The sequence below is a fragment of the Roseateles sp. FW305-36 genome (assembly GCF_058787015.1).
On the sequence record NZ_JBYSZK010000007.1, the window covers coordinates 1 to 218,507 of the forward strand.

A 218,507-nucleotide genomic window follows, 5' to 3' on the forward strand; every position below is an offset into this window, starting at 1 on the left:
TCTAATCTGCTTTTTGCTTCGTCGTCAAGTATTTTTGAAAATTTCTTTTCGCAATACTCAGCCAACTTGGCTTTCTTTGCAAACCTCCGATCAACTCGCTTTCGCGTTTTGTTCGTCAGCAGCAAAGAGGCGAGATTTTGATCTGCTTTCGCAGTGTCGTCAAGCACTTTTCAAAAATTCTTTTCAGAACCCCTCAAGCACTCGGCGACTCTCTCAAGCTCGCCATCCGATCAAAACCGAAGCCTCAATCCGACCCTCCTCCAATCACCCGCCGCTAGCTGCCGTTCCCGACAAGCGCTGCGTTGTGATCAGCGAAGCCCACGACTGTAGCACAGGTTTTTTGGGGTTCGCAAGGTTTGCGGAGATTTGATGTCTTCAGTGGTGAGCGCTGCTGGCTGCCGCAGTTCCCCGAGCTCATGCTCGGCAATGAGGCAACTGCAAGAAGAGCGCACCCGCGGCGATGTCTGCATTGCGACGCGGCGCTTGATCAACCGCCGCGCCCGACTCAGCCCCAGTCGGCCGCCGCATCTATATATGCGGCTCGCGCGGCGCCAGCTCCTGTTGCTCAGTGAACGGCCGTCGTGCCTCGAGCACCAATCAGCTCCTTCTCGGCAGCCCCTTGCGGATCGTCACTCTCCAAGATGTTCGGCAGAGCAGCGGCCAAGCGCTGCACATCGGCACGCAGGATGCGCTGCTTGACGGCAGGGATCTGTGAGGGATGCATGGAGAAGCTGCGCAGACCCATCGCCAGCAACAGCTCCGTGAAGACCGGATCCCCCGCCATCTCGCCACAGACGCTGACGCCCTTGCCCGCTGCGCGCGCTTGGGCAATGGATTGGCTGATCAACTGCAGCACCGCCGGGTGCCAGGGATCGTAGAGATGGGCGACAGCCTCATCGGCGCGGTCGATGGCCAGGGTGTACTGGATCAGGTCATTGGTGCCGATGGAGACGAAATCGACATGGCGCAGCAGCAGCGGCAGCATCACGGCGGCTGCGGGGATCTCGATCATGACGCCCAGCTCGACGCGCGTGTACGCATGCCCTGCGTCCGTCAGCTGCTGCTGGACCTTCCTGACCATCTCCAGGATGGCCTTGACCTCGCTGAGGTGCGCCACCATGGGAATCAGCAACCTGACCTTGCCGTGGGCGCTGGCTCTATAGATGGCGCGCAGCTGCTGACGGAACATGCTGGGCTCGGCCAGGCTCCAGCGGATGGCGCGCAGGCCCATGGCGGGGTTGAGCACGTGCTCATGACGCAACTCGTTGACGGTCAAGCGGTCCAGCGGCTTGTCAGCACCGACGTCGACGGTGCGGATGGTGACCGGCATCCCCTTCATCGCCTCGACCGCAGCCTTGTAGGCGACGAACTGCTCCTCCTCGCTCGGCAGCTCGCCGTCGCGGTTCATGAAGAGGAACTCGCTGCGGAACAGGCCGACACCCGTCGCGCCGGACGCGACAGCCGCTTCGGCATCAGCCGGCATCTCGATATTGGCGTGCAGTTCAATATGCTCGCCATCCAGCGTGACGGCCGGCGTATGGCGCAGCCGGGCCAAACGCGCACGCTCCAACTCGCTCTGGCGCTGGCGGAAGCGGTATTCCTCCAGCACGATGGGTGACGGGTTGACGATGACGGTGCCCGCGTCGCCATCGATGATGACCCAATCGTCCTGCATGATGAGGCGCGAGGCTTCCCGGGTGCCGACCACCGCCGGGATGTCCATGCTGCGCGCAACGATGGCGGTGTGCGAGGTCTTGCCGCCAATATCGGTGATGAAGCCGCGGAAGACGCTGCGCTTGAACTGGATCATGTCGGCCGGCGCGATGTCGGCGGCCACCAACAGCAGCGGGTCCTCGCCGGCGAAGTCGCGCGGCGTGACCGGCGTCGGCGCGTCCCCCTGCTCCTCGGCCAGCGCGCGCAGCACGCGTTCGACGACTTGCTCCAGGTCCGCCTTGCGCTCGCGCAGATAGTCGTCCTCCATCTCGTCGAACTGGCGGGCCAGCACTTCGAGCTGGGCAGACAGGGCCCATTCGGCGTTGTAGTGCCGGTCCACGATCCATTGGCTGGCGCTGCCGGTCAGGGCCTCGTCGTGCAGCAGCATCAGGTGCACATCGAGCAGCGCGGCCAGTTCATGCGGTGCGTCCTCGGGCAACTCGTCCCTCAGCGTCTCCAGCTCCAGCACGACCGCGTCGCGTGCGCGCAGCAAGCGTGCAATCTCGGCCTCAACCTCACCGGGCGCCACAAAGTAGTGGGCCACGTCGACGCGACTGGAGGCGACCAGCACGGCCCGCCCGATGGCGACGCCGCGCGAGACCGCAATGCCGAACACCTGGAAACTCATCAGCACCCTCCGCAGATCAATCCCCAATGTAGCCTGAGCCGAGAGCCGTCCGCGTCATGGTTTTTTCATAGGGGCTTCACCGGCCCGTCAAACCGCCGGCCCAGCATGGCGGTCCATGAACAGCAGTCTGATCATCTCGCATGCGCTGTCGCATGCCCCCACCCTGAAGCGCCCGGAGCGCTCGGCGTCGTCCACCCGTCTCAGCGTGAGCTGGGCGCGCAGCGAAGCAGAGGTGCGCGAAGCCCAGGCGTTGCGCTACCAGGTCTTCGCCGTCGAGATGGGCGCCCGCCTGCCTACGCCCAAGGGCGCTCCGGTCGGCCTGGACGTCGACCTCTTCGACGCCTATTGCGAACACCTGCTGGTGCGCACCGAAGGTGAGGACGGCGAACCCGGCCCCGTCATCGGCACCTACCGCGTGCTGACCCCTGCCGCTGCCAAGCGCGCCGGCGGCCTCTACAGCGACACCGAGTTCGATCTGACCCGCCTGCGCAGCCTGCGCTCCCGCGTGGCTGAGATCGGCCGCTCCTGCGTGCATGCCGACCACCGCAGCGGCGGCGCCATCATTGCGCTATGGGGTGCGCTGGCCGAATTCATGGCCCGCAATGGCCTGGACACCGTCATCGGCTGCGCCAGCGTCAGCATGCGCGACGGCGGCCACTTCGCGGCCAGCCTGTGGAAGCAGATTGCAGCGCAGCACCTCGCGCCGATCGACTGCCAGGTGCGCCCGCGCCTGCCGCTGCCCATCGCCCATCTGCGCCAGGATCTCGTCGTCGAGGCGCCCGCACTGATCCGCGGCTATCTGCGCTGCGGCGCCAAGCTGATGGGCGAGCCCGCCTGGGACCCCGACTTCAACACAGCCGACCTGCCACTGCTGCTGCGCACGGCCGATCTGCCGTCGCGCTTTCGCCGCCTGGCCGGCGCCTGATTACTGACCTTCGCCGAACTTGTCGTTGACGAGGGCGGTGATCTGGTCCTGGGCGGCCTGTTCGTCCTCGCCGTCGGTCTCCAGTTCGACAGTCGCGCCGATACCAGCGGCCAGCATCATGACGCCCATGATGCTCTTGGCGTTCACACGCCGCCCGTTGCGGCTCATATAGACCTCGCACTTGAAGCTGCCGGCCAGCTTGGTCAGCTTGGCCGAGGCGCGTGCGTGAAGACCCAGCTTGTTGCTGATGGTGAGGGTGGACTTGATCATTCGTCGGGGGGCAAGGGAGGCGTGGCGACGATGCCGGTGATGGCGCCCTGCATGGCGCGCCGTGCCAGTTCCGCCAGCGGCTTCTGGCCGGCGTAGCAGAGCGTGCGCCACAACATGGGCACGCTGACACCGCTGAGCACCAGCACCTGCTCCCCCGCCAGGCGCTGGGCGCCGTTGCTGGGCGTGGCGCCAAAGACGTCGGTCAGCACCAGCCACTCGGGCTGGTCGGCCTTGTCCATCAGCGCGCGGGCGGCAGTCTCGACGTCATCGGCACACATGCCGGTGTCGACGTCCAGCACCGTCAGCGTCGGCGCGCAGTCGGGGAAGGTGTGCTCGGCCACTTGACGCAGGGCGGAGGCCAGCGGCGCGTGGGCGATCACAAGCAGGTTGGGCATGTCGGCATGTTAGCGGGCGGCCTCGAGGGCCAGCCCGGCGCGGAAGTTCTCCCAGGCGGCCTTGTCGTCTTGCGCGGCCGTCATGACGGCCTGATAGACCCGCCCTCCGTGGGCAAACACGGCGACATGGGTGACGCCCGCCGCGGCGGCCAAGCGGTACTCGGCAGCTTCGGGCAGCGGCGTCATGCCCGGCACCTGCAGGGCCTGGCCCGGCGGCAGCGGCTGGCTCAGCTTGGTCGCCAGCGCCTGCGGCATGGCTTTCAGGGCCGGGCTCAATTGGGTAGGGTCGGGCAGGTCGGCCCAGGACAGCGCGAAGCGCTTGCCCGCCGCCTCGCATTGGGCCAGGCCCATGCCCTGGCGCTGGTCGACCTCGGGCTTGCAGGGGAAAAGCGCCACGGCGCCCGAGCCGGTCGGGCGGGCCTCGCGCCAGTTCAGCGTCGGCTGGCAGGCCGCCAGCAGCGTCAGCATTAGGGCAAATCCGGCGGTCGGTCGGCAGGGCATGGGCGAATTATCGACAGTGGCCCCGCGACAATTCCGCGATGCAGAAAAGCCCCTCTTCCCCGGCCCCACAGGCGCTTACCGGCGTTCGGGTGCTGGACCTCTCCCGCGTCCTGGCCGGCCCCTGGTGCACCCAGACCCTGGCCGACCTCGGCGCCGATGTCATCAAGATCGAACGTCCCGGCAGCGGCGACGACACCCGCGCCTGGGGCCCGCCCTATCTGAAGGACGCCGACGGCCAGGACACGACCGAAGCCGCCTACTTCCTCGGCGCCAACCGCAACAAGCGCTCCCTGGCCGTCGATCTCGCCACGCCAGAGGGCCAGGCCATCGTGCGCAAGCTGGCCGGCCAGGTGGACGTGCTGGTCGAGAACTTCAAGGTCGGCGACCTGGCCCGCTACGGCCTGGACGCCCAGAGCCTGCTGGCCGAGCATCCCGGCCTGGTCATCTGCTCCATCACCGGCTTCGGCCAGACCGGCCCCTATGCCGAGCGCGCCGGCTACGACTACGCCGTGCAGGGCATGGGTGGGTTGATGAGCGTGACCGGCGAGCGCGACGACCTGCCCGGCGGCGGCCCGCAGAAGGTCGGCGTGGCGGTCTCGGACCTTTTCACCGGCATGTATGCCACCGTCGCCATCCTGGCCGCCCTGCGCCACCGCGACGCCACCGGCCAGGGCCAGCTCATCGACATGGCCCTGCTGGACACCCAGCTCGCCATGCTGGCCAACCTGGGCAGCAACTACCTCTGCAGCGGCAAGGCACCGGGTCGCATGGGCAACGCCCACCAGAACATCGTGCCCTACCAGGTCTTCGAGGCCAGCGACGGCTATCTGATCCTGGCCGTCGGCAACGACCGCCAGTTCGCCAAGTTCTGCGACATCGCCGGCCGGCCGGACTGGGCCGCCGACCCGCGCTTCGCGACCAACTCGGAACGGGTGCGCAATCGCGCCCTCCTGGTGCCCCAGCTGGAGGAAGCCATCCGCCAGCGCCCGCGCAACGACTGGCTGGCGGCCCTGGAAGCCGCCAAGGTGCCCTGCGGCTCGATCAACTCTATTGGGGAGGCGCTGGCCGACCCGCAGGCGCAAGCTCGCGGCGCCGTGGTGCCCATGCCCCATCCCCTGACACCCGACCTGCGCCTCATCGCCAGCCCCATGAAGCTGTCGGCCACGCCGGTGGCCTATCGCCACGCACCGCCGCTGTTGGGGCAACACAGCGATGAGTTGCTGCGAGAAGCCGGCTGTAGTGAGGAGGAAATCACGAACTGGCGTGCGGCCGGCGTGATCTCGTGAGGGCTAACCCACCCCCGAACCAAGGGTTTCCCCCGGGTCGCGGGATGGAGGCCGGAGCGCCCTATGCCCAGCATGCGACCACGCACCGAGACGGGCCAACAACCTAGAACCATCCGCCTCGGATCCGCAGCCACGGGGTCATGTCCACACCGCCTTCATCAGCGCCAGTCAATGCCGCAAACGATGTCACGCCTGAGCCGACGCCGGTGCAGTGGGCCGACATCGTCCAGCAATTGGGCGCCGAGATTGCCGGGCCGCTGAGCGCAGCGCTGGAGCAGATCCAGAACCTCGCCACCACCGGCCAGATCGACCGCCGCGGCCTGCGCCTGCTGCGCCGCAGCGTGGAAGACGCCCGCACGGCCGGCATGCTGGGCCAGCAGTTGTCCCGCCTGGCCTCCGGCCGCCTGCGCCTGAACCGCGAGCGCCAGCACCTCACGCAGATGCTGCGCAGCGTGCTGGCTCAGCGCAGCCGCGAGACCCAGGCCCGCGGCGTGCAGGTGCGCCAGTCGCTGAAGCCGGTCGAGATCTGGGCCGATGGCGCCCTGCTCTTCGGCCTGCTGAACGCGCTGATGGACTGGGCGCTGGCCAACACGCATTCCTCGGTCGACCTGCGCCTGGACCTGACGCCCTGGCCGGTCAAGGCCCGGCTGAGCTGCCGCTTCGCCCACCGTTCGCTGGAGCTGTTGGCCGACGACGCCGACGCACATGCGCCGACACCGGGGCTGGACTCCCTCGCCTGGCGCCTGCTGGAGCAGACCGCCATCACCCTGGGCGTGCTGCCGCTGCGCGAGCAGGAGGCCGGCATCACCTTGCTGACGCTGGAATTCACTCAGTTGGCGCCCGACGAGGCGCCGCCGCCGGACAGCACCCACGCCAAGCTGGAAGCCGAAGCCGAACGCATGGCGGGCAACTCCCGACCGCTGGCGGGCTGCCAGTTGCTGATCGTGTCGGCTCATCGCGACATGCGCGCCGAGGCCCAGGCCGCCGTACGGCATATGGGCATGCTGGTCGACGTGGTCGGCAGCGTGGCGGAGGCCGAGCAGTTCTGCCGCGAAGGCCTGCCCCATGCCATGCTGTTCGACGCCGCCCAGATGAGCGAGCCCCTGCTGCAGCTCATCGCCGGCGTCATGCGCGACGCGCCGGACTTCGCCTTCGTCGAGATGTTCGACGGCGAGCACCGCACCCAGCTGTCCACCGCCACCGGCGACGGCGTGGCCCGCATCTCGCGCCGCCACCTGCCGGACGCCCTGCCCTCGCTGCTGATGTTCGAGTTGGCAAAGAGGATTTGACGGGTTCTCTAGAATCCTGCTCATGCTGTCCCGCCGAGCTCTCGCTACCGCCCTGATTTGCGCCGCCGCGCTGACGGGCTGCGCCCGCGACCAGGCGCCGGCCGTCGACTACGTGCTGCTGAATGGCCAGAAGGCCAGTTCGCGCGACTGGAATGGCAAGGTAATGCTGGTGAACTTCTGGGCCACCAGCTGCGCCACCTGCGTGAAGGAAATGCCACAGATCGTCGCTACCCACGACAAGTTCAAGGCCCGTGGCCTGGACACGGTGGCCGTGGCCATGAGCTACGACCCGCCGGCCTTCGTCGCCAAATACGCCGAGACGCGCAAGCTGCCCTTCGGCGTGGCCATCGACAACACCGGCACGGTCGCCCAGGCCTTTGGCTCGGTGCAGATGACGCCGACAACCTTCCTCATCAACAAGCACGGCGAGATCGTCAAGCGCTTTGTCGGCGAACCCGACTTCGCCGCCCTGCACGGCCTCATCGAGCAGTTGCTGGCCGAAACCTGAGGCTGCAGAGCGCCCGTTATGGGTGCTCGACGATGTGTCATGCCCGCCGCGGCGAGGCTTGGCTGACACTGGGTCTATGCACAAGACGCTCGGCCCCCTCGCTCTTTCGCTGCTGCTTGCGGCCTGCGCCCATCAGCCGCCCCCGCCGGCCGAACCGCCGCGCCTCGAGCCCACAGCCGCTCAGTTGGCGAACGCGAGCAAGGCAGGACTGAGCCCCGCCGAGCTGGCCGACCTGCTCAACAAGCCGCTCTACAAGATGCAGCCCGCCGAGGTCGATCGCTTCCTGGCCTTCGAACAGCTCGACCAGCCGAATCTGCGCCGGCGCATCACGGCCCTGGCGCGCAAGAACATCGGCCAGCCCTACGAGCTCTTCCTGCTTGGCGAGTTCCCCTACGAGCACTACGACGCCCAGCCGCTGTTCGACCTCAGCAAGAGCGACTGCGTCGTCTTCGCCGAGCACACCTATGCAATGGCGCTGAGCGCGTCCTGGGAGGAGTTCTTCTGGGTGCTGCAGCGCATCCGCTACCGCGACGGGGTCATCGGCGTGGCCACGCGCAACCACTACACCGAGGCCGACTGGAATCTCGCCAACCGCTGGCTGGTGACCGACGTCAGCGCCACGCTGGGCGCACCCACCCAGGCCTACCGCCAGCGCATCGACCGCCAGGCCTTCCTGAAGAAGCAATTCAAGGTCCGGCGCGATGTCCCGGTCCAGAACTTCGACGATGTCTACATCGCCAAGCAGGATGTCGCGGCCATCGAGGCGCAGTTGCAGGACGGCGATTTCGTCAACGTGATCTCCAGCCGCGGCGGCGAGTCCTGGGCCTCGCATGTCGGCCTCATCGTCACCGGCGCGGATGGTTCCCGCCATCTGCTGCACTCGGCCGAACCGCAGGTGCGCGAGGAGACGCTGCAGGGCTTCATCGCCCGCATGGCCGAACGCGATGCGCGCCAGGCCGGGCAGAACAAGCCGCAGCTGGCGGGCTTCAAGTTCCTGCGCTTGAACGATTCGCCCGAGCCGCCGCCGATGGCGCCGCAGCCGCGGCCGCAGCGCCCGTCCTGATCAGACTGCGGTCGGATTCAGCACGCCATGGGCCTGCTGGTCCGCGTGATAGCTGCTGCGCACCATGGCGCCGACGGCGGCGTGGGTGAAGCCCATCTTGTAGGCCTCGGCCTCGAACATCTTGAAGGTGTCGGGGTGCACATAGCGGCGCACCGGCAGATGGTGGCCGGACGGCGCGAGGTACTGGCCGATGGTCAGCATGTCGATGTTGTGCGCGCGCATGTCGCGCATGACCTGCAGGATTTCCTCGTCGGTCTCGCCCAGGCCGACCATGATGCCGCTCTTGGTCGGCACGCCGGGCACCTCTTCCTTGAAGCGCTTCAGCAGGTTGAGGCTGAACTCGTAGTCGGAGCCCGGGCGCGCTTCCTTGTACAGGCGCGGCGCGGTCTCGAGGTTGTGGTTCATCACGTCCGGCGGCGCGGCCTTCAGGATGTCGAGCGCGCGGTCGGCGCGGCCGCGGAAGTCGGGCACCAGCACCTCGATCTGCGTCGACGGGCTGAGCTCGCGGACCTTGGTGATGCACTCGGCAAAGTGACCGGCGCCACCGTCCTTCAGGTCGTCGCGATCGACGCTGGTGATGACGACGTATTTGAGCTTCAGCGCGGCGATCGTCTTGGCCAGGTTCAGCGGCTCGTCGGCGTCCAGCGGATCGGGCCGGCCGTGGCCGACGTCGCAGAAGGGGCAGCGGCGGGTGCACTTGTCGCCCATGATCATGAAGGTGGCCGTGCCCTTGCCAAAGCATTCGCCGATGTTGGGGCAGCTGGCTTCCTCACAGACGGTGTGCAGCTTGTGCTCGCGCAGGATCTGCTTGATCTCGTAGAAGCGGGTGGTCGGCGAACCGGCCTTGACGCGGATCCAGTCGGGCTTCTTCAGCACCTCGGCCGGCACGATCTTGATGGGAATGCGCGAGGTCTTGGCCTCGGCTTTTTGCTTGATCGTCGGGTCGTAGGTCGTCGTGTCGGACATGGTCGGGCCGTCAAGGCTGCAATTGGGCCGAGAGTCGCTCGGCGAGCCGGCCGGCCGCGGTCGGCCAGTCGGTGAAAACCCCGAGTTTATCGAGAGACGTGGTTTCCAGCCCTTCGTATCCGCACGGGTTGATGCGCTGGAAGGGTTCCAGGTCCATCGCGACGTTCAGCGCGAGGCCGTGATAGGTGCAGTGCCGGCTGACCTTGATGCCGAGGGCGGCGACCTTGGCCAAGCCCTTGAAGGCGTTGGTCGGATCGGCCGGGCCGGCCAGGGCGGCATGGCTGCCGGGATCGGCTGGCCGCACATAGATGCCCGGCGCGCCGCCGACGCGCAGGCCGGTCACCCCATAGCTGTCCAGGGTCTGGATCAGGGCCGTCTCCAGGCGGAAGACGTATTCCTTGACGAAGATGCCCAGGCGCCGCAGGTCCACCAGCGGGTAGGCCGTGATCTGGCCGGGGCCGTGGTAGGTCACCTGGCCACCGCGCTCGGTGGCGACGACGGGGATGTCGCCCGGCAGCAGCAGGTGCTCGGGCTTGCCGGCCAGGCCTTGCGTGAAAGTGGGCGGGTGCTCACACAGCCAGAGCTCGTCAGGCGTGTTGACATCGCGTGCCGCCGTGAAGGCCCGCATGGCCTCCAGCGTGGGCAGGTATTCCACCCGCCCCAGAGTCTTGACGATCATGCGGGCATCATAGGCAGGCGCTGTAAGCCTTCGCTGACCCAAGCCGACTCGACCCGATGAAGACTCCACTCATTGCTGCCCTGCTGCTTTCTGCCTCGCTGGCGCAGGCCACCTCCCTGTCCGACGCGCTGACGGCCTACGACGAGGGCGACCTGAAGGCCGCAGCCAAGGGCTTCGCCGAATCCGCCAAACGCGGCGAGGCCCTGGGCCAGTTCAACCTGGCCATGATGAATCTGCGCCGCGAGCTGCCCGCCGCCAGCGACGCCAGGGCCTGGCAGTTGCTGCAGCGCGCGGCGGCGCAGCAATCGGCGCTGGCCGAGAACGCGCTGGGCGAAATGATCGAGCAGGGCCGCCACGGCAAGCTCGATCCCAGGGCGGCCTGCGGCTGGTTCGAGCGTGCCGCGGAGCACGGCAGCGGCGATGGCGCCCTGGCCACCGCGACCTGCTACTTCCTCGGCCGCGGCCGTGCCCAGGATCTGGCCCAGGCGCATCGCTGGTATCTGGAGGCCGCCAAGGCGGGCGACGTCGGCGCCCAGTACATCGTCGCCTCGATGTTCGAGACGGGGTCGGGCGTTGAGGCCGACGCGCGCCTGGCGCGCTACTGGTACGACGTGGCGGCCAAGAACGGCGATGACGCCGCCAAAGCCAAGCTCAAGGCGATGCAGGACGCTGAAGCGTCAAGCTGATCAGAGCACGACCTTGACCATCGGATGCGTGGTCAGCGTTCGGTAGATCTCGTCGAGCTGCTCGCGGCTGGTGGCCGTGATGGTGATGGTCAGGCCCAGATAGTTGCCGCCCTTGCTCGGGCGCTGCTCGATTGTCGAAGCGTCGAAGCCCGGATCGAATTGACGCGCCACGTGGGCAACGGCCTCGACGAAGCCCTCCACATGCGCGCCCATCACCTTGATGGGGAACTGCGAGGGGTATTCGATCAGCGACTGTTCGGGCGGGATGTCGGGTGGCAGGTTCATCGTGGCGACCTCACTTGATCCACAGGCGCAGGGAATCCCAGGCGCGGCCGAGCAGACCAGCGCCGGGCACGGCTTCCTGCACGATCAGCGGCACTTCGGCCACGGGCGCGCCGGCCGCGGTCGTCACGCGCAGGGTGCCAACGCGCTGGCCCTTGTTCAGCGGCGCCACCAGCGGCTCGGTGCGCTCGACCTGGGTCTGCAGCTTGGTGGCATCGCCGTGCGGCACGGCGACATAGATGGCATCGGCAGCACCCAGCCTGGCTTCCTTGGCCTCGCCCTTCCAGACTGCCACGGTGGCAATCGCCTTGCCGGCGTCGAAGATCTTGACCGCGTCATAGGCCGTGTAGCCCCAGTTCAGCAGCTTCTGGCTTTCGCTGGCACGGGCTTCCTTGGAGGCCGTGCCCATGACGACGGCCAGCAGGCGGCGCTTGCCGTTGGGGAAGTCGCGGTTGGCGCTGGCCACCAGGCAGTAGCCGGCCGTCTCGGTGAAGCCGGTCTTCATGCCGTCCACCGTCGGGTCGCGGCGCAGCAGCAGGTTGCGGTTGTCCTGGCGGATCTTGTTGAATGTGTAGTCGCGCTGCGCGTAGTAGCCGTAGTACTCGGGGAAGTCCGCGATGATGTGAGCCGCCACGGTCGCGATGTCACGGGCGCTGCTCTTGTGGCCGGGCTCGGTCATGCCGGTCACGTTCCTGAACTCGGTGTTCTTCAGGCCCCAGGCCTGGGCCTGGCGGTTCATCAGCTGCACGAAGTTCTCGACCGAGCCGGCCGCACCTTCGGCCAGCGCCACGGCGGCGTCGTTGCCGCTCTGGATGATCAAACCGTGCAGCAGCTCGTCGACCTTGGGCGTCATCGTCGTGTCGATGAACATCAGCGAGGGGTCGCCCTTGCGCTCGTCCCAGGCGCGCTTGGACACCGGCAGGGTCTGCTCCAGCGTCAGCTTCTTGTCACGCAGCGCGTTGAAGACAACGTAGGCCGTCATCAGCTTGGTCAGCGAGGCCGGGTCCTGGGCCGTGTCGGCATCGCGCTCGGCCAGGGTCTTGTGCGTGGTCAGGTCGATCAGCACATAGTTGCGCGCCGCGAGTTCGGGCGGCTGGGGCGCCTGGGCCTGGGCAGTCAGCGAGAGCGCGGCAAGGAGGGACGCAAGCAGTCTTTTCATCGGAACGGGTTCAGGCGCAGCCCTCAGACCTTTGTGGGGTCGAAGGCACGCACCACCAGCGACTTGAGCAGCGGCAGCTGCCCATGGAAGAAATGGCCGACGCCGGGCACGACGATGACCGGCAGGCTCTGCGGACGTGCCCAGTCGAGCACGGCCGAAAGGGGCACCACGTCGTCGACCTCGCCATGGATGACCACGGTGTCGGCCGGCACGGGGGCGGTGTCGAAACGGCTGGTGGCAGGGCCGACGAGGACAAGGCGCCGGGCCGGCTCCGTCAGGCGCTGGGCGGCCCGCGAGGCCACATAGCCGCCAAAGGAAAAACCCGACAGGACCAGGGCCTCACCGGGCGTGCGCACGGCATCCAGCACGGCCAGCGCGTCATCGACTTCGCCGCGGCCTTCGTCCCAGCCGCCCTCGGACTTGCCGATGCCGCGGAAGTTGAAGCGCACGGCGCGCCAGCCGAGGTGGACGAAGGCGCGCGCCAGGGTCTGAACGACCTTGTTGTCCATGGTCCCGCCCTGGGTCGGGTTGGGATGGCAGATCAAGGCGGTACCGACGGGTGCAGCCCCCTCGGGTGGCAGGTCGATGGCCACTTCGATCTGGCCGGCCGGACCGGCGACCAGGCGTTTTTCGGTCTGGGAATTCATCGGCCGACGGAATCCGGCAGCAACAGGCGTTCGACGACCTGGCCATCGCGCAGATGGCTCTCGACGATCTCGTCGATGTCGCTCTTGTCGACCCAGGAATACCAGACGGCTTCCGGGTAGACGACGGCGACCGGCCCGCCGGCGCAGCGGTCCAGACAACCTGCCTTGTTGATCCGCACGCCACCCTTGCCGGCCAGGCCGAGCTGCTTGACGCGGGACTTGCAGTGGTCGAAGGCGCCTTGTGCGTCATGGTCGGCACAACTGGCCTCGCCATTGGTGCGCTGGTTCAGGCAGAAGAAGACGTGGCGCTCGTAGTAACTCATCGCCGGAGATTGTCTCACTGGGGTTTCTGCACCAGCCGCGCCGTCAGCCAGAGGAGTGCAACGAAAGGCCACGTCCAGGCGACCCAGCGCGTCAGCCCGTAGAGGTTGACGAAGCGTCCCTGCTCCCAGGCCTGCATGTTCAAGGCCAGATAGGGATCGCTGGGGGCCAGGCTGATGAGGCCGATCAGCGCGCACAAGGCGAACAAGCCCAGGGCCGCCGCGACACGCGACGGCAGCAGGCAGGCCAGCAGGCCGAGCACGACGCCCAGGCCCACACCGGGCCGCGTGGCCTCGCTGAGCCAGGCCCAGGCATGGTCGGGCCCGAAGGCCATCGCCGTCGACGTCGCCGTACCCAGCAGGCCCAGCAGCACGGCACCACCGGCCAGGGCCAGGCGACGCAGCCCCGGCCGCGCGACCGTGATCATCAGCAGCACCGGCGCCAGCAGGCCCAGCGCAATCGCCAGCGCCTCCAGGCCCGGGGGCAGCTCCTGCTCGATGGTGACGGCATCGCCCCAGTTCAGCGCCCAGGGCGTGCCAGCGAGGGCGTCCAGCAGCATCTCCCGCCACCAGGGCAGCCACTGGCCGATGCCGAAAGGCAGCGGCGTCGGGTAGAGCAGGGCCAGCGGCCACAGCGCCAGCAGGGCCAGGGCCGGTGCGCTGCTGGCGCCGAACCAGTGGTCGCGCACATCCTCCCAGCGCTCCAGGCCCCCGAGGCCACTGAGCACCAGGCCCAGGGCGGCGCCCAGGGTGCTGCCCGCCGAGTTCAACGCCAGGTCCGACAGCGACGGCACGCGGCCCGGCACGAAGAACTGCAGCGACTCCATGGTGAAGGACAGCAGCGGCCCCGGCAGCAGCCCCAGCAGCAGGCCGCCGCGCAGGCCCCAGCCGGAGCGCATGGCCGCGGCGAAGCCGAGCAGGCCCAGCGGGATGTAGCCGATCAGATTCGCCTCGACGTCGAAGGCCCAGAAGCGCCCCGGCCAGGGCAGGCTGAACAGCCAGGGCAGGCCCATGCCCGGCGGCCAGCGCCAGGGCCAGAAGGGGTAGAGGCTGGCGTAGATGACCAGGCCGATATGGGCCAGCAGCAGCCAGGTCGCGGAACTTTGGCGGCGGCGCACGACTGAGCTCGTCAGAACGGCTTGACCGTCACCAGCACGACGATGGCGGCGAAGAGCAGTACAGAGGTCTCGTTGTAGACGCGAAACCAGCGGTGGCTGCGCTTGTTGGACAGCGCCTCGAAGCTGCGCAGCAGGCGGCGGTTCATGTGGTGGTAGCCGATGACGCCGACGACCAGCAGCAGCTTGGCGTGCAGCCAGTGGCTGCCGGCAAAGCGGCTGGCGCCGAAACCCAGCCAGACCCAGACGCCCAGCAACAGGGCCACGCCCATCAGGATGCTGCTGAAGCGGTGCAGCTTGTGCGCCATCAGCAGCAGGCGCTCGCGCTCGGCGTGGCTGTCGGCCGGCACCATGGCCAGGTTGACGAAGATGCGCGGCAGATAGAACAGGCCGGCAAACCAGGCGGCGACGAAGACGATATGGAAGGCTTTGACCCAGAGCATGCAAGCATTATGGGCAGCCAGCCTGAGAGGAGGCAGTCAAGCCCGCTGCGTTCAGCATGCGGGCTTGCAGATGGACGAAAACCGCGCCGCAAGGTGCGCTGCGCGACAGCGCAGGCTGGGTCGCGAAGCGGCACAGCGCTTTCGTACAGATGAAAAAAAGCCCCGGTTCAAGACCGGGGCCGAGAAAGCCTTATCGCTGTCATCACGCTAAGGCTCCTGCTCAGGGAGGAAAAGCAGGGAACGACCACCTTGCGGCTATCATTCGCGAACCAGTTTAGCGCGCTTGAGCGGTGACGTCAGCAATAAATGACGTCGGGATGTGTCAACCATCACGCGCCGGGCCGCACCCCCCGCAGCCTGAGGATTCGACGTGTCCCGCTCCGCTTTTACCCCCCCCGCCTTCCCCGCGGCGCGCCCGCGCCGCCTGCGTCGCGACGCCTTCACCCGCGCCCTGGTGCGCGAGCATTCGCTGAGCGCCAACGACCTCATCCTGCCGGTCTTCATCCACGAAGGCGAGAACCGCCTGGACGCCGTCGCCTCCATGCCCGGCGTGTCGCGCCAGAGCCTCGATCACCTGCTGCGCACGGCCGAGCAGTGCGTCGAACTCGGCGTGCCGGTCATCGCCCTGTTCCCGGTCATCGCCGCCGAGTTGAAAACGCCCGACGGCGCCGAGGCGCTGAACCCCGACGGCCTGGTGCCGCGCGCCGTGCAGGCGCTGAAGAAGCATTTCCCGCAGCTCGGCGTGCTGACCGACGTGGCCCTGGACCCCTTCACCAGCCACGGCCAGGACGGCGTCATCGACGAGACCGGTTACATCATCAACGACACGACGGTCGAGATCCTCGCGAAACAGGCCGTCGTGCAGGCCGACGCCGGCGTCGACATCGTGGCGCCCAGCGACATGATGGACGGCCGCATCGGCGCCATCCGTCAGGCTCTTGAAACCGAGAGCCATATTCACACGCGCATCATGGCCTACAGCGCCAAATACGCGAGCAGCTTCTACGGCCCCTTCCGCGACGCGGTGGGCTCGGCTGCCAACCTTGGCAAGGCAGACAAGAAGACCTACCAGATGGACCCCGGCAACAGCGACGAAGCCCTGCGCGAAGTGGCCCTGGACCTGGCCGAGGGCGCCGACATGGTCATGGTCAAGCCCGGCATGCCTTATCTGGACATCGTGCGCCGCGTCAAGGACGAGTTCCGCGTGCCGACCTTCGCCTACCAGGTCAGCGGCGAATACGCCATGGTCAAGGCCGCCGCGGCCAATGGCTGGCTGGATCACGACGCCGTCATGATGGAGTCGCTGCTGGCCTTCAAGCGCGCCGGCGCGGACGGCGTGCTGACGTATTTCGCGCTGGATGCCGCGCGGCTGCTGAAGAAGGGTTGAACCGGTGCGGGTCTTCCACATCGAGACCGACAGCTTTCGCGAACTCCCGGCGCTGCCCGAGACGCTGCCGGAGCGCGGCTTTCTGTGGCTGGGCTATGGCCGCCGCGAGTTCGAAGTGGGCGAGGCGGCGGCGCAGCAGGCCCTGGTGCGCTGGGGCTGCGGCAATATCGTCGACCTGCATGTCTCCGACCTGATCAACAACCAGCTGCCCTCGCACTTCGACTACACGTCCTGGTACGACATGCTGGTGTTCCGCCGCCTTGCCGCGGCGCCGGGCAGCCAGGATCTCTTCGTCGACGACGAGCACGGCACGCTGGCCTCGGCGCAGCGAGCCCTGCGCGCCATCGACACCAGTCCGGTCGGCTTCGCCGTCTTCGACCGCGTGCTGGTCACCGTGCACCCGACCGACTGCCAGGTGCGCGAGTTTTTCGCCCAGAAGCTGGACCGGCTGATCGAAGGCCGCGACAAGGCCCCGGCCCGCGGCAGCGCCCGCCTGCCGGCCAGCCCGGCCGACCTGATGCTGCGCATGGTCAACCACATGGTGGACAGCTATCTGGAGCTGCGCCGCCTGCTGACCCGCCAGCTCGGCACCCTGCAGCGCGTGCTGCTGGACCAGAGCAGCGAGTTCGACGACTGGCCGCTGCTGCTGGAAAGCCGCGACGCCCTGCACCGCCTGGAAGACACCTGCGAAGACCAGCGCGCCGCCATCCAGGAATGGATAGACGCGCTGGACGAATGGCCGGCCGACGGCGACCCGCAGGTCACGCGCGAGCGCGAGCTGCTGCGGGTGCGCTCACGCGACGTGCTGGAGCATGTGGAGCGGGTGCTGACGCATGTGCGCCGGCTCGAGTCTTCGGCCGAGTCGGCCGTGCAGATGCATTTCAGCGCCCTGGGTCATCGCACCAACGGCATCATGCGCACGCTGACGGTGCTGACGGCCATCTTCCTGCCGCTGAACCTCATCACCGGCATCTTCGGCATGAACTTCGAGTGGATGCCGCTGATCAAGAACGCCAACGGTTTCTGGGACGCAGCCCTGCTGATGGTGGCCGTGGCGCTGGGGCTGTGGTTCCTGTTCCGCCGCAAGCGCTATCTGAGCAGCAGCCGCTAGGCTCAGCGCCGGTAGGGGTCAGCAAAGCCCAGGCCGGCCATGATTTCCGTCTCCCGCGCTTCCATGCACTCGGCCTCGTCGTCTTCCTCGTGGTCGTAGCCCTGGGCGTGCAGGGTGCCGTGCACCAGCATGTGGGCATAGTGGTCGAGCAGCGGGATGCCCATCTCGGCGGCTTCCTTCTCGACGATCTCGGCGCAGATGACGAGGTCGGCACCGACGACGGGCTCGTGGGCGTAGTCGAAGGTCAGCACATTGGTGGCGTAGTCCTTGCCGCGGAAGTCGCGGTTCAGCGCGCGCCCCTCCTCGGCATCGACGATGCGCACGGCGATCTCGCCCGGCAGCTCCAGCGCGGCGCGGATGAAGCGCTGCACCTTGTGGCGCGGCAGCAGGGCGCGGTGGCGCGGATCGGCGAATTGCAGCGACAGACTCAGATCGGGCTTCATGCTCATGCTTCACGTCCCTCGCGCTTGGCGCGCGCTTCGTAGGCCTCGACGATGCGGGCCACCAGCGGGTGGCGCACGACGTCGGTGCTGGTGAAGCGCGTCATCGCAATGCCCTTGACCCGGGCCAGCACATGCTCGGCATCGATGAGACCGGACTGCGTGCCGCGCGGCAGGTCGATCTGGCTGGTGTCGCCGGTGACGACGCAGCGGCTGCCGAAGCCGATGCGGGTCAGGAACATCTTCATCTGCTCGGGCGTGGTGTTCTGGGCCTCGTCGAGGATGACGAAGGCATGGTTCAGCGTGCGCCCGCGCATGAAAGCCAGCGGCGCGACCTCCAGCTGCCCCTTCTCGAAGGCCTTGGTCACGCGGTCGAAGCCGAGCAGGTCGTAGAGGGCGTCATAGAGCGGCCGCAGATACGGATCGACCTTCTGCGTCAGGTCGCCAGGCAGGAAGCCCAGGCGCTCACCGGCTTCCACGGCCGGGCGCGTCAGGATGATGCGCTGCACGGTGGAGCGCTCCAGCGCGTCGACGGCGCAGGCGACGGCCAGGAAGGTCTTGCCGGTGCCGGCCGGCCCCAGGCCGAAGGTGATGTCGTGGGACAGGATCTGCTGCAGATACTGGTGCTGGCGCGGCGTGCGGGCCGACAGGTCGGCACGGCGGGTGCGCAGCACCGGCGGGCCGTCTTCGCCAGGTTGCGGCGCAGGCTTGTCCACCGGCGCCTGGGCCTCGACCAGGGCCAGCTGCAGGGTTTCGGCCGACAGCGGGCGCCGGGCGCGCTCGTACAGGGACTCGAGCAGGCCCTGGACGCGCTCGGCGGCCGTCTTGGCGCCGTTGACGCGGAACTCGCCATCGCGACGCGTGATCTTCACGCCGAAGGCCGCCTCGATCTCGCGCAGATGAGCGTCCAGGCTGCCGCAGACACGGGCCAGGCGCGTGTTGTCGACCGGTTCGAGGGTGAAGCGCAGGATCACGGTGGCTTGGAACGAAAAGGGGACGCGGATTGTCGCGCCTGTCGGGCGAAGCGACGGGCCGCTGGTGCATTCCCGGCCTGCGGACAGCAGGCGCTCACGCACAATGCCGCCCCATGACGTCAACGATCGCGCCGAAGCCCGCCAGGGCCCGGCGCCTGCCCCTTGCTCTGCTGCTGTCCGCCGCCCTGCTCTGCCCGGCCGCCGCCCAGGCCCAGGCATTCGCCGGCCCGGACTGGACGGCCACGCTGCGCGGCTGGGTCGCCGCCATGCTGGCCCTGATGGCCACCGTCGTAGGCCTCGTCTCGAGCCTGCACCACCGCGAGCGGCCGGCGAGCTTCCTCATCGGCATGATGCTGAGCTGGGTCGTGCTGCGCGCGGCCGCCGCCCCCAGCGCGGCGGGCCTGCGACCGCTGCTGCTGACGCTGCTGGTGCTGTGCGGCGTGCAATACCTGCTGCGGCAGATGAACTGGAAGCGCAGCTGGATCGACCACGCGCTGCTGATCCAGTGCCTGGTGGTGCCGGCCAGCCTGCTGCTGACGGGCGGCCAGCTCGGCGTCCTCGGTTCGATCTGGCAGGCCGTGCTGAGCCTGGAGCTGGTCGCCGCCATGGGCTGGGCGCTGTGGCTGCGTCGCGAGCGGCTGAAGACGGGGGCCGACGAGGCGACGTCGCGCGAGTTCGTGCTGATGGCCGCCCTGTTGCTGCCCACCATGCTGGCCCTGGTCGCCGAAAGGCTGCTGGCGGCCACCAGCGAAACCATGTGGCTGACGGCCGCCCCCTGGCTGAACCTGATGCTGCCGGTGCTGATGCTGGGCCTGGGCCTGCAACTGGTGAACAGCGTCGCGCATGCACGGGTGGATGCCGAGCGGCGCATCGCGGCGCTGGAGCAGCGCATGAACGAGCGCATCGCCGAGGTCGAGCGCAGCCACAGCCAACTGGCCGAGCAGAAGCTCGAGCAGGTCACCGAACGCGAGCGCAAGCGCATCGCGGCCGACCTGCACGACGACCTCGGCGCCAAGCTGCTGACCATCGTGCACACCAGCGAATCCGACCGCATCTCGACGCTGGCCCGCGAGGCGCTGGAAGAGATGCGCCTGTCGGTGCGCGGCCTGACCGGCAAGCCGGTCCACCTCATCGACGCGCTGGGCGACTGGCGGGCGGAGGTCGTGATGCGCCTCGGCCAGGCCAATATCCTGGCCGAATGGAAGTCGCCGGCCGACGAGATCGAGCACACCTTCCAGGCCCGTTCCTATGTGCAGACGACGCGCATCCTGCGCGAATCGGTGTCCAACATCATCAAGCACAGCGGCGCCACCCATGCGACCATTTCGAGCGCCGTTCAGGACGGCGACTTCATCCTGACCATCCAGGACAACGGCCAGGGCATTCCGTCCGAACTGGACGGAAGGTTGGACAGAGGCCACGGCATGGCGAGCATGAAATCACGCGCCAAGCAGATGCATGGCCAATGCCTGGTGGAATCCGGCCCTGGCTGGGGTACTGTGATCCGCCTGACCATCCCGCTGTGATTTCGCCCTAGATTTCCGAGGCTACGCCATGAACCACATCCTGCTGCTCGAAGACATCCCGGAGATCCGCGCCTGGCTCAAGGCCCTGGTCAAGCAGGTGTTCGCCAACGCCCAGATCACCGAATGCTCGCGCGTCCAGGATGCCCTCGCCCTGGTCAGTGGTCAGCGCTTCACGCTGGCCCTGCTGGACCTGGGCCTGCCCGACGGCTCGGGCGTCGAGGTCATCGCCGCGCTGCGCGAGAAGCAGCCCGAGGTGCAGTCGGTCATCGTCACCATCCATGACGACGACGAGCACCTCTTCCCCGCCCTGCAGGCCGGCGCCTTCGGCTATCTGCTGAAGGAGCAGTCGCGCGAACTGCTGGTCGAGCAGCTGCAGCGCATGAGCCAGGGCGAGCCGCCGCTGTCGCCGTCCATCGCCCGCAAGGTCATCGCCTATTTCGCCGCCCAGGCCAAGCCCAGCTCGCAAGCCCTGCTGCACGAGGTGTCGCTGACCGACCGCGAGACCGAAGTGCTGCTGCGCGTGGCCAAGGGCTACACGCTGCCGGAGATCGGCGTGCAACTCGGCCTGAGCCGCCACACCATCGCCGACTATGTGAAGCAGATCTACCGCAAGCTCAATGTGAGCTCGCGTGCCGAAGCCGCGCTGGAAGCGCAGCGCCTCGGGTTGTTCGGCAGGAACTGATGACTTGGGGATGGACCTGTGCGCGTAGCGCGCAGCTCCGTCCTCAACTGACTTAGCGTGGCCCGGATAATGGGCCGATGATTGGAAGACTCAGCGGCGTCATCGCCGAGAAATCGCCCCCGCAGGTCGTCATCGACGTGGCGGGCGTGGGTTACGAGGTGGATGTGCCCATGAGCACCTTCTTCAACCTCGGCAACCTGGGCGAGCGCGCGGTACTGCTCACCCACCTGACCGTGCGCGAAGACGCGCACCAGCTGTTCGGCTTCCTCACCCACGAGGAGCGCGCCACCTTCCGCATGCTCATCAAGATCAGCGGCATCGGTCCGAAGATGGCCCTGGGCCTGCTGTCGGGCCTGTCCGTGCCCGAGTTGGCCCAGGCCGTGTCGCGCCAGGAAGCCGGCCGGCTGACCAAGGTGCCCGGCATCGGCAAGAAGACCGCCGAGCGTCTGCTGCTGGAACTGAAGGGCAAGCTCGGCGCCGACCTGGCGCTGCCAGCAACGGTCGCCAACGACGCGCAGGCCGACATCCTGCAGGCCCTGGTCGCCCTGGGCTATAGCGAGAAGGATGCGGCCGCGTCGCTGAAGGCGCTGCCGCCTGATGTCGGCGTCAGCGACGGCATCAAGCTCGCGCTGAAGAAGCTTTCATGAGCATTCAAACGGACGACTTCGCCCCGGCGCCGCGCATCGTCGGCGCCGCGCCCGAATCCAGCCGTGAAGAGGCGCTGGAGCGCGCACTGCGCCCCAAGCTGCTCGACGACTATGTCGGCCAGGCCAAGGCGCGCGAGCAGCTGGAGATCTTCATCGGCGCCGCCCGCAAGCGCAAAGAAGCGCTGGACCACGTGCTGCTGTTCGGCCCGCCGGGCCTGGGGAAGACGACGCTGTCCCACATCATCGCGGCCGAACTGGGCGTCAATCTGCGCCAGACCTCCGGCCCGGTGCTGGAAAAGCCCAAGGACCTGGCCGCCATCCTGACCAATCTCGAGAAGAACGACGTCCTCTTCATCGACGAGATCCACCGCCTCAGCCCCGTCGTCGAGGAAATCCTCTATCCGGCGTTGGAGGACTACCAGATCGACATCATGATCGGCGAGGGCCCGGCGGCCCGCTCCATCAAGCTGGACCTGCAGCCCTTCACGCTGGTGGGCGCCACGACGCGCGCCGGCATGCTGACCAACCCCCTGCGCGACCGCTTCGGCATCGTCGCGCGGCTGGAGTTCTACACACCAGCCGAGCTGCAGCGCATCGTGACGCGCTCGGCCGGCCTGCTGGGCGCGCCTATCGATGCCGACGGTGCGCTGGAGATTGCCCGCCGCTCGCGCGGCACGCCGCGCATCGCCAACCGCCTGCTGCGCCGCGTGCGCGACTATGCCGAGGTCAAGGGTGACGGCCGCATCGTCGCCGGCATCGCCGACAAGGCGCTGGCCATGCTGGACGTCGACCCCCAGGGCTTCGACCTGATGGACCGCAAGCTGCTGGAGGCCGTCGTGCACCGCTTCGACGGCGGGCCGGTCGGCCTGGAGAACGTGGCCGCCGCCATCGGCGAGGAGGCCGGCACCATCGAGGACGTCATCGAGCCCTACCTGATCCAGCAGGGCTTCCTGCAGCGCACGCCGCGCGGACGCGTCGCCACGCTGGCGGCCTATCGCCACCTGGGGCTCGCGCCACCGGGTGGCAAAGCCTCTCCCGATCTGTTCGGAGAATGAAAAAAGCGCCCCGCAGGGCGCTTTTTTGTTCCTGGTCCCGAAGGATCAGAAGTTGTGGCGGATACCAGCAGCCAGCGAGCTGAAGTCCTGGCCGGCGACGCCGGTCTGGTAGGTGCCCTTGGCCTGGTTGTCGACCTTGGTCCAGAAACCGTAAACCTTGGTGCGCTTGCTCAGGTTGTAGTTGTAGCCAACCGTCAGCTGCTTGGCGCCGTCGTCGCCCAGGATCTTGTCAGCCGAACCAAAGTTCAGGTGGAACTCGGACTGGCCCATGACGTACATGCCGGACACGCGGAACGTGTTCCAGTTCTTCTTGCCGGCGGCGCCGAAGGTGTTCTCGGCGCGCTGGACGTAACCGCCAACGACCACGGGGCCGAACTCATACAGACCACGGATGGCGAACTGGCTGAAGTCGCCCTTCTTCTCGTAGCCGAAACCGGCGTGGGCGGGGCCCATGTCGTAGTTCACGGCGATGTCTTCGGCGCGGGTCGTGGTGTTCTCACCAGCGGCCACCGACAGCTCGGCGGACAGGCCGCTCACGGTCGGGGTGAAGTACGACACCTTGTTGTTCGTGTAGAACTGGGTGGCGTACAGCGCGTCAGCCGAGGTACCCGTGTCATGGTTGTGCATGGACACGTAGTCAGCGGTGGCGAAGTACGAGCCCGGGAACCACTTGCCCAGACGGATGCCGCCGAAGCTGCCTTCCAGTTGGACCCACGAAGCGCGGTTCCAGAAAGTGGTGCCGCCGGTGGCAGCGCCGGTGTCGCTGTTCAGGCCGTGTTCCAGCGAGAAGGAAGCCTTCAGGCCACCGCCGAGGTCTTCGCTACCCTTGAAGCCCAGGCGCGAAGAGTTGTTTTGCACAACGATCTTGCGGTCTTGGGAGCCGAACTTCTGGCTTTCGACGGAGGTGTTGAGGCGGCCCCACAGGGTGACGCTTTGTGCGAAAGCCGGAGCGGCGGCGGTAGCGGCCAGAGCGGCGACGAGTGCAATCTTCTTCATCGTTTGCCTTTGCAGAAAGGTTGGGCGGGGCCTTGAGCCCTGCCTAGAAGGACAAGTGACGGCCAGTATAGGAGCGGCTTTTGCCACACCCGAGCCCAGCGACGCGTGGATGCAACAGTGGCCCTAGGGACATTGAAATGCGGCAGCGCCGGCCTAAGCCGCGATGTCGTCGGCGCTGAGCCCGGCCAGATGGTGGTCGTCGTTCCAGCCCACCAGCGTGAAGCCCCCGGGCGTCGCCAGCAGCCGGTTGATGGTGGCATTGCCCAGCTGCCAGCTGCGCGGCGCGTCCAGGGCAACCTGGGTGGCCGCCCGGTAAAGGCAGTCCAGCACGCCTCCGTGGGCAACCAGGGCGATGCTCTGCCCGGGGTGGGCCGCCGCGGCACGCCGGGCCGCAGCGAGGCAGCGCGCGCTGAAGACGTTCAGGCTCTCCCCGCCGCCGACGGGAAAGTCGGGCTCGCGGCGCCGCCAACGGGCCGCATCCTCGGGATAACCCTGATCAATCTCTTCCCAACTCAGGCCCTCGAAGCGCCCGAAAGCCCGTTCGCGCAGGCCGGCATCCAGCTGGATGGCCAGGTTGCGGGCGCGGCCAACCGCCTCGGCGGTCTGGCGGGCACGACTGAGGTCACTGGAATAGAGCGCCGCCAGCGGTTCATCGGCCAACGCCTCGGCCAGGCGCTCGGCCTGGGCCAGGCCCAGGGCGCTCAGGGGAATGTCGGTATGGCCCTGGATGCGGGTGGCGCGATTCCAGGCGGTCTCGCCGTGGCGGATCAGGATGACACGGGTGGCTTGTTCCAGCACTAGACACCCCAGACCACGTCGGTCTTCTCTTTCATGCTGCGCTGCATCAGTTCGTGCAGAGGCCAGGCCCGCTGGCGCAGCGACACACCCTGGCGCCGCGGCGCAGCCTGGCCGGCGGCCTTGGCTTCGTCGACGCCGCGCTGGAATTGCGCCTCGTCGGCCGCCACGCCGGCTTCCAGCGCCTGGATCAGGCCGGGCAGCTGGGCCAGTTCGAGGATGCCTTGGGGGGCCGGCTCACGGCCCATCAGGCGCAGCACGGCATCGGCCGAGTCGGCCATCATGATGACGTCGGCACCCGCCTTGGATTTGAAGCGGTAGAGCATGGCGCCATTGTGCGCCGCGCTGTCTCAACCGCTCGCCAGGCCCAACCAGCCGGAGACCGGCGAGTCGACGACGTGGCGGCGCGGGCGCACGCGCTGCTCGAACTCATCGGGCCGCAGCGGCTTGGCGAACAGATAGCCCTGGAATTCATGGCAGCCGGCCTGGGCCAGGAAGTCGCGCTGGGCCTCGGTCTCGACGCCCTCGGCGATGACCTGCAGGCCCAGGGCCCGGCCCATCTGCACGATGGCATTGGCGATGCCGACGTCGCTGGCATCGTTGGGCAGTCCCTGCACGAAGCTGCGGTCGATCTTCAGGCGCTGGATGGGGAAGCGCTTCAGATAGCCCAGCGACGAATAGCCGGTACCGAAGTCGTCGATGGACAGGGTCACCCCCAGGGCCGCCAGCGAGCGCATGCGCTTGAGGGCCTCCTCGGCGTCGCCGAGCAGCACGCCTTCGGTCAACTCCAGCTCGAGCAGACTGGCCGGCAGCATGGCCTCGCGCAGGGTTTCGGCCACCGTCTCGACGAAATGGGCCTGCTGGAACTGCAGGGCCGACACGTTGACGGCCACCGGCATGCGCAGCCCGCGGCTCAGCCAGTAGGCCGCCTGGCCGACGGCCTCGCGCAGCACCCATTCGCCGATGGCGACGACGAAGCCGCTCTCCTCGGCCAGCGGGATGAATTCGGCCGGCGAGATGTCGCCGCGCTGCGGGTCGCGCCAGCGGATCAGGGCCTCGGCGCCGATGACGCGGTCACTGCCCAGCTCGACCTGCGGCTGGTAGTGCAGGCGAAAGCGCCCCTCGGCGAGGGCCTGGCGCATGTCATGGTCCAGGCGCATGCGCGACAGCAGGTCGACTTCCTTGCGCGGCACGTGGAAGCGAAAACCCGCGCGGCCGCTCTCCTTGACCCAGTGCATGGCGCGTTCGGCGCTGGCCATCAGCTCATCGGGTGTGCCGCCGTCGCCTGGATAAAGGGCGATGCCGCAGCTGGCGGTGACGGTGAAGCTCAGCGTGTCGAAGCTGAAGGGCTGGGCCAGCAATTGCTGCAGATGGCGGGCGGCGGCTTCGGCCTCGAGCAGTTGGGCCCCGTCGACGAGCAGCGCGAACTCGTCGCCCCCCAGGCGGGCCAGCGTGTCGTTCTCGCCGACGGCGCCGCGCAGGCGCTCGACGACCTCGCGCAGCACGCGGTCGCCATAGCTATGGCCGAGGGTGTCGTTGATCTGCTTGAAGCGGTCCAGGTCGAGGTGCAACAGCGCGAAGGCGGGCGGCGGCTCGCCGGTGTCGACGGCGGCCATCTGCTGCACGATGCGGTCGGCCAGGGCGCGGCGGTTGGGCGCACCGGTCAGTGCGTCGGAGCGTCCGAGCTCCTCGATGCGCTGGTGGGCAGCCAGCTTCTCGCTGAGGTCACGGAAGGAGAAGACGCGGCCGATGGGCTCGCCGCGGCTCATCTGCGGCAGCGAGACCTGCTCCAGCACGCGGCCGTCGGCCAGGCGCAGCATGTCGCTGGAGCGCATCAGCGGCGCGTCCAGCAGCGCCTCGATGCGCAAGCGGTATTGCTCGCCGTCGCGCATGACACGCTGCAGGCTCAGCCACAGGCCGGCGTCGCCGGGTTCGTGCAGCAGGCCGCCGGCCAGGCCCCAGAGCTTGGCGAAGCGGCGGTTGAAGCTGCGCACGCGGCCGGCCAGGTCGACGACGAGGATGCCATCGGCAGTGGATTCCAGCGTGGCGCGCAGTTCGGCGAGCAGGGTCTCGCGCTCGGCTTCGGCACGGCGGCGGCGCGTCTGGTCGTGCAGCAGCACCAGCCAGTAGCGGCCGCCCTCGGGCGTGTGGACCGGGCTGATGCTGCGGCTGACCCAGCGCGGCTGACCGTCGCTGTGGGTCAGCACCGTGTCGGAGCGGATGCGGGCAAAGGGGTCGCGGGCCGCGCCCTGCCAGAAGGCTTCGTCCTCCAGCGACCCGCACAGGGCGGCCGGCGGCTGACCAAGAGCCCGCTCCGGCTTGAGGCCGAGCAGGCGCAGCGCAGCACGGTTGACGGCGCTGACCGTCAGGCTTTCACCATCCACCAGCCAGGCCGGTTCGGGCAGGCCTTCCAGCATTGCGCCGATCACGGACGGCGTCTCCGAGACGCGGGGCAAGGCTGGGTTGGCCTCGCTGCCGGGGTTCACGCGGCCAACTCCCCTGGTCCGGTACTCACGGCGTCGAAGAAGTAGGCGATGCGCGCTCGCGGGCTCAGGTAGTCGAGGGAGGCGCGCGGCAGGAACTGGGGCTTGAGGCTGCGGCGGATGCCCAGGTCGGGCATCTCTTCCAGATTGAGGATGAGGGCCTCTTCCTTGGCCACCTTGACGTCATGGACCATGACGCGGGGCTTGAGCGGCCGTGCCGAGTTGACGGAGACGACCAAGGCATAGCGGTCGTCGGTCAGCTGCACGGTGGAGCCCGGCGGGTAGACGCCCATCATGCGGATGAAGGCGTTCAGCATGGTCGCGTCGAAGCGGTTGCGGCCCTGGGCGAACATCAGCGACAAGGCCTCGTGGGGCGTCATCGCCTTGGAGGTGATCAGCGGGTTGCACAGCCCGTCGAAGCGGTTCACCAGGGCGACGATGCGCGCGCCGGTGCTCATGCGGTCCATGTTGATCTTCTGCGGGAAGCCGCTGCCGTCGGCATGTTCGTGATGCTGGGCGACGATGAGCAGCGGGCCGGGCGCCAGGCCCATGGTCTGGGCGATGGCCACGCCCTTGACCACGTGCTGCTGGTAGGCCTGGGTCTCGGCGGCCGTGAAGCTCTCGTCGCGGTGGCGCAGGCGGGCGGCGATCTCGAGCTTGCCGACGTCGTGCAGCAGCGAACCGACGCCGAGATCCATCATCTCGTCGCGGCCCAGGCCGAAGGCACGGCCGAGCAGCAGGGCGATGATGCAGACGTTCAGCGCATGGGCAGTGCTGCGGTCGCCGGCGGCTTCGTTGAGCAATCGCATATTGAGATCACCCTCGACCAGCATCTTGTCGAGCAGGGCGGCGGTCAGGGCTTCGGCCTGGGCGCGGGCGGCGTGGGGATCGGACTGGACCTGGTCCATCACGATGCGAAAGCCCTCGGCCGCCTCGCCGTATTGCTCCTCGCACAGGCGCAGGGCCTCCTGCTGGGCGGCGAGGGCGCGACGGTGCGCTTCGCGCGCCAGATCTTCGGGGCTGGGATGCTGCGGCGCCGAGGCGTCTGCAGAGGCCGCGGCGTCGGCGCCACCCACGCCGGCTTCGCCCTCGGGCGACTGCAGGGACAGGTCGCTCTTGGCCGGGCTCCAGCGCACCTGGGTCAGGCCGAGGCGGCGCAGGATCAGCAGTTGATCGCTGGAGGCGATCTTGAAGCTGGACAACGGGAAGGGATGCGACATCCAGCCGAGATCCAGATGAATGAACATCCCGACGGTCAACTGGCTGACATCGATCAGTGGATCGCTTGTTCTGTCCTGCATTCGCTCAAAACCCGTGCGCCGGGCACCCTCGACTCGGCCCAAGCTCCAGCGGAAACGCCAGAGTCCTCGAGCCGGTCTCCTGCTATACGTCAAATCGGCCGATTGCGCCTGCTGCTCACTGGGAAAAATCCCGGGAGCGGCGCAAGTCGGAGCTTAGCGCCTGAACGTGACCGATTTCCCGCAGCTTTGTCGGGTTAAACGCGGAGGAATGCCTGTTCGGCGACCTGCTTGACGCTGCACCGACTCGTGCGCGACAGGTCTAGCGATGCCGGTGGTGCTGGGCGATGAAGTCGCGATACCAGTGCGCGCTGTCCTTGAGCAGGCGCTGCTGGCTCGCGTAGTCGACGTGGACCAGGCCGAAGCGCTTGTCGTAGCCTGAGTTCCATTCGAAGTTGTCGAGCAGGCTCCAGTAGAAATAGCCGCGCACGTCCGCGCCCAGGCTCATGGCGGTGGCCAGGGCCTGCAGATGGGCTGACAGGTAGGCGACGCGCTCGACGTCGGGCACATGGGGCTGAGGGCCGTCGACGATGCGGTCGGCATTGGCCATGCCGTTCTCGGTGATGAACATCGGCGGCGGGTTGTACTCGCGGGCCAGGCGCACCAGGTGCTGGGCGAAGACCTCGGGCACGATCTCCCAGCCCATGTCGGTGAATCCGCGCTTGCCGGGACCCGGGACGGTCTTGCCGTCGGCGCCGAACAGGCTGCGTGTATAGAAATTGATGCCGAGGAAATCCAGCGGCTGGCGGATGCGGTCCAGGTCGCCGGACTCGATCTCGGGCGCATCGGCACCGACGTACTCCAGCGCATCGGCCGGGTAGGCGCCGCGGAAGATCGGGTCCATATACCAGCGCACGTTCAGCCCGTCGTCGATGCGGGCGGCGCGGCGGTCGGCCTCGTTGGGCGTGGCCGGGAAGGACGGCGTGTGGTTGAGGACGACGCCCAGCCGGGTCTTGGTGACGGCCCGCATGGCTTTGATCGCATCGCCATGGGACAGCATCAGGTGGTGGGCGACCTGCAGGCTCTCGGCGCGGCTGGTGTGGCCGGGTGCGAACTGGGCGGTCTCGTAGCCCAGGGTCGCCGTGCACCAGGGCTCGTTGTGGGTGGCGATGCTGGCCAGGCGGCTGCCGAAGCGGCGCGCCACCTCGGCGGCGTAGTCGGCAAAGCGGGCCACGACGTCGCGCGACAGCCAGCCGCCGATGCTCTCGTCCAGGGCCTGGGGCAGGTCCCAGTGATAGAGGGTGGCGTGGGGCTGGATGCCGGCTTCGAGCAGGGCGTCGATGAGGCGGTCGTAGAAGGCGAAGCCGGCCTCGTTCCAGGCGCCCTGCCCCAGCGGCTGCACGCGCGGCCAGGAAAAACTGAAGCGGTAGCAGTCCAGGCCCAGGCCCTTCATCAGGGCCACGTCGTCGCGGAAGCGGTGGTAGTGGTCGCAGGCGACGTCGATGTTGGAGTTGTCCTTGATGCGGCCCGGCTGGCGACAGAAATGATCCCAGATCGACGCGCCCTTGCCGTCCTCGAAGGCGGCGCCCTCGATCTGGGCGGCGCTGGTGGCCACGCCCCAGAGGAAGTCGGCCGGAAAGGATTGGGCGAGGGCAGCGGGATCAGTGCCAGCGGTAGCGAGGAGATTCATGGCAGGGGAACAGGCCGGGGGGCGGCAGGACGGGTGGCGGAATTGCAGGCCGGCGGCGACCCGCGCCGAGCCGCTTTCAAGGGCTCGAACCTTGGTGCCGGTGCACTGCTCTGCCGACCCAATGCGGCCATCTTGCCCGACAATTGACAACGCTGTCAATTCAAATGTCGGCGACACCAGATGCTGCGGCGCAGCGCGGTCGGCAGGGAATCAGCGGGCGCGGGTGGAGTCGCGAACGACGAGCTCGTGCGGCAGCACCTTGTGCAGCTCGGCTTCGTCGGCGGGGGTGGCCATGTCGGGCCGCTGGACCGAGACCAGCATCTCGACGGCGGTGCGCGCCATCTCGGCGACCGGCTGGCGCACCGTGGTCAGCGGCGGCCAGACCAGGGCGGCGGTCGGCGAATCGTCGAAGCCGGCGACCGACAGCTCGTTGGGCACGGCCAGGCCCAGACGCTGGGCCGCGGCGAGCACGCCCAGGGCCATGTCGTCGTTGCTGGCGAAGACGGCGGTCGGGCGCTGGCGGCGGCTGAGCAACTGGTGGGCGGCGTCGCGGCCGCTCTCGAAGGTGAAGGCGCCGGGCTGGATCAGCTCGGGGTCGGGCTCCAGGCCATGCGCACGCAGCGCATTGACGAAGCCCTGGTAGCGCAGGCCGCTGGCCGACTGGTCCGGCGGCCCCTTGATGAAGGCGATGCGCTGGTGGCCGAGGCTGAGCAGCAGATTCGTGATCTCCTCGGCCGCGTGCACGTCGTCCATGCGCACAGAAGGCACGCCGCGCAGGTCGCGCTCGGGCGACATCAGCACGCAGGGGGTGCCGCTCTCGCGCAGGGCGGCGAGCACCTCGGGGTTGTCGCACAGCGGCGGCGTCAGGATCATGCCGTCCGGCCGCAGCGCCAGCACCATGCGGTCGATCTGCTGGCGCAGGTCGGGCGCGTCGTTGTGAAGTGACTCGACAACGAGGTGATAGCCCAGCTCGCGGCAACGCAGCGTGGCGCCCTGCTGGACGCTGCCGACGAAGATCGCGCTGGGGTCGTAATAGAGCAGGCCGATCAGGAAGGATCGTCCGCCTGCGAGGCTGCGCGCCGACTGCTTGGGCCGGTAGCGCAGCGCCTCCACCACCTTGAGCACCTGATCCCGGGTGCTTTCATGCACGCCGGGCTCATGGTTGAGCACACGCGAGACGGTCTTGATCGACACGCCCGCTTCGCGGGCGACGTCGACGATGGTGGGGCTACCGCCGCGTGAAGTCATGGAGCCCCTCGTCCAAGGAGTACCTTGGCCGGTCCCCCGCGGGGACGGCGATGCTTGCCGGGTTGACCGGCAAGCACATCGCCAGCGCGGGCCGGCTCGGGAGCGGCCCAGCGCTCGGCCCGAAAACCGTCCGAGACGGGTTCCATGTCAGTTGCTCTGCTTACTTCTTCTTGGCCTTGGCGGCCGGCTTGGCGGCGGGCTTGGCAGCAGCCTTCTTGGCAGCGGCCTTGGGATCGACGGCAGCCTTGAAGCCAGCGCCCGGAGCGAACTTGGGCAGCTTGGCGGCGGCGATCTTGATCTTCGCGCCGGTGCTGGGGTTCACGCCATTGCGGGCGGCACGTGCGTGCTGCTTGAAGGAGCCGAAGCCCGGGATCGACACGGCACCACCCTTTTTGACGGTGGTGACGATGGCGTCCAGCAGGGTCTCGAGGACGCGGCCGGCTTCGGCCTTGCTCAGCTCGTGCTTGGCGGCCAGGTGTTCGATCAGATCGGTCTTGTTCATGCGGGGGGTCTCGTCCAAAAACGCGCCCGAACGACTCGGGCGGGCGCGATTGTGGCGCATTGCGGGAGGCATACAGTCCAGCAGAGTCCCGTATCCATCGCCGATGCCAGCCCACGTGCACTATTCCTCTTTGCTCGACGCCCTGCCCCAACAGGTGTGGAAGGCCGATGCCCAGGGTCGATTGCTGTGGATGAATGCGCGCCTGGCCGAAGTGCTGAACCGCCCCGCCCTGCCGACGCCGCTGACCGACTGGCTGCACGAAGAAGACCGCGCCGCCTTCAGCGAACGCTGGGCGGCGGCCCAGGCCGGCGGCCGCTTCGACATGGAATACCGGGTCGGCTCGAATTGGGTGTGGGCCCAGGCCCAGCGCCTGCCGGACTCGCCGCTGTGGCTGGGCACGCACACCGACATCAGCGCGCGGCGCGCCATCGAGACAAGGCTGCGCGAATCGGACGAGATCTGGAAGCTGGCTCTGGAATGCAGCGGCGACGGCGTCTGGGACTGGCATGTGCAGGCGGGTGCCGAATATTTTTCGGAGCGCTATCTGCGCCTCTACGGCTTTGACCCCGGCGACGTCGATGCGACGCCCGAGGCCTTCGATGCGCGCACCCACCCGGACGACCTCGCACAGATGGACAAGGACCGCGACGATCACTTCGCCGGCCGCACGCCGCTGTATCGCAACGAGCACCGCGTGCTGGCGCGCGACGGCAGCTGGAAATGGATCCTGAGCCGCGGCATGGTCATCGCACGCGACGCCAACGGCAAGCCGCTGCGCATGGTGGGCACGCATACCGACATCACCGACCGCAAGCGCCAGGAAGCCGTCGTCTGGCAGCAGGCCCGCGTCGACACCCTGACCGGCCTGCCCAACCGCCGCTCGCTGCGCGAACGCATCGAGCGTGCACTGGCTTTGCGCAGCATGCGCGGCGACGAGCTGGCCGTCATGTTCGTCGACCTGGATCACTTCAAGGAGATCAACGATTCGCTGGGGCATGACGTCGGCGATGCCCTGCTGGTCCAGGTCGCGGGAAGGCTGCAGGACCATATGCCGCCGGGCGGCGTGGTGGCGCGCATGGGGGGCGATGAATTCACCGTGCTGCTCGCAACGGCCCAGGCCGCGCCCGAGGCGCAGCGCGTCGGCCACCTTTTGCTGGAAACGCTGTCGGAAGCCTTCGAGGTGGCGGGCGAACGGGTCTATGTGTCGGCCAGCATCGGCGTCAGCCTGGCACCGCGCGACGGCGTCGAGATCGAGGCCCTGTTCAAGCATGCCGACCTCGCGCTCTACGAGGCCAAGGGCGCGGGCCGCAACCGCATGAGCCTGTTCACGCCGGCCTTGCATGAGGCCGCACAGCGCCGTGCCCGACTGGCCGCGGAGCTGCGCGAGGCGCTGCGGCTGGCGCAGTTCAGCCTGGTCTACCAACCCATCCTGTCGCTGCGCGATACCGCCGCGCCGCCGCGCAAGGCTGAGGCCCTGCTGCGCTGGAAGCACCCGACGCTGGGCGACGTCAGCCCGGCCCAGTTCATCCCCATCGCCGAGACCAGCGGCTTCATCGTCGACATCGGCGACTGGGTGTTCCGCGAAGCCGCGGCGCAGGTCCAGGCCTGGCGGGCTGCGGGGCATGATGGGTTCCAGATCAGCATCAACAAGTCGCCGGTGCAGTTCCTCGGCGAGCGCAGCCATCGCGTGCAGCCGGACTGGGTGCTGCATCTGCGCGGCCTGGGGCTGGCGGGCGATGCGCTGGCTGTCGAAATCACCGAAGGGCTGCTGCTGGAGCGCGACGAGGCGGTGGCGGAGCGGTTGCGAGCCCTGCGTGACGCCGGGCTGTCCATCTCGCTGGACGACTTCGGTACGGGGTATTCGTCACTCAGCTATCTGCAGCACCACGAGATCGACACCGTGAAGATCGACCGCAGCTTCGTGGCGGGCCTCGAGCAAGGCGGCAAGGCGCTGGCGCTGTGCCGGGCCATCGTGACGATGGCGCATGAGCTGGGGATGGAGGTGGTGGCGGAGGGGGTGGAGACCGAGGCGCAGGCTCACATGTTGAGAGACATGGGGTGCGACTGGGGGCAGGGGTGGTGGTTTGGGAAGGGGGTGCCGGCGCGGGAGTTTGAAGAACGCTGGTTTTCCGCCGCCGCGCGCTGAAGGGGCCATCGAGGCCCCATCAGCGGGGACTCGGTCACGTGCCGCGACCCCGGTTCGGAGCGCAGCTCCGAACCCTTCGAGTCCTCGCGCGATGTCCACTGGACATCGCTTCCTGGTCCCCAAACGGCGAAGGCCAGCACTTGCGTGCTGGCCTTCTTCGTTTGGTGCCCAGGAGAGGACTCGAACCTCCACGGAGTTACCCGCTAGTACCTGAAACTAGTGCGTCTACCAATTCCGCCACCTGGGCTTTCAGGGAGGCCGGACTATAGCCTAGTTCTCAGCCCCCTCTGACGAGTTCGATCAGACGTCGAACTTCACTCCCTGAGCAAGAGGCAACTCACTCGAATAGTTCACGGTGTTGGTGGTGCGGCGCATATACGCCTTCCAGGCATCCGAGCCGCTCTCGCGGCCGCCGCCGGTTTCCTTCTCGCCACCGAAGGCGCCACCGATCTCCGCACCGGACGTGCCGATGTTGACATTGGCAATACCGCAGTCGCTGCCCGAAGCACTCATGAAGCGCTCGGCCTCGCGGATGTCGGTCGTGAAGATGGCGCTCGACAGGCCTTGCGGCACGCCGTTCTGCAGCTCGATGGCCTCTTCCAGCGTCTTGTACTTCAGCGTGTACAGGATGGGCGCAAAGGTCTCGTGGCAGACCACTTCGGTCTGCGAAGGCATGCGCACCAAAGCCGGCACGGCGTAAAAGGCCTCGGGGAAGCGATCGGCCAAGGCGCGCTCGCCACCGCTGACTTGGCCGCCCTGCTCGCGAGCCGCGTTCAGTGCGAACTGCATCGCATCGAAGGACTGGGCGTCGATCAGCGGACCGATCAAGGTGCCCTGCTCCACCGGCGAGCCGATGGGCAGCTGGGCGCGGGCGCGGTCCAGGCGCTCGACCAGGGCGTCATGGATGCTCTCGTGGGCGATGACGCGGCGCGTCGTCGTGCAGCGCTGGCCGGCCGTGCCGTAGGCGCCGAACAGGATGCCGCGCACGGCCAGTTCCAGGTCGGCGCTGGGCGTCACGATGATGGCGTTGTTGCCACCCAGCTCCAGCAGCGAGCGGCCGAAACGGGCCGCCACGCGCGGACCGACGGCGCGGCCCATGCGGGTCGAACCGGTGGCGGAGACGAGAGCGACGCGGACGTCGTCGACCATGGCTTCGCCGACATCGGCGCGGCCGATGATCAGCTCGGACAGGCCGTCGGGCGCGGCGTGGCCGGCGGCGCGATAAGCCTTCAGCGCGCGCTCGAACAGGGCTTGCGTGGCCAGGGCCGTCAGCGGCGTCTTCTCGGACGGCTTCCACACGCAGGTGTCGCCGGCGACCAGGGCCAGGGCCGAGTTCCAGGCCCAGACGGCAACCGGGAAGTTGAAGGCCGAGATGATGCCGACGACGCCCAGCGGCAGCCACTGTTCCATCATGCGATGGCCCGGGCGCTCGCTGGCGATGGTCAGGCCATGCAGTTGGCGCGACAGACCGACGGCGAACTCGCAGATGTCGATCATTTCCTGGACTTCACCCAGGCCTTCGCTGGTGACCTTGCCGGCTTCGATCGAGACGAGCTGGGCCAATTGGGATTTATGCGCGCGCAGCTCTTCACCGAACAGGCGGATCAGTTCGCCACGCTTGGGGGCCGGCACGACGCGCCAGGCCTTGAAGGCCTCGGCCGCGCGGCCGACGGCCGCCTTCATGTCGGCTGCGCTGGCCGTGGGCAGCTGGGTCAGCACGCCGCCATCGATGGGCGAGCGCACGGTCAGGTCGCCAGCGCCGGCCAAGTGGACGCCCAGGGCGTCGAGGAGGGAAAGGGTCTGTTGCTTCATGACGAACATTGTCCCGCGATCAGGAAATGGACTCGACTTGACGGCTTTGTTGGTAGGCCGAACCGAAGCGGTTGGCCAGGAAGTCGGGCAGCTTGACTTCTTCCTGGCGGATGAAGCCCTTCTGCGGCAGCTTGCCTTCGCGGAACAGGTCGACGGCAGCGCAGATGCCGGCGGCGGTCGTGATCTGGATGGCGCTCAAAGGCTGGGCACCATCACGCGTGGCGAAGATCTTGCGGGCGAAGACTTCCTGCAGCAGCACGCCGTTCTTCTGGCCGGACACGGTCACGAACACCAGCACCACGTCCTGCATGGTGGCGGGCATGCTCTTGCGCATGATGTCCTTCAGCAGGTTCTGGTCGCCCTTCAGGCCCAGGTCGCCCAGCAGGAACTGCATCAGGTCGCGGTGGCCGGGGTAGCGCACGGTCTTGTAGTCGAGGTTGCGCACCTTGCCCGCCCAGGTCTCGCACAGCGTGCCGAGGCCGCCGGAGGTGTTGAAGGCCTCGTACTCGGTGCCGTCCAGGCTGAAGTGCTCCAGGCCTTCCAGCGGCAGGGCGGAAATGGTCTCGCCTTCGTGGACGGCTTCGCAGGGGTGGCAGTACTCGTTGATGAGGCCGTCGACCGACCAGGTCAGGTTGTACTTCAGCGCATTGGTCGGGAAGGCCGGCAGGGCGCCGACGCGCATCTGCACGTCGCGCACCGAGTCGAAGCCGCTGGCCAGGTGGTGGGCGACGATGCCGATGAAGCCCGGGGCCAGGCCGCACTGCGGCATGAAGGCTGTCTTGGCGCCTTCGGCCATCTTCATGATGGCCTTGGTGGCGGCAACGTCTTCGGTCAGGTCGAAGTAGTGGCAGCCGCACTCCAGGGCCAGCTCGGCGGCGGTGATGGCCAGGTGGTAGGGCAGCGCGTTGACGACGGCGTCCTTGCCGCGCAGCTGGGCGGCCAGGGCGCCGCGGTTGTCGCTGTCGACCTCGGCCGTGGCGATGCCCTCGGCGGCCAGCACCTTCAGATAGCCGGGGTTCTTGTCCAGCACGGTGACCTGGTAATCGCCGGTGGCGTGCAGCAGGCGGGCGATGGTCTGGCCGATGTGGCCGGCGCCGAGCAGGGCGATCTTCATGGGGTGCTCCGTGTAGGTATGGGTTGAATGGGCCGCACTCTAGGCAGGAGCGCTGACGAAAGAAAGCACCACTCCGACGAAACGGATTGCAAATTCGACGATTCATCGCGATGATTCGTCGATATGGATGATTCAAGGGTAAACCCGGGCGTCGCTGCGGACGACCTCGACCGCCGCCTGATCCTGCTGCTGCAGGCCAATGCGCGTGAGAGCACGGCGACGCTGGCGCGCAAGCTGGGCGTGGCGCGCACCACCGTCGTCGCGCGGCTGGCGCGGCTGGAGGCGAGTGGCCGCATCGTGGGCTACACGGCGCGCCTGGGGGGTGACGAGGCCGGCCGCAGCGTGCAGGCCTTTGTCGGCATCACCGTCAGCCCCAAGGCCGGGCGCGAGGTGGTGAAGCGCTTATCAGAACTGCCCGAGCTGCGCCAGCTCGCCTCCGTCAGTGGTGAGTTCGACTACATGGCGCTGCTGCGCGCCGACACTACGGCCCGGCTCGACGCCCTGCTCGACGAGATCGGTGAGATCGACGGCGTGCTGCGCACCAACAGCTCGGTGGTGCTGGCGCTGCGCGTCGACCGACAGACCTGAACACCCTCACGGAGACCACGATGACCTGGTTGGCAATCGGCCTCGCCCTCTTCCTCGGCATCCACCTGACCCGCGCGCTGGCGCCCAACTGGCGCAGCGGCCAGATGGCGCGCATGGGCGAGACGGGCTGGAAGGTCCGCTACACGGTCGTGTCGCTGATCGGCTTCGGCCTCATCCTGTGGGGCTTCTCGCAGGCCCGCATGACCCCCGTCGTGCTGTGGCCGCGCATCCCGGGCATGAACCACGCCGCCGCGGCGCTGATGCTGGTCGCCGCCATCCTGATGGCCGCGGCCTATGTGCCGCGCAATCACTTCAAGGCCAAGCTTCAGCATCCGATGACGCTGTCGGTCAAGACATGGGCCTTCGCCCACCTGATCGCCAACAACACCCTGGCCGACGTGATGCTGTTCGGCAGCTTCCTGGTCTGGTCCATCCTCGTCTTCCGTGCCGCGCGCCGGCGGCCGGCGCCCGTCATCGCGGCGCCGAGCGTGGTGGGCACCCTGGCCACCGTCGTCGTCGGCTTCGCGCTGTGGGCCCTCTTCGCCTTCTGGGCGCATGCGGCATGGCTGGGCATCGCGCCGCTGGGCAGATGATCCGCAACATCACCCCTGCGGACGCAGCAGCCTTCACCGCCGCGGCCCGCGCCAGCCGCAAGCTGCATCGCCCCTGGGTGCAGCCGCCTTGTGACGCCGAGGCCTTCGCGCGCCACCTCGCCCGCTTCGATGGCGCCGCCCATCACGGCTTTGTCGTCGTGATGGAGGGCGAACTGGCCGGCGCCATCAACCTCACCAACGTCATCAAGGGCAGCTTCTGCAGCGGCTACCTCGGCTACTACGCCTTCGCCGGCTTCGAGGGCCGCGGGCTGATGACGCAAGGGCTGAACGCCGTGGTCAAGCACGCCTTCAAGGACCTGGGCCTGCATCGCGTCGAGGCCAATATCCAGCCGGGCAATGCCGCATCGATCGCGCTGGCCAGGCGCTGCGGCTTTCAGCTCGAAGGCTACTCGCCCAAGTATCTGAAGATCGCCGGGCGCTGGCGCGACCACGAGCGGTGGGCAAGGGTCAGGGGCCGAACAGCGACAACGGCGAGCTGACGAAGAGCTCCCAACCCTTGGTCGCGTCCTTGCCCGGCGTGCTCACGTACCGGTAGGCGATACCCGCGGTGAACTTCCCCTTGTCATCCCCACTTCCCTGCACCAGGTACACCGGCAGGTCGTACGTTTTGGTTTTTGTCGTGTGCTCATACGAGAAGGCCGGGGCGATGGCCACGACGCTGCCGAACTCCTTTCGGTAACGATAGTTGAGGGTGCGTTTCCACTCGACCTCGACGGGGTCGAAGAAGCCCGCCACGCAGCTCAACGTGGTCTCGCCCGGCTCGGGCTGGGTGGGGCAGCGCGTGCTTTCCGCGCCGCCCTTGTAGCCGCGCCGCACTTCGAAACCCACCCGGTGCACAGCGTTCACTGCATCCTCTTCCGACGCAGCGCTGAATCCAAACATATTGCTGATCCCGAACGCAAAGGCGGTGCGCGAGTCGCGATGGGCATCAGCCTTCAGGTCGGCCTTGTCCGCGACATCGAAGCGCTGACGACTGAGCTGCGCGAAGACGCCGAACTGGTTGTAGTTGCCCAGCATATTCGTGCTCGGATCGAGATTGCGCATCAGCACGGTCTCCACGCGGGCCGCCGTCTCCTTCGGCCGGTCGGCGCTGGCGCTCGAAAGCACGTGGGTCCGCCCTTCGTCGGCCAGCGGTGCCGACAGCGTGAGCGTCGTGTCGTTCTCCAGCGTTCTGTCGAAGCGCTTCAAGCTGAACCGCATCGACGCAGTGGCCCCGTCTCCGCCCGCGGTGAGCGTGGCGGCCTCGCCGCCAAAACTCCAGCCCGCGTTGGGATTGCGATCGATCAACCTCAAATAGGCAACGGCCGCGCGCTGTTGCCCAGGATCGGCACTCAGCTCGCGCGCCTGTACGTTGAATTTGGCGAGCTTGGACGCGTCCCGCTCCGCGACCGAGCGTTCGCTGCGCCGGTTGAGTTCCGCCACAAGCTCTCTGCCGGTGGACGACAGGTCGGTGCAATCGCGCCTGCTGCTGTCCAGCTTGCAAGCCACGAAATCCGACACCTGATCGGTCACGGCGAGGCCCAGCGCCGGCGTACCGTCGCCTTGCTGCTCGGCACGCAGCGCCGCAAGACGGCCCGCCGTGGCGTCCTTCAGGGCCATCAAGGCATTCACGTTGTCTTCGGGCTTCCCCTCCGAGGCCTTCAACTGCGCCAGGGCCATATCCAGCGCCCGTGTGCTTCCATCCTTCATCAGTTCAACAGCTTCTCCAGACTGGGCCTGGATCTGGCTCACGGCTCCCGATGCTCCGGCCGCGTCCGACACCAGCTTTTCTTCTTCCTTGCTCAGGCGCATGCGTTCGCCGGCGGGGGAGTTCGTCTGGGCCTTGGCGATCTGGCTGCGGCGCTCCTTGCGAGTGGCAGGCTTCTCAGTCAATGCGTCGTACAGCGCCTGACGTGCGTCATTCGTCAGCGCCTGCGTGATGTTCGCCCTGACTTCAAGCAAGGCGATCTCACGGTTGGCTTGGCGAAGCGCCTCTGCCTTGCTTGCAAGATCTGCGGCGTCCGGCTCGACGGCCAGAGCAGCCGCATCGAAGGCCTGCTCACTGGACTTGAAGTTCTTCTTCGCCATGTCCAGGGCCGCACTGACGGCGGTCAACTGTCCGTTCGCCTTTACGAAGGTCTTTCGCAAAGCCTCGACATCCGGCACCGGCGCCTCCGCCATGGCCGACCCGCAGGCCACCAGGACCGCCACACATCCCAGCACGTGACGGGGTTGCCAACGACGACACGCGGCAACAACGGACGATCGGACGCTTTCCATGCTCCCCTCCCCAACGAATTTCTTGTTGCGCACCATGCCAGTCTCGGGCTGGCGCGGCGTCCACAACTTTGTGGATCAGCCCGGACTTCGGCAGCTGTCCATCAACCTCGTCAACCCCAGCAGCGCATCCAGCATCGGCGTCGCCACTCCGAGCTGCTGCGCAAGCTCCCTGGGCGCAGCCAACAGGGCGTCGACCTCGATGGCGCGGCCGGCCTCGATGTCCTGCAGCATCGAAGTCTTGAAGACACCGAGCGAGCGCGTGATGGCGTGGCGGTCCTGCGGCGTCTGCGAGATGGGGCAGCCCATGCGCTCGCCGACCGCAGCGGCCTCCCCCATGATGGCCGTCGTGAACTCGCGCACCAGGTCGTCGGCCAGGATGCGATCGGTCGTCGCGCGCGTCAGGGCCGAGACCGGGTTGGTCGTCATATTGCCCCAGAGCTTGTACCAGGCGTCGCGCTGGATGCTCTCGACGGCCCTGGCCTCGAAGCCGGCGTTGCCGAGCAGCGTCGCGAGCGCATCGACGGCCGCGCTCGCGCCGCCCGTGGCCTCGCCGATCAGCAAGCCCTTGCCCATCACGTGGCGGATATGGCCGGGGGCCTCGGCAAAGCAGCTGGCATGGACGACGCAACCGATGACGCGTTGCGGCGGGATGAGGGTGCCGATGCGTCCGTCGGGATCGACGCTCCTCAGTGTCAGCCCCGCCACCGGCAGCCCGGCCGCGAACCACCAGGGCAGACCATTCAGCGCCGTCAGCACCCGTGTGTCGGGCCCGCAGAGCCGGGCGACTTGCGCCGCGACGCCGGCAATCGCCGGCCCCTTGACCGCCAGGATGACCAGGTCTTGCTGGCCCAGCTCGGCCGCGTCGTCGCTGACCCGCAACGGCGCCCGCCAGCTTTCGTCGCCGCTGTCCAGCCGCAGGCCCCGCTCACGCACCGCCGCCAGGGTGTCGCCACGGGCCAGGGCACAGACGGCCAACCCGTCGACGCGCTGCAGATGCGCGGCCATCCAGCCGCCGATGGCCCCCAGGCCGACGATGCAGACCTTAAACATGGGGATCAGTCTGCCACGCGGGCTTGTGGAGCCGATGACCCGCGGCCATGATCGCCGGTCATCCGAGGAGACCGCCATGGCCACAAAAACCCGCAAGCCCGCCACCACCAAGAAGGCGACCGTCGACGCCGCGCCCAGCCCGAAGCTCGACGCCCGACCGGACCGCCTGGACCTGCGCGACCTGATCTACCGCTCGCCGCTGCGCTCCCTGCCACCGCGCTGGCCCCTGGACGCCGACCTGAAGCGCCTGCTGCCCGCCTACGTGAAGGCCGGCCGCATCCTCAACCAGGGCAACGAAGGCGCCTGCACGGGCTTCGGCCTGGCCTGCGTCACCAACTATCTCTACTGGCTGCGCCATCTCGACAGCCCGCGCAGCCGCATGCCCGATCTGGTCAGCCCGCGCATGTTCTACGAGCTGGCGCGGCTGTACGACGAATGGCCCGGCCAGGACTACGAGGGCTCGTCCTGTCGCGGCGCGCTGAAGGGCTGGCACAAGCATGGCGTGTGCGCTGCCGACCTTTGGCCCTATCCCATCGACAAGAAGGGCAACGGCGTCTTCGAGCGTCCCGGCGCCGGCTGGGACGAGGACGCGACGACGCGGCCGCTGGGCGTCTACTACCGCGTCGACAAGAAGAGCATCGTCGACATGCAGGCCGCCATCTACGAGATCGGCGCCATCTATGTGTCGGCCGATGTGCACGACGGCTGGACCCTCGACGCCACGCCCGCCCCGACCCGCCACGACCAACTGCCGCGCATCCAGCGCCAGGCGAAGAAGACCGGCTCCCATGCCTTCGCGCTGGTGGGCTTCAACGAGCGCGGCTTCGTCGTGCAGAACAGCTGGGACACGGATTGGGGCGCCAGCGGCTTCGCCATCCTCAGCTACGAGGACTGGATCACCAACGGCACCGACGCCTGGGCCGTGGCCCTGGGCGTGCCCCAGGACCTGTCGGACATCAGGACCATCACCGCGCCGGCGGCCAAGGGCAGCCGGGGCGGCAAGGCCGGCCGCGCCGCGGCGGGCGGCTTTCGCGCCATGGCGGGGCGCGGCCTGTCCGACGTCGGCGCCACGCTGCGCGTCGACGACAACCCGCGCGACGACCCCTGGCCCATCAACCATGTCTTCGCCCACAAACCCTACCAGCCGCTGCGCACCGACGAGGCCTACACCCACACCCTGGTCTCCGGCAACGACGGCCAGCTGATGGCCACCGACTTCACCCGCAACCGCAGCGACCGCGAGGGCCTGGCGCGCGAGATCGTCGTCGAGCGCCCCGCCGCCTGGTTCAAGGCGGGCACGGACAAGACCGTCAAGCTGGCCATCTATGCCCACGGCGGCCTGAACAACGAGCTCAATTCCATCCAGCGCATCCGCGTGCTGGCGCCCTACTTCCTGGCCAATGGCATCTACCCGCTGTTCTTCACGTGGAAGACCGGCCCCGGCGAGACGCTGAAGGACATGCTGGAGGACCTCAAGCACCGCGTGGTCGACACCAGCGAGCTCAGCGCGGGCATGCTGGACCGCCTGCGTGACGCCGCGGCCGAGGCCAAGGATCGCGCCATCGAGGCCGTCGGCCGCCAGTTCGCCCGCGGCATCTGGAGCGAGATGCGCGAGAACGCCGAGGGCGGTGCGACGACCGACCATGTGCTGGACCTGGCGGCGCGCATGCTGCGCGAACTGCGCGACGCGCTGGCCAAGGGCGGCAAGACGCTGGAGGTCCACCTCGTCGGCCATTCGGCCGGCTCCATCCTCATCGGCCACCTGCTCGGCCGCCTGGGCGGTGCCAACCCCGTGCAGGCCGCCAGCTGCGAGCTCTATGCCGCGGCCTGCTCCAGCGGCTTCGCCGTGCAGCACTACGGCGCTGCAGCCCAGGCCGGCGTGCTGTCCATGGACACCCTGCGCCTGCACGTGCTGACCGATGCCAACGAGCGCAACGACGGCCTGCCCAGCGCCGAGCGCGACATCTATGGCAAGTCCCTGCTCTACCTCGTGTCGCGGGCGCTGGACGACGTGCGCAAGCAGCCCCTGCTCGGCATGGAGCGCGCGCTGTGCGCGGCCGACCCGGCCTGGAGCGAAGACCAGTGGGCCGGCCCGCCCAATGCCGACATCACGGCCTGGCTCAAGCTCTGGCCGGCCGGCGACCTGCTCAACCGCGTGATGACGCCCAAGGTCCGCACGACCAAGGCGGGCGACCAGATCGATGCCAGCCACGGCAGCTTCGACAACAACATCGACGTCATCACGGGCACCCTGGAGCGCATCCGCGGCAGCAATCTCGTCTCGCCCATGGAGTGGCTCGACTACTGACGCCGACGCGACGGTTGGAGATGTCCGAATGCGGCCGGCACCCCGCCGGCCGCGCCGCCACCATGGGCCATCACTTCAGGAGACGGCCATGGCCTCCATCCAGCGCGACATCACCATCAACGCCTCCGCCGCCACCCTCTGGGAGGCCATGCGCGACGTCGGCGCCCTGCACACCCGCCTCGCGCCGGGCTTCGTCACCCACTGCGAGATGGACGGCAGCGTCGAAGGAGAAAGTGCCCGCCGGATCCGCTTCGCCAACGGCATCGAGGTGCGCGAGGTCATCATCACCATCGACGACGCCACGCGCCGCCTCGTCTGGTCGGCCGCGGGCGGGCGCCTGATGCACCACAACGCCTCGGCCCAGGTCTTCGACGAAGGCGACGGCCGCTGCCGCTTCGTCTGGATCGCCGACCTGCTGCCGCACGCCATGGCACCGGCCGTCACCGGCATGATCGAAGCCGGCCTGGCCGCGATGAAGGCCCATGCCGAAACACGGTCATCGCTTTGACGAACAATCACGGGCCATGAAATACCTGCACACCATGGTTCGCGTCAGCGATCTCGACGCCTCGCTGAAGTTCTACTGCGACGCCCTCGGCCTGCGCGAGCTGCGCCGCAGCGAGCACGAGGCCGGCCGTTTCACCCTCGTCTTCCTGGCCGCACCGGGCGACGATGCCGCCCAGGTCGAGCTGACCTGGAACTGGGACGAGAAGGGCTACGGCGGCGGCCGCAACTTCGGCCACCTGGCCTATGCGGTGGACGACATCTACGCGGCCTGCCAGAAGCTGATGGACCATGGCGTCCTCATCAGCCGCCCGCCGCGTGACGGCCGCATGGCCTTCGTCCGCTCGCCCGACGGCGTCTCCGTCGAACTGCTGCAGCACGGCCCCGCGCTGGCACCGGCCGAGCCCTGGGCCTCCATGCCCAACACCGGCAGCTGGTGAGCGCGCCCGCGCGTCGCCATGCAGGCTGAGGCGGGCGACGCTGCGACCCTGGCCGGCCACCGGCTGGGTGCCTGGGTGCTGTGGCGGCGCATCGGCAGCGGCGGTCTCGGCGAGGTCTGGGAGGCCGAGCGCGACGACGGCCTCTACCAGGCGCGCGCCGCCATCAAGCTGCTGCACGGCGACAGCGCCACGCCGGCCGTCGCGCGGCGCTTCATGCGCGAGCGCGCGGCCCTGGGCCGGCTCACGCACACGGGCATCGCCGCCCTGCTCGACGCCGGCCTGCAGCCGCCACATGCCTATCTGGTGCTGGAACTGGTCGAAGGCCGGCCGCTGGCCGAGCATGCGCGGGCCCAGTGCCCGACGGTGGCCGACCGCGTCGCCCTGCTGCTGCGCGTGGCCGAGGCGGTCGAATACGCCCATGCGCGCCTCGTCGTGCACCGTGACCTCAAGCCCGGCAATGTGATGGTCACGCCGGAGGGCGCGACCAAGCTGCTGGACTTCGGCCTCGCGACCTCACCCGGCCAGGAGGTCGGCGACGCGCGCGCCGGCCTGACGCCGGCCTATGCCGCGCCCGAGCTCATCCAGGACGACGCCACCGGCACGGCCGTCGACGTCTTCGCCCTCGGCGTCATGCTGTTCGAGCTGCTGACCGGCCGGCTGCCCTTCGGGGCGCGTGACGACGGCCGCGCCGCCATCGAGCATGCCGTGCTGCACCGGCCGCCGCCGCGCTTCGCCGCACTGCTCGACCTCCCCGACGACGAGGCCGGCCCCGGCCGTCCGCGAGACGCGCGCCGCGCCCGCGGCGACCTCGAAGCCATCGCCGCCAAGGCCATGAACAAGGCGCCCGCCGAGCGCTATGTGGGCGTGCATGCCTTCATCGAGGACCTGCGCCGCTGGCAGAGCCTGCGTCCCGTCGCAGCCCGCCAGCGCCGCAGCTGGCGCCACCACACCGCCCTGCTGCTGCGCCGCCATGCCCTGCTGGCCGGCCTGGGCGCCCTGCTGCTGGCCAGCTTGACGGCCGGCATCGCCGCCAGCCGCTGGCAATGGCGCGAAGCCGAGGCCGAACGCCAGCGCAGCGACAGCGTCACGCGCTTCGTCACCCGGCTGCTGTCCGAAGGCAGCCGTCCGCACGAGGGCCGCATTCCGTCGGTGCTCGAGCTGCTGGACGACAGCCGCGACCGCCTCGATCAATTCGCGGACGATCCCGCCACCCGGCAGCGCTTGCTGGAAGTGTTGTCGCGCACCTATGTGGCGCTGAACCGTTTCGACCATGCGCTGCCGCTGGGCGAGCAGTGGCTGGCGCTGGCGCGCCAGCGCCATCACGAGGACGACCCCGCCGTGCTGCAGGCCCGCCTCAGCCTCGGCCAGGTGCAGCAGATCATCGGCAACCACGACGCCGCCATCGAATTGCTGGAGCCGATGACGCCGATGCTGGCGCGTCATTTCGGCCCCGACAGCGAGGAGGTGCGCCTGCAGCAGTTCAGCCTCGCGGCCGACTACATGCACAGCAAGCGCCTGGCCGAGGCCGACCGGGCGCTGGAGCGCGTGCGGGTGCTGACCGAGAAGCTGCACCCCGGCGACGAGCTCGAGCAGGCCGACCTGCTGCAGAACCTCAGCGTGCTGCGCCAGCGCCAGGGGCGCCTGCCCGAGGCCCTGGCCGTGACGCGCCAGACGCGGCCGCTGTGGTCAAGCAGCGATCCGCGGCTGTCTTTGCTGCTGCTGGTCCTGCGCCGCGCCGAGATCGTGCTGATGGGCGAGACCGCCGAGTTCGACGGCATCGCCGAGCGCACCGAGCCGCTGCTGGTCGACATCCGCCGCGTCCTGGGCCCCGGCAACGACCTGACGCTGCAAACCCTCAGCAGCGTGGCCCTGACCGAGCAATTGCAGGGCCGCCACGGCGACGAGCTGCGCACCCGGCAACGCCTGCTGGACAGCGCCCGGGAGGACGGGCTGGCGCCGGCGACGCTGCTGGTCTATCGCGCCGAGTTGCTGACGGCCCAGGCCCGCCAGGGCCGGCTGGACGTGGGCGCCGCCCAGGCCCTGCTGGCCGAGGCCGGCGCCGCGCCTTCCGGCAACCGCCGCGGCCGCACGCTGCTGGGCCTGGCCGAGGCGGGCCTGGCGGCCGGCGACAGCCCTCTCGCCGCCGAGGCCCTGCAGCGCCTGCGCGAGCAGCCCATCTCCGCCGCCCTCGTCAGCCCCGGCAACCGGCTGGCCAAGCTGGAAGGCCGGCTGGCCCGCGCCCGCGGCGACCTGCCGCGCAGTGCCGACCTGCTGGCCCAGCGCCTCGCCCAGCTGAAGGCCACGCCCGACATCGGCGCCGTGCAGATGTGGGCCGCCCATCTCGATCCGGCCATGACCGCCGTGCTGCAGGGGTCGGCCGGTGCTGCCCAGATGCTGGCCCAGGCCCGCGCCGCGCGACCGGCCGGGCTGGCGGCCGGCCATCCGCTGGATCTGGTCAGCCAGTGGCTGGCCGCGCGCCAGGCCGCGGGCCGCGACGACGCCCCGCCAGTGCGCGCGGCCTGGGCCGCCCTGGCCGCACTGCACGGCAGCGGCGCGCTGTCGCTGGGCAGCCTGGGCGGCCTGCTGCCCTAGCGCAAGGCCAGGCTGTCGGCCCAGATGTTCTCGGCCCAGTCGAGCGCGAGGCGGCCTTCGGCGGCGCTGGCGGCAGGTGACACGCCGCTGGCGCCCGGCACCGCCTTCATCGTCTTCTCCGCCGCGTCGTATTGGTGGACGGAGGCGACATGCATGGCCTCCAGCGGCGTGACGAAGCTGTAGCAGGTGTTCATCACCACCGGCGCCGGATTCAGCGCCTCGCCCTGCAGCAGCTGCAGCACGGCCGCCGCCGCCAGCTTGGCCTGCTGGTTGGCCAGATGGCCGGACTTGGGCATGCCGGGCGCAGAGAAGATCGCATCGCCGACGACATGCACGCCCGGCGCCATCTGTGCCTGCATGCTCAGCCAGTCGATGCCGACCCAGCGCCCGTTGACGTTGGCGAACTCGCGCGCCAGGCCGCCGGCGCGCTGCGGCGGGATCAGGTTGAGCACATCGGCCCTGACATCCTCGAACTCGAAGCGCGCCGTGCCGTCGGCCAGCACCTCCTTGAGCTCGGCATTGGGCCGGTACTCCAGCACGCCGGCGTGATGCTGGGCGAAGGCGCGCTCGAACAGCGCCTTCTTGCTCTGCACCTCGGGATTGGCGTCCAGCACCAGCAGCTTGGCGCGCGGCTTGGCGCGCTTCAGGTAGGCAGCGATCAGGCAGGCCCGCTCGTAAGGCCCGGGCGGGCAGCGGTAGGGTGACTTAGGGATGCTCATCAGCACGACGCCGCCATCGGGCAGGGCCTCGAGCTGGCGACGCAGGGCCAGGGTCTGGGCACCGGCCTTCCAGGCGTGCACGGCGCGGCCGCTGTCCAGCGCCGCGGCGAGGCCGGGCACGCCGTCAAGCATGAAGTCGATGCCCGGCGCCAGCACCAGCCGGTCCCAGGCCAGCGTGCTTCGATCCGCCAGGCGGAGGGTCTTCGCGGCGACGTCGATGCCGACGACCTCGGCACGCAGACGCTTCACGCCCTCGGCCTCCAGCGCCGCGTAGCCATGGGCGATGCTGAGGGGGTCGCGCGCGCCGGCGATGACGAGGTTGGACATCGGGCAGGAGATGAAGCCCTCGTTGCGCTCCACCAGCGTCACGTCGACGGCCGCACCGCCCCAGAGCTTCAGATAGCGGGCCGCCGTCGCGCCGCCAAAGCCGCCACCCACGACGACGACGCGGCCCAGCCGGGCGCCGGGAGGCGCGCTCGCGCAGCCCGCCAGCGCGAGGCCGCCCGCGGCGATGAGGTCGCGCCGCGCGATCATGGCCTGGCCTGCGCGGCAAAGTAGGCCGCCACGAGGCGCAACTGCTCCTCGGTGTAGCCCTTGACGATCTGCGGCATCACCGTACCGGCCTGGCGACCGCTGCGGTAGTCGGCCAGCAGCTCCAGCATCAGGTCGGCCTTCATGCCGGCCAGCGGTGGCATCAGACTGCCTTTGGGCCGCCCCTGGGTGCCGTGGCAGTTGGCGCAGGTGGCCGCGAGGCTGCGGCCGACGTTGACGTCCTGCGCCAGCGCCGGCGCGCACAGCAGCAGAAGCATTCCGAAAAACGGCCAGGCCTTCATCACAGACCCCTTTCATGCCTTGCCGCTTGCATGCGGCAAGTCCTTCGTCAGGCGTCGAACAGCGCGCAGGCGCTGTCCTCGGCCCGGTCTCAGAGCTTGTGCGAGCGGTCTCCGCGTTCGAAACCCAGCGCGTCGAAGGGCGCACTCAGCGGCGCGAAGCCGATCACCTTGAACAACTCGCCCATCTCGTGCTCGGCCAGCAGCCGGTGGGCCATGGCGCGCTCACCCAGACTCGTGCCAGCCAGCAGATCGGCGATACCGCAGTTGAGCAGAAAGTTGGCCTGGCTGGTGTAGCCCAGCACCACGAGGCCGGCGTCCTGGCCGGCCAGGGCGACGCCGGTGAAGTTGACGTGGGCCGTGATGTCCTTGTCGCCCACCGCCACCAGCGGATCGGCGTCGGCCAGATGGCCCTGGTGGCACATTAGCGTGCCGCCGCGGCGCTGCGGGTGGTAGTACTCGCCTTCCGGAAAGCCGTAGTCGATGAAGAAGGCCGCGCCGCGCTTGAGCGTGCGGGCCAGCGTCGCGATGAAGGCCTCGCCCTGGGGATGGATCTCGGTGACGGTGCCGGGCACGAAGCCGGTGTCCAGGGGCGGGCGCAACATGCTGTCGCGGTCCGCGAAGGCGAAGCCCTCGTCCTTGCTGACGACGCCACGTTCGCGCCAGACCTGGCCGTCGAAGGCGATGAGCTGCACCGGCATGGCGTCCAGCACCTCGTTGCCGACGACGACGGCCTCCAGCTCTGCAGGCAGCGCGTCCAGCCAGTCGACGCGTTCGGCCCAATGGGCCAGGCGCTCGCGCTGGCGCTCGCGCAGCTCGGCCGACAGCTCGACGATGCGGTAGCGCGCCAGGCCGGCGCCGAGGGCATCCAGCTCGGCGATCAGCTGGGCCGCCAGCGCCCCCGAACCGGCACCGAACTCGACGACATCGCGACAACCGCTGGCGTCCATGGCCTGGGCCAGCTGGCGCGCGAGCGTGCGGCCGAACAGCGGCGACATCTCGGGCGCGGTGACGAAATCCGAGCCCTCGCCGGGCATCTGGCCGAACTTGCGCCGGCCGCCGCTGTAGTAGCCCAAGCCGGGCTCGTACAGGGCCATGGCCATGAAGCGGTCGAAGGGCAGCCAGCCGCCGTTGCCGGCGATCACTGCATGGATCTTGTCAACGAGCTTCACCGGGCTTTCACCCAAGCCTCGAACTCGCCCGCCGGCATGGGCGCGCCGACCAGCTCGCCCTGGAACTGCTGGCAGCCCCAGCCGGCCAGCAGCTGCCACTGCGCGGCGCTGCGCACGCCTTCGGCCGTGACGGTCAGCCCGAGGCCGACGGCCATCTGCACGATGGCCCGCGTGATGGCCTGGGCGCCGACGTCGTCGGGCAGGCGGGCGACGAAGCCCTGGTCGATCTTGAGCTTGTCCAGCGGCAGCTCGGTCAGGTGGGCCAGCGAGGTGTAGCCGGTGCCGAAGTCGTCGACCGACACGGTCAGGCCCAGCGACCGCAATTGAGCCAGCGTCGCCGGCGCATGCTCGATGTCGTCGATCAGCATGCGCTCGGTCAGCTCCAGCTCCAGCCACTGACCTTCGGCGTGGGACTCCTTCAGCACGCGCTTGACGGTGTCGGCAAAGCCATCGAGATGGAACTGCATGCGCGACAGGTTGACGGCGATTCGCATCGGGCCATGGCCCTGGGTCAGGCCCTTTTCGCGCCAGCGCCGCGCCGTGGCGGCGGCTTCGCGCAGCACCCATTCGCCCAGGTTGAGCATCAGGCGATGGCGCTCGGCGACGAAGATGAAGGCGTCCGGCGCCAGCAGGCCGCGCTGCGGGTGGCGCCAGCGCAGCAGCGCCTCGGCACCCGACAGCTGGCCCGTCGTCGCCTCGACCTGGGGCTGGAAGAAGAGCTCGAACTCGTTGCGCGTCAGGCCCTGGGCGAGTTCGTCCTCGAGCACGAGGTCGGCATAGGCCGTCTCGGCCAGGGCCGCGTTGAAGAACTGGAAGTTGGCGCGGCCGCGCGCCTTGGCCAGGTACATGGCCGTGTCGGCGTGCTGGATGAGCTCGTCCGCCTGGCGACCGTCGTCGGGGTACACGGCCACGCCGATGGAGGGCGTGACCGACAGCGCGCGGCCGTCGGCCTTGACGGGCACCTCGACGACCGACAGCAGGGCCTCCAGCACGACGACGATGTCGGCGCGACTCTGCAAATCGCTGAGCAGCACGACGAACTCGTCGCCGCCGAAGCGCCCCACCAGGTCACTGCCGCGCAGCGCACCCACGATGCGCTCGGACACCGTCGTCAGCACCTTGTCGCCTTCGAGATGACCCAGGGAGTCGTTGACGCGCTTGAAGTTGTCCAGGTCGATGAAGAGCAGGCCCAGCATCTCGCCCCTGCGCTCGGCGCGGCGCATCACCAGCGCCATGCGGTCCATGAAGGCGGCCCGGTTGAGCAGGCCGGTCAGCACATCGTGGTGGGCGAGGTGCTGGATGCGGGCTTCGTTGGCGAGGCGGTCGCTGATGTCGCGCACGACGGCCATGCGCAGCTTCTCGCCATCGCGCTCCATGGTGCGCATGATGAGCTCGACCGGGATTCGCGTGCCGTCGCGGTGCTTGATGACCGTCTCGTAGCGCAGCTCCTGGGCCTGCAGCATGACCTCGCGGACCTTGGGCAGTTCGTCGTCCGCCACATAGGACAGCACATGCTGGCCGATCAGGGCCTCGGCGGGCCAGCCCGTCATCTCGCACAGCGGCTGGTTCACGTCGGTCATGATGCCGTCGCGATGGAAGAGGATGCCCTCCAACGTCGCCTGCATGAACTTGTCCAGTCGCGCCTCGGACTCGCGCAGCTTGTGCTCGGCGATGCGGTGGCGGCTGATGTCGTAGACCAGCACCCAGCTGCCCAGCAACGTGCCACGGCTGTCGAACTGCGGGATCAGGTGGATCTCCAGATAGGCCACCTGGCCATCGGGCTGGATTAGCTCGCGCTCGTAGACGACGGGCTTGAGGTCGCGCACCAGCTGGTCGACCGACACCCGCACGTTCTCATAGGCCTCGGCGCCGATGATCTCGCTGAAGTGCTTGCCGATGATGGAGTCCTGCGTCAGCTTGAAGGCTTCGGCATAACCACGGTTGGCGAACAGGCAGCGATGGTCTTCGGCGCCGTACAGGGCGATCCAGGCGGGCACATGGTCGGCCAGCATGCGAAAGCGCGCGGCGTCCAGGGCCTGGCGTTCGAGGTCGAGTTCCTTGGGCGAGCTCATGAACGTCTCACCAGGCTCAGGGCCAGACACAGATCGTCCCAGGCGCCGGCCTTGTCCGCCGGCGAGCGCAGCAGATAGGCCGGATGGTAGGTGACCACCACCGGCAGATCGCGCCACGCATGAGTCCGCCCCCGCAGCCGGCCCAGGGGCTCGGTCGAGCCGGTCAGCCGGCGCGCCGCCTGCAGGCCCATGGCGAGCACGACGCGGGGCTTCAGCAGCTCGACCTGGCGGGCCAGCACGGCCTCGCAGGCGTCGAGCTCGGCCGGCTGGGGCGGCCGGCCGCGCGGCGGACGGCATTTGACGATGGGCGTCACAAAGGCGGTCGCGCCGTCGGCGCCGCGGCGCTGGCCGGCGGCGGCCAGCATGCGGTCCAGCAGGCGGCCGGCGTCGGCACTCAAGGCCTCGCCACTGGCGTCGTCGGCCTCGTCCGGCGGGTCGGTGACCACCAGCCATTGCGCCTGCTGCAGGGCACCGCTGCCGAAGACGGCGTTGCGGCGCTGCTCGCAGAGGCCGCAGGCACGGCAGGAGGCGACGGCGTCTCGCAGGGCGGGCAAATCAAGCGCCGAGAAGCTGGACGGTGCGGCGGGCGCCGCCGCGACGCGCAGGATCGCCGGCGGTGGCGTGGCGACGACGATGGGCTCGGGCTCTGCCTCTTCGACATCCGCCACCGCTGCGACCGCGGCGGTCGTTGCCGGCAGCCGATACCCCATCTCGGCCAGCATGGCCCGTTGACGTTCATCCCAGGTCATGCCGGCACCGACAGGCTCATCAGGATCGCGTCCTCGCGCGGTCCCTCTTGCACCGGGTAATAGGCGCGGCGGCGGCCGACTTCGACGAAGCCGTAGCGCCGGTAGACCTCGCGGGCGCGCTCGTTGCTGAGGCGCACCTCCAGCCACAGCTGGGTCAGGCCGCGGCGCTGGCATTCGGCCACGATGCGGTCCAGCATGGCGACGGCCAGACCGCGCGCCTGCCAGGCCGGCGTGACGGTGATGTTGAGCAGATGCAGCTCGTCCACGCCCGGCATGGCGACCCAATAGCCCAGCAGTTCGGCGCGCAGCCCGCGCAGCACCTCGGCCGGGTAGCCGGCGGCCAGCGAATCGACGAAATTGCCGTGCGACCACGGCACCGGATAGGCCTGGCGCTCGATGGCGATGACCTCGGTCAGGTCGGGGACCCGCATGGTCGCCGCCTCGAAGGGGGGCACGCTGGGCTGGACGACGGCGTTCACGCTTTTTGTTCCCGCTCGGCCGTCGTCAGCGCGACCTTGTCGCGCACATAGACCGGCAGGGCCTCGGCCGCGTCGCGCGTTTCGCCGCGCTGCCAGGCCGCCAGGGCCAGGGCGCCCAGGGCCTGGGCGCGCGAGCGGGCCTGCGGCCAGGCATGAGGAAAGCTGCCCAGGGCCTCGGCGTATTCGTTCAGGGCCGTGCCGGCGACGGCGGCAGGCTCGCCCCAGTGGGCGGCCAGGGCCTCCGGCTTGTAGAGGGCCGGCGCCTCGACCACGTGCCAGGCCCCGCCGATCCGGCCATAGCGGGCTGCGTAGATCTCGCCGATGCGGGCATCCATGGCCACCCAGATGTCGTCGCCGGCGCCCTGGGCGTGCGCGTCCTCGGCCACCAGCATCAGGCTGTCGATGGCCAGCACCGGCTTGTCCAGGCCGAAGGCCAGGCCCTGGGCGACGGCGCAGGCGGTGCGCAGGCCGGTGAAGGCGCCCGGGCCCTGGCCGAAGGCGATGGCGTCGAGATCGGCCATGGCGACGCCCGCGCCAGCCAGCAGGGCCTTGACTTCGGGCAGCATGCGCGCGGACGCCTGGGCGCCCCCCTGGGCCTCGAAAACCCGGGTCTGCCCCTGGGCCACGAGGGCCAGGGCCATCGTGTCGGTCGAGCTGTCCAGGGCCAGGAGAGAGGGCATGAGTCCAGTGTAACTTTCGGGTCATGCGCAAACGGATCGTCGGACTGCTGTTGGCGGGATGGATCGTGGGGGGGCAGGCGGCCGAGCCCCTGCCCCTGTCCGTCCAGGTCGCGTTGCGCCAGGCCCAGCTGCCGCCGACGGCCCTCGGCCTGTTCGTGCAGGCGCTGGACGAGGCCCGCCCCCGCGTGGCCTGGCAGGCCGACCTGCCGCTCAACCCCGCCTCGCTGACCAAGCTGGTCACCAGCATGGCCGCCCTGGACTCCCTGGGCCCGGCCTGGCAATGGCAGACGCCGGTCTGGCTGACCGAGGACGGCGGCCTGGCCATCCAGGGCAGCGGCGACCCGCGCCTGGGCACGGAGCGGCTCTGGACCGGTCTGAAGCGCCTGGGCAATGAACTCGGGATCAGGGAACTGCGCGGCCCGCTGCGCCTGGACCGCAGCGCCTTCGCGCCCGGCAGCGCCGAGCCGGGCGACTTCGACAACGAACCCTGGCGCGTCGGCAACGCCCAGCCCGAAGCCCTGCTGCTGAACGCCAAGGCGGTCAGCTACGCCATCCGCATCGACGGCGCGCAGGCACGCATCAGCGCCGATCCGCCCCTGGACCCGCCAACCGCCGTGCCCGTCACCGCCGGCCCCTGCGGCGACTGGCGCGGCGGGCTGAAGCTGCAGTGGGCGCCCGGCCAGCGCCCGCGCTTCGCCGGCAGCTATCCGGCGGCCTGCGGCGAGCAGACCTGGACGCTGGCCGACCCCGATCCCGCCACCTATGCCGCGCGTCTGCTGGCCCTGATGCTGCGCGAGGCCGGCATCGCCTGGCGTGGCGAGACCCTCGTCGATGCGCCGGCGCCCGCCGTCGCGCCGACGCTGGTCTGGTCCGGCCCGACGCTGGCCGAGGTGCTGCGCGACATGAACAAGTTCAGCAGCAATCTGATGGCCCAGCAGGTGCTGCTCAGCACGGCGCGCGCGGCCGGCGTACCCGCGCCTTCACCGGACACGGCGGCGACCTGGCTGCAGGCCTGGCTGGACACGCATGCCGGCACGCTGCCGCCGACCCGCGTCGTCAACGGCTCGGGCCTGGCGCGTGAGACACGCATCAGCCCGGCTCAGCTGGGCGTGCTGCTGCGCTGGGCCTGGGGCCAGCCCTGGATGCCCGAACTGCTGGCCTCGCTGCCGGTGGCGGGGCTGGATGGCACGCTGTCGCGCCAGCCCGGGCGTTTCGGCGCCGCGGTCGGGCGGGCGCATCTGAAGACCGGTTCATTGCGTGACGTGGTCGCGCTGGCGGGCATCGTCGACGCACCGTCGGGCCGGCGCTGGGTCCTGGTGGCGATGGTCAACCACCCGCAGGCCCAGGCCGGGCGCGGCGTGCTGGAGGCGGCGCTGAGGTGGGTGGCGCAGGACGCACCGGCGGCGAAGTCGGCGCGCTAACCCAGGACGGCCGCGATGAAGCGGGCCTTCGCGTCGCGATAGCGCTGGGGCCCCAGGGACGCATGCTCGAGCTTGATCCGGTTGTACTGCTCCACCAGGCGCGGGTCCGCCCTCAGCGCGTCGCGAAAGCGCATGAAGAACTCGAACTCCGAGCCCTGGGCAACCACCTGCAGAGCGACATCCCAGTCCTGGCGCGGCGATTCCAGCATGCACAGCTCGGGCGTGCGCAAGGTGTCGGCCTTGGCCACATGGCCAGCGGCTTCGAGCGTGCGGACGGCCTGGGCATGGTCCTGCGCCGCGACCAGCACGCAGATGTCCAGGTCGCCCTTGGAGACGGCGCCGGGAATGGAAGAAGCGCCGACATGCTCGATGCGCGCGGCGGGCAACAGGCGCGCGACTTCCTCGGCCACCTTGGCGAAGACCGCGCCGGCCGTAGCCTGGTAGTCGGAAGGCTGGAGCAGCCGCATGCGCCGCCTCAGCCGTTGTAGACCTCGACGCCCATGCCGGTGAACCAGGTGTTCTCGTCGGACTCATGCCCGCCGCCGACGGCGTTGTAGTTGACCGTCAGCTCCTCGCCGGCGGCGATGTCGCGGATGGCAATGAAGCGCAGCACGCGCAACTCGGCATCGGCCTCGTAGCGCATATTGGCCGGGTTCTCGTGGTTGTAGAGGCTGCCATAACCCAGGGCCAGGCAATGCGCCGCATCGGTGCCGGCCAGCACACCCCAGTTGAAGAGCAGCTTGCGGACCTCGTTGGGCACGGAGGCATAGCTGCCTGTGAACAGCACCACGGGGCAGGACTCGACGGTCTCGCCGCGGGCATGGGCGCGCGATGCATAGGCGCCACGGCCCTTGGCGGTGCCGGTGTCCTTGATGTGGACGCTGGGAGCTTGAACGGTCATGTGCGCATTCTCGCTAGGCCCTGGCCCTGAGCTCGCGCACACCGCGCCCCAACTTCCGTCTCAGCAGCGCCCGCAGCGTCACCGCGTCCGCATACCCGACCTCGGCGGCAATGGTTTCGACATCGCTGCGGCTGGTCTGCAGCAGATGCACGGCGCGCTGCACGCGCAGATCCTGCACATAGGCCAGCGGCGACTTGCCGAGCACGGCTTCGAGCCGGCGCTGCAGCGTGCGCGGGCTGGTGGCCAGCGCGGCCGCCGCGGTGTCCAGCAGAAAGCCTTCCGCCAGGTGCTCGCGTGCCCAGCGCTCGAAGCGGGCCACCAGCGGGTCGCTGTGGGCGAGGTGGTCGGGGATGACGTAAGGCGCCTGCGAGGGGCGCGGGTCGACGATGAGGTAGCGAGCCGTGACGGCCGCCAGTTCGGGGCTGGCCTGGCGCACCAGCCACAGCGCCAGGTCCATGTGGGCGATGGCCGCACCGGTGGTGATGAAGTCGCCCGAGGCGACCAGCATGCGCGACTCGTCCAGGCGCACCTGGGGATAGCGCTCGCGAAACAGCGGGCCCAGCCACCAGGACACGGTGGCCTCATGGCCGTCGAGCAGGCCCGACTCGGCCAGCACGAAGCCGCCAATGCAGGCCGCCGCGATGCGCGTGCCGGCGGCGTGGCGCTCGCGCAGGTGGACGGCCGCATCGCGCACCTCGCGCGTGGCCAGGGCCGCAACCAGGGCCGGCGGCATCTTGGCCCCGATGGCGGGCAGCACCAGCCAGTCGGCCGGCGCGTCGTCAGCGGCCTGGACCGGCACCTGCAGGCCCAGCGCCGTCTGCACGCGGCGGCGCAGGCCGATGACACGCACCTCGAAAGGCGGCGCCGGCCAGCCCTGGGCGGCGGCCAGTTCGTTGGCGGTGGCCAGCGTGTCGAGCACGGCGGCCAGGCCGGTGTCGAAGACGCCGCCGAGGGCCAGGACAGCCAATTTCATGATGGCGCGAACGATATCAAAGTTGTCGTTCACGACGATAGCTCCAGAGGGAGCGCCTGCCTAGAGTGCGCAGCGTCGATTCCACGACATCAACCCCTGAAGGAATTCACCATGATCACCCTCGCCCTGTTCGTCCGCCTCGAAGCCCTGCCCGGCAAGGCCGCCGAAGCCGAAGCCTTCCTGCACGCCGCCCTCGCCATGGCCGGCGACGAGCCGACCACGCCGATCTGGTTCGCGCTGAAGCTGTCGCCCACCACCTTCGGCGTCTTCGATGCCTTCCACGACGAGGCCGGCCGCCAGCGCCACCTCAGCGGGCCCATCGCCCAGGCCCTGATGGCCAAGGGGCCCGAGCTCTTCGTCACGCCGCTGAACATCGAGCCCATCGAAGTCCTCGGCCTGAAGAACCAGGCCTGAGCCGGCTGGGGCGACATGGACGCCAACGCCCATATGCGCAACACCGCCTTCCTGGACCGGACGGCGGACGTGCGCATGCTGTTCTTCGCCGAGCACGGCTTCGCGAAGCGAGGACTTCGCCGAACTGCCCTCCAGCCTTCGAAACGGGGGCTGAAGCCGGGGCGGTAGGGAAGGCGTCAGCGGAATGTTCCACACTCCGCAGCTTTCCACCCGCCCCGCCGGAGCCCTGATTGACCGCGCAACCGCTGCTGATCGCGCTCGTCGCCGTGCAGTTCTCCGTGCACGCGCTGGTCTGGGCCATGACGGCCCGCATGGCGCGGCGCTGGCATGCGGCCGAGGGGCATTTCGCGCTGTTCTGGCTGCTGCTGGCGATGGGGCTGATGCTGTTCGTGCCGCCGCTGGAGAGCGGCAGCGCGCCGCGCAATCTGGCCGACCTGCTGATCGTGGCGGCCTCCATGTTCGAGCACCGCGGCCTGGCCTTGCATTGGGGCCGCCGGTTGCCGCTGTGGCCCTATGCCCTCGGCCTGGCCGCCGCGGCCGGCATCATCGCGGCCAGCTTCCTGATGGACAACGGCCACGGCGTGCGCGTGGCCGTCGTCTGCTTCGGCTGCGCCACCATGATGCTGGCCAGCGTCGGCCTGATGTGGCGGCGCGGCCGCGCCGCCACGCCCGTCTTCGCGCCGGTGGCCGCCGCGGGCTACAGCCTGCTGGCCGCGGCCCTGCTGGTGCGCGGCGTGCAGGCCGTGCTGGCGGGCTCGACGACCAAGATCTCCATCGACGCGCCGGGCCACGCCAACATCCCGCTGGCCATCCTGGTGCTCTTCGTCGGCGGCCTCATCAACCTGGCCCATATCCGCCTGGTGCTGGGACGTGTGTTGCACCTGCTGGGTCAGCAGGCCAAGACCGACGAGCTGACCGGCGCCCTGAACCGCCGCGGCCTGCTGCAGCAGCTCGAGGCCGAGCACACCGGCGCCCTGCAGGGCAAGGCCGGCTATGCGCTGCTGATGGTGGACGTGGACCACTTCAAGGCCATCAACGACCAGCACGGCCATGCCCAGGGCGACCAGGTGCTGCAGGCGGTGTCGGCCAGCCTGCGTGCCGCACTGCGCAGCGACGACCTCGTCGGCCGCTGGGGCGGCGAGGAGTTCTGCGTGCTGCTGCCACGCACCCACTTGCAGGATGCCGAACAACTGGCCCAGCGCGTCGCCACGCGCGTTGCGGCCACCGGCTCGGGCATTCGCGTGACCGTCAGCATCGGCGTGTCGGAATTCGGCCCGGCCGACCTGGACCTGCGGGCCGTCATCCGCCGCGCGGACGATGCCCTCTACCGCGCCAAAGAGACCGGGCGCAACCGCGTCGTGACGGCCGCCCCCTAGAGCAGGGCCGGATTGCCCTGCCAGACCGTCCAGGTCAGAGCCGAGGCAAAACTGACCCAGGCCGCATAGGGCAGCAGCAGCGCCCCCGCCGCGCGGCGAATGCGCCAGAACGCAGCCGCGGTTGCGACCACCAGGCCGAGCAGCAACAGCACGTCGGCGAAGGCCAGCGCGCCCTGGTGCCAGCCGAAGAACAGCCACGACCAGAGGGCGTTGGCCAACAGCTGCGCCATGAACAGCCCCAGTGCCAGCGTGCGCTGCTCGTCGGCTGGCTCGCGCCAGACCAGCCAGGCGGCGACGGCCATCAGCAGATAGAGCAGCGACCACACGGGCCCGAAGACCGAGGCCGGTGGCGCCCAGCCGGGCTTGGCGAGTTCGCCATAGAACATGGGCGCCTCGCTGGCCGCCACAGCGCCGAGTGCCGCGGCGACGAAGACGAGGCCCAGCCAGGCCAGCAGACCGGCCGCCTGGGCGGGGGTGGAGCGATGAGACAACTGCACGGCCGACTCCTGGCTTGGGAGGTGAACGGATCAGGCCTCGAGCTTAGGTCGGGTGCGCGCCACACGGGGCCAGCGCAGGCCCGCAATGCCGGTAGGAAGCAGCCTACGGCCGGCTTGAATCGCGTCCGACCGGCGCGCCCTGGCGCCCCCACTAGAGTGAATCGACGGCAAGGAGCAGGTGCTCCACCGCGACAGGAGGTTCCATGTCTTTCCTGCTCTACATCATCGGTCTGGCCGTGCTGCTCGGCGGCGTCGCCTGGGCCCTGATCACCGCCGGGCTGGCAGCCACCTATGTGGCCATCGCCTGCCTGATCGTTGCCGGCGTCGGCATCATGATGGCCGTCTCGCGCACACGCTCCAAGGATCCACCGGCCTGAAAAGCTCGCTGGGGCGTGCGGCATCGCACCCGACCGGCCCGCACGTCTCGGCGCCGCTCGGTGCGGCGGCAGCTTCGGCAGGCGGCCCCGGATTCGAAGCGCGTGCCAGCTTTGTAGCGCGGCCGCCGTTCATGCGGCGCCGGCGCCATTCGCCCGCGCCGACCCGCCATTCGCCGGCTCGACCGGCTCCGGCCAATGGACCTGCCGGAGCATGGCGGTCATGGACATCCGACGCACCCTCCGCGACAACCGCGGCTTCATCCTCTTCCTGCTCAGCTTCGCCCTGTTCCGCACGGCGGTGGCCGACTGGAATCCCATCCCCTCGGGCTCGATGCGGCCGACGCTGCTGGAAGGCGACGTCGTCCTCGTCAACCGGCTGGCCTACGACCTCAAGCTGCCGCTGACCGACGTCGTGCTGCTGCCGCTGGGCGAACCACGGCGCGGCGACGTCGTCACGCTGAGCTCGCCGGCCGGCGGCACCCGCCTCATCAAGCGCATCGTCGGCCTGCCCGGCGATCGCATCGCCCTGCGCGACGACGTCGTGATCCTGAACGGCCAGCCGCTGGCCTACACCGAACGCCGCGCCCACGGCGAGACGGTGGCGCCGGGCTGGGTCGTCGACGCCGTGCGGGCGACCGAGAACCTGAGCGGCCGGGAACATACGGTGCAACTGCTGCCGACCGTGCGCGCCCGGCGCGACTTCGCCGAGATCACGGTGCCGGCGGGCCAGTACTTCCTGCTCGGCGACAACCGCGACAACAGCGAGGACTCGCGCTTCATCGGCACCGTGCCGCGCGAGAAGCTGATCGGCCGCGCCCACCATGTGCTGGTCTCCGCCGATTGGCTGGGCGAGGACGGCTGGCGCATGGCGCCGCGGCTGGATCGCTGGGTGAAGGTCATCCTCTGAACGTGACCAAGCCCACATCTTTGCGGGCTGCGCCGCGGTGGCTGGCCTCTGGACAGGCAGAAGCGGTGTTTTTCGACGCGGCCGTTTCGGTGGCCGCCCTATCTTTGCGGCCATGTCGCGCCGCCATCGCCGTCCCCTCCCCCTGCCCAGCTTCGGGCCACGCCGCCTGAGCGTGGTGGAAGGATCGATGCGCCTGGTCATGGACGAGCGCTGGACGCCCGAGGACCGGCCCGTGCAGGCCGAACTGCAGCAGCTGGAGCGCTTCTCGGCGCTGATGGCCGCCCAGGGCTGGCCGGCCCATGTGTCGCGACTGGCCTATGACCGCATCTATGCTGGCGAGCGCTTCGGCTTCGCCAAGCGCGTCGGCCGCGGCGAACTGCCGGGCCTGGCGCGCGAACTGATTGCCAGTTGGCGCGCCAGCCGGGTGCAGAGCGTCGAAGGCTGATCCTCACTCCTCCCAGCGAAACCGCCAGATCGCCAGCACCGTGAACGCCGCGGTGAAGGCCAGCATGACGGCGCTGGGCAGCAGCGCCTCGGAGAAGGGCTGGCCGCGCCAGGTCATGGCGTCCAGCGCATCGATGGCCCAGCGCGTCGGCACGGCCAGCGAGGCGGTCTGCAGCCATTCCGGGAAGATGAAGGCCGGCACCCAGGCACCGCCAAGCATGACCATCAGCAGCGTGGACAGGATGGCCAGACCGCGGGTGGCTTCGGGCGTGCGGCCCAGAGCCGCCACCAGCAGGCCGAAGCTGGCGGTCAGCAGCGCAAAGCAGACGAGCACGAGGACCAGGCCGGCCGGGCTGCCCAGCACGCGCACGCCGAAGGCAGCGATGGCCACGACGTAGAGGACGGCAAAGACGATCAGCGAGATCAGCGCGCTGGCGACGATGCGGCTGCCCAGCAACTGGGCCCGCGACAGCGGCGCGGCGCGCAGCCGCTTCCACAGCCCCAGGCGGCGCATCATCAACAGGCCCAGGGCCATGTCCACGCCGGCCATCAGGATGAACTGCACGCCCATGCCGGCAAAGGAATGGGCATAGCTGTTGTAGGCGACCGGCGCGGCGTTGGCGCTGGACTGCACGGCCTCGATCTCGCGCGTCGTGTAGGGCATGGACAGGCCGCCCTGCGTGCCTGCCGAAGCTGCGGCGTCGCCGCTCTGCACCTTGCCGATGGCATCGAACATCTTGACGAGGGCATCGCGCTGCTCGACGGGCATGCCGGTCGCGCCGCGCAGCTGCTTTTCCATGTCGCCGAGAGCCGCGGGACTGAAGCTGCTGCGGCTGACCTCCTGCATCACGGTTTGGGCCAGCAAACCGCGCACGACGGCCAGGGCGCTGGCCTGCGAGGGGTCGAAGTGCAGCGCGATCTCGGGTCTGGGACCGGCCCCAAACAGCGCACGGCCGGCCTGCTCGCCCAGGCCCGCGGGCAGCACGGCGACGGCGCGCAGCTTGCCGGCACGCACCTGACCCAGCAGCGCGGCTTCGTCGCCGACCGTGGTCTTCAATGCGGACTCGGCCTGCAGCGCGGCGACGATGCGCTGCGACAGCGGGCTGTGGTCCTGGTCGATGACGCCGACCGGGATGCCGGCCATCTTGCTGCTGCTGCCGCCGAACAGGCTGCCGAAGAAGGCGGCGATGAGGATGGGCGCGACGATGCTCATCAGCACGGCGCGGCGGTTGGAGAAGTGCAGCTTGATTTCCGCACGGACGAGGGCGAGCAGTGCTTGCATGATCAATCCCGCAGCGCGCGGCCGGTCAATTGAAGGAAGACGTCTTCGAGGGTGGCGCGGGCCGAAGCCAGGCCACGCACCTTGACGCCGCGTTCGGCAAGCGCTGCCAGCAAGGGACCGGTATCGCGGCCCAGATCGCTGACCCGGGCCTCCAGCCGCTGGCCCACGCGGCTCACGCCGGGCAGGCCGGCCAGCGCCGCCGTCCAGTCGATGTCAGCAGGCTCGCCGTCGAGTTCGACCCGCAGGGTCTGTGAGGCCGGCAGCAGGGCGAACAACTGCGCCTGGGTGCCGCTGGCGACGACGCGACCATGGTCGATGACGACGATGCGGTCGGCCAGGCGCTCGGCTTCTTCCATGTAGTGGGTCGTGTAGATCAACGCCTTGCCGGCGGCCTTCAGCATCTCGAGGTTGTCGAAGATGGCATTGCGGCTCTGCGGGTCGACGCCGGCCGTGGGCTCGTCAAGCAGCAGGACCTCGGGGTCATGAACCAGGGCGCTGGCGATGTTGAGCCGGCGCTTCATGCCGCCGGAGAAGGTCGACGGCTTGTCCTTGGCGCGGTCGCTCAGGCCCACCATGGCCAGCACCTCGTCGGTCCGGCGCTTCAGCAGGTCCGGCGCCATGCCGTAGAGGGCCCCGAAGAGCTCGACGTTCATGCGCGCCGGCAATTCCTCGTAGAGCGCGATGTCCTGGGGCACCAGGCCGATGCGGCGCTTGTAGCCGGCCTCGTCCGAAGCCAGGCTGACGCCGCCGGACAGGGTCACGGCACCGGCGTCGGGCACCGTCAGGCCGCAGATCATGCCCACCGTCGTCGACTTGCCGGCACCGTTGGGGCCGAGCAGGCCCAGCACCTCGCCGGGGCGCAGCGCCAGGCTGACCTCGTGCACCGCCGTTCTGTCGCCATAGGCCTTGCGCAGGCCGCGGGCCACCAGCACTTCTTCCTGCATGCCGCACTCCTCATCGAATTGGCGCGGATGCTAGGGCGTCGGCCACCGCTCGCCGAGGGGGTTGCGACGGATGGCGAGAGGCTGGCGCGAATCGACAGCGCCCCGCGCCAACGGCAATACTCCGGCCATGACGGCACGCATCGGCATCATCGGCACCGGCTGGGTGGGCACCAGCGTCGCGTTCTCGACGCTGCTGGCCGGGCATGCCGGGGAACTCTGGCTGCACGACCAGCGAGAGGCCGTGGCCGAGGGCGAGGCCATGGACCTGGCCGACGGCGCCGCCTTCTACCCGCGCTGCCAGGTGAGCGCGGTGGCCCTGGAGCGCATGCGGGATGCCGACATCGTCGTGCTGGCCGCCGGCCGCAACGGCAGGCCGGACGAGAGCCGCCTCGATCTGCTGCGCGACAACGCCCGCATCGCGGACGGCATCGGCCGCATGCTGGCCGGCTTTGGCGGCATCGTGCTCGTCGTGACCAACCCGGTCGACGTGCTGACCCGCGTCGTCGCGCAGGCGAGTGGGCTGCCACCCGGGCGTGTCATCGGCACGGGCACGCTGCTGGACACGGCCCGGCTGCGCGAGCGCCTCGCCAGCAGGCTGAGCGTGGCGCCGCAGTCCATCCACGCCCAGGTCGTCGGCGAGCATGGCGACTCCTCGGTCATGCTGTGGTCGGGCGTGCGCGTCGGGGGGCTGGCCCTGCGGGACTGGCCGGGCTGGCGGGCCGAGGACGAAGCCGAACTCGGGCAGCGGGTGCGACGCGCCGCCTACGAGGTGATCCAGCGCAAGGGCGCCACCAACCATGCCATCGGCCTGGTGACGGCCGAGCTGATCGGCTGCATCGTGCGCGACGAGCGGCGCGTGCTGCCGGTCAGCCGTGTCCAGCAAGGCGTCTGCGGGTTCAGGGGTGTCGCGCTGTCGCTGCCGGCCCAGGTCGGTGCGGCCGGCGCCGTCGAGGTGATGGCGCCCGGCATGGACGCCGCGGAGCGCGGGGCCCTGGCCGCGTCGGGCGCGACTCTCGAGCGCGCCTTCGTTTCGATCAGCGCGTCCTGAAGCGGCCCACCAGTTCGTTGAGCCGGCCGGCCTGCGACTTCAGGCTCTCGGCCGCCGCCGCGCCCTCTTCCACCAGCGCCGCGTTCTGCTGCATGGACTGGTCGAGCCGGTCCACCGAATCGGCGATCTCGCGCAGCCCGGCGCTCTGGGTGCGGGCCAGCTCGGTCGCATCCTTGATGAGGGCCGCGACGCGTTCGACGCTGGCCACCACCTCCTGCATCTGCGTGCCGGCGTCGTTGACGAGGCGCGAGCCGGCGTCCACCTGCTCCACGCTGGCCCCGATGAGCGACTTGATCTCCTTGGCGGCGCCGGCCGAGCGCTGCGCCAGGCTGCGCACTTCGGCGGCCACGACGGCAAAGCCGCGGCCCTGCTCGCCGGCCCGCGCGGCCTCCACCGCGGCATTCAGCGCCAGGATATTGGTCTGGAAGGCGATGCCGTCGATGACGCCGATGATGTCGGCGATCTTGCGGCTGCTCTGGCTGACGCCGTTCATGGCCGTGACGGCATTCAGCACCACCTCGCCGCTCTGGCGGGCCTGGGTCGACGTCGTCTGGGCCAGGCTGCTGGCCTCGCCCATGGCCTCGCTGCTGTGGCGTGCAGCCTCGGTCATCTGGCGCATGGAACTGGCGGCCTGCTGCAGGTCGGCGCTGCCCTGCTCGGTGCGCTGCGACAGGTCGAGGTTGCCGGCCGCGATTTCGCTGGAGGCCGTGTTGACCTGTTCGGCACCGTCGCGCAGCGTGCCCATCATGCTGCGCAGCGTGTCCTGCAGGCGCACCAGGGCCGACATGCCCGCCCGAGCGCTGGAGTTGCCGCGCAGCACGATGTCCTCTCGCAGGTCGCCCTCGCTCATGCGCTGGGCGCTGCTGAGCAAGTCCTTCAGGAACACACCCACGCTCTGGGCGCCATCGAGATAGACGAAGGCGATGAGGGCGCCCAGCAGCAGGCTGCCGCCGATCAGCCAGCCTGCCGGCATGCCGTAGAGCACGCCGGCGATGACGTAAGCCTGCAAGGCGATGGACAGGCCCAGGTAGAGGGCCAGGCGCTGGGCAATCGAGAGATTGGCAAACATCAGATCGGTCTCCTCGTCGGTAACCAATCAATTTAGCCCAGCGCTTCTTCGGCGCCGCGTGGAAGTTTCACGACTTGGGCGCCTGCGACGTTTTCGCGTTCAGGGTGGGATGCAGACAAGCGTGGACCGCACCTGGCGAAAGTCAAAACAACGTTCCAAGCACAACGGATCGTCGGACCGAAATTCACCACTCAACCGGTCTAACCCGTTGTGAAGTTAGGGAGCGCCCAATACAGCAACACGCGTTACGTTTCGCTTACGTTCGCGAAGCTTTCCGTTGACTTGCAGTCGCGAAGCTAACAACCTCTGCAGGCCCGTCTTTTGCCCTGATGTTTCTCCGCCGTCTCAATCTCGATGTCGATGCCGATCGCGGCATTGCCTCGGGCCTTTTTCTGTCCGATCCCAGCTACGAGCTGGAGAACTATGGGCGCCTGCCGACCAGCGACATGAACGACCCGCTGTCGCGGCGCTTCCCGGATGAATGCGCGCCCGAGCATCGACTCACCTTCGCGGCCTTCGAGCACGACAAGGCCATCGGCCTGGCCCAGGTCGCCCTGCACGCACCGTCCCGCGACTCGGCAGCCCTGATGCTGCTGCTGGTGCCGCGGCCATTCCAGCACAAGCACATCGGCTGCGAGATCGTCGAGCGCCTGAGCCGGCAGGCACGGCGTTGGGAAGACATCTCGAACTGGTACATCACCGTCGTGGAGTCCAACACCCGCGCCCTCGCCTTCTGGCGGCATTGCGGCTTCCGCACCAAGACCCAGGGCCTGGCCTGCGAAGGTTTCGCCGACCGGGTCACGCTGATGACGCGCCCCGTCAAGGCGCGCCCGAGCTGCCAGCACTCCCGCGCGCCGGAGAACGCGAGTCAGATCACGGCCCTGCAGCTGTTCGCGCGCATCACCTGATCAAGCCTGGGCGAGAGCCCGCGCTATCAGGATCTTCTGCACCTCGCTCGTGCCCTCGTAGATCTGCGTCACGCGCACATCGCGGTAGATGCGCTCGACGGGGAAGTCGCTGAGATAGCCGTAGCCGCCATGGATCTGGATGGCCTCCGAGCAGACCTTCTCGGCCATCTCGCTGGCGAAGAGCTTGGCCATGGCCGCCTCCTTCAGGCAGGGCCGACCGGCATCCTTCAGGCTGGCGGCGTGCCAGATCAGCTGGCGCGCGGCCTCGATCTGCATCGCCATCTCGGCCAGCTTGAACTGCACCGCCTGGTGATTGAAGATGGGCTGGCCGAAGGTGACGCGGTCCTTGCTGTAGCGCAGCGCCGCTTCAAACGCGGCACGCGCCATGCCGACCGCCTGCGAGGCGATGCCGATGCGACCGCCTTCCAGGCCTGACAGCGCGATCTTCAGGCCCTGGCCTTCGTCGCCGAGGCGATTGGCCGCCGGCACGCGGCAGTTTTCGAACAGGATCTGGGCCGTGTCGCTGCTGTGCTGACCCATCTTCTCCTCGATGCGGGCCACCGTGTAGCCCGGCGTGTTGGTGGGCACGACGAAGGCGCTGATGCCCTTCTTGCCGGCCGCCTTGTCGGTCACCGCCATGACGATGGCGACGTCCCCCTGCTTGCCGCTGGTGATGAACTGCTTGACGCCGTTCAGTACATAGTCGTCGCCATCACGCACGGCCGTCGTGCGCAGGCCGCCGGCCTCGGAGCCGACATGGGGCTCGGTCAGACAGAAGGCGCCCAACATGTCACCGCGCGCCAGGGGCTTGAGGAAGCGCTCCTTCTGCTCGTCGTTGGCGAAGGCCATCAGGATGGAGCAGACCGGGCAGTTGTTGACGCTGACCACGGTGCTGGTGCCGCCGTCACCCGCGGCAATTTCCTCCAGGATGACGGCCAGGGCCAGATAGTCCAGCCCGGCGCCGTCCCATTCGGTGGGCACGGCGACGCCGTAGCAGCCCAGGGCGGCCAGGCCCTTCAGCGGCTCGGCGGGGAAGTGGTGGTTCTTGTCCCAGGCCGCGGCATGGGGGGCGATCTCGGCCTGCACGAAGGCACGGATGGCGTCCTGCACGGCGAGGTGGTCTTCGGGGAGGAGCATGGGTGGCGCTTTCCGACAACGTTGGGGATGACGCTATTTTCGACGCAGGCGCCTGTCCGTTCACCCCGTTTGCTGCCCGCGACCGTAGAAGCAGATACCGCCTGTCCGGAGACCCTCCATGCCATCTGCCACGACGCTTCGCTCGCTGTTTGCCCTGCTAACCCTGGCGGCCTCGGCCGCTCTCGCCCTCGCCCCTCCACCGCCACCACCGCAGAAGCTGCTGCCGCCCGCGGTGCTGCCGCGCTTCGTCGCGCCCCAGGCCGGCCAGCCCATCCAGGTCCGCAAGGCGGCCGTGCAGGCCATCGTCGCCGGCACACAGGCACAGACGCGCATCGAGCTCGTCGTGCACAACCCCAACCCGCGGGTTCTGGAAGCGACGCTGGAGTTCCCGCTGGCCGAGGGCCAGAGCGTCGTCGGCTTCGCGCTGGACATCAACGGCGAGTTGGTCAGCGCCGTGCCCGTGCCCAAGGACAAGGGCCGCCAGGTCTTCGACGACGTGACGCGTCGGCGCGTCGACCCGGCGCTGCTGGAGCGCACCGCTGGCAACAGCTTCAAGCTGCGCGTCTACCCGCTGCCGCCCAACGGCCAGCGGCGCGTCGTGCTGCAACTGGCCGAGTCCCTGCGTCCCGACGCGCAGGGCCGCTTCCAGTACGCGCTGCCGCTGGACTTCGGCCAGCCCATCACCCAGTTCGAGGGCAGGTTCAGCGTGCGCGGCGACGCCCGGCCGCAGGCCGCAGGCGCCCTGGCCGGCGCCGAAAACTTCGAGCGCGGTGGCGAAGCCGGCCTGCAGCTGCAGCGCAGCGACTGGCAGCCCAACCAGCCCCTGGCCATGAGCTGGACCGGCAGCGACGGCGACAGCATCAGCGTGCAGCAGCACGCCGGCGTCGCCTATGCCTATGCCGAACTGCCGGTCGATGCGGCCACCGGCCCCGCACGCCTGCCGCGCGAGGTCCATCTCGCCTGGGACGCCTCCGGCTCCGGCGCCCAGCGCGACCACGCCCGCGAGTTCGCCCTGCTCGACGCGCTCTTCCGCGCCGCAGGCACCCTGCGCGTGCAGCTGACGGTGGCCCGCGACGTCGCCGAGCCGCCGCGGCTCTTCGACGTGAAGGACGGTGACTGGTCGGCACTGCGCCGCGTGCTGGAAGGCCTGGCCTATGACGGCGCCAGCAGCCCCGCGGCCTGGGCCGCCGGCTTCGGCCCGACCCAGGCAGGCAGCGACACCATCGCCCTGCTGTTCAGCGACGGCCTGGCGACCTGGCCCGGCGACATCCAGGCGCCGGCCGCGGGTGCGCCCCTCTTCACCGTCAACGCCGCCACCCGCCTGGACGCGCCGCGCCTGCGCCGCCTGGCCGAAAGCCGTGGCGGCCGCTTCATCGACCTCAACGGCGCCGACACGCCCGCCGCCCTCGCCGCCCTGACCCGGCCGGGCCTGCGCCTGGTCGACATCCAGGCCCAGGGCGCCGAGCGCGTCGTGGCGCAGTCGCTGCTGCCCGAGAACGGCCGCCTCGTGCTGGCGGCACGCCTGACGGCCGCCCAGGCTCGCTTGCAGCTGACGCTGGTCGATGCCCAGGGCAGCCGCCAACAGCGCACGCTGGAGCTGACCGCGCCCGTGCCCGACACGCGCGGCGGCGACGAATCGCTGCCGCTCGCCGCGCGACGCTGGGCCGAATTGCAGGTGGCCGAACTGGAGGCCGACCGCCAGCGCCACCGCGCCGAGATCCGCCGGCTCGGCGAGCAGTTCAGGCTGCTGAGCAGCGAGACCTCCCTCATCGTGCTGGACAGCCTGGCCGACTACGTGCGCTACGAGATCGTGCCGCCCACGGCCGCCATGCGCGCCGCCTACCAGCAGCAGCTCGCCCAGCGCCGCACCGAGAACAACCGCGGCCGCGAGGCTCAACTGGACGACCTGCTGCGCCGCTTCAAGGAGCGCCAGGCCTGGTGGGCGCAGACCTTCGCCTCCCAGCCCGCCCAGGTCACCATGGCACCCAAGCCGATGCCGCCCGTCGCCGTGCCGCCGCCGGCCTTCACCACCGTCACGCCCGCGCCGGCAATCGCCCCGCCCGCGCCGGCAATGGCGTCCATCGCACCGTCACCGGCCGCCGAAGCACGGGCCTCCATGCTTCCCCCGGCAGCCGCGCCGGCACTGGCATCGGCGCGCGCCCCCGAGCCCCGGCGCGAACGCATGGAGATGGCGGCCGGCAAGCTCAGCGAACGCGCCACCGACAGCCCGGTCGCCCCGGTCGCCCCGGTCGGTATCGCGCTGCGCCGCTGGGAGCCCAATGCGGCCTATGCCCGCCGCCTGCGCGAGGCCGGTGACGCCGATCGCTACACCGTCTACCTGGACGAGCGTCCGGGCTACGTGTCCAGCACGGCCTTCTTCCTCGACGCCGCCGAGATCTTCTTCGCCAAGGGCCAGCGCTCCCTGGCGCTGCGCGTGCTGTCCAACCTGGCCGAGATGGAGCTGGAGAACCGCCACATCCTGCGCATCCTGGCCTACCGCCTGCTGCAGGCCAACGAGCTGGCGGCCGCCGTACCGCTGCTGGAGCGCGTGCGCGAACTTGCGCCCGACGAGCCCCAGTCCTCGCGCGACCTCGCGCTGGCGCTGGAGCGCGCGGGCCAGTCGCAGCGCGCCGTCGACCTGCTGTGGGACGTGGCCAGCCAGCCCTGGGACTCGCGCTTCGCGGACATCGACCTGATCGCCCTCGGCGAGATGAATGCCATCATCGCCCGCCACCCCAGGCTGGACCGCTCGCGCATCGACGGCCGCCTGCTGCGCAACCTGCCGCTGGACCTGCGCGCCGTGCTGAGCTGGGACGCCGACAACACCGACATCGACCTGTGGGTGACCGACCCTGACGGCGAGGAGGCCTATTTCGGCAACACGCTGACTCGCCAGGGCGGCCACATGAGCCGCGACTTCACCGGCGGCTACGGTCCCGAGGAGTTCTCGCTGCGCCGCGCCAAGCCGGGCCGCTACGAGGTGCGCGCCCAGTTCTACGGCCACCGCCAGCAGATCGTGTCGCCCTACACGACGCTGATGCTGTGGCTGTCCACCGGCTTCGGCACCCCCGGGCAGAAGGACCAGCGCGTCGTGCTGCGCCTGTCGGGCAGCGGTGACAAGGTCATGGTGGGCAGCTTCGAGGTGGGTGGCGCCGGGCCGAAGGGACGCTAGTGCCCGGCCGACTTCACCAGCAGCGTGCCGCGCCCGACCACGCAGGGGTGGGCGTTGCGCACCGTCGCACGCCCGTCGACATGGGCCAGCCAGCCGCCCAGCGTGGCATTCCATTCCACGCTGGCCACGCGCCAGTGCAGCAGCAGCTCCTGCTCGGCGAACACCGGCGCCTTGAAGGCGAAATTGAAGTTCAGACACAGCAGCTCGCGGCCCTGGCCGTCATCGCTGCGCGAGAAGTGGCTGGCGACCAGGCCGATCATCTGCGCCGTCGTCTGCTGGCCGCTGGCGATGATCTCGCCATGGCGGGCCCGCTGGGCGGCCTGCACGTCATGGTGCAGCGGGTTGGAGTCGCCGGTCAGGCGGGCGAATTCGGCGATGTCGTCCCGCGTGAAGCGGATGGGACGTTCGCAGGTCTCGCCAACCCGGATCAGGGCGGTCGTGTCGGCTTCGGCAAAGGTCGTGTCCATGGACCGTGACCTTAGCTCAGACGGCGCGGCGGCATGCCACCCGGACAGGGGACCTACCAGTCCAGGCGCTGCCCGTCGTAGTTGAAGAAACTGCCCGTATCCGCCGGCTTCACGCTGGCCAGCACGGTGCGCATGCCGGCGATGCTGGTCGATGCATCGATATCGGCGCCGGCACCCCCCATGTCGGTGCGCACCCAACCGGGGTGGAAGCTGATGACGGTGGCCTTGCCCGCCAGGGCCAGCGACGCGTCCTTCATCACCGAATTCACGCCCGCCTTGGAGGCGCGGTAAAGCCAGCCGGCCGTGCTGGCGCGCAGGCCGATGGAACCCATCTTGGACGAGATGATGGCCACGCGCGCACCGGGCGCCAGGGCCTCGGCAATCTGCGGCAGCACCCGCATCGGGCCCAGCACATTGGCGTGCATGACGGCGTCGAAATCGTCCGCCGACGGCGTCTCCAGGCCCGCCGTGCTGGGGCCGTAGACGCCAGCGTTGATGACGACGACGTCGAAGGCCTCGCCGTCGATCAGCCAGGCGAGGCCGGAGACGCTGGCCGTGTCGGTCACGTCCAGCTTGAGCGCCAGCGCGCCATGCTCGCGCAGCCGTTCGAGTGCAGCCTCGTCGCGCGCCGTGGCCGTGATGCGGGCGCCGGCGGCGCGGTACTGGCGGACGAACTCCAGGCCCAGGCCGCGCGAAGCGCCAATGATCAGAACGTTCATGGTTTGGTCAAAGCCAATTTGGCGGCCAGCACGGTAAAGAGGCCGGCGCCGCCGAGGTTGAGGCTGCGCCCCACCCAGGGCCGCGGCCGGCTGCGGCGCAGCGGCGCCACCAGCACGATCAGCGCCAGCAGGAAGAGCAGGCCCTGGGCAATGAACCAGGCGCCGAGGAAGAGGAAGGCGAGGGTCTTGTTCGGGGCGCCCGCCTCGATGAACTGCGGCAGCAGGGCCAGGAAGAACAGCGCCACCTTGGGATTCAGCGCGTTCGTGAAGAAGCCCTGGCGCACCGTGCGCCACAGCGAGGGCGGCGCGCTGACTTCAGCAGGGGCCGAGGATGGCTTCAAGCCCGCCCTGGCCATGCCCCAGGCCACATAGAGCAGATAGGCCGCGCCCACCAGCTTGACGACCGTGAAGGCCTCGGCCGACGTGGCCAGCAGGGCCGCCAGGCCGAAGGCCGCGGCCAGGGAGTGCAACACGCAGCCGCCCATGATGCCGATGGCCGCCGCCACGCCCTGGCGCCAGCCGCCGCGCAGCGTGCTGGCCACCGTGTAGGCCATGTCGACGCCGGGCGTCGCGTTCAGGATGAAGACCGTGGCGGCGAACAGGGGGAGGTCGTGGGTGCCGAGCATGGCCGGGTGCGGAAGTCGATGCCGAGACGGCTAGTTTCGTCGAACCGCACCGGCCGCGCTGCCGGCACCCGCCAATCCCTCACAGCATCTCGACAGCCAGCGCCGTGGCTTCACCACCGCCGATGCACAGCGCCGCCATGCCGCGCTTGAGGCCGCGGGCCTTCAGCGCGCCCAGCAGGGTCACGACGATGCGCGCACCGCTGGCGCCGATGGGGTGGCCCAGGGCGACGGCGCCGCCATTCACATTGACGATGTCATGGGGCAGCTTGAACTCGGCCATGGCGGCCATGGTGACGGCGGCGAAGGCTTCGTTGACTTCCCACAGGTCCACCTGGCCAGCCTGCCAGCCGGCCTTGGCCAGGGCCTTCTGGATGGCGCCCGCGGGGGCGGTGCTGAACCATTCCGGCGCCTGCGCATGCACGGCGTGGCTGACGATGCGGGCGACCGGCGTCAGGCCGCGGGCCTTGGCGGTGCTCTCGCGCATCAGCACCAGCGCCGCCGCGCCGTCGGAGATGCTGGACGAGGTGGCGGCGGTGATGGCGCCATCCTTCTTGAAGGCGGGCTTCAGCGACGGGATCTTGTCGAGCTTGGCCTTGAAGGGCTGCTCGTCGAACTTGATGACGGTATCGCCCTTGGCGCCGCTCAGCGTGACCGGGGCCATCTCCCAGTCGAAGGCGCCGCTCTCGTTGGCGGCCTTGGCGCGCTGGGTGGACGTGATGGCGTACTGGTCCATGGCCTCGCGGCTGAAGCTGTACTTGCTCACGCACTGCTCGGCAAACACGCCCATGGCCTTGCCGCGCTCGTAGGCGTCTTCCAGGCCGTCCAGGGCCATGTGGTCGTAGACGGCCGAGGCGCCGTACTTGATGCCCTTGCGGGCGAACATCAGATGGGGCGCATTGGTCATGCTCTCCATGCCGCCGGCCACCATGACCTCGGCCGAGCCGGCCGCCAGCATGTCGTGGGCGAACATCATGGTGCGCATGCCCGAGCCGCACATCTTGCTCAGGGTGACGGCGCCGGCCGAATCCGGCAGGCCGGCCTTGCGCACGGCCTGACGGGCGGGGGCCTGGCCCTGGCCGGCCATCAGGCAGTTGCCCATCAGCACTTCATCGACCGAGTCGCCCGGCACGCCGGCGCGCTCGACGGCCGCCTTGATGGCGACGGCACCCAGTTCCCAGCCGGCGAGGCCGGCGAAATCACCCAGCAGGCCACCGATGGGCGTGCGGGCGGCGGACACGATGACGATCGGATCGGACATGGCGATGGACTCCGTTGCGAATTCAGATGCGCCATTTTGACGCCATCAATTGACGTTAACGTCAATCACCTACGCAAACCCTGGGTGAAGCGTGGGCCTTCAGGGGTGCCGGGGCGGCGGCGGCGGGACACCGCAGTCGACGGGGCGGGCCTCCGGGGCATGGCGACGCACCGCCTGGCAGAGTTCGGTCCAGAAGGCATGCGTCCAGGCCGCGTGGCTTCGGGCGAAGGCCGGTGCGGCCGGCACGAAATAGGGCTGGCGCGCCACCACCGGCGCCCATTCGACGAGGTCGGCGCGATGCTCGGGTGTCAGCCCCTCACGAGGAGTCAGCAGCAGATCGAAGCGCTGGGCCTGCAGCATGGCCACCTCGTTGTCGAAGGTCAGCACGGTTTCGGTGGCCCAGCCGCGCTCGCTCGCCAGGGCTTCCTGCACCGAGCCCGCGAGCACGCCGACGCGCCAGTGTTGCGCCAGATGAGCGCCGTCCCAGGCCGGATCGGGCGTCGTGCCAGCGCGGCCATAGAGGGCGAGATGGCCGAACACCGGCGCCCAGGCCACGTCGGGTCGGCCCTGGGCATCGAGGGGAAAGCTGTAGCTGCGCAGCCGTTCCGGCGACGCGCCATAGAACAGCCCGAAATGCACATCACCCTGGGCCAGCGCGCTGCTGAGCCGGCGCCCCGGCAGCCGCACCAGTTCGGCCTTGCAGGCCAGCTGGCGCAGCGTCTCGCGGACGGCGACGACGGCCCAGCCCGGCGGATCGGCAAACTGGCTGCCCTGGCCGAGCAGCCCCGGCGGTCCCGCGCGGTCCGTGAAGCCTATGCGCAGCGGTTCGGGGCAGCCCTCGGCCGCGGCCAGGGCCATGCCGCCACTCAGGGCGGCGCCGAGGAGCCCGCGGAACCAGCGTGACATGCGCCCGAGTTTAGGAAGCCGGCGCTGCCGCCGCGACCCCGGTTCGGGCGGGTCAGCGCCAGGCCGTGGCCGGCACCGTGCCGCATTCGGCCGGGCGAACCTCGGGCTCCAGTCGCCGCACGGCCTGGCAGAACTGGCGCCAGAAGGCGCGCGTCCAGTCCGGGTGGCGTTGGGCGAACTGCGGCGAGGCCGGCGCGAAATAAGGCAGCTTGGCCACGCCGGGCGTCCACTCCACGAGCTCGGCGCGTTGCTCGGGCGTCAACACCTCGCGCGTGCTCAGCAGCAGGTCGAAGCGGCGCGCCTGCAGCATGGCCGGGCCGCCGTCGAGCGCGCCGATGGACTCGCTCGGCCAGCCGCGATCGCGTGCGATGGTGTCCTGCACCGAGCCGGTCAGCACGCCCACGCGCCAACCCGGCGGCAGGCGCTGTCCATCCCAGCTCGGGTCGGCCGCCTCGCCGGCACGGCCGAACAGGGCGAGGTGACCGAAGACCGGCGCCCAGGCGAGATCCGGCTTGCCCTGGGGATCGACAGGGAAGGCAAAGCTGCGCAGGCGCTCCGGCGTGGTGCCGAAGAGCAGGGCGATATCGACGCTGCCCTGGGCCAGCGATGCCGACAGGCGGCGGTTGGGCAGGCGCAGCAGCTCGGCCCGGCAACCCAGGCGCTCGAGCGCCTCGCGCACGGCCACGACCTCCCAGCCCGGTGGCTCCGGAAAGCCTGGCCCCGAGCCCAGCAGACCGGGTGGCGACGCGGCATTGCTGAAGCCGATGCGCAACGGGTGGGGACAGGCCGGCGCCTGGGCCCATGCCGCGGCGGCGCTCAGCAGCAGCGCGGTGAGGGCGAGCAGGCGGCGCGGCATCGCACGAGTTTGCCTCAGCGCCAGAGCCGGTAGGCCCAGAAAGCCTCTTCGGCCTGGATGCGGCGCCGCAGGTCCTCGGGGCTGAAGCCGGTCAGTCGGCGCGTCTCGCGGCAGAGATGACTCTGGTCGGCGTAGTCGTTGTCGGCGGCGATGTCGGCCCAGTTCACGCCGGCCCCGCCTTCGGCCGCGGCGACGGCATAGAAAGCGTTCTCGGCGCGCGATACGGCGCGCAGCTCGCGCATCGGCAAGCCCGCCCAGGCCTTGATGCGGCGTTCCAGCTGACGCAAGCTGCGGCCCGCGGCACTGGTGGCGGCGCGCACGGCCAGGGCCTCGGTCCAGGCGGCATAGCGGTGGCCGGGGCGCTCGCTGCCCAAGGCTTGCCAGCGCGGCAGCAGGAAGGTCTCGAGCAGGCCCAGCCGCGCTTCGTCGTCGGGGGCCGCCCCCATCGCGTCGGCCCAGGCCAGCCAGTCGGCCGGCAGCAGCTCGCGGGCATCGACGACCTGGTTGACGTGGCGCTCCAGCGCGATGCCGGTCAGTGCGATGAAGGCGTCCGGCAGCATCAGCAGCTTGAAGGCCACGATCTCGCCCGGGTTGCGCGTGTGCGAGGGCAGCGTGAAAGGGCCACCGAACATGAAGGGCGCGTGGCGGCGCTCCGGTGGCGGCACCGAAAAGCCCGGTGTCGCCAGCCATTCGCTGCTGCCCTCGGCCCACCAGAACAACTGCACCAGCGGCGTGGCGGGGAAGTAGTTCTCGCGCTGCACGGCATCCAGGCCGCGGCCACGCGTGTCGCGCAGCATGACGCCACGCACGCAGCCGGCCAGGGCCAGCGGCGGCAACCAGAGCCGGGTGCCTGCGTCCTCTTGCATGCGAGCAGTGTCGCATTCGTTCAAGACCCCGCGCGGCGTCCAAGCGCACCATGCGGCCATGACTGCCCTGACCTGGAACGACCTGCCCTCGCACCCCACCCGCTGGTGGGGCTTCCCCGTGCTGATGGCCATGCGGCGCGACTACCTTGCGGTGATTTCCGCCCAGCGACCTCTGGGCGACCTGGTGGCCCAGCGCATCCTCGGCGAGCGCGGCGTCGACGTCTTCGACCCCGAGCTGGTGCGCGCCATCATGGTCGACCATGCCGACGCGCTGATCCGCTGGGCGCGCGGCCCCGAGGTGTTCGCCGAGCTGATGGGCCAGTCCGTCCTGGTCACGGAGGGCAGCACCTGGCAGCGCCAGCGTCGCATGCTGATGCCGGCCTTCACGCCCAGGCGCGTGGCCGGCTATGCGGCGCTGATGACCGAGGCCGCCATGGCGGGACTCGACCGGGTGCGCGAGGGCGAGGTCGCGATGGACGAGCTCTACAGCCACCTGACCATGGACGTCATCTCGCGCACCCTGTTCAGCGCCCCCATCGGCGACGACACGGCCGCCGCGGCGCAGGCCGTGCAGGTGCTCAGCGAGACCGCTCTGGCCGAGATGTTCTGGCCCGTCACCCTGCCCGACTGGCTGCCGCTGCCCGGCAAGGCGGCCAAGCGGCGTGCGTCCAGGTTGATACACGGCCTGCTGGCCGAGCGCATCGCGGCGCGGCGTGCCGCGACAGAGCCGCGCACCGACCTGCTCGGCATGCTGATGGCCCTGCGCGACGAGACCAGCGGCGAGGCCTTGTCGGAGCAGGAGGTCTACGACCAATGCATGGTCAGCTTCCAGGCCGGCCATGAGACCAGCGCGACGGCCCTGCTGTGGTGGAGCTGGCTGCTGGCCGCCCATCCCGAGGCGCAGGCCCGGGCCCGCGCCGAGGTCGACGCCGTGCTGGCCGGCCGCGTGCCGACCTCGGACGAGGCGAGCGCCCTGCCCTTCCTGTCGGCCACGCTGAAGGAGGCGATGCGCCTGTATCCACCGGTGGCCGGCCTGCTGACGCGGCGGCTGACGCGCGACATCACCGTCGCCGGCGTGCGCCTGCCGGCCCGCACCCTGGTGCGCGTGACGCCCTGGCTGCTGCACCGCGATCCACGCTGGTGGCCGGACGAGCCGCTGGCCTTCAAGCCCGAGCGCTTCCTGCCCGATGCACCCGACGAGATTCCGCGCGGCGCCTACATCCCTTTCGGCCTCGGGCCGCGGGTCTGCCTGGGCCAGCATTTCGCGGTGCTGGAGATGACCTTGATCGCCGCGCTGATGCTGCAGCGCTTCGAACTGAGCCCGATCGGCGGCGCAGTGCCCAAGCCCCGCATGGCGGTCACGTTGCGGCCCGACGGCGGGCTGACACTGCGGCTGAAAGCGAGGACAGCGACATGAACCCCTGGCTGGTCGGCGCCGCGGCGCTGGTCTTCGTCATCGGCCTGGTGCATTCGTGGCTGGGCGAACGCCTGCTGTTCCGCCATCTGCGCACGACGGGCCTGGTGCCCGACGGCGGCCAGCCGGTGCTGCGGGCCTTCCAGACCCGCATCCTGTGGGCGAGCTGGCATGTCGTCACGGTGCTGGCCTGGGCGCTGGCTGTGGTGTTGCTGTGGCGGGCCCAGCCGGCCATGCAGGCACTGTCGGGCGGCATCATCGAAGCGGCCATCGCCGCGGCGCTGGCGATCAGCGGCGGCCTGGTGCTGCTCAGCAACCGCGGCCGGCATCCGGCCTGGATCGCGCTGCTGGCGGCCGCGGCGCTGGTGCTGATGTCTCAGCGGTAGAAGGCTTCGACGGCGCCCTTGAGCTTGATGCACAGCGGCCGGCCCTTGCGGTCCAGCGTCTTGCCGGCGGGCACCTTGATCCAGCCTTCGCTGATGCAGTATTCCTCGACGTCCTGGCGCTCCTTGCCGTTGAAGCGGATGCCGATGTCGTGCTCGAAGACGGCGGCGACGTGGTGAGGGCTGCGCGGGTCGACGCTGAGGTGGTCGGGCAGTTCGGGGCGGGTAGCTTCGGACATGGTGAGGTTCGTGGTGAAAGCCTGAACCGCGCATTGTCGCGGCTGGCTCAGCAGCCGCGGCGGTAGGCGAAGGGGTCAACTCCAAGCACACCCCGGCACCCCATGCGTCAGTCACCGCCGCCAACGCCGGGCGTTGCCAGGCGCACGCGGCTGCCCTGCAGGAGCCGGGCCACGACAGCGGCCGGGGGCGAGACCTCGGCATGCGGCGTCGGGCCGGCGGCTGCGCCGAGCGGGCGCCGGAGGCAGCCGCTTGAATCCGCGCTGCTGACATGTCCTGTCACGACGGGCTCCGAACATGGCCGCATTCACCACCCAACGGAGACCGCCATGCAACCCGATTGCCTCATCCTCTACGTGCACAGCCCCGCCGAGAGCGTGCTCTTCTATCGCTCCCTGCTGGGCCGCGAACCCGTCGAGCAGAGCCCCAACTTCGCGATGTTCATGCTCAACGACAAGACCATGCTCGGCCTTTGGGCAGCGCACGACGTGCAGCCCGCGGGCCTGCACCGAGGCGGTGGCAGCGAGATCGGCATCACCGTCGGCAGTGATGCCGAAGTGAATGCCGCCGTCGCCGCATGGAAAGCCTCGGGCTGGCCGGTGCTGCAGTCGCCCACCGCGATGGACTTCGGATTCACGGCCGTGACGGCCGATCCGGACGGGCATCGGGTGCGGGTGTTCAGGCCGACCTCTGCCTGAGGGGGGCCCGCCGGCCAGACGTCGGAATGACGTCAAGGCGGCGCTAGAGTTCCTCCACGACGACGGCCGCGGGCGGTGCTCGCGGCCGTCTGACATTCAGAAGAACAGGGAGGAATTGCAGGGATGAGATTGAAGCCGGTATTGCTTGCGGGCCTGTGGGCGATGGCTAACCTCGCTGTTGCATCCGACAGCGCTGCCAGCGTGTGGATTGCGGACGCCCGGGGCTGCAAGGTAGTGAATCCACACCCGTTCCCAAGAGAGACCGTCGATTGGAGTGGCGTCTGCCCTGACGGTTTTGCTGAAGGCAGGGGCCAGTTGCGCCGCACGACAAACGGCCAACCGTTCTCGACCTACGACGGCGAGATGAAGACCGGTCGCTACTCGGGCCAAGGTGTACTGACGACGGCCAGCGGCATCCGCTACGAGGGCGGTTTCCTCGATGGCCTGTATGCCGGCCAGGGCAGCTTGGACAACCCCAGTGGCTCGAGCTATCGCGGCGAATTCGTCGCCGGCCGCTTCGAGGGCACCTGCAAGCTCAGTTGGGCCAACGGCAACCAGTACGAGGGGGAATGCAAGTCCGGGCGCATGGAAGGGTCGGGGCGGATCCAGTTTGCCAACGGCGATCGCTATACCGGCGCCATGCGCACCAACTGGCCTTCGGGGCAAGGCCGCTACGTCTGGGCTCGCGGCGACAGCTATGAAGGCGCCTTCCTTGCCGGCAAGCCGGTCGGCGCAGGCGAGTACCGGTTTGCCGACGGCAGCCACTATGAGGGCGGTTTCAGCGACGGGCAGCCGTCAGGCCGCGGGCGGCTGGAGTTGGCCGACGGCCTGGGCTATGAAGGTAACTTCGAGTCCGGCAATCCCACCACGCCGGGCGCCTTCTTCAAGGTCGGTGGCGTTGCGCCGGAGGATTCGCTTCAGCAGCGGATGCGGCTGACCCTGCAATATGCCAAGCCCCAGTCCCTCGACGCATTCAGGCAGTACACCAGCGTGGGCATGGTCTGCCGCGTCATGACCCGCCCACAGTTGCCCGTCGTCAACTGGAAGGGGCAAGCCCTCTACAAGTTGGTCGCAACCGTGCGCGACGGCCGCGTGGTCGCGATCGAGGTGACTCCGCTGCGCGCGGGTGTCGATCCCATCGCTCAAAGGGAACTGGTTGCAAGCATCGAGCGCGCCACAAAGACCTATGACTGCCCGGGCAACCATGTGTTCGAGCAAGAGTTCCAGTTCGTGCTGAATTAACCCGGCGGCGCGACGGCGGCGCCCTCGATGCGATGTCGCGCCAGCGCCTGGCCGACAAAGCCCGAGGCCTTGGCCTGCTCGACGAAATCCACCAGGAAACGCGCCCCGGCCTCCTTGCCCTTGGCCATGCCCATGGCCTGGTGGATGACCATGAAACGCCCCGGCAGCAGCCGCAGTCCCGGCTTGCTCTTCGCGTCCGCCTCGAGCTGCTGCCTCACGCCGGCCGCCACGTCGAGGCCGTGTGCCAGGAAATAGCTGACGACCTCGGGCGATGAAGGCGCGCGCTCGAGGGTGGCGGCCTTGAGTTCTCGACTGAGGTAGAGGTCGTAGGCACTGCGGGCGCCGACGGCGACGCGCGTGCCGGGCCTGTCCACCTCGTCGTTGGACTGCAGCGGCGAATCCTCGCGCACGAGGTAGGCCCCCTCGATCTCCACATAGGCCGCCGAATAGGCCGTCGTCGCGGCCCGGCTGGGATCGATGGCGAAGAAGCCCACGTCCACCTTGCCCGTGGCCAGCGCATCCACCGCCTCGCCGGCCGTCTTCACGACCAGCAGGTCCGCCTGCACACCCAGCTGCCGCGCCAGTTCGCGCGCCATGTCGATGGACACACCGACGGGCTCGCTGGTGACCGGGTCGCGGTTGGCGAGGATGGGATTGCCCAGGTTGATGACGGCGCGCAGTCGGCCGGTGGGGGCGAGATCGGCAATGGCTTGGGCGGAGAGCTTGGGCATGGCTGTGCAGGCGGCGATGAAGACCAGGAACAGGGCGAGCAAGGCGTGGGCAGCTGTTCTCATGGCTGCCTAGCCTAACCCGCCCTCCCAGGGTCGGGTTCGCCGCCGTCGTTCTACATTCCGGGCGCTGGCCGGCAACGGCCGAACAACATCAGGGAGGCGTGGATGAACGGGATGGAGATGCGCCAGTGCCGACTGGCGCTAGCGATGGTGACGCCGTTGATGGTCGCGCCCGGCCTGCGGGCTGAGCCGGCGGAAGTCGTGTGGACCCGCAGCGCCGAAGGCTGCCTGGTGGCGAACCCGCAACCCCGGGTCAACGACGGCGTGCAATGGTCGGGACTCTGCCCGGAAGGCAAGGCCGGTGGCGAGGGCACACTGCGCTGGTCCAGGAACGGCGTTCTCTGGAGCATCTACACCGGACAGCTCAAGGACGGGATCGCCATCGGGCCTGGCCGCTTCACCTGGGACTCGGGCGCCCGCTACGTCGGTGACCTGGTCAACGGCTTGCCGCAGGGCCGGGGTGTGAAGACCGATGCGGACGGGAGCACCTACACGGGCGACTTCGTGAACGGCAAGCGCGAAGGCCAGGGCGAATGGGTGTCGCGCTGGGGCGCCCGCTATGTGGGCGAGTTCAGGAACGACCTCTATCACGGGCAAGGCACGCTCCATGCCAGCAGCGGCTATCTGCGCGAAGGCCAATGGGTGGCCGGGCGTCTAGAGGGTCCGGGCACGGTGAAGCTTGTCAACGGTGACCAGTACAGCGGCGGTTTTGTCTCTGACCTCATGTCGGGAGAAGGCGACTATCGCTGGAGCAATGGCGACAGCTATCGGGGGCACTTCGAGCTGAACCAACCCTTCGGCTCGGGGCGCTACCTTTTCGCGAACGGCGCTGAATTCGTCGGCGAATTCAGGAAGGGGCGGCCGCGCGGCTTTGGCACTCTCATCAGAGCCGACGGCAAACGCATCGCTGGCATCTTTGAAAGCGTTCCGTCAGTGGTGACGAGAATCTCACCCCTGCACGAGAGCCCTACTGATCCACAACCGCAGATCTATCAGGTGGGTGCGGAAGTGGTGGTGCTGAATTTCTCATCCGTCGAGTCCGTGCCGCCACGCCCTGTTCGGGCCTACAAACTTGAGAAACCGTTTTGCACTCGCATGGGCAGTCCTGAAGTTCCCTCAGTGAACTGGGTCGGCATCGCGCACCTGCGATTGGTGGCACAAGTCAAAGACGGGCGCGTCACGATCCTTGACATCGTGCCTGTCCTCACACCAGCCAACTTCAAGGCGGAAAGCCGGTTCATCGCTGCCGTCAGGAAGGCCGTGGCCGAAACCTATGAGTGCTCGGGCGAGCATGTCTTTGAACAGGAGTTCAACTTTTCCGTGCAGTAGACCTGGCCGGACAGATCACGCAGCAAACCGCCGCACCGCATCGTAGGGAAACACGTCATGCACATCCCCCGCCAGGATGCGCTGCTTGTGGCCCTGCCAGAAGGCCGCATCCAGCAGCTCCGCGTGGTGGCGCATGAACACTTCACGCACCGTCGGGTTGCCGAGCAGGAAGGGCGCAAAAGTCTCGGGGAAGACGTCGCGCGGCGCGACGCTGTACCAGACCTCCCCTGACATCTCTTCCTCCTCGTTGCGCGGCTCGGGCACGCGGCGGAAGTTGCAGTCGCTCAGGTATTCGATCTCGTCGTAGTCGTAGAACACGACCTTGCCGTGGCGGGTCACGCCGAAGTTCTTCCACAGCATGTCGCCGGGGAAGATGTTGGCGGCGACGAGGTCCTTGATCGCATTGCCGTACTCGATGACGACACGCTCGACCTGCTCGGGCGTGGCCTCCTGCAGATAGATGTTGAGCGGCACCATGCGGCGCTCGATGTAGACATGCTTGAGCACCAGGTCGTCGCCACTCTCTTCCAGCAGGCTGCCGCAGAAGTGCCGGAGCTCGGCGATGAGTTCGTCGTCGAAGCGCTGGCGCGGAAACGCCACCCGCGTGTACTCCAGCGTGTCGGCCATGCGCCCGACGCGGTCGTGGCTCTTCACCAGCAGGTATTTGCTCTGGATCAGCTCGCGCGTCGTGTCCTTGGCGGGCGGGTAGAAGTCCTTGATGACCTTGAAAACGAAGGGCCAGCTCGGCAGGTCGAACACCAGCATGACCATGCCCTTGATGCCGGGCGCGATGCGAAAGCGGTCGCTGCTGTGCCTCAGGTGATAGAGGAAGTCGCGGTAGAAGAGGTTCTTGCCCTGCTTCTGCAGGCCCAGGGCCGAATAGATCTCGGAGCGCGGCTTGCGCGGCATCATGGAGCGCAGGAACTGCACATAGGCGCTCGGCACCTCCATGTCGATGAGGAAATAGGCGCGGGCGAAGCTGAACAGCGCCAGCAGGTCGTCCTCGCCGAACAGGGCCGCGTCGATGTAGAAGCGGCCATCGCCGTCCCGGCGCAGGATGGGCAGGGCGAAGGGCGTCTCGGTGAAGCCGTTGATGATCTTGCCGACGACGTAGGCGCCCTTGTTGCGATAGAACAGGCTGGACAGCACCTGCAGCTGGAAGTTGGCACGCCAGCGGAATTCGCCCAGGCGTTGCAGCACCGCGGCCAGCACGCGGTCGACGTCGCGCTCCAGGTCGACGAACTCGCCGTTCAGCTGGAAGTTGGTGATGACGCGCCTGACCGTGTCGCGCAGCTTGTCCTGGGCCGGGTAGTAGGCGCGGTAGGTCGGCAGGGCACCGGGCGCGTCGTTCTCGATGTACTCGGTCGAGATGGCCGGCCGCACGAAGATGAAATCGTTGTGGAAGTAGGCGTGGTGCAGGATGCGCGTGCAGACCGAGTTGAAGAAGGTCTCGGCCAGCTCGGGCTGGCGGTGGTTGGTCAGCAGCCCGATGTAATGCAGCTTGACCTGCTGCCAGACTTCCATCGGCAGGGTCGAAGCCGCGAAGCGCTCCTCCAGCAACACCGTGGCCTCGACGACGCGGGTGTCGTAGAACTCGATGCGCAGGGCCTGGGCGCGCTGCTGGCCGGCCCAGTCGCCGCGCTCGAAGCGCGCCTTGGCCTCGGCCGAGGTGGCGCGAAAGAGCTGGTAGTGGCGGTCGAAACCACCCAGCAGGGCCTGGGCGATGTCGAAGGCACGGGAGTCGGTGAGCTGGGTGGGAAACACCCGCCCGACTCTACTCAGGCCGCTGTGGCGTAGCGTGACTTGACGGCGGCCAGGGCGCGTCGGTAGGCGGCGTCCACCTGGTCGGCGCTGGCGGCCGTGATGTGCAGGTCTTCCAGCAGGCCGTTGTGCAGGCCATAGACCCAGCCGTGCACGACGACTTCCTGGCCCCGCGACCAGGCGTCCTGCACCACCGTCGTATGGCAGGCGTTGCGGGCCTGCTCCAGCACGTTGAGTTCGCACAGCGCGTCCACGCGCTGGGGCTCGGGCACGCCGTTCAGCCATTCGCTGTGCATATGGCGGACGTCCTGCACGTGGCGGATCCAGTTCTCCACCAGGCCGACACGCATGTCGTAGAGCGCGGCACGCACGCCGCCGCAGTTGCTGTGGCCGACGACGATGACGTGGCGCACCTTCAGGTGGTCCACGGCGAACTGCATGACGGACAGGCAGTTCAGGTCGGAGTGGACGACGACGTTGGCGACGTTGCGGTGCACGAAGAGCTCGCCCGGGAGCAGGTCGACCAATTCGTTGGCCGGCACGCGGCTGTCGGCGCAGCCTATCCACAGGTATTGCGGCGTCTGCTGCTTGAGCAGGCGCGAGAAGAAGCCCGGCTCGCCCGCTTCGGTTTCGGCCGCCCAGCGCTTGTTGTTGTCGAGCAGGTCCTGCAGTTCTTGGTTGTCGTTCATCGTCGTCATGCCGGCATTGTCGCGGGAGCGGCCCAGGAACGGAGCAGTTCCAGCGAAACCCCCATGCCGCCGCAGACTTCGACGAGAACCCGCCTGAAACCGCCGGCGGAACGGTCCACGGCTGCGAGCGCCGCACCGCAGGCCGGCTCCACCAGCACGCGCTGGGCATCGGCAAAGCGCAGGCAGGCCGCCGTAGCCTCGGCATCGCTGACCTGCACGGCCAGCGTCGGGTGCGAGCGCGCCAGCTCCAAGGCCCGGGCCGCCACGCGGCGCGAACCCAGGGACGTGGCAATGGAGGTGATGGCCGGCAGCGCGACCAACTCGCCGGCGTCGAGGCTGGCCTTCAGGCTGGCGGCGCCATGAGTTTCTGCGGCGATGACCGGCATCTGATCCAGCCCATGGCGGCGCAGGCCTTCCACGATGCCGCAGAACAGCCCGCCACCGCCCACCGCCGTGACGACGGCGTCGAACTCGACGCCGGCCTCGACGACCTCGTCGATCAGCGTCGAATGACCGGCCCACAGCAGCGGGTGGTCGAAGGGATGCACATAGGCCGCGCCGCGCTCGGCGGCGAGGCGCACGGCGAATTCATGCGCCTCATCCCACACCGCGCCGTGGCGCAGCACCTCGGCGCCCAGCGCCGCCAGCCGCTGAGCGACGGCGGCGCTGCTGGTCATGGGCAGCACGATGGTGACGGGCAGGCCCTGGGCCAGGGCCGCATGCGCGGCCGCGAAGCCGGCATTGCCGCCGGAGGCGCAAACGATCGCCTTGGCGCCGTCCGCCGCCGACTGCTGCACGAGGCGGCTCACCCCGCGCAGCTTGAAGCTGCCGCTGGGCTGCAGCGCATCCATCTTGAGCCAGACCTCGGGATGGTCGAACAGCCCCGGCGCCGCACGCAGCAGCGGCGTGTTGACGTGCAGGGGTTTCACAGTATTGGTTTGCATCGCGCGCCGATTTGCTGCGGCCGGCGCTACGCGCCTTCACGTCCGCTACGCGGACATGAGCCTTCGCGGATTGGTGCCCAAATCGGCATCACATGGTTTCCGCAAACAGTTCACGGCCAATGAGCATTCGGCGAATCTCACTGGTGCCGGCACCAATCTCGTAGAGCTTCGCGTCACGCCAGAGACGCCCCAGCGGGTACTCGTTGATATAGCCGTTGCCGCCGTAGATCTGGATGCCCTCGCCGGCCATCCAGGTCGCCTTCTCGGCCGTCCACAGGATGACGGAGGCGCAGTCCTTGCGCACCTGGCGCACATGCTCGGCGCCCAGCATGTCGAGGTTCTTGGCGACCGTGTAGGCAAAGCTGCGCGCGGCCTGCAGCACCGTGTACATGTCGGCGACCTTGCCCTGTATGAGCTGGAACTCGCCGATGCTCTGGCCGAACTGCTTGCGGTCGTGGATGTAGGGAACGATGTTGTCCATGACCGACTGCATGATGCCCAGCGGGCCGCCGGTCAGCACGGCGCGTTCATAGTCCAGGCCGGACATCAGAACCTTGGCGCCGCCGTTCAGCGCGCCCAGCACGTTCTCGGCCGGCACCTCGACGTTGTTGAACACCAGCTCGCCGGTGTGTGAGCCGCGCATGCCCAGCTTGTCAAGCTTCTGCGCGATGCTGAAGCCGGGCATCCCCTTCTCGATCAGGAAGGCCGTCACGCCGCGCGCACCCAGCTCGGGCTCGGTCTTGGCATAGACCACCAGGGTGTCGGCATCGGGGCCGTTGGTGATCCACATCTTGGTGCCGTTGAGCAGGTAGTAGCCGCCCTTGTCTTCGGCCTTCAACTTCATGCTGATGACGTCGGAGCCGGCGCCCGGCTCGCTCATGGCCAGCGCACCGACATGCTCGCCGCTGATCAGCTTGGGCAGGTATTTCTTGCGCTGCGCGTCGTTGCCATTGCGCTTGATCTGGTTCACGCACAGATTGCTGTGCGCGCCGTAGCTCAGGCCCACCGAGGCGCTGCCGCGGCTGATCTCTTCCATGGCCACCATATGGGCCAGATAGCCCATGTTGGCGCCGCCGTACTCCTCGGGCACGGTGATGCCCAGCACGCCCAGCTCGCCCATCTTGCGCCACAGGTCCATGGGGAACTGATCGCTGCGGTCGATCTCGGCCGCGCGGGGAGCGATCTCCTCGTCGGCGAAGGCGCGCACGGCGTCGCGCAGCGCGTCGATGTCTTCGCCGAGTTGGAAGTTGAGGCCGGGCAGATTCATGGGGAAAGTCTCCTGTCCGCCCGATCAGCCCCGGAGTAAAACGGGATCGCCGGGCGCATTGATTGACGTAAACGTCAACTGTAGCAAGCAAGACCACAAACCCGCGCCCGAACGAGGAGACGACATGCTGAACCAGATGAGTTTCCAGCGTCGCATCGCCCTGTTGTTGGCCACGGCCGTCGTGGGCGTGATGCTGCTCGTGATCATCAACACCGTCCAGGCCTATGACGACATCATGGCCAGCAGGCGCGAAGTCCTGCAGACGGCCCTGCAATCGCTCAGCAACCATGTGCTGGACCTCCAGCAGCAGGCCAGCAGCGGCAAGATACCCGATGACGTCGCGCAGGCCACGGCGCGTGAGGCCATTCGCGCAGCGCGCTTCGGTGGGGCCGACGGCAAGACCGAATACTTCTACGCCTGGACCCTGGAAGGCGTCAGCGTCATGCACCCCATGAAGCCGGAGTGGGCGGGCAAGAACATGATGGACAAGATCATCGACGGCAACGGCCGCAAGACCTTGCAGGACATGGTGTCCGGCCTGCGCGCCTCGAGCAACGGGCGCGCCTTCGTCGACACCCATTTCCCGCGGCCCGGGGGCAAGGACCCGGTGCCCAAGCTGCAGTACGTCGTCCAGGTTCCGGGCTGGAACTGGATGCTCGGCTCGGGCCTCTACCTGGATGACGTCAAGGCCCTGGTGTGGCGCGCGGCGCTGAAGGAGATCGGCGTCGGCGCCGTCGTGCTGCTGATCACCGTCGCCATGGGCCTGGCCATCGCGCGCAGCGTGCTCGGCCAGCTCGGTGGCGAGCCGCGCGTGGCCATCGCCGCCATGCAGGACGTGGCGCGCGGCGACCTCAGCCTGCGCCTGTCCTCGGCACGCGGAGACAGCCTGATGGGGCAGATGCAGGCCATGGTCGATTCCCTGCGCACCACCATCGGCCAGGTGAGGACCTCCGTCGAATCCATCTCGACAGCCGCCGGCGAGATCGCCCAGGGCAACCAGGACCTCTCCGCCCGCACCGAGCAGACGGCCTCCAACCTGCAGCAAACGGCAAGTTCGATGGAGGAGATGAGCGGCGCCGTCGGGCAGAGCGCGGACACCGCCCGCCAGGCCAACCAGCTCGCCGTGTCGGCCGCCGAGGCGGCGCAACGCGGCGGCAGCGTCGTCGCCCAGGTGACCCAGAGCATGGCGGGCATCACCGACAGCTCACGCCGCATCGGCGACATCATCGGCGTCATCGATGGCATCGCCTTCCAGACCAACATCCTCGCGCTGAACGCCGCCGTGGAAGCCGCCCGTGCCGGCGAGCAGGGCCGCGGCTTCGCCGTGGTGGCCGGCGAGGTGCGCTCGCTGGCGCAGCGCAGCGCCGAGGCGGCCAAGGAGATCAAGACGCTGATCGGGGCCTCGGTGGGCAATGTGGAGCAGGGCGCCACCCTCGTCGAGCAGACCGGCAAGGCCATGCAGGACATCGTGGGCAGCGTCAGCCGCGTGTCCGACCTCATCGGCGAGATCGCGGCCGCCGCCGGCGAACAGCGCGACGGCATCCAGCAGGTCAACCAGGCCGTCACCCAGCTCGACCAGATGACCCAGCAGAATGCCGCGCTGGTCGAGCAGTCCGCAGCCGCCGCCCAGTCCATGCGCGAGCAGGCGCAGCGGCTGGCGGAGGCGGTGGCCGCCTTCAGGTTGGCCTGAGTTCCGGCTGCGGCAGCAGCTGGCGCACGAGGGGGTGGCTGATCTTCTTGTCCGTGCCCACGGCATAGAACTGCTCGGCCAGCCCCTCGGCCAGGCCGACGTTGACGACGCCGTAGCGGCTGGTCAGCGCGTCGTCCACGGCCGTGGCGGCAGGGAAGACGCCCAGGCCTTCGCTGCCGAAGGTGGCCAGCAGTGCGCTGTCCTCGAACTCGCCGGTCACGCGCACGCGCAGGCCGTGCTCGGTCAGCCACTGGTCCAGGCGCGGGCGCAGCGCGGCATGCGAGGTCGGCAGCAGCAGCGGCACGTCGGCCAGCGAGGTGGGGAAGTCGCGCGCCGCGGCGGCCGCCCAGCGCGGGTGGGCATACCAGGCGATGGGTGAGCTGCCCAGGGAATGGCTGTAGACGCGCAGATTGGGGTTGGGCGGCGCCGGCCGATCGGCCAGCACGACGTCGAGACGATGCAGGGCCAGGTCGCCGAGCAGGTCGTCGAACTCGTCCTCGTGGCAGAGCAGGCGCAGTTGCGGCGTGTCGAGGATGGGGGCGAGCAGGCGGTGGGCGACCAGCTTGGGCAAGCCGTCCGAGATGCCGACGGCCAGGCGCACCGTCGGTACGTCGACGGCCTCGCGCACGCGCTCGGACAGGGTCTCGCCCAGCGAGAAGATCTGGTCGGCCACGTCCAGGGCTGCACGGCCGGCCTCGGTCAGCGTGAGGCCGCGGCCGGCGGGCTTGAGCAGTGCGGCGCCCAGGTCCTGCTCCAGCTCGCGCACCTGGGTGGAGACGGTCTGCACCGACAGACCCAGCTTCTCGGCCGCGCGCGTCAGCCCACCCTCCTTGGCGACGGCCCAGAAGTAGTAGAGGTGACGGTAGCTGTAGTTGAGGCTCATATCAACAAGTTATCTCGAAGAAATTCTTCGTGATTCTCTGCTTTTATTTGATGCTTTGGCTATCTACCCTGCGCCTGTTCTTTCAACCGGAGGTCTGCCATGCAAACCCGCCCCATTGCCGTCGCCATGCTCTATGCCGGCACCGTCGACCGCAGCACTGCCCACCGCGTGCTGCGCAACACCTATGCCCTGCTGGCCATGACGCTGCTGTTCAGCGCCGCCATCGCGGGCGCCGCCGTCGCCTTCAGCCTGCCGGCGCCCGGCATCATCCTGACGCTGGTCGCCTATTTCGGCCTGCTGTTCGGCATCCACAAGCTGAAGAACCGCGGCGCCGCCGTCGGCCTGGTGTTCGCGCTGACCGGCTTCATGGGCTGGACCCTGGGACCCCTGCTGACGCGCACCCTGGCCCTGCCGGCCGGCGGCCAGGCCGTCATGCTGGCCCTGGGTGCGACGGGCGCCGTCTTCCTGGCCCTGTCGGCCTATGCGACGACGACCAAGCGCGACCTGTCGTGGATGGGCGGCTTTTTGTTCGCTGGCATGATCGTGGCGGTGCTGGCCGGCCTGGCGGCGATCTTCTTCCAGATCCCGGCACTCGCGCTGACGGTCTCGGCCGTCGTCGCCCTGTTGTCGGCCGGCCTGATCCTGTTCGAGACGAAGCAGATCGTGGACGGCGGCGAGACGAATTACGTGCTCGCCACCGTCAGCCTGTTCGTGTCGATCTTCAATCTGTTCACCAGCCTGCTGCAGCTGTTCGGCTTCGCAGGCTCGGATGACTGAGTAGCGACCGAGAACAGGCCCTGCGGCCTGTTCGACGCGCTACGAAGGCCTGCGACCTGCGAGTCGCAGGCATGAGGCTCAAGCCTGCTTCTTCAGCAGCCACCGATACAGGCCGATGCCGATGCCGGCAAAGGCCAGCAGGCCCAGCACCTGGCCGGCGGTGGCGAAGCTGTCGCCCACCAGGGCCAGCGGCGCACCGTTGCCGCTGAACACGACGATGGCGGCCAGCAGGACGCCCAGCAGGCTCTCGCCGACGATGAGGCCGGAGGCCAGCAGCACGCCGAGCTGCTTGGTGGCTTCGGGATCGCGCTTGGTGGCAGCACGCTTGTCGAACCACCAGCCGGCGACGGCGCCGATGACGATCATCAGGGTGCTGTTCATCGGCAGATAGATGCCCAGGCCCACGGCCAGCGGCGCGAGGTGGGCCTTGCCACCCGACGAGCGCTTCATGACCTCGTCCACGACGATGCAGGCCACGCCGATCAGCGCGCCGATGCCGATCAGGTTCCAGTTCAGGTCGCCCTGGATGACGCCCTTGGCCAGGGCCGAGATCAGCGCGGCCTGGGGTGCGGCCAGCGCCTTCTTGGCGTCGACACCCGGCGCACCGGCAAAGCCGTAGGCCTGGTTCAGCAGGTCCAGCACCGGCGGGATGACGACGGCACCGGCGAGCACGCCGATGATCAGCGCCACCTGCTGGCGCCAGGGCGTGGCGTCGACGAGCTGGCCGGTCTTCAGGTCCTGAAGGTTGTCGTTGGAGATGGTGGCCACCGCGAACACGACGGCCGTCACGAACAGGGCGAAGGCCACCAGTGCCTGGCCGGTGGAGGCCGGCAGCATGGGCTTGACGACCAGGGCCAGCAGCAGCGACACGCCGATGACGACCAGGATGCCGACGCCCGACAGCGGGCTGTTGGACGAGCCGATCAGGCCAGCCATGTAGCCGCAGACGGCGGCGACGAAAAAGCTCATCAGCACGACGTAGACGACACCGCCGACAACGAGCAGGCCGAGTTGGTCGGCCAGGCCGGCCGAGCTCGCGAAGCTCGACAGCATGAAGGCTATGGGCAGCATGCAGGCCAGGGTGATGAGGCCGACGGTGCCGATGGGGATGTCCTGTTCCTGGCGCGGCAGGGTGTCGGCCTTGCCGGCCTTGCGCACGCGGGCCGACATGGCGGCCGAATGCAGGCCGGCGACGACGGGCTTGGCCAGCTTGATCAGCGTCCAGATGGCCGCCACGGCAATGCAGCCGGCGCCGATGAAGCGCACCTTCTTGCTCCAGGCGAACAGGGCCACGGCCTCGGCCGCGCCGTCCACGCCCGAGGTCAGATAGGGCACGCCGCCCAGCCAGGCGATGCAGGCACCCACCAGGATGGCGATACCCACCCACAGGCCGACCAGGTGGCCGACGGCCAGCAGGGCGAAGCTGAAGTTGAGGTCATAACCCGTCGTACCGCTCTTCTCACCACCGGGCAGGCGGAAATACTGGGCCAGATTGGCCGCAAAGAGCTGGGTGGCGACGACGATGCTGAAGCCGGCCGACACCACGGTGCCGGCGATGATGGCCGCCAGGCCCTGGCGGTTGGCTTCGCCGGCGTCGGCGGCATGGCCGACCTTGAGCACCTCGGCGCAGGCCACGCCCTCCGGATAGGGCAGCGGCGAGTTCGTCACCAGCGCCCGGCGCAGCGGGATGGAATACATGACGCCCAGGATGCCGCCCAGGGCGCACAGCGTCATCGACATCCAGTACGGGAAGCCCGTCCACCAGCCGATCATGACCAGGCCGGGCAGCACGAAGATGATGGAAGACAGGGTGCCGGCCGACGAGGCAATCGTCTGCACGATATTGGTCTCGCCGATGGAATTGCCCGCCGCGCGGCGCAGCAGGGCCATGGAGATGACGGCGGCCGGAATGGAGGTCGCGAAAGTCAGGCCGGCCTTGAGGCCGAAATAGACGTTGGCGGCCGTGAAGACCAGGGTGATGACGATGCCGAGAAAGATGCCTCGCAGCGTCAGTTCGGTGCCCAGTTGGGGCGTGGCGGGCGATGAGGTGCTCATGCGACTGTGGGTGGAACGCCGGGTCTGGCGAGGTGGGCATCATCGTGGCAGCCTGCACATTTGCCGGGGCCGGATAACCCTAGACCGCCCCTCAATTGACGTTAACGTCAATTGGCCGCCTAAAATCCCGGTCAAGCAAGGAGACAGCCATGACCGATCTCGCCGCCGACTACAAGGCGCTGGCCGAGTACCGCCCGACCCACAAGGTCCGTTTCGTCACTGCCGCCAGCCTGTTCGACGGGCATGACGCCGCCATCAACATCATGCGCCGCATCCTGCAGGGCATGGGCGCCGAGGTCATCCACCTCGGGCACAACCGCTCGGTGGACGAAGTCGTCACCGCGGCGCTGCAGGAGGATGCTCAGGGCATCGCCATCAGCTCCTACCAGGGCGGCCATGTCGAGTACTTCAAGTACATGGTGCAGTTGCTGAAGGAGCGCGGCGGCGAGCACATCCAGGTCTTCGGCGGCGGCGGCGGCGTCATCGTGCCGGCCGAGATCCGCGAACTGGCCGAGCACGGCGTGCGCATCTTCAGCCCCGAGGACGGCCAGCGCATGGGCCTGCAAGGGATGATCGGCGAGATGGTCATGAAGGCCGACCAGGACTTCAGCGTCTATGCGCCGCAGAACCTGTCCGCCATCACGGGTCACTCCGAATCCGCCTGGCGGTCCCTCGCCCAGCTGCTGACGGCGCTGGAGAACGGCAAGGCCGACGCGGCCATCGTGGACGCCCTGCGTGACCAGGCCAAGACCCTCAAGACGCCGGTCCTCGGCATCACCGGCACCGGCGGCGCCGGCAAGTCCAGCCTGACCGATGAGCTGATCCGCCGCCTGCGCCTGGACCAGGGCGACGCGCTGCGCGTGGCCCTGATCTCCATCGACCCCTCGCGCCGCAAGAGCGGTGGCGCCCTGCTGGGCGACCGCATCCGCATGAATGCGATTTCGCCCTGGGGCCAGGGCGCTCGCGTCTTCATGCGCTCGCTCGCGACGCGCGACTTCGGCTCCGAGATTTCTCCGGCGCTGCCCGACGTCATCGCCGCGGCCAAGGTGGCGGGCTTCGACCTCGTCATCGTCGAGACCTCGGGCATCGGCCAGGGCGACGCGGCCATCGTGCCCCTGGTCAATGTGCCCATGTACGTGATGACGCCCGAGTTCGGCGCCGCCAGCCAGCTCGAGAAGATCGACATGCTGGACTTCGCCGAGTTCGTCGCCATCAACAAGTTCGACCGCAAGGGCTCGCTCGACGCCCTGCGCGATGTGTCCAAGCAGGTGCAGCGCAACCGCGAAGCCTTCACGGTGATGCCGGACACCATGCCCGTCTTCGGCACCATGGCCAGCCGCTTCAATGACGACGGCGTGACGGCGCTCTATCAGGCGCTCAAGCTGCGCCTGGCCGAGCTGGGCCTCAAATTCGGCGAAGGCCGCCTGCCGCGCGTCGACACCCGCCACAGCACCCACCAGACCCCCATCGTGCCGGCGGCGCGCGTGCGCTACCTGGCCGACATCAGCGACACCGTGCGCGCCTACAAGGGCCGCGCCCGCAAGCAGGCAGCCCTGGCCCGTGAGATCCAGCAGCTGGAAGCCAGCAGCGCGATGCTGCTGGCCGCCAACCCCGACAAGAACGGCGCCCGTACCGCGCTTGGCGATCTGGCCGAGCAGCGCAAGGCCAGGCTCGACGGCGACGCTCGTCAACTGCTGCAGCAGTGGCCCGACATGGTCAAGGCCTATGCCGGCGACGAGTACGTCGTGAAGATCCGCGACAAGGAGATCCGCACGGCCCTGGTCACGCAAAGCCTGTCCGGCACCAAGATCCGCAAGGTCGTGCTGCCGGGCTATGAGTGCCATGGCGAGCTGCTGAAGTGGCTGATGCTGGAGAACGTGCCCGGCAGCTTCCCCTACGCCGCCGGCGTGTTCGCCTTCAAGCGCGAGGGCGAGGACCCGACCCGCATGTTCGCCGGCGAAGGCGACGCCTTCCGCACCAACCGCCGCTTCAAGCTGGTCAGCGAGGGCATGCCCGCCAAGCGCCTGTCCACGGCCTTCGACTCGGTGACGCTGTACGGCGCCGACCCGGCTCCGCGGCCCGACATCTACGGCAAGGTCGGCAACTCCGGCGTCAGCATCGCGACGCTGGACGACATGAAGGTGCTCTACGACGGCTTCGACCTGTGCAGCCCGACCACGTCGGTGTCGATGACCATCAACGGCCCCGCGCCGTCCATCCTGGCCATGTTCATGAACACGGCCGTCGACCAGAACCTCGCCAAGTTCAAGGCCGACAACGGCCGCGAGCCGACGGCCGACGAAGCCGCCAAGATCAAGGACTGGGTGCTGGCCAATGTGCGCGGCACCGTGCAGGCCGACATCCTGAAGGAAGACCAGGGCCAGAACACCTGCATCTTCTCGACCGAGTTCAGCCTGAAGGTCATGGGCGACATCGCCGAGTATTTCGTGCACCACAACGTGCGCAACTTCTACTCGGTGTCGATCAGCGGTTATCACATCGCTGAAGCCGGCGCGAACCCGATCTCGCAGCTGGCGCTGACGCTGTCGAATGGCTTCACGTTTGTGGAGGCCTATCTGGCGCGCGGCATGCACATCGACGACTTCGCGCCCAATCTGTCCTTCTTCTTCAGCAACGGCATGGACCCCGAGTACACGGTGCTGGGCCGCGTCGCCCGCCGCATCTGGGCCGTCTCCATGCGCGACCGCTACGGTGCCAATGAGCGCAGCCAAAAGCTGAAGTACCACGTGCAAACGTCCGGCCGCAGCCTGCATGCGCAGGAGATCGCCTTCAACGACATCCGCACCACGCTGCAGGCGCTGATCGCGGTTTACGACAACTGCAACTCGCTGCACACCAACGCCTACGACGAGGCCATCACGACGCCGACCGACGAGAGCGTGCGCCGTGCCATGGCCATCCAGCTCGTCATCAACCGCGAGTGGGGCCTGGCCAAGAACGAGAACCCGTCGCAGGGCGCCTTCATCATCGACGAGCTGACCGAGCTGGTCGAAGAGGCGGTGCTGCGCGAGTTCGAGCGCATCAGCGAACGCGGCGGCGTGCTCGGCGCCATGGAGACCGGCTACCAGCGCGGCCGCATCCAGGAAGAGTCCATGCACTACGAGATGCTCAAGCACACCGGCGAGTACCCCATCATCGGCGTCAACACCTTCCGCAACCCCAAGGGCGAGGCGGTACCTGAACACATCGAGCTGGCGCGTTCGACGGACGAGGAGAAGCAGTCGCAGCTGACCCGCCTGGCCGAGTTCCAGCAGCGCCACGCCGCTGAATCGCCGGCCATGCTGGCGCGGCTGCAGCAGGCCGTCATCGAGAACAGGAATGTGTTCGAGGTGCTGATGGACGCCGTCAGGGTTTGCTCGCTGGGTCAAATTACCAGCGCCCTGTTCGAGGTGGGTGGCCAGTACCGCCGCAGCATGTAAGCGACCCTAGACTCCGCCCAAACACGGGAGGGGTCTGATGGATACACCGACTTTCGAGCGCATGATCGCTCGGCTGGAGTCTGAAAGCGCAGAGCGGCCGGGTGCCTACCAGGCCAAGGTCGCGCTGCTGGCCCTGCTCGGCTTTGTGCTGCTGGCCCTCGTCGTCAGCATGTCGGGCCTGGGCCTGCTGCTGATCGCCGGCGCCGGTGTCGCGCTGCTGATGACCGGCGGCAAGGCGCTGATCCTGCTGCTCAAGCTCGGCAAGCTGCTCTTCCTGCTGGCCATCCCGCTGTGGCTGCTGCTGAAGTCGTCCATGCAGGCGCTGTTCGTGCGCCTGCCCGCGCCCCAGGGCCGCGAGCTCGAGCGCAGCGAGGCGCCCGCCCTCTTCGACGCGATGGACAGCATGCGCGAACGCATGCAGGGCCCGCGCTTCCACCACGTCCTCATCACCGACGACGTCAACGCCGCTGTCGTGCAGCGCCCCGCCTTCGGCCTGTTCGGCTGGCCGCGCAACTACCTGCTGCTGGGCCTGCCGCTGCTGGAGGCCATGACACCGGATGAAGCCCTGGCCGTCGTCGCCCACGAGTACGGTCACCTCGCCGGTTCGCACGGCCGCTTCGGCGCCTTCATCTACCGGCTGCGCCTGACCTGGGGCACGGTCCAGGCCGTCACCAGCCAGTGGCCGGGCTGGGTGGGCGCCAGTGCGCGCAAGGCCCTGGGCTGGTACGTGCCCTACTTCAATGCCTACACCTTCGTACTGGCGCGGACCAATGAGTACCAGGCCGATCGCGCCAGCGCCGACCTGGTGGGCGCCGAGGTGGCGGCGCACGCGCTCAAGCGCGTCAACCTCGCCGCGCCGCGGCACGAAAGCTTCATGGACGCCGTCGCCAACGGCGTGCGGGAAGCGCCTCAGCCGCCTGCAGACCTGACCCTGCGCTGGGCCGCCATCGCCGTCGACGCCCCGCCCGCCGACCAGGCGCGGGGCTGGCTGGACCGGGCCCTGCAGCGCCTGCCCATGCCGCAGGACACCCACCCCGCCCTGCGCGACCGCCTGAAGGCGCTGGCCACCCGGGCCGAGCTGGCGGAACTGCCGCCGCTGGCGCTGACCACCAGCGCCGCCCAGGCCTGGCTGGGCGCCGGCCTCGACGCCCTGCGCCAAAGCTTCGCCCGCGACTGGCTGGACCGCGTGAACCAACCCTGGCGTGAACGCCATGCCGAGGTGCAGGCCGAGCGCGAGGAACTCGCGGGCCTGCTGGCCCTGGAATCGCCCGACCGTGACCAACAGCTGCGGAGCGTGTTGCTGCGCCAGCGCCTGGAGACGGGTTTCGACGCGGTGGCGGCGCTGGTGGACTTCAACGCTGCGCACCCCGGCGACGCCGTCGGCGTCTTCCACGAAGGCGTGGCGCGGCTGGAGGCCGGTGACGAGACCGGTCTGGCCCTGCTGGACCGCGCGATGACGCTGGATGCCGAATGCACCGGCCCGGCCTGCCAGCGCGCCTTCGCCTTCCTGAGCGAGCGCGGCGACGCGCGTGCCAAGCTCTACGTGGACCGCTTCCATCAGCGCGAGGAGCTGGAAGTGACGCGCCACCGGCAGGCCGTCGAGTTCAACGTCAAGCACGAGCTTCGCGCGCCCGACGAGCTGCCCGCCGAAGCACTGCAGCGCTGCCGCGAACTGATGGCCACCCACCGCCAACACGTCGCCGAGGCCTACCTCGCCCGCCGCGTACTGCCGGCAGACCCGACGCTTGTGACCTATGTCGTCGCCGTGCGCCTGGACGCCATCAGCCGGCTGCTCGGCCGCGGCGAGAAGGTCATCCAGCAGGTCTCGGCACCGGACTGGCCCATGCCCTGCTTCTTCATCGTGCTGGAGAAGAACTACAAGCCGCTGCGCAAGCGCCTGCAGGCCCTGAGCGGCGTGCGGCTGCTCTAGTGCGAGCCAGCGTTACTGCCCGCGGCAGCGCTGCTCGAAAGCCGCCGCCAGGCGCTCCAGGTCGGCGCGCTCGCCGGCGTTCATCTCGGCCTCGCGCAGGCGGCGGCTGCGGATGTTGTTGCGCAGCTCCACGCATTGCGCGAACTCGCGCTCCTGCCGGGCCTTGGCCAGGGCCACGGCGCGGCGCTCCTGCAGCGACCGCGAGCGCGCGTCCTCCATCAGCTGGTTGACCTTCTCGTTGGCCTCCTGCTCCTCGGCGTAGCAGTCGCGCTGGTAGCGGTAGTCGAGCTGCTGGCGCGTCGTCTCGTCGGTGCTGCCGTCGTTGTTGGCCTGGTTCAGCTGCTCGCGCAGGCGCAGGCAGCGCGTGCTCATGAACTGGCTGGCCTCCGGCGCCTTGGGGCCGGTGCGGGCGATCTGCGTGGACTCGGCTTCCGGGCAGGGGCGGTCGCTGAAGGCCGTCGTGCCGTCCGGCTTGCGGCATTTGTAGACGCCACCGCCATCGGCCCAGGCCATGCCGGCCAGCGACAGCAGGACCAGCGCGGCCCAGCCCCGGCGTGCGTGGATCACAGCTTCTGCTCCCGGTCGCTGCTGCTGCCGTAACGGCGCTTGTAGCGGAACTTCTCGAAGTATTCGCGTGCCGTCAGCCCGTCCGCGTTGCGCGCCGCCTTGGGGGCGCCGGCCGCAATCAGCGTGTCGATGATGGCGTCCGAGCTGCCGACCGCGGCCAGGTGCAGGGGCGTGTTGCCCTGCCGGTCCTGGGTGAAGACGGAGGCCTGCAGGCGGACCAGCTCCGCCACCGCGTCGTGCCGACCTTCCTCGACGGCCCAGTGCAGGGCGGTGCGGCCCTGGTCGTCCAGCGCGTTGATGTCGGCACCGGCCGACACCAGGGGGCCGATGGACTTCAGCGCGGCGTAGTGGATGGGCAGGCGGCCACCGCCGTCGGGCGCGTTGATGTTCAGGCCGCGCGAGGTCAGGAACACCAGCGTCTGTGCGTCGACGCCGTTGCGAGCCGCCAGGTGCATGATGCCGACGCGGTTGGGCGTCTGCTGATTGGGGTCGAGCTTGAGTTCCTCGATGAAGAACTTCATCCGGTCCAGCGTCGGCTTGGCCGCCGCCTGCTGCAGCAGCGTGCCCTTGTCCAGGGCACCGACATTGCGCGGCTCGGCGCCGTGCTTCACCATCCAGCGCAGGGCCGGGATGCTGCCCGAGCCGGCGTTGTCGTAGAGCAGGCGGTTCATGCCGACGGCGCCGACGCGCGCGGCGGTCCTGTCCAGGTCAATCATGCCGCTGGCATCGGCCATGCCGCCCATCAGCATCATCTCGCGAAGCTCGGGCCCGAGGCCGGCCACGTCCTGCGTACTGCGCCGCGCCATGCTGCACCAGGTCAGCAGCGAGATGGTGACGACCAAGGCCGCCGCCCGCAGGCCGATGCCCAGCCAGTTGATGCCGTCCCGCTCCACTCGTCTCTCCCTGCTTTTCTAGGCAGCGCGGATTGTGCAGCAGCCCTTTTTCCCCAAGCTTGCCGGCAAGTCGAGGCCCACCTCTAGACTCCCCTGAAACGGGGGTCAGGACGCCAGCACGACACGGTCGCGCCCGCCGCGCTTGGCCTCATAGAGGGCCGCGTCGGCACGGCTGAACAGGGCTTCGGGCGCCTCCTCGGGGCCGAGGGCGTGGGCGACGCCGACGCTGACCGTCACCGCCAACGGACCGGCCGCCGTCTGGAAGGCCTGGCCGCCGATGGCTTCGCGCAGCCGCTCGCCCAAGCGCAGCTCGCCGCCGGATTCGGGGTTCAACCAGATGACGGCGAACTCCTCGCCGCCCAGGCGCACGGCCAGGTCCAGTGGCCGCAGCGCTTCATGCAGGCGCGCGCCGACGCCGCTGAGCACGGCATCGCCGACGGCATGACCGTGGGTGTCGTTGATGCGCTTGAAGTGGTCCACGTCCAGCACGGCCAGCAGCGGCGGCCGCGGTGCGCCGCGACTGAGCAGGCGGCGCAGGCGCTCGTCGAAGCCGCGCCGGTTCAGCAGGCCGGTCAGCACGTCGATCTCGATGAGGCGCTCGATCTGGCGCAGGGCGCGGTCCTGCAGCAGCAACAGCATGGCCAGGGCCTGGCCGATGAGCAGGGCGATGACGGCGAGCAGGCCGACCGAGTTGTATTGCGTCAGTTCGGCGCGGTTCTCGGCCACCAGGGGCGAGATGGCGATGCCGCGCGCGATCTCGATGACTGCGGTGACGATGAGGTCGAGGGCCAGCAGGCCCAGAGGAAAGCCGCGCTGCTCCCGCCAGGCACGCAGGGCGGCATGGGCGGCCGGCATGGTCAGCGCGGCGGCGGCCAGCATGGTCAATGTCAGCGACGGCCAGAACTGGCCCGTCCAGGCCGTCAGCACGAAAGAGGCGGTGCAGACCAGCCCCGTGAACAGCAGCGGCCAGCGCCAGCGCAGCGGCAGACCGAGATAGACGCGCAGGCCCAGCAGCACCATCAGCGCGGAGAACAGGCTGCCGAAATGCCCCACCACCCAGAAGGTGCGCGGGGCGTCCAGGGCGATGAGGGCCACCCGGGCCGCCTGGGTCAGCGCCGCGGCAGCGAAGGCCCCGGCCCAGAACCACAGCGCGCGCTCACCCTTCAGATGCCAGGCACCGCCGAGCGTGGCCAGGGCCAGCATCGTGGTGACGAGCTGGAAAACGCGCAGCAGCGTGTCGGCGTGCAGGGGTTCCATCGTGAGCTGGGTTCAACCGCGACGAGCACGATGCCCGCATCCGGCCGGCCCGTCGACAGGCCAGGCGGGCCCGCCGTGATTGATCTCACGGAAGTCAGCGCGACTGCAGGCTCTGCATGGTGGCCTTGACGCGCAACAGCATCGGCGAGGCGCCGGTGACCCTGGCATCGAAGGGGTGCAGGCGCTGGCCGCCGGTGGCCGCCATGATCTTGCGCACATACAGCCGCGTCTCGGCATAGGGAGGCACGCCGAGGTAGCGGTCGACCGCCTTCTCGCCGGCGTTGTAGGCTGCCACGGCCAGCATCACATCGCCCTCGAAATAGGCCAGCAGCCAGCGCAGATAGGCCATGCCGCCGCGGATGTTCTGCGACGGATCGCGCAGCCGCACGACACCGAAGCGCGCGCCCGTCTCGGGCAGCAGTTGCATCAGGCCCTGGGCGCGCTTGGGCGACTCGGCCAGCGGGTCGAAGTTGGATTCGGTGGCCATGACGGCGAGCACCAGGGCCGGCGCGAGCTGGTATTCCGGCGCCACCAGCTTCACATAGCTGACGATGGCCGGCGGTGCCTGTTGCGGCAGCGGCAGGGTGGCCCACAGCGACACCGGCTTGGCGCCGCGCGCGACGGGTGGCGGCGGCGCCACGGCCAGCGGCGGATCGGTCTCGGGCGGACGCAGGCAGGGCGGCGGGTCGCCCAGCGGCGTGCCGCCCATCTTGTCGAGCATGTTCTGCGCCTGCTCCATGCCCTGCTCGGCCGCGGCGGCGAACATGTGTGCGGCCTCGGCGTCGTTGCGCTGGATGCCGCGCGCGTTGGTCAACATCCAGCCCAGGCTGTACTGGGCCTCGGCGTCGCCGTAGCGGGCGGCGCGGCAATAGAGCTTGGCGGCAGCCACCTCGTCGCGCTTCATGCCATCGCCATATTCAAGCGCCTTGGCCTCCTGGCGCCAGCGCTCCACCTGGGCCGGCACGACGGGGCCGCGCTCACCGGGCGGCATGGTGGGGCGCGGCAACTGCCCCAGCGTCAGCGAAGGCAGCTGGGCCGAGGCCGCCGAGGCGGCGAGGAACAGGGGCAGCAGCAGGCGTCGCAAGGGTCAGTCCGGAGGCGGCAGTCAGGGGGCGGAAGTCTAGACTGGACCGCATGACCAAGACCCGCCTCGAAGCCTTCAGCGACGGCGTCATCGCCATCATCATCACCATCATGGTGCTGGAGATGAAGGTGCCCCACGGCAGCGACTGGGAGGCGCTGAAGCCCCTGTGGCCCGTCTTCCTGTCCTATGTGCTCAGCTTCGTCTACGTCGGCATCTACTGGAACAACCACCACCATCTGCTGCATGCCGTGCACAAGATCAGCGGCGGCGTGCTGTGGCCCAATCTGCACCTGCTGTTCTGGCTGTCGCTGCTGCCCTTTGCCACCGGCTGGATGGGCGAAAACCACTTCGCGCCCCTGCCCGTGGCCATCTACGGCGGCGTGCTGATCATGGCCGCGCTGGCCTGGGTGCTGCTGCAGCGGGCCCTGGTCTGCATCCCCGGCAACAACACCGTGCTGGCCCAGGCCCTGGGCAAGGACTGGAAGGGCAAGATCTCCCCGCTCATCTACCTGGCGTCCATCGCCCTGGCCTTCGTGCATGTCGGCCTGTCCCTGGCGGGCTACGCCTTTGCCGCATTGCTGTGGCTGATTCCCGATCGCCGCATCGAGCACCATCTGAACCGGAGCGAATGAGCATGCCGACTCTCGACCCGCGCATCGACAGCTATCTGGCCGGCGTGCCCGACTTCGCCCGCCCCATCCTGGAACGCCTGCGCGAGGACGTGCACGCGGCCTGCCCCGGCGTCGTCGAGACCATCAAGTGGAGCCGGCCCCATTTCACGCTGGATGACAAGCTGTTGTGCGGCATGTCGGCCTTCAAGGCGCATTGCGCCTTCGGCTTCTGGGAGCGCGAGGGCGCCGAGCCCGGCCAGGCTGGCGCCATGGGCGACTTCGGCCGCATCACGACCCTGGCCGATCTGCCCAGCCGCACCGAGTTGCGCAAGAAGATCAAGGCCGCAGCGGCCCTGCTGCAATCGGGCGCCACCCGCGCCGCCAAGCCCAACCGCGCGCCACGGCCGCAGCTCGAGATGCCGGACGACTTCGCCGCCGCCCTGGCCAAGGTCAAGGCCGCGAAGCAGCACTACGACGCCTTTGCGCCGAGCAAACAGCGCGACTACCTGGAATGGGTCATCGAGGCCAAGCGCGAAGAGACACGCGCCAAACGCATCGCCCAGGCGGTCGAGTGGCTGGCCGAAGGGAAGTCCAGGAACTGGAAATACGAGGCTTGTTGACCCCTCGCCCAGCCTTGCGCCGCTGAACGGGGCAAGTCCGGTCGGTCCCCCGAGGGGACGGCGATGCTTGCGGCATTGAGCCGCGAGCACATCACCAACCGGGCCGGCTCGGTGAGGTGGAGTCGGACACAAGCAGTCCCTGCGGACTGCTTGTGCCTACGGAACGCCATGGGCCTCTGGCCCATGGCGGGCCCAGCGCTCGGCCCGAAATGCTTACCCCACCACGCTCTGCAGCGTCGAATTGCGCATCCAGTCATCCGCCACGACAACGCGGTTGCGGCCCTTCTGCTTGGCTTGATACAGGGCCTTGTCGGCCAAGTGCATCAGTGTCTCGGGCGTATCGCTCTTGGCCGCCTCGGCCACGCCGGCCGACAGGGTCACGCGCAGCGGCCTGCCGCCGTCGCCCTTGAGCTCCAGCGCCTCCACGGCCAGGCGTACCTGTTCGGCCAGGTGCCTGGCGCCCACCACGCCGGTGGCCGGCAGCACCATGCCGAACTCCTCGCCGCCCAGGCGACCCAGCACGTCGGAGCCGCGCAGCCGCTGCCGCGCGCAGGCGGCCACCGCCTTCAGCACCTGGTCACCGACGACGTGGCCATGCTGGTCGTTGACGCGCTTGAAGTGGTCGAGGTCCAGCATGATGAAGCTGACCGGCTGGTTCTCGCGCCGGCCGCGCTCCAGGGAATGGGCCAGCAGCGACACGGCGGTGTTGTGGTTGACGGCCCCGGTCATGCCGTCGACGCTGGCCAGCTCGCGCATCTGCGCCGCCATGCGCTCGAAGCCGGCCAGCACGAAGCCGAAACCCGCGGCCAGCAACGCCATGAAGGCGAGCATGAAGATGGCACTGCTCCAGGAGGCCGGCGTGCCGGCCGGCAGCGTGCCGCTGCCCGCCCACCAGGCCGCCAAGCAGACGCGCAGGCCCAGCGCGACGTTGGCGAACAGCAGCATCACCGCGACGACGCGGAAGGACAACTCGCCCCGCCAGCCCTGGCGCAAGGCCATGACGGTGGCCGGCAGCAGCAGCAGCGCCATGGCGGCCGACATGGTGCCCGCCCTCGCCGGCGTGCTGGCGTGAAGGATGATCGGCACCGTCAGCGCCGCGGCGGCCAGCAGCCAGTGCTGCCAGACCCTCAGTCCACGGTTGAGCAGATGCCAGCAGACGGCCGACACCAGCTGGGCCAGGCCCAGCATCAGCAGCAGATTGCCGCCCAGCAGCGTCAGCCAGGCCGGCAGCCAGGGCTGCAGCGCAAAGCAAAGGAAACCGCCGCAGAAGGCCTTGGCCGCACCGCCCAGGCGCCTGAGCTCGCCGCGCTGCAGGCCGCCGCGCCCCGCCATCTCCAGCAACAGCGTGAGCAGGCCAAAGCCGACGACAAGCATCAGCACCAGCGTCGGCACATCCAGCGTCATGCGCAGCGGCTCCCTTCCCGGGGATTGGGCCCAGTGTAGGCAGGGCGGGCCGGCCTGTCGCAAGGGTCTGCGCCGATGGCGCGACGTTTGGCGCACAGCTTCAATGCCGGAGTGATCGCGCCCTCCCTGACTCCGGCTCTCTGTCTGCTCAACCCGCATGCCGCCAATGGCCGCTGCGCCGCCCTCGCCGGACCGCTGCGCGAGGCCTTGCCCCAGGTGCCGCTGGTGTTGCCCGAAAACGTGGCCGCAGCGCGCCAGCGCCTGCTGGCCCTGCCGGAAGGCAGCCGCGTCATCGTCGCCGGCGGCGACGGCACCGTGCACCAGCTGCTGCCGGCCCTGGTGGCGCGCAAGCTGCAGCTGGCCCTCCTCCCCGGCGGCACCGGCAACGACCTGGCGCGCGCCCTCGGCCTGGCCCGCATGGGCTGGCGCGAAGCCCTATCTCATGCCCAGCGCGCACCGGCCACGGCCATGGACCTCGGCGAGATCCAGACAGCCGAAGGCGGGGCGCAGCTCTTCATGTCCAGCCTGACCGCCGGCTTCGACGCGGCCATCGCCATCCGCGCCCAGGCCGCACCCAACTGGCTGCGCGGCCAGCCGCGCTATCTGTGGGCCACGCTGAACGAGATCGGCCGCCTGCGCGTCTACCCGCTGCGCGTCGAGGCCGATGGGCAACTGCTGCACGAGGGTCCGCTGCTGTTCGCCTCCAGCCTGAACACCTCGACCTACGGCAGCGGCATGCCGGCCGCACCTGGCGCACGAGTGGACGACGGCGAGCTGCAGCTGCTGCGCGTCGGCGCCTTCGGCCGCCTGGGTGCCCTGGCCATGATGCCCCTGCTGCTGACCGGCCTGCATCTACGCCATGCCAAGGTGGCCTTGAGCAGCTTCAAGACGCTGCGCCTGAGCAGCGCTGCGCCGGTGCCCCTGGCCATCGACGGCGAGCCCCAGCCCTCGGCCACCGACATCAAGGTGCGCGTGCTGCCCCAGGTCCTCAGCGTCGTCCGCTAACCCGGCGATGATGAGGGCATGAACCCCGACGACACCCCGCGCCCCGGCTGGCTGGGCCCCTGGCTGAAGGGCTTTCCGGCATTGCAGCCGTCCGTGGCCCTGGCCGATGTCGCCCAACGCGGCTGGACCCTGCACGAACTGCCGACGCCGCTGGCCGTCGTGCGCCAGCAGGCCCTGGCCCACAACATCGCCTGGATGCAGGACTTCGCGGCCCGCCACGGCGTGCAGTTGGTACCGCACGGCAAGACGACGATGAGCCCCCAGCTGTTCCGCCGCCAGCTCGACGCCGGCGCCTGGGGCCTGACCTTCGCCAATGTGCACCAGCTGCGCTTCGGCCTGGCCGCCGGCGTGCGCCGGGCGCTGATCGCCAACCAGTTGGTCAGCGCCGCCGACCTGGCCGAGCTGCTGGACCTGCGCCGCCGCCACGCCGGCCTCGAGCTGGCCTTCTTCGTCGACTCCCAGGCCCAGCTCGACCTGATTGCCGCGCACTGGCAGCAGCTCGGCGGCGGCGAAGCGCGCATCGATGTGCTGGTCGAACTCGGCACCTCGCGCTGCGGCGTGCGCGAACACGGTCCTGCGCTGGCTCTCGCCCGCGCGCTCAAGACCCACCCGGCACTGCGGCTGCGCGGCGTCGGCTTCTACGAGGGCCTGCAGATCCAGGGCGACAGCGAAGCCGATCGCGCGCTGATGCAGCACTGGCAGGGCCGTATCCAGGCCCTGCTCGACGCCATCGACGCCGAGGACCTGCTCGACACCGACGCCCGGCCGATGTGGCTCAGCGGTGGCGGCTCGGCGGCCTTCGACCTTGTCGCACCGGTGCTGGCCGGCGGCAACCAGCGCCTGGGTCTGCTGCGCTCGGGCTGCTATGTCTGTCACGACCACGAGCACTACGGCCGCTATATGCGGACCATGGACGAACGCATGGGCACGCCGCTGTCGGCGCCCAGCCTGCAGCCGGCGCTGGAGGTCTGGACCCAGGTGCTGTCCTGCCCCGAGCCGGGCCTGGCGATGCTGAATGCGGGTCGCCGCGACCTGTCCTTCGACGCCGGCTGGCCGCTGCCGGTCTGGCGCCTGCAGGGCGGCGCGCGGGTCCAGGCCCCGGCCGGCTGGCGCGTCACGGGCCTGAACGACCAGCACGCCTATCTGCGCTGGGACCCCGCGCAGACCCAGGGCCCGGCCGTCGGCGAACGCGTCGCCCTCGGCCCCTCGCATCCCTGCACCACCTTCGACAAATGGGCCTGGATGGCCGTCGTCGACGAGCACGACCGCGTCGTCGACGCGATCACGACGCAGTTCTCATGAAGCGCCGCCACCTGCTGAGCCTGTCCGCCGCCGCCCTGATGCCCGCCACCGCCGCCACGCCTTCCCCTCGTTTCCTGCATGTCGGCACCTATGCGCCGCTCGGCCAGGGCATCTACAGCTTTGCCATCGCGGCCGACGGTGGCCTGAAGCTGCTGGGCCTCACGTCCAATGCCAACAGCCCGAGCTGGCTGACTGCTCACGACGGGCGCATCTATGCCGCCGAGGAGGGGGGCGACCATGTCGCCGTCTATGCCCAGGACGCCGCGGGCCGGCTGCAGCTGCTGCAGCGCCAGCCCAGCGGCGGCAGGAGCCCGGCCCATCTCAGCATCGCGGCGGGCCGCGCCTGGGTCGCCCACTACGGCGACGCCCGCTTCGCGACGCTGGCCCTGCAGGCCGACGGCAGCCTTGGCGCCGCCGACAGCTGGCCGTCATGCGCCGGCGACGACTGCCGTCCCGGCCCGCAGAAAGCCGCGAAGGCTCCGCCCGGCAGCCAGGCCAACAGCGGCCACGATGCGCCCCACGCCCACATGATCCAGGTCAGCCCCGACGGCCACTGGCTGCTCGGCACCGACCTCGGTCGCGACCGCCTGCTCGCCTGGCCACGACCGGACGGCAGGCCGCAGACGGCCGCCCAGGAACTGGCCCTCAGCCCGGGCTCGGGCCCGCGCCACTTCGCCTTCAATCCGCACGAGCCGCGCTGGGTCTATGTGCTGCAGGAGGAGTCGTCCACGCTGTCCACCGTCGAACTCACCGCAAGCGGCCCGCGGCTGCGCGACGAGATCCCGGTGCTGCCGGCCGGCTTCAGCGGCACCAGCTACGCCTCCGACCTCATCGTCGCGCCCGGCGGCCGCCATCTTTATGCGCTGAACCGCCTGCATGACAGCCTGGCCGTCATCTCGCTGGCCCGCCCCGCCGCACCGCATCTGCTGGACCATCACTGGGTGCATGGCAGCTATCCGCGCAGCGCCGGCCGTGCCGGCCAGCACCTCTATGTCTGCAACCAGCGCAGCGACCAGCTCAGCCATTTCCACCTCGGCCGCCCCGAGAGCCCGCGCTTCAGCGGCCGGCAGACGGCGGTCCCGGCCCCTGCCGGGGCCTGCGCGCTTTAGACTGAACCGATGAAACACGCCGCCCTCGCCTTCCTGCTCACCGCAACGACGCTGGCCGGCGCCGAACCCATCGGCTCCGTCGACACTGCCTTCAAGCTGATCGGCCCCGACCACAAGGTCGTCGTCGATGCCCACGACGACCCCAAGGTGCAGGGCGTGACCTGCTATGTGTCGCGTGCCAAGACCGGCGGCATCAAGGGCGCCATCGGCCTGGCCGAGGACAAATCCGAAGCCTCCATCGCCTGCCGCCAGGTCGGGCCCATCACCATCAGCCAGGCCCTGCCCGCGCAGGAAGAAGTCTTCAACGAGCGCATCTCCCTGGTCTTCAAGCGCCTGCGCATCGTCCGCATGGTGGACGTGCAACGCAACACCCTGGTCTACCTGACCTACTCCGACCGCCTCATCGACGGCTCGCCGCAGAACAGCGTGACCGCCGTTCCGGTGCCGCGCGAAACCCTCATCCCCGTCAAGAAATGAGCTTCACCGCCGCCCTGTTCGCGCTGATGCCCATGCAGGCGCTGGCCGCGGCGCTGGTGCTGATCACCTTGATCGGCTGGAACGGCGCGAATGCAGGCGGACGCTGGGCCCAGGTGGGGATGGCGGCACTGGCCCTGGGCCTGGCCATGGTCAGCCCGGTCCATGGCGACCGCATGGCCGCGCCCGTCGCGCTGCACAGCCTGGGCATCGCGGCCATCAGCCTGGGGCTGTCGGCGCTGTGGTGGGCGCTGGGCCTGTGGCTGACGCCGCGCCCCGGGCGCTGGGCCATGGCGGCCGCGCCACTGGTCGCGGCCCTCGGCCATGCACTGCTGGCAGACGACAGAGCCGTCGCCCAGACCCTGGCCGACGTCGTCCTCGGTGCCCAGCTCGCCTGGCTGGGCGTGGCCCTGACCCTGCCGCAACGCGCCACCGTGCTGCAGGGGCTGAACAGCCGCCGCTGGCGCCTGCTCGGCCTGGCCGCCGTGCTGCCCCTGCTCGCCGCCATGCTGGGCCGTGCCGCCGCGACGCTGCTCGGCGACGCCGCACTCTGGCCCGACCTGGTCCTGGCCCTCGCGGGTCAGCTGGCCCTGCTGCTGGCCCTGCCCATGCTCTTGCTGGCCTGGCGCGGCCAGACCGAGGCCGAACTGGCCCGCCTGGCCCAGACCGACGGCCTGACCGGCCTGACCGACTGCAATGCCTTCTCCCAGCGCTCGGTCGACCTCATCTCCATGGCGCGCCGCTATGACGAGCCGCTGGCCCTGGTGATGCTCGAGCTGGACGACTTCGCGACCTTGCGGGCCGAGCACGACCTGGACTTCGCCGATCGCGCCCTGGTCCTGTTCGGCGGCTGCGTGCAGGCCCAGATGCGCCTGGGCGACCTGGCCGGCCGCCTGACCGGCGAGCAGTTCGGCGTGCTGATGGCGCGCTGCCTGCCGGAAGGCCCGCAGGCCCTGGACCAGCGCCTGCGCAAGGCCCTGACCGAGCGCGCGCCGGCCGAGCTCGGCATGCCGCTGTCCTTCAGCGCCGGCTGGGCCAAGCTGCGTCCCGGCGACCGCGGCCTGGCCGACCTGCAGCGCCGCGCCGAAACCGCGCTGTATGAAGCAAGGCGGGCCGGCAAGGGCACGTTGATGGCAGAACCCGGCGTTTCGGACTGAGCATGCCAGACAACCTCGTCGACGAATGGGTCGGCCACAACCTGCTGGCCACCGACCCGGCCCTGCTGGCCGCACTGCGTGAATCGGCGCCCCAGGCCGTCGAGCCGCTGACGCGCTATGGCGCCGAGCTCGGCAGCGTGGAGACCGCCCAGCTCGCCCGTGACGCCAACCGCAACGGCCCGCAACTGCGCCAGCTCGACGCTCGCGGCCGCCGCGTCGACCTCGTCGACTTCCATCCGAGCTGGCATGCGTTGCTGGCGATGTACCGCCGCCAGGGCCTGGTCGCCGATGTCTTCGCCACCACCACGCCCGGCCGCTGGACCCAGTTCGCGGCGGGCTGCTATCTGCATGGCCAGGTCGAGGCCGGGTCGCTGTGCCCCGCGACCATGACCCAGGCCGCTGTTCCCGTGCTGGCCAGGCAGCCCGAGCTGTTCGCCCCGCTGCGCGACAAATTCTTCAGCCGTGAGCACGACCCGCTGGACCGGCCCATGACCGAGAAGCCCTCCCTCTGGGTCGGCATGGGCATGACCGAGAAGCAGGGCGGCTCCGACCTGCGCCGCGTGACCACCGAAGCCATCGAGCAGGCCGACGGCAGCTACGCCGTCACCGGCCACAAATGGTTCTTCTCGGCGCCGAGCAGCGACGCCCATCTGGTACTGGCTCGCACCGAGGCCGGGCCGACCTGCTTCTGGCTGCCGCGCTACACGCCCGACGGCGCTCGCAATGCCGTCCAGGTCATGCGCCTCAAGGACAAGCTCGGCAACCGCAGCAACGCCAGCAGCGAGGTCGAGTTCCACGGCGCCTGGGCGCGCCGCCTGGGCGATGAGGGCCGCGGCATCCCGACGCTGATCGAGATGGCCGGCTACACGCGGCTGAACTGCGTCATCGGCAGCGCCGCGCTGCTGCGCGCCGGCCTGGTCCAGGCCCTGCACAACGCCCGCGAGCGCAGCGCCTTCGGCCGCCGCCTGGCCGAGCAGCCGCTGATGCAGACCGTGCTGGCCGACCTCGCGCTGGAGAGCGAGGCCGCGATGCGGCTGATGCTGCGCCTGGCGCGCGGCTTCGAGCACAACGAGCCGGGCTGGCAGCGGCTGATGACGCCAGCCGCCAAGCTGTGGGTCTGCAAACGCGCCATCGAATGCACGGGCGAGGCCATGGAGCTGCTGGGCGGCAACGGCTATGTCGAGGACGGCGTGCTGGCGCGGCTGTACCGCGAGGCGCCGGTCAACTCCATCTGGGAAGGCTCGGGCAATGTGATGGCCCTGGACGTGCTGCGCGCTGTTTCGCGCGAGCCCGACGTGGCCCTGGCCCTGCTCGAAGAATTCGCTGCCAGCCCCGACGCACCGGTACAGGCCGAGGCCCAGGCCCTGCGCCGCCTGCTGACCGGCGACCCGGCGGCGCTGGAGGCCCAGGCCCGCCGCGTCGCTCAAGGCCTGGTGCTGTGCGCCCAGGCGCTGTTGATGCGCCAGCAGTCCTCCACAGCCGCGGCCGATGCCTTCATTGCCACACGCTTCGGTGGCGACGGCCGCATGGTGGGCACGCAGGCCCTGCCGCAGGCCGCGCAAATCCTCGACGCCGCCCTGGCCGCCTAGTCCGACAGGTAGCGGCGCACGATGCGCGCCTGCGTGCCGTCTTTTTCCAGCGCCTCGGCAGCCTCTCGATACCGCTGCACCAGGGCGGCATCGACGGAGCGCTTGCTGAACATGATCTGGGCCGGCTCATGGGAGAGCACGACGGCCGTCGGCACGACGCGCTCGGTCAGGCCGAGTTCGCGCAGCTCCCAGCGAGCCGTCGCCTCGCTGGCCAGCACGCCGTCGACACGGCCGATCTCCAGCATCTGCCACAGGCTGCGCCGCGCCGCGGCCTGGGTCAGCGTGGCGCGGAAGGCCGCGTTGTCGAGCAGGGCCGCATAGTCGGGGCCGTAGACGACGCCGATCTGCACGCCCAGCTTGAAGCCCGGTCGCCAGGCTTCCTGCAGGCGCGTGGCGCTGCCGAAATCAGTCTCGCGGCCGGCGCGCACGAACAGCCGATTGGCCACCAGCACATGCTGTTCGACCCAATGCGCATAGGCCTCGCGCTCGGGCCGGCGCAGCGCGCCCGGCAGCACGTCGAGGCGCCCGGCCTGCAACTCGACCAGGGCCCGCGCCCAGGGCAGTTCGACCCAGGCGGTCTTGCAGCCCATGCGTTGCAGGGTCTGCTCGGTCAGCTCCGCCTGCATCCCGACGATGCGGCCGGCCTCGTCGCGCATCGTGTAGGGCGGGTCGGGGTTCCAGCGCACGCGCAGTTCGCAGGCCGCAGCCGGCCATGCGGCAACGGCCAGCCAGGCCAGGCTCAGCAGATAACGGCGTGTCAGCACGGGCCGCATTGTCGAACCTACGGGCCAACCCTGTCGGAAGACTCCGACAGCCCACCGCGACGACCGCCGATACATCCAGCCGCCGCGCGCCGCGATGCTGTCGTGCACATCAGGAGAAGTCCATGAGCCTCGACGCCCCGCTGACGCACATCCCGCTCGCCGAAGCCGCACCGCACCGCCCGCTGTGGTCGGCCCTGACCCGCTGGTGGTCGCCGGCCGCCTCGCCCAACGATCCGGTGCTGGGTTATGAATCCGCCCTGCCCTGGACACTGAGCGAGGATGCGCCGACGGAGTTCGTCTCCGACTGAACGGCAGACCTGACGGCGAGGGGCAAACCCTCGCCGCGCCTCCCGCGCGCGCCCTTGCAGAATCTGCGCGGGAGGAAAGATGTCGAAAAGCAAGATTGCAGCGTTGACGCTGTGCCTGGCCAGCGCCGTGGCCGGGGCGGCCGACGATCGGCTGGATGTTCGCAAGGCCCTGATGGCCTTCACGCAGCAGGCGGTGGCTGAGGTGCACGAGACGCTGCTTCGTCCTCAATTCCTGATGCCGGAGGCGGTGCCCCTCGACCCTGAACTGCGCGAAGCAGGCGCCCGCATGGCGGCCGAACATCGGCAACGGATGTCGGCGCTGCTCGCGCAGTGGCTGGAAGAGGAATGGGCCCGACGCGGCGAAGCCTCACCGCCCAACGAACGTGTGGAAGCGCGCGCCATCAACGAGCTGGCCGTCTGGGGCCGCGACAGCGCGGGCGCGGCGGATGACCAGCGCCTGGCATGGCTGATGGCTGCCGGCCAGGCCTGCGTCAGCGGCGACAGCCGTTTCCCCTGGATGCAACGCCTGCTGCGCATTCAAGCCTCGCCCCGGGCCCAATGGGCGGCTGCGCTGGCTGACGAACAGACCCTGCTGGAGCGATGGGGAAGCCGGCGCGACATTGCCACGGAACCAGCCCCGACGGCCGCGGCGCTGCGCGAGCGACTCAACACCGTCGACGCCGCGCAGGCTGCGGCCTGGCCGCCCAAGGTGCGCGGCTGGCTGCGAGCCGGAGAGGCCGCCGGTGATCCGATGGTGGGGTCGACGGACTTGCGCTGCCGCCTCAGCCAGGCAGCTGGCGTCAGTGCCGGCCAGCTGCGCGTGGCGACGGCCCTGAATGCGGCCGACGTGCTCCAGGTCGATCCCCGCCAGCTTTGGCGACCCGGCAATTCCGACGATGACTACCCTTTCGGCGCAGCCCGCTACGGGGTGACCGGCGTGGTCACCGTCGAGGCGGAAGTGGACGATCAGGGCCGCGCCCAGGCGCCGCGCGTCATCAGTCGCGACATCCACGTGAGAGGCATCCGTGACACGCCGCCCTGGGCCTTCGAGCAGGCCTTGGACGCGAGCAGCCTCGCGCTGGCCCGGCGATTGACCTGGCGAGCCTCGACCTCGCCGGGGGGCGCAGCACGCACGGGGCAGCGGGATTTCGCCTGGGTCCTGGACAAGCCCTGCGACGCGCAGAAGCAGGATTGCCCCGTCAACGCCACCATCGACCGCATCGAGGTCGAGGTGCTGAAGTAGGCGCTCCGCCTTACTGGATCAGCCCGTTCTTCAACGCGTAGTAGGTCAGGTCGCTGTTGGTCTGCAGCTTGAGCTTCTCGAGCACGCGCGTGCGGTAGGTGCTGACGGTCTTGACGCTGAGGAACAGGGCCTCGGCGATATGGCCCACGGTCTCGCCCTGGGCCAGGCGCAGGAAGACCTGGAACTCGCGCTCCGACAGCGCCTCGTGCAGGGGCTTGTCGGGCGCCGCGCCGGCACCCGAGCCGCCGACCACGCTGTCGGCCAGTTGCTCCGCCACCGCCGGGCTGATGTAGCGCCGGCCGCGTGCCACCAGGCGGATGGCATTGGCGATCTCGTCGGGATCGCATTCCTTGTTCAGATAGCCGCTGGCGCCCTGGCGCAGCAGCGTCGTCGCGTAGTGCGCCTCGGGAAAGCCGCTCAGGATGAGGACGGGCAGTTCGGGGAAGCGCGCCTTGATGGCGGCCAGCGCATCCACGCCGCTCTGGTCGGGCATGGAGATGTCCAGCAGCAGCACATCGACCTCGCCGCCGCGCGCCATCTCCAGTGCATCGTGACCGCTGGAGCCTTCGCCGGTGACGCGCAGGTCGACGTGGTCGGACAGGAACTGGCGCAGGCCGGTGCGCACGATGGCGTGGTCGTCGACGATGCCGATGCGGATCATGGTGGCGGTGGTGTTGGGGATGCGTCAGCGTAGCAGTCCGCTGCGCCTGCCGCGAGAGTCGCCGTCCTACATCGACGCCGGCCGAGTCCGACAGGGCACCGCGCTTCGGGACTATGCCGCCGCATCCGGCGCGGTTCGATAGTGAGTCCAGCGGCTCCGTGAAGCCGCCATCCAAGGAGAACCACCATGCTGAACAAGTCCGTCATCACCCTCGCCGTCGCCACCGCCCTCACGGCCACCCTGGCCGCCACCAGCGGCTGCGCCGTCACCCGCAACCAGGAAACCGTCGGCGCCTATGTCGACGACGCCGCGCTGACGACGCGCGTGAAGAGCAAGTTCGCCGCCGACCCGACCGTCAGTGCCATGGCCATCAGCGTCGAGACGCTGAAGGGCACGGTGCAGCTGTCGGGCTTCGCCAAGTCGTTCGAGGAAAAGGCCATGGCCGAGAAGCTGGCGCGTGAGACCTCGGGTGTCGTCGGCGTGCGCAACGACATCGCCGTTCGCCACCCCCAGTAGTGCCCTCCTCAGGGACTTCCCCTAGGTCATCCTAGGAGAAGTCCTACAGCGCGATGCGCTGCCGGCGCTGCCGGCCCGACGTCGAAGCAGTCCATACTCCAGTCTCATCATCCCTTGCGCCGCCGTCGGGCCATGCCAGCACTCAAAGCCTTCATCGTCGAAGACAGTCCGGTGATCCTTGAGAACCTGATTGCGACGCTCGAGGAGCTGGCCCAGGTGGAGGTGGTCGGGTCGGTGGCCGACGAGGCCGGCGCGGTGCGCTGGATGAGCCGGGACCCCGACGCCAATGCCGACCTCTTCATCGTCGACGTCTTCCTGCGTTCCGGCACCGGCCTGGGTGTGCTGCAGGCGGCCCAGCAGCTCGGCATCCGGGCGCGCCGCGTCGTGCTGACGAATTACGCCACCGAAGAGATGCGCCGCCGCTGCGCCAGCCTGGGCGCCGAGCGGGTGTTCGACAAGAGCCGGGAGCTCGACGACCTCATCAGCTACTGCGCCGAGCTGGCTGAACATGCCCCATCAACGCGCCCTGCAGCAGCGGCCAGTTGAACGGCTGACGGTGCTGCGTCATCTCGATCCCTGGCTGGAAGGCGCCAGCCGCAAGCGCGGCCTGGCCGTCGGCTTCGCCGCGCTTGCGGCTGCTGCCGTCATGGGCGTCAGCGAGGCCGCCTTCTGGGGCGCCGACGAAGCCCTGAACCAATCCCAGGCCCGCCACCAGGCCCGCAACGACGGCCTGCGCCTGCGCGAGCTGCTGACCGACGCCGAGACCGCCCAGCGCGGCTACCTGCTGACCGGGCGCGACGACTATCTGGCCCCCATCAAGCTGGCCGAGCAGGAACTGCCGACGGTGCTGGCCCAGTTGCGCGGCCAGTACGCCAGCTCGGAATGGGAAGCCCTGGTGGCCGACGCCAGCCGGCGCGGCAGCGAAAAACTCTCCGAGATCCAGCTCGTCGTCAAGCTCTACCGCGATGGCCAGGACACGGCCTGGCACGGCCTGGTGGAGTCGGACATCGGCCGCGAAAAGATGCAGGCCGTGCGCGATGCCGTCGCCCAACTCGACCAGCACGAACTCACCCAGATCGCCATCGAGCGCGACGCCGTCGTGCGCTCGCTGAACTACGGCCGCATCGGCGTGCACGGGCTGACCCTGCTCAGCCTGTTCGGTCTGGCCGTCTTCCTGCGCCGCAACGAGGCCCTGCACGCGGCCCGCCGCGGCCATGCCCAGGAACTGGCCCAGGAGCGCGACCGCCTGGACCGCGAGGTGGCCCGCCGCACCGCCGAGCTGACCGAGCTGGCCCACCATCTGCAGACCGTGCGCGAGGACGAACGCGCCCACCTGGCCCGCGAGCTGCACGACGAGCTCGGCGCCCTGCTGACGGCCGCCAAGCTCGATGTCGCCCGCATCCGCCGCATGACGAAGACGGCTGCGCCCGAGATCGACGAGCGCCTGGTGCACATGAGCCAGCTGCTCGACCAGGGCATCGCGCTGAAGCGCCGCATCATCGAGGACCTGCGCCCCTCGGCCCTCTCCAACCTGGGTCTCATCCCGGCCCTGGAAATCCTGACTCAGGAGTTCGCCCAGCGCTCCGGCCTGCAGCTCAGCCTGGAGCTGATGGAGGCGCCTTCCGACGAGGCCGGCCGCCTGGCCATGTACCGCCTGGTGCAGGAGGCGCTGACCAATGTGCTGCGCCACGCCAAGGCCAAGCATGTGCGGGTGTCGCTGGCCGAGGCCGATGGCTGGCTGCAATTGCACATCCGCGACGACGGCCAGGGCTTCAACCCCGAAGCCGTGGGCGCCGGCCACCATGGCCTGCTGGGCATGCGCTATCGCATCGAGAACCTGGGCGGCACGCTGCAGCTGCTGTCCGCCCCCGGCCGCGGCACCCTGGTGCTGGCGCGGCTGCCGCTGCGCGAAGACCCGGAGCCCGAGCCGGCGCCCGTTACCGCGCCGGGCGAACTGGGCGGCCCCAGCCTTTCCTGATTTCCTACAGCCCAAGCCTGCGCGGGCCGACAGGTATTCGCCGCCCGGAGACCCAAACTTGACGTCAAGTTGCCGCGCCCGAAGAGCGCGGCTGCCGACGCATTCAGGAGGGTCTCATGCAATTTCCGCAATCCACCCATGCCGAGGGCTGGCACACGCAGATGCCCGCGCGGCAGCTTGCCCACATGCCCATCGTGTCGCGCGACGCCGACGCGCTGTCGCCCTCGGTGCAGAGCCGACGCTTCCACGCGGCGGCCCTGCTGGTCGCCGTGACGGCCCTGGCGGCCAGCGCCGGCCTCGACATGGTGGACGACCCGCGCCCGCTGGATGTGCAGATGAGCGCGGCCATGCACAAGGCCGCCACCACCCTGCGCGACTGGCAGGGCACTATCTCGCGTGGCCTGCAGGTGTCCTTGCGCGCCGTGGCCGATGGACGGGACGTCGCGGCACCGGCGGCCTCGGCGCCCGATGACGCCACCCTCGTCGCCCGCGCCGAGACGCCCGTCACCGACAGCGAGCAGCCGGTGCGCGCCGACCTGGCGCCGCGCCAGCTGCAGCCCCTCAAATAAACCCTCAGGCCCTCAGGCCGGCAGGGCCTCCTCGGCCACGGCCAGCAACTCGGCCAGCGGCTGGGGCCGGTGCAGCAAAAATCCCTGCACCTCGCCGACACCCAGGCGCACCAGCTCCAGCAGCACCTCGGGCGTCTCCACGCACTCCGCCACCGTCGTCAGGCCCAGCACCTGGGCCACGTCGACGAAGCTGCGCACGGCGGCCTGGTCCAGCGGGTCGGTCATCAGCGCGCGCACGAACTGGCCGTCGATCTTCAGCAGGTCCACCGGCAGAGCCTTCAGATGACCGAAGGATGAGGAGCCGGCACCGAAGTCGTCCAGCGCGATGCGCGCGCCCAGGGCTCGCATCTGCTTGATGAAGCGCGCCGCCTCGTCCAGCTGGGTGATGACGGCCGTCTCGGTGATCTCCAGGCACAGGGAAGCGGCGCGCTGCGGGCCCAGCTCGGTCAGCAGGGCGCGGGCTTCCTGGTGGTAGGCCGCATCCTGCAGCGTCAGCGCCGACACATTGATGGACAGCGACGCGATCTGCGGCGGGCCGCCACGCTGCAGCAATTGAACGGCCTGGCGCAGCACCCAGCGGTCCAGGCGCGGCGCCAGATGAAAGCGCTCGGCGGCCGGCATGAAGGCGCCGGGCAGCACGCGGCTGCCATCGCGCTCGCGCAGGCGCAGCAGCAGCTCGCCACGCAGGCGGCCATCGTCCTCGCCCTGGGCAGGCAGCACGCGCTGCAGGTCCAGCTCGAAGCGGTCCTCGTCCAGGGCCTGCTGCAGCCGCGTGGCCCAGCGATGCTCGTTCTGGTGGGTGCGCAGCGCGGCGTCGTCCGGCGCCCAGACCTGCACGCGGTTGCGCCCCAGCTCCTTGGCCGTCATGCAGCAGGCATCGGCCTCGCGCAGGGCGGCGTCGGCATCGGGCCAGCGACCATCCAGCGGCGCCACGCCGATGCTGGTGCCGATGCGAAAGCGCTGCTCGCCGTGCACATAGCGGTACTGGTCCATGGCGTCGCAGAGCTTCTGGGCCACGTGCAGGGCCTCGTCCAGCGAGCAGTTCTCGAGGATGGCGGCGAACTCGTCGCCGCCCAGGCGGGCCACGGTGTCACGGCCGCGCACACCGGCCTCCAGCCGCCGTGCCACCTCGCGCAGCACCTCGTCGCCGGCGGCATGGCCGCAGTGGTCGTTGATGGCCTTGAAGCGGTCCAGGTCGAAGGCCAGCAGGGCGTGATGGCTGCCATCACGCCTGGCCCGCTCCAGCGTGCGGCTCAGGCGCTGGCCGAACTCGCCGCGGTTGACCAGGCCGGTCAGCCCGTCGTGGCTGGCGCGCCAGCGGATCTCGTCGAACTGGCGCCGCTGCTGGGTGACGTCACGGAACACCAGCACGGCGCCGAGCACGCGGCCCTGGGCATCGCGGATGGGCGCCACCGAATCGTCGACGGCGCGCAGTTCGCCGCTGCGGCTGAGCAGCACGGCCCCTGCCGGCAGCCGTGTCGGCCGCCCGGTGGTCAGGCAGCGATGCACCGGATCGCCGAGGGCTTCGCGGGTCTCCTCGCGCTGGGCCGTGAAGACCCGGCTGGCCGGCTGGCCGCGCGCCTCGTTGGCAGCCCAGCCGGTCAGGCGCTGGGCGACGGGGTTGAGCCAGGTCACGCGACCGAGGGCATCGGTGGTCAGCACGGCGTCGGCGATGGACTGCAGCGTCACCTCGAGCAGCTCGTGCTGCTCCTCGAGCTGCTGCTGCAGGCGGCGCGCCTCGCTGACGTCCCAGCACACGCCCGACAGCCGCAGCGGCCGGCCGCCGGCGTCGCGCAACACGCGGCCCGAGCTGCGCAGCACATGGCTGCTGCCATCGGGCCAGCAGACCCGCCATTCGCCGTCCAACTGGTTGCCTTCCTTCAGGGCTGCCCGCACGGCCATGACGGCGGCGCGCCGGTCCTGCGGGTGCAGGCGCTTGCGCCAGGACGCCAGGCTGGTGGTCTGGCCATGGGGGGGCTCGCCATGCAGCCGCCACATCGCGTCGTCCCAGGCCAGGTCACCCCGGCGAGATTCCTGCAGATCCAGCGTCCAGACGCCGATGCCACCGCTGTGCGTGGCCAGGGCCAGGCGCTCCAGCGTGCGCTCCAGTTCGGCCCGCACCTCGGCGGGCTCGCTGACGTCCAGCATGACGACGCCGACGCGGCGTCCGGTTTCATCCTCGTCGTGGCGACCGACGACGCGCAACACGCGGCGGCCTTTCGGACCGGTGTCGCAGGGCAGTTCCACGTCCCAACCTTCGCCATCGGTGGCGGCACGCTGCAACGCGGCATCGAGCATGGCGGCGCCATCCGGGCCGAAGCGTTGCAGCAGGGCGGCCAGCGTCGGCACCTGGCCGACCGGCAGGCCCAGCAACTCGCAGGCCGAGTCCGACAGCGTCAGCTTCTCCAGCTCGGCCTGCCACTCCCAGGCGCCGACGCCGGCGAGGCGGCTGCAACGCGCCAGGAAGCGCGCGTTCTGGGCCAGGGCCAGCTGCGCGGCATTGACGGAAGCGGCGAGCCCCGCCCGCTGCACCTCGTCCGCCGGCACATTCGTCTGCTGGGAATCGCTCATCGGTACTTGCTCCAACGCCGGGACTGGCAAGCATCGAGCCCGCCGCGGTCACGCGGCGTCGGCACGGCGGGCAGGCGCCTGTAGGACGAGACCGCATTCGCACCTTCCCGCCGCTTGTCCTACAAGCTCCGCCGTGCCGCACTGACAACCAGCGGGGTGCCAGCCTCGTTCACTGGAGGCAGCGGCCATGGTGCCGGCCTGCATCAGGAGAAACACATGACAAACGCCCTCACCCGCTGGATCGCTCCCGCGCTCATCGCCACCGCCGGCCTGGCCGCCCTGCCCGCCGCCCAGGCCGCCGACGTCGGCGTCTCCATCGGTTTCAGCCAGCCGGGCGTCTATGGCCGCGTCGACATCGGCCGCTATCCCCAACCGGTGCTGATCGCGCCCCAGCCGGTCGTCATCGGGCGCCCGGTCTACCGTGCCCAGCCGGTCTATCTGTGGGTGCCGCCCGAGCACCGTCGCGACTGGCGTCGCCACTGCTATGCCTATGGCGCCTGCGGCGCGCCGGTCTATTTCGTCCAGGACGGCTGGTATCAGCAGAACGTCTACGTGCATCGCGATCACGATCGCGGCCGTGACGACTGGCGCGACCACCATCACGGCCGCGGCCATGACCATGGCCACGGGCACCGCGACTGATAGCCGGCAAAAGGCCGCGCCAGGGCCGCAGTTCCGCCCACCACGGGCACAAAGCCGGGCCTAAAGTCGGGTCAACCCTGACCGTTGTGCCGCGCCTGCGCGGCTGGCCCGGATGCCCGACTCCGCCCCCTTCGTCCCTGCTTCCTCCCCGCTGACCCCGCCGCCGGCCCCGCGCCGGCGCTCCAGCTACGCCTGGCCCATGGCCCTGGCCCTGGCCGCCTGCGGCGGCGGCGGCGGTGCCGGGGCGCCCAGCGACACCAGCCCACCGCCACCGGTCGCGACGCCCAGTCCGTTGCCCATGCCGGTCCCGGTGCCGACGCCCAGCCCGTCGCCATCACCCGCGCCAGCGCCGAGCCCCTCCCCTTCGCCCAGCCCGGCGCCTTCACCCAGCCCGGCACCCGCGCCCAGCCCGTCTCCGGCGCCGAGCCCGAGCCCCAGTCCGTCGCCAAGCCCCGCGCCCAGCCCGAGCCCGGCCCCCGCGCCGGCCCCGACGCCGACACCGCCGTCCCCACCGCCTCCGCCGCCCCCGCCGCCACCACCACCCCCGGTGTCCGGCGTGGTTGCCGCGGGCCTGGCCCTGAACACCGGTGCCCTGGTGCGCGTGCTGGACGCGACCGGCAAGACCGTTGCCGACAAGAAGGCCGTCACCGCCGCGACCGGCGCCTATGGCCCCATCACGCTGACCGGCACGGGGCCTTACCGCGTCGAGGCCTGCGGCAGCGTCGGCGACCGGCCGATCTGCGTCTGGGGCGCCACCAGCAACGGCGGCACCCTGAACCTGACGCCGCTGACCAGCGCCATCACCGTGCTGGCCAGCGGCCAGTCGCCCGACACCTTGATGACCGGCAGTGCCCAGGGCCTGAGCGACGCCAACCTGGCCAGTGCGCAGACCCAGTTGCGCACCGCCCTGGCACCGGCCCTGGCGGACGCCGGCCTGGCCGGCGATTTCGACCTGATGGCCGGCGCGCTGACGGCCGGCTCGCACACCGGCTACGACCGCATGCTCGACAGCGTCGCCGTCGGCCTGGGCAGCGATGCCAAGGCCTATGTGACGCTGACGTCGCGCCTGGGGGCCGGCACCGCCTATCTGGAACCGGGCTCGACCCAGGGCAGCCTGGGCTTCGACGCCGGCGCTGCCGCGATCGACCTGACCGGCCTGGACGCGCTGTTCACCAAGCTGGTCACGGCCACGGCCAATATCGGCAACTGCCAGAGCAAGCTGGTGGGCCTGGAACCCGCCTTCGATGCGAATGCGCGGGCCAGCGTCGACGCGATGTCGGCGCCCTTCACCGGCCCCAAGGACGCGGCGCAGCTGGTCTGCCTGCGCATGAACGGCGTGCTGGGCGAGGGCGAAGTCATGTTCGGCGGCAAGCTGCTGCCTTCCCTGCTCGGCCGCTGCGACTTCGGTGCCGGCGATCCGCTGTGCCGCATCGGCTTCGTCTACCAGAACACCGCGGGCTTCCAGCGCCGTCTCGGCATCGAGCAGGCCGCGGTGAAGCGCCCTTCCGGCTGGTTCTTCCTTGGCAACCGCCTGGAGGTGCAGGCCACCGCCGCCGCCCGCCTGGTGCTGACGCGCCGCGTCGACAGCGCGGCACCGGACAGCTACGCGCGCTATGTCGACGTCAGCATTCCCGCCATCACCGCCACCGGTGGCGGCGTGCTGCAGTGCGCGCGGGTCAGCCAGAAGGACACGAGCGGCGCCGACGTGCCACTGGCCCTGTTCAAGAAGGCCGGCAATGGCAGCTATCTGAGCCTGTGGAGCGTCAGCAGCAGCGACGGCACGGCCAGCCTCGATCCCGCCAGCGGCACCACACGCGGCAACAACATCGTCAGCCTGCCGGTGCCGGCGGGCGCTGCCGGCGACGCCGTGGCGCGCAACTTCGTGCGCGCCGGCCGCAGCCTGAAGATCGAGCTGTTCAAGGACAGCGCCTGTGGCACGCCCCTCGGCGGCCTGGACGGCAGCAGCATAGGCATCGAGCTGGCCGGGCAGTTGCCGGTCACGGCGGCCGGCCAGAGCGGCCAGCCCTGGCCGGTGCTGGTCGCCAAGGGCGTCACCGACCTGACGGGCATGAAGGGTGCCGTCAACGCCAAGATCAGCTATGGCCCGACCTGGACGCTGCCGCGCGGCGACCTGCTGCCGGACCGCGCCCAGCTCTGCACCGACACGGCCTGCAGTGCCAAGCTGGCCGAACTGGAGCTGGGCGTCGTCGTCAAGGGCAACACCCTCGGCGCCTTCGCCACCGGCGCCTCGTTGAGCGCCACCGTCGGCAACACGGCCTTGAACGTCAACAGCTACAAGCTGCTGCGCATCACGGGCCGCATGCCCGATGGCCTGGTGTTGCAGCTGGACAGCCAGTCCTGCTCGGCGCAGACCGCCGGCCTGCCCTGCTGAACCGAAGGAGAACGGGCGCGGCAAGCAAGGGTTGGCTTTGCGGCCGGGCGTCAGCGCGCTTCAGCGCCGCGGCAGCGGGTAGCTGGCCAGGCTGGCATAACCCTTCTTCGACACGGACTGCACGCCGAAGACGACGTTGTCCTTGGACACCTGCAGCGTCACGCGCGTGGTCCGGCCCACGTCCTTGAACTGCTGCCAGGCGGCGGCGTCGGTGTCGCGCCAGACGATGCGGTAGCCGGCCACTTCGGGGTCGTCGCTGGCCTGCCATTCCAGCGTCGAATCGTTGGTCAGCTCGCGGGCGTCGAGCTTCACGCCTCGGGGCGGCGCCGGCGCCCAGGCCAGCGTTGCCAGGCCGGCCAGGTTGGCACGGGTCACGTCGGCCACGTAAGGGAAGTCGACGAACTCAGGCAGGTCGCCGTAGACGACGCCGTTCTCGGTCCTGAGGTTCTGGTGCTGGTGGGCGAAGTTCTCGAAGGGTTCGCTGATGCGCACGGCAGCAAACCCACGCTCCAGGAAGGGAATGTGGTCGCCGCCGCGCAGATAGCGGTCGCGGCGCTGGATGAGCTGGACGGTGAAGCCCGGCATGGCCGCTTCGGCCGCGGCCTTCAGGTGGCGGCCGAGCTGGTGGGTGGGCAGGTCTTCGTTGCCACCGGCCTGCAGCAGGGGCAGCAGCTCGGCCTGCATGGCGGCGATGGATCTGGCATCGGTCTCGCTGGGTGCGCGATTGGCGTTGGCGGCCGTCAGCAGCCTCACCAGCGGGTCCAGCCCATCGGCGAACAGACGCAGCCGCCGGGCGTCGCGCTGGCCGGCGTCGCCTCGCGAGCTGCCGATGATGTCATTGGTGATCATGGCCTCCACGTTCGTGCCGGCCGCCCGCGCCTCGCGGGCGAATTGCGCGGCGCCGAGCAAGCCCTGCTCCTCGCCCGGCACCGCCATGAAGACCAGGGTCGCATCGAACTGGCGCCTGGCCATCACGCAGGCCAGCTCCATGACGGCCGCCGTGCCCGAGGCGTCGTCGTTGGCGCCGGGCGCTTCGCCCAGCGTGTCCATCACATCGCTGTTGCGCGAGTCGTAGTGGCCGCTGACGACCAGCACGCGGCTCTTGCTGGCGCCGCGCCCGGGCAGGGTCGCGACGACGTTGACCAACTCGGTCGGCTGGTTGACGCGGCTGCCGGCCGGCTCGATGAAGCTCTGTTCCTCCACCTGCAGGCGCCCGCCGGCCAGCCTGGAGCAGGTCGACAGCTCACTCGTGATCCAGCGCCGCGCGGCGCCGATGCCGCGGGTGTCGGAGGCAATGTCGGAGAGGGTGTGGCGGGTGCCGAAAGCCACCAGCTTGCGAATGCGCGCCTCGATGCGCCCCGGGCTGACCTCGGCCAGCATGGCCTGCAGTTCGTCGGCCGGCGAGGTCTGGGCCTGGGCCGAGGCGGCCAGCAGGGCAAGGGCGAGTGTGGCAAATCGGGCGTGCATGCAAATGATTCTGCCCTTGCCGGCTCGCCCGGCTTCTTCTACCCTGGGCCCACCACCGAGGAGGTCCGATGAGCGCTGAACAAAGCCTGGATTCACGTGTGAGCGCGATCCGAACGGTCGCGCTGGTCGGGCCCGCCGCGGCCGGCAAGACCCTGCTGCTGGACGCGCTGCTGGCCCACGCCGGCGCCATCCCGCAGACCGGCAGCATCGAACGCGGCAGCACGGTCAGCGACCATGATCCGCTGGAGAAGCGACTGGGGCATTCGCTGCAGTCCAGCCTCGCCCACTTCACCCAAGGCGGCATCCGGGTGCATGCCATCGACACGCCCGGAGCGGCGGACTTCGTCGGCCAGGCCCTGCCGGCCCTGGAGGCGGCGGACACGGCCATCGTCGTCGTCAATGCCCAGAACGGCATCGAGCTGATGGCCCAGCGCATGCTCGGTGCCGCCGGCGAGCGCGGGCTGACCCGCCTCATCGTCGTCAACAAGATCGACTGCCCCGAGGTCGACCTGCCCGGCCTGCTGGCCCAGATCCGCGAGGTCTTCGGCAAGGAGTGCTTGCCACTGAACCTGCCCGCCGACGGCGCCAAGCGCGTCGCCGACTGCTTCTTCGCGGCGTCTGGGGACGCCGATTTTTCGTCGGTCGCCGAAGCCCACCAGGCCCTGGTGGAGCAGGTCGTGGAGGTCGACGCGGCCTTTGTCGACCGCTACCTGACCGACGGTGACGTCGACCCGAAGGAGTTGCACGCGCCGCTGGAGCAGGCCCTGCGCGAAGGCCACCTGATCCCGGTCTGCTTCTGCTCGGCCAAGACGGGTGCCGGCATCGCCGAACTGCTGTCCGTCATCGAGGCGTTGATGCCCAACCCGGCCGAGGGCAACCCGCCGCCCTTCCTGGAAGGCAAGGGCGCCGAGCCCCAGCCCTATCCGGCCCGCCCCGATCCGGCAGCCCATGTGCTGGCCCATGTGTTCAAGATCGTCGCCGACCCCTATCTGGGCAAGATGGGCATCTTGCGCGTGCACCAGGGCCGCGTCGCCAAGGGCGGCATGCTCTTCGTCGGCCATGCGCGCAAGCCCATCCGCGTCGGCCATCTCTTCATGCAGCAGGGCGCCAAGCATGTGGAAGTGGACGAGGCCCTGCCGGGCGACCTCTGCGCGGTCGCGAAGGTGGACGACATCGCCTTCGACGCCGTGCTGCACGACGCCCAGGAGGACGAGCACATCTTCCTGAAGCCGCTGGCCTTCCCGACGCCTGTGCATGGCGTGGCCATCAGCCCGGCGCGGCGCGGCGACGAGCAGAAGCTGTGGGAGGTGCTGGCCCGGCTGGTGGACGAAGACCCCTGCCTGCGCATCGAACAGGCGGGCGAGACCCATCAGACCCTGGTCTACGGCCTCGGGGAACTGCATCTGCGCCTGCTGCTGGAGCGGGTGCGCGAGCTCTACAAGGGCGAGGTCGTCACCCAGCCGCCGCGCATCGCCTACCGCGAGACCATCTCGGCGCCGGCCGAGGGCCATTACCGCCACAAGAAGCAGAGCGGCGGCGCCGGCCAGTTCGGCGAGGTCTATCTGCGCATCGAGCCGATGGAGCGTGGCGCCGGCTTCGAATTCGTCGACGCGGTCAAGGGCGGCACCATTCCCGGCCAGTTCATGCCGGCCGTCGAGAAGGGCGTGCGCTCGGCCCTGGCCAGCGGCGTCATCGCCGGCTATCCGCTGGTGGACCTGCGCGTCGTCGTCTACGACGGCAAGCACCATTCCGTGGACAGCAAGGAAATCGCCTTCGTCACCGCTGGCCGCCGCGCCTTGATGGAGGCCGTGCGCGAAGCGCGTCCCATCGTGCTGGAACCCATCGTGCAGGTCGAGATCACTGCGCCCGAGCACGGCATCGGCGACATCACCGGCGATCTCGCCTCCCGGCGCGGCCAGGTCAACGGCACCCGCGCCGCCGTGCCGGGCAGCCTCGTCGTGCAGGGCCTGGCGCCACTGGCGGAACTGGCCAGCTACCAGTCACGCCTGAACGCGATGACGGCGGGCGAAGGGCGCTACACCCTGCTGCTGTCGCACTACGAACCGGTGCCGCCCAACACGCAGGCGTCGCTGGTGGGCGCCTACAAGGCGGGCGACGAGGCGGAGTGAGGCCGGTCAGGGCTTCCTGGCCGACATCCCCTGCATCTGCTTGAGCCAGTCGGTCCAGTCGACCGGCCCGCTGTCGAAGCGCTTCTGCAGATTGCCCAGCACGGTGCCCCAGGCCTTGTCGAAATAGGCATACGCCTTGTCCCATTCGCCGCCATCGCCCCAGCCCACGTGATGCAGGCGCACACGCGTCGTCTTGTCGTCCACGGCCTCGAAACGGACGATGACGACGGTGCGCTGCTGGCGCACCTCGGGCAGGCTGGGTGGCGCATTCCAGTCGAAGCTCAGCATCTTCTGAGGTTGCAGCGCCAGGTAGCGCATCTCGTCCGCACCCTTGCTGCCCGCCGGCGCGAACGGATTGATGAAGATGTGGAAGGCGCCGCCGACGCGGGCCTCGATCTCGGCATCGGGCGCGAAGAAGCCAACGATCCCCTCCCTGGTCGTCCACGCGGCCCAAGCCTGGTCGAGGCTTGCCTTGATCACGATGTCTTTATCAAGGGAGCGCTCGGCGGCCGACGCTGTCAGCGTGGCCACTGCCAGCAGCAAGGCGACAAGTACTCTCGTCATGGCAATCCTCGGGCCGCGGGGGCTTGGTCAAGGGAGCTTTATCATACGCACCCATGCCTGCCGCCCCCCGCGACGTCGCGCAGATCCGATTGGACAACGCGATGCGGCTGTTCGAAGAGTTCGTCAGCGCCACCGTCAAACATGCCGATGCGGCCACCTTGCGTGGCCTGGAGCGGCGCTTTGCCGAAAGACTGCAGATCCAGCCCAGCTACTGGAGCCAGATCAAGGGCCGCTCGCGCCAGATCGGTGAACGCCTGGCGCGCCAGTTCGAGCAGCTTTGCCACAAGCCGCCGGGCTGGATGGATCTGGAACACGGCCTGGCCGCGGCGCCCGCGCCGCTGACCAGCATGGCCGCAGCCTTGGCACCGGTAGCACCGCCCGCCGAGGCCTCGCCAAGCCTGCCCCAGGATGATGACGAGCGCTTCATCATCGGCCTCGTCCTCACCTACTACCGCCGCCACCCCCAGCGCGCCCGTACGCGGCTGCTGGATCTGCTCGGCGAGGTGCTGACGCCGGAGCCTGCAGCGCCGCCCAGACCGGCACCCAAGGCCGCACCCAGCCCGCAGGCCGAGCTGGACGAGTGGCGCAAGCTGCAGGCCGGCATCGCGCCCCTCAAATCCAGGAAGCGGTAGTCGCCGCAGATCGATCTGCGCATCCGTCACTGGACGGCCGCGCTCCCGCACGTTAGGGGTGTTGGATAAAAACCGCTTGCGCAAGAGCAACGTTTGTTTATCATTTGCGCAAGTCGTGATGAAGAAGTCTTCGCATCACGGCGAGGTCGCACACCCCCAGCACCCCTGACCGCCCGGCCCGCTTGCCTCGAGCAGCAAGCCCCGGGCATTCCCAAGCTTTCGCGCAAACGCAGGCCCACCCGGGTCGAGCCGCTGCATTCCCCGTCGCCACGGCGCGGCGCCCACCGGAGCCCTCCATGCCCCAGTTCACCTCTCCCCGCCCTCTGCAGATCAAGGCACTGAAACCGCGCAATCCGCTGGTCGCGCCGGCCATGAAACGCCAGGCCGGCGCCCACCAGAGTGCCCACAGCGCCCATGCCCAGCGCCAGCAAGCCCGCCTCGAACTGCGACGCCTGCTGCGCGAGCGCTTCCCGGACGACAGCCCCTGACAACAGCGCGCCGCCCGCCTCTCATCCATTTCGATCCATGTGATGAGGGCCGCCGGCCTGGCGCCAAGGAGACCCTCATGAGATTGATCGAAGTGCGCGGCCCCGACGCCGCCGAAACCCACGCCGCCTGGGCCCAACGCTGGAAGCGCGTCAAGCGCGCCGCCCGCGCCATCCGCCTGGTGTTCTCGCCGGCCTACCGGCGCCGGCGTGCCCGCAACCACCTGGAGTTCTATGCCGAAGCCGGCGCGCCCGAAGGGGCGCTCTACGTCGACGGCAAGCTGACCGCCCAGCTGGAAGGTGTGCGCAGGCTGTAAGACGCTCCTCGGGCCGGCTCGGGAACTGGAGTCGGACACAAGCAGTCCCTGCGGACTGCTTGTGCCTACGGCAGGCCATGGGCCTCTGGCCCATGGCAGCCCAGCGCTCGGCCCGCAATACCGGTGCCGTCAAAGCTGAAATGGTTGGCAAAACGGGGCCGCCTCCCACAACCGGGCGGCCCTGCCCGGGCCTAGCATCGGCCCATGTCCGACCGCCTGCGCCTGACCACCCCGCTGTCCAGCCTGGACGCCTGGGTGAACGCGTTTGCCCGGGCGGAGATCCCGGTCCTGACCGAAACGGCCGAGTCCGTCGAGCACATGCGTGCCACCGAGGACGACGTCGACGCCCACAGCCTGGGCGAAATGATCGCTACCGACCCGCTGATGACGCTGAAGGTGCTGGCCCATGCCAGCGAGCAGCGCCGCAGTCGCAACTCCGAGCTGCGGGCCGACCCCGAGACCGTGACCGCTGCCCTGGTCCTGATGGGCATCACCCCCTTCTTCCGCGACTTCGGGCCGCAACCGACGCTGGAGTCCGTGCTGGCGGGCAACGACGAGGCCCTGCTGGGCCTGTCGCGCGTCATGCAGCGCGCCGAACGCGCCTCGCGCTTCGCCCTGGGCTTCGCCGCCCACCGTGCCGACCCCGACGCCGCCATCATCCACAGCGCCGCCTTGCTGCACGACTTTGCCGAGATGCTGCTGTGGGTGCACGCCCCCGAACTGGCGCTGAAGATCGCCGCGCTGCAGGACGCCGACCGGCATCTGCGCAGCACGGTCGCCCAACGCCAGGTGCTGGGCATCGAACTGGCCGACCTGGAGCAGGCACTGATGCGGCGCTGGCACCTGCCGGACCTGTTGACGCGCATCACCAGCGAAAAGGACGGCCGCGACCCGCAGGTGCGCTGTGTCCAGCTGGCCGTGCGCCTGGCGCGCCATACCGCCCGCGGCTGGGACGACGCCGGCGTGCCGGACGACCTTCACGACATCGCCGAGCTGCTCAACCTCAGCGAAGCCCACGCGCTAAAACTGCTTCACGAATTCGACTGACGCCGACGCAGGACGGCCAGCAGCCCCATGCCGCCCAGCAGCAAGGCCGCGCTCGCCGGCTCGGGCACCGGCGTGGCCGTGAAGTTGGCGTTGTTGGGCGCGAAATCCGAAATCGCGGCGGTGCCGCTGAAGGCGCCGTCGCGCGGCCACAGGTTGAAGGTGTAGTCCAGCTTGTTGTTGAAGCCGGTGCTGGGCAGCAGGCTGCCGCTGACACTGCCGGTGATGACGTTGCCGCTGACCGTCACCGAGCCCGCGGGCAGATTGCCCGCACCGCCGACCGAACCGCTGCCGTCGGGGCGCAGGATGATGACACGGTCAAAGCGCACGCCGGTGATACCGAGGCTGGCAAAGCCGGCCGTGCCCGCGCCCCGGTTGACGCCCCAGACATAGAAGCCCGTCGCCGTGCTGCCGATGGCGCCGTCCAGCGTGGCCGTGAGGGTGAAGATGTCGGTCGTCGGGTTGTAGAAGACGCTGGCGGCCAGCACGTCCAGGTCGTGGCTGGTGCTGCTGCCGGCAAAGGTGGCGAGGAAGTCGCCCTTGGGGTCGGTGATGCTGTCCAGGGCATGGCTCGCCAGCGGCAGACCCAGCAGGGCCGCGGCGACAAGGGGGGAAACGGGAAGGCGCATGGGGGCTCCAGAAAAGATTCGACGCTGGGGCCGCATGGCCCACGCTGCGTGGACGCTCAGGGCGAGGCGCTATTCCCCACCCCCCTAGAAGCTCGGTCGCCCGCCATCAGGCCACGCAGCCTTTCGCGGCCCCGCGACAGGCGCGACATCACGGTGCCGATGGGAATGTCCAGGGCCTCCGCGATCTCGGCATAGGCCATGCCTTCCACCGCCACCAGCAACAGCACCTGGTACTGCTCCACCGGTAGTGCCACCAGGGCCTTGTGCAGGTCGCGCAGGGCCAGGCGCTCGGCCTGGGTCGCGGCGACGGGGATCTCGGGGATGTGCTCGTCCAGGTCGACGACCTCCAGGCGGCCGCGCCGCAGCGCATCGACGTGCAGGTTGTGCATGATGCTGAACAGCCAGGTGCGCATGTCGCCCACGCCCTGCCAGAGACCGGCGCGCGACCAGGCGCGCTCCAGCGTGTCCTGCACGAGGTCGTCGGCGTCCTCACGGTTGCGGCGCAGGGCGCGGGCGTACAGGCGCAGCCGCGGCAGCCAGCCCAGCATGTCGCCGGCGTCGGGGGACGAGGGAGGATGCTGGCTGGCCATGGCCGGTGAATACCGGCCGCCCCTTCAACGGTTCAAGTCAGCGGTTCAAACCGGAACCGCCGTGGTGTTCTTCAGTCGTTCGAGCACGAAGCTGGTCTTGCAGTCCTGCACGCTGGGGTGCATCAGCAGGGTGTCGCTGATGAAGCGGGCGTAGTGCTGCATGTCCTGCACCAGCACGCGCAGCAGATAGTCCATCTCGCCGGTCAGCGCCGCGCATTCGACGACCTCGGGCCAGGTCTGCACGGCGGCGCGGAAAAGGTCGCGCGGGTTGCGCAGCGGGTTGTCGGTCTGCTTCTCCAGCCTGACATTGATATAGGCCGTCAGGCCCAGGCCGATGCGCTCGGGCGCCACCAGGGCGACATAGGAGGCGATCACACCGGCCTCTTCCAGCCGGCGCACGCGGCGCAGCACCGCGGACGACGACAGGCCGGCCTCGGCGGCCAGGGCGTCATAGGTCAGGCGGCCGTCGGCCTGCAGCGCGCGCAAGATGCGGCGGTCGATGGCATCGAGCTCGATGGAAGCGTCCATGCGGGAAATTGTGCAGCCTTCCTGCACCGCGGCCCACCTACAGTTCCAAGGACCGTGAACCCGTCCCGCTTCAGACGCCTGCTGGCCTTGCTGCTGCTCGCCGCTGCGCCGCTGGCGAGGGCCGATGAGATCGTGCTGGCCTCGCCCGACTACTGGTGCCCCTTCAGCTGCAAGGCCGGCGCGGCCCGGGAAGGCTTCACGGTGGACATCGTGCGCGAGATCTTCACGGCTGCCGGCCACACGGTCAGGCTGGTCAACCAGAACTACAGCCGCGCGCTGATGGACGTGCGTGCCGGCACCTACACGGCCACGCCTTCCACCTTCCGCGACGAGGCGCCGGATTTCGTCTTTCCGACCCAGCCGATCTCGCGCAACCGCTATTGCGTCTATGTCGCGACCGACAGCCGCTGGACCTACCGCGGTGCCGCCAGCCTGGCGGCGCTGGCACGGGTCGGTGTCATCCGCAACTACTCCTACGGCACGGCCCTGGACGCGGCCATCAAGGCGGCGCCCAGGCGCTTCGAGGTCAACACCGGCGACGGCCTGACCGAGCGCATGCTGCGCCGCCTGCAGCTCGGCCGCATGGACGCCTTCATCGAGGAGGAGAACCTGGTCGCCTACACGACGAAGCAGCATGGCGAGCTGGCCGCGCGCAACGCCGGTTGCGAGGCGCCGAGCTATGCCTATATGGCCCTGTCACCCAGGAACCCCAAGGCCTCTGACTACGCCCGCCTCTTCAGCGACGGCATGCAGAAGCTGCGCCGCACGGGACGCCTGAAAGCCATACTGGCCGGCTATGGATTGGCCGAATGGCCGGCGCCGATGCCTTGATGGACGCATGATTATTGCGCCGCATCAAAGACTGACGCCAAAATTTGCATGAATTCTGCGAGCCTCGCGCCGCAGAATTTTCAGCTTCCGACATTCATCTCGCGAGGCGACCATGGCCAAGTTCACTCCCTGGGACAACCCGATGGGCTGAGCTGGACCGAGCCGAGTCCCTGCGGACTCGGCGACGCCGAGCGAAGGACGGTGGCCGTCTCGCGGCCACCGGCTGGGTGCCCTGTCGGCACGCTGCGATTCTCATTAACGCTGGAGCTCTCCATGGCTAAATTCACTCCCTGGGACAACCCCATGGGCACCGACGGTTTCGAGTTCATCGAGTTCGCCGCGCCGGACCCGGCCGCCCTCGGTGCGCTGTTCGAGACCATGGGCTTCAAGGCCGTGGCCAAGCACCGCCACAAGAGCGTGACCCTGTACCGCCAGGGCGGCGTCAACTTCATCATCAACGCCGAGACCGACTCCTTCGCCCAGCGCTTCGCCCGGCTGCACGGCCCGTCGATCTGCGCCATCGCCTTCCGCGTGGAGAACGCGGCCCACGCCTACCAGCGCGCGCTGGAACTGGGCGCCTGGGGCTTCGACAACAAGGCCGGCCCGATGGAGCTGAACATCCCGGCCATCAAGGGTATCGGCGACTCGCTGATCTATTTCGTCGACCGCTGGCAGGGCAAGCATGGCGCCAAGGCCGGCGCCATCGGCAACATCAGCATCTACGACGTGGACTTCGTGCCCATGCTGGACGCGCAAGGCCAGCCGGTCGACCCCAACCCGGTAGGCCATGGCCTGACCGAGATCGACCACCTGACGCACAACGTCTTCCGCGGCCGCATGAAGGAATGGTCGGAGTTCTACGAGCGCTTCTTCAACTTCCGCGAGGTGCGCTACTTCGACATCGAGGGCAAGCTGACCGGCCTGAAGAGCAAGGCCATGACCAGCCCCTGCGGCAAGATCCGCATCCCCATCAACGAGAGCTCGGACGACAAGAGCCAGATCGCCGAATACCTGGACCTGTACCACGGCGAGGGCATCCAGCACGTGGCGCTGGGCACGACCGACATCTACCAGTCGGTCGAAGGCATGAAGGGCACCGGCGTGGCCTTCCAGGACACCATCGAGACCTATTTCGACCTCATCGACAAGCGCCTGCCCGGCCATGGCGAGAACGTCGACGAGCTGAAGCGCCTGCGCATCCTCATCGACGGCGCCACCCACCTGGGCGTGGACAACGAGCTGCTGCTGCAGATCTTCACCAAGGAAGTCATCGGCCCGATCTTTTTCGAGCTGATCCAGCGCAAGGGCAACGAGGGCTTCGGCGAGGGCAATTTCAAGGCCCTGTTCGAGAGCATCGAGCTCGATCAGATCCGCCGTGGGGTATTGAAAGACGAGCCGGCCAAGGCCGTCTGAACGAGCTGCCAGGCCTCGTCCGAATGGACCAGGCCCATATGCCCCACGCCATCCAGCCGGTGCGCCCGCGCGCCGGCGAGGATGGCCTTGTCCGCCGGGTTGACGATCTGGTCGCAGGGCGTCCAGATGCAGTCGACATCGGGCATCCCCGGCAGGGCCGCCAGCCAGGCATTGCCCAAACGCATCTGCTGGGTGTTGATCCCCAAGCCGAGCGCCGCCATGCGCGTGCCCTGGTGGGGTGAGCCCAGCGTGATGACATGCGGTGCTTCATGGCCCGCGCCGTATTGCCGCCACCAGGCGCGCAGCGCCAGGCCGCCCATGCTGTGGGCGCACAGCAGGGGCATGCGGCCGGTCAGGGCCTTGAGCGTCCGCACGCCCGCCTCGATCTCGTCGGCATAGGCGTCGATGCTGCCGAAGGCCGGCTCCAGCGATGGCGCGATGAAGGCGACGCCCTGTCCGCGCAGCTTCCTCATCCAGCCGTTCCAGCGCCCACGGTTGCAGGAAAAGCCGTGCACCAGCAGCACGCCACGTTCGGCACTGCCCGGCAGATGGTCGGGTTCGGCCCATTCCCGCCAGGGCTGGCGCCAGGAAAAGGCCAGTTCGCTGGCGACGACCTCGTGCGCCCAGGCGCGCAGCAGCTGACCCCAGCTCGGCGCCGGCCGGTTCACCCAGCGCAGCTGCACAAAGCCCCCGGCCAGGATGGCCGCATGCAGGCCCAGGGTCAGCAGCCCCCAGGCCCAGCCGAAGCGCCAACCGACGCCCAGCGCCACCGCCAGCCGCGCCAGCACCCACATCCTTTGCAGTCGTCCGTTCATCGCCCCAGTGTAGGAAGGCAGAATTCCAGGGCCCCATGGACCACCTCAGAGCCGAATCCCTGCTGCAGGAACTGCGCGCCGTCGACGCCGAACGCGCCCGCCGCGCTGCCGACCCGGAGCTCGACGCCCGCGTCCGGAGCCTGAAGACCTTCCAGCAGCAGCGTTTTGCCCAGACCTATGCCGACCTGCTGGCCAACCCGCGCTACGAGGCCGCCACACGCTTTTTCCTGCACGAGCTCTACGGCCCCGACGACTACCGCCAGCGCGACGCCCAGTTCGCCCGCGTCATCCCGACGCTGACCCGGCTCTTCCCCGAGGAGGTCGTCGACACCGTCGCCAGGCTGGCCCGCCTGCACGCCCTGTCGGAACGCCTGGACACGCGCATGGCCGAGCACCTGCTGTCGCCCGACATCACGGCTCACGACTACGGCATCGCCTGGCGGGCCTGCGGCGAGCCGGCCGGGCGCCAGCAGCAGATCGAGCTGACCATGGCGGTCGGCGAATCGTTGGACAGGCTGACCCGCAAGCCCCTGCTGCGCCAGACCTTGAGGCTGATGCGCGGCCCGGCGCAGATGGCCGGACTCGGCGCCCTGCAAGCCTTCCTCGAAAGCGGTTTCGATACCTTCCGCGCCATGCGCGGTGCCGCGGACTTCCTGTCCACTGTGCGACAGCGCGAAGACACACTCGCACGCGCCTTGTTTCGCAATGAAGCTTCTGCGTTAGGGCAACTCCCCTAGCTTGATGTAACCGCGCGTCCCAACATCGTCGGCTTCACCGCAGCGCACGCCAGAGAGGCCCGCCGATGACCGCCGTCCTTGCCGAAGTCACCGAAGTGACATCCCGCGCCAAGCCCTGGCTGGCCAGCTACCCGGCCGGCGTGCCGGCGCAGATCGACACCCGCGTCTATGGCTCGCTGGTGGACCTGCTCAACGAGGCCTTCCGCAAGCATGCCCAGCGCGACGCGGCCATCTGCATGGGCCAGCGCATGCGCTTCGCCGAGATCGACCAGCTGTCCATGCAACTCGGCGCCTGGCTGCAGGCGCAAGGGCTGAAGCAGGGCGACCGCGTCGCCATCATGATGCCGAATCTGCTGCAGTACGGCGTGGCCATCGCGGCCATCCTGCGCGCGGGCTTCGTCGTCGTGAACGTCAACCCGCTGTACACGCCGCGCGAGCTGGAGCACCAGCTCAAGGACTCGGGTGCCCGCGCCATCGTCGTGCTGGAGAACTTCGCCCACACACTGGAAGAGGTCATCAACGCGACCGACGTGAAGCATGTCGTGCTTGCGTCCATGGGCGACCTGCTGAACTGGTGGAAGGGCCCGCTGATCAATTTCGCCGTGCGCCATCTGAAGAAGATGGTGCCGGAGTTCCGCTTGGCCGTCGGCGACGGCCGCACCGTGGTGCGCTTCAACGAAGCCCTGCGCCATGGCGAGCGGATGACGCTGAAGAAGGCCGAACTCGGCCCCGACGACGTCGCCTTCCTGCAGTACACCGGCGGCACCACCGGCGTGTCCAAGGGCGCCACGCTGCTGCACCGGAACATCGTCGCCAACATCCTGCAGGTCGAGGCCTGGTTCCAGCCCATGCTGGCCAAGCTGCCCGACCAGAACATGCAGTTCACCAATGTCTGTGCGCTGCCGCTGTACCACATCTTCGCGCTGACGGCCTGCTTCATGCTCGGCGCGCGCATGGGCCACCTCAACATCCTGGTGCCCAACCCGCGCGACATCCCCGGCTTCATCGACACCCTGCGCGGCCACAAGATCCACATCTTCCCGGCCGTCAACACGCTGTTCAACGCGCTGGCCGCCGAGCCCGGCTTCTCGCGCCTGGACTTCTCCGAGCTGGTCATCTCCAACGGCGGCGGCATGGCCGTGCAGCAGGCCACGGCCGAGAAATGGCTCAAGGTCACGGGCTGCCCGGTCGTCGAAGGCTACGGCCTGTCCGAGACCTCGCCGGCCGCCACCATCAACCCGCTGGACCAGCGCGCCTTCAACGGCAGCATCGGCCTGCCGATCTCGTCGACCGAGATCGCCATCCGTGACGACGACGGCAACGACGTCGCCATCGGCGAGCGCGGCGAGATCTGCATCCGTGGTCCCCAGGTCATGGCCGGCTACTGGAAACGCCCGGACGAGACCGCCAACGTCATGTGCGCCGACGGCTACTTCAAGACCGGCGACATCGGCATCATGGACGAGCGCGGCTATGTGCGCATCGTCGACCGCAAGAAGGACATGATCCTGGTCAGCGGCTTCAACGTCTACCCGACCGAGATCGAACAGGTCGTCAACATGCACCCCGGCGTGCTGGAGTGCGCCGCCATCGGCGTGCCCGACGCCAAGTCGGGCGAAGCGGTCAAGCTCTTCGTCGTCAAGAGCGACCCGGCCCTGGCCGAGGAAGACCTGACCAGCTACTGCGCCCAGCAGATGACGGCCTACAAGCGGCCCAAGTTCATCGAGTTCCGCGACGAGCTGCCCAAGAGCAACGTCGGCAAGATCCTGCGCCGCGAGCTGCGCACGGCGACCGCCTGAAGCGGCCGCCGGCGGGCGTCAGAACGGGTTGTTCTTCGCGCGGCCCAGGAAGGATCGACCCAGGTCCAGCTGAGCCGTCGGGCCCAGCAGCGTGTCGCCGGCCCACATCCACTGCGTTGCACTGGCGTCGGCCACCAGGGTGTCGGTCGTGCAGTCCTGCGGCGCGACGTCGGTGCGGCAGGCCGCATCGGTCACATTGGTGAAGCTGGCGATGCTGGGGAAGCGCACGCGCTGCTGCACGTATTCGTCGGTCAGCACCAGGCCGACCAGACGGCCGTCGTTCAGCAGATTCAGGCGCAGGCTCGTGTTGAAGGCCGAGCTGAGGTCGTTCAGGAAGACGGCACGGTCGATGTCGGTCAGCTGCTGCTTTTCCTTCTGGCCGAAGGGCGACAGGCCGACGTCGAAGATGGTGCTGATGACCACGCGACCGTTGGCATTGGCGATGCGGTTGGCCTGGTCGGCCAGCAGCTTGCCGCGCGCCTTGGCTTCGTTGATCAGCGAGTCACGGCTCTGGGCCGGGAACTGGCGATACAGCTCGAGGATGTCGTTGACGCCCACCATGATGGCCACGATGTCCTTGGGACCGAAGCGGTCGTTGGACAGGTGCAGGTCGATCTTGTCGCGCACATCGGCCACCTTGTTGCCCGCCGCTGCATACAAGATGCCCTGGGGCAGGGCCACGAAGTCGGTGTTGCACTGCGGGTAGACGAAGCCGAAGCCGCTGGCCAGGGTCTGGCTCCAGACCGGGCTGATCTTGCAGTCCACCAGCTTGGTGTCGGCATTCAACCCGTTGATCGTGTACTTCTTGCCACTCTGCAGGATGGTGCCGCTCTCGTCGCCGAAGGTGATGATCCGGGTCGGGGCAAAGGGATCGATCTGCGACGTGCCGCCGCCGCAGCCGGCGATCAGCGCGGCCGCTGCCACCGTGGCCAGGGCCAGGCCGCGCTTCAATTTCTGGGAGACAACACGTTGCATGACGATCAACTCAGGGACAAAACTCAATCAGTGAAGGCGGCGGCGGCCCGGCTGAGCCGGTCCCGCACACCATCCCAGGCGGGGTCGCGCGGTGGCGACTCGACCCAGATCTCACGGGCGCCGGCCGCATCGAGGGCCCGCAACACCGCAAACAGTTCGTGGGCCGCTGCCGCCGGGTCGGCCGGCAGGGCCTGCCAACGCCAGGCCGGCAATTGGGCGCGTGAATATACCGCCACCCCTTCCAGGCCCCCGCTGGCGGCCGCTGTGGCTGAAAGTAAAGCCAGTTGCTCGGCATCCAGCAGGCGCACGCGGGCCGTCGGCGCGTAATGGGCGGCCAGGGTGCCCGAAGCCTTGGGCGCAGCGGCATCGGCCTCGGCCAGCGGCTCGCCCAGCGCAGCTTCGATGCGCGCGCGGCTGATCAGCCCGGGGCGCAGCAGGACCGCACGCCCACGGCTGCAGTCGACGATGCTGGATTCGATGCCCACTTCGCAGGCGCCACCGTCCAGCACCATCAGCTCGGGGCCGAATTCCTCGACGACGTGCCGGGCCAGCGTCGGGCTGACCCGGCCGAAGCGGTTGGCGCTGGGCGCAGCCAGGCCCTGCACGCCCAGTTCGCGGGCTGCCGCCAGCACGGCACGGGCGACCGGGTGGGCCGGCGCGCGCACGGCAATCGTCGCCTGGCCACCGGCCGCACCCGTGGCCACACCCGGCTTGCGCGGCACGATGACCGTCAGCGGCCCCGGCCAGAAGGCGTCCATCAACCGGCGCGCCAGGGCCGGCAGGTGGTCGGCGAAGGGCTCGGCCCCGGCGGCGTCCAGCACATGGACGATCAGCGGGTGGTCGCTCGGCCGGCCCTTGGCGGCAAAGATCTTGGCCACCGCGCTGTCCTGGTCGGCCCGCGCCGCCAGCCCGTAGACGGTCTCGGTCGGCAGGCCCAGCAGTTCGCCCGCCGCCAGGCGCCGGGCGGCGGCCTGGATGGCTTCGGGATCGTTGCCGGGCAGCAGCAGCATCAGAAGTCGGTCGGCAGGCCGAGGATGGCCGCGGCCTGGAGGGCCACGGCATGGGCCGCCTCGGCCGTCTCGGCCGTGATGTTCAGATGGCCCATCTTGCGGCCATGGCGGGCCTCGGCCTTGCCGTAAAGGTGCAGATGCGCGCCCGGCAGGGCCAGCACGCGCTCCCAGGACGGGGGCGTCGGACCGCCGTCGGCGTTGAACCACAGGTCGCCCAGCAGGTTCAGCATGACGGAGGCCGAATGCTGGCGCGGCTCGGGCAGGGGCAGGCCGGCCAGGGTCCTCACCTGCAGCTCGAACTGGGACACATCGGCGCCGTTCATGGTCCAGTGGCCCGAGTTGTGCGGGCGCGGCGCCATCTCGTTGACGACCAGGCGACCGTCCTGCAACCAGAAGAACTCGATGCAGAGCACGCCGACATAGCCCAGCGCCTGGGCCACCTGGCGGGCGGCGGCGACGGCCAGCTTCTCGACCTCGGCCGGCACGTCGGGCGCCGGCACCTCGGTGACGGCCAGGATGCCGCCGCGGTGCAGGTTCTGCTGGACCGGGAAATTGACGATCTGGCCGTCGGCGCCGCGTGCCACCAGCACGCTCAGCTCGAACTTCAGCGGCAGCAGTTGCTCCAGCACGCAGGGCACGCGCTTGAGGTCGTCCCAGGCCCGGGCCAGCTCGGCCGCGGTCGACACCCGCACCTGGCCCTTGCCGTCATAGCCCATGCGGCTGGTCTTCAGGATGCCGGGCAACAGCTTGGGATCCACGGCCGCCAGCTCGATGTCGTTGGTGATGACGGCATGCGGGGCGCAGGGCACGCCGGCGGCCTCGAAATGGGCCTTCTCGACGGCCCGGTCCTGGCAGACGGCGACGGCCGCCGCCGCGGGCGCGACGATGCGCATGCCGGCCAGCGTCTCCAGGGCCACGGCCGGCACGTTCTCGAACTCGGTCGTGATGGCGTCGCAGTCGCGCGCCAGCTGGGCGAGGCCGAAGGAATCGAGGTAGTCGGCCTTCACATGCTTGTCGGCCACCGCGCCGGCGGGGCTGATCGCATCCGGATCCAGCACGATGCAGCGATAGCCCAGGGCCTGGGCAGCCTGCACGAACATGCGGCCGAGCTGGCCGCCACCGAGGACGCCGAGGGTCGCGGTGCCCGGAAGCAATGCCGGCATCAGCGCAGTTCCTCGCTCATGGCCTGGGCCACCGCCGTCTGCCTGGCGCGGAAGGCATCCAGCTTGGCCAGCAGGGCAGCGTTGCCCGTGGCCAGCATGGCCACCGCGAACAGCGCCGCATTCGCCGCGCCGGCATTGCCGATGGCGAAGGTGGCGACCGGAATGCCCTTGGGCATCTGCACGATGGAGTGCAGGGAATCGACGCCCTGCAGATGGCGACTGGCGACGGGAACGCCCAGCACCGGCACCGTGGTCTTGGCGGCCAGCATGCCCGGCAGATGGGCGGCACCGCCGGCGCCGGCGATGATGGCCTTCAGCCCGCGGCCCGAAGCCGCCTCGGCGTAGGCGAACATCTCGTCGGGCATGCGGTGGGCCGACACGACCCGTGCCTCGAAGGCGACACCGAACTCGGTCAGAATCTCGGCCGCCAGCTTCATCGTCTCCCAGTCGCTGCTGGAGCCCATGACGATGCCGATGACGGCGTCCGGGTTCGTAGGGGCTGGGGTCTGCAAGGCGCGCTCCGAGGCTCAAAAGAGCCTTGAATTGTAGGTGGCGTGTCCGCAACTACTTCTCGCCATGATCGACATCACCCTCCAGAACTTCGAAGCCGAACTCATCCTCGCCTCCCAGACCCAGCCCGTGCTGCTGGACATCTGGGCGCCCTGGTGCGGTCCGTGCCGCACCCTCGGCCCCGTCCTGGAGAAGCTGGAAACCGCCTACGCGGGCCGCTTCACGCTGGCCAAGCTCAACAGCGACGAGGTGCCTGAGATCGCCTCGCAGCTGAGCCAGATGTTCGGCGTGCGCTCCATCCCCTTCTGCGTGATGTTCGCCGGCGGCCAGCCGGTGGACGGCTTCGTCGGCGCCCTGCCCGAGGCCCAGATCCGCGAATTCCTGGACAAGCATGTGCCGCCCGGCGAGGTGCTGGAAGCAGAAGCCGACCTGGCAGAGGCCGAGGGCCTGATGGCCGACGGCGACCTCGAATCCGCCCTGGCCAAGCTGGCCCACGCCGTGCAGACCGATCCGTCCAATGACGCCGCCCGCTTCGACTACGTGAAGGCCCTGCTGGAGCTGGGCCTGCTGGGCGACGCCCAGACGGCCTTCGCGCCGGTGGCCGCCAAGGCTGCCGACACGCTGGTGCCCGCCCCGCGCCTGGCGGCCCTGGCCACCTGGCTGGCCGCCTTCGAGGCCTCGGCCGGCGCCGACCCGGCGGCCCTGCAGGCGGCGGTCGCCGCCAACAAGCGCGATTTCGACGCCCGCTTCACGCTGGCCCAGACGCACCTGGCCGGCCAGCGCTTCACCGAGGCCATGGACGAGTTGCTGGAAATCATCATGCGCGACAAGGCCTGGAACGGCGAAGCCGCGCGCAAGACCTATGTGGCCATCCTGGAGCTGCTGGCCAAGCCGGCCCCCAAGCCGGCGACCGAGGCCAAGAGCGGCACGCTGGAGATCGCCGGCAAGGCGGCGGTCGTGCACAGCGACCCGCTGATCGACAGCTATCGGCGCAAGCTGTCGATGGCGTTGTTCTGAACTAGTGGTTGGCGCGGCTGTTGCGGATGTCGCGCAGCTTCACGCACTCGGGGTCGTTCTGGTAGATCGGCTTCTCGCACTGGCGGTCGATGCACCAGGCGCGCGCGAACAGCACGCGGCCGCCGCAGGCCTCGTTGGCCGTCTTCGGCGGCGGCGGTTCGCCCGCCGGCGTGGCTGACGCCGGTGCCGGCTTGGGAGGGCTGGCCGTCGTGGTGGCCGTCGTCGCCGGTTCGGGGGCGGCAACAACCGGGCTGCGCGGCACCGGGCGAACTTCGCCGGCCTTCTCCGTCGTCATGGGCTTGAGCGCGGGATCGCGGCGCGTCGCGGCCGAGGCCGGCGGCGGGCGCACGACGGCACTCGCCGGTGCCGGCGCCGGCTTGACCTGAACCGGCACGGGCACGGGCGCCTGCACCAGGCTGGGCTGGCTGGCGGGCACGCTGGCCGGCGCGGCCACGGGTTCGGTCGGCGCGGGCGCGGGCGCGGGAGCAGGTGTCGGGGCGGGAACGGGGGCGGCCACCGACGCGGCCGGCTCGGCCTGGACGACTTCGGGCACCGCCGGCTTGCCGCCGCGCAACTGCATGACGAACAGGCCCAGCAGCACCGCGGCCAGCACGCCGCCACCGGCAATGGCCGGGCCCCGCAGGGAGCGCGCCGCCGGCGCCGCGACGGGCGTGGGGCGGCCAGCAGGCGGCTTCGAAGCCTTGGCCGGCTTGGGTACCGGCGGCGGGGGCGGAGGGGGCGGCGGCGGCTTGCGCAGCGGCACGACGACGGTGCTGTCGTCCACCTCGTCCAGCGGCGGTCCCTGGATGGTGTCGGCGAATTCGAGGTCCAGCGGCGCGGGCGACGTGGGTGTTGGCGGTGGCGGTGCCGCGCGCGCGGGCGAGGCCGACGGCGGCGGCACGTCGGCCCGGCCGTCCAGCACCTCGCGCCAGGCGGCGACCGTCTGCGGCCGCTGGTGAGGCGCCACGCGCAGGGCCCAATCGAGGCCGGCCAGGAAGGCGGGGGAATAGCCGGGCACGGCCAGCGGCGCCAGCTCTTCGCCCATGGCGCGGGTCGTGGCCGGCGGCGGCGGGCGGCCGATCAGCAGTTCGTGCATGGCCGCGGCCAGCGCGTAGAAGTCGGTCCAGGCGCCCTGCTTCAGCGTCGTCGCCTCGGCGTATTGCTCGATGGGCGCGAAGCTGGGCTTGAGGATGGCCGTGAAGACCTGGGTCTTGTCGCTGATGGCCTGGCGGGCGGCGCCGAAGTCCAGCAGGATGGGCGGGCTGCCGTCGGCCGGCATGAAGATGTTGTCGGGCGCGACGTCGCGGTGCCAGACATGCTGGGCATGCAGGGTCTCGAGGCCGCCCAGCACGGAGTCGAAGATGCGCCGCACCCAGGCCTCGGGCGGCGGCGTCGGGCGGGTCTTGCGGGCTTCGCGCAGGTTCTGGCCCACCAGGCGCGGCATGGCCATGTAGGCAGTGCCGTTGGCTTCCCAGAAGCGGTAGACCTTCAGCAGGGACGGATGGTCGAAGCGGGCCAGCAGCTTGGCTTCATTGACGAAGCTGCGGCGGCCGAGCTCGAAGGTCTCCTTCATGGAAACCGAACGCACCGAGACCTGGGACTGCCCGTCGCGCTGCGCGAACTGGCTGGGCATGTATTCCTTGATCGCGACCTCGCGCTCCAGCGAGTGGTCACGCGCCAGATAGACGATGCCGAAACCGCCCACGCCCAGGGTGCCGGTGATTTCCAGTTCGCCAAAGCGGGTGCCCACCGGCAAGGCGTTGATGGCGTCTTCGTCGCGGGAGTCGGCGGTCATAGGCGGGCGAGGGTACCCCAGCCCGCCCCCTCCGACAGCCCGGAGAAAGCCGGGTCAGCGTGGCGGAGTACCCAATCCGGCCGTTCTCAGGCGCTCGGCCCAGAGCCGGCGCTGGGCCCTGTCCTGCTCCCAGGCGGCCTGGGCGGCGTCGCCATGGCGGGCGGCCAGGCCGTCCTCGCGCAGCTTGGCGTAGACCTGGGCCAGGCGGGCATGCAGGGCGGCGCATTCGTCCAGGTCGCAGTGGGCGGCGTCCTCGGCCAGCACCTCGACGGCGGCCTGGTCGGCCAGGGCGCGGGCACGCTGCACGTCGCCGGTGTTGGCCCAGCACCAGGCCAGGTCGGCCAGCAGACTGCCGCCCGTGCGAGCCAGGCCCGCGGCCACGGCCTCGGGCAGATGGGCCTCCAGCAACGCGGCGGCGGCGGGGTAGTCGCCCTGCACGGTCAGCAACTGGGCGCGCAGCAGCGGCGTCAGGTCGGCGCGGGCCGAGCCCCCGACGGCGTCGTCGAAATGGCCGATGGAGTCCACGCCCAGCAACACGGCCGGCGCCTCGCCGGGCTCGCCGGCCAGGGCGGCATGGCGGATGCGCTGGGCGCGCATCTGCATCTGGTTGTAGAGCAGGGCCGCGAGGCAGGCGTCGTCACCGTCGGCGCTGCCGGCGCGGCGACCCCAGGCATACCAGGCGGAGGCGGCCGCCTCGTCCCGGGCCTGGTCCCAGGCCATGCCCAGGGCGGAGGCGACGCGGCAGGCCGCGGCGTTGTCGGCTGGGGCGGTCAGCACGGCTGCCGCGTGGGCAACGAGGCGGTCGATGTCGCGGTCGACAAAGGCCATCTGGGCCAGCCAGGCATCGCACAAGGCCTGCAGCGAGGCCAGGCCCGCCGCCTGGGCCATCACCTGGGCCCGGCGCACGCGCTCGCGGGCCCCGCCGCCGAAGGCACTGAAATAAGCCGTGAGGCCTTCCGCCAGATGCAGCCAGGCCGCCAGCTCGACGCGCGGATGCGCCAGGGCCCGGACCTGCAGCCGGTTCAGTTCCTCGCGGGCCTCGGCCTCGCGGCCATGGCGCAGCCACAGGATGGCGCGCTGGGCCTGCAGCACGGCGGCGCGCGCCGGCATGGAAGCCACGGCGGCAATCTCGCCGTCCAGCCTCTGCGCCAGGCGGCTGCGCAGCTTGACCGGCGCGGTGCTCATTGCTGCACCCTTCGGCCTGCGGCCTGTCCCGCCGAGCGGGAGCGAGCTTGCTCGGGGCGGCCCAGCGCGGCGCTCATGCGGTCAGCCGCTGCAGGGCTTCTTCGTACTTCTGCACCGTCCTGTCGATGACCTCGGCCGGCAGGGCCGGCGCCGGCGCCTTCTTGCCCCAGGGCTGACCATCGATGCGCACGGCCTCCAGCCAGTCGCGCACGAACTGCTTGTCGTAGCTGGGCGGGTTGCTGCCGGGCGCATAGCTCTCGACCGGCCAGTAGCGCGAGGAGTCGGGCGTCAGCACCTCGTCCATCAGCGTCAGCGTGCCGTCGGCATCGAGGCCGAACTCGAACTTGGTGTCGGCAATGATGATGCCCTTGGTCAGCGCAAAGTCGGCGGCGCGCTGGTAGAGCTGGATGGAGATGTCGCGCACGCGGGCGGCGAGGTCGGCGCCAATGATGTCGGCGGCCTGCTCGAAGCTGATGTTCTCGTCGTGGTCGCCCATCTCGGCCTTGGTGGCGGGCGTGAAGATGGGCGCGGGCAGCTTGTCAGCGTTGCGCAGACCCGCCGGCAGCTTGACGCCACAGACGCTCTGGCTGGTCTGGTACTCGGCCCAGCCGCTGCCGGCTAGGTAGCCGCGCACGACGGCCTCGATGGGCAGGGGCTTGAGGCGCTTGACCAGCATGGCGCGGTCGCGAATCTGCTCGCGCTCTTCGCCGGTGACGACGGACAGCGGGTCCTGGCCGGTCAGGTGGTTGGGGACGATGCCATCCAGCTTGTCGAACCAGAACAGCGCCATCCTGGTCAGCAGCGCGCCCTTGCCTGGAATCGGCTCGCCCATGATGACGTCAAAGGCCGACAGCCGGTCGCTGGCGATCATCAGGATGCGGTCCTCGCCGACGGCGTAGTTCTCGCGCACCTTGCCGCGACCAAGCAGTGGAAGGGACTGGAGGCTGGATTCGTAGAGAGCTTGGGGCATGGCGGCGAGCGAAAGGGCAACGCCACGGATTTTAGGTGCCGAGGTGGCTTCTGACGGCGGCTGCAAAGCTGTGCACGTCGATGGGCTTGGTCAGATAGCCGTCGCAGCCCGCCGCGCGGAAGCGCTGCTCGTCCCCGGGCATGGCGAAGGCGGTGAAGGCGACGACGGGCAGGTCGGCGAGGTCGGGCGTCGCCTTGACGGCCCGCACCAGGCTCAAGCCGTCGGTGCCGGGCAGCTGGATGTCGACCAGGGCGATGTCGGGCCGGTGCGCCCGCAGCCGGGCCCAGGCCTCGTCCACATTCAGGGCGCGCTCGACGCTGAAGCCGTCGGCCTCCAGCACGTACTGCGCGAGGTCGATGTTGAGCTCGTTGTCGTCGACGATGAGGACGCTTGGCATGTCAACTTCCGGTGCGCCTGCGGCCGCGGCGGTCCTGGCGGGCGGCGTTCAGCAGCGCGTCGCGCACCTCGACCAGGGCTTGCGCCTCGCCCGCGCTGGCGATGGCGATGGCGGTGGCCGAGCGGGCCAGGGCCTCGATCTCCTCCACGCTCAGCGTCAGCGCCGTCCAGACGATGACGGGCAGCCCGGCCCAGCGCGGGTCGCCGCGCAGTTCGTGCAGCACCTGGAAGCCGTCGATGCCCGGCATCATCAGATCCAGCACCAGGGCGGCCGGCTGCACGGCCGGCAGGCGCCGCAGAGCCTCGGCGCCGCTGGCCGCGGCCACGGCCTCAATGCCATTGGCCAGCAGGGCCGAGCACATCAGCTCGCGAGCGCTCGCTTCGTCGTCGACGACCAGCACCGGCCGGCCCGGCCCCAGGCGGTCCCGCAGGGGCACCAGCGCGCGCGCCAGCGCCGGGCGGCGCAGCGGCTTGGCCAGCACCTCGGCCACCGGGAAGGCCACGCCCGCGCCGGAGGGCGGCGTCAGCGCCAGGGCCTTGACGGCCGCGTGCATGGACGGCCCGCCGCTGCGCAGCGCGGCCAGCAGGGACAGTCCCGGCGCGTCGGGCAGCCCGAGGTCGATGGCCAGCTCGGTATAGCGGCGCACCCGTCCCAGGCGCAGCACCTCGGCTGCCGTGGCCGCGGTGTCGGCCGCCACGCCGGCATGCGCCAGCTCGCGGGCAACGCCGTCGCGCAGCGGATGGTCGCGCAGCGCGACGAGCAGCTGATGCGACGGTCGCGGCGCGTCCTCATCGCCATCCAGCGGCTGGCGGGGCAGCACGGCATAGAAGCGGCTGCCGTGCCCGGGTTCGCTGTAGACGCCGACGCGCCCGCCCTGGGCCTCGACGAGGCGACGCGTCAGCGCCAGCCCCAGGCCCGTGCCCTGGTGGCGCTTGGTCAGGCCGTCGTCGAGCTGCTGGAACTCGACGAAGAGCTGGCTCATGCGCTCGGCCGGAATGCCGATGCCGCTGTCTTCCACCTCCAGCCGCCACAGCCGCGGCCCTTCGCCCAGCATGCGCAGTTCGACGTGGCCGCCGGCCGGCGTGAACTTGATGGCATTGGACAGATAGTTCAGCAGCACCTGCTTGAGGCGCGCCGGGTCGAGCACCAGGCCGTGCAGGCCGGGCTCGATGAAGGACTTCAGGCTCAGGGCGCGCTGCCCGGCCAGCACGGCGACGGTGGCCATCACGTCGTCGACCAGGGCCGGCAGCTCGACGGGCTCGGCATGGAAGTCCATCTTGCCGGCCTCGATCTTGGACAGGTCCAGCACGTCGTTGATCATGTTCAACAGATGGCGGCCGCTGCTGGCGATGTGCTGCAGCCACTCGCGCTGGCGTTCGGCGTCGGCCGGTTGGCCACTCATGGTCAACAGGTCGGCGAAGCCGATGACGGCGTTCAGCGGCGTGCGCAGCTCGTGCGACATATTGGCCAGGAACAGGCTCTTGAGCCGGCTGCTCTCCTGCACGCGGCGGTTCTCGGCGGCCAGCCAGATGGCCTGCTGGCGCGCCTGCTCGGCGGTGCGCATGGCGGTCACGTCGGCCGCGATGCCCACGAGGCGCGGCGAGCCGGCGTCGTCGTGGGTGACACGGGCATCCAGGCGCAGCCAGTGCACGCTGTCGTCGGGCCAGATCGCGCGGAACTCGGCATGCCAGGGCCGGTGCCCCTCGGGCAAGGCCGCCAGGCCGGCCTCGACCATGGCGCGGTCATCGGGGTGAACGGCAGCCAGCAGGCGCTCGCGGCTCCACGCCGGCGCGGCGTCGGGCAGGCCGAAGCATTGGTCATAGCGGCGCGAGCGGTGGATGACGCCGCTGTCCAGCTCCAGCTCCCAGTCGCCGATGGCCGCCGATTCCAGCGCGAAGCGCAGCCGGGCCTCACTCTGGCGCAGAGCCACCTCGATCTGGCGCTGGTGGGTCAGGTCGCGGGCCGACTTGATGCCGCCGATGATGCGGCCCGCGGCGTCGCGCAGCGGCGAGACCTGGGCCGAGATCTCGACGCGCCGGCCGTCCTTGGCGACACGCACGGTGCGGAAGGGCGGCACCTGATGGCCCTGGGCGATGCGGCCCAGGATGCCCATCTCCTCGGCCTCGCGCTCGGGCGGGATCAGCATCTGCACCGGCTGGCCGACGGCCTCGGCGGCGGTGTAGCCGAACATCTGCTCGGCGGCGGCGTTCCAGTTGGTGATGCGGCCGTCCAGGGTCTTGACGACGATGGCGTCGGCCGAAGACTCCATGACGGCGGCCAGGCGCCTCACCTCGGCCTCGGCTTCGTTGAGGCGACCGACGTCGCGGAAGACGATGGCGACGCCGCGCTCCCGGCCATCGGCATGATGGATGAGCTCGGCATGGACCTCGACCGGGCGCCGGCTGCCGTCGCGTGCCACGCAGACGGCCTGGCGGCGGAAGGCACCGTCGCCGTCGCGCTCACGCAGCACCTCGATCGGGTTGCGCGCCTTCAGGTCGGCCGGCATGCCGTCGCGCTGGAAGACCTCCCAGACCGGACAGCCGAGGGCCTCGCGTGCCGGCCAGCCGGTGATGCGCTCGGCGACGGCGTTGATGCGGGTCACCCGCCCCTGGGCATCGGTCGAGACGAAGCCGGCATCGATGGCCGACAGCGTGGCAGCCAGACTCTGTTCAGCCTCGAGCTGATGGTCCTCGGCGCTGGCGCGGCGGTCCATCTCGAACCGCAGTGCCTCGTTGCTGCGGCGCATCTCGTCGATGGACGGCAGGGCCAGCAGCGTCGGCATCAGCCGCCAGGCGACGGCGGCCGTCAGCACCGAGGCGCAGGCGGTGAAGACCTTGCCCGCCGTCTGCAGCTCGTAATCGGGGCGCCAGATCGTCCAGACGTCCAGCACATGGGTCACGCCGCAGGCGAAGATGAAGACGGCGAACAGCGTCGCGATGCTGCCGAGATTGACCTGGGGGCGCCGGCGCGCATAGCTCGCGATGGCCAGCGGGAGGGAGAAGTAGGCCAGGGCGATGGCAAGGTCCGAGCCCACCATGGTCCAGAGCAGGCCCGGCGACCACTGGAAGCAATAGCCGTGGGGCAGAAAACCCGCCCGCGCGACGATCCCGGTCAGCTCGTCCATCCGCCACTCCCGCCCTCAACGACTGAGGGGTTATGCCGATGCATTGTGGCCCCGCGAACCGGGGGTGCATCGTCAGGAATGTGGCTTATTTCCGGGAGCTCAGGATCTCGAAGCCCACGTAGCGGGCCATGAAGCGCGCCCGGCCTTCACGGGCGAAGGCATCGACGTCCCAGTCGCCGCGCAGCAGCCGGTCGGAAACTTCGGTGCGGAAACGGTAGACCTGGGCCGGCAGCGTACGGCCGTCGGCCAGGATCACGACGACGTCGGCGCGTTCGTACTCGTCGCCCTCGAAGGCATCCAGGCGCGCCCAGGCGTCGTCCGTCACGTCGAAGTAGAGCTGCCCCGGCACCTGACCGCCGGGTGCGGCGCGCAGGCCGGGATAGTCCTGGCCGCGCACCGGATGGCGCCGGTGGTCCGCCAGCGAGGCCGGCTCGCTGGCGAATTCACGCCCGCAGACGCGGGCCATGATGTCGGCCCACATCAGCGAGCCATAGGTGAAGCAGTGACGGGTCACCGGACCCTTATTGCACCTTCTGCGCCAGCTCGCCGCGGGCGTAGGCGCCGGCGATGTCGCTCAGCGTGCGCGCCTTGATCTTGCCGGCCTGGCCTTCGCAGCCGAATTCCATGTAGCGCTGCTTGCAGATCAGCTTGGCGGCTTCGCGGGCCGGCTTGAGCCACTCGCGGGCGTCGAACTTGTCGGGGTTCTCGGCCAGGAACTTGCGCACCGCGCCGGTCATCGCCAGGCGGATGTCGGTGTCGATGTTGATCTTGCGCACGCCGTGCTTGATGGCTTCCTGGATTTCCTCGACGGGCACGCCGAAGGTCTCCTTCATCTTGCCGCCGTACTGGTTGATGATGGCGAGCAGCTCCTGCGGCACGCTGGACGAGCCGTGCATGACGAGGTGGGTGTTGGGGATGCGGGCGTGGATCTCCTTCACGCGGCCGATGGCCAGGATGTCGCCCGTGGGCTTGCGGCTGAACTTGTAGGCGCCGTGGCTGGTGCCGATGGCGATGGCCAGGGCGTCCAGTTGCGTCGCCTTGACGAAGACGGCGGCTTCCTCGGGGTCGGTCAGCATCTGGCTGTGGTCCAGCTTGCCTTCGGCGCCGATGCCGTCTTCCTCGCCGGCATCACCGGTCTCCAGGTTGCCCAGGCAGCCCAGCTCGCCCTCGACGGTGACGCCGACCTTGTGGGCCATCTCGACGACCTTGCGGGTCACGTCCATGTTGTAGTCGAAGGAGGCCGGCGTCTTGCCGTCTTCCATCAGCGAGCCGTCCATCATGACCGAGCCGAAGCCCAGGTCGATGGCGCCCTGGCAGATCTTGGGACTGGTGCCGTGGTCCTGGTGCATGACCAGGGGGATGTGGGGGAAGGCCTCGCAGGCGGCCTGGATCAGGTGCTTGATGAAGGGCTCGCCGGCGTATTTGCGGGCGCCGGCGGAGGCTTGCAGGATGACCGGCGCGCCGACTTCGTCGGCCGCGGCCATGACGGCCTGCACTTGTTCCAGGTTGTTGACGTTGAAGGCTGGAATGCCGTAGCCGTTTTCGGCGGCGTGGTCCAGCAACTGGCGCATGGAAACGAGAGGCATGGGTTGTCCCCGGTGTAGTTGAGAAATCTCGACCGACTGCGATCAGCACCCTAGGCTGTAACCGCGTCGTAACTGGTTGGGGATTCTATGGAGGCTGCCGGCCTTTGGGGCGGGCGCGCGTTGACCCGCATTCGGGGGTCAGGCAAGGCGCAAAGCGGAGCCGGGCTGGTTGCCCGGCGAGCATTTGCAACGCCGCATGGGCCCCGAAGACGGGTCAACCCGTAGGGCCGGGGCGAGTTGCCACGCCATCCAGCGTTGCGCCCGCCTCGTGGGGATGGCCCCACAGTGGCGGTCGCGCCTTGTCTGGCATGGCAACTCGCCCCGGCGCGCGCCCGCCCCAAAGGCCGGCAGCCTCCCGAGTCGGTAGCGACCCCACCCCCCGCAGTTGAAGTAGTCAGCACAATGCGCGGTCATGACAAGACTGGTGTTCGACCACCTCACCAACTGGATCACCGCCGCGGCCAGTGAGCATTCGCTGGACCTGGTGGCCCATATCGAGGAGCGCACCGGCGCCAGCCACCGGGCCGTGCTGTCGGCACTGAAGCGCCTGGTGGACGCCGGCTGGCTGACCCGCAGCGGCAGTGGCCGCCGCCCGGTTTTCGCGCCGGGTGCCCTGCGCCAGGTGGCGCGCAGCTACACCCTCTACGGCCTGCAGGAAGACCTGCCCTGGCAGCGCGACTTCGCGCCTCACTTCGCCCTGCCCAGGCATGTCGAACGCATGATCCAGCACGGCTTCACCGAGCTGGTCAACAACGCCGCCGACCATTCCGGCGGCAGCAGCGTCACCGTGTCGCTGCGCCAGACGCCCACCCATGTGCAATTGCTGGTCAGCGACGACGGCATGGGTGTGTTCGACAAGATCTGCAGCGCCTTTGCCCTCGAGGACCCCCAGCACGCCATGCTGGAGCTCAGCAAGGGCCGGCTGACCAGCGCCCCCGACGCCCACACCGGCCGCGGCCTCTTCTTCAGCAGCCAACTGGCCGACGTCTTCGACATCCATGCCAACAACACCGCCTACCAGCGCCGCGCCTGGGAAAGCGCCGGCTGGAAGAAGGGCCGCGCCCTGCCCCGCCAGGGCAGCAGCATCTACATGGCCATCGCGCTGAACACGACCCGGACGCTGGACGGGATCATGGAGACCTGGAGCCTGGCCGGCGACGGCATCGAGTTCGACCAGACCCGGGTGCAACTGCGCCTGCTGACCAGCGAAGGCCAGGCCCTGGACTCGCGCGCCCAGGCCCGCCGCGTCGGCTCGCGGCTGTCGAGCTTCAAGCGCGCGGAGATCGACTTCGAGGGCGTGACCGACGTCGGCCATGGCTTCACGGACGAACTCTTCCGCGTCTTCGCCAAGGCCAATCCGCAGATCGAGCTGGTGGCGACGAATGCCACGCCTCGGATCGAGGCGCTGGTCAGGAGCGCGCGGGCCGGCTAGGACAACCCCCGATGTCGGGCGAATTGACAGTCGCAGCGGCGGTTTTCGCCCAAGATCAGCCAAGCCCCTGAAAAGCATGCTGTTTTTTGAACGGGCACGGCTTATGCAGGCACCCCGGCATTCGCCTTCGCGGGCGTCAGACCCCCTAGTTTTTGGAGCCCTGCATGAACTTCAAGGCCATCTTCAGCGCCGCCGCGCTCGCCGCCCTGCTCTCCCCCGCTGCACACGCCGGGCTGACCATGACCGCCGCCGGCACCGCCGCCGGCTTCAACCTCACCACCTTCCTGAGCGGCTACGCCCCCGCCACCTACGGCCCGCTGTCGCAGGCCGTGCTGCCCAACGGCAACATCATCACCGGCAGCATGTCGACCGACCGGGTCTACGTGTTCAAGGACGTCGACGGCCAGACCTTGTCTGACGCGCTGATCGCCACGCCCTATGCCTTCGAGACCGGCAACCCGCAGTTCTCGCTCGCCAACGTCGGCGGCCAGGCTTACGGCGGCCAGGTGTTCGGCGGCCAGTTCTATCACTTCGCGAACGACGGCTCCTACGTGCCCATCGGCGGCGCCACGGCGCGCGACCTGCGCGTCTACCTCGGCATGTGGGCCTCGGCCCCGACAGGCAAGATCATTTCGTCGACCAACCTCGGTCTGGCCGAGATCGATCCGGTCACCGGCGCCTACCGCATCCTGGTGGGCGGCCTGTTCCCGGACGGCGTCTCGGTCTCGCCGGACGGCAAGACGGTCTACGTCGAGAACGGCGGCATCATCCAGTCGTACAACGCCGTCACCGGCGCCTTCATCCGCAACTACTTCAGCACCGCCGGCCACGGCGCTGACGGCACCGGGGTGATCACCGGCGGCAAGTACGACGGCGACGTGATCGTCAACAACAATGACGGCACCCTGGGCCTGCTCGACGTGCTGACCGACGTGCTGACGATCATTGCCGACGGCGGCACCCGTGGTGACTTCACCTCGGCCGACAGCAACAACGGCACGCTGTTCATCTCGCAGGCCGAGCAGATCCTGCGCCTGAGCTGCGGCGCCGGCTGCACGATTGGTGGCCCCGTGACCGGCGCACTGCCCGAGCCGGCCAGCATCGCCATCGTCGCGATCGGCCTGCTGGCTGCGGGCGCCGCTCGCCGTCGCCGCGCTTGAGGCGCCAGGCCCGAGAGGCCGGTACAACGACAGGGGCCTGCGGGCCCCTGTTTTTGTTGGCGTCAGGGTCGGCTGAGGCGCGGCACCGGTGGCACCGGGATGCGCGGACCCTCGTAGCCCGCGACGACGCCGAAGCGCCCGCCATCATCGCGCGCCCAGTCCTGGGCCCAGGCCTGCATCTCGGCCGGGTCGCGGCCGACGAAGTTCCACCACAACAGCGGCGGCTCGGCCCAGGGCTCGCCGCCGAGCAGCAGCAGGCGCGACGCGCCTGAGCAGCGCAGTTCGACCGACTCGCAGCCCGGCCCGACATAGAGCAGGGTTCCCGGCGTGATGGTTTCGACCGCGTCATGGCCCGCCGGTGCCGCCTCGATCTCGCCCTCCAGCAGCATCAGCCCATGCTCGAAGCCCGCATCCAGCTTCAGCACCGCATCGGCCGGGCCGTCGGCCACCAGGTCCACGCCCAGCAGCGGCGTGAAGCTGGGCACCGGCGAGCGCTGGCCGGCGAAGTCGCCCACCAGCAGCGTGCCGTCGAAGCCGCCGACCGAGCAGCGCGGCAGCTCGGGAAAATGCTGGAAGCTGGGCGCGCGCTCCCGCTCGGTGTCCGGCAGCGCGATCCACAGCTGGGCCAGGTGGATGCGGTCGGACTGCGACTCCTCGCTGTGCGAGATGCCGCGGCCGGCCGTCATCAGGTTGACCTGGCCGGGGCGCAGCATCTGCTCGGAGCCCAGGCTGTCGCGGTGCAGGATCTCGCCTTCGATCATCCAGCTGAAGGTCGACAGCCCCGTGTGCGGATGCGGGCCGACATTCATGCGCTTCACCGTCGTCGCCGGTCCGGCATGGTCGGCAAAGCACCAGGCGCCGATGCTGCGGCGGCCCTTGCTGGGCAGGGCGCGCTGGATGGGAACGCCGCCGACGTCGCCGACATGGCTGGCGATGCGCTCGACGTGGACGCTCACGCCGTCCTCTTGCGCACAAACTCGACGAAGCCGCTGATGAAGGCCTGCAGCTGCTCGCGGAGCTTGTCGTCGACGAGCTGGCCGTCGGCGTCGAAGACCGTGCCGGCGCGCGAGACCATCAGCCGCCCGCCCATCCAGAAGTCGTTGCCAAAGGCGCGCAGCACCGACAGCAGGGCATCCTGGGACTGCACCGTGCCAAAGCCGCCGGGCGTGGCGCCGATCAGCCCCGTCGGCTTGCCGCCGAACAGCTTGGCGCCCTCGCCGCTGGGGCGCGACAGCCAGTCCAGGCCGTTCTTCAGCACGCCGGGGATGGCGTTGTTGTACTCGGGCGTGCCGATCAGCAGCGCATCGGCGGCGCGGATCTCCTCGCGCAGCTTGGTCACTGCCTCGGGGATGCCTTGCGCCTCGACGTCGCCGTCATAGAGCGGAATGCCGTGCAGGGTGCGCAGCTCGATCGTGACACCATCGGGCGCCATCGCGACGGCCGCGCGCAGCAGGGCGGTGTTGTAGGAGGCGCGCCGCAGCGCGCCACTGAGGGCAATGATCTTCATGGCGATACCGCAAGCCGGGATGAAGGCATGATGCCAGCATGCACAGCTTCACATTGCCCGATATGAGCTGCGGCCATTGCGTGGCCGCCATCACCGAAGCGCTGAAGGCGGCCGACGCCCAGGCCGGCATCGCCATCGACCGCGCAGCGCGGACGGCCCAGGTCGACAGCGCCCTGCCCCGCGAGACGCTGGTGGCGGTGCTGACCGAGGCCGGCTATCCGCCCTCGTCCGCACCGGTCCGGATCCCTCTTAAGTGAAGCTGAACGGCAGTTCGCGCTGGCGCTTGCCGGTCAGGCGGGCGACCGCGTTCGCGAGCGCCGGCGCCAGGGCCGGCAGGCCGGGCTCGCCCATGCCCTTGGGCGGGTCGTTGCTGGGCACGATGCTGACCGTCATCACCTGGGGCGCATCGGGCATGCGCGGCATGGCCATGTCGTAGAAGTTGTTCTGCTCGACGACGCCGTCCTTGAAGGTCACGCGGTGGGTCGGCATCGTCGTGCCCAGGGCCATGATGGCGGCGCCCTGCACCTGGGTCTCGACGGCCTTGGGGTTCACGCAGAGATTGCAGTGGACGCCGGCGTGGACTTCCTGCAGCACGGGCTGGCGGTCCTTGCCCTTGCCCTTCATGCTGGCGACAACGACGTAGGCGACGACGGACTCGAAGCTCTCGTGCACCGCCACGCCCCAGGCCTGGCCGGGTTTGAGCTTGCGCTTGCCATAACCGCTCTTGTCGACGGCGGCCTGCAGGGCCAGGCGATGGCGCTCGGCCTTGGCATTGCCCTCCATCAGCTTCATGCGATAGGCCACCGGGTCCTGCTTGGTGGCGAAGGCGATCTCGTCGACCAGGGTCTCCATGACGTAGGCCGTGTGGGTGGAGCCCACCGAGCGCCACCACAGCACCGGCACATTGACGTCGGGGTGGTGGACGCTGAGGTTCATGGGAATCTCGTAGGGCTCGCGCATGCCCTCGGTCGTCGTGCCGTCCACGCCCTTCTGGTAGCCGAAGCCTTCCAGCGGCGAGCCCTTCAGGATGCTCTGGCTGACGATGCGGTGCTGCCAGCCGAGCACCTTGCCGGTCGCATCGAAGCCGATCTCGGCGCGGTGCACGGTCATGGGCCGGTAGTAGCCGGACTTGAGGTCGTCCTCGCGGCTCCAGATCACCTTGACCGGCATGGGCTTGCCCGCCTGGGCCAGGGCCACGGCGACGGCCGCCGCCTCGCGCGGCCATTCGGTCGCGGGCGTGGCGCGCCGGCCGAAGCCGCCGCCGGCCATCTGCACATTGACCTGCACCTGCTCGGGCTTCAAGCCCACAGCCTTGGCCAGGTTCATCGCGTCGATGCCGGGCATCTGGGCCGCGTAATAGAAGTCGCAGCGGTCCGCCTTCAGGTCCACCGTGCAGGCCAGCGGCTCCATCTGGGCGTGGTTCAGATAGGGGAAGACGAAGTCGGCCGTGATCTTCCTGGGCGCCTTGGCCCAGGCGCTGGCGTCGGCCTGGAACTCGGGCTTGGGCGCCGGTGTGCCGGGCGTCCTGGCCAGGGCCAGGTATTGCTTGGTGAGGGCCGCCGTGTCGGGCTTGGCGACGCCACCCAGGTCCCAGTCGACCTTGAGGGCATCGCGGCCCTTCTTGGCCGCCCAGTAGCCGCTGGCGACGACCGCCACGCCCTGGCCACCGCGGTCCAGCGTCACCGGCAGCACGGCCTTGACGCCCTTGACCTTCAGCGCCTCGCTGCTATCGAGCTTGGCGACCTTGCCGTTGAAGACCGGCGGGCGCTGGATGACGGCCACCGCCATGCCGGGCAGCTGCACGTCCATGCCGTAGGCCTGGGTGCCGGTGCTCTTGGCCTTGCTGACGACCAGGCCGGTGGGCTTGCCGATCAACTTGAAGCTCTTGGGGTCCTTCAGGGTGACGGCCTCGGGCACCGTGCCCTTCATGGCGGCGTCGAAGAACTCGCCATAGCCGGCGCTCTTGCCCGCGCCCGAGATGATGCCGCTCTCGGCCTTCAGCGACGAAGCCGGCACGCCCCAGCTTTCAGCGGCCGCGGCCACCAGCATGGCCCTGGTGCGGGCGCCGAGCTCGCGGTACTGCTGGTAGCTGTTCTTGATGGAGTTGGAACCGCCGGTCAGGTGAATGCCGAACAGCGGGTCCACATAGGCGGCCTTCTGGTCACCGAAGCCGGTGCGCACCTTGCTCCAGTCGGCGTCCAGCTCCTCGGCACAGATCATGGCCAGGCCGGTCTCGACGCCCTGGCCCATGTCCATGCGATTGCACAGGATTGTGGTGGTGCCGTCCTTGGCGATGGTGACGAAGGCCAAGGGCTGTTCGGTCGGCTTGGAGCCCGGCTTGGGCGCCTGCGCGGAAGCAACGCCGGGCAGCAAGGCCAGGCCGACGGCGCCGCCGATGGTGGTGGTGACGAAGCTGCGGCGGGACAGGCCGCCGGTGATGGCCTGGTCGATGCGACGTGGGTTCAGCATGTCGTTCTCCTCAAGCCAGTTGAGCCGCGGCCGCATGGATGGCGGCGCGGATGCGGGTGTAGGTGCCGCAGCGGCAGATATTGCCGGCCATGGCCGCGTCGATCTGGGCGTCGGTGGGCTTCTTGTTGCCCTTGAGCAGGGCCACGGCGCTCATGACCTGACCGCTCTGGCAATAGCCGCACTGGGCCACATCGTGCTCGACCCAGGCGGCCTGCACGGCCTGGCCGATCTTGTCGTTGGCCATGCCTTCGATGGTGGTGACCGGCGCGGTGACCGAGGAGATGGGCGTCAGGCAGGCACGCACCGGGGCACCGCCGACGTGCATGGTGCAGGCGCCGCACTGGGCCGCGCCGCAGCCGAACTTGGATCCGGTCAGCTGCAGCTCCTCGCGCACGGCCCACAGCAGGGGCATATCGGGGTCGGCGTCCAGCGCGACGGCGCGACCGTTGACGGTCATGTTGATCATGGCTTCCTCCGGGGGGTGAGACCGCGGCGACTCTAGCCAGAAGCAGTGCCCGCGTATATCACTCGGACATTGCCTCGCGCAGGCAGGAAAAAGGGCCCCGCAGGGCCCTGGCGTTCCGGCTCGACCGGCTTACTTGAACTGATAGCTCGCCGTGGCGTACCAGAAGCGACCACGCGGATCGACGAAGGAACCGGCATAGCCCGTCACGTGCGAGCCATAGCTGGACACGGCGGTGAACGGCGGATCCTGGTTCAGCAGGTTGCGCGCGCCCAGGCGCAAGGCCAGCGTCGAGGTCGGCTTCCAGCCCACTGCCATGTTCCAGCGGCTGCTGTCCTTGACCTTGTGCTCGACGGACGGACCGACGTTGGCCTCCACCAGACCGGCCGATTCGGTCCAGCCCTTGACGAAGACGTTTTCCAGCGTCACGTTCCAGTTGCCGAGGTTCCAGTCCAGGCCCAGGGTGTGCTGCCACTTGGGCACCGGCTGCACGCCGGCACCGTCGCCGGCCGTGCCCTCATAGGACACGAAGGGCGTGCCCTTGCCGTTCTGCTGCTTCCACTGGTTGATGTAGCTGCCGGTGAAGCTGGCGCCCAGGCGGCCCATGCTGCCCAGCGGCCAGCTGGCCTTCACGTCCACGTCGATGCCGTTGGTCTTGAGCTCACCGAGGTTCTCGACCGGGGTCTCGATATAGCTGACGAAGCCGCTGGCCAGGCGGTGGATGCGGGCGGCATAGCGCTGGTAGAGGGTCGGGTCGGACATGATGGCGTCGCCGCCGATGACGCCGATCTGGTCCTTCTTCTGGATATGCCAGTAGTCCAGCGCGATGGACAGGTCGCGCACCGGCTCGAAGACGGCACCGATGTCGTACTGGCGCGACTTCTCGGGCTTCAGCGACGGGTCGCTGGACAGGCGCACATTGAACTGCGTCTCGCAGCGCGGGTCATTGGCATGGCCGGCCGGGCAGTTCGGGTCGACCAGGGAGTTGGCCGTGTTGGTGAAGGCCGTCGGGCTGTGCACGTCCCACAGCGTCGGCGCGCGGAAGCCCGTGCCGGCGCTGGCGCGCAGCAACACTTCCTTGCTCGGCTGGAAGCGCAGCGTCACGCCGGGGTTGAAGGTGCTGCCGAAGTCGTTGTAGTGGTCGTAGCGCGCCTTGACGGTCGCCTCCCAGCCCTTGGCGAAGGGCATGGAAAGCTCGCTGTAGACGGCGTAGATCGTGCGCGAGGCCGCCGTGTTGGGCACGGTGCCTTCGCCGCCGATGTGCAGGCCCAGCTCGTAGTCCGGGTTGACGGCGCGGTCGTCGGCCTTTTCCTTGCGCAGGTCGGTGCCCACGGCCAGCATCATCGGGCCGCCCGCCATGCTCATCAGCTCGCGGCTGCCCTTGGCATCGAACGCATAGGTCGTGCTCTTGGAGCGGCGCATCGGGCCTTCCATGCGGGCGCGGTCCAGCGCCGCCAGACCGGCCGCGTCCTGCGGGCCGAAGGGGTTGATGACGCCCGTGGCCAGCTCGGCGATGAAGCGGCCTTCGTGCAGATAGTTGAAGTAGTCCAGCGAGCCCTTGGCCTGCGAGACCGTGAAGCCGGCGTCGTAGTCCCAGCCGGCCATGACACCGGTGGCGCCCGCGACGAAGCGGGTCTGCTCGTTCAGCGTGTCGTTGGTACGCTGGCCCACCGGCACGGCGCGCATCGCGATTTCGGTGAAGCCGCCGCCCAGCGTGTCGAACTGGGCCGGCGTGTAGCCCAGGCTGGTCAGCAGGGCCGCAGGGAAGTATTTGCTCGAGATCGGGAAGGCGAAGGACGGGTAGGTGCCGTCGGCCTTGACGTGACCCGCGGTGGAGTCGATGGGTACCGGCGCGACGCGGCCGATGGAGTGGTTGCGCGCATAGCTGCCTTCGAAGAACAGCTGCGACTCGCCGCCCATGTCCACCGTCAGGCGGCCGAAGGCGTCGGCCTTCTTGGCGTCGGGCAGGTTTTCCTGCACGGCCGGGTAGATGAAGCGGCAGCGCTTGATCGGCGTGCCGTTGGGCGTCGTCGCCGCCAGCGTCTGGATGGTGTTGTAGTTGGGGTCGCAGGGGCTGAAGGCCGCGCCCGCATTGGCATAGGCGCCCGGCGTGATGTTGAAGTCGACGAGGCGGCCCGGGAAGGAGCGGCCCGAGGTCGGGGGATCGGAGCCGGGGATCTCGTCGGCGCCACGCAGATACCACTTCTGATCGATGGCGCTGAGCTTGGTCTGCTGCTTGAGGTTGCCGGTCAGCAGCAGGTTGTAGCCATCGGTCTTGAGGCCGCCCATGCCGAAGGCGATGGAGGCACTGGTCTCCTTGCCACCGATGTTCTTCTCGGTGTTGCCGTATTTCAGCGTGATGGCGCCCTTGTCGTAGTCCTTGCGCGTGATGAAGTTGATGACGCCGCCGACGGCGTCGGTACCGTACACGGCGGAGGCGCCGTCACGCAGCACCTCGATGCGGTCGATGGCCGCGAAGGGGATGCTGTTCAGGTCCACCGACGAGCTGCCGCCGATGGAGCCGAAGGCGAAGTTGGCCATGCGCCGGCCGTTCAGCAGCACCAGCGTCGAGTTGGGACCCAGGCCACGCAGGTTGGCAAAGCTCTGCGCATAGCCGGCACCCTGGGTCGTGTCCGACTGCATGGCCGTGTTGGCCCCGATGCGGCGCAGGATGTCTTCGACATTGGTGGCGCCGGTCTTCTCGATCTGGTCGCGCGTCATGACCGTGACGGGCAGGGCCGTTTCGGACTCCACGCGCTTGATGGACGAACCGGTGATGGTGATGCGCTCAAGCTGCTGGCCCGGCGCGTTCTGCGCGGCGGCCGTGCCGGCAATGCCGGCGGCCAGCAGGGCCAGCGCCAGTCGGGTGTGGCGGTGTTGCATGGAAGCACTACTCCTGTCGGTTGGGGCTTTGTGAAGAGGTCGCCCCGACCCCCCGCCGCGGCGCGGCATGTTGCCCTCATGCAAAGAAGTTTCAACGGCGCTTCACAAGCCCTCCCCTGCGGGAAGTCAGGGCTGTGGCGCAATCACAGCACCACGAACTAGGGCCTGACTTCCTGCACAGGCGCGCCCGGCGCCTAACGCCTCAGACTCGCGCGTACTTGGCCAGGGCCTGCAGCAGCGCTGCCAGGCTCAGCGGCTTGGTCAGATGCGCGTCGCAACCCGCCTGCAGCGACTGCTGCACGTCGGTGTCGAAGGCGTTCGCCGTCAGCGCGACGATGGGCGTGCGTGGCCTGCCTTCGGCCGCTTCCAGCGCCCGCCATTGCCGCGTGGCCGTGAGGCCGTCGGTGCCGGGCATCAGCATATCCATCAGCACGAGATCGAAGTCGCCCTCGCGCAGCGCAGCCAGCGCCTGTTCGCCGTCGCGCACGCGCGTGATGCGGTGGCCCAGCGGCGCCAGCATGCCCTCGATGACGAGAACGTTGACGTCGTTGTCCTCGGCCAGCAGCAGCGCCAGCTCGCGCGTCGGCGCAATGCGGTCGGCACGAGGCTCGGCCAGGTCGGCGTGGGGCGGGCGCGCTTCCGGCAGGTCCAGGCTGACCTCGAAGCGGCTGCCCTCGCCCGGGCGGCTCTGCACGCCGACATCGCCGCCCATCAGCCGCGCCAGGCTGCGCGTGATGGCCAGGCCCAGGCCGGTGCCGCCGAACTCCTGGGCGATGCTGGCATCGGCCTGGGCGAAGGGCTGGAAGATGCGCTCCAGCCTTTCGGGCGCGATGCCGATGCCGGTGTCCTGCACGCTGATGACGACCCGGCCCTCGCCATCGCGCGACAACTCCACGGTGACGCCGCCGGCCTTGGTGAACTTGATGGCGTTGCCGACCAGGTTGGTGACGATCTGCGCCACGCGCTGCTGGTCGCCCAGCACCCAACCCGCCGCCTCGGTGCGGGCGAAGACGCGCAGCCACAGGCCCTGGCCCTGGGCGCGCTCGCGCAGCAGCTCCAGCTGCAACTCGACGAGGTCGACGAGGTTGAAGGGATGCGAGGCCAGCTCCAGCCGGCCGCTCTCGATGCGGGCGTTGTCCAGCAGGTCGTTGATCAGCGCGAAGACCTGGCGGCCGGCATGGCCCAGCACCTCGACGTAGTGAGCCTGCTCGGGGCGCAGCGGCGAGCGGGCCAGGATGTCCGAGAAGCCCAGCACCGCATTCATCGGCGTGCGCATCTCGTGGCTGACCTGGGCCAGCAGCTCGGTCTTGGCGCGGCTGCGCGCGTCGGCCAGCTCGCGTTCGCGCGTCAGCTCGCGTTCGCGCTCGCGCGTGTGGCGCTCATGCTCGATGGCCGTCAGCAGCAGGGCCAGGGCGAGCAGGTAGAAGCCCGGCGCCGGTGTCGGTATCAGGCCCGCCCTGACGGCCATCCAGGACGCGAGCATCCCGATGGCCATGGCCACACCCGCGGCGAGCGCCTGGCGGCGCAGCAGCAGCGGCAGGGCGCCGAGGGCCAGCAGCAGCGCGTTCACGGCTATCACGGCGGCGCCGTGTTCGCGCAGCAGCGGCAGCGGCTCGGCGCCCAGGGCCTCGAAGACGGCGGCATTGAGCGCCGTGCCGGAGAGCCGGCCCTGCGGCGTCATGATCTCGTCGGCAAAGAAGGCGCTGCTGCCGACGAAGATGCTGCGGCCGGCCAGCAGCTGGGCCAGCTCGCTGTCCTCGGCTTCTCCGAGGGCCGCCCGCATCAGGCGCTGCCAGGACACGCGCGGCGGGTCGCCACCGTGCAGCGGCAGGCGCAATCGCAGCCGCCCTTCCTCGTCCACCGGCCAGCGGCGCGCGCCAGCGACGAGATCACCGCCCTCGCGCTGCCAGGCCAGCGCGCCATCGGTGCGCAGCCGCGCCGCGAAGGCCAGGCTGGGCAGGCTGCGCCCCTGCACGCGGTGCAGCAGCGGCAGTTGGCGCAGCAGGCCGTCCTCGTCCAGGGCCACCGAAATGACGCCCAGGCTGGCCGGTTCGGTCAACGCATCCAGCAACGCGTCGGTCGGCGCCGTCAGCGCGTCCCAGTCCAGGCCCGGCGCGTGCGCGGCCCCGAGGCGGGTCAGCGCGCGCTGCTCGGCGGCGCTGGCCGGCGCCAGTTCGACACCGGCACGCTGCCGGGTCGCCAGGCCGGCCGCCGCCAGCACCGTCGGCGGGCCGCCGCGCAACGTCGCCGCGAGGCGGGCATCGCCCTCGCGCGGGCCGGAGAAGACGATGTCGATGACGACGAGGCGGGCGCCGACCTGGCCGAGATAGTCCAGCATCAGCGCGTAGACCTCGCGGGAATACGGCCACTCGCCCAGCGGCTGGCGCAGGGTGCGCAGCGAGGCGTCGTCGATGTCGACGATGACGCTGGTGGGGGCCGGCGCGGGCGGCGCGGCGGCACGCAGCAGCAGGTCGCCCAGGGCGCGGTCGATGCGCGGCTGGGCGCCGGTCAGGCTCAGCAGGGCCCAGAGCAGCAAGGCTGCGGGCAGGGCGAGCCAGGGCCAGCGTTTCAAACCGGATTTTTCACAGAAGAGGCACGAGCAGCAGCGGCAGCAACCAGAGCCAGCGCGGATAGGGCTGCTCGATCATCTGCGTCTGCCCCCAGGGGCTGGCCGCGCCGGCGGCATTGAAGGCCCTGGCGCGCAGGAAGTATTTGCCGGCCGACGGCTTCGGGATCACGAGCTCGGCCTTGTCGGTGCTGAAGCGCTGCACATCGGCGCCTTCGAAGGCTTCGTTCCTGGCCCATTCCAGCTCGTAGCGCGTAATGCCGGGGTCGGCGCGCCAGCGCAGCTTGAGCTGGTCGCCACTGACCTCGGGCTCGGCCGGGGGCGGCGCGGGCGGCGGCGGCTTGATCTCGAAGCTCTGGGCATCGCTGAAGGGACCGGAGCGCCCGCCCGCCTCCACCGAAGCGATGCGCCAGTGGTAGACCCCGTCCGGCAGCCGGGCGTCGTAGTTCGCGCCATCGATGGGCGTGGGCTGCAGCACCAGGTCCTTGAAGCCGGCATCGCGCGCGACCTGCAGTTTCACATTGGGCGCCGCGGTGTTGCGCGACCAGACCAGGGCCATGCCACCGTTGTAGCTGACGGCACCCGGGGCGGGCGCCTGGATGAAGGGCGGCTCGGGCCGCGCCTGCAGGCTCACCGGCGCGTCGGCCGCGGCGCCCTCCTGGCCGCGCGCATCGATGGCGCGCACGCGCAGCGTGTAGTCGCCGTCGGGCAGCTCGCGCGCCTCGGCCCAGCTGGCCGTGGGCTCGCCGACGGTCTCGTCCAGCAGCAGGCGGTCGAAATCGCCGCGCGCATAGAGCTGGGCGCGCCAGGTCAGCGCGCCGGCCGGGCCGCCCGTCCAGGACAGGCGCAGCGGCAGGCGCTCGGCCACGGGGGCCAGGCCGGTGAGATCGGGGGCGGGGAGCAGGGGCGCGACGCTGAGCGCCTTGCCCTCGGCCAGCAGGCCCTGGCCGCTGGCCACGTCGGGGCCCAGGCCGTCGGCATGCACGGCACCGGTCAGCACCTGCATGCGGCTCTGGGCGCCGGCGATCTGCACGCGGAACTCGGTACCGCGCACGCCCAGGTTCACGTGGGGCGTGCGCACCTCGTACAGCGGCACGCGCTGGGCATTGGGCGTGACGCGGCTGTCGGCGCCGCCCTGCTGCACGCCGATGCGCACGGCGGGAATGGCCCCGCGGCCGAGCACCAGCAGCTGCTCCAGCGTGACATCGCTGTCGGGCGGGATCAGCAGGCGGGAGCCGTCGGCGAAACGCAGGCTGGCACTGGACTGGGCGCCGGTCTTGATGCGGTCGCCGCCCTGCAGCGTCGCACCGACGGCCAGGGCCTCGCTGGCGCTGCCGCGCAGGCGCGTGACCTGGCCGCGCGCGAACACGGCCTCGGCCACGCTGGCCTCGCGTCGCAGCCAGGCGACGGGCATGCGCAGCGTCGAGCCGGGCTGCAGGCGCAGCGGGTCGGGCACGCGGTTGAGCTTCTGCAGGTCGCGCCAGGTCCTGGGCGCGGCCAGCCAGCTGTCCGTCAGCGTGATGAGCGTGTCACCCGGCTGGATGCGGTAGCGCCAGTCGGCGTCCGCCGTCTGCGGTTGCGCATGCACGGCGCCCGCCGCCAGCAGGGCCCATGCAAGCCAGACTCTCGGTCCGTTCATCGCCGCCTCCCTTCCCTCAAAGGAGGCTCCATCCTAGCCATGCCGGAGAATGCCGAACACAGGAGGAGTCCACGCAATGCTGACGATTTCAGGCTTCATCGCCTGGCTGCGCCGCCATCGCATCGCCTGCTTCGGCGTCATGGTGATGAGCTTCATCGCCTTCGGGCTGCTGACGCTGGACCTGGTCAGGCTGGTGAGCGCCAACGCGGCCCTGCTGTCCGAGCACGGCTGGCAGGGCCTGCAGGACGGCGGCCTGCGCCAATTGCTGGAGCTGCTGGCCTCCACCCTCGCCGCCATGGCCGCCTGGCTGCTGTTCAAGGTCTGCGAGACCGTGCTGGTGCAGTCCTGGACGCGCTGAGGCTGGCCGGCTAGGCGCCAGCGAGCGCCTTTTCCAGCCTTCCGCGCAGCTGGCGCAGCTGCTGCAGTTCCTCGTCGGGCTCCTGCAGGGCCGGCCACAACAGCGCGACCAGATCATGGGCGCTGGACTCCACATCGATCTGGCGGCCGGTGATGACCACCTCCCAGAGCACGTGCTCCATGGGCCCGAAGACCAGGGAGCGCAGCAGCCGCAGCGGAATGTCGCGCCTGACCTCGCCGGCCTCCTGGCCGCGGGCCAGCAGGTCCATCAGCGGTGCCGTGTAGCGGCGCTGCAACTCGACCAGGCCTTCGCCCAGGTCCTGGCCCTTGGTCCGGCCTTCGGACAGCACCAGGGCGCACAACCCCGTGCCCTGGATCAGGAAGAGCTTCAAATGCGTCAGCACGACGAACTCCAGTTGCTCGCGCACCGTTGCCTCGCGCGGCAGTCCGGCCTCGATGGCGGCGATGATCTCGTCGTACCAGTCCTCGATGACCCGCATGCACAGCGCACGCTTGCCGCGGAAATAGGTGAAGACCGTGGCCTCCGAGACGCCCAGGCGCTGGGCGATCTCGGTGGTCGTCGCGCGCTCGTAGCCGCGCTCGGCAAACACCTCGCGGCCGACGCGCAGGATGTCGCGCACGCGCTGCTCGGCCTTGGGACCGGAAGGGGAGCGGCGTTGCGAAGCAGCGGCGGTGGCGGGCATGGCCGGCGCATTCTGCGCAATTCTTGAGTAATACTCAAGTCGGCGTTGCATCCGGGTTCACCCTCGACTATTCTGGCGCCCCTCACACGGCTCACGAGGCCGTCAATCCATAAATTGAGCCCCGCTTACTCCGCGGTCAAGCGGGCTCGCCCGGAGACACCATGCCGGTCCTGACCACCCAGCTCAACCCCCGCTCGGCCGATTTCAAGGCCAATGCCGAGGCCATGCGCGGCCACCTCGACGACCTGAATGCCAAGCTGGCCCAGATCGCCCTGGGCGGCGGCGAGGCCGCCCGCGCCAAGCACACCGCCCGCGGCAAGCTGCTGCCGCGCGACCGCGTCGAGATGCTGCTGGACCCGGGCACACCCTTTCTGGAGCTGGCACCGCTGGCCGGCTTGAACATGTACGAGAACGCCGCCCCGGGCGGCGGTGTCGTCGCCGGCATCGGCCGCGTCTCGGGCGTGGATTGCATGATCGTGTGCAACGACGCCACGGTGAAGGGCGGCACCTACTACCCCATCACCGTCAAGAAGCATCTGCGCGCCCAGGAGATCGCCCAGCAGAACCGCCTGCCCTGCATCTATCTGGTGGACAGCGGCGGCGCCAACCTGCCCAACCAGGACGAGGTCTTCCCCGACCGCGACCATTTCGGCCGCATCTTCTTCAACCAGGCCAACCTGAGCGCCGAAGGCATCCCGCAGATCGCCGTCGTCATGGGCTCGTGCACGGCCGGCGGTGCCTATGTGCCGGCCATGAGCGACGAGACCATCATCGTCAAGAACCAGGGCACCATCTTCCTGGGCGGCCCGCCGCTGGTGAAGGCCGCCACCGGCGAGGTCGTCACGGCCGAGGACCTGGGCGGCGGCGACGTGCACACCCGCCTGTCGGGCGTGGCCGACCACCTCGCCAACAACGACACCCATGCGCTGGCCATCGCGCGCCAGTCGGTGGCGCGCCTGAACTGGAGCAAGGCCAACCCGCTGGCCATGCAGGAACCCAAGGCGCCGCTGTTCGACGCCCGCGAGTTGCACGGTGTCATCCCGACCGACACCCGCAAGCCCTTCGACATCCGCGAGATCATTGCCCGCATCGTCGACGGCTCCGAGTTCGACGAGTTCAAGGCCCGCTATGGCGCCACCCTGGTCTGCGGCTTCGCCCACATCGAGGGCATGCCGGTCGGCATCGTCGCCAACAACGGCATCCTGTTCGCCGAGAGCGCCAACAAGGGCGCCCACTTCATCGAGCTGTGCTGCCAGCGCAAGATCCCGCTGGTCTTCCTGCAGAACATCACCGGCTTCATGGTCGGCCGCAAATACGAGAACGACGGCATCGCGCGCGCCGGCGCCAAGATGGTGACGGCCGTGGCCTGCGCCCAGGTGCCCAAGTTCACCGTCATCATTGGCGGCAGCTTCGGCGCCGGCAACTACGGCATGTGCGGCCGCGCCTATTCGCCGCGCTTCCTGTGGATGTGGCCGAACGCGCGCATCTCGGTGATGGGCGGCGAACAGGCGGCCAGCGTGCTGTCCACCATCCGGCGCGATGGCATCGAGGCCAAGGGCGGCGCCTGGAGCGCGGAAGAGGAAGAGGCCTTCAAGGCGCCCATCCGCCAGCAGTACGAGGACCAGGGCCACCCCTATTACGCCTCGGCCCGGCTGTGGGACGACGGCGTCATCGACCCGGCCGACACCCGCCGCGTGCTGGCCCTGGGCCTGTCGGCGTCGCTGAACGCGCCGATTCCCGAGACCAGGTTCGGCGTGTTCCGGATGTAAGAACCCATGAAATCCCTGCACCCCTTCTTCACCCTGCTCGCCCTCGCGACGCTGGCCTGGGCCCAGCCCGCCGCGGCGCGCAATCTCGCCATCGTCCACCCCGTCGCGCCGGTGCTCAGCGGCAAGAACGGCCGCAACATCGTCAGCGACCTGCGCGTGGCCTTTGGCGGCGCGACGGCGGCAATTGGCACGACCATCACGACGGATTTCGAGGTGGAAGGCATCGGCGGCTCCGAGTACAGCGGTAACCGCCGCCCGACCGATGCCGAGGTCTGCGACCGCGCCCTGCTGGATGCGCTGACCAAGCTGGTGCTGGCCGCGCGCAATGCCGGCGCCAACGGCATCGTCGGCATCGTCTCCAACTACCAGCACCGCCCCTTCGACGATCCCAACAACGTCGAATGCCATGCCGGCACCTTCAAGTCGCATGTGGTGCTGAAGGCCAACTTCGTGCGGGTCGACGCCGGCACGGCGGCCGCGATGCCCGCGGCGCCCGGGCTCACGCATGCCCACGCCGTTCCGCCGGCGACCGGATTTGCCGACATCGGCAACGCCGCCGCCGTGCCCATCAGTGCCGAGGGCCAGGCCCGCTACCAGCACTATCTGACGCTGCCGCCCCCCAAGGCCTTCACCATCAACGCCGACGGCGCCTGGCGCTTCTACTGGAAGGATGCCGAGGCCATGAGCAAGGCCCTGGACTACTGCGCCCGCCAGGGCAAGACCTGCTGGCTGTACGCGGTGGACGACCGCGTCGTCTGGACCGCCGACCCCGGCACGCGCATCAGCCAGAGCCGCCAGCTCGCACCGCGCTGAACCCCATGGACACCCTCCGCATCCGCCCGCTGCAGCCCGACGACTGCCTTCAGACGCTGACCGCGCTGCTGCATGCCTCCTATGCCAGCCTGGCCGCCCAGGGCTGGAATTTCACGGCCGTTGACCAGAGCGTGGACGTCACCCGCGACCGCCTGGCCGGCGCCCAGGCTTTCGTCGCCGAAGTCGATGGCCGCCTCGTTGGCACGGTGGCCGTGCGCGGCCCCAAGCCGATGGGCGAGGCCTATATCGCCGACCCGCCTCCGTCGCTCTACACGACGCCGGGCACGGCCATCCTGTCCCAGCTGGGCGTCCACCCAGACTGGCGCGGCCAGGGCCTGGCCGAGCAGCTGATCACGACCGCCGAAGACTGGGCCCACACCCAGGGCCACCGCCAGATCGCGCTGGACACCGCCGAACCCGCCGCCGCCCTGCGCGCCCGCTATGCCCGCCGCGGCTACACGGAAGTCGGTACCGTGCAATGGCAGGGCAAGACCTACCGTTCCGTGCTGATGTGCAAGCCGCTGGCCGCGGCCCAACCCGAACCGTCCTCTCCATGAGCACCTGCCTGACCGTCACGACCGCGGGCCCTGTCGCCCGCGTCACGTTGAACCGCCCCGAAGTCCGCAACGCCTTCAACGAGGTGCTGATTGCCGAGCTGAGCGCCGCCTTCACCGAACTGGGCAAACGCGACGATCTGCGCGCCATCGTGCTGGCTGCCGAGGGCAAGGCCTTCTGCGCCGGCGCCGACCTGAACTGGATGAAGGCCATGGCCGGCTACAGCTGGGACGAGAACCACGCCGACGCCACCCGGCTGGCCGACATGCTGTGGGCCATCTACTCATGCCCGGTGCCCGTCATCGCGCGCGTGCAGGGCGACGTCTATGCCGGCGGCGTCGGCCTGGTGGCCTGCGCCGACATCGTCGTCGCCGTGGACGCCGCGGGCTTCTGCCTCAGCGAGGCCAAGCTCGGCCTGCTGCCGGCCACCATCGGCCCCTACGTCGTCAAGGCCCTGGGCGAGCAGGCCTCGCGGCGCTATTTCGTGACGGCCGAGCGCTTCTCCGCCGCTGAAGCCAGGCGACTCGGCCTGGTGCACGAGACCGTCGCGCCCGACGCGCTGGACGCCAAGGTCGACGAGCTGACCGCTGCGATCTGCGCCAATGGCCCCGCCGCCGCGCGTGCCTGCAAGCTGCTGGTGAAGGACGTGGCCAGCCGCGAGATCACCCCGGCGCTGCGCGACGACACCGCGCGCCGCATCGCCGACATCCGCGCCAGCGCCGAAGGCCGTGCCGGCGTGCAGAGCTTCCTCTCCAAGACGCCGGCTCCCTGGACCCAAGCGCAATGACCGCCCAGTCCCTGGCCGCCCCGGCCGTCACCGATCTCGCCCAGGCCCAGGCCGACATGCGCCAGGCCTATTGGCATGGCGCCTTCGGCGTGCTGGTTTCGGCGTTTGCCTGGAGCCTCGCTGCCGGCATCGCGGCGCTGGGCAGGCCGCAACAGGCCGTCTGGACACTGCTGATCGGCGGCATGTTCATCTTCCCGGTCAGCATGGGCCTGGCCAGGCTCTGCGGCCGCAGCGGCATGCACCAGAAGACCAACCCCCTCGGCCGCCTCGCCCTGTTCAGCACCTTCGGCCTACTGGCCGGCTGCGCCCTGGCCCTCGGCGTGGCGACGCAGAAGCTGGAATGGTTCTTCCCGACCATGCTGCTGGTCATCGGTGGCCGCTATCTCGTGTTCACCGCCGTCTACGGCCTGCGCATCTACTGGGCCTGCGGCTTCACGCTGGCTGGCGTCGGCCTGGTGCTGGGCGCCGTGCTGGCGGCACCCTCGCCCGAGCTCAAGGCCGTCGGCCCCTTCATCGGTGCCTTCTCCGGCGCCCTCATCGAAACCGTCTTCGGCGCCCTGCTGCTGCGCCAGGGCTTTGAGAGCGCACGCCGATGAATCTGGACGCCGTCCACCTTCTCGCCCTCGCCGCCGCTCTCGGCTGGGCCAGTGGGCTGCGCCTTTACCTGACGGTGCTGCTCGTCGGCATCGCCGGGCACTGGGGCTGGATCGCGTTGCCGCCGGGGCTGGACGTGCTGGCCTCGCCGCTGGTGATGGGCTGCGCCGCCCTGCTGGCGCTGGTCGAATTCCTGGCCGACAAGATTCCGCTGATCGACAGCGCCTGGGATGCCCTGCACACCCTGATCCGCATTCCCGCCGGCGCCGCCCTCGTCGCTGGCCTGGTCAGCGGCTGGGCTGGCGACCATGGCCAGGCCTGGGGCGTCGTCGCGGCCCTGGTTGGCGGTGGCCTGGCGGCCACGGCCCATGCGGCCAAAGCCAGCACGCGCGCTGCGGCCAACACCTCGCCCGAACCCTTCTCCAACATCGGCCTGTCCCTGGCTGGCGACGTGGCGGTGCCCACCATGCTGTGGCTGGCAGTGGCCCATCCCTTTGTCTTCTTTCCGCTGCTGGCGCTTTCGCTGGCGGTGATGGGCACGCTGATCTGGCTGTGCTTCAAGTTCCTGCGCGCGCTCATTCAGCGCTGGCGCGCACCGAGTCCCGCATGACTTCCCTCCAAGACCGCAGCCGCCAGGCCGTCTGGCATCCCTGCACGCAGATGGCACGCCTCGTCGACGTGCCGCCCCTGCCCATCGCCCGCGGCGAGGGCCCCTGGCTGTTCGACACCGACGGCAATCGCTATTTCGACGCCAACTCGTCCTGGTGGGTCAATCTCTTCGGCCACAGCGACAAGCCGCTGATTGAGGCCATCAAGGCCCAGCTCGACACCCTGCCCCACGTGATGCTGGCCGGCTGCACCCACGAGCCCGCGGTGCGCCTGGCCGAACGGCTGTCGGCCCGCACCGGGGGTGCCCTGGGCCACGTCTTCTTCGGCAGCGATGGCGCCAGCGCCGTCGAGATCGCGCTGAAGCAGAGCTTCCACTCGTGGAAGAACCGCGGCAGGGCCGAGAAGCGCGAGTTCGTCTGCCTTCAGAACAGCTATCACGGCGAAACCCTGGGCGCGCTTAGCGTGACCGATGTGCAGGTCTTCCGTGACGCCTACGACGCGCTGCTGATGCGTGCCCACATCGTCACGTCACCGGACGGTCGGCTGGGCAACGAGGCCGAGGCGCTGGATGCCATGCGCGCCCTGCTGACCGAGCGCCACGCGTCCATCGCCTGCGTCATCGTCGAGCCGCTGATCCAGGGCGCCGCCGGCATGGTCATGTACTCGCCGGCCTATCTGAAGGGCCTGCGCGAGCTGACGCGCGAGTTCAATGTGCACCTGATCGCCGACGAGATCGCCGTCGGCTGCGGCCGCACCGGCAGCTTCTTCGCGTGGGAGCAGACCCAAGCCGAGTGGCCGGACTTCATCCTGCTGAGCAAGGGCATCACCGGCGGCACCATGGCGCTGTCGCTGGTGCTGACGACCGACGACGTCTTCTCCGCCTTTTGGAGCGAAGACGTCACCCGCGGCTTCCTGCATTCCCACTCCTACACCGGCAACCCGCTGGCCTGCGCCGCGGCCAATGCGGTGCTGGACCGCTTCGATGCCGGCCAGCTCGAGGAAAATCGCGGCCAGGCCGGCCGCCTGACGCGTGCCTTTGCCCCGTTGGCCCCGCGAGTGAACCACTTCCGCCAACGCGGCATGATCCTGGCCTTCGATGTGCCTGAAGCGCCACCGCGCTTCGCGGAAGCCTTCCACCTGAAGGCGCGCGAGCACGAGTTGCTGATCCGTCCCATCGGCAGCACCGTCTACCTGATGCCCCCTTACCTGATCGACGACGCGACCGCGGCCTTCCTGGCCGGGGCCGTGACGGCGACCTTGAACGATGTCCTTGCTTGAACACCTCAGCGCCAAGCTCGCCGCCATTGCGGCGCAGAGCCTGACGCGCAAACTGCGCACCGCCGACAGCGGCACCGCGCCCCGCCAGACCCTCAACGGCCGCGAGCTGCTGATGTTCTGCTCCAACGACTACCTGGGCCTGGCGGCAGAGCCGGCGATTGCCGAAGCCATCGCCGAAGGCGCCCGTCTGTGGGGCGGCGGCTCGGGCGCCTCGCCGCTGGTCAGCGGCCACAGTGCTGCACACGAGGCCGTCGCCGAGACCCTGTCACGCTGGTACGCCCCGCACATCCCGCAGGCCCGCGCCATCGGCTTCTGCACCGGCTACATGGCCAACCTGGCTGTCGTCACGGCCCTGGGTGATGAGCACACCGAGATCTTCTCGGAGCAGCTCAACCACGCCTCGCTGATCGACGCGGCACGGCTGGCCAAGGCCCGGGTCACGCGCTATGGCCATGCCGACGTGGCCGGCCTGCGTGCGCTCCTCGCGGCCAGCACCGCCAAGGTCAAGCTCATCGTCACCGACGCCGTCTTCAGCATGGACGGTGACCTCGCGCCGCTGCCCGGCCTGCTGGCCCTGGCCGACGAATTCGACGCCTGGCTCATCGTCGACGACGCCCACGGCTTTGGCGTGCTGGGTGAGAAAGGCCGCGGCTCGCTGGAGCACTTCGGGCTGTGCAGCGAGCGCCTCATCCTCGTCGGCACCCTCGGCAAGGCCGCCGGCCTGGCCGGCGCCTTCGTCGCCGCCCACGCCACCATCGTCGACTACCTGCTGCAGGCCGCGCGCAACTTCATCTTCTCGACCGCCTCGCCACCGGCCATCGAGCATGCGCTGCTGACCAGCTTCGCGCTGATCGAAGGCCCGCTCGGCGCCGCCCGCCGCGCCAACCTCGTCGCCCTGCAGGCCCGGCTGCGCGATGGCCTGATGGCCCTCATCGACCACCACCCGCGCCTGGGCTGGACGCTGACCGACGCGGCCACGCCCATCCAGCCGTTGATCGTCGGCGGCAATGCCGAGGTCATGGCCCTGGCAGCCGCGCTGGAGGCCACCGGCCTGCGCGTCCCGGGCATCCGCCCACCCACGGTCGCCGCCGGCACCGCGCGGCTGCGCATCACGCTGTGCGGCACGCACACCGCCGCCGACGTCGACACGCTGCTGACCGCGCTGGACCGCGCCGCGGCCGCCCAGGAGTGCGCCGCGTGAAAGGCTTTTTCATCACGGGCACCGACACCGAGATCGGCAAGACCGCCGTCACGGCCGGCCTGGCCCACGCCTTCGCGCTCTCCGGCCGCCGCGTCGCCGCGCTCAAGCCCATCTCGGCCGGCCAGGACTTCGTCGATGGCCACTGGCTGAACGACGACGTCGAGCGCCTGCGCGCCGCCGGCAACATGGGCCTGAGTTCGGCCGAAGTCGGCGCCTTGCAACTGCGCACCGCCTGCGCGCCCCATATCGCGGCGCGCATCGAGGACGAGGCCATCGTCCGCGAACCCCTGCTGCATGCGCTGCGCTGGGTCGGCGGCCGCGCCGATGTCGCCCTCGTCGAAGGCGTGGGCGGCTTTCGCGTGCCGCTGAACGAACACTGGGACACCGCCGACCTCGCCGTCGATCTCGGCCTGCCGGTCATCCTCGTTGTCGGCCTGCGCCTGGGCTGCATCAACCACGCGCTGCTGACGGCCGAGGCCGTGCGCGCCCGCGGCCTGGCGCTGGCCGCCTGGGTGGCCAACACCGTGGACGAACGTCAGCCCCACGTCACCGACAATCTGCAAGCTCTGCAGCGCGGCCTTGCCGCCCCCTGCCTTGGCCATGTTCCCCGCCTGGCCCACGCCGACCACGCCACGATGGCCCGCCATCTGTCGCTCGAACCCCTGCTCGGACACCTCCCCGCATGAACCAGATCCAGACCCTCACCCCCACCACCGACGCCGACCGCCGCCAGGCCAGCCCCTGGACCGTCAAGGACGTCGTGGCCCTGTTCGACCTGCCCTTCAATGACCTGCTCTTCCGCGCCCAACAGGTGCATCGCGAGCACTTCGATGCCAACGCCGTGCAGCTTTCAACGCTGCTGTCCATCAAGACCGGTGGCTGCGAAGAGGACTGCGCCTACTGCCCGCAGTCGGCCCACTTCGACACGGGGCTGAAGGCCGAGAAGCTGATCCCGCTGCAAGAGGTGATGGAAGCCGCCCGCGCCGCCAAGCTCAACGGCGCGACGCGCTTCTGCATGGGCGCCGCCTGGCGTTCGCCCAAGCCGCGCCACCTCGAAGCCATCGGCGAGATGATTTCCGAGGTCAAGGCCCTGGGTCTGGAGACCTGCCTGACGGCCGGCATGCTGGAAGACGGCCAGGCCGAGCAACTCAAGCAAGCGGGCCTCGACTACTACAACCACAACCTGGATACCTCGCCCGAGTTCTACGGCCAGATCATCACGACGCGCACGTATCAAGACCGCCTCGACACGCTGGACCGCGTGCGTCAGCAGGGCATGAAGGTCTGCTCGGGCGGCATCGTCGGCATGGGCGAGACGCGCCGCGAGCGCGCCGGCCTCATCGTGCAGCTGGCCAACCTCGACCCCTATCCCGAGAGCGTGCCCATCAACAACCTGGTGCAGGTCGAAGGCACGCCGCTGGCCGGCACCGCGCCGCTGGACCCGCTCGAGTTCATCCGCACCATCGCCGTCGCCCGCATCACCATGCCGCGCGCCATGGTGCGCCTGTCGGCCGGCCGCGAGGAGATGCCGGAAACCATGCAGGCCCTCTGCTTCCTCGCCGGTGCCAACTCCATGTTCTACGGCGACAAGCTGCTGACCACCAGCAATCCGCAGGCCGAGAAGGACCGCGCGCTGCTGGAGCGCCTGGGCATGCGCTGCTCGACCGAGGCCGAGCTGACGCCGTCCGACGCAGCGGCCAAGGTGCAGGTCTGCACCCACTGATCCCTGCGACACCGCACGCTGACGGCCCATCGACCTGAAGCGCGCCCCGATCCCGAATCCACAAGAAGACGGCTGAGGAGACAAGAGAGATGTTCAAGAAGATCCTGATCGCCAACCGCGGTGCTCGCGCCGAAGGCGCGGTCGCGCCAGCGACAAATCGCGTGGTGGCCGGCGCAGCCGGCCACACGGGCAAGTTCCCTCCGGGAGCTCGCCATGTTTAAGAAGATCCTCATCGCCAACCGGGGGGAAATCGCCTGCCGCGTGGCCGCAACCGCCCGGCGCCTGGGCATCCAGACCGTCGCGGTCTATTCCGAGGCCGATGCCGACGCCCAGCACGTCAAGGTCTGCGACGAGGCCGTCCTCATCGGCGGTCCGGCGCCGCGCGACTCCTATCTGCAGTGGGAACGTATCCTCGCCGCGGCCAAAGCCACCGGTGCCGAGGCCGTGCACCCAGGCTACGGCTTCCTGAGCGAGAACGAGGCCTTCGCCCAGGCCTGTGCCGATGCCGGCGTCGTCTTCATCGGCCCGCCGCCGAGCGCCATCCTGGCCATGGGCCTGAAGGCCGAGTCCAAGCGGCTGATGGAAGCCGCCCAGGTGCCGCTGGTGCCGGGCTATCACGGCGCCGACCAGGACCCCACCCTGCTGAAGAAGGAAGCCGACCGCATCGGCTATCCCGTGCTGATCAAGGCCAGCGCCGGCGGCGGTGGCAAGGGCATGCGCGCGGTCTACAAGGCCGATGAATTCGACGCGGCCCTGGCCTCGTGCAAGCGTGAGGCCATCAACAGCTTCGGCGACGACGCGGTGCTGATCGAGCGCTATGTGCAAAAGCCCCGGCACATCGAGATCCAGGTCTTCGGCGACTCCCACGGCGACTGCGTCTATCTGTTCGAGCGCGACTGCTCGGTGCAGCGCCGCCACCAGAAGGTGCTGGAAGAGGCCCCTGCTCCCGGCATGACGCCCGAGCGCCGCGCCCAGATGGGCGAGGCCGCCGTGGCCGCGGCCAAGGCCGTCGGCTATGTCGGCGCCGGCACCGTCGAGTTCATCGCCGAGCAGGACGGCCGCTTCTACTTCATGGAGATGAACACGCGGCTGCAGGTCGAGCACCCGGTGACGGAAGCGATCACTGGGCAAGACCTCGTCGAGTGGCAATTGCGAGTTGCCGCCGGCGAGCCGCTGCCCCTGAAGCAACACGAGCTGCGCATGCACGGCCACGCCATCGAGGCCCGCATCTGCGCCGAGAACCCCGACGGCGGCTTCCTGCCCGCCACGGGCTCGCTGGACGTGGCCCGCTGGCCCGCCCATGTGGCCTTCCAGCGCGGCAATGTGCGCATCGACGCCGGCGTGCGCGAGGGCGATGCCATCAGCCCCTTCTACGACTCGATGATCGCCAAGCTCATCGTCTGGGGCGAGGACCGCGCGCAAGCCCTGGCCCGCCTGGACGCCGCGCTGCGCGACACCCACATCGTCGGCCTGCACACCAACGTCGCCTTCCTGCGCCGCTGCGCGGCCACGGCTTCGTTCTCGGGCGCCGACCTCGACACCGGCCTGATCGAACGCGAGAAGGCCGTGTTGTTCGACCAGCCCGGCCTGCCGCTGCGCGTCAGCGCCGCCGCCGTCGTCGCCCACACGCTGGCCGTCGAGGGCGCAACCCAAGGCCGCGATCCGTGGAGCGCCCGTGACGGCTTCCGCCTGTTCGGCTCGGCCACGCGCCGCTTCGACCTGGAAGCCGCAGGCCACCACCAAGAGGTGCTGCTGTCCCGCCACCACCGCGGCGGCATGACGCTGACGGTCGCGGGCGAAGCCATCGAGTTCGCCGTGCAGTCGCAGGACGCCGAGACGCATGAACTCTTCCTGGGTACGGAACGCCTGCGCGTGAAGACCTATGCCCAGGGCGAGCGCGTCGCCGTCTTCGGCGCCGACGGCTCGGCCGTGCTGACCGAGGTGGACGTCATCGCCCATGCGGGCGACGGCCCGGCCGAAGGCGGCCGCCTGACCGCGCCCATGCCCGGCAAGCTGGTGGCCTTCCTGGCCCAGGCCGGCGACACCGTCACCAAGGGTCAGCCCCTGGCCGTCATGGAAGCGATGAAGATGGAGCACACCATCTCCTCGCCGCGCGACGGCAAGGTGGCGGAGTTGCTGTTCGCCGTCGGCGACCAGGTCGGCGACGGCGCTGAACTCCTCAAATTGGAAGCCTGATCATGGCCCTGCCCTCGCACGTCAAGATCCTCGACGTCGGCCCGCGCGACGGGCTGCAGAACGAGAAGGAGAACGTCTCCACCGAGCACAAGGCACAGCTCGTGGCCATGCTGCAGGACGCCGGCCTGGTGGAGATCGAGGTCACCAGCTTCGTCAGCCCGAAGTGGGTACCGCAGATGGGCGACAACACGGCCGTCATGGCCGCCATCCAGCGCAAGCCCGGCGTGCGCTACTCGGTCCTCGTGCCCAACACCAAGGGCCTGGAACCGGCGCTGGCGACGAAGCCCGACGAGATCCTCGTCTTCACGGCGGCCAGCGAGGCCTTCACGCAGAAGAACATCAACTGCTCCATCGCCGAGAGCCTGGAGCGCTTCGCGCCCGTCATCGAGGGCGCGCATGCCGCCGGTGTGAAGGTGCGCGCCGCACTGTCCTGTTCGCTGGGCTGCCCGTACGAGGGCGAGATCACTGCAGACCAGGTCGAGCGCGTCGTCAAGCCGCTGCGCGAGCTGGGCGTGGACGCCATCGACATCGCCGACACCATCGGCGTTGGCACGCCGCGCAAGGTGCAGGCCGCGATGGAGCGGGCGCTGAAGCACTTCCCGGTGGCCGAGGTGTCGGGCCACTTCCACGACACCTATGGCCAGGCGCTGAGCAATGTCTACGCGAGCATGGAGCTGGGCCTGCACAGCTTCCACGCCAGCGTGGCAGGCCTGGGCGGCTGCCCCTATGCCAAGGGCGCGACCGGCAACGTCGCGACCGAGGACGTCATCTTCATGCTGGACGGCCTCGGCATAGCGACCGGCATTGACCTCGACAAGCTCGTCGATGCAGGTGCTTTCATATCGAATGTGCTGGGCCGCCCGCCGGTGTCGCGCGTGGCTCGCGCCGTGCTGGCCAAACGCGCCGGCTGAAACTGAAACGGGCTTTCAACCCGATGGCAAGGGGCCTGGCGGCCCATGACGTTCGTTTACACCGGCGCTCCCGTGTCGGTTGTCACATCCGGCCTGACGGAAAAATTACCCAGGGCCTGCCGATGCCGGCTGTAATCCGGCCGTCATAAAACAAGGACGTTGGGTTGGCCGGGGCGCACTCGAGACAGGGTGCGGGCCACTCACGGTAGGCCATGAACTTTCAGCCTCTGAGTCTGCACAAGACCCGCTTCCAGCCGGGCAAGCCCACGCCTTACGGCATCTTCGATGCCGGCGGGCGGCTGCTGCTGGCACGCGGCCACCAGTTCGACAGCGCCGAACAGCTGGAGAAGCTGATCGAACGCGAAGCGACCATCGACCTGCGCGAATTCGACGACACCTCGCGCCGGATCGCCAACGCACGACGCGACCAACTGCCGGCCTACTGGGAAGACAGCATGGGCGAAGTGGGCCGCCTGCTGCGCGCCAGCCCGACCAGCGACTTCACCGAGTCCCTGGACCAGGCCTCGCGCCCCTTGATGGCCCTGATCGAACGCGACCCCGACCTCGCCATCCTGCAGGCGGTGCGCACCGAGGCCGTCGATGGCGGCCCGACCGCCTATGCCAGTCGCCACGCCGTGCACACGGCCACGGCGGCCTGCCTGGCGGCCACGCGGCTGGGCTGGTCGACGACGCAGAAGCGCTGCGTGCTGCGCACCGCGCTGACGATGAACATCTCGATGGCCGAGCTGCAGAACAAGCTGGTGACCCAGGTATCGCCGGTGACGACGATGCAGCGCGCCGAGATCGAGTCCCATCCCGAGCGCAGCGCCGCCATGCTGGAAATGGCCGGCGTGACGGACGGCGACTGGCTGGCCGCCGTGCGCCAGCACCACGAGGAACACGATGGATCGGGCTACCCCCACCACCTGACCCACGTCAACGAAGTGGCGCAGCTGGTGCACAGCGCCGACTGCTTCACCGCCAAGCTCAGCCCGCGCCTGAAGCGCCAGCCCCTGCTGGCCGACGCCGCGGCGCGGCTGCAATACCAATGCGGCAAGGGCGACCCGCTGACCGCAGCCCTCATCAAGGAGTTCGGCCTCTATCCTCCGGGCTGCACGGTGAGGCTGAAGTCGGGCGAGGTGGGCATGGTGATGAAGCGCGGCGACAGCACCAACACGCCCGTCGTGGCCGTGCTGACCGATCGTCAGGGCAATCTGCGCATCGAGCCCGCCAAGCGCGACACCGCCAAGGCCGAGTTCGGCATTGCGGCCGTGGTGCCGCTGGCCGGCCTGAAAGTCCGTGTCGGGCTCGAGAAGCTGATCCAGGCCGTGCCGGACTGACTTGAGGCCCCTCGTCCAGTCGCGCCTGCTGAACGCGGCGCGCCCAGCCGGGACCGCGCTGCGGCCGGAGTCCGCAGCGCTTCGGCAGGCACGGCGGGCCCACAGGACTCGCCATGTCCGGCCTCAGCCCCCGAGGGGACGGTGATGCTTGCGGCATTGAGCCGCAAGCACATCACCTTACGCGGGCCGGCCAGGGAGCGGCCCGGCGCTCGGCCCGCAAATACAGCCGCTAGCCTCGCAATTCCCACAAGACGTTGACGATGCGCCAGCGGCCCTCGACCTGGGCCAGGTGCAGGTAGTCGATCCACGCCTCGGCATCGACGCGCACGCTGGCCGTGCGGCCGAAGACGTCGAGGATCTTCACGTCGGCGCGCTTGCCGGTCTCGGGCTTGTGGCTGCGCGTGTACTGCACCAGCGTCATTGCGCTCATGTTCTGCAGCTCGCCGCGCCCGTCGGGCAGGCGCTTGACGATGCGCTTGGCCAGCTCGGGATGCAGCGCACGCTCCATGCGCGCCGCGTCGCCGGCATACCAGCCCTCGATGTAGTCGCGCGCGCAGGCCTCGATGGCCGCGGCTTCGGGCTCGGCGGCCACGGCCGCCGTGGAAGCGGCGGCCAGGGCCGCGCTGCTCATGAAGATGCGTCTTTGCAAGATGGGCTCCGTTCAGGCTCGAACGGCGCGCAGCATGGCAGCAAGGGCTGCGGCGCGGAAGTGACTTTCGTCCTCATGCCATGCCGCTGGCAGGCGGCATGGCCTTCGTTAGGCGTCGGACAGGCTGAGCCCGGACACATTCAGTCCTGTGGACTGAATGTGCCTGGCGAAGGACGGAGCCACTGGCTCTGGCACGCAGGGCCTGTCCGCGGTCCGAACTCAGCCCAGCTTGTCCAGCGCGTTCTCGATCTGGCCCCTCTCATGCTCGCCCAGGCCACGGCCGGCGCGGCGCAGGCGCTCGACGAGAGCAGCATCGACCGGCTTGGCCTCGCTCAGCTTCTCGGCCACACGCAGCAGCACCTGCAGGCGCTCGAAGCCGCCTTCCATGCTCTCGGCACTGGACAGCACACGCTCCAGGCCCGCCTTGCCGATCTTGGGGCGGTCCAGCAGGCGGTTCAGGGTTTCGCGACGCTCGAAGCCACCCGAGATGCCGCCCGCGACGCGGGTGTAGGCCTCGACCAGTTCGGTCTCGTCGCCCTGCATGCGCTCGGCGACGGCGCCCAGGGCCTCGCGCTTCTCGAAGTCGCCCTGGATGCGCGTGGCCGCCTGCACGGCAGCCGCCAGCACGGCCGGCTGGGGCGTGGCGGACACCTGGTTGTCGATGGCGGTGCGCAGTTCGAAGTCGCCGCCGATGCGCCCCAGGGCCTCGGTCCAGGCGGCGAGCACGGCCGGTGTGTTCAGCAGCTTGGGCGCCAGCGCGCTGAGGGCCTCGCGGCGGTCGAAGTCACCATCGATGCCGGCCGCGGCGGCCAGCCAGCTCAGTTGCTGGGGCTCGGCCAAGGGCTGGCGGGCGATGGCGCTCAAGGCCTCGCGACGTTCGAAGGCGCCTTGCAGGCCGGCCGCCGCCGCGATCAGGCGATCCACGGCCGCGGCGGGCAGCGGCGCCTCGATTTGCAGCGCGGCCTCGATGCGGCGGCGGCGCTGGAAGTCTTCCTTGGCACGCTCGATGTCGGCCATCACGGCCTCGATGCCGCCCTTGGCGAACAGCTTGCGGGCGCGCACCACCGGGTCGGTCAGGCTCTCGGCCATGCGCTGCACGGCCTGGGCCCACCAGCGGCGGCCGGCGTCATCCAGCGGCAGGCTCTCATTGCCGACGCGGTACTCGCGCTCGATGCGGCCCTCGCCCATGGACTGCAGCACCATCTGGCGCGTCAGCCCGCCCTCGCGCTCCTTCACGGTCAGCGTGCCGGTCAGGGTCTGCACCTCGTTCTCGGCTTCGTTGAACGTGACCTTGCCGTCCAGCGTCACCGCGAAGCTGCCGCCGGGATAGCGGCTGTAGATGCGCGTGCCACGCACCGAGAAGGACATGCCGTCGCCCAGGCCGCCGAGGTCGAAGCGATCGAGCAGGTTGCGGCCATCGGTGTGGCTGACGACGACGGCCGGCATCGCGACGAGGGCGACCAGGATGACGCCCACCAGGCCCCAGCGCACGCCGCGGCGCTCGCGAGGCGCGTCATCGTCGCTCTTCAAGAGGCGCCGCACCCGGGCGAACAGCGGCGATCCGGCGCTGGCCGCACCGCAGGCCAGGGCCGGGCCGTGACTGCCGCCCTGGGCCTTCAGCGCCTCGGCGCAACGCAGCAGGCTTTGCGCCAGGGCCAGGCGCTGGCCCGAGGGCGCGGCGGCCGCGGCGTCGCAGGCCAGTTCGGCCAGCAGGTCCAGGCGGCGCAAGGCGACGCGGTTCAGCGCCTGCGGCCACAGCAGGGCCTTCATCGTGGCCGCCAGCAGGCGCCAGGCCGGGTCGCGGCGGCGCAGATGCGCCAGCTCGTGGCCGAGCACGGCGCGGGCCTCGTCGTCGGGCAGGTCCAGGCACCAGGCCGGCAGGCAGAGCACGCGGCCCGGCGCCAGCAGCGGGCTGGCCCAGCCGGCGCGGGCATGGCGCAGCGCGGGCAGGGGAACGCCCATGTCGTTGGCCAAACGCGCCGCCAGGCCCCGCCAGCGCGTGTCGGCCAGTTCGGGCAGTCGGCGCACGGCGCGACGCAGCCAGGCCCATTGCAGGGCCAGTCCGAGCAGCATCAACACGGCACCGGCCAGCCACAGCGCGACAAAGCCGATGGCGACGTCGTGGGCCTTGGGCGCCAGCGACGTCGTGATCGGCAGCGCACCGAGCTGGGCGCTGGGCCTGGCAGTCAGAGGTGCCTCGACGACGACGGGGGCCACGTCGACCGAGGCTGGCGCCGCTCGCTGCGCAACGACGGTGACGGGGCGTGCCAGGTCGGTCGGCGCGGGCGCGGAGGTCACCAGCGGCAGGCTGGCGCTGACGAGGCCGCCCAGCAGGGCCAGGCGCCACAGCGTCTCCTGCGTGGAAGTGGCCAGACGCGCCAGCCAACCGGCACGCTCAAGCGCCCACAAGCCACCGATCAGCAGGCTGCTGTGCAGCAGATAGCTGCACAGCCAGGTCAGCAGCACGTCGGTCATCGCATTCATCATGCTTCTCCCTTGCGTTGTTTCAGCAGCGCCTGCAGCGCGGCCAGCTCCTTGGCATCGACACCGCGCGCATCCAGCAGATGGCTGACGAGGGCGCTGGCGCGGCCGGCGAACAGGCTGTCGACGAGGTTGCCCACCATGGAGCGCTGCACTTCGGCCTCGCTGACCAGCGGCGTGTACAGCAGCGCCCGGCCCTCGCGGCGGCTGGCGAGCAGCCCGCGCTTTTCCAGGCGCGTCAGCAGCGTCGCCACCGTCGTGTGGGCCAGGTCACGCTCGCCGCGCAGGGCTTCGGCCACTTCAGCCGTGCTGGCCTCGCCGCGCTGCCACAACACGCGCATCAGGCTCAGTTGCAGATCACTCAGCGAGACCTCGCCCGCGCCGATTTCCTCGTCCATGACGCTCTTCTACAGTTGTCGTACTACAAATGTAGAAGATTTGGTCGGACGGCCGCAAGTGCCTTTTGGCAGGGGTCAGGGAGGTGGTTGGCCGGCGGGATTGCGCAGGCGCTGGCTGAACCACCACAGATGGCCGTCGGGGTCGACGCAGCCATAGCTGCGGTCGGTCCAGTAGTCGGGGCCGTAGTCGTTGTTGCTCATCTCGTAGGTCACCCGGGCACCGGCCGCGACGGCACGCGCGCAATGGGCATCGACATCGTCGACATAGAGAAAGAGGCCCTGGGTGTTGGCGCCGCCCAGGGTCTTGGGTGAACGCAAGGGCGCGCCGAAGCGCACTTCGCGCTCGGGCCCGCCCTCGCTGACCATGACGATGGCCTCGCCGTAGCGGATCTCGCTGTGCATGACGCTGCCGTCGGGGGCGTCCACGATGATCTCGACCTCGAAGCCGAAGGCGCGCTGGTACCAGGCGATGGCCTCGCGCGCGTTCTCGCAGTAGATCGCCGACGACAGTCGCGGCCAGCCGGGTGGGGTGGGTTTCATCGCGGTCTCCGCAAAGCCAGGGTGCGGTTGAATGCTCCCACTGCGACCGCCATCTCGCCACACCATGAAACGCATCGCCGCCAGCGCCCTCGCCTTGCTCAGCACGATTTCCATCCATGCCCAGGAAGCGCCGACCTACGACGCTGCCAAGGCCCAGGCCTGGGGCGCCAACGACAACGGCCTGCGCCCCTACACCCTCGTGCTGCTGAAGACCGGCCCGAAGCGCATGCCGGACGGCCCCGCGCGCGACGAGATGTTCAAGGGCCATTTCGCCAATATGCAGCGTCTGGCCCGGGAGGGCTTGCTCGTCTATGCGGGCCCGCTGGACGGCCAGAACGAACTGCGCGGCCTGTTCATCTTTGCCACCCAGGACCCCGAGGTCGCCCGCAAGGCCGTCGACACCGACCCGGTCATCATCAACGGCGAGATGGTGGCCGAGCTGCACCGCCACTACGGCTCGGCCGCGCTGATCGGCGTCAACGACCAGCACACGCGGCTGATCAAGCCCAAGCCCTGATGGATCAGCCCTTCTTCAGCACCTTGGGCACCGGATTGGGCCTCAGCCTGAACGCGTCCGGCATGCCCGAGCCCAGCAGCGGGCGCAGATAGAGGCGGAAGGCGTCGGTGACGTCGGTGCCGCTGGCGGTGATGAAGTGGTCTTCCATCGTGCGCGTCTTGCCGGCCACGGCGGACAGCGGCAGCAGCTCGTAGTCCACCGAGTAGTAGCCGACGCGCTTGATGGCCACCGAGCCGTCGCGGTCGCCGTGGAAGGCGTACTGGACGGCCTTCTCGCCGACCTCGCGGGCTTCACGCTGGTCCACGTCGCTCACGCAACCCAGGAAGCTGCGCTGCAGATAGCCGAAGGTGTCGCCGCGCACGCGCTTGATGCCGAGCTTGGCCTTGATCTCCTCGCACAGCAGGTCGGCCAGGGCGCCGGTGCCGCTGAGCTGCACATTGCCATGGGCGTCGCGTTCGAGGTCGCCGGCCAGCTTGGCCAGCATGGGTGCGCCCGAGGCGTCGTGGATGCCCTCGCTGACGGCGATGACGCAGCGGCCGAAGCGCTCGTAGCTGGCCTTGACGTCGCGCAGGAACTGCTCGGTGTCGAAGTGGCGCTCGGGCAGGTAGATCAGGTGCGGGCCGTCGTCGTCGAACTTCTTGCCCAGGGCCGCGGCTGCGGTCAGGAAGCCGGCGTGGCGCCCCATGACGACGCCGACATAGACGCCGGGAAGGGCCGCGTTGTCGAGGTTGGCGCCGGCAAAGGCCTGGGCGACGAAGCGCGCCGCCGAGGCATAGCCGGGGGTGTGGTCGTTGCCGACCAGGTCGTTGTCGATGGTCTTGGGGATGTGGATGCAGCGCAGCGGATAGCCGGCCGCGGCAGCCTCCTCGGACACGATGCGCACGGTGTCGGAAGAATCGTTGCCACCGATGTAGAAGAAGTGAGTGATGCCGTGCGCCTTCAGCACGGTGAAGATCTCGTGGCAGTAGGCGGCATCGGGCTTGTCGCGCGTGGAGCCCAGGGCCGAAGCCGGCGTGTTGGCCACCAGCTCGAGGTTGTGGCTGGTCTCCTGCGTGAGGTCGACGAAGTCCTCGTTGACGATGCCGCGCACGCCGTGGCGCGCACCGTAGACCTTGCCCACACCGGCCTGGCGACGTGCTTCCAGCACGACACCGACGAGGCTCTGGTTGATGACGGCGGTGGGACCGCCGCCTTGGGCGACGAGGATCTTTGCGAGACTCATGAACGCTCCTGGGCTGTCGTCAATCGACGGTGCGCAGTTTAGGGGCGTCGGAGTTTCATCGCGGTTTCAGGTTCGTCCTGCGGGCCGAGCGCTGGGCCGCTCCCGAGCCGGCCCGCCTTGGGCGATGTGCTTGCCGGTCGATCCGGCAAGCATCGCCGTCCCCACGGGGGACCGACCGGGCTTGCCGCGTTCAGCAGGCAAGACCGGGCGAGGGGTCTACCGGCCCATCCACGTCTCGAGCTGGTCGGCCGGCATGGGCTTGGCGAACAGCCAGCCCTGGCCTTCGTGGCAGCCCAGGCCGATCAGGTACTGGCGCTGCTCCTCGGTCTCTATGCCTTCGGCGATGACGGTCAGGCCCAGGCCGCGGCCGAGGTTGACGACCATCTGGGCGATGGTGGAGCCGGCGGACGAGGACTGCGCCTCCTGCACGAAGGCGCGGTCGATCTTGAGGCGGTCGACCTGCAGCTGGCGCAGCTGGCTGAGGGACGAGAAGCCGGTGCCGAAGTCGTCGATGGCGACGCTGAAGCCGAGCTGCTTGATGTCGGCCAGCACGCGCAGCACGAGATCGGCGTCTTCCATGGCCATGGACTCGGTGATCTCGAGCTCGATGTTCTGGCCGGCGACGCCGCAGTCCTTCAGCGCGCGGCCCAGCATGTCGATGAAGCCGGGGTGGCGGAACTGGGCCATGGACACGTTGACAGCCATGCGGAAGTCGGCATGGCCCAGGGCCTGCATCTTCTTCAGCTGGCCGCAGGCGGTGCGCATGACGAACTCGCCGATGGGGATGATGAGGCCGCTCTGCTCGGCCAGCGGGATGAACTGGTCGGGGGGGATGAAGCGACCGTCGGTCGTGCGCCAGCGCAGCAGGGCCTCGGCGCCGATGACGCGGGACGTTTCGAGAGCCACCTGCGGCTGGTAGACGACGAAGAGCTGGCTCTCCTCGAAGCCGGTGCGCAGGCCCTTGAGCAGCTTGAAGCGCTCGCGCGCGTCGCTGCCCATGGCGGCCGAGAAATATTGGGATGAGCCGCGCTGCTGCTGCTTGGCGCGCTTGAGGGCGATCTGGGCATCGAGCAGCAGCTCGGAGCCGACCGCCGTGGACTCGCCCAGGCGCACCAGGCCGGTGGTGGCCGACAGCTGCAGGCGCTCGCCGGCGACGACGAAGGGGTCGGCAAACACGCCGCTGACGGTCTCGGGGCAGACCTTGGCATGCTCGCCGAGCACGCCGAAGGTGTCGGCACCGACGCGCGCCATGGCCGTGTTCAGGCCCAGCATCTCGCTCATGCGATGCACGACGGCCTGCAGCACCTGGTCGCCGAAGTGGTGGCCGAAGGCGTCGTTGATGTCCGAGAAGTCGTCGATGTCGATCAGCGCCAGCGTGACGCCGGACGGATCCTTCAGGTTCTTGTCGAGCAGCTCGACGAAGCGGTTGCGGTTGGGCAGGCGCAGCAGCGGGTCGTTGTAGGCCTGGTCCAGCAGCTGGCTGTACAGCACCACGTTCTCGAAGCCGACGGCGATGTTGGAGCAGAAGGCCTTCAACAGCTGCTGGTCGAGCTCGTCCAGCTCGCGGCCGACGTCGACGAGGGCAGCCATGGCGCGGCCCCGGCCCATGCCGAAGTAGAGGACGGTGCCGTCGTCGTAGAGGTTGTGCTCCTCGCGCAGGCAGCGCTCGAGGCGATTGCGCACGGTGGCGATCTTGACCTGGGCCAGCGGGCGGTCGATGAGGCCGCTGTACTGGCCGGCGGCCGCGACGATGCGGACTTCATCGCCCGTCTCGCCACTGACCTGGGCGCAGACCAGGCCCTCGGGCAGGATGCCGAGCAGGGCGCAGAGCTGGGTGACGACGCCTTCGGCAAAGCGGCTCAGGCCGCGCATGCGCGACAGCGAGGTGCTGCTGTCGACGATCATCTCCAGGCCGCGGCGGTTGGCTTCCAGCGCGCAGATCTGGCGGTAGGAGCGCACGGCCGCCGTCAGCACCGTGTACAGACGGGTGCGGGTCAGCTCCGACTTGGTCTTGTAGTCGTTGATGTCATAGGCCTGCACCGTCTCGATCTCGGGCGCATAGCCGGGCTGGCCGGTGCGCAGCACGATGCGCAGCGCGTTCAGGCGCAGTTCGTCGCGGATGTGGCGCACCAGCTGCAGGCCGGCGTCCTCGCTCTCCATGACGACATCCAGCAGCACGACGGCGAGGTCGTCCTCGCTGGCGAGCAGCTGGCGGGCCTGGGCGGCGGAGGAGGCGTGCAGGAAGACGAGGGGCTGGCCTTCGACGGTCAGGCCCTGCATGGCCAGCTCGGTGGCCTTGTGGACGTCGCCATCGTCGTCGACGATGAGGATGCGCCACGGCCGGTCGTGCGCGCGGTGATCTGCTTCGGCGTGCTCGGGTTCGTCGAGCAGCTCGAGCAGGTCGTCGTCAACGGCTGGCGTGTCTTGCATGGGGGCGAGGGCTCCGGGCGGGGCGCCATGGCGACCCCTTCTCGTCAAGAGCCGCAAGCGTACGGCATCCTCAGCCTTGTCGTCACGAAAAGCAGGGGCAAAAGTCCTGCGATTCGCCTTATCGTTTTGCGGGTTTGCCCGGACGCGAGGGGCTGTTGCGACCGCCGCCGGTCACGCGGGGCGGCAGGCCGGTGTGCTGGGTCAACAGCTGGCCCTTGCGGGGCGTGGCGGCTTTCATCGGAGCTTTTGCGGCCGGCTTGGTGGGCGTGGAGTTCTTGCGCCGGGCGCTTTCGTAGCTGCCGTCGGTGACCGGCTGGTAGCTCGGGATCAGGTGGTGCTTGCCATTGCCGATCAGGTCGGAGCGGCCCATGGCCTTGAGGGCTTCGCGCAGCAGCGGCCAGTTGTTGGCGTCGTGATAGCGCAGGAAGGCCTTGTGCAGGCGACGGCGGCGTTCGCCGCGCACGACGTCCACGCTCTCGCCCCGCGTCTCGTCCCGGCTGATGCCCTTGAGCGGGTTCTTGCCCGAGTGGTACATGGCCGTCGCGGTCGCCATGGGGCTGGGGTAGAAGGTCTGCACCTGGTCGGCGCGGAAACCGTTCTTCTTCAGCCAGACGGCGAGGTTCATCATGTCCTCGTCGCTGGTGCCGGGGTGGGCGGCGATGAAGTAGGGAATCAGGTACTGCTTCTTGCCGGCCGCGGCGCTGGCGGCCTCGAACATCTGCTTGAAGCGGTCATACGTGCCGATGCCCGGCTTCATCATCTTGGACAGCGGGCCGTTCTCGGTGTGCTCCGGCGCGATCTTCAGATAACCGCCCACATGGTGGGTGACCAGCTCCTTCACGTACTCGGGCGACTGCACGGCCAGGTCGTAGCGCAGGCCGGAGCCGATCAGGATCTTCTTGACGCCCGGCAGCGCACGCGCGCGGCGGTACATCTTGATCAGCGGGTCGTGGCTGGTGTTGAGGTTGGGGCAGATGCCGGGATAGACGCAGCTGGGCTTGCGGCAGGCAGCCTCGATCTCGGGGCTCTTGCAGCCGATGCGGTACATGTTCGCCGTCGGGCCGCCGAGGTCGGAGACTATGCCGGTGAAGCCCTTGACCTTGTCGCGCATCTCCTCGATCTCGCGGATCACGGAGTCTTCCGAGCGGCTCTGGATGATGCGGCCCTCGTGCTCGGTGATGGAGCAGAAGGTGCAGCCGCCGAAGCAGCCGCGCATGATGTTCACGCTGAAGCGGATCATTTCCCAGGCCGGGATCTTGGTCGCACCGTCATGGCCGCCCGTCTCGTCCGCATAGCTGGGGTGCGGGCTGCGCGCATAGGGCAGGTCGAAGACGTGGTCCATCTCCGGCGTCGTCAGCGGCAGGGGCGGTGGGTTGATCCAGAGATCGCGCTCGATGCCGTTGAAGTCGTAGCGCTGCACCAGGGCGCGCGCGTTGCCGGGGTTGGTCTCGAGGTGCAGCACGCGGTTGGCGTGGGCGTAGAGCACCGGGTCGCTCTTGACCTTCTCGTAGGCCGGCAGGCGCACCACGGTGTGGTCGCGCGGCGGCATCTGGATGCGGCCGGTCTTGTGGACGGTGATGGGCTTGGCGCCACCTTCGTCGTTGGAGGCGCAGGGGGTCTCCTGCTTGATCTCCTGATAGGGGCTGATCAGCTCGTCGATGCGGCCGGGGCGGTCCACCTCGGTCGAGTCCAGCTCGAACCAGCCCTCGGCCGTCGGGTCGCCGTCGCGGCGCATGAAGGCGGTGCCGCGCACATCGGTCAGCGCCTCGATGGGCTCGCGGCGCGCCAGGCGGTGGGCAATCTCGATGATGGCGCGCTCGGCATTGCCGTACACCAGCAGGTCGGCCTTGCTGTCCACCAGGATGGAGCGGCGGACCTTGTCCTGCCAGTAGTCGTAATGGGCGATGCGGCGCAGCGAGGCCTCGATGCCACCGATGACGATGGGCACGTCCTTGAAGGCTTCCTGGCAGCGATGGGTGTAGACCAGCGTCGCGCGGTCGGGGCGCTTGCCGCCCTCGCCGCCGGGCGTGTAGGCGTCGTCGCTGCGGATTTTTCGATCAGCCGTGTAGCGGTTGATCATGGAATCCATGTTGCCGGCGGCCACGCCGAAGAACAGATTGGGCTTGCCCAGGGCCTTGAAGGCGTCGGCGCTGTTCCAGTCCGGCTGGGCAATGATGCCGACGCGAAAGCCCTGGGCCTCCAGCGTGCGGCCGATGACGGCCATGCCGAAGCTGGGGTGGTCGACGTAGGCGTCGCCCGTGACGATGATGATGTCGCAGCTGTCCCAGCCGAGCTGCTCCATCTCCGCCCGGCTCATGGGCAGGAAGGGCGCGGGGCCGAAACGCTTGGCCCAGAAGGGGCGGTAAGCGGTCAGGGCCTTAGGAGCAGCGATGGGCAGTGCGGACATGTCAGTGGTGCCCGGCCGCCCGAAGCCACTGACGCACCCCCTCGGGGGGCAGTGAGCAAAGCGAGCGTGGGGGCAGATTCAATCTGTCGATTGTCGGTGGAGGCCCAGAAAGCACAAAGCCCGCGCAGGGCGCGGGCTCGGGGCACTAGGCCGGGGCGTGAATTACAGCGCGCGGATGTTCGCGGCTTGCAGGCCCTTGGGGCCCTGCTTCACTTCGAACTCGACCTGGGCGCCTTCGGCCAGCGTGCGGAAGCCGCCGTTGTTCTTGATTTCGCTGTGGTGGGCGAACAGGTCCTTGCCGCCGTCGGCGGGCGTGATGAAGCCGAAGCCCTTGCCGTCGTCAAACCACTTGACGATGCCGGATTGCATGGTGCTCATGAAAACTTTCCTTGGTGTCGTTGAATCAAATTCGCCCTCAGCCCGAGCGGCTGCGGCAAAACACAACACACAAGATCAGACAGGACGAGCGCCGGCGGCAGATGCCGACCGAAGCGCGGGATTGTAAGGGCTCAGGCCGCCAGCAGCGTCTGGGTCGCCACCGCCATGCCACGGGCGCGCGGCGAACCGCCTTCCACGCGGCTTTCCTCGAAGACGGCACAGGCGCAGTCGCGGCAGGCACCGCAGGCCGTGCCCACGCGCAGGTCGTCCTGCAGGGCCTCGAAACTCGGGCAGCCGGACGACGCCGCAATGGCGATGTCACGGTCGGAGACGCGGTGGCAGACACAAACAATCATGGGTGCGAAGTCTAATGCGAATCAGTCTCATTTGCAAAAATAGCGGTTTTGCAGAGGGGCTTTCGCTGGGGATACTGGCGGCAAATTTCACGAATCCGGAGCCCTCCATGAAAGGCGACCCCCAAGTCATCGCCCACCTGAACGCCCAGCTGAAGCTGGAGCTGACCGCCATCAACCAGTACTTCCTGCATGCCCGCATGCTGAAGAACTGGGGCTTGATGAAGATGGCCAAGCACGAGTACGACGAGTCCATCGAGGAGATGAAGCACGCCGACAAGCTCATCGAGCGCGTGCTGACGCTGGAGGGGCTTCCCAATCTGCAGGACCTCGGCAAGCTGCTGATCGGCGAGAACGCCATCGAGACGATGGAGTGCGACCTGAAGATCGAGAAGACCGGCCATGCCCATCTGAAGGAGGCCGTCGCCTACTGCGAAAGCGTGCGCGACTACGTCTCCCGCGAACTGTTCGTCAGCATCCTTGACGACACCGAGGAGCACATCGACTACCTCGAGACGCAGCTGGAACTGGTCAACACCGTGGGCCAGCAGAACTATCTGCAGTCGCAGATGGGCGAATCCAGCTAGCCCAGTCGCTTCGCCTGCACGGCCTGGGCGGCCACGCCAAACAGGCCGGCACCCAGGTGGTGCAGGGTGTGCAGATCGGCGTTGGCTTCGGTCGGCGCCAGCCAGTGGCCGCCGCTGAAGATGCGCTCGTCGGCCTGGGCCGACACCACTTCGCCGAAGAAGCAGTCATAGGCCGCCTGGGCATGCGGCTCCTCGATGAGGCGGCATTCCATGTGGGCGACCGAGCCGCGCAGCAGTGGCAGGCCCAGCACCGGGCCGGCGTCGGCCGCCAGGCCATAGCGCTCGAACTTGTCGGCCTCGGCGCCGCTCTCGCTGCCGAGGGTGTAGACCAGATCCGCCTGCGCCGCCCCGGGCACGGTCAGCACGAAATGGCCTGACTCCAGCACCAGGCCGCGCGTGAAGGTGCTCTTGTCGATGACGACGACCACCCGCGGCGGCGTGAACTCCACCGGCATGGACCAGGCCGCGGCCATCAGGTTGCGGCGGCGGGCGTGGGCGCTGCCCACCAGCACCGTCGGCCCATGGTTGATGAGGCGGCTGGCGTGGCGCAGCTCGACTGCCTGCATCACAAAAAGCGTTCCAGCAGCTTCTTGGAATGCTTGTCCAGCGCCCAGCGATCGGCCACCTGCAGCTGCACGCCATGGGTGGACGTGATCAGCAGCCGGCCCTCTTCCAGGCGGCGGATGTCTTCTTCGCTCTTCAGCACGAAGTCCACCTCGCCACGGTCCGTCTCGATGCGCCAGGTGCTCGGCGTGGCAAAGGTGTTCACGGAGATCAGGCGCTTCAGCGTCGGATGGAATTCGCGGGCGGCCAGCTCGGCCTCCAGCAGGCGGCGCGGCCCTTCCGGCAGGGCCGAGATGCGCTCCACCCAGGCCAGTTCATGGCCATGGGAGCCCACCAGGGACAGGCCCTCGTCGGGCGCCGAGATGGGATGGGCGCGCACCGGCGTGACGGCGACATGGGCGTCGCCGTTCAGGTCGGTCAGCACCAGGCGGCCATGGGCGTCCACCCGCAGGTCGCGAAAAGGCAGGGTGCTCATGGGGCCTCCACCGCGGTGGCAATCAGGTCGACCTCGACCGACGCGTTCTTGGGCAGCTGCAACACGCCCACCGACGTGCGCGTGTGCGCGCCGGCGGGGCCCAGCACGCGCCAGATCAGGTCCGAGGCGCCGTCGGCCACCTCGCTCTGCTGGGTGAAGCCGGCCTCGCAATGCACGAAGACTGTCATCCGCAGCACGGCCTGCAGCTTGTTCAAGCTGCCCAGCTCCTGGCGCAGCAGGGCCAGGGCCCGCAGGGCACAGATGGCGGCGGCGCGCTTGGCGCGCTCCATGCTGACCTCGGCGCCGACGACGCCGGTGACGGCGACGTGGTCGCCGACGCGCGGGATCTGGCCGCTCAGGTAGAGGGTTCGACCATCGCGCACCAGCGACGTGTAGCGGCCGCCGATCTGCAGCGGCACCGTGGGGTCGAAGCCATGTTCCGCGCTGGCGGCATCCAGCTCCAGGTCTCGTTCGCTTGAAATCATGTCAGGGCTCCCGCTTTCAAGCCTCGGCCGTGTGGGCGCTGGGGTTGGGGGCGACGGCGTGGTCTTCCAGGTCTTCCTGGTCCACGCGTCGGGCTTGGGCTTCCCACAGGCGCCAGTAGTGCCCCTGGCGGGCGATCAGTTCGTCATGCGGCCCGAGTTCGACGATCTCGCCGCGGTCCATGACGACGAGGCGGTCGGCCTTGCGCAGCGTGGACAGGCGGTGGGCGATGGCGATGGTGGTGCGGCCTTTCACGAGGTTGTCCAGGGCGCGCTGGATTTCCTTCTCGGTCTCGGTGTCGACGGCCGAGGTGGCCTCGTCGAGGATGAGGATGGCCGGATCGATCAGCAGGGCGCGAGCAATGGAGATGCGCTGGCGCTCGCCGCCCGACAGGCCCTGGCCGCGCTCGCCCACCAGGCTGTCATAGCCATGCGGCAGGCGCAGGATGAACTCGTGGGCATGGGCGGCACGCGCGGCATTCACGATCTCGTCGCGGGTCGCTTCGGGCTTGCCGTAGGCGATGTTCTCGGCGATGGTGCCGAAGAACAGGAAGGGTTCCTGCAGCACCAGGCCGATGTGGCGGCGGTAGTCGGCCACCCTGACGCGACGCAGGTCCATGCCGTCGACCTTGATGGCGCCTTCGGTCACGTCGTAGAAGCGGCAGATCAGGTTGACCAGCGTGCTCTTGCCCGAGCCGCTGTGGCCCACCAGGCCCACCATCTCGCCGGGGCGGATGTCCAGGTTCAGGCTGCGGATGACGGAGCGCGAACCGTAACGGAAATTGACGCCCTGCATGGAGATGGCGCCGGTCACTTCGCCGAACTGCTGCGGGTTGACGGGGTCGGGCACGTTGGAGACGTGGTCCAGGATGTCGAAGATGCGCTTGGCGCCGGCGGCGGCCTTCTGCGTCACCGAGACGATGCGGCTCATCGAGTCGAGGCGGCCGTAGAAGCGGCCGATGTAGGCCAGGAAGGCCGTCAGCGTGCCGACCGTGATGCTCTGGTGCGAGATCAGCCAGATGCCGACGCCCCAGACGACCAGCAGGCCCATTTCGGTCAGCAGCGCGACGCTGGGCGTGAACAGGCTCCAGGTCTTGTTGAGCCTGTCGTTGACCTGCAGGTTCTTCACGTTCGCCTCGCGGAAGCGCGAGGCTTCGCGCTTCTCCTGGGCAAAGGCCTTGACGACGCGAATGCCGGGGATGGTGTCGGCCAGCACATTGGTGATCTCGCCCCAGACGCGGTCGATCTTCTCGAAGCCGGTGCGCAGCTTGTCACGCACGAGGTGGATCAACCAGGCGATGAAGGGCAAGGGCACCAGCGTGGCCAGGGCCAGGCCCGGGTGGATGCTGAACAGGATCAGGGCCGTCATGGCCAGCATCAGCACGTCGGTGATGAAGTCCAGCGCATGCAGGCTGAGGAAGACCGAGATGCGGTCGGTCTCCGAGCCGATGCGCGACATCAGGTCGCCGGTGCGCTTGTTGCCGAAGTATTCGAGGGACAGGCCCAGCAGATGCTCGAAGGTGGCGGTGCGCAGGTCGGCGGCGATGCGCTCCGACACCAGCGACAGCAGATAGGTCTTGGCCCAGCCCAGGCCCCAGGACACGAGCGCCGCGCCGAGCAGGCCGCCCAGCAGCAGCATGACGAAACCGGGGTCGATGGCCTGGCCGTTCTGGAAGGGGATCAGCACCTTGTCCATCAGGGGCATGGTCAGGTAGGGCGACACCAGGGTCGCACCGGTCGCGCCCATCATCAGCGTGAAACCGAGCAAGAGCTGCCCCTGGTAGGGCCTAGCGAAGCGCCACAGCCGCAGCAGCACCCAGGTGGACGGCGGCTTGTTGGCCTCGCCGAAGTCGAATTCCGACTCCTCGCCCTCCTCCTCCTGCGGCTTCACGACATGGCCGGCGATGCGCTGCACCTCGCGGTCGAAGGCGTCCACGAAACGCACCGCCGTGGGGTTGCAGGCCAGCGTGAAGCGCCAGCGCGCCATGCGCTGGTGGCTGTCGAACAGCTCCATGAAGGCCAGGCCGCCATGGTCGCTGAGCTTGAGCGCCTGCCCCGGCGTCAGCGGAAACTCGCTCCAGGCGGCGCCCGAGGGTTCGAAAGCCAGCAGGCGTGAATTCGTCAGCACGACCAGGCCGCGGCCGAATCGGCCCTGGGCATCCAGGTCAACCTCCTGCGCGGCCACGACGTTCTCGCCAGACGAAAGTCGCCCTTCCAGGGCGGCCATTTGTGGATGAGGCACTGTCACGGGAGGATGGTCTTGCATGTTGTTCTTGGCTCTTACGGGCTGTGGCGATTCTCTCTGATGACTTCGGCGCACAATTCCACGCGCTTGGCGCCTGCACAACCCCTCACTCGATAAGCTCCATGAGCCAGAAGAACGACATCCGCCTGCTGCGCATCAACTATCTGCGCGGGCCCAATATGTGGACCTACCGGCCGGTGCTGGAGGTCTGGCTGGACCTCGGCGAGCTGGAAGACCAGCCCAGCCACCTGCTGCCCGGCTTCAACGACCGCCTGACGGCCGCCCTGCCCAACCTGGTCGAGCACCACTGCGGCGTCGGCGAGCGCGGCGGCTTCCTGGAAAGGCTGCGCGAAGGCACCTGGTGCGGCCATGTGCTGGAACACATCGTCATCGAGCTGCTGAACCTGTCCGGCATGCCCACGGGCTTCGGCCAGACGCGCAGCACCAGCCAGCGCGGCGTCTACCGCATGGTGTTCCGGGCCCGTGACGAGCAGGTGGCGCGGGCGGCCCTGGCCGAGGGTCATGCCTTGATCATGGCCATGATCAACGACACGGCATTCGACGTGCCGGCCGCCGTCGCCCGGGTGCGGGACAAGCTGGACGACTGCTATCTCGGCCCGTCCACCGCTGCCATCGTGGCTGCCGCGACGGACCGCCGCATCCCCCACATCCGCCTGAACGACGGCAACCTGGTGCAGCTCGGCCATGGCGCCCGCCAGCGCCGCATCTGGACGGCCGAGACCGACATGACCAGCGCGATCGCCGAAGGCATCGCCAGCGACAAGGACCTGACCAAGTCGCTGCTGAAGGCCGTCGGCGTGCCGGTGCCCGCAGGCCAGGAGGTCAAGACCGCCGCCGAGGCCTGGGCCGCCGCTCAGGACCTGGGCCTGCCCGTCGTCGTGAAGCCCAGCGACGGCAACCACGGTCGGGGCGTCTCGCTCGACATCGCCACCCAGGAAGACTGCGACGCCGCCTTCAAGCTGGCCGACGCGCATGGCTCCTCGGTGCTGGTGGAGCGCTACATCCCCGGCAACGAGCACCGCTTGCTGGTCGTCGGCGGCCAGGTGGTGGCCGCCGCGCGCGGCGAGACCGCCTGGGTGCATGGCGACGGCACGCACACCGTCGCCCAACTCGTCGACAGCCAGATCAACATCGACCCGCGCCGCGGCCTGACCGAGGACTTCCCGCTCAACCGCATCCAGCTGCACGAGGACGCCGTCGTGCTGCTGGACCTGCAGCGCCAGGGCCTCACGCCCGACGCCGTGCCCGAGGCCGGCAAAGCCGTGCTGATCCAGCGCAACGGCAATGTCGCCATCGACTGCACGCCCGATGTCCACCCCGAGGTGGCCCACGCCGTGTCGCTGGCCGCCCGCACTGTCGGCCTGGACATCGCCGGCGTCGACCTCGTCACCGAGGACATTTCCAGGCCCCTGTCCGAGACCGGCGGCGCCATCGTCGAGGTCAACGCCGGCCCGGGCCTGTTGATGCACCTGAAGCCCGCCGGCGGCGCGCCCCAGCCCGTGGGCCAGGCCATCATCGACCACCTCTTCGCTGAGGACGAGTCGGGCCGCATCCCCATCGTCGGCGTGGCCGGCTCGCGCGGCGGCCAACACATCTCGCGTCTGGTCGCCTGGCTGCTGCATCTGAATGGCCGCCACGTCGGCCTGGCCTGCCGCGACGGCCTCTTCCTGGGCACCCGCCGCGTCGAGAAGCGCAACAGCGCCCGCTGGGACGCTGCCCACCGGCTGCTGATGAACCGCGGCGTCAACGCCGTCGTCGTCGAGAACGACCCGGCTTCCATCCTGCGCGATGGGCTGGCCTATGACCGCGCTCTGGTGGGCGTCGTCACCGACATGGACGGCATCGCTGACCTCACCGAGTTCGACGTGCAGGACAGCGATCAGCTCTACAAGGTGCTGCGCACCCAGATCGACGTCGTGCTCAGCGATGGCGCCAGCGTGCTGAATGCTGCCCATCCGCGCCTGGTCGACATGGCCGAGCTCAGCGACGGCGAGGTTGTCTTCTACGCCGAAGACGGCAGCCTGGAGGCCATCCAGCACCACCGTGACCGCGGCGGCCGCGCCGTCTTCCTGCGCGGCGGCGCCGCCGTGCTGGCTCAAGGCCCGGCCGAGACGCCCGGCGCCAACATCGACGCCCTGCTGCGCCGCTTTGGCGCGCAGACCACGGACGCCTCCACGCTGCTGGCCGCCGTCGCCGCCGCCTGGGCCCTGGGCATCTCGCCCGAGCTCATCGCCGCCGGCCTCGACACCTTCGTCCCCGAACTCCATCTGGCATAAACAAGAACATGGACGTTTCCCGCACCCGCGCGCTGCGCGGCCCCAATATGTGGAGCCGCCACACGACCATCGAGGCCGTCGTGCACTGCCTGGACGCCGAGCGCTCGCTCGAACGCCTGCCCGGCTTCGAGGCGCGCCTGCGCCAGCTCTTCCCCACCATCGGCGAACTGCGTGCCGACACCTCCCTGGCCCAGGTGCTGGAGCAGGCCACGCTGGCCCTGCAGGCCCAGGCCGGCTGCCCGGTCACCTTCAGCCAGACCCACGTCACGCCCGAGGCCGGCACCTACCAGATCGTCATCGAGTACAGCGAGGAAGACGTCGGCCGCCTGGCCTTCGAGCACGCGCTCAAGCTGGTGCTGGCCGCGCTGAACGGCGGTGAGTTCGACAGCGACGCCGTGCTGGCCCAGTTGCGCGAACTGGACGAGGACATCCGCCTCGGCCCCTCCACCGGTTCCATCGTCAATGCCGCACAAGCGCGCGGCATCCCGTTCCGCCGCCTCACGCAGGGCAGCCTGGTGCAGTTCGGCTGGGGCGCCAAGCAGCGCCGCATCTGGGCGGCCGAAGTCGACGCCACCAGTGCCGTCAGCGAGTCCATCGCCCAGGACAAGGACCTCTGCAAGCGCCTGCTGCAGGCCGCCGGCGTGCCCGTGCCCATCGGCCGCCCGGTCGAGTCGGTGGACGACGCCTGGGCCGTGGCCGAGGAGATCGGCCTGCCCGTCGTCGTCAAGCCGCAGGACGGCAACCAGGGCAAGGGCGTCACCGTCAACGTGACGACGCGCGAGGGCATCGAGGCGGCCTACAAGGCGGCCGACGAGATCGGCCCCGTCATGGTCGAGAAATTCCTGCCCGGCTCGGACTATCGCCTGCTCGTCATCGGCGACAAGCTCATCGCCGCGGCCCGCCGCGACCCGCCCCACGTCATTGGCGACGGCACCCACACGGTCAAGGAGCTGGTCGACAAGGTCAACGCCGACCCGCGCCGCGGCGACGGCCATGCGACGTCGCTCACCAAGATCCGCTTCGACGACATCGCCGTCGCGCGCCTGACCCAGCAAGGCCTGGCCCCCGAGTCCGTGCCCGAGAAGGGCCAGCGCGTCATCCTGCGCAACAACGCCAACCTCAGCACCGGCGGCACGGCCACCGATGTGACGGACGACGTGCACCCCGAAGTGGCCGCCCGCGCCATCGCCGCGGCCCAGGTCGTCGGCCTGCATGTCTGCGGCGTCGACGTCGTGGCCGAGAGCGTGCTGCGGCCACTGGAAGAAATCAGCGGCGGCATCGTCGAGGTCAATGCAGCGCCGGGCCTGCGCATGCACCTGAGCCCCAGTTTCGGCAAGGGCCGCAATGTCGGCGAGGGCATCATCGGCCACCTCTTCGGCAGCAGCCACAAGGCCGGCAGCACGGTCGAGGACGGCCGCATCCCCGTCGTGGCCGTCACCGGCACCAACGGCAAGACCACGGTCACCCGCCTGATCGCCCACATGTTCGCCAGCTGCGGGCTCAAGGTCGGCATGACCAACACCGACGGCGTCTACGTCGACGGCCGCCAGATCGACAGCGGCGACTGCTCCGGCCCCAAGAGCGCCCGCAATGTGCTGATGCACCCCGACGTGGAAGCCGCCGTGCTCGAGACCGCCCGCGGCGGCATCCTGCGCGAGGGCCTGGGCTTCGACCGCTGCCAGGTGGCCGTCGTCACCAACGTCGGCGAGGGCGACCACCTCGGCATGAACTTCCTGCACACGGCGGAAGACCTGGTGCTGGTCAAGCGCGTCATCGTGCAGAACGTGGCCCCGAATGGCTACGCGGTGCTGAACGCGACCGACCCGCTGACGGCCGGCATGGCCGCCGTCTGCCCCGGCCAGGTCATCTACTTCGCCGCCGACCGCCACCACCCGCTGATGGCCACGCATCGCGCCCAGGGCAAGCGCTGCGTCTACGTGGACGGCGACCAGCTCGTCGCCGCGCAGGGCGTGTGGCGCGAGAGCATCCCGCTGCGCGAGATCCCGATCACCCGCGGCGGCGTCATCGGCTTCCAGGTCGAGAACGCCATGGCGGCTGTGGCGGCCGCCTGGGGCGTGGGCCTGGACTGGGACACCATCCGCCGCGGCGTGGCCAGCTTCGCCAACGATGCCGACAACGCACCCGGCCGCTTCAACGTCATGGACTACCGCGGCGCCACCGTCATCGCCGACTACGGCCACAACGGTGACGCCATGAAGGCCCTGGTCGGTGCCGTCGCCGCCATGCCGGCCAACCGGCGCAGCGTCGTCATCAGCGGTGCCGGCGACCGCCGCGACGAGGACATCCGCGTGCAGACCGAGATCCTCGGCGCCGCCTTCGACGAGGTCATCCTCTACGAAGACGCCTGCCAGCGCGGCCGCCAGGCCGGCGAGGTCGTGGCCCTGCTGCGCTCGGGCCTGGAGGGCGCCTCGCGCACCACCCACATCGAGGAAATCGTCGGCGAGTTCATCGCCATCGACCGCGCGCTGGCGCGACTGCAGCCGGGTGACCTCTGCCTGGTGCTGGTCGACCAGGTCGAAGAGGCGCTGGCCCACCTGGCCAAGCGCATCAGCGAAGGCTAGCGGTATTTGGCGAGCAGGCGGTTCAGTTCGCCCTCGCCCACCAGGCCCTGGACGGCCGTGTTGAGCGCCGCCAGCCCGACCGGGCTGCTCGGCGACAGCGCGCACTGGGCCAGCACCTCGGACACGACCAGCGGGGGATGCAGGGGCAGATGGAAGCGCCCGATGCGCTGCTGGTACTCCAGCACGCGGCGGCCGGTCAGCGCATGGCGGATGCGGCCGAGCTCCAGCTTCTGCAGATTGGCCACCGCGTCGGGCGCATCGTCGCGCAGGAAGCCGGAGCGCAGCGCATCGGCCATCTCCGGGTAGACATAACCACGCACGGTGCCAACCGGCTGCCCCGCCAGCGCTGTCAGCCCGGACGGAGCCGGGCCCGAGGCAGCGCTGATCAGCAGGGCCTGGTCGGGCAGGAAAGGCCGGCTCCAGGCAAAGGCGCCGGGCAGCCAGTCGCTCTGGTAGTCGCACAGCAGATCGCCCTCGCCGCGCGTCAGGGCCTCCGCCAGGCGCTTGCGCGGCACCGGCCGCGCGACAAGATCGCGGCCCAGGCGACGGGCCAGGGCTTGCCCGAGGTCCAGGTGCAGGCCTTCGACGACGCGGTCGCCGTCGATGCGGGCCTGGGGCATCAGCGCGCTGGTCTCCACCAGCATCACCAGCGGGCGGGCCGGTTCGGCAGGGGCGTGAGCGCACGCGAGCAGCGCAAGCGCGCCACCCAGCATCCCAAGCCCCCGACGACGCCCTGCACTGAACATGAGGCCGAATCATGCCGTGCCGGCCAAATCCGAGGCGGGCCTGGGTGGATCGCTCCGGGCCGGAACGTGACCGGCGCACGAAAACCGGCCGCCCGGGCGCGCCGCATCCCGCAGGGCCTCGCTAGACTGGCCTGTCGTACTGCCCCCGCCCCGCCCCGATGAAGTCCCGCCTGTTGTTCGCCGCCCTCGCCCTGGCCCTGGCGGCACCGCTCGCCCAGGCGCAATCCCAGCCCGGCACGGTGATGCCCGGCGTGGCGCCCATCCCGGCCGACGACCGCCTCTACCGCGAGCTCGGCGGCAAGGAAGCCATCCAGGCCTTCACCAACGATTTCTACGACCGCATGCTGCAGGACGCGCGCATCGCGCGCTACTTCGACGGCATCAACATGAAGCACCTCAAGCGGGTGCTGGCCGACTATTTCTGCGTCGTCGCCGGCGGGCCCTGCACCTATGACGGCGTCGGCATGAAGGACGCCCATGCCCACCTGGGCATCGACCGCGCCGCCTTCAACGCCCTGGTCGAGAACCTGCAGCTTGCGATGGACGCGGCCCATGTGCCCTTCGCCACGCAGAACCAGCTGCTGGCCCGCATGGCCTTCTTCCATCGCCAGATCGTGACGAAATGAGCGCCACGAAGTGAGCCCGCCGCGCCATCACCGCGACGGGGGCTTCCAGAACAACTACGGCGACTTCGAGCCCAAGTCCCTGGCCGAGGTGATCCGCTGGAGGTGGAACGCCGCCCGCCGCGGCCTGCCGCCGCGGCCGCGGCAACCCATTCCCACCCAGCTGCCCGATCTCGGCTTCATCCGCGCCAACATCGGCTCGGCCCAGCGACCGGCGGTGACCTGGATCGGCCATGCCACGGTGCTGGCCCAGCTCGGCGGACTCAGCCTGCTGACCGACCCCATCTTCTCCGAGCGCGCCTCGCCCTTCGCCTTCGCCGGGCCGAAGCGCGAGCAGCCGCCGGGTGTCACCGTGTCCGAGCTGCCTCACATCGACGCCGTCCTCGTTTCGCACAACCACTACGACCACCTCGACCTGCCCACCTGCCGCCGGCTGGCGGCCCAGCCGGGCGGCAGCCCGCTGTTCGTCGTGCCGCTGGGCCTGCAGGGCTGGTTCCGCGCCCGCGGCATCGCCCGGGTCGTCGAGCTGGACTGGTGGCAGGGCGAACGCCTCGGTGAGGTGGACATCGTCCTCGTGCCGGCCCAGCACTGGTCGGCCCGCGGCCTGAACGACCGCATGAAGACGCTGTGGGGCGGTTTCGCCGTCTTCGCGCCCGACTGCCAGCTGTTCTTCGCCGGCGACACCGGCTATTCGCGCGACTTCGCCGACATCCGCCAGCGCTTCGCCGAGCGCCAGCAGGATGGCGGCTTCGACATCGCGCTGATCCCCATCGGCGCCTACGAACCGCGCTGGTTCATGCAGAGCCAGCACGTCAACGTCGAGGAAGCGATCAACATCCATGTCGACCTCGGCGCGCGACGCTCGCTGGGCGTGCACTGGGGCACCTTCGAGCTGACCGACGAGGCCCTGGACGAACCGCCGCGACAGCTCAGCGCCCAACGGCCGGCACGCGGCCTGACCGAAGACGAGTTCTTCACGCTGGCCATCGGGGGCACGCGTCGCCTTCCGCCGCGGCGCTGACGCTTCCCCGCAAGCCCGCCACCAGCTCCGCGACAAGCAGGGTCACGCGCCGGCCCTAGGCTGGCGCCATGCGTTTGCCTGCCGCTGTTTCCCGCCGCCTGCCATCCTGGTGGCCGCTTGTCCTGCTCGCGCTCTGGCTGGTGGCCCTGGCCGGCTGGCGGCCGGTGGCCCTGCCCGACGAGGGCCGCTACGGCGGCGTCGCCTACGAGATGCTCGGCAGCGGCGATGCGCTGACGCCCACCCTCTTCGGCCTGCCCTATTTCCACAAGCCGCCGCTGATGTACTGGCTGGACATGGCGGCCATGCACCTGCTCGGCCCGACGCCGCTGGCCCTGCGCGCCGCGCCGCTGCTGGGTGCGTGGCTGCTGGGCCTGGCGCTGTGGATCGAGGCCCGCGCCCGCCTCGGCCTGGATGGCGCCCGGCAGGCCCTGGCGTGGCTGGCCGTGCTGCCGCTCTTCTATCTCGCAGGCCAGTACGCCAACCACGACATGCTGGTGGCCGGCTGGATCTCGCTGGCCGTCGTCGCGGCGCGGCGCGCCCTCGACGGCGAGCACCGGCGACTGGCCTGGCTGTGCGGCGCCTGGGCTGCCATGGCCCTGGCCCTGTTGTCCAAGGGCCTGATCGGCGTCGTGCTGCCCGGCCTCATCGTGCTGCCCGGGCTGCTGCTCAAGCGCCGCTGGGCCGACCTGCGCTTCGCCCTGCATCCGCTGGCCCTGATGGTGTTCGCCGCCGTCGCCCTGCCGTGGATGATTGCCATGCAGCAGCGCTACCCGGGCTTCTTCGACTACTTCATCGTCGAACAGCACTTCCACCGCTACACCGAGGCCCGCTTCAACAACGCCCAGCCCTGGTGGTTCTTCCTCGCCGTGCTGCCGCTGGCGACGCTGCCCGCCAGCCTGCGCCTGCCCGCAGCCCTGCGCCGCAGGGGCTTCGAACTCTGGTGGATGGTCGTCATCGTCGGCTTCTTCTCGCTGCCACGCTCCAAGCTGGTCGGCTATGTGCTGCCGGCCCTGTTGCCCACCGCCCTGCTGCTGGCCGAGGCCTGGCGCGGCAAGCGCTTCGCACAGGCGGCCTGGGCCGTCAGCGCGCTGCTCTGCGTGGCCACCGTGCCGGCCATCGCCCGCTGGGGCAAGCCCGACCATGCCGACGTGGGTGCCGCCCTGCACCAGCGCCTCGCAGCGGGCGACCGGGTGCTGCTGAACGGCGAGCCCTTTTTCGACCTCCGCCTGCAGGCCCGGCTGGACGCACCGCCGGCCGTGCTGGCCGACTGGGACGCGCTGCGCGCCCGGGGCGGCGACACCTGGCAGCGCGAGCTGCTGGACGCGGCCCGCTTCGACCCCGCCCATGGCGAGCCGGTACTGTGGACGCCGCAGCGCCTGGCCCGCGAGCGCTGCGGGCCGGGCCGGATCTGGCTGGTCTCCACCAAGGAAGACGCCCTGCCCGAGGCGCGTCCCGTCTTCAGCGGCCGGCGCGCCACCTTGTTCGAGCTGCCGCGGCCGGCAGGCTGCCCATGAAGCAGTTGGCCCGCTATGCCGGCGTCGGCGCCGCGGCAACGGCGGCCCACTACGCGCTGATGGCCCTGCTGGTGGAAACCTGGCACTGGCCCGCCTGGCTGGCCTCGGGCGCCGGCGCCGTGCTGGGCGCCCAGGTCGCCTTCTGGGCGAACCGGCGCTACACCTTCGATCACCGCGGCGCCTGGTGGCCGGCCTGGTGCCGCTTTCACGTGACGGCCGTGGCCGGCGCGCTGCTGGGCATGCTGATCGTCGACGCCGGCGTGCGTGCCGGCCTGCACTATCTGCTGGCGCAGGCCGTCGCCACGGTCCTTGTCATGCTGGCCACCTTCGCCGCCAACCGAATCTGGGCTTTCAGGCGAGGCTGATACCGGACTCGACCAGGTCCTCGGCGAAGGCCTCGCTGGCGAGATAGGCCATCTCGTTGGCGCGCGCGGCGGCGATGGCATCGGCGGCATCGGGACCGCCCAGCGCCGGATGGCAGAAGAGCAAGGCGCCATCGGGCGCGGCGGCCAGCCAGCCGCGCACCAGGGCACGGTAGTCGCAACGCGGGTCGAAGCCATAGACACCGACCAGGGCCGGCGCATGGGCGATGCGCTGCGCCCGCATCTGCGCCGCCAGCGCGCGGCCGCCGCAGGCTTCGATGATGCGGCGCTTCAAGCCGAAGCCGGGGCCCAGCACGCGTCCGGTGTTGCGCAGCGGCAGGGCCAGGGCTTGCGCGGCAGCCAGCGCAATGGGCCGCACGCCGGGCAGGGCATGCACATGCTGATGGCCGTCGATGAAGTCCGGCGCGCGGCCGGTGATGGCGACGAAGCGCTGCAGCTGGGCCTGGAATTCCTCGGCCAGCGCGGCCGCGGGCAGGCGGCCGAGAAAGGCCTGGGCGATCAACCCGCCAAGGCTGGGGAACTTGGGCCAAAGCCGCCGCAGCACCGGGCTCAGCGGCTCGCCTTCGGTCAGGTTGAAGTGCAGGCCGGTCCGGGCGCTGCAATCACGCAGCGCAGGTCCGGCGGTGGCCCAGCGCGGCGGCGTGACGAGACAGCTCAGCGCCGTGATGCGTCCCTGGTCTGCCAGCGCCAGGACGCCGCGGTCGATGGCCGGCGCCTGCCCGTAATCGTCCGCGCAGACGCTCAGCCGACGCGGCGCCGTCATGGCGGGTTGCCGGTATCGAGGGCGACCAGGTAGACCGGCCGCTGCTTGACCTCGTCGAAGATGCGGCCGATGTATTCGCCCATGATGCCGATGGACAGCAGCTGCACGCCGCTGAAGAACATCAGGCCGACGACGACGGTGGGCCAACCCGGGATGGGATGGCCGTAGAGCAGGTGCTCGATGACCAGCCAGCCGCCATAGGCCAGCGCGCAGAAGGCGATGACGCCGCCGAGCGAGCTCCAGATGCGCAGCGGCAGGTTGCTGAAGGCCGTCACGCCGTTGAAGGCCAGATGCAGCAGGCGGCCGAGCGAGAAGTGGCTGCGACCGCTGGCGCGCGGGCGCGGTGTGTAGGGGAGGAACTCGGTCCGGTAGCCCACCCAGGCGTAGAGGCCCTTCATGAAGCGGTTGCGTTCCGGCAGCGCGTTGAGGGCGTCGACGACGCGTCGGTCCAGCATGCGGAAGTCGCCCGCATCCGGCGGGATGTGCAGCCGCGTGGAGGCATTGACGAGGCGGTAGAAGAGCCGCGTGCCCCAGCGCTTGAACCAGCCCTCCTCGTCGCGGTTGGCGCGCACGGCGCAGGCCATGTCGGCACCGCGCAGCCAGGCCGCATGCATGGCGGCGATGAGCTCGGGGGCATGCTGGCCATCGGCATCCATCAGCAGCACCCGATCGGCATCGGCCAGGGCGAGGCCGGCCGTCAACGCGGCTTCCTTGCCGAAGTTGCGCGACAACTTGACATAGCGCAAGGGCAGACCGGCATCGCGCGCGGCCAGGGCGACGGCGGCGGTGTCGTCGCTGCTACCGTCGTCGACGAGCACGATGCGCCAGCGTGGCGTGACGCCAGCCAGCACGGGGCGCAGTTGATCGAAGAGGCCAGGCAGGTTGGCGGCCTCGTTGAAGGCCGGCAGGACGACGTCCAGGCTGGCGCTGGGAAGACGGGCCGTTTGGGGCATGGCGTCATTCTGGTTAACCCGAATGACAGCCTGCTTACCCGGGACTGTCCAGCGCCTGTCCTGCCGCGCGCAGCCGGACCATGATTCTGCAATTGGGGCCGCACATGAAATCAATCCGCGATCGTCTGCGCCAGCTCGGCCCCGGCCTCATCACCGGCGCGGCGGACGACGATCCCAGTGGCATCGCCACCTACTCCCAGGCCGGCGCCCAGTTCGGCTACGGCATGCTGTGGAGCGTCATCTTCACGCTGCCGCTGATGGCGGCGATCCAGATCGTCAGCGCCCGCATCGGCTACGTGACGGGTCGCGGTCTCGCCGCCAACATGAAACAGGCCTTTGCGCGTCCCGTGCTGCTCGCGCTGGTGGGCCTGCTGCTGGCGGCCAACACGCTGAACATCGCCGCCGACATCGCCGCGATGTCCAGCGCCGTACAGATCCTGGTGGGCGGGCCGACGCTGGTCTATGCCATCGGCTTCGGCGTCGCCAGCGTGCTGATGCAGGTCTTCCTCGCCTACGAGAGCTATGTGCGCTGGCTGAAATGGTTGACGCTGGCCCTGCTGGCCTATGTCGGCGTCGTCCTCGTCATCGGCCTGGACTGGGGCGAGGTCCTGCTGCGAGTCGTTCGCCCGCAGCTGAGCTGGAACCGCGACACGGTGCTGATGGTGGTGGCCGTGTTCGGCACGACCATCAGCCCCTACCTCTTCTTCTGGCAGGCCAGCCAGGAGGTGGAGGACTGCGCGGGCCGCCCCTGCCAGGCCAGCGATGTGCGCCGCCACCTGCGCCGCATCAAGCTCGATACCCACATCGGCATGGGCTTTTCCAACCTGATCGCCTTCTTCATCATGCTGTCGACGGCGGCGACGCTGAACGTCCACGGCGTGCGCGACATCCAGACCTCGACCCAGGCCATCGAGGCCCTGCGACCGCTGGCCGGCGAGCACGCCGCCCTGCTGTTCAGCCTGGGAATCATCGGCACCGGCCTGCTGGCCGTGCCGGTGCTGGCCGGCTCGGCCGCCTATGCCGTGGCGGAAGTGCTCGGCTGGAAGGACAGCCTCAGCCTGCGGCTGGAGCGCGGCGAAGGCCGCGGCTTCTACGCCGTGATCGCCGCCGCGACGCTGGGCGGCGTGGCCCTGTGCTTCGCGCCACTGGACCCGGTGCGGGCGCTGTTCTGGTCGGCCGTCTTCAACGGCATCAGCGCCGTGCCCATCATGGCCGCCATGATGGTGCTGGCCACGCGCGCCTCCGTCATGGGCGAGCACGTCATCGGTCCCAGGCTGCGTCGCATGGGCTGGATCGCCACGGCCGTGATGGCCGTCACCGCGCTGGCGCTGCTGCCGTTCTGAGCTCCACGCTCGCATGGCGCATGACGACGCGGGCGCTGGACAGGGCCAGCACGGCCATCACCGCGGCCACGGCGAGGTCCGGCCAGGCCGTTCCCGTCCACGCGACCGCGCCGGCCGCGCCCACGACGGCGATATTGCCCAGCGCATCGTTGCGGCTGCACAGCCAGACGGCGCGCATGTTGGCGTCGCCCTCGCGCCAGGCGTAGAGCATCAGCGCGACGACGACGTTGGCCACCAGGGCCAGCACGCCGACCACGCCCATGGTCAGCGCCTGGGGCGGCACGCCGTGCAGCAGCGACCACAGCGCCTTGGCCAGCACCGCCGCGCCGATCAGGCCCATGACGGCGCCCTTGATCCAGGCGACGCGGGCGCGCATGGCCAGCGTCGAGGCCAGCACCATCAAGGACACCGCGTAGTTGGCCGCGTCGGCGACGAAGTCGGCCGAGTCGGCCCACAGCGCCAGCGAGCCGGCCTGCCAGCCGGCGGCCAGTTCGACGATGGCCATGCCGCCGTTCAGCAGCAGGGCGACCCACAGCACGCGGCGGTAAGCCGGCGAGTTGCCGGGGCTGTGATGGTGGTGGTCGTCGTGGTGATGGTGGCAGGCGTGGCTCATGCAAAGACCTTCTGTAACTCAGGCCTGCATTGCAAACCCTGGAGCCACTCCAGAGTCAAGCCGAGAATGGGCGCATGCGCATCGGTGAACTCAGCCGCCTGACCGCGACCCCGGTCGACACCATCCGCCACTACGAGCGCGAGGGCCTGCTGGCGCCGCCGCCGCGCACCGATGCGGGCTACCGCGTCTATGGCCCGGCCGACGCCGAACGCCTGCACTTCATCCGCCGCTGCCGCTCGCTGGACATGAACCTGACCGAGGTGCGCGCCCTGCTGGCCCTGCAGGGTGGCGGGCATGGTGGCGAGGCGCATGCGCTGCTCGACGAGCACATCGGCCATGTCGCCGCGCGCATCGCGGCCCTGCAGGAGCTGGAGAAGGAGTTGCGTGAGCTGCGCGCCCGCTGCAAGGGCGACGAGCCGGCCTGCGCCATCCTCGAAGGCCTGGCCGAGCCCGGCGCGGAACTACCGCCCAAGAGCCACGTCGGGCATAGCCACTGATTGAAGCCGCCGCTCGCGGCTGGCTTCTCCTCCAGCGGCTGCCGTGGCACTGGCTTTGCCAGGCCACTGGCAGCGCCCCCTTGAGGGGGCCGGCGAAGCCGGTAGGGGGTGGGCTATTTCAGCAGGTAGTTGAAGCTGAAGGAGACGCGGTCGGAATCGGTCAGGTTGGCGCCGACGCGATGGAAGACCTCGGAGCGGAACAGCACCAGGCGACCGACGGCCGGTGCGATGACCTCGGGGTCGAAGAGCTTGGTCTGCATGTCCACCGGCATGATGGACAGGTCACCGTCCCGACCGTTGGTTCGGAAATAGAAGGCCCCGCTGATGGGCAGGCCGGCGGCCTCGCGCTCGTGGTTGTGGCGCTCCTGGTAGCCGTGGCGGCCCGTCACATTGATCCAGCTCTGCGAATACGCCTCGTCGAAGACCAGGCCCGCGGCCGACTCGCGCGTGCGGGCGACGAACTCCAGGATCTGGCTTTCAACGAATTCACGCAGCCGGTGCAGGCCGGCGGCGACGAAGAGATGCCGCTCGGCCTCGAAGGAGGACCAGACCTGGTCGCCCCAGGCCGGACGCAGCAGCGTCTTGATCTGGGCCTCGCGGGCCAGCACCTCGGCCTGGATCGCCGCCAGCGTCGCCGCGTCAGCCTGGCTGACGGCGACCAGGGTCGGGAACAGGACCTTGACGTCCATCGGCCTCTCAGCCGACGCGACAGACCTTCAGCATGTTCGTTCCGCCCGGGTAGCCCATGGGCTCGCCACAGGTGATGGCATAGGTGTCGCCAGGCATCAGCACGCCGCGCTCGACCAGGATCTTCTCGGCCGCCGCGAGGGCCGTGTCGCGATCCTCGAACTTGGGCATCAGCAGCGGCAGCACATTGCGGTACAGGGCCATCTTGCGCTGGCTGATCGCCTGGGTCGTCAGGCCGAAGATGGGCACCTGGATGCGATGGCGGCTCATCCACAGCGCGGTCGAACCCGACTCGGTGAGGGCCAGGATGGCCTTGCAACCCAGGTGGTAGGCCGTGAACAGCGCGCCCATGGCGATGGACTGGTCGATGCGGCCGAACTGGCGGCCGGCAAAGTCGGTGTCCAGGCTGACGAACTCGGCACGCTCGGCTTCCAGCGCGATGGCGGCCATCTGCTCGACGGTCTCGATGGGGAACTTGCCGGCGGCGGTCTCGGCGGACAGCATGACGGCATCGGTACCGTCCAGCACGGCGTTGGCCACGTCGCTGACCTCGGCGCGCGTCGGCACCGGGTTGACGATCATGGACTCCATCATCTGCGTGGCCGTGATGGAGACCTTGTCCAGCTCGCGGGCCATCTTGATCATGCGCTTCTGCAGCGCCGGCACGGCCGCGTTGCCGACTTCCACGGCGAGGTCGCCGCGCGCCACCATGATGCCGTCGCTGGCCTTCAGGATGGCTTCGAGATGGGGGATGGCCTCGTAGCGCTCGATCTTGGCGATCATGGCCGGCTTGTGGCGGTAGGGCTCGCCGGCCACATTGGCCAGCTGGCGGGCCATCTCCATGTCGGTGGCGTTCTTGGGAAAGCTCACCGCCAGGTATTCGCACTGGAAGGACATCGCGGTCTTGATGTCCTCCATGTCCTTGCCGGTCAGGGCCGGGGCCGTCAGGCCGCCGCCCTGCTTGTTGATGCCCTTGTTGTTGGACAGCTCGCCGCCGAGCTTGACGGTGGTGTGGACCTGGGCGCCGAGCACATGGTTGACGGTCAGCACCAGCAGGCCGTCGTTCAGCAGCAGGGTGTCGCCGGGCTTCACGTCGCGCGGCAGTTCCTTGTAGTCGAGACTGGCGATCTCCTGGTTGCCCAGCTCGGTGCGGTCGGCATCGAGGATGAAGGGCGCGCCGGGGACCAGCTCGATCTTGCCGCCTTCGAACTTGCCGACGCGGATCTTGGGGCCCTGCAGGTCGGCCATGATGGCCACCGACTTGCCCACCCGCTGCGCCGCCTCGCGGACCATGTTGGCCCGGTCGATGTGGTCCTGGGCCTTGCCGTGGGAGAAGTTCAGGCGCACGACGTCGACGCCGGCGCGGATCATCTTCTCCAGCACCTCCGGCGTGTTGGAGGCGGGGCCGAGGGTGGCGACGATCTTGGTGGCGCGGGTCATGGCTTGTCTCGAGTTTCTTGGCGGCGCGGAATTATGTTCCGTTGCACCCCGTCCGAGTTTCTTCGCGTTTCAAGCCAGCGTCTTCTCCAGGAAGGCGCTCAGCGGGTCGGACGCATAGCCGCCGAAGGGGCCGCGCTCGACATAGCCCAGGCGCCGGTACAGGGCCAGGGCCTCGGGCTGGTGGATGCCGGTTTCCAGCCGCGCCAGCGCGATGCCCAACTCCACGAGGTCGGCCTCTAACCGCACCATCAGCTGCCGCGCGACACCCCGGCCGCGCTCGCTGTCGAGCACGAAGAGCCGCTTGATCTCCCCATAGCCGTCGGCCTCGAAGAGCTTGACGCCGCCGCAGCCGACCAGCTGCTCGCCCCGCCACAGGCCGTAGAAGCGGCCCTGCGGCGGACGCAGGCCATCGGCGGGCTCGAAGTGGTTGCTCTCGGCCGGATAGAGGGCGCTCATATAGGCCTCGGACAGGGCCATCAGGCGCTGGGCGTCGGGGTGGCCGGGGTCCAGCGGCGCGAGGCGAACGGACGGGTCTGTGCTCATGGTGGTTCGATACCAGTTACAGCGAAGGCACCGTCATCGCGAGCAGATAGCGCGCCGATTCGGTCCCGGGATTGGTGAAGACGGTGCGGCCCAGGCAACGGAAGCTGATCGAGTCGCCGGCGGCCAGTTCGAAGACCTGGCCCTGCAGGCTCAGTCGCAGATGGCCTTCGACCAGGCAGAGGTGGTGCTCCAGCCGCGCGACGGTGGGCTCTTCGTAGACCAGCTCGGCGCCGGGGGCGAGCCGGCCCTCGATGACCTCGGTCGCAAAGCCCGCCAGTGGCGGGCAGCGCATCAGGCGCTCGAAACCGCTCTGCACGTCATGCCAGCGCGGCTGGTCGGCGGCGCGCAGCAGGCGCACCGGCAGGGTCTCGGCCTCAGCCAGCAGGCGGCTCAGCGGCAGGCCGTAGGCCCGGGCCAGGCGCGACAGCAGCGTCGCCGTCGGACTGGTCTCGGCCCGCTCCAGCCGACTCAGCGTCGCCCGGCTCACGCCGCTCCGGGCGGCCAGCTCGTCCAGCGACCAGCCGGCCGCCGTGCGCAACGCCGCCAGCCGTTCGGCCAGTTGGCGCTCGAACTGGCCCTCTTCGTTCAATTCGGAGAATTCTTCTCTCATATGAGAATATGCTAGCCGATATGAAGGATCACCACACCGCGCCCCTGTGGGCCGCGCTCGCCGTCGTGCTGACCTGGGGTCTGAACTTCCCGCTGTCCAAGGCCTTGTTCACGCAGATCGGCCCGACGGGCTTCCTGGGCCTGCGCTACCTGCTGATGCCCTTCTGCGCCGTCGCCCTGCTGTGCTGGCGTTTCGGCCTGCGCTGGCCGCGGCTGGACCGCGGCGAGGTCTGGCCGCTGGTGCGCCTGACGCTGATCGGCCAGGGCCTGCATCTGCTGCTGTCGGCCTATGGCATGCAAGGCTCCACCGCCTTCAGCGCCAGCGTGCTGCTGGCTTGCGGGCCGGTGTTCACGCTGCTCATCCTGCGCTTCAGCGGCCTGGAGAAACTGTCGCGCGGCCAGGTCGCCGGCGTGGCCATGGCGGCCATGGGCGCCCTGCTTTTCACGTCGGACAAGCTGCTGGCCGCTGACTGGCAGGCCTCCGTCGGCGACCTGACCCTGCTCGCCGCCGCCGCCCTGTTCAGCTACTACACGGTGCACAGCAAGCCGCTGATCCAGCACCACGGCGGCGTGACGGTGCTGGGCTATGGCAGCCTGGTCTGCACCCTGCCCATGCTACTGTGGTGCTCGCCGGCCCTGCTGTCGACGGACTGGGCCACGCAACCCACCTGGGTCTGGACGGGCACCTTCTGGCAGGTCGCCGGCGGCGGCTTCATCGGCTGGCTGGCCTGGGGCTGGGCCAACGAGAAGCGCGGCGTGGCCCGCACGGCGCCGCTGATCTATCTGATGCCGCTGATCGCCGGCCTGGCCGCCTGGGCCTGGGGTGGCGAAAGCTTTTCCCTGCACAAGATCCTCGCGGCCGGCCTCATCCTGGCCGGCGTCGCGCTGGCGCAATTCGGCGCTGCCAGCTTCTGGCCAGGGCGCCAGGCCCAGGACAACAACACGGTTGGCTAGCGGGACGCGCCCATCGCGTCGTCGATGGCCCGCAACTGCCGGTCCGGCAGGGCCTTGTTGCAGAAGAAATAGCGCCCTTCGCCGGGCGGGGCATCGGGCAGGCGGCGCAGCTCCAGTGCAACGCCGGCGTCGCCCAACTGCTTGATCAAGGCTTCGCCTTCCTCTTCGGTGAACAGCGTCGCGTCGGCCACGCCCAGCAGCACGAGGCGCACACGCGCCATGCTGTGGTCGGACGAACGGATGATCTTGGCGCGACTCTCGGCCAGCGCCTTGTCGGTCTCGGCCCCGTAGGAATAGCCCACGCGCAAGGCCAGGGTGACGGTCGGTGACTGGATCACCGTCGCGAAGCGATGGACGTCGTTGAGGCGGCCATCCCTGCGGATCATCAGGCTCTGGGGCGGACTGCTGTAGACCGGCAGCCGCGAGTATTTGCCGACCTTCTCGCGCTCCGCGGTGCGGTACAGGCCCAGCGCACAGGCGGGCTCGTTGTTGCGCGAGATCATCGCGACCTGCCGGGCCACGGGCGCCTCGCGCAATTCGGCCGTGAGCCCGGCGCGCTGCAGGATGGCCGTGGCCGGCGCGCCCTGGACACCCGTCAGCTGGTTGTCCTGGCGGCTCATCAGCGGCGGCCGCTCCTCGTAGTACAGCACCAGGTCCGAGGCGCCCGCCCGGGCGGCCGCGCAGGCGGCCAGCAGGGCCATCAACAAGTGGGAAAAGGCTCGGGTACTGCAGTTCACGAGGCCAGGGTAGCCGGCCGACGGCCGGCTGCAAACCCCACCCGAACCCTCAGCGCCGCACGCCGTTGGCCTCGGCCACGGCCAGCGCCGTCATGTTGACGATGCGGCGCACCGTCGCCGACGGCGTCAAGATGTGCACCGGCCGGGCCGCGCCGAGCAGGATGGGGCCGACCGTCACGCCGTGGCTGGCGCTGATCTTGAGCACGTTGAAGAGAATGTTGGCGGCGTCCAGCGTCGGCAGCACCAGCAGGTTGGCCGCGCCCTTGAGCTTGCTGTCGGGCAGGAAGGCCTGGCGCACGCTCTCGGACAGGGCCGCGTCGCCGTGCATCTCGCCGTCGCACTCGACCTCGGGGTGGGCGGCCGCGAACAGCTCGTGGGCACGGCGCATCTTCAGCGCCGACGGTCGCGTGCTGGAGCCGAACATCGAGTGGCTGACGAAGGCCAGCTTGGGCGGCAGGCCGAAGCGGCGCACTTCCTCGGTGGCCATGGCGGCGATGTCGGCCAGCTCCTCGGCGTCGGGCGAGTCGTTGACGAAGGTGTCGGCGATGAAGAGCGTCATCTGCTCCAGCATCAGCGCATTCATCGCGGCGAACTGGCGGGCACCCGGCGCCAGGCCGATCAGCTCGCGCACCTGCTCGAGATGGCGGTCGAAGCGGCCCACCATGCCGCAGATCATCGCGTCGGCGTCGCCCAGCTCGATGGCCAGGGCGCCGATGGCCGTGTTGGAGCGGCGCACGGCTGACTTCGCCATCTCGGGCGTCACGCCATTGCGCTTCATGCGCGCGTGATAGGCCTCCCAGTACTGGCGGAAACGCGGGTCGTCCTCGGGGTCGATGACGGCCACGTCGTCGCCGAGCTTGAGGCGCAGGCCGGCGCGCTGGATGCGCGCCGCCAGCACGGCCGGGCGGCCGATCAGCGTCGGCCTGGCGAGGCCCTCGTCGATGGCGACCTGCACGGCGCGCAGCACGCGCTCGTCCTCGCCCTCGGCGTAGATGACGCGAGCGGGCGCGGCCTTGGCAGCCGAGAAGACCGGGCGCATGAACATGCCGGTCTGGTAGACGAAGCGCTCCAGCGACTGGCGATAGGCGACCAGGTCTTCCACCGGACGCGTGGCCACGCCATCGGCGGCTGCAGCGGCGGCAACGGCGGGCGCGATGCGCAGGATCAGGCGGGCATCGAAGGGCTTGGGAATCAGGTAGTCGGGACCGAAGGCCAGCTCCTGGCCGGCATAGGCCGCCGCCACTTCATCGCTGGTCTCGGCCTTGGCCAAGGCCGCGATCTCGCGCACGCAAGCCAGCTTCATGCCCTCGGTGACCTTGGTGGCGCCGCAGTCCAGCGCACCACGGAAGATGTAGGGAAAGCACAGGACGTTGTTGACCTGGTTGGGGTAGTCGCTGCGGCCCGTGGCCACGATGCAGTCCGGCCGCACCTCCTTGGCGAGCTCGGGGCGGATCTCGGGCTCGGGATTGGCCAGGGCCAGGATGATGGGCTGGGCAGCCATGGTCTTGACCATGTCGGCGCTCAGCACACCGGCGGCCGAGCAGCCCAGGAACACATCGGCGCCGTCGACCACGTCTGCCAGCGTGCGCGCGCTGCTGATCTGGCAATAGCGCTGCTTGGACTCGTCCAGCTTGCCGGCCTTGGCGTCCTCACGCTCGCTCTGGATGACGCCGCGCGAATCGCAGACGAAGACGTTCTCGCGCTTGACGCCAAGGCCCACCATCACGTCCAGGCAGGCAATGGCCGCGGCGCCCGCGCCCGACACCGCGACCTTGACCTGGGCGATGTCCTTGCCCACCAGTTCCAGGCCGTTCAGCAGGGCGGCCGACGAGATGATGGCCGTGCCATGCTGGTCGTCGTGGAAGACCGGAATGTTCATGCGCTTGGACAGCTCGCGCTCGATGTAGAAGCACTCGGGCGCCTTGATGTCCTCGAGGTTGATGCCGCCCAGCGTCGGCTCCATCGCGGCAATGATGTCTATCAGCTTGTCGGGGTCGCGCTCGGCCAGCTCGATGTCGAAGACGTCGATGCCGGCGAACTTCTTGAACAGACAGCCCTTTCCTTCCATGACGGGCTTGGCGGCCAGCGGGCCGATGTCACCCAGACCCAGCACGGCGGTGCCGTTGGTGATGACGCCGACGAGATTGCCGCGCGAAGTGAAGTCGGCGGCGAGGGCCGGGTCGCGCTCGATGTCCAGGCAGGGATAGGCCACGCCCGGCGAGTAGGCCAGCGACAGGTCGCGCTGGTTGGAGAGGGCCTTGGTCGGCGTGACGGAAATCTTGCCGCGCGTCGGGCTGCGGTGGTATTCGCGGGCTGCGTCGCGCAGTGCGGCTTCGGCAGGCGACAAGGGAGCGTTGTTCTTTTCCATGGCAGTACATCTCCGGGAGGGAACCCGGAAGATTACGCCGCGTTTCATGGCCTGCGCGATGCAGGTTTCTTGGCAATCTATGCCGAAGCCGATATCACCCGGTTGCGCCCGGCGTGCTTGGCGCGGTACATGGCCTGATCGGCCTCGCGCATCGCGGCTTCCAGTTCGGACTCGCGGTTGGCCTGGGCCACGCCCCAGCTCGCCGTCACCTCCAGGCCAGCCGGCCAGGTCGTGCCGGCCAGCACCTGGCGCAGCCGCTCGGCCACCGCCGCGGCTTCCTGGGCCGGCGTCTGCGGCATGACGATGACGAACTCCTCGCCGCCCCAGCGCGCCAGCAGGTCGTCCTTCGGCAGGTTGGCGCGCAGGGTCTGGGCCAGGCACTTCAGCACCTGGTCGCCGACGTCGTGACCATGCTCGTCGTTGATGCGCTTGAAGTGGTCGGCGTCCACGAAGACGACGGACAGCGGGAAGCTCAGCTCGGCCTGGGCGCGCAGCAGCAGGTCCAGCGCGCGGTTCAGGCCTTCGCGGTTGGAGACCTGGGTCAGTGGGTCGCGCAGGGCCAGCTTCTCGAGCATGCGCGAACGCTGCACCGACATCCGCAGGCGGCCGCGCACCATCCAGGATTCCCAGACCAGATAGGCCAGCAGGCTGAACATCCACAGGCCCACCAGGCCGAGGCGGAAGGTTTCGGGCGGCACCCAGTTGCCGACCAGTTCGGCCCGGTCGAGGCGGATCAGGTGCACGCCCGGCGCCACCTGGCCGCTGGTGCTGAGGCTGAAGACGCGCATGCGGTCCAGCTGCGGGCCCATCAGCTCGACCGGCAGCGGGTGGCTCTGCGCCCACCAGGAGCTGACCATAAACTGCGACAGGCGGAATTCCACCGGCTGGGGCTGGGCGCCCGGCGCGAACACGACCTCGTGCGGCTTGAGGTCCACGCCCTGGCCCTTGGCCGAATAGGCGGGATGGAAGTTGCGCAGGAAGACGCGCAGCTGGGGCGGGCTGTTGTCCAGGGTCGGGCCCTCGGCGTGCAGCCAGAGCCGGATATGGCTGAAGCGGCTGGCGTCGAGGTCGCGGCCCAGCATCTCGATCTGCATCTCGCAGTAGGGCCACTCAAAGCCCTTCTTGATCTCGCAGCGCATGGCGACGGCACCGTCGAGGGCGGCTTTCGCCAATTCGGCATGGCTGGAGCCGCCGCTGCTGCTGTCGTCGGTCAGCTGCAGGCGCTGGGTCGGGCCACGCCCATCCAGCGCCAGGCGGCGCGTCATCCAGTGCTCGTTGGCATAGAGCCCGAGCAGCGTCGTGACGACGAGCAGAGCGAGCAGCCAGCGAAGAACCATCCGGCCATTGTGGTGGCCGGCGTCATCGACTTGTCACATTGCCCCGGCGTGCTGCGTGAAATCGGTCCGCCCTCCACGGACGGACATGTATCAGCCGGCCGCGCGCTTGGCCAGGATGTCGAAGGCGGGCAGGGTCTTGCCCTCCAGCACTTCCAGGAAGGCGCCGCCGCCCGTGGAGATGTAACCGACGTCCTTCTCGATGCCGTACTTGGCGATGGCGGCCAGCGTGTCACCCCCGCCGGCGATGCTGAAGGCCACGCTCTCGGCGATGGCGCGCGCGATGGCCTCGGTGCCATGGGCGAAGGCCGGGAACTCGAACACGCCGACCGGGCCGTTCCAGACGATGGTGCCGGCGTCCTTGAGCTTCTCGGCCAGCCGGGCGGCCGTCTTGGGGCCGATGTCGAGGATGAGATCGTCATCTTCGACGTCGGTGGCCGCCTTGACGGAGGCGGTCGCCCCGGCCGCGAAGGCCTTGGCGGTCACGACGTCTTCAGGAATCGGCACCTCGGCGCCGCGGGCCTTCATGGCTTCGATGACGGCCTTGGCCTGGTCGACCAGGTCGGGCTCGGCCAGCGACTTGCCGATCTTCAGGCCGGCGGCCAGCATGAAGGTGTTGGCGATGCCGCCGCCGACGATGAGGCCGTCCACCTTGCTGGACAGGCTTTGCAGGATGGTCAGCTTGGTCGAGACCTTGGAGCCGGCGACGATGGCCACCAGCGGGCGGCGCGGGTTGGCCAGGGCCTTGGTGATGGCGTCGATCTCGGCGGCCAGCAGCGGGCCGGCGCAGGCGACCTTGGCGAACTTGGCGATGCCATAGGTCGTGGCCTCGGCGCGATGGGCAGTGCCGAAGGCGTCGTTGACGAAGATGTCGCACAGCGCGGCCAGCTTGCGGGACAGCTCTTCGCTGCACTTCTTCTCGCCCTTGTTGACGCGGCAATTTTCCAGCAGCACCAGCTCACCCGGCGCGACGGAGACGGTATCGACCCAGTCGCGCTGCAGCGGCACCGGGCGGCCCAGCAGCTCAGCCATGCGCTCGGCGACGGGGGCCAGCGAATCCTCGGGCTTGAACTGCCCTTCAGTCGGGCGGCCCAGGTGGGAGGTGACCATGACGGCGGCACCGGCGTCCAGGGCCATCTTGATGGCCGGCAGCGAGGCACGGATGCGGGTGTCCTCGGTGATCTTGCCGTTGTCGTCCTGCGGCACGTTGAGGTCGGCGCGGATGAAGACGCGTTTGCCGGCCACCTTGCCGGCGGCGATCAGGTCGGAGAAGCGGATGACGTTCATGGTCGGGCGGGACAGTTGATGACGGGAAACTTCCCCGATTCTCGCCTCTGCGCTGCGCCGTACCCCGTTGAAACCGCGGACCGGCGTCGGGCCGCCCCCTAGCCGGCCCGCAGGCGATGTGCTTGCGGCTCAATGCCGCAAGCATCGCCGTCCCCTCGGGGGACCGACCAGCTTTGCCCGCGTTCAGCGCGGCAAAACTGGGCGAGGGGCAAGTTGTTACCAGCCG

The 218,507-nt window shown here is 69.4% G+C and carries 209 protein-coding genes and 1 tRNA gene (1 of these 210 running past the window's edge); 94 read left to right on the plus strand and 116 right to left on the minus strand.

What is annotated here, in order from left to right; genetic code table 11:
* Positions 1–565 precede the first annotated feature (565 nt).
* Entirely contained in the window at positions 566–2,341 is a 1,776-nt protein-coding gene (gene ptsP / locus AC3WOE_RS14140) for a phosphoenolpyruvate--protein phosphotransferase (protein ID WP_492691291.1), read from the minus strand.
* A gap of 115 nt (positions 2,342–2,456) precedes the next feature.
* Between ptsP and AC3WOE_RS14145 the strand changes: the two genes are divergently transcribed.
* A complete protein-coding gene (locus AC3WOE_RS14145) occupies positions 2,457–3,266 on the plus strand; it encodes a GNAT family N-acetyltransferase (RefSeq protein WP_492691292.1) in 810 nt (269 codons plus the stop codon).
* Here AC3WOE_RS14145 and AC3WOE_RS14150 read toward each other — a convergent pair whose 3' ends face one another.
* From AC3WOE_RS14150 to AC3WOE_RS14160, 3 genes are read right to left on the minus strand one after another with little or no spacing between them, the layout of a single operon-like run.
* Positions 3,267–3,536 carry an HPr family phosphocarrier protein gene (locus AC3WOE_RS14150; RefSeq protein ID WP_056194300.1) on the minus strand — a complete coding sequence of 90 codons (270 nt, stop codon included), beginning with the start codon at positions 3,534–3,536 and terminating at the stop codon, positions 3,267–3,269. It lies immediately after the preceding gene.
* The gene (locus tag AC3WOE_RS14155; protein WP_492691293.1) at positions 3,533–3,931 is read right to left on the minus strand and encodes a PTS sugar transporter subunit IIA; all 399 of its coding nucleotides are present in this window, start codon (positions 3,929–3,931) and stop codon (positions 3,533–3,535) included. Before AC3WOE_RS14155 ends, AC3WOE_RS14150 begins: the two co-directional genes overlap by 4 nt.
* A 9-nt stretch (positions 3,932–3,940) precedes the next feature.
* Positions 3,941–4,432 (minus strand): hypothetical protein, encoded by a 492-nt coding sequence (locus tag AC3WOE_RS14160; protein ID WP_492691294.1) that lies wholly within the window; start codon positions 4,430–4,432, stop codon positions 3,941–3,943.
* Positions 4,433–4,470: 38 nt separating this feature from the next.
* Between AC3WOE_RS14160 and AC3WOE_RS14165 the strand changes: the two genes are divergently transcribed.
* The 4 genes from AC3WOE_RS14165 to AC3WOE_RS14180 all read left to right on the plus strand — a co-directional run bounded on the left by AC3WOE_RS14165 (position 4,471) and on the right by AC3WOE_RS14180 (position 8,578).
* Complete coding sequence (locus AC3WOE_RS14165) at positions 4,471–5,718, plus strand: CaiB/BaiF CoA transferase family protein (protein WP_492691295.1); 1,248 nt, start codon at positions 4,471–4,473, stop codon at positions 5,716–5,718.
* A gap of 140 nt (positions 5,719–5,858) precedes the next feature.
* Positions 5,859–7,007 (plus strand): hypothetical protein, encoded by a 1,149-nt coding sequence (locus AC3WOE_RS14170; protein ID WP_492691296.1) that lies wholly within the window; start codon positions 5,859–5,861, stop codon positions 7,005–7,007.
* A gap of 22 nt (positions 7,008–7,029) precedes the next feature.
* On the plus strand, positions 7,030–7,515 hold the full coding sequence (locus tag AC3WOE_RS14175; protein WP_492691297.1) for a TlpA family protein disulfide reductase: 486 nt from the start codon (positions 7,030–7,032) through the stop codon (positions 7,513–7,515).
* Between the two features lie 76 nt (positions 7,516–7,591).
* Positions 7,592–8,578 carry an N-acetylmuramoyl-L-alanine amidase-like domain-containing protein gene (locus tag AC3WOE_RS14180; protein WP_492691299.1) on the plus strand — a complete coding sequence of 329 codons (987 nt, stop codon included), beginning with the start codon at positions 7,592–7,594 and terminating at the stop codon, positions 8,576–8,578.
* Here AC3WOE_RS14180 and lipA read toward each other — a convergent pair whose 3' ends face one another.
* Positions 8,579–9,544 carry a lipoyl synthase gene (lipA, locus tag AC3WOE_RS14185; RefSeq protein WP_492691301.1) on the minus strand — a complete coding sequence of 322 codons (966 nt, stop codon included), beginning with the start codon at positions 9,542–9,544 and terminating at the stop codon, positions 8,579–8,581. It lies immediately after the preceding gene.
* A gap of 10 nt (positions 9,545–9,554) precedes the next feature.
* Complete coding sequence (gene lipB / locus AC3WOE_RS14190; protein ID WP_492691302.1) at positions 9,555–10,223, minus strand: lipoyl(octanoyl) transferase LipB; 669 nt, start codon at positions 10,221–10,223, stop codon at positions 9,555–9,557.
* A gap of 56 nt (positions 10,224–10,279) precedes the next feature.
* Between lipB and AC3WOE_RS14195 the strand changes: the two genes are divergently transcribed.
* Complete coding sequence (locus AC3WOE_RS14195) at positions 10,280–10,909, plus strand: tetratricopeptide repeat protein (protein ID WP_492691303.1); 630 nt, start codon at positions 10,280–10,282, stop codon at positions 10,907–10,909.
* Here the strand turns inward: AC3WOE_RS14195 and AC3WOE_RS14200 are convergent, their stop codons facing one another.
* Genes AC3WOE_RS14200 through AC3WOE_RS14225 form a run of 6 tightly spaced genes read right to left on the minus strand, consistent with a single transcriptional unit; the run spans position 10,910 to position 14,875 of the window.
* The gene (locus AC3WOE_RS14200; RefSeq protein WP_492691305.1) at positions 10,910–11,194 is read right to left on the minus strand and encodes a YbeD family protein; all 285 of its coding nucleotides are present in this window, start codon (positions 11,192–11,194) and stop codon (positions 10,910–10,912) included.
* A gap of 10 nt (positions 11,195–11,204) precedes the next feature.
* On the minus strand, positions 11,205–12,350 hold the full coding sequence (locus AC3WOE_RS14205) for a D-alanyl-D-alanine carboxypeptidase family protein (RefSeq protein WP_492691306.1): 1,146 nt from the start codon (positions 12,348–12,350) through the stop codon (positions 11,205–11,207).
* 23 nt (positions 12,351–12,373) lie between these two features.
* On the minus strand, positions 12,374–12,997 hold the full coding sequence (locus AC3WOE_RS14210; protein ID WP_492691307.1) for an alpha/beta hydrolase: 624 nt from the start codon (positions 12,995–12,997) through the stop codon (positions 12,374–12,376).
* On the minus strand, positions 12,994–13,320 hold the full coding sequence (locus AC3WOE_RS14215; RefSeq protein WP_492691309.1) for a (2Fe-2S) ferredoxin domain-containing protein: 327 nt from the start codon (positions 13,318–13,320) through the stop codon (positions 12,994–12,996). The genes AC3WOE_RS14210 and AC3WOE_RS14215 overlap by 4 nt, the downstream gene beginning before the upstream one ends.
* A gap of 14 nt (positions 13,321–13,334) precedes the next feature.
* Positions 13,335–14,435: a VanZ family protein gene (locus tag AC3WOE_RS14220; protein ID WP_492691311.1), complete on the minus strand. Its 1,101-nt coding sequence runs from the start codon at positions 14,433–14,435 to the stop codon at positions 13,335–13,337.
* A gap of 11 nt (positions 14,436–14,446) precedes the next feature.
* Positions 14,447–14,875 carry a CopD family protein gene (locus AC3WOE_RS14225; protein WP_492691313.1) on the minus strand — a complete coding sequence of 143 codons (429 nt, stop codon included), beginning with the start codon at positions 14,873–14,875 and terminating at the stop codon, positions 14,447–14,449.
* A gap of 370 nt (positions 14,876–15,245) precedes the next feature.
* On the opposite strand from AC3WOE_RS14225, the gene hemB reads away from it, so the two are divergent.
* Positions 15,246–16,262 (plus strand): porphobilinogen synthase, encoded by a 1,017-nt coding sequence (gene hemB, locus AC3WOE_RS14230; protein WP_492691315.1) that lies wholly within the window; start codon positions 15,246–15,248, stop codon positions 16,260–16,262.
* 4 nt (positions 16,263–16,266) lie between these two features.
* Positions 16,267–17,373, plus strand: coding sequence for a magnesium transporter CorA family protein (locus AC3WOE_RS14235; RefSeq protein ID WP_492691316.1), 1,107 nt, complete (start codon positions 16,267–16,269; stop codon positions 17,371–17,373).
* 2 nt (positions 17,374–17,375) lie between these two features.
* On the opposite strand, the gene ybeY is transcribed toward AC3WOE_RS14235, so the two are convergent.
* Entirely contained in the window at positions 17,376–17,822 is a 447-nt protein-coding gene (gene ybeY / locus AC3WOE_RS14240) for an rRNA maturation RNase YbeY (protein WP_492691317.1), read from the minus strand.
* Positions 17,819–18,787 carry a PhoH family protein gene (locus AC3WOE_RS14245; protein WP_492691318.1) on the minus strand — a complete coding sequence of 323 codons (969 nt, stop codon included), beginning with the start codon at positions 18,785–18,787 and terminating at the stop codon, positions 17,819–17,821. The genes ybeY and AC3WOE_RS14245 overlap by 4 nt, the downstream gene beginning before the upstream one ends.
* Positions 18,788–18,900: 113 nt before the next feature.
* Between AC3WOE_RS14245 and AC3WOE_RS14250 the strand changes: the two genes are divergently transcribed.
* From AC3WOE_RS14250 to ruvB, 4 genes are all read left to right on the plus strand, one after another.
* On the plus strand, positions 18,901–20,313 hold the full coding sequence (locus AC3WOE_RS14250) for a sensor histidine kinase (RefSeq protein ID WP_492691319.1): 1,413 nt from the start codon (positions 18,901–18,903) through the stop codon (positions 20,311–20,313).
* A 28-nt stretch (positions 20,314–20,341) separates the two neighbouring features.
* Positions 20,342–20,995, plus strand: a complete 654-nt coding sequence (locus tag AC3WOE_RS14255) for a response regulator (RefSeq protein WP_477937161.1) — start codon at positions 20,342–20,344, stop codon at positions 20,993–20,995.
* A gap of 77 nt (positions 20,996–21,072) precedes the next feature.
* A complete protein-coding gene (ruvA, locus tag AC3WOE_RS14260) occupies positions 21,073–21,642 on the plus strand; it encodes a Holliday junction branch migration protein RuvA (RefSeq protein ID WP_492691320.1) in 570 nt (189 codons plus the stop codon).
* Positions 21,639–22,697 (plus strand): Holliday junction branch migration DNA helicase RuvB, encoded by a 1,059-nt coding sequence (ruvB, locus tag AC3WOE_RS14265; RefSeq protein WP_492691321.1) that lies wholly within the window; start codon positions 21,639–21,641, stop codon positions 22,695–22,697. The genes ruvA and ruvB overlap by 4 nt, the downstream gene beginning before the upstream one ends.
* Before the next feature lie 45 nt (positions 22,698–22,742).
* Here ruvB and AC3WOE_RS14270 read toward each other — a convergent pair whose 3' ends face one another.
* From AC3WOE_RS14270 to AC3WOE_RS14305, 8 genes are all read right to left on the minus strand, one after another.
* Entirely contained in the window at positions 22,743–23,693 is a 951-nt protein-coding gene (locus tag AC3WOE_RS14270) for a porin (RefSeq protein WP_492691322.1), read from the minus strand.
* Positions 23,694–23,846: 153 nt separating this feature from the next.
* Complete coding sequence (locus AC3WOE_RS14275; RefSeq protein ID WP_492691668.1) at positions 23,847–24,488, minus strand: histidine phosphatase family protein; 642 nt, start codon at positions 24,486–24,488, stop codon at positions 23,847–23,849.
* A 2-nt stretch (positions 24,489–24,490) separates the two neighbouring features.
* Positions 24,491–24,814 (minus strand): DUF1840 domain-containing protein, encoded by a 324-nt coding sequence (locus tag AC3WOE_RS14280; RefSeq protein ID WP_492691323.1) that lies wholly within the window; start codon positions 24,812–24,814, stop codon positions 24,491–24,493.
* A gap of 24 nt (positions 24,815–24,838) precedes the next feature.
* Positions 24,839–26,944 carry a putative bifunctional diguanylate cyclase/phosphodiesterase gene (locus tag AC3WOE_RS14285; RefSeq protein ID WP_492691324.1) on the minus strand — a complete coding sequence of 702 codons (2,106 nt, stop codon included), beginning with the start codon at positions 26,942–26,944 and terminating at the stop codon, positions 24,839–24,841.
* Between the two features lie 26 nt (positions 26,945–26,970).
* Positions 26,971–28,272, minus strand: coding sequence for a cyclic di-GMP phosphodiesterase (locus AC3WOE_RS14290; protein ID WP_492691325.1), 1,302 nt, complete (start codon positions 28,270–28,272; stop codon positions 26,971–26,973).
* A 259-nt stretch (positions 28,273–28,531) separates the two neighbouring features.
* Positions 28,532–29,899 carry a GH1 family beta-glucosidase gene (locus AC3WOE_RS14295; RefSeq protein WP_492691326.1) on the minus strand — a complete coding sequence of 456 codons (1,368 nt, stop codon included), beginning with the start codon at positions 29,897–29,899 and terminating at the stop codon, positions 28,532–28,534.
* 210 nt (positions 29,900–30,109) lie between these two features.
* The gene (locus AC3WOE_RS14300; RefSeq protein WP_492691327.1) at positions 30,110–31,147 is read right to left on the minus strand and encodes a LacI family DNA-binding transcriptional regulator; all 1,038 of its coding nucleotides are present in this window, start codon (positions 31,145–31,147) and stop codon (positions 30,110–30,112) included.
* Positions 31,148–31,307: 160 nt separating this feature from the next.
* The gene (locus AC3WOE_RS14305; RefSeq protein ID WP_293503166.1) at positions 31,308–31,649 is read right to left on the minus strand and encodes an HU family DNA-binding protein; all 342 of its coding nucleotides are present in this window, start codon (positions 31,647–31,649) and stop codon (positions 31,308–31,310) included.
* Between the two features lie 103 nt (positions 31,650–31,752).
* Between AC3WOE_RS14305 and AC3WOE_RS14310 the strand changes: the two genes are divergently transcribed.
* Positions 31,753–33,795, plus strand: coding sequence for a putative bifunctional diguanylate cyclase/phosphodiesterase (locus AC3WOE_RS14310; RefSeq protein ID WP_492691328.1), 2,043 nt, complete (start codon positions 31,753–31,755; stop codon positions 33,793–33,795).
* 162 nt (positions 33,796–33,957) lie between these two features.
* Here the strand turns inward: AC3WOE_RS14310 and AC3WOE_RS14315 are convergent.
* The 3 genes from AC3WOE_RS14315 to AC3WOE_RS14325 form a co-directional block, all read right to left on the minus strand.
* A tRNA-Leu gene (locus tag AC3WOE_RS14315) sits at positions 33,958–34,042 on the minus strand.
* Positions 34,043–34,095: 53 nt separating this feature from the next.
* Positions 34,096–35,607 (minus strand): L-piperidine-6-carboxylate dehydrogenase, encoded by a 1,512-nt coding sequence (gene amaB, locus AC3WOE_RS14320; RefSeq protein WP_492691329.1) that lies wholly within the window; start codon positions 35,605–35,607, stop codon positions 34,096–34,098.
* Between the two features lie 19 nt (positions 35,608–35,626).
* A complete protein-coding gene (locus tag AC3WOE_RS14325; RefSeq protein ID WP_492691330.1) occupies positions 35,627–36,721 on the minus strand; it encodes a saccharopine dehydrogenase family protein in 1,095 nt (364 codons plus the stop codon).
* Between the two features lie 123 nt (positions 36,722–36,844).
* Here AC3WOE_RS14325 and AC3WOE_RS14330 point away from each other — a divergent pair, with 123 nt between their 5' ends.
* The 3 genes from AC3WOE_RS14330 to AC3WOE_RS14340 are packed head-to-tail and all read left to right on the plus strand — an operon-like array spanning position 36,845 to position 38,402.
* A complete protein-coding gene (locus AC3WOE_RS14330) occupies positions 36,845–37,309 on the plus strand; it encodes an Lrp/AsnC family transcriptional regulator (RefSeq protein ID WP_492691331.1) in 465 nt (154 codons plus the stop codon).
* A 20-nt stretch (positions 37,310–37,329) separates the two neighbouring features.
* A complete protein-coding gene (locus tag AC3WOE_RS14335; RefSeq protein WP_492691332.1) occupies positions 37,330–37,902 on the plus strand; it encodes an NnrU family protein in 573 nt (190 codons plus the stop codon).
* Positions 37,899–38,402, plus strand: coding sequence for a GNAT family N-acetyltransferase (locus AC3WOE_RS14340; RefSeq protein ID WP_492691333.1), 504 nt, complete (start codon positions 37,899–37,901; stop codon positions 38,400–38,402). Before AC3WOE_RS14335 ends, AC3WOE_RS14340 begins: the two co-directional genes overlap by 4 nt.
* Here the strand turns inward: AC3WOE_RS14340 and AC3WOE_RS14345 are convergent.
* Both AC3WOE_RS14345 and AC3WOE_RS14350 read right to left on the minus strand, forming a co-directional pair.
* On the minus strand, positions 38,371–40,218 hold the full coding sequence (locus AC3WOE_RS14345; RefSeq protein WP_492691334.1) for a hypothetical protein: 1,848 nt from the start codon (positions 40,216–40,218) through the stop codon (positions 38,371–38,373). The genes AC3WOE_RS14340 and AC3WOE_RS14345 overlap by 32 nt on opposite strands.
* 39 nt (positions 40,219–40,257) lie before the next feature.
* The gene (locus AC3WOE_RS14350; RefSeq protein WP_492691335.1) at positions 40,258–41,232 is read right to left on the minus strand and encodes a 2-dehydropantoate 2-reductase; all 975 of its coding nucleotides are present in this window, start codon (positions 41,230–41,232) and stop codon (positions 40,258–40,260) included.
* Between the two features lie 76 nt (positions 41,233–41,308).
* Here AC3WOE_RS14350 and AC3WOE_RS14355 point away from each other — a divergent pair, with 76 nt between their 5' ends.
* The 4 genes from AC3WOE_RS14355 to AC3WOE_RS14370 all read left to right on the plus strand — a co-directional run bounded on the left by AC3WOE_RS14355 (position 41,309) and on the right by AC3WOE_RS14370 (position 47,076).
* On the plus strand, positions 41,309–43,540 hold the full coding sequence (locus AC3WOE_RS14355) for a C1 family peptidase (RefSeq protein WP_492691336.1): 2,232 nt from the start codon (positions 41,309–41,311) through the stop codon (positions 43,538–43,540).
* Between the two features lie 88 nt (positions 43,541–43,628).
* Positions 43,629–44,048: an SRPBCC family protein gene (locus AC3WOE_RS14360; RefSeq protein WP_492691337.1), complete on the plus strand. Its 420-nt coding sequence runs from the start codon at positions 43,629–43,631 to the stop codon at positions 44,046–44,048.
* Between the two features lie 16 nt (positions 44,049–44,064).
* Positions 44,065–44,484, plus strand: a complete 420-nt coding sequence (locus AC3WOE_RS14365; RefSeq protein WP_492691338.1) for a VOC family protein — start codon at positions 44,065–44,067, stop codon at positions 44,482–44,484.
* Between the two features lie 18 nt (positions 44,485–44,502).
* Entirely contained in the window at positions 44,503–47,076 is a 2,574-nt protein-coding gene (locus AC3WOE_RS14370) for a serine/threonine-protein kinase (protein ID WP_492691339.1), read from the plus strand.
* Here AC3WOE_RS14370 and AC3WOE_RS14375 read toward each other — a convergent pair.
* From AC3WOE_RS14375 to tsaB, 7 genes are all read right to left on the minus strand, one after another.
* Positions 47,073–48,329 (minus strand): NAD(P)/FAD-dependent oxidoreductase, encoded by a 1,257-nt coding sequence (locus tag AC3WOE_RS14375; protein ID WP_492691340.1) that lies wholly within the window; start codon positions 48,327–48,329, stop codon positions 47,073–47,075. The genes AC3WOE_RS14370 and AC3WOE_RS14375 overlap by 4 nt on opposite strands.
* Entirely contained in the window at positions 48,326–48,604 is a 279-nt protein-coding gene (locus AC3WOE_RS14380; RefSeq protein ID WP_492691341.1) for a c-type cytochrome, read from the minus strand. Before AC3WOE_RS14380 ends, AC3WOE_RS14375 begins: the two co-directional genes overlap by 4 nt.
* A 113-nt stretch (positions 48,605–48,717) precedes the next feature.
* Complete coding sequence (locus tag AC3WOE_RS14385; RefSeq protein WP_492691342.1) at positions 48,718–49,797, minus strand: class I SAM-dependent methyltransferase; 1,080 nt, start codon at positions 49,795–49,797, stop codon at positions 48,718–48,720.
* Positions 49,794–51,869, minus strand: coding sequence for a putative bifunctional diguanylate cyclase/phosphodiesterase (locus AC3WOE_RS14390; protein WP_492691343.1), 2,076 nt, complete (start codon positions 51,867–51,869; stop codon positions 49,794–49,796). The genes AC3WOE_RS14385 and AC3WOE_RS14390 overlap by 4 nt, the downstream gene beginning before the upstream one ends.
* Positions 51,866–52,618, minus strand: a complete 753-nt coding sequence (locus AC3WOE_RS14395) for a uracil-DNA glycosylase (protein ID WP_492691344.1) — start codon at positions 52,616–52,618, stop codon at positions 51,866–51,868. The genes AC3WOE_RS14390 and AC3WOE_RS14395 overlap by 4 nt, the downstream gene beginning before the upstream one ends.
* Positions 52,615–53,097, minus strand: coding sequence for a ribosomal protein S18-alanine N-acetyltransferase (gene rimI / locus AC3WOE_RS14400; protein ID WP_492691345.1), 483 nt, complete (start codon positions 53,095–53,097; stop codon positions 52,615–52,617). The genes AC3WOE_RS14395 and rimI overlap by 4 nt, the downstream gene beginning before the upstream one ends.
* Entirely contained in the window at positions 53,094–53,777 is a 684-nt protein-coding gene (tsaB, locus tag AC3WOE_RS14405; RefSeq protein ID WP_492691346.1) for a tRNA (adenosine(37)-N6)-threonylcarbamoyltransferase complex dimerization subunit type 1 TsaB, read from the minus strand. Before tsaB ends, rimI begins: the two co-directional genes overlap by 4 nt.
* Before the next feature lie 23 nt (positions 53,778–53,800).
* Between tsaB and dacB the strand changes: the two genes are divergently transcribed.
* Positions 53,801–55,198: a D-alanyl-D-alanine carboxypeptidase/D-alanyl-D-alanine endopeptidase gene (dacB, locus tag AC3WOE_RS14410; protein WP_492691347.1), complete on the plus strand. Its 1,398-nt coding sequence runs from the start codon at positions 53,801–53,803 to the stop codon at positions 55,196–55,198.
* Here dacB and AC3WOE_RS14415 read toward each other — a convergent pair.
* The 3 genes from AC3WOE_RS14415 to AC3WOE_RS14425 are packed head-to-tail and all read right to left on the minus strand — an operon-like array spanning position 55,195 to position 57,072.
* Positions 55,195–55,665 (minus strand): GrpB family protein, encoded by a 471-nt coding sequence (locus tag AC3WOE_RS14415; RefSeq protein ID WP_492691348.1) that lies wholly within the window; start codon positions 55,663–55,665, stop codon positions 55,195–55,197. The two genes, dacB and AC3WOE_RS14415, sit on opposite strands and share 4 nt — an antisense overlap.
* Before the next feature lie 8 nt (positions 55,666–55,673).
* Positions 55,674–56,099: an SET domain-containing protein-lysine N-methyltransferase gene (locus tag AC3WOE_RS14420; protein ID WP_492691349.1), complete on the minus strand. Its 426-nt coding sequence runs from the start codon at positions 56,097–56,099 to the stop codon at positions 55,674–55,676.
* Positions 56,100–56,112: 13 nt separating this feature from the next.
* A complete protein-coding gene (locus tag AC3WOE_RS14425; protein WP_492691350.1) occupies positions 56,113–57,072 on the minus strand; it encodes a GlxA family transcriptional regulator in 960 nt (319 codons plus the stop codon).
* Between the two features lie 111 nt (positions 57,073–57,183).
* Here AC3WOE_RS14425 and AC3WOE_RS14430 point away from each other — a divergent pair, with 111 nt between their 5' ends.
* From AC3WOE_RS14430 to AC3WOE_RS14440, 3 genes are all read left to right on the plus strand, one after another.
* A complete protein-coding gene (locus AC3WOE_RS14430; RefSeq protein ID WP_492691351.1) occupies positions 57,184–57,486 on the plus strand; it encodes a putative quinol monooxygenase in 303 nt (100 codons plus the stop codon).
* 15 nt (positions 57,487–57,501) lie between these two features.
* Positions 57,502–57,654: a hypothetical protein gene (locus tag AC3WOE_RS14435; protein WP_492691352.1), complete on the plus strand. Its 153-nt coding sequence runs from the start codon at positions 57,502–57,504 to the stop codon at positions 57,652–57,654.
* 62 nt (positions 57,655–57,716) lie between these two features.
* Entirely contained in the window at positions 57,717–58,862 is a 1,146-nt protein-coding gene (locus AC3WOE_RS14440; RefSeq protein WP_492691354.1) for a GGDEF domain-containing protein, read from the plus strand.
* Here AC3WOE_RS14440 and AC3WOE_RS14445 read toward each other — a convergent pair.
* Positions 58,859–59,359 carry a TspO/MBR family protein gene (locus tag AC3WOE_RS14445; protein WP_492691355.1) on the minus strand — a complete coding sequence of 167 codons (501 nt, stop codon included), beginning with the start codon at positions 59,357–59,359 and terminating at the stop codon, positions 58,859–58,861. The genes AC3WOE_RS14440 and AC3WOE_RS14445 overlap by 4 nt on opposite strands.
* 203 nt (positions 59,360–59,562) lie before the next feature.
* On the opposite strand from AC3WOE_RS14445, the gene AC3WOE_RS14450 reads away from it, so the two are divergent.
* From AC3WOE_RS14450 to AC3WOE_RS14460, 3 genes are all read left to right on the plus strand, one after another.
* Positions 59,563–59,736 (plus strand): hypothetical protein, encoded by a 174-nt coding sequence (locus tag AC3WOE_RS14450; protein ID WP_492691357.1) that lies wholly within the window; start codon positions 59,563–59,565, stop codon positions 59,734–59,736.
* Positions 59,737–59,956: 220 nt separating this feature from the next.
* Positions 59,957–60,643, plus strand: a complete 687-nt coding sequence (gene lepB, locus AC3WOE_RS14455) for a signal peptidase I (RefSeq protein WP_492691358.1) — start codon at positions 59,957–59,959, stop codon at positions 60,641–60,643.
* 112 nt (positions 60,644–60,755) lie between these two features.
* Positions 60,756–61,088, plus strand: a complete 333-nt coding sequence (locus AC3WOE_RS14460; RefSeq protein ID WP_492691359.1) for a hypothetical protein — start codon at positions 60,756–60,758, stop codon at positions 61,086–61,088.
* A 3-nt stretch (positions 61,089–61,091) separates the two neighbouring features.
* Here AC3WOE_RS14460 and AC3WOE_RS14465 read toward each other — a convergent pair whose 3' ends face one another.
* Both AC3WOE_RS14465 and AC3WOE_RS14470 read right to left on the minus strand, forming a co-directional pair.
* Complete coding sequence (locus AC3WOE_RS14465; protein WP_492691360.1) at positions 61,092–62,369, minus strand: ABC transporter permease; 1,278 nt, start codon at positions 62,367–62,369, stop codon at positions 61,092–61,094.
* A 2-nt stretch (positions 62,370–62,371) separates the two neighbouring features.
* On the minus strand, positions 62,372–63,313 hold the full coding sequence (locus AC3WOE_RS14470) for an ABC transporter ATP-binding protein (protein ID WP_492691361.1): 942 nt from the start codon (positions 63,311–63,313) through the stop codon (positions 62,372–62,374).
* Between the two features lie 127 nt (positions 63,314–63,440).
* Here AC3WOE_RS14470 and AC3WOE_RS14475 point away from each other — a divergent pair, with 127 nt between their 5' ends.
* Positions 63,441–64,361 (plus strand): lactate/malate family dehydrogenase, encoded by a 921-nt coding sequence (locus AC3WOE_RS14475; protein ID WP_492691362.1) that lies wholly within the window; start codon positions 63,441–63,443, stop codon positions 64,359–64,361.
* On the opposite strand, the gene AC3WOE_RS14480 is transcribed toward AC3WOE_RS14475, so the two are convergent.
* The gene (locus AC3WOE_RS14480; RefSeq protein ID WP_492691363.1) at positions 64,348–65,430 is read right to left on the minus strand and encodes a methyl-accepting chemotaxis protein; all 1,083 of its coding nucleotides are present in this window, start codon (positions 65,428–65,430) and stop codon (positions 64,348–64,350) included. The genes AC3WOE_RS14475 and AC3WOE_RS14480 overlap by 14 nt on opposite strands.
* 329 nt (positions 65,431–65,759) lie before the next feature.
* Here AC3WOE_RS14480 and AC3WOE_RS14485 point away from each other — a divergent pair, with 329 nt between their 5' ends.
* The gene (locus AC3WOE_RS14485; protein ID WP_492691364.1) at positions 65,760–66,338 is read left to right on the plus strand and encodes a GNAT family N-acetyltransferase; all 579 of its coding nucleotides are present in this window, start codon (positions 65,760–65,762) and stop codon (positions 66,336–66,338) included.
* On the opposite strand, the gene AC3WOE_RS14490 is transcribed toward AC3WOE_RS14485, so the two are convergent.
* Entirely contained in the window at positions 66,339–67,475 is a 1,137-nt protein-coding gene (locus AC3WOE_RS14490) for an acyl-CoA dehydrogenase family protein (RefSeq protein WP_492691365.1), read from the minus strand.
* A 118-nt stretch (positions 67,476–67,593) separates the two neighbouring features.
* Here AC3WOE_RS14490 and AC3WOE_RS14495 point away from each other — a divergent pair, with 118 nt between their 5' ends.
* A complete protein-coding gene (locus AC3WOE_RS14495) occupies positions 67,594–70,647 on the plus strand; it encodes a DUF2135 domain-containing protein (RefSeq protein WP_492691366.1) in 3,054 nt (1,017 codons plus the stop codon).
* Here AC3WOE_RS14495 and AC3WOE_RS14500 read toward each other — a convergent pair.
* The 7 genes from AC3WOE_RS14500 to AC3WOE_RS14530 form a co-directional block, all read right to left on the minus strand.
* Complete coding sequence (locus tag AC3WOE_RS14500) at positions 70,644–71,114, minus strand: MaoC family dehydratase (RefSeq protein ID WP_492691367.1); 471 nt, start codon at positions 71,112–71,114, stop codon at positions 70,644–70,646. The two genes, AC3WOE_RS14495 and AC3WOE_RS14500, sit on opposite strands and share 4 nt — an antisense overlap.
* 53 nt (positions 71,115–71,167) lie before the next feature.
* The gene (locus tag AC3WOE_RS14505) at positions 71,168–71,833 is read right to left on the minus strand and encodes an SDR family oxidoreductase (RefSeq protein WP_492691368.1); all 666 of its coding nucleotides are present in this window, start codon (positions 71,831–71,833) and stop codon (positions 71,168–71,170) included.
* Entirely contained in the window at positions 71,830–72,459 is a 630-nt protein-coding gene (locus tag AC3WOE_RS14510; RefSeq protein ID WP_492691369.1) for a LysE family translocator, read from the minus strand. The genes AC3WOE_RS14505 and AC3WOE_RS14510 overlap by 4 nt, the downstream gene beginning before the upstream one ends.
* Positions 72,460–72,538: 79 nt before the next feature.
* On the minus strand, positions 72,539–73,717 hold the full coding sequence (locus AC3WOE_RS14515) for an acetyl-CoA C-acyltransferase (protein WP_492691370.1): 1,179 nt from the start codon (positions 73,715–73,717) through the stop codon (positions 72,539–72,541).
* A gap of 99 nt (positions 73,718–73,816) precedes the next feature.
* Positions 73,817–74,623, minus strand: a complete 807-nt coding sequence (locus tag AC3WOE_RS14520) for a hypothetical protein (RefSeq protein ID WP_492691371.1) — start codon at positions 74,621–74,623, stop codon at positions 73,817–73,819.
* Positions 74,624–74,675: 52 nt separating this feature from the next.
* On the minus strand, positions 74,676–75,479 hold the full coding sequence (locus AC3WOE_RS14525) for a hypothetical protein (RefSeq protein WP_492691372.1): 804 nt from the start codon (positions 75,477–75,479) through the stop codon (positions 74,676–74,678).
* A 14-nt stretch (positions 75,480–75,493) separates the two neighbouring features.
* Positions 75,494–76,345 carry an AraC family transcriptional regulator gene (locus AC3WOE_RS14530; protein ID WP_492691373.1) on the minus strand — a complete coding sequence of 284 codons (852 nt, stop codon included), beginning with the start codon at positions 76,343–76,345 and terminating at the stop codon, positions 75,494–75,496.
* 58 nt (positions 76,346–76,403) lie between these two features.
* Between AC3WOE_RS14530 and AC3WOE_RS14535 the strand changes: the two genes are divergently transcribed.
* Positions 76,404–77,762 carry a cytochrome P450 gene (locus AC3WOE_RS14535; protein WP_492691374.1) on the plus strand — a complete coding sequence of 453 codons (1,359 nt, stop codon included), beginning with the start codon at positions 76,404–76,406 and terminating at the stop codon, positions 77,760–77,762.
* Positions 77,759–78,145: a hypothetical protein gene (locus AC3WOE_RS14540; RefSeq protein ID WP_492691375.1), complete on the plus strand. Its 387-nt coding sequence runs from the start codon at positions 77,759–77,761 to the stop codon at positions 78,143–78,145. The genes AC3WOE_RS14535 and AC3WOE_RS14540 overlap by 4 nt, the downstream gene beginning before the upstream one ends.
* Here AC3WOE_RS14540 and AC3WOE_RS14545 read toward each other — a convergent pair.
* Positions 78,136–78,381 carry a DUF3297 family protein gene (locus AC3WOE_RS14545; RefSeq protein ID WP_492691376.1) on the minus strand — a complete coding sequence of 82 codons (246 nt, stop codon included), beginning with the start codon at positions 78,379–78,381 and terminating at the stop codon, positions 78,136–78,138. The genes AC3WOE_RS14540 and AC3WOE_RS14545 overlap by 10 nt on opposite strands.
* A 327-nt stretch (positions 78,382–78,708) precedes the next feature.
* Here AC3WOE_RS14545 and AC3WOE_RS14550 point away from each other — a divergent pair, with 327 nt between their 5' ends.
* Complete coding sequence (locus AC3WOE_RS14550) at positions 78,709–79,077, plus strand: VOC family protein (protein ID WP_492691377.1); 369 nt, start codon at positions 78,709–78,711, stop codon at positions 79,075–79,077.
* Between the two features lie 123 nt (positions 79,078–79,200).
* Complete coding sequence (locus AC3WOE_RS14555; RefSeq protein ID WP_492691378.1) at positions 79,201–80,319, plus strand: MORN repeat-containing protein; 1,119 nt, start codon at positions 79,201–79,203, stop codon at positions 80,317–80,319.
* On the opposite strand, the gene AC3WOE_RS14560 is transcribed toward AC3WOE_RS14555, so the two are convergent.
* On the minus strand, positions 80,316–81,050 hold the full coding sequence (locus AC3WOE_RS14560; RefSeq protein ID WP_492691669.1) for an ABC transporter substrate-binding protein: 735 nt from the start codon (positions 81,048–81,050) through the stop codon (positions 80,316–80,318). The genes AC3WOE_RS14555 and AC3WOE_RS14560 overlap by 4 nt on opposite strands.
* Before the next feature lie 165 nt (positions 81,051–81,215).
* On the opposite strand from AC3WOE_RS14560, the gene AC3WOE_RS14565 reads away from it, so the two are divergent.
* On the plus strand, positions 81,216–82,439 hold the full coding sequence (locus tag AC3WOE_RS14565) for an MORN repeat-containing protein (RefSeq protein ID WP_492691379.1): 1,224 nt from the start codon (positions 81,216–81,218) through the stop codon (positions 82,437–82,439).
* 15 nt (positions 82,440–82,454) lie between these two features.
* On the opposite strand, the gene aceK is transcribed toward AC3WOE_RS14565, so the two are convergent.
* The 4 genes from aceK to AC3WOE_RS14585 form a co-directional block, all read right to left on the minus strand.
* Positions 82,455–84,203 (minus strand): bifunctional isocitrate dehydrogenase kinase/phosphatase, encoded by a 1,749-nt coding sequence (gene aceK / locus AC3WOE_RS14570; protein ID WP_492691380.1) that lies wholly within the window; start codon positions 84,201–84,203, stop codon positions 82,455–82,457.
* Between the two features lie 14 nt (positions 84,204–84,217).
* Positions 84,218–84,889: a carbonate dehydratase gene (can, locus tag AC3WOE_RS14575; RefSeq protein ID WP_492691381.1), complete on the minus strand. Its 672-nt coding sequence runs from the start codon at positions 84,887–84,889 to the stop codon at positions 84,218–84,220.
* Between the two features lie 5 nt (positions 84,890–84,894).
* Entirely contained in the window at positions 84,895–85,833 is a 939-nt protein-coding gene (locus tag AC3WOE_RS14580) for a pyridoxal-phosphate dependent enzyme (RefSeq protein ID WP_492691382.1), read from the minus strand.
* A gap of 88 nt (positions 85,834–85,921) precedes the next feature.
* Positions 85,922–87,100, minus strand: coding sequence for an isovaleryl-CoA dehydrogenase (locus AC3WOE_RS14585; RefSeq protein WP_492691383.1), 1,179 nt, complete (start codon positions 87,098–87,100; stop codon positions 85,922–85,924).
* A gap of 124 nt (positions 87,101–87,224) precedes the next feature.
* Between AC3WOE_RS14585 and AC3WOE_RS14590 the strand changes: the two genes are divergently transcribed.
* Positions 87,225–88,790 carry a methyl-accepting chemotaxis protein gene (locus tag AC3WOE_RS14590; protein WP_492691384.1) on the plus strand — a complete coding sequence of 522 codons (1,566 nt, stop codon included), beginning with the start codon at positions 87,225–87,227 and terminating at the stop codon, positions 88,788–88,790.
* Here AC3WOE_RS14590 and AC3WOE_RS14595 read toward each other — a convergent pair.
* Positions 88,777–89,673 carry a LysR family transcriptional regulator gene (locus AC3WOE_RS14595; RefSeq protein ID WP_492691385.1) on the minus strand — a complete coding sequence of 299 codons (897 nt, stop codon included), beginning with the start codon at positions 89,671–89,673 and terminating at the stop codon, positions 88,777–88,779. The two genes, AC3WOE_RS14590 and AC3WOE_RS14595, sit on opposite strands and share 14 nt — an antisense overlap.
* A 99-nt stretch (positions 89,674–89,772) precedes the next feature.
* Between AC3WOE_RS14595 and AC3WOE_RS14600 the strand changes: the two genes are divergently transcribed.
* Positions 89,773–90,450 carry a Bax inhibitor-1/YccA family protein gene (locus tag AC3WOE_RS14600; protein WP_492691386.1) on the plus strand — a complete coding sequence of 226 codons (678 nt, stop codon included), beginning with the start codon at positions 89,773–89,775 and terminating at the stop codon, positions 90,448–90,450.
* 78 nt (positions 90,451–90,528) lie between these two features.
* Here AC3WOE_RS14600 and AC3WOE_RS14605 read toward each other — a convergent pair whose 3' ends face one another.
* Positions 90,529–92,505: an OPT family oligopeptide transporter gene (locus tag AC3WOE_RS14605; RefSeq protein WP_492691387.1), complete on the minus strand. Its 1,977-nt coding sequence runs from the start codon at positions 92,503–92,505 to the stop codon at positions 90,529–90,531.
* Between the two features lie 149 nt (positions 92,506–92,654).
* On the opposite strand from AC3WOE_RS14605, the gene icmF reads away from it, so the two are divergent.
* A complete protein-coding gene (icmF, locus tag AC3WOE_RS14610) occupies positions 92,655–95,945 on the plus strand; it encodes a fused isobutyryl-CoA mutase/GTPase IcmF (protein WP_492691388.1) in 3,291 nt (1,096 codons plus the stop codon).
* A gap of 37 nt (positions 95,946–95,982) precedes the next feature.
* Complete coding sequence (locus tag AC3WOE_RS14615; protein ID WP_492691389.1) at positions 95,983–97,875, plus strand: M48 family metalloprotease; 1,893 nt, start codon at positions 95,983–95,985, stop codon at positions 97,873–97,875.
* A gap of 12 nt (positions 97,876–97,887) precedes the next feature.
* Here AC3WOE_RS14615 and AC3WOE_RS14620 read toward each other — a convergent pair whose 3' ends face one another.
* From AC3WOE_RS14620 to AC3WOE_RS14635, 4 genes are all read right to left on the minus strand, one after another.
* Entirely contained in the window at positions 97,888–98,442 is a 555-nt protein-coding gene (locus AC3WOE_RS14620; protein ID WP_492691390.1) for a DUF4124 domain-containing protein, read from the minus strand.
* Positions 98,439–99,335: an ankyrin repeat domain-containing protein gene (locus AC3WOE_RS14625; RefSeq protein WP_492691391.1), complete on the minus strand. Its 897-nt coding sequence runs from the start codon at positions 99,333–99,335 to the stop codon at positions 98,439–98,441. Before AC3WOE_RS14625 ends, AC3WOE_RS14620 begins: the two co-directional genes overlap by 4 nt.
* A gap of 105 nt (positions 99,336–99,440) precedes the next feature.
* Positions 99,441–100,592, minus strand: a complete 1,152-nt coding sequence (locus AC3WOE_RS14630; protein WP_492691392.1) for a GGDEF domain-containing protein — start codon at positions 100,590–100,592, stop codon at positions 99,441–99,443.
* Positions 100,593–100,686: 94 nt separating this feature from the next.
* Positions 100,687–101,676: a transglycosylase SLT domain-containing protein gene (locus AC3WOE_RS14635; RefSeq protein ID WP_492691393.1), complete on the minus strand. Its 990-nt coding sequence runs from the start codon at positions 101,674–101,676 to the stop codon at positions 100,687–100,689.
* Between the two features lie 50 nt (positions 101,677–101,726).
* Here AC3WOE_RS14635 and AC3WOE_RS14640 point away from each other — a divergent pair, with 50 nt between their 5' ends.
* Together AC3WOE_RS14640 and AC3WOE_RS14645 are read left to right on the plus strand one after the other, a co-directional pair.
* Positions 101,727–102,308, plus strand: coding sequence for a TMEM175 family protein (locus AC3WOE_RS14640; protein ID WP_492691394.1), 582 nt, complete (start codon positions 101,727–101,729; stop codon positions 102,306–102,308).
* A 2-nt stretch (positions 102,309–102,310) separates the two neighbouring features.
* Positions 102,311–102,907, plus strand: a complete 597-nt coding sequence (locus AC3WOE_RS14645) for a YdeI/OmpD-associated family protein (RefSeq protein ID WP_492691395.1) — start codon at positions 102,311–102,313, stop codon at positions 102,905–102,907.
* A gap of 213 nt (positions 102,908–103,120) precedes the next feature.
* Here AC3WOE_RS14645 and AC3WOE_RS14650 read toward each other — a convergent pair whose 3' ends face one another.
* Positions 103,121–104,311: a GGDEF domain-containing protein gene (locus tag AC3WOE_RS14650; RefSeq protein ID WP_492691396.1), complete on the minus strand. Its 1,191-nt coding sequence runs from the start codon at positions 104,309–104,311 to the stop codon at positions 103,121–103,123.
* Between the two features lie 111 nt (positions 104,312–104,422).
* Between AC3WOE_RS14650 and AC3WOE_RS14655 the strand changes: the two genes are divergently transcribed.
* Genes AC3WOE_RS14655 through AC3WOE_RS14680 form a run of 6 tightly spaced genes read left to right on the plus strand, consistent with a single transcriptional unit; the run spans position 104,423 to position 110,947 of the window.
* Entirely contained in the window at positions 104,423–105,316 is an 894-nt protein-coding gene (locus AC3WOE_RS14655; RefSeq protein WP_492691397.1) for a diacylglycerol/lipid kinase family protein, read from the plus strand.
* Positions 105,317–105,334: 18 nt separating this feature from the next.
* Positions 105,335–106,618 carry an alanine racemase gene (locus AC3WOE_RS14660; protein ID WP_492691398.1) on the plus strand — a complete coding sequence of 428 codons (1,284 nt, stop codon included), beginning with the start codon at positions 105,335–105,337 and terminating at the stop codon, positions 106,616–106,618.
* The gene (locus tag AC3WOE_RS14665; RefSeq protein WP_492691399.1) at positions 106,615–107,727 is read left to right on the plus strand and encodes a lactonase family protein; all 1,113 of its coding nucleotides are present in this window, start codon (positions 106,615–106,617) and stop codon (positions 107,725–107,727) included. The genes AC3WOE_RS14660 and AC3WOE_RS14665 overlap by 4 nt, the downstream gene beginning before the upstream one ends.
* A gap of 9 nt (positions 107,728–107,736) precedes the next feature.
* Positions 107,737–108,204, plus strand: coding sequence for a CreA family protein (locus tag AC3WOE_RS14670; RefSeq protein ID WP_492691400.1), 468 nt, complete (start codon positions 107,737–107,739; stop codon positions 108,202–108,204).
* Positions 108,201–109,358 (plus strand): GGDEF domain-containing protein, encoded by a 1,158-nt coding sequence (locus tag AC3WOE_RS14675; protein WP_492691401.1) that lies wholly within the window; start codon positions 108,201–108,203, stop codon positions 109,356–109,358. Before AC3WOE_RS14670 ends, AC3WOE_RS14675 begins: the two co-directional genes overlap by 4 nt.
* Before the next feature lie 2 nt (positions 109,359–109,360).
* Positions 109,361–110,947: an acyl-CoA dehydrogenase family protein gene (locus AC3WOE_RS14680; RefSeq protein WP_492691402.1), complete on the plus strand. Its 1,587-nt coding sequence runs from the start codon at positions 109,361–109,363 to the stop codon at positions 110,945–110,947.
* On the opposite strand, the gene AC3WOE_RS14685 is transcribed toward AC3WOE_RS14680, so the two are convergent.
* Entirely contained in the window at positions 110,944–111,711 is a 768-nt protein-coding gene (locus AC3WOE_RS14685) for a substrate-binding periplasmic protein (RefSeq protein ID WP_492691403.1), read from the minus strand. The genes AC3WOE_RS14680 and AC3WOE_RS14685 overlap by 4 nt on opposite strands.
* 122 nt (positions 111,712–111,833) lie before the next feature.
* Between AC3WOE_RS14685 and AC3WOE_RS14690 the strand changes: the two genes are divergently transcribed.
* Both AC3WOE_RS14690 and AC3WOE_RS14695 read left to right on the plus strand, forming a co-directional pair.
* The gene (locus AC3WOE_RS14690; RefSeq protein ID WP_492691404.1) at positions 111,834–112,019 is read left to right on the plus strand and encodes a hypothetical protein; all 186 of its coding nucleotides are present in this window, start codon (positions 111,834–111,836) and stop codon (positions 112,017–112,019) included.
* Between the two features lie 79 nt (positions 112,020–112,098).
* Positions 112,099–113,262, plus strand: coding sequence for an energy transducer TonB (locus AC3WOE_RS14695; RefSeq protein ID WP_492691405.1), 1,164 nt, complete (start codon positions 112,099–112,101; stop codon positions 113,260–113,262).
* A gap of 10 nt (positions 113,263–113,272) precedes the next feature.
* Here the strand turns inward: AC3WOE_RS14695 and AC3WOE_RS14700 are convergent, their stop codons facing one another.
* A complete protein-coding gene (locus AC3WOE_RS14700) occupies positions 113,273–113,923 on the minus strand; it encodes a response regulator (protein WP_310265335.1) in 651 nt (216 codons plus the stop codon).
* 186 nt (positions 113,924–114,109) lie between these two features.
* Here AC3WOE_RS14700 and AC3WOE_RS14705 point away from each other — a divergent pair, with 186 nt between their 5' ends.
* From AC3WOE_RS14705 to AC3WOE_RS14720, 4 genes are all read left to right on the plus strand, one after another.
* Entirely contained in the window at positions 114,110–114,439 is a 330-nt protein-coding gene (locus tag AC3WOE_RS14705; protein WP_492691406.1) for a BON domain-containing protein, read from the plus strand.
* A 132-nt stretch (positions 114,440–114,571) separates the two neighbouring features.
* Entirely contained in the window at positions 114,572–114,985 is a 414-nt protein-coding gene (locus AC3WOE_RS14710) for a response regulator transcription factor (RefSeq protein ID WP_492691407.1), read from the plus strand.
* Complete coding sequence (locus AC3WOE_RS14715) at positions 114,948–116,417, plus strand: CHASE3 domain-containing protein (RefSeq protein ID WP_492691408.1); 1,470 nt, start codon at positions 114,948–114,950, stop codon at positions 116,415–116,417. Before AC3WOE_RS14710 ends, AC3WOE_RS14715 begins: the two co-directional genes overlap by 38 nt.
* Positions 116,418–116,533: 116 nt before the next feature.
* Positions 116,534–116,986: a hypothetical protein gene (locus tag AC3WOE_RS14720; protein ID WP_492691409.1), complete on the plus strand. Its 453-nt coding sequence runs from the start codon at positions 116,534–116,536 to the stop codon at positions 116,984–116,986.
* A 12-nt stretch (positions 116,987–116,998) separates the two neighbouring features.
* Here AC3WOE_RS14720 and AC3WOE_RS14725 read toward each other — a convergent pair whose 3' ends face one another.
* On the minus strand, positions 116,999–119,557 hold the full coding sequence (locus AC3WOE_RS14725; RefSeq protein ID WP_492691410.1) for an EAL domain-containing protein: 2,559 nt from the start codon (positions 119,555–119,557) through the stop codon (positions 116,999–117,001).
* A gap of 216 nt (positions 119,558–119,773) precedes the next feature.
* Between AC3WOE_RS14725 and AC3WOE_RS14730 the strand changes: the two genes are divergently transcribed.
* Both AC3WOE_RS14730 and AC3WOE_RS14735 read left to right on the plus strand, forming a co-directional pair.
* On the plus strand, positions 119,774–120,199 hold the full coding sequence (locus AC3WOE_RS14730; RefSeq protein WP_492691411.1) for a hypothetical protein: 426 nt from the start codon (positions 119,774–119,776) through the stop codon (positions 120,197–120,199).
* A 547-nt stretch (positions 120,200–120,746) separates the two neighbouring features.
* Entirely contained in the window at positions 120,747–122,591 is a 1,845-nt protein-coding gene (locus tag AC3WOE_RS14735) for a hypothetical protein (protein WP_492691412.1), read from the plus strand.
* A 60-nt stretch (positions 122,592–122,651) separates the two neighbouring features.
* On the opposite strand, the gene AC3WOE_RS14740 is transcribed toward AC3WOE_RS14735, so the two are convergent.
* A complete protein-coding gene (locus tag AC3WOE_RS14740) occupies positions 122,652–124,058 on the minus strand; it encodes a M28 family metallopeptidase (protein ID WP_492691413.1) in 1,407 nt (468 codons plus the stop codon).
* Between the two features lie 68 nt (positions 124,059–124,126).
* On the opposite strand from AC3WOE_RS14740, the gene fusA reads away from it, so the two are divergent.
* A complete protein-coding gene (gene fusA, locus AC3WOE_RS14745; RefSeq protein ID WP_492691415.1) occupies positions 124,127–126,187 on the plus strand; it encodes an elongation factor G in 2,061 nt (686 codons plus the stop codon).
* Positions 126,188–126,193: 6 nt separating this feature from the next.
* Here fusA and AC3WOE_RS14750 read toward each other — a convergent pair whose 3' ends face one another.
* Complete coding sequence (locus AC3WOE_RS14750) at positions 126,194–126,751, minus strand: SRPBCC family protein (protein ID WP_492691416.1); 558 nt, start codon at positions 126,749–126,751, stop codon at positions 126,194–126,196.
* 53 nt (positions 126,752–126,804) lie between these two features.
* Here AC3WOE_RS14750 and AC3WOE_RS14755 point away from each other — a divergent pair, with 53 nt between their 5' ends.
* The 4 genes from AC3WOE_RS14755 (at position 126,805) to AC3WOE_RS14770 (ending at position 129,232) form a co-directional block, all read left to right on the plus strand.
* Positions 126,805–127,383 (plus strand): hypothetical protein, encoded by a 579-nt coding sequence (locus AC3WOE_RS14755; protein WP_492691417.1) that lies wholly within the window; start codon positions 126,805–126,807, stop codon positions 127,381–127,383.
* A 296-nt stretch (positions 127,384–127,679) separates the two neighbouring features.
* Complete coding sequence (locus AC3WOE_RS14760; RefSeq protein ID WP_492691418.1) at positions 127,680–127,871, plus strand: hypothetical protein; 192 nt, start codon at positions 127,680–127,682, stop codon at positions 127,869–127,871.
* A 77-nt stretch (positions 127,872–127,948) separates the two neighbouring features.
* A complete protein-coding gene (locus AC3WOE_RS14765) occupies positions 127,949–128,185 on the plus strand; it encodes a hypothetical protein (RefSeq protein WP_492691420.1) in 237 nt (78 codons plus the stop codon).
* 204 nt (positions 128,186–128,389) lie between these two features.
* Positions 128,390–129,232, plus strand: a complete 843-nt coding sequence (locus AC3WOE_RS14770) for an HDOD domain-containing protein (RefSeq protein ID WP_492691421.1) — start codon at positions 128,390–128,392, stop codon at positions 129,230–129,232.
* Here AC3WOE_RS14770 and AC3WOE_RS14775 read toward each other — a convergent pair.
* The 3 genes from AC3WOE_RS14775 to AC3WOE_RS14785 are packed head-to-tail and all read right to left on the minus strand — an operon-like array spanning position 129,217 to position 130,976.
* Positions 129,217–129,858, minus strand: a complete 642-nt coding sequence (locus AC3WOE_RS14775; protein ID WP_492691422.1) for a PEP-CTERM sorting domain-containing protein — start codon at positions 129,856–129,858, stop codon at positions 129,217–129,219. The two genes, AC3WOE_RS14770 and AC3WOE_RS14775, sit on opposite strands and share 16 nt — an antisense overlap.
* Before the next feature lie 56 nt (positions 129,859–129,914).
* Entirely contained in the window at positions 129,915–130,448 is a 534-nt protein-coding gene (locus AC3WOE_RS14780; RefSeq protein ID WP_492691423.1) for an RNA polymerase sigma factor, read from the minus strand.
* A 45-nt stretch (positions 130,449–130,493) separates the two neighbouring features.
* Positions 130,494–130,976 (minus strand): Lrp/AsnC family transcriptional regulator, encoded by a 483-nt coding sequence (locus tag AC3WOE_RS14785; protein WP_119041391.1) that lies wholly within the window; start codon positions 130,974–130,976, stop codon positions 130,494–130,496.
* Between the two features lie 54 nt (positions 130,977–131,030).
* Here AC3WOE_RS14785 and AC3WOE_RS14790 point away from each other — a divergent pair, with 54 nt between their 5' ends.
* Together AC3WOE_RS14790 and hppD are read left to right on the plus strand one after the other, a co-directional pair.
* Positions 131,031–131,807: a substrate-binding periplasmic protein gene (locus AC3WOE_RS14790; RefSeq protein WP_492691424.1), complete on the plus strand. Its 777-nt coding sequence runs from the start codon at positions 131,031–131,033 to the stop codon at positions 131,805–131,807.
* A gap of 273 nt (positions 131,808–132,080) precedes the next feature.
* Positions 132,081–133,220 carry a 4-hydroxyphenylpyruvate dioxygenase gene (gene hppD / locus AC3WOE_RS14795; RefSeq protein WP_492691425.1) on the plus strand — a complete coding sequence of 380 codons (1,140 nt, stop codon included), beginning with the start codon at positions 132,081–132,083 and terminating at the stop codon, positions 133,218–133,220.
* Here the strand turns inward: hppD and AC3WOE_RS14800 are convergent.
* Positions 133,172–134,035 carry an esterase/lipase family protein gene (locus AC3WOE_RS14800; RefSeq protein ID WP_492691427.1) on the minus strand — a complete coding sequence of 288 codons (864 nt, stop codon included), beginning with the start codon at positions 134,033–134,035 and terminating at the stop codon, positions 133,172–133,174. The genes hppD and AC3WOE_RS14800 overlap by 49 nt on opposite strands.
* 35 nt (positions 134,036–134,070) lie before the next feature.
* Between AC3WOE_RS14800 and AC3WOE_RS14805 the strand changes: the two genes are divergently transcribed.
* Both AC3WOE_RS14805 and AC3WOE_RS14810 read left to right on the plus strand, forming a co-directional pair.
* Entirely contained in the window at positions 134,071–134,772 is a 702-nt protein-coding gene (locus AC3WOE_RS14805; protein ID WP_492691428.1) for a DUF8198 family protein, read from the plus strand.
* 65 nt (positions 134,773–134,837) lie between these two features.
* Complete coding sequence (locus tag AC3WOE_RS14810) at positions 134,838–136,571, plus strand: long-chain-fatty-acid--CoA ligase (protein WP_492691429.1); 1,734 nt, start codon at positions 134,838–134,840, stop codon at positions 136,569–136,571.
* Positions 136,572–136,589: 18 nt separating this feature from the next.
* On the opposite strand, the gene AC3WOE_RS14815 is transcribed toward AC3WOE_RS14810, so the two are convergent.
* The 4 genes from AC3WOE_RS14815 to purE are packed head-to-tail and all read right to left on the minus strand — an operon-like array spanning position 136,590 to position 140,183.
* Positions 136,590–137,546: an SGNH/GDSL hydrolase family protein gene (locus tag AC3WOE_RS14815; protein ID WP_492691430.1), complete on the minus strand. Its 957-nt coding sequence runs from the start codon at positions 137,544–137,546 to the stop codon at positions 136,590–136,592.
* A gap of 23 nt (positions 137,547–137,569) precedes the next feature.
* Entirely contained in the window at positions 137,570–138,553 is a 984-nt protein-coding gene (locus AC3WOE_RS14820; protein ID WP_492691671.1) for an L-threonylcarbamoyladenylate synthase, read from the minus strand.
* A 2-nt stretch (positions 138,554–138,555) separates the two neighbouring features.
* Positions 138,556–139,719: a 5-(carboxyamino)imidazole ribonucleotide synthase gene (locus AC3WOE_RS14825; RefSeq protein WP_492691432.1), complete on the minus strand. Its 1,164-nt coding sequence runs from the start codon at positions 139,717–139,719 to the stop codon at positions 138,556–138,558.
* Positions 139,719–140,183, minus strand: coding sequence for a 5-(carboxyamino)imidazole ribonucleotide mutase (purE, locus tag AC3WOE_RS14830; RefSeq protein WP_492691673.1), 465 nt, complete (start codon positions 140,181–140,183; stop codon positions 139,719–139,721). Before purE ends, AC3WOE_RS14825 begins: the two co-directional genes overlap by 1 nt.
* A gap of 112 nt (positions 140,184–140,295) precedes the next feature.
* Here purE and AC3WOE_RS14835 point away from each other — a divergent pair, with 112 nt between their 5' ends.
* A complete protein-coding gene (locus AC3WOE_RS14835; RefSeq protein ID WP_492691433.1) occupies positions 140,296–141,246 on the plus strand; it encodes a tetratricopeptide repeat protein in 951 nt (316 codons plus the stop codon).
* 1 nt (position 141,247) lies between these two features.
* Here AC3WOE_RS14835 and AC3WOE_RS14840 read toward each other — a convergent pair whose 3' ends face one another.
* The 7 genes from AC3WOE_RS14840 to fba form a co-directional block, all read right to left on the minus strand.
* On the minus strand, positions 141,248–143,041 hold the full coding sequence (locus AC3WOE_RS14840; RefSeq protein ID WP_492691434.1) for a serine/threonine protein kinase: 1,794 nt from the start codon (positions 143,039–143,041) through the stop codon (positions 141,248–141,250).
* Between the two features lie 54 nt (positions 143,042–143,095).
* Positions 143,096–144,226 (minus strand): hypothetical protein, encoded by a 1,131-nt coding sequence (locus tag AC3WOE_RS14845; protein WP_492691435.1) that lies wholly within the window; start codon positions 144,224–144,226, stop codon positions 143,096–143,098.
* Between the two features lie 73 nt (positions 144,227–144,299).
* Entirely contained in the window at positions 144,300–145,196 is an 897-nt protein-coding gene (locus AC3WOE_RS14850; protein WP_492691436.1) for a phosphoribosylaminoimidazolesuccinocarboxamide synthase, read from the minus strand.
* A gap of 31 nt (positions 145,197–145,227) precedes the next feature.
* Complete coding sequence (locus tag AC3WOE_RS14855) at positions 145,228–145,593, minus strand: response regulator (protein WP_492691437.1); 366 nt, start codon at positions 145,591–145,593, stop codon at positions 145,228–145,230.
* A 1-nt stretch (position 145,594) separates the two neighbouring features.
* Entirely contained in the window at positions 145,595–148,717 is a 3,123-nt protein-coding gene (locus AC3WOE_RS14860; RefSeq protein ID WP_492691438.1) for a PAS domain S-box protein, read from the minus strand.
* An 85-nt stretch (positions 148,718–148,802) separates the two neighbouring features.
* Positions 148,803–149,231, minus strand: coding sequence for a gamma-glutamylcyclotransferase family protein (locus AC3WOE_RS14865; protein ID WP_492691439.1), 429 nt, complete (start codon positions 149,229–149,231; stop codon positions 148,803–148,805).
* A gap of 7 nt (positions 149,232–149,238) precedes the next feature.
* Positions 149,239–150,303 carry a class II fructose-bisphosphate aldolase gene (fba, locus tag AC3WOE_RS14870; protein WP_492691440.1) on the minus strand — a complete coding sequence of 355 codons (1,065 nt, stop codon included), beginning with the start codon at positions 150,301–150,303 and terminating at the stop codon, positions 149,239–149,241.
* A 412-nt stretch (positions 150,304–150,715) separates the two neighbouring features.
* On the opposite strand from fba, the gene AC3WOE_RS14875 reads away from it, so the two are divergent.
* Complete coding sequence (locus AC3WOE_RS14875; protein ID WP_492691441.1) at positions 150,716–151,735, plus strand: STAS-like domain-containing protein; 1,020 nt, start codon at positions 150,716–150,718, stop codon at positions 151,733–151,735.
* A gap of 164 nt (positions 151,736–151,899) precedes the next feature.
* Complete coding sequence (locus AC3WOE_RS14880; protein ID WP_492691442.1) at positions 151,900–152,895, plus strand: PEP-CTERM sorting domain-containing protein; 996 nt, start codon at positions 151,900–151,902, stop codon at positions 152,893–152,895.
* Positions 152,896–152,957: 62 nt separating this feature from the next.
* On the opposite strand, the gene AC3WOE_RS14885 is transcribed toward AC3WOE_RS14880, so the two are convergent.
* Both AC3WOE_RS14885 and AC3WOE_RS14890 read right to left on the minus strand, forming a co-directional pair.
* Positions 152,958–153,851, minus strand: coding sequence for a pirin family protein (locus AC3WOE_RS14885; RefSeq protein ID WP_492691443.1), 894 nt, complete (start codon positions 153,849–153,851; stop codon positions 152,958–152,960).
* Entirely contained in the window at positions 153,848–154,402 is a 555-nt protein-coding gene (locus AC3WOE_RS14890; RefSeq protein ID WP_492691444.1) for an NADPH-dependent FMN reductase, read from the minus strand. The genes AC3WOE_RS14885 and AC3WOE_RS14890 overlap by 4 nt, the downstream gene beginning before the upstream one ends.
* A 38-nt stretch (positions 154,403–154,440) precedes the next feature.
* Between AC3WOE_RS14890 and AC3WOE_RS14895 the strand changes: the two genes are divergently transcribed.
* Positions 154,441–154,659 (plus strand): heavy-metal-associated domain-containing protein, encoded by a 219-nt coding sequence (locus AC3WOE_RS14895; protein ID WP_492691445.1) that lies wholly within the window; start codon positions 154,441–154,443, stop codon positions 154,657–154,659.
* Here the strand turns inward: AC3WOE_RS14895 and AC3WOE_RS14900 are convergent.
* From AC3WOE_RS14900 to AC3WOE_RS14920, 5 genes are all read right to left on the minus strand, one after another.
* Positions 154,652–156,871: a xanthine dehydrogenase family protein molybdopterin-binding subunit gene (locus AC3WOE_RS14900; RefSeq protein ID WP_492691446.1), complete on the minus strand. Its 2,220-nt coding sequence runs from the start codon at positions 156,869–156,871 to the stop codon at positions 154,652–154,654. The genes AC3WOE_RS14895 and AC3WOE_RS14900 overlap by 8 nt on opposite strands.
* A gap of 10 nt (positions 156,872–156,881) precedes the next feature.
* Positions 156,882–157,337, minus strand: coding sequence for a (2Fe-2S)-binding protein (locus AC3WOE_RS14905; protein WP_492691447.1), 456 nt, complete (start codon positions 157,335–157,337; stop codon positions 156,882–156,884).
* Between the two features lie 129 nt (positions 157,338–157,466).
* Positions 157,467–160,217, minus strand: a complete 2,751-nt coding sequence (locus tag AC3WOE_RS14910) for a TonB-dependent receptor plug domain-containing protein (RefSeq protein ID WP_492691448.1) — start codon at positions 160,215–160,217, stop codon at positions 157,467–157,469.
* Between the two features lie 202 nt (positions 160,218–160,419).
* Entirely contained in the window at positions 160,420–162,789 is a 2,370-nt protein-coding gene (locus AC3WOE_RS14915) for a hybrid sensor histidine kinase/response regulator (RefSeq protein WP_492691449.1), read from the minus strand.
* 10 nt (positions 162,790–162,799) lie between these two features.
* The gene (locus tag AC3WOE_RS14920; RefSeq protein ID WP_492691450.1) at positions 162,800–164,422 is read right to left on the minus strand and encodes a FecR domain-containing protein; all 1,623 of its coding nucleotides are present in this window, start codon (positions 164,420–164,422) and stop codon (positions 162,800–162,802) included.
* A gap of 76 nt (positions 164,423–164,498) precedes the next feature.
* On the opposite strand from AC3WOE_RS14920, the gene AC3WOE_RS14925 reads away from it, so the two are divergent.
* Complete coding sequence (locus tag AC3WOE_RS14925; RefSeq protein ID WP_492691451.1) at positions 164,499–164,780, plus strand: hypothetical protein; 282 nt, start codon at positions 164,499–164,501, stop codon at positions 164,778–164,780.
* 10 nt (positions 164,781–164,790) lie between these two features.
* Here AC3WOE_RS14925 and AC3WOE_RS14930 read toward each other — a convergent pair whose 3' ends face one another.
* Positions 164,791–165,483 carry a TetR/AcrR family transcriptional regulator gene (locus AC3WOE_RS14930; RefSeq protein ID WP_492691452.1) on the minus strand — a complete coding sequence of 231 codons (693 nt, stop codon included), beginning with the start codon at positions 165,481–165,483 and terminating at the stop codon, positions 164,791–164,793.
* Positions 165,484–165,644: 161 nt separating this feature from the next.
* Between AC3WOE_RS14930 and AC3WOE_RS14935 the strand changes: the two genes are divergently transcribed.
* From AC3WOE_RS14935 to AC3WOE_RS15000, 14 genes are all read left to right on the plus strand, one after another.
* Complete coding sequence (locus tag AC3WOE_RS14935) at positions 165,645–167,252, plus strand: carboxyl transferase domain-containing protein (protein ID WP_492691453.1); 1,608 nt, start codon at positions 165,645–165,647, stop codon at positions 167,250–167,252.
* Between the two features lie 6 nt (positions 167,253–167,258).
* Positions 167,259–168,065, plus strand: a complete 807-nt coding sequence (locus AC3WOE_RS14940) for a hypothetical protein (RefSeq protein ID WP_492691454.1) — start codon at positions 167,259–167,261, stop codon at positions 168,063–168,065.
* A gap of 5 nt (positions 168,066–168,070) precedes the next feature.
* A complete protein-coding gene (locus AC3WOE_RS14945) occupies positions 168,071–168,622 on the plus strand; it encodes a GNAT family N-acetyltransferase (RefSeq protein ID WP_492691455.1) in 552 nt (183 codons plus the stop codon).
* Positions 168,619–169,407, plus strand: coding sequence for an enoyl-CoA hydratase/isomerase family protein (locus tag AC3WOE_RS14950; protein WP_492691456.1), 789 nt, complete (start codon positions 168,619–168,621; stop codon positions 169,405–169,407). Before AC3WOE_RS14945 ends, AC3WOE_RS14950 begins: the two co-directional genes overlap by 4 nt.
* Positions 169,404–170,003 (plus strand): DUF7010 family protein, encoded by a 600-nt coding sequence (locus AC3WOE_RS14955; RefSeq protein ID WP_492691457.1) that lies wholly within the window; start codon positions 169,404–169,406, stop codon positions 170,001–170,003. The genes AC3WOE_RS14950 and AC3WOE_RS14955 overlap by 4 nt, the downstream gene beginning before the upstream one ends.
* Positions 170,000–170,611, plus strand: coding sequence for a DUF4126 domain-containing protein (locus AC3WOE_RS14960; RefSeq protein WP_492691458.1), 612 nt, complete (start codon positions 170,000–170,002; stop codon positions 170,609–170,611). Before AC3WOE_RS14955 ends, AC3WOE_RS14960 begins: the two co-directional genes overlap by 4 nt.
* Positions 170,608–171,888 (plus strand): adenosylmethionine--8-amino-7-oxononanoate transaminase, encoded by a 1,281-nt coding sequence (gene bioA, locus AC3WOE_RS14965; protein WP_492691459.1) that lies wholly within the window; start codon positions 170,608–170,610, stop codon positions 171,886–171,888. Before AC3WOE_RS14960 ends, bioA begins: the two co-directional genes overlap by 4 nt.
* Positions 171,875–173,089, plus strand: coding sequence for an 8-amino-7-oxononanoate synthase (locus AC3WOE_RS14970; RefSeq protein WP_492691460.1), 1,215 nt, complete (start codon positions 171,875–171,877; stop codon positions 173,087–173,089). The genes bioA and AC3WOE_RS14970 overlap by 14 nt, the downstream gene beginning before the upstream one ends.
* Entirely contained in the window at positions 173,086–173,775 is a 690-nt protein-coding gene (bioD, locus tag AC3WOE_RS14975; RefSeq protein WP_492691462.1) for a dethiobiotin synthase, read from the plus strand. Before AC3WOE_RS14970 ends, bioD begins: the two co-directional genes overlap by 4 nt.
* Positions 173,772–174,812, plus strand: coding sequence for a biotin synthase BioB (bioB, locus tag AC3WOE_RS14980; RefSeq protein WP_492691463.1), 1,041 nt, complete (start codon positions 173,772–173,774; stop codon positions 174,810–174,812). The genes bioD and bioB overlap by 4 nt, the downstream gene beginning before the upstream one ends.
* An 89-nt stretch (positions 174,813–174,901) precedes the next feature.
* Positions 174,902–175,033 carry a hypothetical protein gene (locus tag AC3WOE_RS14985; protein WP_492691465.1) on the plus strand — a complete coding sequence of 44 codons (132 nt, stop codon included), beginning with the start codon at positions 174,902–174,904 and terminating at the stop codon, positions 175,031–175,033.
* The gene (locus tag AC3WOE_RS14990) at positions 175,026–177,008 is read left to right on the plus strand and encodes an acetyl/propionyl/methylcrotonyl-CoA carboxylase subunit alpha (protein WP_492691466.1); all 1,983 of its coding nucleotides are present in this window, start codon (positions 175,026–175,028) and stop codon (positions 177,006–177,008) included. Before AC3WOE_RS14985 ends, AC3WOE_RS14990 begins: the two co-directional genes overlap by 8 nt.
* Positions 177,009–177,010: 2 nt before the next feature.
* Entirely contained in the window at positions 177,011–177,919 is a 909-nt protein-coding gene (locus tag AC3WOE_RS14995; RefSeq protein WP_492691468.1) for a hydroxymethylglutaryl-CoA lyase, read from the plus strand.
* Positions 177,920–178,131: 212 nt separating this feature from the next.
* Positions 178,132–179,259: an HD-GYP domain-containing protein gene (locus tag AC3WOE_RS15000; protein WP_492691470.1), complete on the plus strand. Its 1,128-nt coding sequence runs from the start codon at positions 178,132–178,134 to the stop codon at positions 179,257–179,259.
* A 229-nt stretch (positions 179,260–179,488) separates the two neighbouring features.
* On the opposite strand, the gene AC3WOE_RS15005 is transcribed toward AC3WOE_RS15000, so the two are convergent.
* The 4 genes from AC3WOE_RS15005 to AC3WOE_RS15020 form a co-directional block, all read right to left on the minus strand.
* Positions 179,489–179,908: a nuclear transport factor 2 family protein gene (locus tag AC3WOE_RS15005; protein WP_492691471.1), complete on the minus strand. Its 420-nt coding sequence runs from the start codon at positions 179,906–179,908 to the stop codon at positions 179,489–179,491.
* A 219-nt stretch (positions 179,909–180,127) separates the two neighbouring features.
* Positions 180,128–182,392 (minus strand): M56 family metallopeptidase, encoded by a 2,265-nt coding sequence (locus tag AC3WOE_RS15010; protein WP_492691472.1) that lies wholly within the window; start codon positions 182,390–182,392, stop codon positions 180,128–180,130.
* The gene (locus AC3WOE_RS15015) at positions 182,392–182,787 is read right to left on the minus strand and encodes a BlaI/MecI/CopY family transcriptional regulator (RefSeq protein ID WP_492691473.1); all 396 of its coding nucleotides are present in this window, start codon (positions 182,785–182,787) and stop codon (positions 182,392–182,394) included. The genes AC3WOE_RS15010 and AC3WOE_RS15015 overlap by 1 nt, the downstream gene beginning before the upstream one ends.
* Positions 182,788–182,862: 75 nt before the next feature.
* Positions 182,863–183,327 carry a VOC family protein gene (locus AC3WOE_RS15020; RefSeq protein WP_492691474.1) on the minus strand — a complete coding sequence of 155 codons (465 nt, stop codon included), beginning with the start codon at positions 183,325–183,327 and terminating at the stop codon, positions 182,863–182,865.
* A 64-nt stretch (positions 183,328–183,391) separates the two neighbouring features.
* Here AC3WOE_RS15020 and AC3WOE_RS15025 point away from each other — a divergent pair, with 64 nt between their 5' ends.
* Complete coding sequence (locus AC3WOE_RS15025) at positions 183,392–183,844, plus strand: YciI family protein (RefSeq protein WP_492691475.1); 453 nt, start codon at positions 183,392–183,394, stop codon at positions 183,842–183,844.
* Between the two features lie 4 nt (positions 183,845–183,848).
* On the opposite strand, the gene AC3WOE_RS15030 is transcribed toward AC3WOE_RS15025, so the two are convergent.
* From AC3WOE_RS15030 to AC3WOE_RS15050, 5 genes are all read right to left on the minus strand, one after another.
* Positions 183,849–185,066, minus strand: coding sequence for a 6-phosphofructokinase (locus tag AC3WOE_RS15030; RefSeq protein ID WP_492691477.1), 1,218 nt, complete (start codon positions 185,064–185,066; stop codon positions 183,849–183,851).
* Positions 185,067–185,282: 216 nt separating this feature from the next.
* Entirely contained in the window at positions 185,283–187,496 is a 2,214-nt protein-coding gene (locus AC3WOE_RS15035) for a putative bifunctional diguanylate cyclase/phosphodiesterase (RefSeq protein ID WP_492691478.1), read from the minus strand.
* Positions 187,497–187,614: 118 nt separating this feature from the next.
* Positions 187,615–189,903: a YgiQ family radical SAM protein gene (locus AC3WOE_RS15040; RefSeq protein WP_492691480.1), complete on the minus strand. Its 2,289-nt coding sequence runs from the start codon at positions 189,901–189,903 to the stop codon at positions 187,615–187,617.
* 162 nt (positions 189,904–190,065) lie between these two features.
* Complete coding sequence (locus AC3WOE_RS15045; RefSeq protein WP_199702093.1) at positions 190,066–190,272, minus strand: cold-shock protein; 207 nt, start codon at positions 190,270–190,272, stop codon at positions 190,066–190,068.
* Between the two features lie 140 nt (positions 190,273–190,412).
* Positions 190,413–190,637 (minus strand): (2Fe-2S)-binding protein, encoded by a 225-nt coding sequence (locus AC3WOE_RS15050; protein ID WP_492691481.1) that lies wholly within the window; start codon positions 190,635–190,637, stop codon positions 190,413–190,415.
* Between the two features lie 107 nt (positions 190,638–190,744).
* On the opposite strand from AC3WOE_RS15050, the gene bfr reads away from it, so the two are divergent.
* On the plus strand, positions 190,745–191,221 hold the full coding sequence (gene bfr, locus AC3WOE_RS15055) for a bacterioferritin (RefSeq protein WP_492691483.1): 477 nt from the start codon (positions 190,745–190,747) through the stop codon (positions 191,219–191,221).
* On the opposite strand, the gene AC3WOE_RS15060 is transcribed toward bfr, so the two are convergent.
* Genes AC3WOE_RS15060 through AC3WOE_RS15075 form a run of 4 tightly spaced genes read right to left on the minus strand, consistent with a single transcriptional unit; the run spans position 191,218 to position 195,008 of the window.
* Positions 191,218–191,787 carry a flavin reductase family protein gene (locus AC3WOE_RS15060; protein WP_492691485.1) on the minus strand — a complete coding sequence of 190 codons (570 nt, stop codon included), beginning with the start codon at positions 191,785–191,787 and terminating at the stop codon, positions 191,218–191,220. The genes bfr and AC3WOE_RS15060 overlap by 4 nt on opposite strands.
* A complete protein-coding gene (locus AC3WOE_RS15065; protein WP_492691487.1) occupies positions 191,787–192,260 on the minus strand; it encodes a cyanophycin metabolism-associated DUF1854 family protein in 474 nt (157 codons plus the stop codon). Before AC3WOE_RS15065 ends, AC3WOE_RS15060 begins: the two co-directional genes overlap by 1 nt.
* A complete protein-coding gene (locus tag AC3WOE_RS15070; protein ID WP_492691488.1) occupies positions 192,257–192,745 on the minus strand; it encodes a RidA family protein in 489 nt (162 codons plus the stop codon). Before AC3WOE_RS15070 ends, AC3WOE_RS15065 begins: the two co-directional genes overlap by 4 nt.
* A 16-nt stretch (positions 192,746–192,761) precedes the next feature.
* Positions 192,762–195,008 carry a cyanophycin metabolism-associated ABC transporter gene (locus AC3WOE_RS15075; RefSeq protein ID WP_492691489.1) on the minus strand — a complete coding sequence of 749 codons (2,247 nt, stop codon included), beginning with the start codon at positions 195,006–195,008 and terminating at the stop codon, positions 192,762–192,764.
* A gap of 101 nt (positions 195,009–195,109) precedes the next feature.
* Here AC3WOE_RS15075 and AC3WOE_RS15080 point away from each other — a divergent pair, with 101 nt between their 5' ends.
* Entirely contained in the window at positions 195,110–197,284 is a 2,175-nt protein-coding gene (locus tag AC3WOE_RS15080) for a cyanophycin synthetase (protein WP_492691490.1), read from the plus strand.
* 8 nt (positions 197,285–197,292) lie between these two features.
* Positions 197,293–199,866, plus strand: a complete 2,574-nt coding sequence (cphA, locus tag AC3WOE_RS15085; RefSeq protein ID WP_492691491.1) for a cyanophycin synthetase — start codon at positions 197,293–197,295, stop codon at positions 199,864–199,866.
* Here the strand turns inward: cphA and AC3WOE_RS15090 are convergent.
* Complete coding sequence (locus AC3WOE_RS15090; protein ID WP_492691492.1) at positions 199,863–200,510, minus strand: substrate-binding periplasmic protein; 648 nt, start codon at positions 200,508–200,510, stop codon at positions 199,863–199,865. The genes cphA and AC3WOE_RS15090 overlap by 4 nt on opposite strands.
* Positions 200,511–200,770: 260 nt before the next feature.
* Between AC3WOE_RS15090 and AC3WOE_RS15095 the strand changes: the two genes are divergently transcribed.
* The 4 genes from AC3WOE_RS15095 (at position 200,771) to AC3WOE_RS15110 (ending at position 204,135) form a co-directional block, all read left to right on the plus strand.
* Positions 200,771–201,238 (plus strand): group I truncated hemoglobin, encoded by a 468-nt coding sequence (locus AC3WOE_RS15095; RefSeq protein ID WP_492691493.1) that lies wholly within the window; start codon positions 200,771–200,773, stop codon positions 201,236–201,238.
* A gap of 10 nt (positions 201,239–201,248) precedes the next feature.
* Positions 201,249–202,256, plus strand: a complete 1,008-nt coding sequence (locus AC3WOE_RS15100; RefSeq protein ID WP_492691495.1) for an MBL fold metallo-hydrolase — start codon at positions 201,249–201,251, stop codon at positions 202,254–202,256.
* A 68-nt stretch (positions 202,257–202,324) separates the two neighbouring features.
* On the plus strand, positions 202,325–203,770 hold the full coding sequence (locus AC3WOE_RS15105) for a glycosyltransferase family 39 protein (RefSeq protein ID WP_492691497.1): 1,446 nt from the start codon (positions 202,325–202,327) through the stop codon (positions 203,768–203,770).
* Positions 203,767–204,135 (plus strand): GtrA family protein, encoded by a 369-nt coding sequence (locus tag AC3WOE_RS15110; protein WP_492691498.1) that lies wholly within the window; start codon positions 203,767–203,769, stop codon positions 204,133–204,135. Before AC3WOE_RS15105 ends, AC3WOE_RS15110 begins: the two co-directional genes overlap by 4 nt.
* Here the strand turns inward: AC3WOE_RS15110 and AC3WOE_RS15115 are convergent.
* Together AC3WOE_RS15115 and AC3WOE_RS15120 are read right to left on the minus strand one after the other, a co-directional pair.
* A complete protein-coding gene (locus AC3WOE_RS15115; RefSeq protein WP_492691500.1) occupies positions 204,122–204,916 on the minus strand; it encodes a ChbG/HpnK family deacetylase in 795 nt (264 codons plus the stop codon). The two genes, AC3WOE_RS15110 and AC3WOE_RS15115, sit on opposite strands and share 14 nt — an antisense overlap.
* Positions 204,913–205,869 (minus strand): glycosyltransferase family 2 protein, encoded by a 957-nt coding sequence (locus tag AC3WOE_RS15120; RefSeq protein ID WP_492691502.1) that lies wholly within the window; start codon positions 205,867–205,869, stop codon positions 204,913–204,915. The genes AC3WOE_RS15115 and AC3WOE_RS15120 overlap by 4 nt, the downstream gene beginning before the upstream one ends.
* Positions 205,870–205,973: 104 nt before the next feature.
* On the opposite strand from AC3WOE_RS15120, the gene AC3WOE_RS15125 reads away from it, so the two are divergent.
* Positions 205,974–207,212: an NRAMP family divalent metal transporter gene (locus AC3WOE_RS15125; RefSeq protein WP_492691503.1), complete on the plus strand. Its 1,239-nt coding sequence runs from the start codon at positions 205,974–205,976 to the stop codon at positions 207,210–207,212.
* Here AC3WOE_RS15125 and AC3WOE_RS15130 read toward each other — a convergent pair.
* Positions 207,184–207,825 (minus strand): cation efflux transmembrane domain-containing protein, encoded by a 642-nt coding sequence (locus AC3WOE_RS15130; protein ID WP_492691504.1) that lies wholly within the window; start codon positions 207,823–207,825, stop codon positions 207,184–207,186. The genes AC3WOE_RS15125 and AC3WOE_RS15130 overlap by 29 nt on opposite strands.
* A gap of 74 nt (positions 207,826–207,899) precedes the next feature.
* On the opposite strand from AC3WOE_RS15130, the gene AC3WOE_RS15135 reads away from it, so the two are divergent.
* Positions 207,900–208,322, plus strand: coding sequence for a Cd(II)/Pb(II)-responsive transcriptional regulator (locus AC3WOE_RS15135; protein ID WP_492691506.1), 423 nt, complete (start codon positions 207,900–207,902; stop codon positions 208,320–208,322).
* Positions 208,323–208,435: 113 nt separating this feature from the next.
* Here AC3WOE_RS15135 and AC3WOE_RS15140 read toward each other — a convergent pair whose 3' ends face one another.
* The 4 genes from AC3WOE_RS15140 to AC3WOE_RS15155 form a co-directional block, all read right to left on the minus strand.
* The gene (locus AC3WOE_RS15140) at positions 208,436–209,011 is read right to left on the minus strand and encodes a putative 2OG-Fe(II) oxygenase (RefSeq protein WP_492691508.1); all 576 of its coding nucleotides are present in this window, start codon (positions 209,009–209,011) and stop codon (positions 208,436–208,438) included.
* Positions 209,012–209,018: 7 nt separating this feature from the next.
* Positions 209,019–210,449 (minus strand): pyruvate kinase, encoded by a 1,431-nt coding sequence (pyk, locus tag AC3WOE_RS15145; protein ID WP_492691509.1) that lies wholly within the window; start codon positions 210,447–210,449, stop codon positions 209,019–209,021.
* Positions 210,450–210,518: 69 nt separating this feature from the next.
* Positions 210,519–210,992, minus strand: a complete 474-nt coding sequence (locus tag AC3WOE_RS15150; protein ID WP_492691511.1) for a GNAT family N-acetyltransferase — start codon at positions 210,990–210,992, stop codon at positions 210,519–210,521.
* A 16-nt stretch (positions 210,993–211,008) separates the two neighbouring features.
* Entirely contained in the window at positions 211,009–211,602 is a 594-nt protein-coding gene (locus AC3WOE_RS15155; RefSeq protein WP_492691512.1) for a helix-turn-helix domain-containing protein, read from the minus strand.
* A gap of 20 nt (positions 211,603–211,622) precedes the next feature.
* Here AC3WOE_RS15155 and AC3WOE_RS15160 point away from each other — a divergent pair, with 20 nt between their 5' ends.
* On the plus strand, positions 211,623–212,555 hold the full coding sequence (locus AC3WOE_RS15160; protein WP_492691513.1) for a DMT family transporter: 933 nt from the start codon (positions 211,623–211,625) through the stop codon (positions 212,553–212,555).
* Here AC3WOE_RS15160 and AC3WOE_RS15165 read toward each other — a convergent pair.
* The 5 genes from AC3WOE_RS15165 to AC3WOE_RS15185 all read right to left on the minus strand — a co-directional run.
* Positions 212,552–213,256: a transporter substrate-binding domain-containing protein gene (locus tag AC3WOE_RS15165; protein ID WP_492691515.1), complete on the minus strand. Its 705-nt coding sequence runs from the start codon at positions 213,254–213,256 to the stop codon at positions 212,552–212,554. The two genes, AC3WOE_RS15160 and AC3WOE_RS15165, sit on opposite strands and share 4 nt — an antisense overlap.
* 85 nt (positions 213,257–213,341) lie before the next feature.
* On the minus strand, positions 213,342–215,660 hold the full coding sequence (locus AC3WOE_RS15170; RefSeq protein WP_492691517.1) for an NADP-dependent malic enzyme: 2,319 nt from the start codon (positions 215,658–215,660) through the stop codon (positions 213,342–213,344).
* A gap of 77 nt (positions 215,661–215,737) precedes the next feature.
* Positions 215,738–216,997 carry a GGDEF domain-containing protein gene (locus AC3WOE_RS15175; RefSeq protein WP_492691519.1) on the minus strand — a complete coding sequence of 420 codons (1,260 nt, stop codon included), beginning with the start codon at positions 216,995–216,997 and terminating at the stop codon, positions 215,738–215,740.
* A 90-nt stretch (positions 216,998–217,087) separates the two neighbouring features.
* A complete protein-coding gene (locus AC3WOE_RS15180) occupies positions 217,088–218,281 on the minus strand; it encodes a phosphoglycerate kinase (protein ID WP_492691521.1) in 1,194 nt (397 codons plus the stop codon).
* 216 nt (positions 218,282–218,497) lie between these two features.
* Positions 218,498–218,507, minus strand: partial view of an AzlD domain-containing protein gene (locus AC3WOE_RS15185; RefSeq protein ID WP_492691523.1) — the final stretch only. The gene runs 320 nt beyond the window's last position; 10 of the gene's 330 nt are visible here — the last part of the coding sequence; the start codon falls outside the window, past its right edge — the gene reads right to left on this strand; it ends in the stop codon at positions 218,498–218,500.

What these genes read in the sequence shown, in the direction of transcription:
- AC3WOE_RS15135 (WP_492691506.1), top strand. Translation starts at nt 207,900, where the DNA reads ATGCGCATCGGTGAACTCAGCCGCCTGACCGCGACCCCGGTCGACACC.
- pyk (WP_492691509.1), bottom strand. Translation starts at nt 210,449, where the DNA reads ATGACCCGCGCCACCAAGATCGTCGCCACCCTCGGCCCCGCCTCCAAC.
- AC3WOE_RS14515 (WP_492691370.1), bottom strand. Translation starts at nt 73,717, where the DNA reads ATGTCCGATCCGATCGTCATCGTGTCCGCCGCCCGCACGCCCATCGGT.
- AC3WOE_RS14225 (WP_492691313.1), bottom strand. Translation starts at nt 14,875, where the DNA reads ATGCTCTGGGTCAAAGCCTTCCATATCGTCTTCGTCGCCGCCTGGTTT.
- AC3WOE_RS15160 (WP_492691513.1), top strand. Translation starts at nt 211,623, where the DNA reads ATGAAGGATCACCACACCGCGCCCCTGTGGGCCGCGCTCGCCGTCGTG.
- AC3WOE_RS15010 (WP_492691472.1), bottom strand. Translation starts at nt 182,392, where the DNA reads ATGAATGCGATGACCGACGTGCTGCTGACCTGGCTGTGCAGCTATCTG.
- AC3WOE_RS14590 (WP_492691384.1), top strand. Translation starts at nt 87,225, where the DNA reads ATGCTGAACCAGATGAGTTTCCAGCGTCGCATCGCCCTGTTGTTGGCC.
- AC3WOE_RS14895 (WP_492691445.1), top strand. Translation starts at nt 154,441, where the DNA reads ATGCACAGCTTCACATTGCCCGATATGAGCTGCGGCCATTGCGTGGCC.
- AC3WOE_RS14935 (WP_492691453.1), top strand. Translation starts at nt 165,645, where the DNA reads ATGCCGGTCCTGACCACCCAGCTCAACCCCCGCTCGGCCGATTTCAAG.
- AC3WOE_RS14985 (WP_492691465.1), top strand. Translation starts at nt 174,902, where the DNA reads ATGTTCAAGAAGATCCTGATCGCCAACCGCGGTGCTCGCGCCGAAGGC.
- AC3WOE_RS15180 (WP_492691521.1), bottom strand. Translation starts at nt 218,281, where the DNA reads ATGAACGTCATCCGCTTCTCCGACCTGATCGCCGCCGGCAAGGTGGCC.
- AC3WOE_RS14930 (WP_492691452.1), bottom strand. Translation starts at nt 165,483, where the DNA reads ATGCCCGCCACCGCCGCTGCTTCGCAACGCCGCTCCCCTTCCGGTCCC.
- AC3WOE_RS15125 (WP_492691503.1), top strand. Translation starts at nt 205,974, where the DNA reads ATGAAATCAATCCGCGATCGTCTGCGCCAGCTCGGCCCCGGCCTCATC.
- AC3WOE_RS14550 (WP_492691377.1), top strand. Translation starts at nt 78,709, where the DNA reads ATGCAACCCGATTGCCTCATCCTCTACGTGCACAGCCCCGCCGAGAGC.
- AC3WOE_RS14960 (WP_492691458.1), top strand. Translation starts at nt 170,000, where the DNA reads ATGAATCTGGACGCCGTCCACCTTCTCGCCCTCGCCGCCGCTCTCGGC.
- AC3WOE_RS14325 (WP_492691330.1), bottom strand. Translation starts at nt 36,721, where the DNA reads ATGAAGATCGCCCTGCTCGGCGCCGGCCACATCGGCCAGACCATCGCC.
- AC3WOE_RS14880 (WP_492691442.1), top strand. Translation starts at nt 151,900, where the DNA reads ATGAACTTCAAGGCCATCTTCAGCGCCGCCGCGCTCGCCGCCCTGCTC.
- lipA (WP_492691301.1), bottom strand. Translation starts at nt 9,544, where the DNA reads ATGTCCGACACGACGACCTACGACCCGACGATCAAGCAAAAAGCCGAG.
- AC3WOE_RS14195 (WP_492691303.1), top strand. Translation starts at nt 10,280, where the DNA reads ATGAAGACTCCACTCATTGCTGCCCTGCTGCTTTCTGCCTCGCTGGCG.
- AC3WOE_RS14530 (WP_492691373.1), bottom strand. Translation starts at nt 76,345, where the DNA reads ATGCAAGAGGACGCAGGCACCCGGCTCTGGTTGCCGCCGCTGGCCCTG.
- AC3WOE_RS14855 (WP_492691437.1), bottom strand. Translation starts at nt 145,593, where the DNA reads ATGCCAAGCGTCCTCATCGTCGACGACAACGAGCTCAACATCGACCTC.
- AC3WOE_RS14305 (WP_293503166.1), bottom strand. Translation starts at nt 31,649, where the DNA reads ATGAACAAGACCGATCTGATCGAACACCTGGCCGCCAAGCACGAGCTG.
- AC3WOE_RS14810 (WP_492691429.1), top strand. Translation starts at nt 134,838, where the DNA reads ATGACCGCCGTCCTTGCCGAAGTCACCGAAGTGACATCCCGCGCCAAG.
- AC3WOE_RS14945 (WP_492691455.1), top strand. Translation starts at nt 168,071, where the DNA reads ATGGACACCCTCCGCATCCGCCCGCTGCAGCCCGACGACTGCCTTCAG.
- ruvA (WP_492691320.1), top strand. Translation starts at nt 21,073, where the DNA reads ATGATTGGAAGACTCAGCGGCGTCATCGCCGAGAAATCGCCCCCGCAG.
- AC3WOE_RS15015 (WP_492691473.1), bottom strand. Translation starts at nt 182,787, where the DNA reads ATGGACGAGGAAATCGGCGCGGGCGAGGTCTCGCTGAGTGATCTGCAA.
- AC3WOE_RS14350 (WP_492691335.1), bottom strand. Translation starts at nt 41,232, where the DNA reads ATGTTTAAGGTCTGCATCGTCGGCCTGGGGGCCATCGGCGGCTGGATG.
- AC3WOE_RS14500 (WP_492691367.1), bottom strand. Translation starts at nt 71,114, where the DNA reads ATGGACACGACCTTTGCCGAAGCCGACACGACCGCCCTGATCCGGGTT.
- AC3WOE_RS14580 (WP_492691382.1), bottom strand. Translation starts at nt 85,833, where the DNA reads ATGCAAACCAATACTGTGAAACCCCTGCACGTCAACACGCCGCTGCTG.
- AC3WOE_RS14835 (WP_492691433.1), top strand. Translation starts at nt 140,296, where the DNA reads ATGATCGACATCACCCTCCAGAACTTCGAAGCCGAACTCATCCTCGCC.
- AC3WOE_RS14840 (WP_492691434.1), bottom strand. Translation starts at nt 143,041, where the DNA reads ATGACCGCCGACTCCCGCGACGAAGACGCCATCAACGCCTTGCCGGTG.
- AC3WOE_RS14660 (WP_492691398.1), top strand. Translation starts at nt 105,335, where the DNA reads ATGAACCCCGACGACACCCCGCGCCCCGGCTGGCTGGGCCCCTGGCTG.
- AC3WOE_RS14480 (WP_492691363.1), bottom strand. Translation starts at nt 65,430, where the DNA reads ATGTTTGCCAATCTCTCGATTGCCCAGCGCCTGGCCCTCTACCTGGGC.
- AC3WOE_RS14335 (WP_492691332.1), top strand. Translation starts at nt 37,330, where the DNA reads ATGACCTGGTTGGCAATCGGCCTCGCCCTCTTCCTCGGCATCCACCTG.
- AC3WOE_RS15030 (WP_492691477.1), bottom strand. Translation starts at nt 185,066, where the DNA reads ATGAGTCTCGCAAAGATCCTCGTCGCCCAAGGCGGCGGTCCCACCGCC.
- hppD (WP_492691425.1), top strand. Translation starts at nt 132,081, where the DNA reads ATGGCTAAATTCACTCCCTGGGACAACCCCATGGGCACCGACGGTTTC.
- AC3WOE_RS14505 (WP_492691368.1), bottom strand. Translation starts at nt 71,833, where the DNA reads ATGAACGTTCTGATCATTGGCGCTTCGCGCGGCCTGGGCCTGGAGTTC.
- AC3WOE_RS15025 (WP_492691475.1), top strand. Translation starts at nt 183,392, where the DNA reads ATGAAACGCATCGCCGCCAGCGCCCTCGCCTTGCTCAGCACGATTTCC.
- AC3WOE_RS14910 (WP_492691448.1), bottom strand. Translation starts at nt 160,217, where the DNA reads ATGCAACACCGCCACACCCGACTGGCGCTGGCCCTGCTGGCCGCCGGC.
- tsaB (WP_492691346.1), bottom strand. Translation starts at nt 53,777, where the DNA reads ATGCCCTCTCTCCTGGCCCTGGACAGCTCGACCGACACGATGGCCCTG.
- AC3WOE_RS14680 (WP_492691402.1), top strand. Translation starts at nt 109,361, where the DNA reads ATGCCAGACAACCTCGTCGACGAATGGGTCGGCCACAACCTGCTGGCC.
- AC3WOE_RS14470 (WP_492691361.1), bottom strand. Translation starts at nt 63,313, where the DNA reads ATGCAGGAAGAAGTGCTGGTGGCCCGCGGCCTGCGCAAGGCCTATGGC.
- AC3WOE_RS14715 (WP_492691408.1), top strand. Translation starts at nt 114,948, where the DNA reads ATGCCCCATCAACGCGCCCTGCAGCAGCGGCCAGTTGAACGGCTGACG.
- AC3WOE_RS14705 (WP_492691406.1), top strand. Translation starts at nt 114,110, where the DNA reads ATGCTGAACAAGTCCGTCATCACCCTCGCCGTCGCCACCGCCCTCACG.
- AC3WOE_RS14670 (WP_492691400.1), top strand. Translation starts at nt 107,737, where the DNA reads ATGAAACACGCCGCCCTCGCCTTCCTGCTCACCGCAACGACGCTGGCC.
- AC3WOE_RS14755 (WP_492691417.1), top strand. Translation starts at nt 126,805, where the DNA reads ATGCCTGCCGCCCCCCGCGACGTCGCGCAGATCCGATTGGACAACGCG.
- AC3WOE_RS14940 (WP_492691454.1), top strand. Translation starts at nt 167,259, where the DNA reads ATGAAATCCCTGCACCCCTTCTTCACCCTGCTCGCCCTCGCGACGCTG.
- AC3WOE_RS14200 (WP_492691305.1), bottom strand. Translation starts at nt 11,194, where the DNA reads ATGAACCTGCCACCCGACATCCCGCCCGAACAGTCGCTGATCGAATAC.
- AC3WOE_RS14340 (WP_492691333.1), top strand. Translation starts at nt 37,899, where the DNA reads ATGATCCGCAACATCACCCCTGCGGACGCAGCAGCCTTCACCGCCGCG.
- AC3WOE_RS14520 (WP_492691371.1), bottom strand. Translation starts at nt 74,623, where the DNA reads ATGTCACGCTGGTTCCGCGGGCTCCTCGGCGCCGCCCTGAGTGGCGGC.
- AC3WOE_RS14255 (WP_477937161.1), top strand. Translation starts at nt 20,342, where the DNA reads ATGAACCACATCCTGCTGCTCGAAGACATCCCGGAGATCCGCGCCTGG.
- AC3WOE_RS14460 (WP_492691359.1), top strand. Translation starts at nt 60,756, where the DNA reads ATGTCGCGCCGCCATCGCCGTCCCCTCCCCCTGCCCAGCTTCGGGCCA.
- AC3WOE_RS14300 (WP_492691327.1), bottom strand. Translation starts at nt 31,147, where the DNA reads ATGACTTCACGCGGCGGTAGCCCCACCATCGTCGACGTCGCCCGCGAA.
- AC3WOE_RS14430 (WP_492691351.1), top strand. Translation starts at nt 57,184, where the DNA reads ATGATCACCCTCGCCCTGTTCGTCCGCCTCGAAGCCCTGCCCGGCAAG.
- AC3WOE_RS14355 (WP_492691336.1), top strand. Translation starts at nt 41,309, where the DNA reads ATGGCCACAAAAACCCGCAAGCCCGCCACCACCAAGAAGGCGACCGTC.
- AC3WOE_RS14905 (WP_492691447.1), bottom strand. Translation starts at nt 157,337, where the DNA reads ATGATCAACATGACCGTCAACGGTCGCGCCGTCGCGCTGGACGCCGAC.
- AC3WOE_RS14555 (WP_492691378.1), top strand. Translation starts at nt 79,201, where the DNA reads ATGAGATTGAAGCCGGTATTGCTTGCGGGCCTGTGGGCGATGGCTAAC.
- icmF (WP_492691388.1), top strand. Translation starts at nt 92,655, where the DNA reads ATGACCGATCTCGCCGCCGACTACAAGGCGCTGGCCGAGTACCGCCCG.
- AC3WOE_RS14725 (WP_492691410.1), bottom strand. Translation starts at nt 119,557, where the DNA reads ATGAGCGATTCCCAGCAGACGAATGTGCCGGCGGACGAGGTGCAGCGG.
- cphA (WP_492691491.1), top strand. Translation starts at nt 197,293, where the DNA reads ATGGACGTTTCCCGCACCCGCGCGCTGCGCGGCCCCAATATGTGGAGC.
- AC3WOE_RS14145 (WP_492691292.1), top strand. Translation starts at nt 2,457, where the DNA reads ATGAACAGCAGTCTGATCATCTCGCATGCGCTGTCGCATGCCCCCACC.
- AC3WOE_RS14155 (WP_492691293.1), bottom strand. Translation starts at nt 3,931, where the DNA reads ATGCCCAACCTGCTTGTGATCGCCCACGCGCCGCTGGCCTCCGCCCTG.
- AC3WOE_RS14665 (WP_492691399.1), top strand. Translation starts at nt 106,615, where the DNA reads ATGAAGCGCCGCCACCTGCTGAGCCTGTCCGCCGCCGCCCTGATGCCC.
- AC3WOE_RS14860 (WP_492691438.1), bottom strand. Translation starts at nt 148,717, where the DNA reads ATGGACGAGCTGACCGGGATCGTCGCGCGGGCGGGTTTTCTGCCCCAC.
- amaB (WP_492691329.1), bottom strand. Translation starts at nt 35,607, where the DNA reads ATGAAGCAACAGACCCTTTCCCTCCTCGACGCCCTGGGCGTCCACTTG.
- AC3WOE_RS14995 (WP_492691468.1), top strand. Translation starts at nt 177,011, where the DNA reads ATGGCCCTGCCCTCGCACGTCAAGATCCTCGACGTCGGCCCGCGCGAC.
- AC3WOE_RS14970 (WP_492691460.1), top strand. Translation starts at nt 171,875, where the DNA reads ATGTCCTTGCTTGAACACCTCAGCGCCAAGCTCGCCGCCATTGCGGCG.
- AC3WOE_RS14850 (WP_492691436.1), bottom strand. Translation starts at nt 145,196, where the DNA reads ATGCCCCAAGCTCTCTACGAATCCAGCCTCCAGTCCCTTCCACTGCTT.
- AC3WOE_RS14730 (WP_492691411.1), top strand. Translation starts at nt 119,774, where the DNA reads ATGACAAACGCCCTCACCCGCTGGATCGCTCCCGCGCTCATCGCCACC.
- AC3WOE_RS14360 (WP_492691337.1), top strand. Translation starts at nt 43,629, where the DNA reads ATGGCCTCCATCCAGCGCGACATCACCATCAACGCCTCCGCCGCCACC.
- ruvB (WP_492691321.1), top strand. Translation starts at nt 21,639, where the DNA reads ATGAGCATTCAAACGGACGACTTCGCCCCGGCGCCGCGCATCGTCGGC.
- AC3WOE_RS14890 (WP_492691444.1), bottom strand. Translation starts at nt 154,402, where the DNA reads ATGAAGATCATTGCCCTCAGTGGCGCGCTGCGGCGCGCCTCCTACAAC.
- AC3WOE_RS14170 (WP_492691296.1), top strand. Translation starts at nt 5,859, where the DNA reads ATGTCCACACCGCCTTCATCAGCGCCAGTCAATGCCGCAAACGATGTC.
- AC3WOE_RS14390 (WP_492691343.1), bottom strand. Translation starts at nt 51,869, where the DNA reads ATGAGCTCGCCCAAGGAACTCGACCTCGAACGCCAGGCCCTGGACGCC.
- AC3WOE_RS14925 (WP_492691451.1), top strand. Translation starts at nt 164,499, where the DNA reads ATGCTGACGATTTCAGGCTTCATCGCCTGGCTGCGCCGCCATCGCATC.
- AC3WOE_RS14605 (WP_492691387.1), bottom strand. Translation starts at nt 92,505, where the DNA reads ATGAGCACCTCATCGCCCGCCACGCCCCAACTGGGCACCGAACTGACG.
- AC3WOE_RS14600 (WP_492691386.1), top strand. Translation starts at nt 89,773, where the DNA reads ATGCAAACCCGCCCCATTGCCGTCGCCATGCTCTATGCCGGCACCGTC.
- AC3WOE_RS14615 (WP_492691389.1), top strand. Translation starts at nt 95,983, where the DNA reads ATGGATACACCGACTTTCGAGCGCATGATCGCTCGGCTGGAGTCTGAA.
- purE (WP_492691673.1), bottom strand. Translation starts at nt 140,183, where the DNA reads ATGGGCTCCAGCAGCGACTGGGAGACGATGAAGCTGGCGGCCGAGATT.
- lepB (WP_492691358.1), top strand. Translation starts at nt 59,957, where the DNA reads ATGGACATCCGACGCACCCTCCGCGACAACCGCGGCTTCATCCTCTTC.
- AC3WOE_RS15040 (WP_492691480.1), bottom strand. Translation starts at nt 189,903, where the DNA reads ATGTCCGCACTGCCCATCGCTGCTCCTAAGGCCCTGACCGCTTACCGC.
- AC3WOE_RS14330 (WP_492691331.1), top strand. Translation starts at nt 36,845, where the DNA reads ATGGATGATTCAAGGGTAAACCCGGGCGTCGCTGCGGACGACCTCGAC.
- bioA (WP_492691459.1), top strand. Translation starts at nt 170,608, where the DNA reads ATGACTTCCCTCCAAGACCGCAGCCGCCAGGCCGTCTGGCATCCCTGC.
- AC3WOE_RS14560 (WP_492691669.1), bottom strand. Translation starts at nt 81,050, where the DNA reads ATGCCCAAGCTCTCCGCCCAAGCCATTGCCGATCTCGCCCCCACCGGC.
- lipB (WP_492691302.1), bottom strand. Translation starts at nt 10,223, where the DNA reads ATGATCGTCAAGACTCTGGGGCGGGTGGAATACCTGCCCACGCTGGAG.
- AC3WOE_RS15130 (WP_492691504.1), bottom strand. Translation starts at nt 207,825, where the DNA reads ATGAGCCACGCCTGCCACCATCACCACGACGACCACCACCATCACAGC.
- AC3WOE_RS14280 (WP_492691323.1), bottom strand. Translation starts at nt 24,814, where the DNA reads ATGCTCTACCGCTTCAAATCCAAGGCGGGTGCCGACGTCATCATGATG.
- AC3WOE_RS14535 (WP_492691374.1), top strand. Translation starts at nt 76,404, where the DNA reads ATGACTGCCCTGACCTGGAACGACCTGCCCTCGCACCCCACCCGCTGG.
- AC3WOE_RS14720 (WP_492691409.1), top strand. Translation starts at nt 116,534, where the DNA reads ATGCAATTTCCGCAATCCACCCATGCCGAGGGCTGGCACACGCAGATG.
- AC3WOE_RS15140 (WP_492691508.1), bottom strand. Translation starts at nt 209,011, where the DNA reads ATGGACGTCAAGGTCCTGTTCCCGACCCTGGTCGCCGTCAGCCAGGCT.
- AC3WOE_RS14750 (WP_492691416.1), bottom strand. Translation starts at nt 126,751, where the DNA reads ATGACGAGAGTACTTGTCGCCTTGCTGCTGGCAGTGGCCACGCTGACA.
- AC3WOE_RS14270 (WP_492691322.1), bottom strand. Translation starts at nt 23,693, where the DNA reads ATGAAGAAGATTGCACTCGTCGCCGCTCTGGCCGCTACCGCCGCCGCT.
- AC3WOE_RS14450 (WP_492691357.1), top strand. Translation starts at nt 59,563, where the DNA reads ATGTCTTTCCTGCTCTACATCATCGGTCTGGCCGTGCTGCTCGGCGGC.
- AC3WOE_RS15110 (WP_492691498.1), top strand. Translation starts at nt 203,767, where the DNA reads ATGAAGCAGTTGGCCCGCTATGCCGGCGTCGGCGCCGCGGCAACGGCG.
- AC3WOE_RS14690 (WP_492691404.1), top strand. Translation starts at nt 111,834, where the DNA reads ATGAGCCTCGACGCCCCGCTGACGCACATCCCGCTCGCCGAAGCCGCA.
- AC3WOE_RS15170 (WP_492691517.1), bottom strand. Translation starts at nt 215,660, where the DNA reads ATGGAAAAGAACAACGCTCCCTTGTCGCCTGCCGAAGCCGCACTGCGC.
- AC3WOE_RS14485 (WP_492691364.1), top strand. Translation starts at nt 65,760, where the DNA reads ATGTTTCTCCGCCGTCTCAATCTCGATGTCGATGCCGATCGCGGCATT.
- AC3WOE_RS14175 (WP_492691297.1), top strand. Translation starts at nt 7,030, where the DNA reads ATGCTGTCCCGCCGAGCTCTCGCTACCGCCCTGATTTGCGCCGCCGCG.
- AC3WOE_RS14510 (WP_492691369.1), bottom strand. Translation starts at nt 72,459, where the DNA reads ATGCTCGGCACCCACGACCTCCCCCTGTTCGCCGCCACGGTCTTCATC.
- AC3WOE_RS14900 (WP_492691446.1), bottom strand. Translation starts at nt 156,871, where the DNA reads ATGCTGAACCCACGTCGCATCGACCAGGCCATCACCGGCGGCCTGTCC.
- AC3WOE_RS14475 (WP_492691362.1), top strand. Translation starts at nt 63,441, where the DNA reads ATGACGGCACGCATCGGCATCATCGGCACCGGCTGGGTGGGCACCAGC.
- AC3WOE_RS14650 (WP_492691396.1), bottom strand. Translation starts at nt 104,311, where the DNA reads ATGACGCTGGATGTGCCGACGCTGGTGCTGATGCTTGTCGTCGGCTTT.
- bioB (WP_492691463.1), top strand. Translation starts at nt 173,772, where the DNA reads ATGAACCAGATCCAGACCCTCACCCCCACCACCGACGCCGACCGCCGC.
- AC3WOE_RS14165 (WP_492691295.1), top strand. Translation starts at nt 4,471, where the DNA reads ATGCAGAAAAGCCCCTCTTCCCCGGCCCCACAGGCGCTTACCGGCGTT.
- AC3WOE_RS14425 (WP_492691350.1), bottom strand. Translation starts at nt 57,072, where the DNA reads ATGAAATTGGCTGTCCTGGCCCTCGGCGGCGTCTTCGACACCGGCCTG.
- AC3WOE_RS14955 (WP_492691457.1), top strand. Translation starts at nt 169,404, where the DNA reads ATGACCGCCCAGTCCCTGGCCGCCCCGGCCGTCACCGATCTCGCCCAG.
- AC3WOE_RS14465 (WP_492691360.1), bottom strand. Translation starts at nt 62,369, where the DNA reads ATGCAAGCACTGCTCGCCCTCGTCCGTGCGGAAATCAAGCTGCACTTC.
- AC3WOE_RS14365 (WP_492691338.1), top strand. Translation starts at nt 44,065, where the DNA reads ATGAAATACCTGCACACCATGGTTCGCGTCAGCGATCTCGACGCCTCG.
- AC3WOE_RS14765 (WP_492691420.1), top strand. Translation starts at nt 127,949, where the DNA reads ATGAGATTGATCGAAGTGCGCGGCCCCGACGCCGCCGAAACCCACGCC.
- ptsP (WP_492691291.1), bottom strand. Translation starts at nt 2,341, where the DNA reads ATGAGTTTCCAGGTGTTCGGCATTGCGGTCTCGCGCGGCGTCGCCATC.
- AC3WOE_RS15115 (WP_492691500.1), bottom strand. Translation starts at nt 204,916, where the DNA reads ATGACGGCGCCGCGTCGGCTGAGCGTCTGCGCGGACGATTACGGGCAG.
- AC3WOE_RS14645 (WP_492691395.1), top strand. Translation starts at nt 102,311, where the DNA reads ATGCCGACTCTCGACCCGCGCATCGACAGCTATCTGGCCGGCGTGCCC.
- AC3WOE_RS14710 (WP_492691407.1), top strand. Translation starts at nt 114,572, where the DNA reads ATGCCAGCACTCAAAGCCTTCATCGTCGAAGACAGTCCGGTGATCCTT.
- AC3WOE_RS14375 (WP_492691340.1), bottom strand. Translation starts at nt 48,329, where the DNA reads ATGATCGCGCGGCGCGACCTCATCGCCGCGGGCGGCCTCGCGCTGGCG.
- AC3WOE_RS14780 (WP_492691423.1), bottom strand. Translation starts at nt 130,448, where the DNA reads ATGGCCAGCCAGCATCCTCCCTCGTCCCCCGACGCCGGCGACATGCTG.
- AC3WOE_RS15065 (WP_492691487.1), bottom strand. Translation starts at nt 192,260, where the DNA reads ATGAGCACCCTGCCTTTTCGCGACCTGCGGGTGGACGCCCATGGCCGC.
- AC3WOE_RS15060 (WP_492691485.1), bottom strand. Translation starts at nt 191,787, where the DNA reads ATGCAGGCAGTCGAGCTGCGCCACGCCAGCCGCCTCATCAACCATGGG.
- AC3WOE_RS14180 (WP_492691299.1), top strand. Translation starts at nt 7,592, where the DNA reads ATGCACAAGACGCTCGGCCCCCTCGCTCTTTCGCTGCTGCTTGCGGCC.
- bfr (WP_492691483.1), top strand. Translation starts at nt 190,745, where the DNA reads ATGAAAGGCGACCCCCAAGTCATCGCCCACCTGAACGCCCAGCTGAAG.
- AC3WOE_RS14845 (WP_492691435.1), bottom strand. Translation starts at nt 144,226, where the DNA reads ATGAGCACCGCGCCGGTCAAGCTGCGCAGCCGCCTGGCGCAGAGGCTG.
- AC3WOE_RS14250 (WP_492691319.1), top strand. Translation starts at nt 18,901, where the DNA reads ATGACGTCAACGATCGCGCCGAAGCCCGCCAGGGCCCGGCGCCTGCCC.
- AC3WOE_RS15070 (WP_492691488.1), bottom strand. Translation starts at nt 192,745, where the DNA reads ATGATTTCAAGCGAACGAGACCTGGAGCTGGATGCCGCCAGCGCGGAA.
- AC3WOE_RS14805 (WP_492691428.1), top strand. Translation starts at nt 134,071, where the DNA reads ATGGACCACCTCAGAGCCGAATCCCTGCTGCAGGAACTGCGCGCCGTC.
- AC3WOE_RS15090 (WP_492691492.1), bottom strand. Translation starts at nt 200,510, where the DNA reads ATGCTGGTGGAGACCAGCGCGCTGATGCCCCAGGCCCGCATCGACGGC.
- AC3WOE_RS14770 (WP_492691421.1), top strand. Translation starts at nt 128,390, where the DNA reads ATGTCCGACCGCCTGCGCCTGACCACCCCGCTGTCCAGCCTGGACGCC.
- AC3WOE_RS14345 (WP_492691334.1), bottom strand. Translation starts at nt 40,218, where the DNA reads ATGGTGCGCAACAAGAAATTCGTTGGGGAGGGGAGCATGGAAAGCGTC.
- AC3WOE_RS14825 (WP_492691432.1), bottom strand. Translation starts at nt 139,719, where the DNA reads ATGCCGGCATTGCTTCCGGGCACCGCGACCCTCGGCGTCCTCGGTGGC.
- AC3WOE_RS14525 (WP_492691372.1), bottom strand. Translation starts at nt 75,479, where the DNA reads ATGCCGCGCCGCCTGCTCGCCCTCACCGCGCTGCTGCTGAGCGCCGCC.
- AC3WOE_RS14595 (WP_492691385.1), bottom strand. Translation starts at nt 89,673, where the DNA reads ATGAGCCTCAACTACAGCTACCGTCACCTCTACTACTTCTGGGCCGTC.
- AC3WOE_RS14700 (WP_310265335.1), bottom strand. Translation starts at nt 113,923, where the DNA reads ATGATCCGCATCGGCATCGTCGACGACCACGCCATCGTGCGCACCGGC.
- AC3WOE_RS15050 (WP_492691481.1), bottom strand. Translation starts at nt 190,637, where the DNA reads ATGATTGTTTGTGTCTGCCACCGCGTCTCCGACCGTGACATCGCCATT.
- AC3WOE_RS14290 (WP_492691325.1), bottom strand. Translation starts at nt 28,272, where the DNA reads ATGCAGGACAGAACAAGCGATCCACTGATCGATGTCAGCCAGTTGACC.
- AC3WOE_RS14495 (WP_492691366.1), top strand. Translation starts at nt 67,594, where the DNA reads ATGCCATCTGCCACGACGCTTCGCTCGCTGTTTGCCCTGCTAACCCTG.
- AC3WOE_RS14785 (WP_119041391.1), bottom strand. Translation starts at nt 130,976, where the DNA reads ATGGACGCTTCCATCGAGCTCGATGCCATCGACCGCCGCATCTTGCGC.
- can (WP_492691381.1), bottom strand. Translation starts at nt 84,889, where the DNA reads ATGAACGACAACCAAGAACTGCAGGACCTGCTCGACAACAACAAGCGC.
- AC3WOE_RS14370 (WP_492691339.1), top strand. Translation starts at nt 44,503, where the DNA reads ATGCAGGCTGAGGCGGGCGACGCTGCGACCCTGGCCGGCCACCGGCTG.
- AC3WOE_RS14205 (WP_492691306.1), bottom strand. Translation starts at nt 12,350, where the DNA reads ATGAAAAGACTGCTTGCGTCCCTCCTTGCCGCGCTCTCGCTGACTGCC.
- fusA (WP_492691415.1), top strand. Translation starts at nt 124,127, where the DNA reads ATGAGCGCTGAACAAAGCCTGGATTCACGTGTGAGCGCGATCCGAACG.
- AC3WOE_RS14760 (WP_492691418.1), top strand. Translation starts at nt 127,680, where the DNA reads ATGCCCCAGTTCACCTCTCCCCGCCCTCTGCAGATCAAGGCACTGAAA.
- AC3WOE_RS14565 (WP_492691379.1), top strand. Translation starts at nt 81,216, where the DNA reads ATGAACGGGATGGAGATGCGCCAGTGCCGACTGGCGCTAGCGATGGTG.
- AC3WOE_RS14920 (WP_492691450.1), bottom strand. Translation starts at nt 164,422, where the DNA reads ATGAACGGACCGAGAGTCTGGCTTGCATGGGCCCTGCTGGCGGCGGGC.
- AC3WOE_RS14540 (WP_492691375.1), top strand. Translation starts at nt 77,759, where the DNA reads ATGAACCCCTGGCTGGTCGGCGCCGCGGCGCTGGTCTTCGTCATCGGC.
- AC3WOE_RS15075 (WP_492691489.1), bottom strand. Translation starts at nt 195,008, where the DNA reads ATGCAAGACCATCCTCCCGTGACAGTGCCTCATCCACAAATGGCCGCC.
- AC3WOE_RS14310 (WP_492691328.1), top strand. Translation starts at nt 31,753, where the DNA reads ATGCCAGCCCACGTGCACTATTCCTCTTTGCTCGACGCCCTGCCCCAA.
- AC3WOE_RS14420 (WP_492691349.1), bottom strand. Translation starts at nt 56,099, where the DNA reads ATGACCGTTCAAGCTCCCAGCGTCCACATCAAGGACACCGGCACCGCC.
- AC3WOE_RS15165 (WP_492691515.1), bottom strand. Translation starts at nt 213,256, where the DNA reads ATGGCCCTGCTGGCCGCCTGCGCGGCCGCCCGGGCGGGCGCCTCGGAC.
- AC3WOE_RS14150 (WP_056194300.1), bottom strand. Translation starts at nt 3,536, where the DNA reads ATGATCAAGTCCACCCTCACCATCAGCAACAAGCTGGGTCTTCACGCA.
- AC3WOE_RS14675 (WP_492691401.1), top strand. Translation starts at nt 108,201, where the DNA reads ATGAGCTTCACCGCCGCCCTGTTCGCGCTGATGCCCATGCAGGCGCTG.
- ybeY (WP_492691317.1), bottom strand. Translation starts at nt 17,822, where the DNA reads ATGAGCATGAAGCCCGATCTGAGTCTGTCGCTGCAATTCGCCGATCCG.
- AC3WOE_RS14950 (WP_492691456.1), top strand. Translation starts at nt 168,619, where the DNA reads ATGAGCACCTGCCTGACCGTCACGACCGCGGGCCCTGTCGCCCGCGTC.
- AC3WOE_RS14875 (WP_492691441.1), top strand. Translation starts at nt 150,716, where the DNA reads ATGACAAGACTGGTGTTCGACCACCTCACCAACTGGATCACCGCCGCG.
- AC3WOE_RS14800 (WP_492691427.1), bottom strand. Translation starts at nt 134,035, where the DNA reads ATGAACGGACGACTGCAAAGGATGTGGGTGCTGGCGCGGCTGGCGGTG.
- AC3WOE_RS14295 (WP_492691326.1), bottom strand. Translation starts at nt 29,899, where the DNA reads ATGAATCTCCTCGCTACCGCTGGCACTGATCCCGCTGCCCTCGCCCAA.
- AC3WOE_RS14415 (WP_492691348.1), bottom strand. Translation starts at nt 55,665, where the DNA reads ATGCGGCTGCTCCAGCCTTCCGACTACCAGGCTACGGCCGGCGCGGTC.
- AC3WOE_RS14490 (WP_492691365.1), bottom strand. Translation starts at nt 67,475, where the DNA reads ATGCTCCTCCCCGAAGACCACCTCGCCGTGCAGGACGCCATCCGTGCC.
- AC3WOE_RS14395 (WP_492691344.1), bottom strand. Translation starts at nt 52,618, where the DNA reads ATGACCTGGGATGAACGTCAACGGGCCATGCTGGCCGAGATGGGGTAT.
- AC3WOE_RS14545 (WP_492691376.1), bottom strand. Translation starts at nt 78,381, where the DNA reads ATGTCCGAAGCTACCCGCCCCGAACTGCCCGACCACCTCAGCGTCGAC.
- AC3WOE_RS15105 (WP_492691497.1), top strand. Translation starts at nt 202,325, where the DNA reads ATGCGTTTGCCTGCCGCTGTTTCCCGCCGCCTGCCATCCTGGTGGCCG.
- AC3WOE_RS15000 (WP_492691470.1), top strand. Translation starts at nt 178,132, where the DNA reads ATGAACTTTCAGCCTCTGAGTCTGCACAAGACCCGCTTCCAGCCGGGC.
- AC3WOE_RS14695 (WP_492691405.1), top strand. Translation starts at nt 112,099, where the DNA reads ATGTCGAAAAGCAAGATTGCAGCGTTGACGCTGTGCCTGGCCAGCGCC.
- AC3WOE_RS14990 (WP_492691466.1), top strand. Translation starts at nt 175,026, where the DNA reads ATGTTTAAGAAGATCCTCATCGCCAACCGGGGGGAAATCGCCTGCCGC.
- AC3WOE_RS15045 (WP_199702093.1), bottom strand. Translation starts at nt 190,272, where the DNA reads ATGCAATCCGGCATCGTCAAGTGGTTTGACGACGGCAAGGGCTTCGGC.
- AC3WOE_RS14815 (WP_492691430.1), bottom strand. Translation starts at nt 137,546, where the DNA reads ATGCAACGTGTTGTCTCCCAGAAATTGAAGCGCGGCCTGGCCCTGGCC.
- AC3WOE_RS14210 (WP_492691307.1), bottom strand. Translation starts at nt 12,997, where the DNA reads ATGAATTCCCAGACCGAAAAACGCCTGGTCGCCGGTCCGGCCGGCCAG.
- fba (WP_492691440.1), bottom strand. Translation starts at nt 150,303, where the DNA reads ATGCCTCTCGTTTCCATGCGCCAGTTGCTGGACCACGCCGCCGAAAAC.
- AC3WOE_RS14740 (WP_492691413.1), bottom strand. Translation starts at nt 124,058, where the DNA reads ATGCACGCCCGATTTGCCACACTCGCCCTTGCCCTGCTGGCCGCCTCG.
- AC3WOE_RS15120 (WP_492691502.1), bottom strand. Translation starts at nt 205,869, where the DNA reads ATGCCCCAAACGGCCCGTCTTCCCAGCGCCAGCCTGGACGTCGTCCTG.
- AC3WOE_RS15035 (WP_492691478.1), bottom strand. Translation starts at nt 187,496, where the DNA reads ATGCAAGACACGCCAGCCGTTGACGACGACCTGCTCGAGCTGCTCGAC.
- AC3WOE_RS15150 (WP_492691511.1), bottom strand. Translation starts at nt 210,992, where the DNA reads ATGAGCACAGACCCGTCCGTTCGCCTCGCGCCGCTGGACCCCGGCCAC.
- AC3WOE_RS14435 (WP_492691352.1), top strand. Translation starts at nt 57,502, where the DNA reads ATGGACGCCAACGCCCATATGCGCAACACCGCCTTCCTGGACCGGACG.
- AC3WOE_RS14630 (WP_492691392.1), bottom strand. Translation starts at nt 100,592, where the DNA reads ATGGAACCCCTGCACGCCGACACGCTGCTGCGCGTTTTCCAGCTCGTC.
- AC3WOE_RS14640 (WP_492691394.1), top strand. Translation starts at nt 101,727, where the DNA reads ATGACCAAGACCCGCCTCGAAGCCTTCAGCGACGGCGTCATCGCCATC.
- AC3WOE_RS15095 (WP_492691493.1), top strand. Translation starts at nt 200,771, where the DNA reads ATGAAGTCCCGCCTGTTGTTCGCCGCCCTCGCCCTGGCCCTGGCGGCA.
- AC3WOE_RS15175 (WP_492691519.1), bottom strand. Translation starts at nt 216,997, where the DNA reads ATGGTTCTTCGCTGGCTGCTCGCTCTGCTCGTCGTCACGACGCTGCTC.
- AC3WOE_RS14585 (WP_492691383.1), bottom strand. Translation starts at nt 87,100, where the DNA reads ATGAATCTGCCCGGCCTCAACTTCCAACTCGGCGAAGACATCGACGCG.
- AC3WOE_RS15020 (WP_492691474.1), bottom strand. Translation starts at nt 183,327, where the DNA reads ATGAAACCCACCCCACCCGGCTGGCCGCGACTGTCGTCGGCGATCTAC.
- AC3WOE_RS14380 (WP_492691341.1), bottom strand. Translation starts at nt 48,604, where the DNA reads ATGCTTCTGCTGCTGTGCGCGCCGGCGCTGGCGCAGGACGTCAACGTC.
- AC3WOE_RS15155 (WP_492691512.1), bottom strand. Translation starts at nt 211,602, where the DNA reads ATGAGAGAAGAATTCTCCGAATTGAACGAAGAGGGCCAGTTCGAGCGC.
- AC3WOE_RS15080 (WP_492691490.1), top strand. Translation starts at nt 195,110, where the DNA reads ATGAGCCAGAAGAACGACATCCGCCTGCTGCGCATCAACTATCTGCGC.
- AC3WOE_RS14160 (WP_492691294.1), bottom strand. Translation starts at nt 4,432, where the DNA reads ATGCCCTGCCGACCGACCGCCGGATTTGCCCTAATGCTGACGCTGCTG.
- AC3WOE_RS14775 (WP_492691422.1), bottom strand. Translation starts at nt 129,858, where the DNA reads ATGCGCCTTCCCGTTTCCCCCCTTGTCGCCGCGGCCCTGCTGGGTCTG.
- AC3WOE_RS14215 (WP_492691309.1), bottom strand. Translation starts at nt 13,320, where the DNA reads ATGAGTTACTACGAGCGCCACGTCTTCTTCTGCCTGAACCAGCGCACC.
- dacB (WP_492691347.1), top strand. Translation starts at nt 53,801, where the DNA reads ATGCGCAAACGGATCGTCGGACTGCTGTTGGCGGGATGGATCGTGGGG.